The sequence below is a fragment of the Devosia sp. 1635 genome (assembly GCF_013185955.1).
Classification (GTDB): Bacteria; Pseudomonadota; Alphaproteobacteria; order Rhizobiales; family Devosiaceae; genus Devosia.
Window position 1 is genome coordinate 411,519 of sequence record NZ_JABAOM010000003.1, and the last position, 226,720, is coordinate 638,238.

217 protein-coding genes, 3 tRNA genes and 1 pseudogene (2 of these 221 only partly in view) are annotated in these 226,720 nt (G+C 63.2%); 117 read left to right on the forward strand and 104 right to left on the reverse strand.

Going from position 1 to position 226,720, the window contains the following annotated elements; translation table 11 throughout:
* Together hemJ and hemE are read right to left on the reverse strand one after the other, a co-directional pair.
* On the reverse strand, window positions 1-342 hold the 5' portion of the coding sequence (gene hemJ, locus HRU92_RS14240) for a protoporphyrinogen oxidase HemJ (RefSeq protein WP_172121687.1). The gene continues 84 nt to the left of window position 1, outside the view; the window shows 342 of its 426 coding nt (coding positions 1-342); it begins with the start codon at window positions 340-342; its stop codon lies off the left edge, out of view.
* 5 nt (window positions 343-347) lie between these two features.
* On the reverse strand, window positions 348-1,382 hold the full coding sequence (hemE, locus tag HRU92_RS14245; RefSeq protein WP_349236874.1) for a uroporphyrinogen decarboxylase: 1,035 nt from the start codon (window positions 1,380-1,382) through the stop codon (window positions 348-350).
* Between the two features lie 439 nt (window positions 1,383-1,821).
* Between hemE and HRU92_RS14250 the strand changes: the two genes are divergently transcribed.
* The 4 genes from HRU92_RS14250 to dnaQ are packed head-to-tail and all read left to right on the forward strand — an operon-like array spanning window position 1,822 to window position 4,572.
* A complete protein-coding gene (locus HRU92_RS14250; RefSeq protein ID WP_173088390.1) occupies window positions 1,822-2,430 on the forward strand; it encodes a Maf family protein in 609 nt (202 codons plus the stop codon).
* Complete coding sequence (locus HRU92_RS14255) at window positions 2,427-3,254, forward strand: shikimate dehydrogenase (RefSeq protein WP_173088392.1); 828 nt, start codon at window positions 2,427-2,429, stop codon at window positions 3,252-3,254. The genes HRU92_RS14250 and HRU92_RS14255 overlap by 4 nt, the downstream gene beginning before the upstream one ends.
* A 2-nt stretch (window positions 3,255-3,256) precedes the next feature.
* Window positions 3,257-3,853: a dephospho-CoA kinase gene (gene coaE, locus HRU92_RS14260; protein WP_173088394.1), complete on the forward strand. Its 597-nt coding sequence runs from the start codon at window positions 3,257-3,259 to the stop codon at window positions 3,851-3,853.
* A complete protein-coding gene (dnaQ, locus tag HRU92_RS14265) occupies window positions 3,850-4,572 on the forward strand; it encodes a DNA polymerase III subunit epsilon (protein ID WP_172121691.1) in 723 nt (240 codons plus the stop codon). Before coaE ends, dnaQ begins: the two co-directional genes overlap by 4 nt.
* 61 nt (window positions 4,573-4,633) lie before the next feature.
* Here dnaQ and secB read toward each other — a convergent pair whose 3' ends face one another.
* Together secB and HRU92_RS14275 are read right to left on the reverse strand one after the other, a co-directional pair.
* The gene (gene secB, locus HRU92_RS14270) at window positions 4,634-5,173 is read right to left on the reverse strand and encodes a protein-export chaperone SecB (protein ID WP_127754962.1); all 540 of its coding nucleotides are present in this window, start codon (window positions 5,171-5,173) and stop codon (window positions 4,634-4,636) included.
* Between the two features lie 81 nt (window positions 5,174-5,254).
* Window positions 5,255-5,710, reverse strand: coding sequence for an FxsA family protein (locus tag HRU92_RS14275; RefSeq protein WP_172121692.1), 456 nt, complete (start codon window positions 5,708-5,710; stop codon window positions 5,255-5,257).
* Window positions 5,711-5,871: 161 nt separating this feature from the next.
* Here HRU92_RS14275 and HRU92_RS14280 point away from each other — a divergent pair, with 161 nt between their 5' ends.
* The 3 genes from HRU92_RS14280 to HRU92_RS14290 are packed head-to-tail and all read left to right on the forward strand — an operon-like array spanning window position 5,872 to window position 7,556.
* Window positions 5,872-6,585, forward strand: coding sequence for a Tim44/TimA family putative adaptor protein (locus HRU92_RS14280; protein WP_172121693.1), 714 nt, complete (start codon window positions 5,872-5,874; stop codon window positions 6,583-6,585).
* A gap of 18 nt (window positions 6,586-6,603) precedes the next feature.
* A complete protein-coding gene (locus tag HRU92_RS14285; RefSeq protein ID WP_172121694.1) occupies window positions 6,604-7,194 on the forward strand; it encodes a Smr/MutS family protein in 591 nt (196 codons plus the stop codon).
* Window positions 7,191-7,556, forward strand: coding sequence for a helix-turn-helix transcriptional regulator (locus tag HRU92_RS14290; RefSeq protein ID WP_172121695.1), 366 nt, complete (start codon window positions 7,191-7,193; stop codon window positions 7,554-7,556). Before HRU92_RS14285 ends, HRU92_RS14290 begins: the two co-directional genes overlap by 4 nt.
* Before the next feature lie 155 nt (window positions 7,557-7,711).
* Here the strand turns inward: HRU92_RS14290 and hslU are convergent, their stop codons facing one another.
* From hslU to hslV, 3 genes are read right to left on the reverse strand one after another with little or no spacing between them, the layout of a single operon-like run.
* Window positions 7,712-9,022: an ATP-dependent protease ATPase subunit HslU gene (hslU, locus tag HRU92_RS14295; protein ID WP_173088396.1), complete on the reverse strand. Its 1,311-nt coding sequence runs from the start codon at window positions 9,020-9,022 to the stop codon at window positions 7,712-7,714.
* Window positions 9,015-9,560, reverse strand: coding sequence for a GNAT family N-acetyltransferase (locus HRU92_RS14300; protein ID WP_172121697.1), 546 nt, complete (start codon window positions 9,558-9,560; stop codon window positions 9,015-9,017). Before HRU92_RS14300 ends, hslU begins: the two co-directional genes overlap by 8 nt.
* Window positions 9,557-10,117 (reverse strand): ATP-dependent protease subunit HslV, encoded by a 561-nt coding sequence (gene hslV, locus HRU92_RS14305; RefSeq protein ID WP_172121698.1) that lies wholly within the window; start codon window positions 10,115-10,117, stop codon window positions 9,557-9,559. The genes HRU92_RS14300 and hslV overlap by 4 nt, the downstream gene beginning before the upstream one ends.
* Before the next feature lie 144 nt (window positions 10,118-10,261).
* On the opposite strand from hslV, the gene hisB reads away from it, so the two are divergent.
* From hisB to coaA, 8 genes are all read left to right on the forward strand, one after another.
* On the forward strand, window positions 10,262-10,849 hold the full coding sequence (gene hisB / locus HRU92_RS14310; RefSeq protein ID WP_127754970.1) for an imidazoleglycerol-phosphate dehydratase HisB: 588 nt from the start codon (window positions 10,262-10,264) through the stop codon (window positions 10,847-10,849).
* Between the two features lie 119 nt (window positions 10,850-10,968).
* Entirely contained in the window at window positions 10,969-11,316 is a 348-nt protein-coding gene (locus tag HRU92_RS14315) for a DUF2628 domain-containing protein (RefSeq protein ID WP_164854926.1), read from the forward strand.
* Window positions 11,313-11,966, forward strand: a complete 654-nt coding sequence (gene hisH / locus HRU92_RS14320) for an imidazole glycerol phosphate synthase subunit HisH (protein ID WP_172121699.1) — start codon at window positions 11,313-11,315, stop codon at window positions 11,964-11,966. The genes HRU92_RS14315 and hisH overlap by 4 nt, the downstream gene beginning before the upstream one ends.
* Complete coding sequence (gene hisA / locus HRU92_RS14325; RefSeq protein WP_172121700.1) at window positions 11,963-12,694, forward strand: 1-(5-phosphoribosyl)-5-[(5-phosphoribosylamino)methylideneamino]imidazole-4-carboxamide isomerase; 732 nt, start codon at window positions 11,963-11,965, stop codon at window positions 12,692-12,694. Before hisH ends, hisA begins: the two co-directional genes overlap by 4 nt.
* A complete protein-coding gene (locus tag HRU92_RS14330) occupies window positions 12,695-13,012 on the forward strand; it encodes a hypothetical protein (RefSeq protein WP_172121701.1) in 318 nt (105 codons plus the stop codon).
* A gap of 4 nt (window positions 13,013-13,016) precedes the next feature.
* Window positions 13,017-13,820 (forward strand): imidazole glycerol phosphate synthase subunit HisF, encoded by an 804-nt coding sequence (hisF, locus tag HRU92_RS14335; protein WP_173088398.1) that lies wholly within the window; start codon window positions 13,017-13,019, stop codon window positions 13,818-13,820.
* Complete coding sequence (locus HRU92_RS14340) at window positions 13,817-14,134, forward strand: phosphoribosyl-ATP diphosphatase (protein ID WP_172121703.1); 318 nt, start codon at window positions 13,817-13,819, stop codon at window positions 14,132-14,134. Before hisF ends, HRU92_RS14340 begins: the two co-directional genes overlap by 4 nt.
* Window positions 14,134-15,087, forward strand: a complete 954-nt coding sequence (coaA, locus tag HRU92_RS14345) for a type I pantothenate kinase (protein ID WP_172121704.1) — start codon at window positions 14,134-14,136, stop codon at window positions 15,085-15,087. Before HRU92_RS14340 ends, coaA begins: the two co-directional genes overlap by 1 nt.
* Window positions 15,088-15,090: 3 nt before the next feature.
* Here coaA and HRU92_RS14350 read toward each other — a convergent pair whose 3' ends face one another.
* On the reverse strand, window positions 15,091-15,441 hold the full coding sequence (locus HRU92_RS14350; RefSeq protein ID WP_172121705.1) for a VOC family protein: 351 nt from the start codon (window positions 15,439-15,441) through the stop codon (window positions 15,091-15,093).
* 113 nt (window positions 15,442-15,554) lie between these two features.
* On the opposite strand from HRU92_RS14350, the gene dapB reads away from it, so the two are divergent.
* Both dapB and HRU92_RS14360 read left to right on the forward strand, forming a co-directional pair.
* Window positions 15,555-16,388 (forward strand): 4-hydroxy-tetrahydrodipicolinate reductase, encoded by an 834-nt coding sequence (gene dapB, locus HRU92_RS14355; protein WP_172121706.1) that lies wholly within the window; start codon window positions 15,555-15,557, stop codon window positions 16,386-16,388.
* Entirely contained in the window at window positions 16,385-16,999 is a 615-nt protein-coding gene (locus HRU92_RS14360; protein WP_172121707.1) for a 2,3-bisphosphoglycerate-dependent phosphoglycerate mutase, read from the forward strand. Before dapB ends, HRU92_RS14360 begins: the two co-directional genes overlap by 4 nt.
* Here the strand turns inward: HRU92_RS14360 and HRU92_RS14365 are convergent.
* Both HRU92_RS14365 and HRU92_RS14370 read right to left on the reverse strand, forming a co-directional pair.
* Window positions 16,996-17,871: a bifunctional helix-turn-helix domain-containing protein/methylated-DNA--[protein]-cysteine S-methyltransferase gene (locus tag HRU92_RS14365; RefSeq protein WP_349236655.1), complete on the reverse strand. Its 876-nt coding sequence runs from the start codon at window positions 17,869-17,871 to the stop codon at window positions 16,996-16,998. The two genes, HRU92_RS14360 and HRU92_RS14365, sit on opposite strands and share 4 nt — an antisense overlap.
* A 62-nt stretch (window positions 17,872-17,933) precedes the next feature.
* The gene (locus HRU92_RS14370; RefSeq protein ID WP_173088400.1) at window positions 17,934-18,416 is read right to left on the reverse strand and encodes a DUF2244 domain-containing protein; all 483 of its coding nucleotides are present in this window, start codon (window positions 18,414-18,416) and stop codon (window positions 17,934-17,936) included.
* A 45-nt stretch (window positions 18,417-18,461) separates the two neighbouring features.
* On the opposite strand from HRU92_RS14370, the gene nth reads away from it, so the two are divergent.
* Window positions 18,462-19,154, forward strand: a complete 693-nt coding sequence (nth, locus tag HRU92_RS14375) for an endonuclease III (protein WP_173088402.1) — start codon at window positions 18,462-18,464, stop codon at window positions 19,152-19,154.
* Here nth and HRU92_RS14380 read toward each other — a convergent pair.
* Entirely contained in the window at window positions 19,151-19,603 is a 453-nt protein-coding gene (locus tag HRU92_RS14380; protein ID WP_172121711.1) for a DUF2214 family protein, read from the reverse strand. The two genes, nth and HRU92_RS14380, sit on opposite strands and share 4 nt — an antisense overlap.
* Window positions 19,604-19,654: 51 nt before the next feature.
* On the opposite strand from HRU92_RS14380, the gene HRU92_RS14385 reads away from it, so the two are divergent.
* A complete protein-coding gene (locus HRU92_RS14385; RefSeq protein ID WP_127754985.1) occupies window positions 19,655-20,215 on the forward strand; it encodes a TetR/AcrR family transcriptional regulator in 561 nt (186 codons plus the stop codon).
* Between the two features lie 86 nt (window positions 20,216-20,301).
* Window positions 20,302-21,306 (forward strand): adenosine kinase, encoded by a 1,005-nt coding sequence (locus HRU92_RS14390; protein WP_172121712.1) that lies wholly within the window; start codon window positions 20,302-20,304, stop codon window positions 21,304-21,306.
* Here the strand turns inward: HRU92_RS14390 and HRU92_RS14395 are convergent.
* The 4 genes from HRU92_RS14395 to HRU92_RS14410 are packed head-to-tail and all read right to left on the reverse strand — an operon-like array spanning window position 21,303 to window position 23,784.
* On the reverse strand, window positions 21,303-21,866 hold the full coding sequence (locus HRU92_RS14395; protein ID WP_172121713.1) for an NUDIX domain-containing protein: 564 nt from the start codon (window positions 21,864-21,866) through the stop codon (window positions 21,303-21,305). The two genes, HRU92_RS14390 and HRU92_RS14395, sit on opposite strands and share 4 nt — an antisense overlap.
* Window positions 21,859-22,557 carry an orotidine-5'-phosphate decarboxylase gene (gene pyrF / locus HRU92_RS14400; RefSeq protein WP_172121714.1) on the reverse strand — a complete coding sequence of 233 codons (699 nt, stop codon included), beginning with the start codon at window positions 22,555-22,557 and terminating at the stop codon, window positions 21,859-21,861. The genes HRU92_RS14395 and pyrF overlap by 8 nt, the downstream gene beginning before the upstream one ends.
* 36 nt (window positions 22,558-22,593) lie before the next feature.
* The gene (locus HRU92_RS14405; RefSeq protein WP_172121715.1) at window positions 22,594-23,232 is read right to left on the reverse strand and encodes a histidine phosphatase family protein; all 639 of its coding nucleotides are present in this window, start codon (window positions 23,230-23,232) and stop codon (window positions 22,594-22,596) included.
* 6 nt (window positions 23,233-23,238) lie between these two features.
* Window positions 23,239-23,784: an NADPH-dependent FMN reductase gene (locus HRU92_RS14410; RefSeq protein ID WP_173088404.1), complete on the reverse strand. Its 546-nt coding sequence runs from the start codon at window positions 23,782-23,784 to the stop codon at window positions 23,239-23,241.
* 119 nt (window positions 23,785-23,903) lie between these two features.
* On the opposite strand from HRU92_RS14410, the gene HRU92_RS14415 reads away from it, so the two are divergent.
* The gene (locus HRU92_RS14415; RefSeq protein WP_172121717.1) at window positions 23,904-24,134 is read left to right on the forward strand and encodes a hypothetical protein; all 231 of its coding nucleotides are present in this window, start codon (window positions 23,904-23,906) and stop codon (window positions 24,132-24,134) included.
* Window positions 24,135-24,149: 15 nt separating this feature from the next.
* Here the strand turns inward: HRU92_RS14415 and dnaJ are convergent, their stop codons facing one another.
* Together dnaJ and dnaK are read right to left on the reverse strand one after the other, a co-directional pair.
* On the reverse strand, window positions 24,150-25,280 hold the full coding sequence (dnaJ, locus tag HRU92_RS14420; RefSeq protein ID WP_172121718.1) for a molecular chaperone DnaJ: 1,131 nt from the start codon (window positions 25,278-25,280) through the stop codon (window positions 24,150-24,152).
* Window positions 25,281-25,520: 240 nt separating this feature from the next.
* The gene (dnaK, locus tag HRU92_RS14425) at window positions 25,521-27,431 is read right to left on the reverse strand and encodes a molecular chaperone DnaK (protein ID WP_127754993.1); all 1,911 of its coding nucleotides are present in this window, start codon (window positions 27,429-27,431) and stop codon (window positions 25,521-25,523) included.
* 282 nt (window positions 27,432-27,713) lie between these two features.
* Between dnaK and pabB the strand changes: the two genes are divergently transcribed.
* The gene (pabB, locus tag HRU92_RS14430; protein ID WP_172121719.1) at window positions 27,714-29,516 is read left to right on the forward strand and encodes an aminodeoxychorismate synthase component I; all 1,803 of its coding nucleotides are present in this window, start codon (window positions 27,714-27,716) and stop codon (window positions 29,514-29,516) included.
* Window positions 29,513-30,148, forward strand: coding sequence for a bifunctional nicotinamidase/pyrazinamidase (gene pncA, locus HRU92_RS14435; protein ID WP_172121720.1), 636 nt, complete (start codon window positions 29,513-29,515; stop codon window positions 30,146-30,148). Before pabB ends, pncA begins: the two co-directional genes overlap by 4 nt.
* A gap of 71 nt (window positions 30,149-30,219) precedes the next feature.
* Here the strand turns inward: pncA and grpE are convergent, their stop codons facing one another.
* Together grpE and hrcA are read right to left on the reverse strand one after the other, a co-directional pair.
* Window positions 30,220-30,801, reverse strand: a complete 582-nt coding sequence (grpE, locus tag HRU92_RS14440) for a nucleotide exchange factor GrpE (protein ID WP_127754996.1) — start codon at window positions 30,799-30,801, stop codon at window positions 30,220-30,222.
* 72 nt (window positions 30,802-30,873) lie between these two features.
* Window positions 30,874-31,959 carry a heat-inducible transcriptional repressor HrcA gene (gene hrcA / locus HRU92_RS14445; protein WP_172121721.1) on the reverse strand — a complete coding sequence of 362 codons (1,086 nt, stop codon included), beginning with the start codon at window positions 31,957-31,959 and terminating at the stop codon, window positions 30,874-30,876.
* A gap of 140 nt (window positions 31,960-32,099) precedes the next feature.
* Here hrcA and rph point away from each other — a divergent pair, with 140 nt between their 5' ends.
* Genes rph through HRU92_RS14485 form a run of 8 tightly spaced genes read left to right on the forward strand, consistent with a single transcriptional unit; the run spans window position 32,100 to window position 37,751 of the window.
* Window positions 32,100-32,816, forward strand: coding sequence for a ribonuclease PH (rph, locus tag HRU92_RS14450; protein ID WP_127754998.1), 717 nt, complete (start codon window positions 32,100-32,102; stop codon window positions 32,814-32,816).
* Window positions 32,813-32,986, forward strand: a complete 174-nt coding sequence (locus tag HRU92_RS14455; protein WP_172121722.1) for a hypothetical protein — start codon at window positions 32,813-32,815, stop codon at window positions 32,984-32,986. The genes rph and HRU92_RS14455 overlap by 4 nt, the downstream gene beginning before the upstream one ends.
* Window positions 32,983-33,630: a non-canonical purine NTP pyrophosphatase gene (locus HRU92_RS14460; RefSeq protein WP_173088406.1), complete on the forward strand. Its 648-nt coding sequence runs from the start codon at window positions 32,983-32,985 to the stop codon at window positions 33,628-33,630. The genes HRU92_RS14455 and HRU92_RS14460 overlap by 4 nt, the downstream gene beginning before the upstream one ends.
* A gap of 54 nt (window positions 33,631-33,684) precedes the next feature.
* A complete protein-coding gene (gene hemW / locus HRU92_RS14465; RefSeq protein WP_172121724.1) occupies window positions 33,685-34,836 on the forward strand; it encodes a radical SAM family heme chaperone HemW in 1,152 nt (383 codons plus the stop codon).
* Between the two features lie 39 nt (window positions 34,837-34,875).
* On the forward strand, window positions 34,876-35,757 hold the full coding sequence (gene rsmI / locus HRU92_RS14470) for a 16S rRNA (cytidine(1402)-2'-O)-methyltransferase (protein ID WP_172121725.1): 882 nt from the start codon (window positions 34,876-34,878) through the stop codon (window positions 35,755-35,757).
* A complete protein-coding gene (locus tag HRU92_RS14475) occupies window positions 35,726-36,121 on the forward strand; it encodes a YraN family protein (RefSeq protein ID WP_173088408.1) in 396 nt (131 codons plus the stop codon). Before rsmI ends, HRU92_RS14475 begins: the two co-directional genes overlap by 32 nt.
* A gap of 9 nt (window positions 36,122-36,130) precedes the next feature.
* Window positions 36,131-37,075, forward strand: coding sequence for a glutathione synthase (gshB, locus tag HRU92_RS14480; RefSeq protein WP_172121726.1), 945 nt, complete (start codon window positions 36,131-36,133; stop codon window positions 37,073-37,075).
* Between the two features lie 31 nt (window positions 37,076-37,106).
* On the forward strand, window positions 37,107-37,751 hold the full coding sequence (locus HRU92_RS14485) for a MarC family protein (protein ID WP_127755003.1): 645 nt from the start codon (window positions 37,107-37,109) through the stop codon (window positions 37,749-37,751).
* Window positions 37,752-37,920: 169 nt separating this feature from the next.
* On the opposite strand, the gene HRU92_RS20775 is transcribed toward HRU92_RS14485, so the two are convergent.
* Window positions 37,921-38,043, reverse strand: a complete 123-nt coding sequence (locus HRU92_RS20775; RefSeq protein WP_282567566.1) for a hypothetical protein — start codon at window positions 38,041-38,043, stop codon at window positions 37,921-37,923.
* An 84-nt stretch (window positions 38,044-38,127) separates the two neighbouring features.
* Entirely contained in the window at window positions 38,128-38,964 is an 837-nt protein-coding gene (locus HRU92_RS14490; protein WP_127755004.1) for a GH25 family lysozyme, read from the reverse strand.
* Window positions 38,965-39,140: 176 nt separating this feature from the next.
* On the opposite strand from HRU92_RS14490, the gene HRU92_RS14495 reads away from it, so the two are divergent.
* Both HRU92_RS14495 and HRU92_RS14500 read left to right on the forward strand, forming a co-directional pair.
* Window positions 39,141-40,664: a YifB family Mg chelatase-like AAA ATPase gene (locus HRU92_RS14495; RefSeq protein ID WP_173088410.1), complete on the forward strand. Its 1,524-nt coding sequence runs from the start codon at window positions 39,141-39,143 to the stop codon at window positions 40,662-40,664.
* A gap of 55 nt (window positions 40,665-40,719) precedes the next feature.
* A complete protein-coding gene (locus tag HRU92_RS14500; protein ID WP_172121727.1) occupies window positions 40,720-41,358 on the forward strand; it encodes a DUF1294 domain-containing protein in 639 nt (212 codons plus the stop codon).
* Here the strand turns inward: HRU92_RS14500 and HRU92_RS14505 are convergent.
* Both HRU92_RS14505 and HRU92_RS14510 read right to left on the reverse strand, forming a co-directional pair.
* Window positions 41,355-42,050, reverse strand: a complete 696-nt coding sequence (locus HRU92_RS14505) for a YafY family protein (protein ID WP_349236656.1) — start codon at window positions 42,048-42,050, stop codon at window positions 41,355-41,357. The genes HRU92_RS14500 and HRU92_RS14505 overlap by 4 nt on opposite strands.
* Before the next feature lie 110 nt (window positions 42,051-42,160).
* Window positions 42,161-43,171 (reverse strand): aldose epimerase family protein, encoded by a 1,011-nt coding sequence (locus HRU92_RS14510; RefSeq protein WP_172121728.1) that lies wholly within the window; start codon window positions 43,169-43,171, stop codon window positions 42,161-42,163.
* A 125-nt stretch (window positions 43,172-43,296) separates the two neighbouring features.
* On the opposite strand from HRU92_RS14510, the gene HRU92_RS14515 reads away from it, so the two are divergent.
* From HRU92_RS14515 to HRU92_RS14560, 10 genes are all read left to right on the forward strand, one after another.
* On the forward strand, window positions 43,297-44,337 hold the full coding sequence (locus HRU92_RS14515) for a LacI family DNA-binding transcriptional regulator (protein WP_349236657.1): 1,041 nt from the start codon (window positions 43,297-43,299) through the stop codon (window positions 44,335-44,337).
* A 93-nt stretch (window positions 44,338-44,430) separates the two neighbouring features.
* Window positions 44,431-45,897 carry a xylulokinase gene (xylB, locus tag HRU92_RS14520; protein WP_173088412.1) on the forward strand — a complete coding sequence of 489 codons (1,467 nt, stop codon included), beginning with the start codon at window positions 44,431-44,433 and terminating at the stop codon, window positions 45,895-45,897.
* The gene (gene xylA, locus HRU92_RS14525) at window positions 45,894-47,201 is read left to right on the forward strand and encodes a xylose isomerase (protein ID WP_172121730.1); all 1,308 of its coding nucleotides are present in this window, start codon (window positions 45,894-45,896) and stop codon (window positions 47,199-47,201) included. Before xylB ends, xylA begins: the two co-directional genes overlap by 4 nt.
* A gap of 276 nt (window positions 47,202-47,477) precedes the next feature.
* Window positions 47,478-49,091, forward strand: coding sequence for a glycoside hydrolase family 43 protein (locus HRU92_RS14530; RefSeq protein ID WP_173088414.1), 1,614 nt, complete (start codon window positions 47,478-47,480; stop codon window positions 49,089-49,091).
* A gap of 183 nt (window positions 49,092-49,274) precedes the next feature.
* On the forward strand, window positions 49,275-50,090 hold the full coding sequence (locus HRU92_RS14535) for a DUF2189 domain-containing protein (RefSeq protein WP_172121732.1): 816 nt from the start codon (window positions 49,275-49,277) through the stop codon (window positions 50,088-50,090).
* 104 nt (window positions 50,091-50,194) lie between these two features.
* Complete coding sequence (gene mutS, locus HRU92_RS14540) at window positions 50,195-52,906, forward strand: DNA mismatch repair protein MutS (protein WP_248307148.1); 2,712 nt, start codon at window positions 50,195-50,197, stop codon at window positions 52,904-52,906.
* On the forward strand, window positions 52,887-55,685 hold the full coding sequence (locus tag HRU92_RS14545) for a [protein-PII] uridylyltransferase (RefSeq protein ID WP_172121733.1): 2,799 nt from the start codon (window positions 52,887-52,889) through the stop codon (window positions 55,683-55,685). Before mutS ends, HRU92_RS14545 begins: the two co-directional genes overlap by 20 nt.
* A gap of 24 nt (window positions 55,686-55,709) precedes the next feature.
* Window positions 55,710-57,299, forward strand: coding sequence for a murein biosynthesis integral membrane protein MurJ (gene murJ / locus HRU92_RS14550; RefSeq protein ID WP_173088417.1), 1,590 nt, complete (start codon window positions 55,710-55,712; stop codon window positions 57,297-57,299).
* 78 nt (window positions 57,300-57,377) lie between these two features.
* The gene (gene trpS, locus HRU92_RS14555; protein ID WP_172121735.1) at window positions 57,378-58,412 is read left to right on the forward strand and encodes a tryptophan--tRNA ligase; all 1,035 of its coding nucleotides are present in this window, start codon (window positions 57,378-57,380) and stop codon (window positions 58,410-58,412) included.
* An 11-nt stretch (window positions 58,413-58,423) separates the two neighbouring features.
* The gene (locus tag HRU92_RS14560) at window positions 58,424-58,897 is read left to right on the forward strand and encodes a universal stress protein (RefSeq protein ID WP_173088419.1); all 474 of its coding nucleotides are present in this window, start codon (window positions 58,424-58,426) and stop codon (window positions 58,895-58,897) included.
* A gap of 411 nt (window positions 58,898-59,308) precedes the next feature.
* On the opposite strand, the gene HRU92_RS14565 is transcribed toward HRU92_RS14560, so the two are convergent.
* A complete protein-coding gene (locus HRU92_RS14565; protein ID WP_172121737.1) occupies window positions 59,309-59,608 on the reverse strand; it encodes a DUF3817 domain-containing protein in 300 nt (99 codons plus the stop codon).
* A gap of 126 nt (window positions 59,609-59,734) precedes the next feature.
* On the opposite strand from HRU92_RS14565, the gene HRU92_RS14570 reads away from it, so the two are divergent.
* Window positions 59,735-60,304 carry a NifU family protein gene (locus HRU92_RS14570; RefSeq protein WP_172121738.1) on the forward strand — a complete coding sequence of 190 codons (570 nt, stop codon included), beginning with the start codon at window positions 59,735-59,737 and terminating at the stop codon, window positions 60,302-60,304.
* 49 nt (window positions 60,305-60,353) lie between these two features.
* Here HRU92_RS14570 and HRU92_RS14575 read toward each other — a convergent pair whose 3' ends face one another.
* From HRU92_RS14575 to miaB, 4 genes are all read right to left on the reverse strand, one after another.
* Window positions 60,354-61,388 (reverse strand): hemolysin family protein, encoded by a 1,035-nt coding sequence (locus tag HRU92_RS14575; RefSeq protein WP_248307149.1) that lies wholly within the window; start codon window positions 61,386-61,388, stop codon window positions 60,354-60,356.
* A 60-nt stretch (window positions 61,389-61,448) separates the two neighbouring features.
* Window positions 61,449-61,895, reverse strand: coding sequence for an rRNA maturation RNase YbeY (gene ybeY, locus HRU92_RS14580; protein ID WP_349236658.1), 447 nt, complete (start codon window positions 61,893-61,895; stop codon window positions 61,449-61,451).
* 23 nt (window positions 61,896-61,918) lie between these two features.
* Window positions 61,919-62,950 (reverse strand): PhoH family protein, encoded by a 1,032-nt coding sequence (locus HRU92_RS14585; protein ID WP_248307150.1) that lies wholly within the window; start codon window positions 62,948-62,950, stop codon window positions 61,919-61,921.
* A 170-nt stretch (window positions 62,951-63,120) separates the two neighbouring features.
* Complete coding sequence (gene miaB, locus HRU92_RS14590) at window positions 63,121-64,560, reverse strand: tRNA (N6-isopentenyl adenosine(37)-C2)-methylthiotransferase MiaB (RefSeq protein ID WP_172121740.1); 1,440 nt, start codon at window positions 64,558-64,560, stop codon at window positions 63,121-63,123.
* A gap of 101 nt (window positions 64,561-64,661) precedes the next feature.
* Between miaB and HRU92_RS14595 the strand changes: the two genes are divergently transcribed.
* From HRU92_RS14595 to HRU92_RS14610, 4 genes are all read left to right on the forward strand, one after another.
* Window positions 64,662-64,850: a hypothetical protein gene (locus HRU92_RS14595; protein ID WP_127755023.1), complete on the forward strand. Its 189-nt coding sequence runs from the start codon at window positions 64,662-64,664 to the stop codon at window positions 64,848-64,850.
* A gap of 180 nt (window positions 64,851-65,030) precedes the next feature.
* Window positions 65,031-65,327 carry a 30S ribosomal protein S15 gene (gene rpsO / locus HRU92_RS14600; protein ID WP_349236728.1) on the forward strand — a complete coding sequence of 99 codons (297 nt, stop codon included), beginning with the start codon at window positions 65,031-65,033 and terminating at the stop codon, window positions 65,325-65,327.
* Window positions 65,328-65,794: 467 nt separating this feature from the next.
* Window positions 65,795-67,921 carry a polyribonucleotide nucleotidyltransferase gene (gene pnp / locus HRU92_RS14605; RefSeq protein ID WP_173088421.1) on the forward strand — a complete coding sequence of 709 codons (2,127 nt, stop codon included), beginning with the start codon at window positions 65,795-65,797 and terminating at the stop codon, window positions 67,919-67,921.
* 240 nt (window positions 67,922-68,161) lie between these two features.
* On the forward strand, window positions 68,162-68,788 hold the full coding sequence (locus HRU92_RS14610) for a L,D-transpeptidase (protein ID WP_248307193.1): 627 nt from the start codon (window positions 68,162-68,164) through the stop codon (window positions 68,786-68,788).
* A gap of 360 nt (window positions 68,789-69,148) precedes the next feature.
* On the opposite strand, the gene infB is transcribed toward HRU92_RS14610, so the two are convergent.
* The 6 genes from infB to metK form a co-directional block, all read right to left on the reverse strand.
* Complete coding sequence (gene infB / locus HRU92_RS14615; RefSeq protein WP_172121743.1) at window positions 69,149-72,052, reverse strand: translation initiation factor IF-2; 2,904 nt, start codon at window positions 72,050-72,052, stop codon at window positions 69,149-69,151.
* A 14-nt stretch (window positions 72,053-72,066) separates the two neighbouring features.
* On the reverse strand, window positions 72,067-72,747 hold the full coding sequence (locus HRU92_RS14620) for an RNA-binding protein (RefSeq protein ID WP_282567768.1): 681 nt from the start codon (window positions 72,745-72,747) through the stop codon (window positions 72,067-72,069).
* A gap of 26 nt (window positions 72,748-72,773) precedes the next feature.
* The gene (gene nusA / locus HRU92_RS14625; protein WP_172121745.1) at window positions 72,774-74,381 is read right to left on the reverse strand and encodes a transcription termination factor NusA; all 1,608 of its coding nucleotides are present in this window, start codon (window positions 74,379-74,381) and stop codon (window positions 72,774-72,776) included.
* A complete protein-coding gene (gene rimP, locus HRU92_RS14630; protein ID WP_127755030.1) occupies window positions 74,382-75,017 on the reverse strand; it encodes a ribosome maturation factor RimP in 636 nt (211 codons plus the stop codon).
* 112 nt (window positions 75,018-75,129) lie between these two features.
* On the reverse strand, window positions 75,130-75,840 hold the full coding sequence (gene trmB, locus HRU92_RS14635; protein WP_172121746.1) for a tRNA (guanosine(46)-N7)-methyltransferase TrmB: 711 nt from the start codon (window positions 75,838-75,840) through the stop codon (window positions 75,130-75,132).
* Between the two features lie 46 nt (window positions 75,841-75,886).
* On the reverse strand, window positions 75,887-77,143 hold the full coding sequence (metK, locus tag HRU92_RS14640; protein WP_172121747.1) for a methionine adenosyltransferase: 1,257 nt from the start codon (window positions 77,141-77,143) through the stop codon (window positions 75,887-75,889).
* Between the two features lie 217 nt (window positions 77,144-77,360).
* Between metK and HRU92_RS14645 the strand changes: the two genes are divergently transcribed.
* The 4 genes from HRU92_RS14645 (at window position 77,361) to trxA (ending at window position 84,897) form a co-directional block, all read left to right on the forward strand.
* Window positions 77,361-78,053, forward strand: coding sequence for a nucleotidyltransferase family protein (locus HRU92_RS14645; RefSeq protein WP_172121748.1), 693 nt, complete (start codon window positions 77,361-77,363; stop codon window positions 78,051-78,053).
* Entirely contained in the window at window positions 78,050-81,064 is a 3,015-nt protein-coding gene (gene addB / locus HRU92_RS14650) for a double-strand break repair protein AddB (RefSeq protein WP_173088423.1), read from the forward strand. The genes HRU92_RS14645 and addB overlap by 4 nt, the downstream gene beginning before the upstream one ends.
* Window positions 81,061-84,495: a double-strand break repair helicase AddA gene (gene addA / locus HRU92_RS14655; RefSeq protein WP_172121750.1), complete on the forward strand. Its 3,435-nt coding sequence runs from the start codon at window positions 81,061-81,063 to the stop codon at window positions 84,493-84,495. Before addB ends, addA begins: the two co-directional genes overlap by 4 nt.
* A gap of 78 nt (window positions 84,496-84,573) precedes the next feature.
* Window positions 84,574-84,897 carry a thioredoxin gene (gene trxA, locus HRU92_RS14660; protein ID WP_127755036.1) on the forward strand — a complete coding sequence of 108 codons (324 nt, stop codon included), beginning with the start codon at window positions 84,574-84,576 and terminating at the stop codon, window positions 84,895-84,897.
* A gap of 75 nt (window positions 84,898-84,972) precedes the next feature.
* Here the strand turns inward: trxA and HRU92_RS14665 are convergent, their stop codons facing one another.
* From HRU92_RS14665 to HRU92_RS14715, 11 genes are all read right to left on the reverse strand, one after another.
* Entirely contained in the window at window positions 84,973-86,265 is a 1,293-nt protein-coding gene (locus tag HRU92_RS14665; RefSeq protein WP_172121751.1) for a folylpolyglutamate synthase/dihydrofolate synthase family protein, read from the reverse strand.
* 98 nt (window positions 86,266-86,363) lie between these two features.
* Window positions 86,364-87,335, reverse strand: a complete 972-nt coding sequence (gene accD / locus HRU92_RS14670; RefSeq protein ID WP_172121752.1) for an acetyl-CoA carboxylase, carboxyltransferase subunit beta — start codon at window positions 87,333-87,335, stop codon at window positions 86,364-86,366.
* Window positions 87,336-87,431: 96 nt separating this feature from the next.
* A complete protein-coding gene (trpA, locus tag HRU92_RS14675) occupies window positions 87,432-88,259 on the reverse strand; it encodes a tryptophan synthase subunit alpha (protein WP_172121753.1) in 828 nt (275 codons plus the stop codon).
* A gap of 74 nt (window positions 88,260-88,333) precedes the next feature.
* The gene (trpB, locus tag HRU92_RS14680; RefSeq protein ID WP_172121754.1) at window positions 88,334-89,545 is read right to left on the reverse strand and encodes a tryptophan synthase subunit beta; all 1,212 of its coding nucleotides are present in this window, start codon (window positions 89,543-89,545) and stop codon (window positions 88,334-88,336) included.
* An 83-nt stretch (window positions 89,546-89,628) separates the two neighbouring features.
* Window positions 89,629-90,276, reverse strand: coding sequence for a phosphoribosylanthranilate isomerase (locus HRU92_RS14685; RefSeq protein WP_172121755.1), 648 nt, complete (start codon window positions 90,274-90,276; stop codon window positions 89,629-89,631).
* Window positions 90,277-90,308: 32 nt separating this feature from the next.
* Window positions 90,309-90,671, reverse strand: coding sequence for a lipopolysaccharide assembly protein LapA domain-containing protein (locus tag HRU92_RS14690; RefSeq protein WP_172121756.1), 363 nt, complete (start codon window positions 90,669-90,671; stop codon window positions 90,309-90,311).
* A 28-nt stretch (window positions 90,672-90,699) separates the two neighbouring features.
* Window positions 90,700-90,981 carry an integration host factor subunit beta gene (locus HRU92_RS14695; RefSeq protein ID WP_127755043.1) on the reverse strand — a complete coding sequence of 94 codons (282 nt, stop codon included), beginning with the start codon at window positions 90,979-90,981 and terminating at the stop codon, window positions 90,700-90,702.
* 34 nt (window positions 90,982-91,015) lie between these two features.
* The gene (sppA, locus tag HRU92_RS14700) at window positions 91,016-91,981 is read right to left on the reverse strand and encodes a signal peptide peptidase SppA (RefSeq protein WP_172121757.1); all 966 of its coding nucleotides are present in this window, start codon (window positions 91,979-91,981) and stop codon (window positions 91,016-91,018) included.
* A 66-nt stretch (window positions 91,982-92,047) separates the two neighbouring features.
* A complete protein-coding gene (locus tag HRU92_RS14705) occupies window positions 92,048-92,554 on the reverse strand; it encodes a GNAT family N-acetyltransferase (protein ID WP_248307152.1) in 507 nt (168 codons plus the stop codon).
* Window positions 92,555-92,618: 64 nt separating this feature from the next.
* Window positions 92,619-94,385, reverse strand: coding sequence for a 30S ribosomal protein S1 (gene rpsA, locus HRU92_RS14710; protein WP_282567568.1), 1,767 nt, complete (start codon window positions 94,383-94,385; stop codon window positions 92,619-92,621).
* Window positions 94,386-94,479: 94 nt separating this feature from the next.
* Complete coding sequence (locus tag HRU92_RS14715; protein WP_172121758.1) at window positions 94,480-95,124, reverse strand: (d)CMP kinase; 645 nt, start codon at window positions 95,122-95,124, stop codon at window positions 94,480-94,482.
* Window positions 95,125-95,254: 130 nt separating this feature from the next.
* Here HRU92_RS14715 and HRU92_RS14720 point away from each other — a divergent pair, with 130 nt between their 5' ends.
* The 4 genes from HRU92_RS14720 (at window position 95,255) to HRU92_RS14735 (ending at window position 97,681) form a co-directional block, all read left to right on the forward strand.
* The gene (locus HRU92_RS14720) at window positions 95,255-95,656 is read left to right on the forward strand and encodes a TIGR02300 family protein (RefSeq protein ID WP_127755047.1); all 402 of its coding nucleotides are present in this window, start codon (window positions 95,255-95,257) and stop codon (window positions 95,654-95,656) included.
* Between the two features lie 140 nt (window positions 95,657-95,796).
* A tRNA-Ala gene (locus HRU92_RS14725) sits at window positions 95,797-95,872 on the forward strand.
* A 150-nt stretch (window positions 95,873-96,022) separates the two neighbouring features.
* On the forward strand, window positions 96,023-97,327 hold the full coding sequence (gene pncB / locus HRU92_RS14730) for a nicotinate phosphoribosyltransferase (protein ID WP_172121759.1): 1,305 nt from the start codon (window positions 96,023-96,025) through the stop codon (window positions 97,325-97,327).
* A 102-nt stretch (window positions 97,328-97,429) separates the two neighbouring features.
* The gene (locus tag HRU92_RS14735) at window positions 97,430-97,681 is read left to right on the forward strand and encodes a hypothetical protein (protein WP_172121760.1); all 252 of its coding nucleotides are present in this window, start codon (window positions 97,430-97,432) and stop codon (window positions 97,679-97,681) included.
* Window positions 97,682-97,993: 312 nt separating this feature from the next.
* Here the strand turns inward: HRU92_RS14735 and HRU92_RS14740 are convergent, their stop codons facing one another.
* The 3 genes from HRU92_RS14740 to tsaB form a co-directional block, all read right to left on the reverse strand.
* The gene (locus tag HRU92_RS14740) at window positions 97,994-98,395 is read right to left on the reverse strand and encodes a Fur family transcriptional regulator (protein ID WP_127755392.1); all 402 of its coding nucleotides are present in this window, start codon (window positions 98,393-98,395) and stop codon (window positions 97,994-97,996) included.
* An 85-nt stretch (window positions 98,396-98,480) separates the two neighbouring features.
* Window positions 98,481-98,960: a ribosomal protein S18-alanine N-acetyltransferase gene (gene rimI / locus HRU92_RS14745; protein ID WP_127755050.1), complete on the reverse strand. Its 480-nt coding sequence runs from the start codon at window positions 98,958-98,960 to the stop codon at window positions 98,481-98,483.
* A complete protein-coding gene (gene tsaB, locus HRU92_RS14750) occupies window positions 98,957-99,574 on the reverse strand; it encodes a tRNA (adenosine(37)-N6)-threonylcarbamoyltransferase complex dimerization subunit type 1 TsaB (RefSeq protein WP_172121762.1) in 618 nt (205 codons plus the stop codon). The genes rimI and tsaB overlap by 4 nt, the downstream gene beginning before the upstream one ends.
* 136 nt (window positions 99,575-99,710) lie before the next feature.
* On the opposite strand from tsaB, the gene lnt reads away from it, so the two are divergent.
* Window positions 99,711-101,324, forward strand: coding sequence for an apolipoprotein N-acyltransferase (lnt, locus tag HRU92_RS14755; RefSeq protein ID WP_172121763.1), 1,614 nt, complete (start codon window positions 99,711-99,713; stop codon window positions 101,322-101,324).
* Between the two features lie 4 nt (window positions 101,325-101,328).
* Here lnt and pheT read toward each other — a convergent pair whose 3' ends face one another.
* The 5 genes from pheT to rpmI form a co-directional block, all read right to left on the reverse strand.
* Window positions 101,329-103,752, reverse strand: coding sequence for a phenylalanine--tRNA ligase subunit beta (gene pheT / locus HRU92_RS14760; protein ID WP_172121764.1), 2,424 nt, complete (start codon window positions 103,750-103,752; stop codon window positions 101,329-101,331).
* An 11-nt stretch (window positions 103,753-103,763) separates the two neighbouring features.
* On the reverse strand, window positions 103,764-104,807 hold the full coding sequence (locus HRU92_RS20885; protein WP_173088425.1) for an ASCH domain-containing protein: 1,044 nt from the start codon (window positions 104,805-104,807) through the stop codon (window positions 103,764-103,766).
* Window positions 104,808-104,812: 5 nt separating this feature from the next.
* Window positions 104,813-105,943, reverse strand: a complete 1,131-nt coding sequence (pheS, locus tag HRU92_RS14770; RefSeq protein WP_172121765.1) for a phenylalanine--tRNA ligase subunit alpha — start codon at window positions 105,941-105,943, stop codon at window positions 104,813-104,815.
* A gap of 105 nt (window positions 105,944-106,048) precedes the next feature.
* Window positions 106,049-106,450, reverse strand: coding sequence for a 50S ribosomal protein L20 (gene rplT, locus HRU92_RS14775; protein WP_127755055.1), 402 nt, complete (start codon window positions 106,448-106,450; stop codon window positions 106,049-106,051).
* A gap of 23 nt (window positions 106,451-106,473) precedes the next feature.
* Entirely contained in the window at window positions 106,474-106,674 is a 201-nt protein-coding gene (gene rpmI, locus HRU92_RS14780) for a 50S ribosomal protein L35 (protein ID WP_127755056.1), read from the reverse strand.
* A 260-nt stretch (window positions 106,675-106,934) separates the two neighbouring features.
* Here rpmI and HRU92_RS14785 point away from each other — a divergent pair, with 260 nt between their 5' ends.
* Window positions 106,935-107,354 carry an Hsp20 family protein gene (locus HRU92_RS14785; protein WP_172124737.1) on the forward strand — a complete coding sequence of 140 codons (420 nt, stop codon included), beginning with the start codon at window positions 106,935-106,937 and terminating at the stop codon, window positions 107,352-107,354.
* A 14-nt stretch (window positions 107,355-107,368) separates the two neighbouring features.
* Entirely contained in the window at window positions 107,369-107,656 is a 288-nt protein-coding gene (locus HRU92_RS14790; RefSeq protein ID WP_173088427.1) for a DUF1150 family protein, read from the forward strand.
* A gap of 37 nt (window positions 107,657-107,693) precedes the next feature.
* Here the strand turns inward: HRU92_RS14790 and ptsN are convergent, their stop codons facing one another.
* From ptsN to HRU92_RS14835, 9 genes and pseudogenes are all read right to left on the reverse strand, one after another.
* A complete protein-coding gene (gene ptsN / locus HRU92_RS14795) occupies window positions 107,694-108,161 on the reverse strand; it encodes a PTS IIA-like nitrogen regulatory protein PtsN (protein WP_127755058.1) in 468 nt (155 codons plus the stop codon).
* 48 nt (window positions 108,162-108,209) lie between these two features.
* Window positions 108,210-108,803, reverse strand: coding sequence for a ribosome-associated translation inhibitor RaiA (raiA, locus tag HRU92_RS14800; RefSeq protein ID WP_127755059.1), 594 nt, complete (start codon window positions 108,801-108,803; stop codon window positions 108,210-108,212).
* 195 nt (window positions 108,804-108,998) lie between these two features.
* On the reverse strand, window positions 108,999-110,507 hold the full coding sequence (rpoN, locus tag HRU92_RS14805; protein WP_172121766.1) for an RNA polymerase factor sigma-54: 1,509 nt from the start codon (window positions 110,505-110,507) through the stop codon (window positions 108,999-109,001).
* Window positions 110,508-110,612: 105 nt separating this feature from the next.
* Window positions 110,613-111,332 (reverse strand): annotated as a pseudogene (gene lptB, locus HRU92_RS14810) (LPS export ABC transporter ATP-binding protein); the annotation flags it as partial.
* A gap of 35 nt (window positions 111,333-111,367) precedes the next feature.
* On the reverse strand, window positions 111,368-111,823 hold the full coding sequence (locus HRU92_RS14815) for an LptA/OstA family protein (protein ID WP_127755062.1): 456 nt from the start codon (window positions 111,821-111,823) through the stop codon (window positions 111,368-111,370).
* Window positions 111,820-112,461, reverse strand: a complete 642-nt coding sequence (locus HRU92_RS14820) for a hypothetical protein (RefSeq protein ID WP_172121767.1) — start codon at window positions 112,459-112,461, stop codon at window positions 111,820-111,822. The genes HRU92_RS14815 and HRU92_RS14820 overlap by 4 nt, the downstream gene beginning before the upstream one ends.
* Before the next feature lie 15 nt (window positions 112,462-112,476).
* Window positions 112,477-113,091, reverse strand: a complete 615-nt coding sequence (locus HRU92_RS14825) for a ribonuclease H-like domain-containing protein (RefSeq protein ID WP_173088429.1) — start codon at window positions 113,089-113,091, stop codon at window positions 112,477-112,479.
* 115 nt (window positions 113,092-113,206) lie between these two features.
* A tRNA-Leu gene (locus tag HRU92_RS14830) sits at window positions 113,207-113,291 on the reverse strand.
* Between the two features lie 55 nt (window positions 113,292-113,346).
* Window positions 113,347-113,700 carry a GFA family protein gene (locus HRU92_RS14835; RefSeq protein WP_173088556.1) on the reverse strand — a complete coding sequence of 118 codons (354 nt, stop codon included), beginning with the start codon at window positions 113,698-113,700 and terminating at the stop codon, window positions 113,347-113,349.
* 144 nt (window positions 113,701-113,844) lie between these two features.
* On the opposite strand from HRU92_RS14835, the gene HRU92_RS14840 reads away from it, so the two are divergent.
* From HRU92_RS14840 to HRU92_RS14860, 5 genes are all read left to right on the forward strand, one after another.
* Complete coding sequence (locus HRU92_RS14840; RefSeq protein ID WP_172121769.1) at window positions 113,845-114,840, forward strand: complex I NDUFA9 subunit family protein; 996 nt, start codon at window positions 113,845-113,847, stop codon at window positions 114,838-114,840.
* A 149-nt stretch (window positions 114,841-114,989) separates the two neighbouring features.
* Entirely contained in the window at window positions 114,990-115,727 is a 738-nt protein-coding gene (locus HRU92_RS14845; RefSeq protein ID WP_172121770.1) for a PadR family transcriptional regulator, read from the forward strand.
* A 98-nt stretch (window positions 115,728-115,825) separates the two neighbouring features.
* Window positions 115,826-118,744: an FAD-binding and (Fe-S)-binding domain-containing protein gene (locus tag HRU92_RS14850; protein WP_172121771.1), complete on the forward strand. Its 2,919-nt coding sequence runs from the start codon at window positions 115,826-115,828 to the stop codon at window positions 118,742-118,744.
* A 99-nt stretch (window positions 118,745-118,843) separates the two neighbouring features.
* The gene (locus tag HRU92_RS14855; RefSeq protein WP_172121772.1) at window positions 118,844-120,043 is read left to right on the forward strand and encodes a class I SAM-dependent RNA methyltransferase; all 1,200 of its coding nucleotides are present in this window, start codon (window positions 118,844-118,846) and stop codon (window positions 120,041-120,043) included.
* Between the two features lie 99 nt (window positions 120,044-120,142).
* Window positions 120,143-120,553: a hypothetical protein gene (locus HRU92_RS14860; RefSeq protein ID WP_127755069.1), complete on the forward strand. Its 411-nt coding sequence runs from the start codon at window positions 120,143-120,145 to the stop codon at window positions 120,551-120,553.
* A gap of 51 nt (window positions 120,554-120,604) precedes the next feature.
* Here the strand turns inward: HRU92_RS14860 and HRU92_RS14865 are convergent, their stop codons facing one another.
* Genes HRU92_RS14865 through HRU92_RS14875 form a run of 3 tightly spaced genes read right to left on the reverse strand, consistent with a single transcriptional unit; the run spans window position 120,605 to window position 123,765 of the window.
* Window positions 120,605-121,426 (reverse strand): sugar phosphate isomerase/epimerase family protein, encoded by an 822-nt coding sequence (locus tag HRU92_RS14865; protein WP_172121773.1) that lies wholly within the window; start codon window positions 121,424-121,426, stop codon window positions 120,605-120,607.
* Window positions 121,423-122,610, reverse strand: coding sequence for a dihydrodipicolinate synthase family protein (locus tag HRU92_RS14870; RefSeq protein ID WP_172121774.1), 1,188 nt, complete (start codon window positions 122,608-122,610; stop codon window positions 121,423-121,425). The genes HRU92_RS14865 and HRU92_RS14870 overlap by 4 nt, the downstream gene beginning before the upstream one ends.
* Window positions 122,611-122,613: 3 nt before the next feature.
* Complete coding sequence (locus tag HRU92_RS14875) at window positions 122,614-123,765, reverse strand: Gfo/Idh/MocA family oxidoreductase (RefSeq protein ID WP_172121775.1); 1,152 nt, start codon at window positions 123,763-123,765, stop codon at window positions 122,614-122,616.
* A gap of 203 nt (window positions 123,766-123,968) precedes the next feature.
* Here HRU92_RS14875 and HRU92_RS14880 point away from each other — a divergent pair, with 203 nt between their 5' ends.
* The 9 genes from HRU92_RS14880 to HRU92_RS14920 all read left to right on the forward strand — a co-directional run bounded on the left by HRU92_RS14880 (window position 123,969) and on the right by HRU92_RS14920 (window position 134,279).
* Window positions 123,969-124,631: a TetR/AcrR family transcriptional regulator gene (locus HRU92_RS14880; protein ID WP_173088431.1), complete on the forward strand. Its 663-nt coding sequence runs from the start codon at window positions 123,969-123,971 to the stop codon at window positions 124,629-124,631.
* A 198-nt stretch (window positions 124,632-124,829) separates the two neighbouring features.
* Window positions 124,830-126,125 (forward strand): extracellular solute-binding protein, encoded by a 1,296-nt coding sequence (locus HRU92_RS14885; RefSeq protein ID WP_127755074.1) that lies wholly within the window; start codon window positions 124,830-124,832, stop codon window positions 126,123-126,125.
* Between the two features lie 3 nt (window positions 126,126-126,128).
* Complete coding sequence (locus HRU92_RS14890; RefSeq protein ID WP_127755075.1) at window positions 126,129-127,076, forward strand: sugar ABC transporter permease; 948 nt, start codon at window positions 126,129-126,131, stop codon at window positions 127,074-127,076.
* Between the two features lie 103 nt (window positions 127,077-127,179).
* Window positions 127,180-127,953 (forward strand): carbohydrate ABC transporter permease, encoded by a 774-nt coding sequence (locus HRU92_RS14895; protein ID WP_248305376.1) that lies wholly within the window; start codon window positions 127,180-127,182, stop codon window positions 127,951-127,953.
* A 178-nt stretch (window positions 127,954-128,131) separates the two neighbouring features.
* Window positions 128,132-129,148, forward strand: coding sequence for a Gfo/Idh/MocA family oxidoreductase (locus HRU92_RS14900; protein WP_172121776.1), 1,017 nt, complete (start codon window positions 128,132-128,134; stop codon window positions 129,146-129,148).
* Entirely contained in the window at window positions 129,145-130,230 is a 1,086-nt protein-coding gene (locus HRU92_RS14905) for a Gfo/Idh/MocA family oxidoreductase (RefSeq protein WP_172121777.1), read from the forward strand. Before HRU92_RS14900 ends, HRU92_RS14905 begins: the two co-directional genes overlap by 4 nt.
* 10 nt (window positions 130,231-130,240) lie before the next feature.
* Window positions 130,241-131,299 (forward strand): sn-glycerol-3-phosphate ABC transporter ATP-binding protein UgpC, encoded by a 1,059-nt coding sequence (gene ugpC, locus HRU92_RS14910; protein WP_172121778.1) that lies wholly within the window; start codon window positions 130,241-130,243, stop codon window positions 131,297-131,299.
* Window positions 131,300-131,492: 193 nt separating this feature from the next.
* Window positions 131,493-133,367: an ABC transporter ATP-binding protein gene (locus HRU92_RS14915; RefSeq protein ID WP_173088433.1), complete on the forward strand. Its 1,875-nt coding sequence runs from the start codon at window positions 131,493-131,495 to the stop codon at window positions 133,365-133,367.
* Window positions 133,368-133,433: 66 nt separating this feature from the next.
* The gene (locus HRU92_RS14920) at window positions 133,434-134,279 is read left to right on the forward strand and encodes an alpha/beta hydrolase (protein ID WP_172121780.1); all 846 of its coding nucleotides are present in this window, start codon (window positions 133,434-133,436) and stop codon (window positions 134,277-134,279) included.
* A gap of 24 nt (window positions 134,280-134,303) precedes the next feature.
* Here the strand turns inward: HRU92_RS14920 and HRU92_RS14925 are convergent, their stop codons facing one another.
* The 8 genes from HRU92_RS14925 to HRU92_RS14960 all read right to left on the reverse strand — a co-directional run bounded on the left by HRU92_RS14925 (window position 134,304) and on the right by HRU92_RS14960 (window position 143,211).
* A complete protein-coding gene (locus tag HRU92_RS14925) occupies window positions 134,304-135,089 on the reverse strand; it encodes a GGDEF domain-containing protein (RefSeq protein WP_248307153.1) in 786 nt (261 codons plus the stop codon).
* The gene (locus HRU92_RS14930; protein WP_172121781.1) at window positions 135,086-136,858 is read right to left on the reverse strand and encodes a GGDEF and EAL domain-containing protein; all 1,773 of its coding nucleotides are present in this window, start codon (window positions 136,856-136,858) and stop codon (window positions 135,086-135,088) included. The genes HRU92_RS14925 and HRU92_RS14930 overlap by 4 nt, the downstream gene beginning before the upstream one ends.
* A 145-nt stretch (window positions 136,859-137,003) precedes the next feature.
* Complete coding sequence (locus HRU92_RS14935) at window positions 137,004-137,153, reverse strand: hypothetical protein (RefSeq protein ID WP_172121782.1); 150 nt, start codon at window positions 137,151-137,153, stop codon at window positions 137,004-137,006.
* Window positions 137,154-137,276: 123 nt separating this feature from the next.
* The gene (locus tag HRU92_RS14940; protein ID WP_172121783.1) at window positions 137,277-138,332 is read right to left on the reverse strand and encodes an ABC transporter substrate-binding protein; all 1,056 of its coding nucleotides are present in this window, start codon (window positions 138,330-138,332) and stop codon (window positions 137,277-137,279) included.
* A gap of 41 nt (window positions 138,333-138,373) precedes the next feature.
* Window positions 138,374-139,624, reverse strand: coding sequence for a DUF1501 domain-containing protein (locus HRU92_RS14945; RefSeq protein WP_172121784.1), 1,251 nt, complete (start codon window positions 139,622-139,624; stop codon window positions 138,374-138,376).
* Window positions 139,625-139,641: 17 nt separating this feature from the next.
* The gene (locus HRU92_RS14950; protein ID WP_172121785.1) at window positions 139,642-141,366 is read right to left on the reverse strand and encodes a DUF1800 domain-containing protein; all 1,725 of its coding nucleotides are present in this window, start codon (window positions 141,364-141,366) and stop codon (window positions 139,642-139,644) included.
* Between the two features lie 127 nt (window positions 141,367-141,493).
* On the reverse strand, window positions 141,494-142,339 hold the full coding sequence (locus HRU92_RS14955) for an ABC transporter ATP-binding protein (RefSeq protein ID WP_173088435.1): 846 nt from the start codon (window positions 142,337-142,339) through the stop codon (window positions 141,494-141,496).
* Window positions 142,336-143,211, reverse strand: a complete 876-nt coding sequence (locus tag HRU92_RS14960) for an ABC transporter permease (protein WP_172121787.1) — start codon at window positions 143,209-143,211, stop codon at window positions 142,336-142,338. The genes HRU92_RS14955 and HRU92_RS14960 overlap by 4 nt, the downstream gene beginning before the upstream one ends.
* Before the next feature lie 241 nt (window positions 143,212-143,452).
* On the opposite strand from HRU92_RS14960, the gene HRU92_RS14965 reads away from it, so the two are divergent.
* The gene (locus HRU92_RS14965; protein WP_172121788.1) at window positions 143,453-144,523 is read left to right on the forward strand and encodes a LysR family transcriptional regulator; all 1,071 of its coding nucleotides are present in this window, start codon (window positions 143,453-143,455) and stop codon (window positions 144,521-144,523) included.
* On the opposite strand, the gene HRU92_RS14970 is transcribed toward HRU92_RS14965, so the two are convergent.
* The 3 genes from HRU92_RS14970 to HRU92_RS14980 form a co-directional block, all read right to left on the reverse strand.
* Window positions 144,520-144,942 (reverse strand): DUF4260 domain-containing protein, encoded by a 423-nt coding sequence (locus HRU92_RS14970; RefSeq protein ID WP_172121789.1) that lies wholly within the window; start codon window positions 144,940-144,942, stop codon window positions 144,520-144,522. The two genes, HRU92_RS14965 and HRU92_RS14970, sit on opposite strands and share 4 nt — an antisense overlap.
* A gap of 150 nt (window positions 144,943-145,092) precedes the next feature.
* Complete coding sequence (locus HRU92_RS14975; RefSeq protein WP_127755089.1) at window positions 145,093-145,293, reverse strand: hypothetical protein; 201 nt, start codon at window positions 145,291-145,293, stop codon at window positions 145,093-145,095.
* Between the two features lie 207 nt (window positions 145,294-145,500).
* Window positions 145,501-145,575 (reverse strand) — tRNA-Gly (locus HRU92_RS14980).
* A gap of 200 nt (window positions 145,576-145,775) precedes the next feature.
* Here HRU92_RS14980 and HRU92_RS14985 point away from each other — a divergent pair.
* From HRU92_RS14985 to HRU92_RS14995, 3 genes are read left to right on the forward strand one after another with little or no spacing between them, the layout of a single operon-like run.
* A complete protein-coding gene (locus HRU92_RS14985) occupies window positions 145,776-146,723 on the forward strand; it encodes a co-chaperone YbbN (protein ID WP_172121790.1) in 948 nt (315 codons plus the stop codon).
* A 17-nt stretch (window positions 146,724-146,740) separates the two neighbouring features.
* A complete protein-coding gene (locus tag HRU92_RS14990; RefSeq protein ID WP_127755091.1) occupies window positions 146,741-147,412 on the forward strand; it encodes an LON peptidase substrate-binding domain-containing protein in 672 nt (223 codons plus the stop codon).
* A complete protein-coding gene (locus HRU92_RS14995) occupies window positions 147,409-147,645 on the forward strand; it encodes a Trm112 family protein (RefSeq protein WP_206524674.1) in 237 nt (78 codons plus the stop codon). Before HRU92_RS14990 ends, HRU92_RS14995 begins: the two co-directional genes overlap by 4 nt.
* Here HRU92_RS14995 and HRU92_RS15000 read toward each other — a convergent pair.
* Window positions 147,642-148,862, reverse strand: a complete 1,221-nt coding sequence (locus HRU92_RS15000; RefSeq protein ID WP_172121791.1) for an FAD-dependent monooxygenase — start codon at window positions 148,860-148,862, stop codon at window positions 147,642-147,644. The two genes, HRU92_RS14995 and HRU92_RS15000, sit on opposite strands and share 4 nt — an antisense overlap.
* A 264-nt stretch (window positions 148,863-149,126) precedes the next feature.
* On the opposite strand from HRU92_RS15000, the gene HRU92_RS15005 reads away from it, so the two are divergent.
* The 4 genes from HRU92_RS15005 to HRU92_RS15020 all read left to right on the forward strand — a co-directional run bounded on the left by HRU92_RS15005 (window position 149,127) and on the right by HRU92_RS15020 (window position 154,621).
* Window positions 149,127-149,465 (forward strand): P-II family nitrogen regulator, encoded by a 339-nt coding sequence (locus HRU92_RS15005; protein ID WP_127755093.1) that lies wholly within the window; start codon window positions 149,127-149,129, stop codon window positions 149,463-149,465.
* 23 nt (window positions 149,466-149,488) lie between these two features.
* Window positions 149,489-150,832, forward strand: coding sequence for an ammonium transporter (locus HRU92_RS15010; protein ID WP_172121792.1), 1,344 nt, complete (start codon window positions 149,489-149,491; stop codon window positions 150,830-150,832).
* 322 nt (window positions 150,833-151,154) lie between these two features.
* Entirely contained in the window at window positions 151,155-153,893 is a 2,739-nt protein-coding gene (locus HRU92_RS15015; protein ID WP_210258487.1) for a DNA translocase FtsK, read from the forward strand.
* Between the two features lie 101 nt (window positions 153,894-153,994).
* Window positions 153,995-154,621, forward strand: a complete 627-nt coding sequence (locus HRU92_RS15020) for an outer membrane lipoprotein carrier protein LolA (protein WP_172121793.1) — start codon at window positions 153,995-153,997, stop codon at window positions 154,619-154,621.
* A gap of 14 nt (window positions 154,622-154,635) precedes the next feature.
* On the opposite strand, the gene HRU92_RS15025 is transcribed toward HRU92_RS15020, so the two are convergent.
* Complete coding sequence (locus HRU92_RS15025) at window positions 154,636-155,445, reverse strand: undecaprenyl-diphosphate phosphatase (RefSeq protein WP_172121794.1); 810 nt, start codon at window positions 155,443-155,445, stop codon at window positions 154,636-154,638.
* A gap of 144 nt (window positions 155,446-155,589) precedes the next feature.
* Here HRU92_RS15025 and HRU92_RS15030 point away from each other — a divergent pair, with 144 nt between their 5' ends.
* Genes HRU92_RS15030 through HRU92_RS15045 form a run of 4 tightly spaced genes read left to right on the forward strand, consistent with a single transcriptional unit; the run spans window position 155,590 to window position 158,991 of the window.
* Window positions 155,590-156,267, forward strand: coding sequence for a glutathione S-transferase family protein (locus HRU92_RS15030; protein ID WP_127755098.1), 678 nt, complete (start codon window positions 155,590-155,592; stop codon window positions 156,265-156,267).
* 5 nt (window positions 156,268-156,272) lie between these two features.
* On the forward strand, window positions 156,273-157,472 hold the full coding sequence (queG, locus tag HRU92_RS15035; protein WP_172121795.1) for a tRNA epoxyqueuosine(34) reductase QueG: 1,200 nt from the start codon (window positions 156,273-156,275) through the stop codon (window positions 157,470-157,472).
* Complete coding sequence (locus tag HRU92_RS15040) at window positions 157,469-158,341, forward strand: NAD-dependent epimerase/dehydratase family protein (protein WP_127755100.1); 873 nt, start codon at window positions 157,469-157,471, stop codon at window positions 158,339-158,341. The genes queG and HRU92_RS15040 overlap by 4 nt, the downstream gene beginning before the upstream one ends.
* Entirely contained in the window at window positions 158,338-158,991 is a 654-nt protein-coding gene (locus tag HRU92_RS15045) for a GNAT family protein (protein ID WP_127755101.1), read from the forward strand. Before HRU92_RS15040 ends, HRU92_RS15045 begins: the two co-directional genes overlap by 4 nt.
* Here the strand turns inward: HRU92_RS15045 and HRU92_RS15050 are convergent.
* A complete protein-coding gene (locus HRU92_RS15050; protein WP_172121796.1) occupies window positions 158,988-159,767 on the reverse strand; it encodes an alpha/beta hydrolase in 780 nt (259 codons plus the stop codon). The two genes, HRU92_RS15045 and HRU92_RS15050, sit on opposite strands and share 4 nt — an antisense overlap.
* 176 nt (window positions 159,768-159,943) lie before the next feature.
* Here HRU92_RS15050 and infC point away from each other — a divergent pair, with 176 nt between their 5' ends.
* A complete protein-coding gene (gene infC, locus HRU92_RS15055; protein WP_172124743.1) occupies window positions 159,944-160,480 on the forward strand; it encodes a translation initiation factor IF-3 in 537 nt (178 codons plus the stop codon).
* A gap of 61 nt (window positions 160,481-160,541) precedes the next feature.
* On the opposite strand, the gene HRU92_RS15060 is transcribed toward infC, so the two are convergent.
* From HRU92_RS15060 to irrA, 4 genes are all read right to left on the reverse strand, one after another.
* Entirely contained in the window at window positions 160,542-161,435 is an 894-nt protein-coding gene (locus HRU92_RS15060; protein WP_172121797.1) for a ribokinase, read from the reverse strand.
* 97 nt (window positions 161,436-161,532) lie between these two features.
* Window positions 161,533-162,141 (reverse strand): YdeI/OmpD-associated family protein, encoded by a 609-nt coding sequence (locus HRU92_RS15065; RefSeq protein ID WP_127755105.1) that lies wholly within the window; start codon window positions 162,139-162,141, stop codon window positions 161,533-161,535.
* Window positions 162,141-162,971, reverse strand: coding sequence for an arylamine N-acetyltransferase (locus HRU92_RS15070; RefSeq protein WP_172121798.1), 831 nt, complete (start codon window positions 162,969-162,971; stop codon window positions 162,141-162,143). The genes HRU92_RS15065 and HRU92_RS15070 overlap by 1 nt, the downstream gene beginning before the upstream one ends.
* Window positions 162,972-163,124: 153 nt before the next feature.
* The gene (gene irrA / locus HRU92_RS15075) at window positions 163,125-163,571 is read right to left on the reverse strand and encodes an iron response transcriptional regulator IrrA (RefSeq protein WP_173088437.1); all 447 of its coding nucleotides are present in this window, start codon (window positions 163,569-163,571) and stop codon (window positions 163,125-163,127) included.
* A gap of 165 nt (window positions 163,572-163,736) precedes the next feature.
* On the opposite strand from irrA, the gene fabA reads away from it, so the two are divergent.
* The gene (gene fabA / locus HRU92_RS15080) at window positions 163,737-164,267 is read left to right on the forward strand and encodes a 3-hydroxyacyl-[acyl-carrier-protein] dehydratase FabA (protein ID WP_127755108.1); all 531 of its coding nucleotides are present in this window, start codon (window positions 163,737-163,739) and stop codon (window positions 164,265-164,267) included.
* A 66-nt stretch (window positions 164,268-164,333) separates the two neighbouring features.
* Window positions 164,334-165,557 (forward strand): beta-ketoacyl-ACP synthase I, encoded by a 1,224-nt coding sequence (fabB, locus tag HRU92_RS15085; RefSeq protein ID WP_172121800.1) that lies wholly within the window; start codon window positions 164,334-164,336, stop codon window positions 165,555-165,557.
* Between the two features lie 3 nt (window positions 165,558-165,560).
* Here fabB and HRU92_RS15090 read toward each other — a convergent pair whose 3' ends face one another.
* Genes HRU92_RS15090 through ubiE form a run of 4 tightly spaced genes read right to left on the reverse strand, consistent with a single transcriptional unit; the run spans window position 165,561 to window position 169,072 of the window.
* Entirely contained in the window at window positions 165,561-166,289 is a 729-nt protein-coding gene (locus tag HRU92_RS15090; RefSeq protein ID WP_172121801.1) for a HesA/MoeB/ThiF family protein, read from the reverse strand.
* Window positions 166,290-166,303: 14 nt separating this feature from the next.
* The gene (dut, locus tag HRU92_RS15095) at window positions 166,304-166,768 is read right to left on the reverse strand and encodes a dUTP diphosphatase (RefSeq protein ID WP_172121802.1); all 465 of its coding nucleotides are present in this window, start codon (window positions 166,766-166,768) and stop codon (window positions 166,304-166,306) included.
* Complete coding sequence (ubiB, locus tag HRU92_RS15100; RefSeq protein WP_172121803.1) at window positions 166,769-168,304, reverse strand: 2-polyprenylphenol 6-hydroxylase; 1,536 nt, start codon at window positions 168,302-168,304, stop codon at window positions 166,769-166,771.
* A 3-nt stretch (window positions 168,305-168,307) separates the two neighbouring features.
* Window positions 168,308-169,072, reverse strand: a complete 765-nt coding sequence (gene ubiE, locus HRU92_RS15105; protein WP_172121804.1) for a bifunctional demethylmenaquinone methyltransferase/2-methoxy-6-polyprenyl-1,4-benzoquinol methylase UbiE — start codon at window positions 169,070-169,072, stop codon at window positions 168,308-168,310.
* Window positions 169,073-169,177: 105 nt separating this feature from the next.
* Here ubiE and mutM point away from each other — a divergent pair, with 105 nt between their 5' ends.
* The 7 genes from mutM to HRU92_RS15140 all read left to right on the forward strand — a co-directional run bounded on the left by mutM (window position 169,178) and on the right by HRU92_RS15140 (window position 180,748).
* Window positions 169,178-170,065, forward strand: a complete 888-nt coding sequence (mutM, locus tag HRU92_RS15110; protein WP_172121805.1) for a bifunctional DNA-formamidopyrimidine glycosylase/DNA-(apurinic or apyrimidinic site) lyase — start codon at window positions 169,178-169,180, stop codon at window positions 170,063-170,065.
* A gap of 150 nt (window positions 170,066-170,215) precedes the next feature.
* Window positions 170,216-170,482: a 30S ribosomal protein S20 gene (rpsT, locus tag HRU92_RS15115; protein WP_127755115.1), complete on the forward strand. Its 267-nt coding sequence runs from the start codon at window positions 170,216-170,218 to the stop codon at window positions 170,480-170,482.
* A gap of 862 nt (window positions 170,483-171,344) precedes the next feature.
* Window positions 171,345-172,817 (forward strand): chromosomal replication initiator protein DnaA, encoded by a 1,473-nt coding sequence (gene dnaA, locus HRU92_RS15120; protein ID WP_127755116.1) that lies wholly within the window; start codon window positions 171,345-171,347, stop codon window positions 172,815-172,817.
* Window positions 172,818-173,005: 188 nt separating this feature from the next.
* Window positions 173,006-174,127, forward strand: coding sequence for a DNA polymerase III subunit beta (dnaN, locus tag HRU92_RS15125; protein WP_172121806.1), 1,122 nt, complete (start codon window positions 173,006-173,008; stop codon window positions 174,125-174,127).
* 64 nt (window positions 174,128-174,191) lie between these two features.
* Entirely contained in the window at window positions 174,192-175,310 is a 1,119-nt protein-coding gene (recF, locus tag HRU92_RS15130; protein WP_172121807.1) for a DNA replication/repair protein RecF, read from the forward strand.
* Between the two features lie 107 nt (window positions 175,311-175,417).
* Complete coding sequence (gene gyrB / locus HRU92_RS15135; RefSeq protein WP_172121808.1) at window positions 175,418-177,871, forward strand: DNA topoisomerase (ATP-hydrolyzing) subunit B; 2,454 nt, start codon at window positions 175,418-175,420, stop codon at window positions 177,869-177,871.
* Between the two features lie 330 nt (window positions 177,872-178,201).
* Window positions 178,202-180,748 carry a PBP1A family penicillin-binding protein gene (locus HRU92_RS15140; RefSeq protein ID WP_172121809.1) on the forward strand — a complete coding sequence of 849 codons (2,547 nt, stop codon included), beginning with the start codon at window positions 178,202-178,204 and terminating at the stop codon, window positions 180,746-180,748.
* A 15-nt stretch (window positions 180,749-180,763) separates the two neighbouring features.
* On the opposite strand, the gene HRU92_RS15145 is transcribed toward HRU92_RS15140, so the two are convergent.
* Entirely contained in the window at window positions 180,764-181,519 is a 756-nt protein-coding gene (locus tag HRU92_RS15145) for a SprT family zinc-dependent metalloprotease (protein WP_173088439.1), read from the reverse strand.
* A gap of 90 nt (window positions 181,520-181,609) precedes the next feature.
* Window positions 181,610-182,053 carry a DUF2852 domain-containing protein gene (locus HRU92_RS15150; protein ID WP_127751586.1) on the reverse strand — a complete coding sequence of 148 codons (444 nt, stop codon included), beginning with the start codon at window positions 182,051-182,053 and terminating at the stop codon, window positions 181,610-181,612.
* Between the two features lie 143 nt (window positions 182,054-182,196).
* On the opposite strand from HRU92_RS15150, the gene HRU92_RS15155 reads away from it, so the two are divergent.
* Entirely contained in the window at window positions 182,197-183,510 is a 1,314-nt protein-coding gene (locus tag HRU92_RS15155) for an ActS/PrrB/RegB family redox-sensitive histidine kinase (protein WP_172121810.1), read from the forward strand.
* A 51-nt stretch (window positions 183,511-183,561) separates the two neighbouring features.
* A complete protein-coding gene (locus tag HRU92_RS15160) occupies window positions 183,562-184,113 on the forward strand; it encodes an ActR/PrrA/RegA family redox response regulator transcription factor (RefSeq protein ID WP_127751588.1) in 552 nt (183 codons plus the stop codon).
* Window positions 184,114-184,116: 3 nt separating this feature from the next.
* Here the strand turns inward: HRU92_RS15160 and HRU92_RS15165 are convergent, their stop codons facing one another.
* The 3 genes from HRU92_RS15165 to HRU92_RS15175 form a co-directional block, all read right to left on the reverse strand.
* The gene (locus HRU92_RS15165) at window positions 184,117-184,605 is read right to left on the reverse strand and encodes an MmcB family DNA repair protein (protein ID WP_172121811.1); all 489 of its coding nucleotides are present in this window, start codon (window positions 184,603-184,605) and stop codon (window positions 184,117-184,119) included.
* Window positions 184,598-185,782, reverse strand: coding sequence for an MFS transporter (locus tag HRU92_RS15170; protein ID WP_172121812.1), 1,185 nt, complete (start codon window positions 185,780-185,782; stop codon window positions 184,598-184,600). The genes HRU92_RS15165 and HRU92_RS15170 overlap by 8 nt, the downstream gene beginning before the upstream one ends.
* A gap of 216 nt (window positions 185,783-185,998) precedes the next feature.
* On the reverse strand, window positions 185,999-186,352 hold the full coding sequence (locus HRU92_RS15175) for a septal ring lytic transglycosylase RlpA family protein (protein WP_172121813.1): 354 nt from the start codon (window positions 186,350-186,352) through the stop codon (window positions 185,999-186,001).
* A gap of 449 nt (window positions 186,353-186,801) precedes the next feature.
* Between HRU92_RS15175 and HRU92_RS15180 the strand changes: the two genes are divergently transcribed.
* From HRU92_RS15180 to HRU92_RS15190, 3 genes are all read left to right on the forward strand, one after another.
* Window positions 186,802-188,151: an NAD(P)-dependent oxidoreductase gene (locus HRU92_RS15180; RefSeq protein WP_172121814.1), complete on the forward strand. Its 1,350-nt coding sequence runs from the start codon at window positions 186,802-186,804 to the stop codon at window positions 188,149-188,151.
* Window positions 188,144-189,487, forward strand: a complete 1,344-nt coding sequence (gene preA, locus HRU92_RS15185; protein WP_173088441.1) for an NAD-dependent dihydropyrimidine dehydrogenase subunit PreA — start codon at window positions 188,144-188,146, stop codon at window positions 189,485-189,487. Before HRU92_RS15180 ends, preA begins: the two co-directional genes overlap by 8 nt.
* Window positions 189,488-189,725: 238 nt before the next feature.
* Window positions 189,726-190,547, forward strand: a complete 822-nt coding sequence (locus tag HRU92_RS15190; protein WP_127751594.1) for a manganese catalase family protein — start codon at window positions 189,726-189,728, stop codon at window positions 190,545-190,547.
* A gap of 60 nt (window positions 190,548-190,607) precedes the next feature.
* On the opposite strand, the gene HRU92_RS15195 is transcribed toward HRU92_RS15190, so the two are convergent.
* Entirely contained in the window at window positions 190,608-191,390 is a 783-nt protein-coding gene (locus tag HRU92_RS15195) for an NYN domain-containing protein (protein WP_172121816.1), read from the reverse strand.
* A gap of 80 nt (window positions 191,391-191,470) precedes the next feature.
* On the reverse strand, window positions 191,471-192,181 hold the full coding sequence (locus HRU92_RS15200) for a TetR family transcriptional regulator C-terminal domain-containing protein (protein WP_173088443.1): 711 nt from the start codon (window positions 192,179-192,181) through the stop codon (window positions 191,471-191,473).
* A gap of 173 nt (window positions 192,182-192,354) precedes the next feature.
* Here HRU92_RS15200 and HRU92_RS15205 point away from each other — a divergent pair, with 173 nt between their 5' ends.
* The 10 genes from HRU92_RS15205 (at window position 192,355) to HRU92_RS15250 (ending at window position 203,511) form a co-directional block, all read left to right on the forward strand.
* A complete protein-coding gene (locus tag HRU92_RS15205; protein WP_172124745.1) occupies window positions 192,355-193,635 on the forward strand; it encodes an aspartate aminotransferase family protein in 1,281 nt (426 codons plus the stop codon).
* Window positions 193,635-195,128: a CoA-acylating methylmalonate-semialdehyde dehydrogenase gene (locus HRU92_RS15210; protein ID WP_172121818.1), complete on the forward strand. Its 1,494-nt coding sequence runs from the start codon at window positions 193,635-193,637 to the stop codon at window positions 195,126-195,128. Before HRU92_RS15205 ends, HRU92_RS15210 begins: the two co-directional genes overlap by 1 nt.
* Window positions 195,129-195,140: 12 nt before the next feature.
* The gene (locus HRU92_RS15215) at window positions 195,141-196,391 is read left to right on the forward strand and encodes a Zn-dependent hydrolase (protein WP_172121819.1); all 1,251 of its coding nucleotides are present in this window, start codon (window positions 195,141-195,143) and stop codon (window positions 196,389-196,391) included.
* Window positions 196,388-196,876: a hypothetical protein gene (locus HRU92_RS15220; protein ID WP_172121820.1), complete on the forward strand. Its 489-nt coding sequence runs from the start codon at window positions 196,388-196,390 to the stop codon at window positions 196,874-196,876. The genes HRU92_RS15215 and HRU92_RS15220 overlap by 4 nt, the downstream gene beginning before the upstream one ends.
* Before the next feature lie 87 nt (window positions 196,877-196,963).
* On the forward strand, window positions 196,964-198,418 hold the full coding sequence (gene hydA, locus HRU92_RS15225; protein WP_172121821.1) for a dihydropyrimidinase: 1,455 nt from the start codon (window positions 196,964-196,966) through the stop codon (window positions 198,416-198,418).
* Window positions 198,419-198,560: 142 nt separating this feature from the next.
* The gene (locus HRU92_RS15230; RefSeq protein WP_172121822.1) at window positions 198,561-199,313 is read left to right on the forward strand and encodes an ABC transporter ATP-binding protein; all 753 of its coding nucleotides are present in this window, start codon (window positions 198,561-198,563) and stop codon (window positions 199,311-199,313) included.
* Complete coding sequence (locus HRU92_RS15235; RefSeq protein ID WP_173088445.1) at window positions 199,313-200,218, forward strand: ABC transporter permease; 906 nt, start codon at window positions 199,313-199,315, stop codon at window positions 200,216-200,218. Before HRU92_RS15230 ends, HRU92_RS15235 begins: the two co-directional genes overlap by 1 nt.
* Window positions 200,215-201,309, forward strand: coding sequence for an ABC transporter permease (locus HRU92_RS15240; RefSeq protein WP_173088447.1), 1,095 nt, complete (start codon window positions 200,215-200,217; stop codon window positions 201,307-201,309). Before HRU92_RS15235 ends, HRU92_RS15240 begins: the two co-directional genes overlap by 4 nt.
* A 24-nt stretch (window positions 201,310-201,333) precedes the next feature.
* Window positions 201,334-202,329: an ABC transporter substrate-binding protein gene (locus HRU92_RS15245; protein ID WP_172121825.1), complete on the forward strand. Its 996-nt coding sequence runs from the start codon at window positions 201,334-201,336 to the stop codon at window positions 202,327-202,329.
* 288 nt (window positions 202,330-202,617) lie between these two features.
* Window positions 202,618-203,511, forward strand: a complete 894-nt coding sequence (locus tag HRU92_RS15250; protein WP_127751604.1) for a hypothetical protein — start codon at window positions 202,618-202,620, stop codon at window positions 203,509-203,511.
* A 161-nt stretch (window positions 203,512-203,672) separates the two neighbouring features.
* On the opposite strand, the gene HRU92_RS15255 is transcribed toward HRU92_RS15250, so the two are convergent.
* The 6 genes from HRU92_RS15255 to malQ all read right to left on the reverse strand — a co-directional run bounded on the left by HRU92_RS15255 (window position 203,673) and on the right by malQ (window position 212,699).
* Window positions 203,673-205,793, reverse strand: coding sequence for a histidine kinase dimerization/phosphoacceptor domain -containing protein (locus HRU92_RS15255; RefSeq protein WP_248307154.1), 2,121 nt, complete (start codon window positions 205,791-205,793; stop codon window positions 203,673-203,675).
* Complete coding sequence (locus tag HRU92_RS15260) at window positions 205,780-206,319, reverse strand: biliverdin-producing heme oxygenase (protein ID WP_127751606.1); 540 nt, start codon at window positions 206,317-206,319, stop codon at window positions 205,780-205,782. The genes HRU92_RS15255 and HRU92_RS15260 overlap by 14 nt, the downstream gene beginning before the upstream one ends.
* Before the next feature lie 257 nt (window positions 206,320-206,576).
* Window positions 206,577-207,116, reverse strand: coding sequence for a hypothetical protein (locus HRU92_RS15265; protein WP_172121826.1), 540 nt, complete (start codon window positions 207,114-207,116; stop codon window positions 206,577-206,579).
* The gene (locus HRU92_RS15270; RefSeq protein WP_127751608.1) at window positions 207,106-208,263 is read right to left on the reverse strand and encodes a zinc-dependent alcohol dehydrogenase; all 1,158 of its coding nucleotides are present in this window, start codon (window positions 208,261-208,263) and stop codon (window positions 207,106-207,108) included. Before HRU92_RS15270 ends, HRU92_RS15265 begins: the two co-directional genes overlap by 11 nt.
* Window positions 208,264-208,386: 123 nt before the next feature.
* On the reverse strand, window positions 208,387-210,453 hold the full coding sequence (treS, locus tag HRU92_RS15275; protein WP_172121827.1) for a maltose alpha-D-glucosyltransferase: 2,067 nt from the start codon (window positions 210,451-210,453) through the stop codon (window positions 208,387-208,389).
* 110 nt (window positions 210,454-210,563) lie between these two features.
* Window positions 210,564-212,699, reverse strand: coding sequence for a 4-alpha-glucanotransferase (malQ, locus tag HRU92_RS15280; RefSeq protein WP_172121828.1), 2,136 nt, complete (start codon window positions 212,697-212,699; stop codon window positions 210,564-210,566).
* A 240-nt stretch (window positions 212,700-212,939) separates the two neighbouring features.
* Between malQ and HRU92_RS15285 the strand changes: the two genes are divergently transcribed.
* Genes HRU92_RS15285 through glgB form a run of 3 tightly spaced genes read left to right on the forward strand, consistent with a single transcriptional unit; the run spans window position 212,940 to window position 218,798 of the window.
* Complete coding sequence (locus HRU92_RS15285) at window positions 212,940-215,006, forward strand: alpha-1,4-glucan--maltose-1-phosphate maltosyltransferase (protein WP_172121829.1); 2,067 nt, start codon at window positions 212,940-212,942, stop codon at window positions 215,004-215,006.
* Window positions 215,003-216,562, forward strand: coding sequence for a putative maltokinase (locus HRU92_RS15290; RefSeq protein ID WP_172121830.1), 1,560 nt, complete (start codon window positions 215,003-215,005; stop codon window positions 216,560-216,562). The genes HRU92_RS15285 and HRU92_RS15290 overlap by 4 nt, the downstream gene beginning before the upstream one ends.
* Before the next feature lie 16 nt (window positions 216,563-216,578).
* Window positions 216,579-218,798 carry a 1,4-alpha-glucan branching protein GlgB gene (gene glgB, locus HRU92_RS15295; protein ID WP_172121831.1) on the forward strand — a complete coding sequence of 740 codons (2,220 nt, stop codon included), beginning with the start codon at window positions 216,579-216,581 and terminating at the stop codon, window positions 218,796-218,798.
* Between the two features lie 13 nt (window positions 218,799-218,811).
* Here the strand turns inward: glgB and HRU92_RS15300 are convergent, their stop codons facing one another.
* The 4 genes from HRU92_RS15300 to HRU92_RS15315 all read right to left on the reverse strand — a co-directional run bounded on the left by HRU92_RS15300 (window position 218,812) and on the right by HRU92_RS15315 (window position 222,918).
* Window positions 218,812-219,579 carry an amino acid ABC transporter ATP-binding protein gene (locus HRU92_RS15300; RefSeq protein ID WP_172121832.1) on the reverse strand — a complete coding sequence of 256 codons (768 nt, stop codon included), beginning with the start codon at window positions 219,577-219,579 and terminating at the stop codon, window positions 218,812-218,814.
* The gene (locus HRU92_RS15305; protein ID WP_173088449.1) at window positions 219,576-220,256 is read right to left on the reverse strand and encodes an amino acid ABC transporter permease; all 681 of its coding nucleotides are present in this window, start codon (window positions 220,254-220,256) and stop codon (window positions 219,576-219,578) included. Before HRU92_RS15305 ends, HRU92_RS15300 begins: the two co-directional genes overlap by 4 nt.
* A gap of 71 nt (window positions 220,257-220,327) precedes the next feature.
* Complete coding sequence (locus HRU92_RS15310) at window positions 220,328-221,059, reverse strand: amino acid ABC transporter substrate-binding protein (RefSeq protein ID WP_248305378.1); 732 nt, start codon at window positions 221,057-221,059, stop codon at window positions 220,328-220,330.
* A gap of 311 nt (window positions 221,060-221,370) precedes the next feature.
* Window positions 221,371-222,918: an ABC transporter substrate-binding protein gene (locus HRU92_RS15315; protein ID WP_172121834.1), complete on the reverse strand. Its 1,548-nt coding sequence runs from the start codon at window positions 222,916-222,918 to the stop codon at window positions 221,371-221,373.
* 255 nt (window positions 222,919-223,173) lie between these two features.
* Here HRU92_RS15315 and HRU92_RS15320 point away from each other — a divergent pair, with 255 nt between their 5' ends.
* From HRU92_RS15320 to HRU92_RS15335, 4 genes are all read left to right on the forward strand, one after another.
* Complete coding sequence (locus HRU92_RS15320; RefSeq protein ID WP_172121835.1) at window positions 223,174-223,575, forward strand: RidA family protein; 402 nt, start codon at window positions 223,174-223,176, stop codon at window positions 223,573-223,575.
* A gap of 176 nt (window positions 223,576-223,751) precedes the next feature.
* Window positions 223,752-224,462 carry a GntR family transcriptional regulator gene (locus HRU92_RS15325; RefSeq protein WP_172121836.1) on the forward strand — a complete coding sequence of 237 codons (711 nt, stop codon included), beginning with the start codon at window positions 223,752-223,754 and terminating at the stop codon, window positions 224,460-224,462.
* A gap of 123 nt (window positions 224,463-224,585) precedes the next feature.
* Complete coding sequence (locus HRU92_RS15330; RefSeq protein ID WP_172121837.1) at window positions 224,586-226,631, forward strand: hydantoinase/oxoprolinase family protein; 2,046 nt, start codon at window positions 224,586-224,588, stop codon at window positions 226,629-226,631.
* Window positions 226,628-226,720, forward strand: partial view of a hydantoinase B/oxoprolinase family protein gene (locus HRU92_RS15335; protein WP_173088451.1) — the beginning only. 1,632 nt of this gene lie beyond the right edge of the window; 93 of the gene's 1,725 nt are visible here — the first part of the coding sequence; its start codon is at window positions 226,628-226,630; its stop codon lies beyond the right edge, outside the window. The genes HRU92_RS15330 and HRU92_RS15335 overlap by 4 nt, the downstream gene beginning before the upstream one ends.

A 226,720-nucleotide genomic window follows, 5' to 3' on the forward strand; every position in this document is an offset into this window, starting at 1 on the left:
CGGCTTGGTGTTGGCGTCCGTGGCAAAGTTCTTGGTGTGGCGAACGAGAATGCCATGGCACGCCGTCAGCCCGATCACAAACGCCGCCTTGAGCCACGGCCAACCCTGGCTCCAGTCGACCGCGCCCATATGGATCATCCATAGTCCGAAGACGAAAGCGGCGATCATGGCGGGGTTGATGATCCCCTTGAGCAGCCGCCGCTCCATGATCTTGAAGGTTTCCGATTGCTCCGTGCCCGGGGTGGTGACGGAGTGATAAACGAACAAACGCGGCAGATAGAGCATGCCCGCCATCCAGGCGATAACGGCAATCACATGCCCCGCTTTAACCCATTCATACATGCCCGCTACCCGTTCTTGACCAGCTCGACCAACCGCTCGACATGGGCGATCGGCGTTTGCGGCACAATGCCGTGCCCCAGATTGAAGATATGCGGACGATCGGCAAAGGCGGCGATGATCTGGCGCGCCCGCTCTTCCATCTGCGGGCCACCGGCAACCAGCCGCAGCGGATCAAGATTGCCTTGGACCGCCATCCCGGGTGGCACCGCGTTCTGGGCAAAGCCGAGCGGAGTGGAATAATCCAGACCCACGGCATTCACCCCCGTCGCGGCGACATAGGCGGCGATGTTGCCGGCCGCGCCACGGGGAAAGCCGATGATCGGCGCATTGGGCACGCGCTGGCGTACGCCTTCGACGATCCGCCGATTGGGTTCAATCACCTGTGTGCGGAACGCTTCTTCGTCGAGATTAAGGGCCCAGCTTTCAAACAGCTGCACCACATCGGCGCCCGCTTGAAATTGCGCCACGAGATAATCGATGCTGGCTTGTACCAGGATGTCGATCAAAGCCGCAAAGGCCGCCGGCTCCTGCAGCGCAAACAACCGCGCCGCCGCCTGATCGGGCGAACCGCGTCCGCCGATCATATAAGTGGCCACGGTCCAGGGCGAACCGCAAAAGCCGATCAGCGTCTTGTCGGCGGGCAGTTCGTGCTTGAGGCGCCGCAAGGTTTCAAACACCGGCGCCAGATGCTCGAGCACCCGTTCCGGACGAAGTTGACCCAGGGTCTGCGCGGTGATGGGCTCGAGCAGGGGGCCTTCGCCTTGTTCAAAGCGAACCGATTGTCCCAGCGCATCGGGCACGACAAGAATGTCCGAAAACAAAATCGCTGCGTCGAGCGGGAACCGACGTAGGGGCTGCAGCGTCACTTCCACAGCCAGATCGGGCGAATAGCACAGATCAAGGAAACCTTTGGAGCGGGCGCGCACTTCCCGATACTCGGGGAGATAGCGTCCAGCCTGGCGCATGATCCAGATCGGGGGTCGTGCCTGTCGCTCACCGAGTACGGTGGCGAGAAGAGGCTTGAGGGCCACTTGGCTCACAGCGACTTTCCCTTCCAAACCCCTGAAAAGACTCTTGTTCTTAGTATCTCTATTATCATTGCGGTGTTTTGCTCTAATTCACGGGCATCCACAATCGCTGTGGTGGCGACACAGTTACGCAGGATTGCGGCGGCGAGGCTGTGAATCCAAATCAGCGGCGTTGCTTTGAGGGCCGATGCGCAAAAGGTTAACGCGGCGTTAACCCGCGGACTCCCAGAGTCAAGCCAAAGGTTAAGGCTGTGTAAACCTGCCTCGCCGGCGGCTGGAGGGCAAAAAATTTTCCCCAGAGTTCCCGCTGACTCTAAACGGCCCCCTCCCGGAGTCCAGATGTTAACGTTTTACTAAGCTGGTCGAACAACTCGGCGCCTGGCCGGAATCTATGAGTCAAGAACACAGAGATTGCTTGAGCTGTGGATAGCAGTGTGGAAAACATCCCGCCATGCTGATCCTTGCATCCCAAAGCGCAACCCGTAAGGCCTTGCTGATACAGGCAGGTTTGCGTTTCGCCGCACATCCTGCCGCTATCGACGAGCGCCGGACCGAAGCCACGATCCTCAACGAAGGGGGCGGGGGCAGGGCAGTCGCTATGGCCCTCTCTAGCGCCAAAGCCCTTAACATCTCCTTGCTCCATCCCGGCGCGCTGGTGATTGGCGCCGACCAGACCTTAACCTTTGGCGGGCAGTTGCTGCACAAGCGAGCCAATCGACAGCGGGCCGCCGCACAGTTGCGCCAACTCAGCGGCCAAACCCATCAACTCCATGCCGCCGTGGCGCTGGCGCGGGGAGGGGAGGTGGTGTGGAGCTTTGTTGACACCGTTGAGCTGACCATGCGCGGCATCAGCGATGCCGAGATCAAGGCGGTGCTGGATGCGGAAGGCGATGCCGTTCTGGCATCTGTCGGCTCCTATCGGCTGGAAGGGCCCTCCATTCAGCTGTTCGAACGGGTGCAAGGCGACTATTTCTCCATTTTGGGGTTGCCCCTGTTGCCCCTCCTCGGGGCGCTTCGGCGCTTTGCCCCACACCTGTTGCTCGGAGCCAGCCAGTCTTGACCCGCAAAGCCTTTGTTATCGGCCACCCCATTGCCCATTCCCGCTCGCCCCTGATTCATGGCACCTGGCTGGCCGAACACGGGATCGACGGCACCTATGAGGCCATCGACGTGGCGCCCGCCGAGCTGCCCGGCTTTTTTGAGCGCCTGCGTGGTGGGGAATTTGCCGGCGGCAATGTCACCATTCCCCATAAGGAAGCCGTGTTTGCCCTGTGCGACACGGTGGATCCACTGGCGCGCAGCATTGGTGCGGTCAATACGCTGGTGGCCGAGCATGGCCATGTGCACGGCACCAACACTGATTATCTCGGCTTTCTCGGCAATCTCGATCAGGGCGCGCCGGGCTGGTCCGAGGGGCTCGAAGCAGCCATCGTTCTTGGAGCAGGGGGCGCGGCGCGCGCGATCCTTGTCGCGCTGCAAAGCCGCAATATCCCGATCATCCTGCTCAATCGCACGCGCCAAACGGCCGACCGGCTGGCGCAGAGCATCGGCGGGGATATCGATGTTGCCGATCTGGAGGAGTTCAACAGCATCGCTCCATCAGCCGGTCTCGTGGTCAACACCAGCTCGGTGGGCATGCATGGCACCGGCTTTGCCGATTTTGACCTCGGCCAGTTACGGCGCGATGTGTTGGTGACCGACCTGGTTTATGTGCCGCTGCAAACTCCCTTGCTCGCCGATGCGGCCGCCCATGGCTTGCGCATAGTTGATGGTCTCGGCATGCTGCTCCATCAGGCCGTGCCGGGCTTTGCCGCCTGGTTCGGCATCCAGCCCGAGGTCACCCCGCAATTGCGCGCCCGGATCGAAGCCACTCTGGACCATTGAACATGTATCGCCTTGGCCTCACCGGCTCCATCGCCACTGGAAAATCTGCGGTCCTCGCGGCGTTCGCGGCCAATGGCGTGCCGGTGTTTTCCGCCGATGCTGCAGTGGCCGAGCTTTACGCCGGCGCTGCCGCTCCGGCCGTCGAAGCGCTGTTTCCCGGCGTTGTCGTGGAGGGAGCCGTTGATCGCACCCGGCTGTCGCTGCAACTCGCAAAAAACCCCGGAAAATTTGACCGGCTCGAAGCCCTGGTCCATCCCATGGTGCGCGCCCGCATCGCCCAGTTCCTCGCCGATGCGGCTGCAGCGGGCGAGACCCTTGCTGTTGTTGAAGTGCCGCTCCTTTATGAGACCGGCCATGATTATGGCTTTGATGGCGTAGCCGTCACGGTGGTTGACCCCGCGATTCAACGCGAGCGCGCGCTGGCCCGCGCCGGCATGACCGTGGATAAGCTGCAGACAATTCTTGCCCGCCAGCTCCCGCAGGCCGAAAAGCAGAAGCGCGCCGATTTCGTTTTCGACACGGGCAAGCCGCTCGCGGTCACGCAGGCCGAGGTGGCGGCGCTGGTCAAAGCCTTGCGGGCCCAGCAGGAACAAGCATGAACCGAGAAATCGTCCTTGATACCGAAACCACGGGCTTGTCTCCCGCCACGGGCGATCGGCTGGTGGAAATCGGCTGTGTCGAGCTGATCAACCATATCCCCTCGGGCAAAACCTACCATGTCTATATCAATCCCCAGCGCACCATGCCCGAGGAAGCGTTTCGGGTGCATGGGCTGTCCGACGAATTTCTGGCCGACAAGCCCCTTTTTGCCGAGGTAGCCGAGGATTTCTGCCAGTTCATCGGCGATGCTACGCTGATCATTCACAACGCCCCATTCGACATGGGTTTTTTGAACGCGGAACTAGGCAAGCTTGGTCGCGGTGCCCTGCGCAACACGGTGATCGATACGGTGATGCTCGCCCGTGAGCGGCACCCCGGCGCTCGCGTGAGCCTTGATGCCTTGTGCAAGCATTACGGCATCGACAATTCGCGCCGGACTCTCCACGGCGCGCTGCTCGACAGCGAGATTCTCGCTGAGGTCTATCTCGAGCTGATCGGCGGCAAGCAGGTGAGCCTGGCGCTGGTGGCGGAAAACCGCGTTTCGGGCGCCGAGGCTCTTGCGAGCTTTGCGGCCGCTCCACGCCGGCCCTTGCCCCTGCCACCTCGGCTGACGCAAGCGGAACTAGCGGCCCACGCCGCCTTCATCGCTTCGCTTGGGCCCGAGGCGCTCTGGACCCAATTCGCCGCCGACGAAGTCCCGACCCGGCTCAGCGCCTGATCAACGAAAAACCCCGGACGCGAGCCCGGGGTTTGGTTTATTGAAATTGTGCCAGCCGAACTCAGTTCGGCTTGTCGCTTTCGGCATCGGCGGCAGTCACCGGGGCGGCAGCATTTGCGCCACCCGCATTCTGCTTGGCTGCGAGGGCCTGCAGGTTCTGGCGATAGATAGAAGCGAAATCCACCGGCTCCATCATCAGCGGCGGGAAGCCACCCTGCTGGGTCACGCTGGCGAGCACCTGGCGGGCAAACGGGAAGATCAGGCGCGGGCATTCGATCATCAGCAATTGGCTGAGCTGAGCTTCGGGAACATTGCGCAGCCGGAACACGCCGCCATAGACCAGCTCCACCGCAAATAGCAGAGTGGTTTCTCGATTGGCCTTGGCGTTGAGCGTGAGCTCGACGGCGAATACTTCGTCGGCCTGCTTTTTGACGGCGACGCTGATCGAAACATTAAAGGCCGGGTTGCCGCCGCCTGCCATGATCGAACCCGGTGCGCCCGGATTCTCAAACGACAAGTCGCGAATATACTGCCCAACCAGGTTCATGCTGGGGGCGGTGCTGGCCTGGGGTGCAGCGCTGCCCTGGGTCTCGTCAGCCATGATCGTGGGTCCTCTGTCCGGTTTTTTCTTGCGCGCTGGCTAGCATCTTTGCTTCGGGCGAACAAGCCAAGCCCGGAGCGCCTATTTCTCCCGGAATTCGTCGTCGTCGAGATCGATTGTATCGCGGCGATCGATCCGGCGCTCGTTCCAGGCGGTCGAGCTTTGATAGCTGGCGGTACTCACCACTGTCATCCGCTTGGCAAGGCCCCGGTAGATCCAGCTGCGCACCGGCGGCAGCAGCAAGAGCAGGGCGACAATGTCGGAGAAAAAGCCCGGCAGCACCAGGAGCACCGCGGCGATCCCCAGCATCATCGCATCGGCAATGGCGCGCGCCGGCATCTCGCCCCGGTTCATGCGCTGGCGCATTTGCGTCAGCACGCTCACCCCTTGCTGGCGCAACAGCACCGCGCCGAGGAGCGCCGCGAGGATCACGAGCCCCAGCGTTGGCCACAGGCCGATTGCCTGTCCCACCTTGATAAACAAGGCAATCTCGACAATAGGCAGCAGCAGCAGGGCAAACGGCAGATAGCGGATCACGCGAACACTCCTTGTTAAGCCAGATGCGGGGTGGCGCGACACAATGCAACTTGCCCGCTGGCGAACTGGTTTCGCCGTCAGCTTTGCCTATATATAGAAACACTTCGTGCGCATGCGAGCGCATCAGCGTCCTTTGCGGCGCTTCAAGCAAAGGTGCATTGATGGACGATTTTCTCGATCTGCCCACTCTCATTGTGATCGTGGTAGCCGTGATTGTTTTATTCCGGCTGCGTTCGGTGCTGGGAACGCGGACGGGAACCGAGCGTCCACCCGTCGAGCGCCGCAAGCCCGCCGAGGCCGCTGCCGCCGACGATACCGTCGTGCCGCTGCGCCCGCGTGGTGCCGGCCAACCTGAACTTGATGACGAGCGGCGCGCCCGCAAGCTCGAGGCCGAAATCGAGCAGCATTCGCGCGGCAATCAGCCTTTGGCACAGGGCATGCGCGATGTCGCGGCGGCCGACCCCACCTTTACGCCAAAATCTTTCCTTGATGGCGCCAAGCAGGCCTATGAAATGATCGTGACCGGCTTTGCCGCCGGCGACCGCGCTCTGCTCAAGACGCTGCTGGAAAAGGACGTGTTTGACGGGTTCAACCGCGCTATCACCGACCGAGAAGCGGCGGGCCAGACCGTCGATTTCACCTTTGTGGGCCTCCCCAAGGTGGAAATCTCGGAAGCCGAGAACAATGGCAAGTCCGTTCTCGTGACCGTGCGCTTCCATGCCGAAGTGGTTTCGGCCACCCGCGACAAGGACGGCAATCTGGTTGAAGGCAATGCCGATCAGGTGCAAACCGTCGCCGATGAATGGACCTTTGCGCGCAACCCCAAGTCGCGCGATCCTAACTGGAAGGTCATCACCACCAGCCAGCTCGACTGATCCGAGCCGGCCACCCCCATGTCCAAGCGTGATCCCAAGCGGCTGCCGCATGACTTCCACTTGTGGACGACGGTCGCCGCAACGGTGGATCCGCTCCGGCGCAAGGGGCTGATGCGCATGGGGGCTGGGCCGCTGCCCATGCCGCCGGCCGAAACGCCCGCTGAGCCCCCTGCGCGGCCCGCTCCCGGCAAGCCCAAGCCGCCCCGCAAACCGTTCCTCGCGCCGTACCAGGCGCCGCTCCCCAGCGCACCACCTCCCGAGCGCAGCATCGAGCCCGCCATCCATAAAAAGGTGCGCAAAGGCCGGATCGATATCGATGGCACCATCGATCTGCACGGCATGACCCAGAACGAAGCGCGCAGCGCGCTGCATCGCTATGTGCAATCGCGCTGGGCCCGTGGCGATCGCACGCTCCTCGTCATCACCGGCAAGGGTGCCCGTACCGACAATGACTACATTGCCGCCATGAACGAGCGCGGCGTTTTGCGCACCATGCTGCCGATCTGGCTGAGCGAGCCGGCGCTGTCGCCACTGGTATCAGGCTGGACCTTGGCGGCGCGCGGCCATGGCGGGGAGGGGGCGTGGTATGTGCGCCTGCGCCGCCAATGACCCCCCTTGGTGCTAAATTGCGCGCGCTGCGCGAAGAACGCGGCATCCAGCTCAAGGACATGGCAGCGGCGCTCCAGGTGTCGAGCGCCTATCTATCCGCTCTCGAGCACGGCCGGCGCGGCAAGCCCACCGGCTTTCTGCTCCACCGCATCATCGCTTATTTCAACGTCATCTGGGACGAAGCCGAGGAACTGCAGCGCCTCGCGGAAATCAGCGATCCGAAGATCACCATCGACACCGCCGGCATGGTGCCCGAAGCCACCGAGCTCACCAACCGCCTCGCCGCCGATATCGGCAAGCTCACCGCCGAAGACCTGCGGTTCCTGCACACCGAACTCGTCCGCCGCTCCACCCGCCGTTAGTTTTGGTCTGTTATGGCGCCGTGCTGTCTGTCGGCTCACCGCCCCATCCCACCCCCGATGGTTGGCTACTCAACCTTTACGCGGCTGGAAGCCATCACGCGGGCAAAATCAAAAGGGGTGAGAGAGCCACCTCCCACCCCTTCACACCCAAAAGACTACAGCACGAACTTGCTCAGATCCGTGTCCGCCGCCAGCACGCCGACCTTTTCGGCCACGAAGGCAGCGTCAATCCGGATGGTCTCGCCCTGCTTATCGGGTGCCTCGAACGAGATGTCTTCCACCAGCCGCTCCAGCACTGTTTGCAGCCGCCGGGCGCCGATATTTTCCACCGACGAGTTCACCCGCACCGCCGCGTCGGCAATCGCCTCGATGGCATCGGGGGTGAATTCCAGCGTCACCCCTTCCGTGGCCATCAACGCCACATATTGCTTGATGAGGCTGGCTTCGGTATCGCTCAAAATGCCGATGAAGTCCTCGCGGGTCAGCGCCTTGAGCTCGACCCGGATCGGCAGGCGGCCCTGCAATTCGGGCAGCAGGTCCGAGGGCTTGCTCACATGGAACGCGCCCGAAGCGATAAACAGGATATGGTCGGTTTTGACCGGCCCATATTTGGTCGCGACGGTCGTGCCTTCGATCAGCGGCAACAGGTCGCGCTGCACGCCTTCGCGCGATGGCCCGCCCTGCACGCCGCCCTCGCGCGCCGCCACCTTGTCGATCTCGTCGATGAAGACGATGCCGTGGTTTTCCACCAGCTCGATCGATTCGATCTTGAGCTGTTCCTGGTCGAGCAGCTTGTCGGCTTCCTCGGCGATCAGCGGCTCATAGGCATCCTTGACCTTGAGCTTGCGCTTGACCCCGCGCCCGCCCATTGCCGACTTGAACATGTCCGATAGATTGATCATGCCGATCCCGCCATTGGGCATGCCCGGCATCTCAAAACCACCAGTCGAGGGCGATGGGGTCAGCTCGATCTCGATTTCCTTGTCGTCGAGCTCGTTGGCCCGCAGCTTCTTGCGGAACGAGTCGCGGGTCGAAGGCGTCGCCGACGTGCCCACCAAGGCATCGAGCACCCGCTCTTCGGCATTATGATGCGCCTGCGCCTGCACATCAGCCCGGCGCTTGTCGCGCAGCACGGCAATGCCCGCTTCCACGAGGTCGCGGATGATCTGCTCCACATCGCGCCCGACATAGCCCACCTCCGTGAACTTGGTGGCTTCCACCTTGATGAAGGGGGCCTGCGCCAACCTGGCGAGGCGGCGCGAAATCTCGGTCTTGCCGACGCCCGTGGGCCCGATCATCAGGATATTTTTCGGCGTCACTTCCCGCCGCATCTCCGGCGGCAGCTGCTGGCGGCGCCAGCGATTGCGCAGCGCCACGGCCACAGCGCGCTTGGCATCGGCCTGACCCACGATATTGCGGTCGAGCTCGGAAACGATCTCGCGCGGGGAAAAATTGGTTTCACTCATTTCTGTCACTTTCCGCAGTGCCTTGCTGTTGAACCGCCGCGCGGTCCAGGAAGCGCACCATCATGTGTTCGTCGATAAATCGACCGTTCACGTAAAGGCACCGGGGATCGGTGCCGTAGATTGTAAAGCCCGCCTTCTGGTAGAGCCGAATGGCCGGCTGATTGAATGTGCCCACCATCAGGTGCAGCTGGATCACCTCGCCCCGGGCATGGTCCACGGCCGCCTCAATCAGGGCCAGGGCGGCGCCTGTGCCACGCAGTGCCGGTTGCACATAAACCTGCAACAACCAGCCGCGGTGGCTGTCGCGCTCGCCGCGTTCGCGATCATAAACCACCACGCCGGCCAGCGCCTCGGCATCGGTCACGACGCCAAACACCGCCCGCCGGCTGAGAAAATCCTCGATCTCCTGGCGAGGCCGCGCAGCAAAGCTTTCCGCCGAACTGGCATAAGCTTCAGGATGATCGCGCAGCGCTTCGAGCCGCAGGCCGAGATAGGCGTCGAAATCCTGCCGCGTCAGCCGGCGGATGGTCCAGGTCACGCGTCGAGCTCGATGGTTTCCATCGTCACATTGCCATTGGTGTATACGCAGATTTCCTCGGCTATTTTCATGGCGCGGCGCGCAATATCTTCCGCGTCCAGATCGGTCGCCTGATGCAGCGCCAGCGCCGCTGAGTGAGCGTAATTGCCGCCCGAACCGATTGCGATCACACCGTGATCCGGCGTCAGCACATCGCCATTGCCGGTGAGAACGAGCGTGTCCTTCTTGTCGGCCACGATCATCATGGCTTCAAGCTTGCGAAGATATTTGTCGCCGCGCCAGTCTTTGGCCAGCTCCACGGCCGCCCGCATCAGCTGGTCGGGATATTGCTCGAGCTTGGCTTCGAGGCGCTCAAAGAGGGTAAAGGCGTCCGCGGTGGAGCCGGCAAAGCCGCCGATCACCTTGCCGCCGGCGAGGCGTCGCACCTTCTTGGCGCCGTGTTTCATCACGGTCTGGCCCATGGACACCTGGCCATCGCCAGCCACCACGACCTTGTTGCCCTTGCGCACGGAAACGATCGTCGTCCCGTGCCAGCCGGGGAATGCTGCATCACTCATGGGGAGAACTCCAGAACTTGTCGCGTCTTACTTAAGCGCAGCCCCGGTGATTTCAATGTGGGTGCCGCCGAGCCCTCTGGGCCTCAATGCAATCTTTAAGGCTGGGGCGCTACATGCTAGGGAGCCCGACGCCCGGAGGCCCCAATGCGCACTGCCACGATCGCCCGCAAGACCAACGAAACCGACATCCGCGTGTCCATCAATCTCGATGGCACCGGCAAGCACGCCATGGCGACGGGTGTCGGCTTTTTCGATCACATGCTCGACCAGCTGGCGCGCCATTCCCTCATCGACATGGAGATCAGCTGTACCGGCGATCTGCACATCGACTTCCACCACACCGTGGAGGATGTCGGTATCGCGCTGGGCCAGGCCATTCGCGAGGCCATTGGCGACAAGCGCGGCATCAACCGCTATGCCAGCTGCGATCTGCCTATGGACGGCACCCTGACCCGGGCGGCGCTCGATGTCTCGGGCCGCCCATTTCTCGTCTTCCGCGCCCAGTGGAGCCGCGACAAGATCGGCGAGATCGACACCGAGCTGTTCCAGGAATTCTTTCAGGCTTTTGCGGTCAATGCCGGCATCACGCTTCACATCGAGAACTTCTATAGCGACAACAGCCACCATCTGGCTGAGTCGATGTTCAAGGCCGTCGCCCGTGCCCTGCGCGTGGCGCTCGAGATCGATCCGCGGGCGGCCGATCGCGTTCCCTCCACCAAGGGTACGCTCTAGGCTTTCGCTGCGGCCCCTTTTGCCCTAATGGAGCAGCAGCGGGCGGGAACACCCCGCGCGGCGGCCCCCATGACCCGGGTCCGCCCTCCGCCGCGCTCTTTGTGCACTGGAGCCAACTGGTGACCTTTTACGCCATTTTTGACGCCAAGCCCGGCCAGGCCGATCTGCCGGTGGCCGTGGGGGATCGCTTCTCCTGGCTCGCCTTCTGGCTGCCCCCCGTCTTTGCGCTGCGCCATGGGCTCTGGCTCGAACTGCTCGTCTACGTGCTCCTCGTCCTTGCGCTCGGATTTGCCTCCCTTTGGCTGGGGCAGGGCGCCACCACAGCTCTTTACGGCGTGCTGGCCGCGTCGATCGGCTTTGCCGCGCCCGCGCTGCGCCGGGCCAAGCTGACGCGCGCCGGCTGGACCTATCGCCGCGAACTCTGGGCACCCTATCCCGAACAGGCTCAACTGGAGGCCCTGCAATGAGCCGCGTTGCCATCATCGATTACGGCGCAGGCAATCTGCATTCGGCCGCCAAGGCCTTCGAGCGGGTGGCCGCCGGCTTCGAACACCCACCTGAAATCCTCGTCACCGCCGACCCTGAAGTGGTGCGTGGCGCTGACCACATCATGCTGCCTGGCGTCGGCGCCTTTGCCGATTGCAAGCGCGGTCTCGATGCCGTGCCCGGCATGGTCGAAACCCTCAACAGCAAGGTCATTGCCGGCGGCACGCCGTTTCTGGGCATCTGCGTGGGCATGCAGCTCATGGCCGGCGAAGGCCGCGAAAAGGAAATCACCCCCGGGCTTGGCTGGATTCCCGGTCCGGTCGAGCGCATCGCCCCCAGCGATCCCAGCCTCAAGATCCCGCATATGGGCTGGAACACGCTCCGCTTCGAGCGCCCCCATGCGCTGTTGTCTGGGATCGCCGACGGCCCTGATGGGCTCCACGCCTATTTTGTCCATTCCTATCACCTGCGCCCCACCCATCCCGAGCACCTCATCGCCACCGCCGATTACGGCGGCCCGGTGACCGCTTGCGTTGGGCGCGACAATCTCTTTGGCGCGCAGTTCCACCCGGAAAAATCCCAAACCCTGGGCCTGCGCCTGATCGAAAACTTCCTGAGGTGGACGCCATGATCCTCTTCCCCGCCATCGACCTCAAGGATGGCCAATGCGTGCGCCTCAAGCTTGGGGACATGAACCAGGCCACCGTCTTCAACGACGATCCGGCTGCTCAGGCCAAGAGCTTTGAAGATCAGGGCTTTGAGTATCTCCACGTCGTTGACCTCAATGGCGCCTTTGCCGGCCAAAGCGTCAACGGCGCGGCGGTGGAAGCCATTCTCAAGACGGTGAAGTTTCCCGTCCAGCTCGGCGGCGGCATCCGCAATTTTGACCATATCGAAGCCTGGCTCGACAAGGGCCTCGCCCGCGTCATCCTCGGCACCGTCGCCGTACGCGACCCCGCCCTCGTCAAGGAAGCCGCCCGCAAATGGCCGGGCCAGGTCGCCGTTGGCATCGATGCCCGCGGCGGCATGGTGGCGGTGGAAGGCTGGGCCGAGACCTCCGAGCTCAGCGTCATCGAGCTCGCCCGGCGCTTTGAAGGCGCTGGCGTGGCCGCCATCATCTATACCGATATTGATCGTGACGGCGTGCTTGCGGGCATCAATTGGGACTCGACCTTCGAGCTTGCCCGCGCCACCGGCATTCCGGTGATCGCCTCGGGCGGCCTGGCGTCCATGGCTGATATTGAGCGCCTGACCCAACCCGATGCGCAGGTGCTCGAAGGCGCCATCACTGGCCGCGCCCTTTACGATGGGCGCATTGATTCACGTGAAGCCCTGACGCTGCTGCGGCAGGCGGCCTGAATGGCGAACCGCTTTCCCTGGCGGTTCTACCTTCTGGCGCTCGCCGTCATCGTCTTTCTGGCCCTCCTGCCACTGATGTCGGTATGGCTAGCCACAAGTCTTGCTGATTGGCACAATTGCCAACTGGACGAAGGCTCGGTTCATGCCTGCATGATCGCCGGGGCCGATTGGGGCGAAGCGCTTTACGCCATGGCCCTGATGGGCTGGCTGATGCTGGCCAGCATTCCGCTCGGTGGCGGGGCCGTGCTGGTCTGGCTGATCATGCTTACTATTCACTGGCTGGCCTGGCGCCGGCACACGCGCCTGCCGCAAGGATAATCCGATGAGCCTCAAGACCCGATTGATCCCCTGCCTTGATGTGATGGGCGGCCGCGTCGTCAAGGGCGTGCAGTTCGTTGACCTTCAGGATGCCGGCGATCCCGTCCAGGCCGCCATGGCCTATGACGCCGCCGGCGCCGATGAGCTGACCTTCCTCGATATTGCCGCCAGCCATGAAGGGCGCGACACCATTGTCGATGTGGTCCGCCGCACGGCCGAACATTGCTTCATGCCAGTAACCGTTGGCGGTGGAGTGCGCACCGTGGAAGATATTCGCCGCCTGCTGCTGGCCGGCGCCGACAAGGTCGCCATCAACTCCGCCGCCGTCAGCGATCCCGATTTCATTGCCCGCGCCGCCGACAAGTTCGGCAATCAATGCATCGTCGTCTCTGTCGACGCCAAGGCCCGCGCCGAGGGTCCCGGTTGGGAAATCTGGACCCATGGCGGGCGCAAGCCGACGGGCATTGATGCGGTGGAATTTGCCACCCGCATGGTCGAGCGCGGCGCCGGCGAATTGCTCGTGACCTCCATGGACCGCGACGGCACCAAGACCGGCTTTGACCTTCCCCTCACCCGCACCATCGCCGATGCCGTGGAAGTGCCGGTGATCGCCTCGGGTGGCGTCGGCACGCTCGATCACCTGGTCGAGGGCGTGCGGGATGGTCATGCCAGCGCCGTGCTGGCCGCGTCCATCTTCCATTTCGGCACCTTCACCATCCCCCAGGCCAAGCAATATCTGCGCGACCATGGCGTTGCCGTGCGCATGGACCCGCCCGATGTCGAACCCGAGCAAAGGATTGCCCCATGACCCTCGAGGAACTCGACGCCCGCATCGCTTTGCGCGCCAGCGCCTCGCCCGACCAGAGCTACACCGCCAAGCTCCTCGCCCGGGGCATCGAGAAATCGGCGCAAAAGCTCGGGGAAGAAGCCACCGAAGCCGTGATTGCCGCCGTCACCCGCAACAAGCCCGAACTCACCAAGGAAGCCGCCGACGTGCTGTATCATCTGCTTGTCGTGCTGCGCGCGGCTGACGTGCCGCTGGCCGATGTCATGGCCGAGCTTGACCGCCGCACCGCCCAAAGCGGGCTCGAGGAAAAAGCTGCGCGCGGGGCAGGGCAGTAATGGCCAAGCTCAAGCGTCGGCCCCCCGAGCCCTACCATCATCTCACCAAGGCGCAATGGTCCAAGCTGCGCGCCGATGAACCCATGACCCTGACGCGCGAGGACGTCGCGCGCCTGCGGGCGCTGTCCGACCCAATTTCACTGGAGGAAGCCGAGGAGGTTTATCTCCCCCTCACGCGCCTGCTGTCCTTCTATGTCGAGGCGGTGCAGGGCCTGCATCACATTTCCACCCGCTTCCTCGGCACCCCCGATCAGCGCGTGCCCTTCATTATTGGCGTCGCCGGTTCGGTTGCCGTCGGCAAATCCACCACCGCCCGCATTCTTCAGGCGCTGCTGCGCCGCTGGCCGGCGAGCCCCAAGGTCGATCTCGTCACCACCGATGGCTTTTTGTACCCCAATGCCGTTCTCGCTGAACGCGGGCTCATGGAGCGCAAGGGTTTCCCCGAAAGCTATGATCGCGCCCGCATTGTGGGTTTTTTGGCTGATGTGAAATCGGGCAAGGGCAAGATCTCGGTGCCGGTTTATTCCCACCTCGTTTACGACGTCGTACCCGGCGAGGAAGTGGTAATTGATCGCCCCGATATCCTCATTGTCGAGGGGCTGAACATCCTGCAGACCGGCGAACTCCCCAAGACCGGGGACCCGATCCTCTTTGCCTCCGATTTCCTCGACTTCTCCATCTATATCGATGCGGACGAGGATGATCTGCGCGACTGGTACATGGAGCGGTTCTTCCGCCTGCGCGAAACTGCCTTTCGTGACCCCAGTTCGTTCTTCCGCCGGTTTGCCGATATGACCGAGGAAGAGGCCGGGGCCTTTGGGAACAAGGTCTGGGAAACCATCAACCTGCCCAATCTGCTCAATAATGTGCTGCCGACCCGTGGCCGCGCCGATTTGATCCTCAAAAAGGGCAAGAGCCATTTGATCGAGGAAGTGCGCCTGCGTCGCGTCTGACGCTTAGTACGTCCCCGGCCGCGGCTCGCTTAAGACGATCTGGTTGCCGTCGGGGTCGCGCAGCTTGGCGGTCTTGAAGAAATCACCCATCGATTTGGCCACCGGCTCGATGCCTACGCTTTTGAGCCGGAGCAATTCCCCCGCCAGATCATCGACGATCAGCGTCAGCGTCGATGCACCCGCCCGGTCCCCGTCGGTAATTAGCTGGATCCAGCCATCGGTTGGCAATTTCCATTCGGCCACATCGCCCAGCGGGCGCGAATCGGCCTCCCGACCGAACAACAGCTCATACCAAGGCAGCGACTCGCCGAAATCGTCGACCGCGATGCCCGCAAGCGCATTGGTGATGGTCATGCAAGATCTACCCCGCCCTTAGAGTTTCCCAACCTAGCACGCCGGTCCCCGCGGGGCACGCAGTTGGCGCGGCCCGATGGCGCTGCTATAGGCAAAGCCGAAAATCGGAGTAGATGATGGCGGAACTGAGGGTAATCATCGCGGGCGCCGGCGGGCGCATGGGCGCAGCCAATATTCGGGCGCTGGTCAACCATCCCGGCGTGGTGCTCCACGCCGCCGTGGATCGGCCCGGCTCAAGCGTGCTCGGGCGTGATGCCGGCACGCTAGCCGGGCTCGAAGCCCTCGGTGTTCCGGTGGTCGATTCGCTCGATACAGCGCTGCCCGGCGCGGACGCCATCATCGATTTCACCGCCCCCGCGGTTAGCGTCGCGCTGGCACAGCGGGCCGCTGACACTGGCTTGATCCATGTGATCGGCACTACCGGCTGCACCCCCGAGGACGACGCCGCGATTGCTGCCGCTGCCAAGGCCGGCGCACGGATCGTCAAGTCCGGCAATTTCTCCCTCGGCATGGCCGTGCTGTCGAACCTCGTGGAACAGGCCGCTGCGGCCCTTGCCGATTACGACATCGAAATCGTTGAAATGCATCATAGCCGCAAGGTCGACGCTCCCTCGGGCAGCGCCCTGATCCTGGGGGAAGCTGCCGCGCGCGGTCGCGCCGTTTCGCTCGAGGAAAAATCCGTGCGCGTGCGCGACGGCCATACCGGCCCGCGTGAAGCCGGCACGATCGGCTTTGCCACCCTGCGCGGCGGCACGGTCGTTGGCGATCACAGCGTGATCTTTGCCGGCCCCGGCGAGCGCCTGGAACTCGGTCACCGCGCCGAAGACCGCGGCATCTTTGCCAATGGCGCCCTGCGCTCTGCGCTCTGGGCCCGCGATCAGGCCCCCGGCCTTTACACCATTGCCGATGTGCTCGGCCTCACCCAGTCATCAAGGACCTCATCATGACCGGCACCCTGATCCTTGTCCGTCACGGGCAAAGCGAATGGAACCTGCTCAACCTCTTTACCGGCTGGCGTAACCCCGACCTGACCGAGCAGGGGATGGAAGAGGCCCGCGCCACCGGCAAGGCGCTGAAGGCCGCTGGCATCGTGCCTGACCTTTATTACACCTCGGCTCTGCGTCGGGCCCAGCACACGCTCGATCTGATGCTCGAGGAAATGGGGGTGCTGAATTGCACCATCATCCGCAACACTGCGCTCAATGAACGCGACTATGGCGACCTCTCGGGTCTCAACAAGGATGATGCCCGCGCCAAATGGGGCGAGGAACAGGTGCTGATCTGGCGCCGCTCCTATGATGTGCCCCCTCCTGGCGGCGAATCGCTCAAGGACACCGCGGCCCGCACCTTGCCTTACTACGAAGCCGAGATCCTGCCGCGTCTCCAGGCCGGCGAAACCATCCTCATTGCTGCCCATGGCAACTCGCTGCGCGCCATGGTCATGGCCATTGAGGGGCTGACGCCCGAGCAGATCCTCAAGCGCGAGATCGCGACCGGCCAGCCCACGGTTTACGAGATCGGCGGCGACGGGGCGCTGGAGCGCCGCATCGAGCTCTAGGTTTCACGTGAAACCGGGTGGGTGGCCGAAATGACCCCGGCTTCCCACCCCAGGATCGCGCGCTTGCGCGGCACGCCCCAATGATAGCCCGTCAGTGCCCCTGAACTCCCCACCACCCGGTGGCAGGGCACCACAAAGCTGATCGGGTTCTTGCCCACGGCCGCCCCCACCGCTCGCGATGCTGCCGGCCGCCCCACCTGGCGCGCCACCTCCGCATAGGTGCTGGCCTGCCCCAAGGGGATCGACAACAGCGTCTCCCAGACCTTGACCTCAAAATCGGTACCGATCAGCACCACCCGAACCGGCTGCTCGGGGGACCAATGCTCGGGCGAAAACACCTGACCAACCATCGGCGCGATCCGCGCATCGTCGCGAATGAAGCGGGCATTGGGCCAGCGCTGCGCCAGATCCTCGAAGGCCCGCTCGATGCTGGTTTCGCCATCAGCAAACCCCAGCCCCGAAATGCCGTAGTCGGTGGCAGTCACGACGGCGGTCCCGAACGGGGAGGGGGCCGCGCCCCAGATCATGTCGATCCCAGCGCCACCGGCCCGGAACACGCCGGGCGGCATCGCCTCATAGGTCACGAACAGATCATGTAGCCGCGAGGTCGAGGAGAGACCCACTTCATAGGTGGTGTCGAGTACGCTTTGCCGGCTCGCCAGCAGCGATTTGGCATGGTCGAGCGCCACCGCCTGGGCAAAGGACTTGGGCGTCAGCCCGCACCAGCGGCGAAACAATTCGCTGAGCGAACGCTCGCTTTGCCCCAGCGCACGGGCGAATCGGGCGAGATCGAGTTCATCGGGGCCCGTTTCGCTGAGATAGCGAATGGCCGCGCGAATCGCCTCGTAGTCATCGGCTGCGGATATGGTCACATGCGTGTTCATGGGAAGGAGGCTAGGACAATGCGCCCCCGCAAGCGACCCGAAAACAACGTCTAGGCGCGCGCCTTGCGCAGGGCCGAACCGAAGGCCTTGCTGAAGCTCGAGAGGTCATCGGGATGCAAGAACGCCCCCACTGGCGTATCGAGCCCGCCCGAGCGCAGCAACAGCCCCGTCGTGCGCTCGTTGATATCGCGCTCGATCACCAGCCGCACTTGGCGCGGGTCAAACAGCTGCGTGCTGGTTTCGCCCTTGGCCCCGATGCTGGTCAGCTCGAGCCGATCCTTCCACAGCCGCACCTGTTCGGCCTGCTTGCCGCCCTTGATCGAGGCATGCATGGCCCAGGCAATGGCAATCACATCGAGGCCCATGAACCCGATCACCGGCCAGGCGCCCATGGCAAAAAAGATGATACCGGGGATCAGCGCGAGGACGCCTGCCAAGGCAACAACGAACCAGCCACCGCGTCGCGACAGGGAGCGGTGTGGCGTCAGCCTAGCTGCAAAGAGCGGCACTGTGGTTGTAGCTTGCATCGACATGGTAAAGCTCTCAAGCCATATAACCCCAAAGCGGGGAGTGAGAAAATGCCGCCATTAAAAAAAGTGAAGTCACTGCCTCCCGCGGCTATCGCGGCGATCTTCGAGCGCTTCCACAGCATAGACCCTGAACCGAAGGGCGAACTCGAATATGTCAACGCCTTCAGTTTGTTGGTGGCCGTGGTGCTTTCGGCGCAGGCGACCGATGCCGGCGTCAACAAGGCGACCCGCGCGCTCTTTCAACTCGCGCCCACCCCCGCCGCCATGGTGGCGCTTGGCCCCGAGCGCATCGAGGAAATGATTCGCACCATTGGCCTGTTCCGCACCAAGGCCAAGAATGTCTATGCCCTCAGCCAAAAGCTCCTGGCCGAGCATGGCGGCGAGGTCCCGGCCGATCGGGAGGCGCTGGAATCCCTGCCCGGCGTCGGGCGCAAAACCGCCAATGTCGTGCTCAATATCTTTTTTGGCCAGCCCACTATGGCCGTCGACACCCATGTGTTCCGGGTCAGCAACCGCACCGGCATCGCTCCAGGCGCCACGGTGCTGGCGGTGGAAACCCGGCTCATGCAGGTTATTCCACCTGAGTATGCGCTCCATGCCCATCACTGGCTGATCCTGCACGGCCGTTATATCTGCAAGGCGCGCAAGCCCGAATGCTGGCGCTGCCCCATCCGGCAATGGTGCCTGTTCGAGCCCAAGACGCCCGCACCCGGCGGCGGCCCCCAAGCGCTCTCGAGCTAGCTGCCGTAACCCCGCGCCATCATCGCAGCAAAGATCGGCACGAGGATGAGAAAGCCCAGTTCGGCATGGAGGAACCGACGCTGCCGGCGGATTTCACCTTCGCTTGGGCGAAAGCCGGGATCGGCGCGAAGCGCTTTGCGCCACCGGCCAAAGGCAATTGTGGGCGCAATTGACAGCAGGCCCACCGCCACAAAGGCGGCCATCTTTCCCCAGAAGGCGTGATTGCTGAAATAATAGTCCGGACCCGCGGCACCCCAGTACAGCCGCATCACTCCCACCAGCACCACCAGCATTGCGGCGCCGCCATAAACAGCGTCGAGCCGCGCCAAGCGCTGCAGCTGCACGCCGTTGAGACCGGGACGCAGCAGCACGAATTCGGCTGCGATCGCGCCAACCAAGGTGAACACCGCTAGATGGTGACCGATCGCCAAGGCAAGATCTGCATCCATCTTCCGCTCCATTGTTGACGCTGTTCACATGCTAGTTTAGGCATGTGAACAATGTCAACTTCGAACCACCCGCCGTATCACCATGGCGATCTGCGCAACGCCTTGCTCGACGCCGCTCTCATCATTCTGGAGCGGGAAGGGGAGGCGGGCCTCGGCCTGCGCGAACTCGCCCGTGCCGTGGGCGTGTCACCAGCCGCGCCTTATCGCCATTTCGACGGCCGCATTGCCCTTCTGGAGGCGCTGGCGGTAACCGGCTTTCGCCGCTTCACCCAGATGATGGACGAGGTCGGCGCCACGAACCCGCCCGATCCGCTCGCCGCCATGGGCCGCGCCTATGTCTTGTTCGCGCTTGATAACGGCAATCTCTTTCGCCTGATGTTTTCCCCGCAGCTGCGCCGCGCCAATCGTCCCGGCCTGCGCATGGCCGCCGATGCCGCCTTTGCCACCCTGCGCCGCGTTGCCGGCGGGGAAGGGCGGGAAGCCCGCATTGCCTCGCTCACCGCGTGGGCGCGCGTTCATGGCCTTGCCGTGCTGCTGCTCGATGGCCAGATCGCCATTGAAGCGGGCGAAGACACCCGAGACCTGATCGCCCAGATCATCGGCCGCTCCTAAGCTGGCAACCCGCCTAGTTCGGCTGGCCAATTGCACAGCCCTGCGCGATCCTCTACACCGCCAAAGTCTGGTCCCGGAGCCCCTGCATGTCCGAAACACGGTTTGACGTCCTCACCATCGGCAATGCCATTGTCGATATCATCGCCCCCGTCGAGCCGGGCTTCATCGAGCGCGAAGGCATGAGCAAGGGCATCATGCACCTCATCGACACCGATCGCGCCGCCGATCTTTACGACAAGATGCCCCTGGGCAAGCAGCAGATCTCGGGCGGCAGCGCCGCCAATACCGCCGCCGGCGTCGCCTCCCTTGGTGGCCGCGCCGCCTTTATCGGCAAGGTCGCCGATGATCCCCTAGGCGACGTCTTTGCCACCGATCTCGATGCGCTGGGCGTCTACTACAACACCAGCCGCCTCGAAAACGGCGCGCTCACCGCCCGCTCCATGATCTTCCTGTCCGAAGATGGCGAGCGCACCATGAACACCTATCTTGGCGCCTGCCACGAGCTGACCGAGCGCGACATCCGCCCCGACGAGATCGGCAGCGCTGCCATCACCTATATGGAAGGCTTTTTGTGGGACCCGGTGGAGGCCAAGAAGGCCTTCGTTCTCGCCGCCCATTACGCCCACAAGAATGAACGCGCCGCCGCCTTTACCCTCTCGGACCCGTTCTGCGTCGATCGGTATCGCGCCGAGTTCCTTGATCTCATCCGCTCCAAGACCATCGACTATGTCTTTGCCAATATCAACGAGCTGAAATCGCTCTATCAGACGGATGACCTCGGCGTCGCCGTGCGCGAGATCGCCAAGGATGCCGAACTCGCCGCCATTACCATGGGTGCCGATGGCGCCATGGCGATCTGCAATGGCGAAGTAGTGTCGGTACCAGCCTTCCCGGTGCCCCATGTCGTCGATGCAACCGGCGCCGGCGATCTCTTCGCCTCGGGCTTCCTCTTGGCCATTGCGCGCGGCCAAACCTTTGAAACCGCGCTCAAGACCGGCTGCCTGGCCGCTTCCGAGGTGATCACCCATATCGGCGCGCGCCCGCAGCTCGATCTTGGCGACCTGACCCGCGAGCACGGTCTCGCTGGCTAGGCCCGGAGCGCCTCCAGCCGCCGCAGCGCGCGCGGGGCGAAATCGGCCAGCGCCTCGACTGACCGCCACTGCGCCCCATGCACTTCCTCGAGCTGGGGCGTGAGCGGCAAGCCCGGGTCGGCTACGAACAGATATTGCAGATCGTGGTGCACATGCGCCGGCTCGTTGCGGGCGGGTTTGCCCGGCACGTCATGGCTGTCGATGGTGAAGGGCAGATCGCCATCCCCGTGCCAGGGATGGAGCCGCAGATCTGCGACCCCCGTTTCCTCGAAGGCTTCCCGTGCCGCCGATTGGGCAAAGCGCGGTGCCGGTTCGTAGTGCCCGCCCGGCTGCAGCCATCGGCCGATGGTGACATGGTCGATCAACAAGGCCTGCCGGAGATCGGGCGAAAGCACAAAGGCACTGGTCGTGACATGCCCCGGCAAGGTGCTCCGCTCATCGAGCTGATGCCCCTCTGCGATCTGCCAGCGTAACAGGGAGAGGTATTCTCCCCGCTCCGCCACTTCGGCAAGGTAGCGCTCCACGAGGGCATTTAGCGTAGGCAGGAAGGGTTTAGGCAAGCCGGGTGCCGCCGGCCATTTCGGCGAGGATCGCCCGGGCTGCCGCTGCGGGATCGGGCGCTTCGATAATCGGGCGCGCCACGACGAGATGGGTCGCGCCGGCGTCGAGCGCCTCGCGCGGACCCATGACCCGCTTCTGGTCCCCCGCCGGCGAACCGGACGGGCGAATGCCGGGCGTCACTACCGCGAGGTCAGGACCCACGAGATTGCGCACCATCCCCGCTTCATGGGCCGAAGCCACAACGCCACCGATCCCGGCTGCCCGCGCCTGTTCGGCCCGCAGCGCGACGAGGCCCGCCGCATCGCGCTCATAACCCGCTTCGCGCAGATCGGCATCGTCTATCGAGGTCAAAACGGTCACGCCCAATACGCACAGCCCCGATCCGGCGGCGGCCTTGGCGGCGGCGCGCATGGTCTTGGGATAGGCATGCACGGTCAGCATGGTCGCGCCCGTCTGCGCGAAAGCAGCGACGCCTTTTTCAACCGTGTTGTCGATGTCGAGGAGCTTGAGGTCGAAAAACACCTTCTTGCCCGCGGCAATCAGTTCCTTGCCAAAGGCAAAGCCGTCGCCGCCATAAAACAGCTGGTAGCCGATCTTGTAGAAGCCGACGCTGTCACCCAGCCGCGCCACCATGTCTTCGGCCTTGGCGCGGGACGACAGGTCCAGACCAACAATCAATTCTCCGCTCACCGCTGTACTCTCCCGGGGTAAAAACTGCCGGGAGGCTTAGGTCAAAACCCGTGCCTCCGCAATCGCCGGCGCGGTGAACCAGTCGGCCGGCAATTCCTCGAGCGGGGTCCAGTCCAGCAGCACTTGTCCCTCGGCAAGATCGAACACGAACCCATTGCCACCGCCCCGACCGCCGCGGCGTCCCTGGTCCTCCTTGCGATCGATCGGCACTCCTGCGACAAAGCATTTGAGCAGCGTGCCCACCCCGCCATGCCCGCAAAACACTGCCGGGGTGCCCGGGGGGACACTGGCCAGCGCCGTGCGCACCGTTTCAACGATACGGGCCTGCGCGTCGATCGCCCGTTCCCATCCCTGGTAACTGCTATGGGGTTCGGCAAAGAACTGGTCGGCTGCCAGCTCAAACAGCGCCGGGGGCAGAAAGCCGGTGCTGCTGCGATCATTTTCCCCCATCAGGTGATCGCTCAACACCACTGTCCCGGTGCTCGCCGCGAGAACTTCGGCGAGATCGAGTGCCTTGCGCTCGCGGCTCGAAAAGATCATCGCGCCGGGCGGCACGACGCCCCGCGCCGCAAAGCGCTCAGCCCGCTCGCGCCCTTCGGCCGACAGCGGCCACAGCGGCACCGGCACATTGGCATCCATGCTGATCTGCGGGTGGGAAAGGTAAAGTGCCCGCATCGCTTGCTAGCCTCTGCTGAAATGGGTGAGATCGTGCACCAGCTGCTCGATCTTGCCGACCACGGATTTTTCGGTGGGATTGCCGTCCGCATCAAAGGCGGCGGCGCCCGGGCCAATGCCGAGCAGCGTCGGCACCAACAGGGCCCCGAGCTTGCTCAGGCTATCGCGCAGATGGGACTGGCCCATCACCGCGCCATATTTGCCCGAACTCACCCCGCCAATGCCAAAAACGGCGTGCCGGAACGGATTGGGCTTTTGCCGGCTGAGCCAGGCAATGGTGTTGACCGTCAGGGGTGTCATCCCGCCATTATATTCCGGACTGGCCCAGAAGATGATGTCGTGGCTGGCAAACAGCTGCGCGAGAACAGGCGCTGCTTCCGGTACCTGGTCCGGTTCCAGATCCTCGTTGAACAGGGGCATGGGAAAGTCGCCCAGTTCAAGCTGGGTGACCGCAACCCCGGCTTGCGTGAGCTTGCGCCCGATATGGTGCTGCAGCACGCGGTTGAGCGAGCCGCGCCGGATCGAGCCTGAAAGCGTCAATGCAGTGGCCATGCCGGCAGTGTTCCTCCGCGTTGGAGGATCAATGTTGCTCAGCTGCGGGATGTGCACAAGCCATGTTGACGCATAGCTGCCGATGGGATCGTCTCAACTCGCACTGAGGGAGACAATTCATGGCTTCGAAGTTGAACGTGACCCATCTCTCGCACGACCTGGCGGCCGGCAAGAGCTATCTGTCATTCGTGTGGGCCGATGATCCCAACAAGCGCCTTGGGCTTGAAGTGCCCTTCGGCACCGCCATCGCCGACGCCGAGGAAGCGGGCAGGGCGGCGCTCACAGCCTTGTCGCGTGAACTCGACGAAGCCGTGCTCGCCCTGCCGCCAGCGGGAACCGCCGGTTCTTGACAGGCGGCAGCGCCCTTAGGCGTCGAACATCTTTTTGAGCTTGGCGAAAAACCCGTCCGAAGTGGGGCTGGTTTCGTTCGTGGTCAGGCGCTGGAATTCTTCCAGCAGTTCGCGCTGCTTGCGGCTGAGGTTCTGCGGCGTCTCGATATCGAGCTGCACATAAAGATCGCCCTGGTCCTTGGAGCGGAGCACCGGCATGCCCTTGCCCTTGAGGCGCACGCGCTGCCCCGGCTGGGTGCCGGCCGGCACCTTGACCTTGGCGCGCGCATTATCAAGCGTTGGCACTTCGAACTCGCCGCCCAGCGCCGCCGTCGTCATGGCGATAGGGACACGCGCATAAAGATCGGCCCCGTCGCGCTGGAACAGGTCGTGCGGCTTGATCGAGATGAAGATGTAAAGATCGCCCGGCGGGCCACCGCGCAGCCCCGCTTCCCCTTCATTGGCCAGCCGGATGCGCGTGCCATCCTCGATCCCCTTGGGAATATCGACCGAAAGCTTGCGATTCTCCTCGCGCCGGCCCTGGCCACCGCAATCGGTGCAGGGCTGGTCCATCATCTGGCCGCGGCCCTGGCACACCGGGCAGGTCCGCTCGATGGTGAAAAAGCCCTGGGCAGCGCGCACCTTGCCATGGCCATTGCACTGCCGGCAGGTGTGGGTGCCGGTGCCCGGCTTGGCGCCCGAGCCATCGCAGGTGGTGCAGCCAACCAGGGTTGGCACATCGATCTCGACCGTGCGGCCGGTATAGGATTCCTCGAGCGAGATTTCGAGATTATAGCGCAAATCCGAGCCGCGCAGCTTGGCCGAGGCCCCGCCACCGCCGCGTCGGCCGCCCATGAAATCGCCAAAGATGTCTTCGAAGATATCCGACATCGAGGAGTTGAATTCGGGGCCAAAGCCCGCGCCTCCACGCCCACCGCCATTTTCAAACGCGGCATGGCCGAACCGGTCATAGGCGGCGCGCTTCTGGCCGTCCTTGAGCGTGTCATAGGCCTCGCTGATTTCCTTGAACTTGGCTTCCGCTTCGCTGTTGCCGGGGTTGCGGTCGGGATGATGCTGCATGGCCAGCTTGCGATAAGCACTCTTGAGTGCCGCATCGTCGGCTCCCTTGGCAACGCCAAGCACTTCGTAGAAATCTCGTTTGGCCAAGAAAATTGTCTCCAGACGCCGGGCTGCGGTACGGGCGTCGCGCGGGAAGCGCGCCAGCCCGGCACCGATGGGATTGGTTGGAACTGCCTCACAGATGGCGACGCTGCGCCGCAGGTGCAAGGGTGATTATCAAGGGTAGGGCGCGCCAGCAACTCTTGGATTCACGTGAAACCCTGTTGCTTAGGCCCAAAAACAAAAAGGGCCCGGCCAAGCCGGACCCCTCTAGACCATTCTGAAGGCTTATGCCGACTTCTGGTTGTCGTCGTCGCGCACTTCCTCGAAGTCCGCATCGACCACGTCGTCATCGCCATCGTCGGTGCCGGAGGCCTTGGCCTCGGCTTCTGCCTGCGATGCCTTGTACATGGCCTCGCCCAGCTTCATCGACGCTTCCGCCAGAGCCGCGGTCTTTTCCTTGATCGCTTCGGCATTGTCGCCTTCGATCACCGAGCGCAGATCGGCAAGAGCGGTTTCAATCGCGGTCTTGTCTTCGGCCGAAACCTTGTCGCCATATTCCTTGAGCGACTTTTCGGTCGAGTGGATCAGGCTTTCGCCCTGGTTCTTGGCTTCCACCGCTTCGCGCTTCTGCCGGTCGGCTTCGGCGTTCTGCTCGGCTTCCTTGACCATGGCTTCGATATCGGCGTCGCTGAGACCACCCGAAGCCTGGATGCGGATCTGCTGCTCCTTGCCGGTGCCCTTGTCCTTGGCCGAAACCTGCACGATGCCGTTGGCGTCGATGTCGAAGGTCACTTCGATCTGCGGCACGCCACGCGGTGCGGGGGGAATGCCGGTCAGGTCGAAATTGCCCAGCAGCTTGTTGTTGGCCGCCATTTCGCGCTCACCCTGGAACACCCGGATGGTCACGGCGCTCTGGCTGTCTTCGGCCGTCGAGAACACCTGGCTCTTCTTGGTCGGGATGGTGGTGTTGCGGTCGATCAGGCGGGTGAACACGCCACCCAGGGTTTCAATGCCCAGCGACAGCGGGGTCACGTCGAGCAGCAGCACGTCCTTGACGTCGCCCTGCAGCACGCCGGCCTGGATTGCTGCGCCAAGCGCCACCACTTCGTCCGGGTTCACGCCCTTGTGGGGCTCCTTGCCGAACAGCTGCTTGACCACTTCCTGGACCTTGGGCATGCGGCTCATGCCGCCCACCAGCACCACTTCGTCGATCTGGGCTGCCGAAACCCCGGCATCCTTCATCGCCTGCTTGCAGGGATCGATGGTCCGCTGGATCAGGTCTTCCACGAGGGTTTCGAGCTTGGAGCGCGTCAGCTTGAGCGTCAGGTGCTTGGGGCCCGAAGCGTCTGCCGTGATAAAGGGCAGGTTGATTTCGGTCTGGGTTGCGCTCGAAAGTTCAATCTTGGCCTTTTCGGCAGCTTCCTTGAGGCGCTGCAGGGCGAGCTTGTCATTGCGCAGGTCGATGCCCTGCTCTTTCTTGAACTCGTCGGCCAGATAATCCATCAAGCGGTTGTCGAAGTCTTCGCCGCCCAGGAACGTGTCGCCATTGGTGGACTTCACCTCAAACACGCCATCGCCGATCTCGAGGATCGAGACGTCGAAGGTGCCGCCGCCAAGGTCGTACACGGCGATGGTGCCGCTGTTCTTCTTGTCGAGGCCATAGGCCAGCGCTGCAGCAGTCGGCTCGTTGATGATGCGCAGCACTTCAAGGCCGGCAATCTTGCCGGCGTCCTTGGTCGCCTGGCGCTGCGAATCGTTGAAGTAAGCGGGAACCGTGATCACCGCCTGGGTGACGGTTTCACCGAGGTAGGACTCGGCGGTTTCCTTCATCTTCTGCAGGATCATGGCCGAGACCTGCGAGGGCGAATATTTCTCGCCCGAGGCTTCCACCCAGGCGTCGCCATTGTCCGCCTTGACGATCTTGAAGGGCACCAGGTTCTTGTCCTTGGCCACAACCGCGTCATCGAAGCGGCGTCCAATCAGGCGCTTGACGGCAAACAGCGTGCCTTCGGGATTGGTCACGGCCTGCCGTTTGGCCGGCTGGCCAACCAAACGCTCGCCATCCTTGGAAAATGCCACCATGGAGGGGGTGGTACGCGCCCCTTCGGCGTTTTCAATCACCTTGGGATTGCTGCCGTCCATCACGGCGACGCAGCTATTGGTGGTGCCCAGGTCGATACCGATTACTTTAGCCATAACGTGCCTCTTTTTAAGCAAAACCCTTGATCGAAACCCCTCTTGAAAGCGGGTTTCCAGGGCCTTCGGAGCCGGGTTTCCTTGAATTGGGTGTGCTCATTGCTGAGCGTGAGGGGTATATAGGAGGGGGGCTGGAAGCGTTCAAGCAGAACAAAAGCGATTTGCCTGAACGAGGGGCCCTCCGGGGCCGTCATCGTGCCGGCCCGGCGCTGCTTGTGCCACCCGGCCGCGCTCGCGCCAAGTGGCTTTGCACGGCGGCCCATCCACAATAGAATCAAAGCCATGTTCGCTCCCGGCTCAGTGCTGCTCCACGACAATCTCGCGCCCGACGGCACCAATCTGCTGTTCACGGACCCGCACGCCATCCTTGTGGCCCATACCAGCGAGGAAGCCCGAAGGGCCCTGGCGGAACTTGAACGAGCCAAGCAGCAGGGCTTCTGGGCCGCGGGGTTTCTGAGCTATGAGCTCGGATTTTTGTTTGAAGAGCGCCTCGAGCCCCTCCTGCCCGAGCGCTCGCCTTTTCCCCTGCTTTGGCTTGGCCTCTACAGCGCGCCCCAACGCTTGTCCGCCGGGGAAGTAGACCAACGCCTCGACAGCGCCATAGCCGGGCAGGGCGCAGAAGCCCTCGACCTCGTCCCTAGCCGGCCCTTTGCCGATTACGCCCTGGGCTTGGGGCAAGTGCAGCAATGGATCGGCGCCGGCGACACCTATCAGGTCAATCTCACCTTCAAGGCCCGCTTCCGCCTCGAAGGCCACCCGGCCGCGCTTTATCGCGATCTCGCGCGCAAGCAGCAGGTTGCCTATGGCGCGCTCATCAACACCGGCGAGCACTGGATCTTGTCGCGCTCGCCCGAACTCTTTGTCGCCAGCACCGGCGGCACGCTGTCCGCTCGTCCGATGAAGGGCACCCGCCGCCGCGCCGGCACCATTGTACAGGACGAAGCGGGCCGCGCCGCGCTGGCCGCCGATCCCAAGAACCGCGCCGAAAACCTGATGATTGTTGATCTCCTGCGCAACGATCTGTCCCGCATCAGCGCCGTGGGCTCGGTTGAGGTCACCGACCTCTTTTCCGTGCAAACCCTGCGCACGCTCCACACCATGACTTCGGGCATCACCGCCCAGCGCCTGCCCGATGTGTCCACCACCCAGCTCCTCGCCCAGCTCTTTCCCTGCGGCTCCATCACCGGGGCGCCAAAACTGCGGGCCATGGAAATCATCGCCGCGGTGGAGGCCGAACCGCGCGGGCTTTACACCGGCTCGATCGGCTATTTCGCCCCCAATGGGGACCTCACGCTCAATGTGGCCATCCGCACCGCCGTGATCGACGGGGAAGGGCGGGGGGAAATCGGCATCGGCGGGGGCATCGTCGCCGACTCGGTGGCCGAGGACGAATATGAGGAAGCACTGCTGAAAATGGCTTTTCTTGCGGACAAGAGCCCACCCATCTGCCTGATCGAAACCCTGCGCTGGACCAACACCACGAGCTTTTGGCTGCTCGAGCGCCATCTCGATCGCATCGCCGCTTCCGCGCAATATTTCAACATGCCGTTCGACCGCTACGCCGCAACAAGCCTCCTCACCGACACCGCTGCCGGCTGGAGCGAGCCGGCCATGCGGGTGCGCCTTACTCTCGACCAGGTGGCGGGGCTCGGCCTGTCCGCCACCCCGTTGCCGGCCAACCCGGCGCAGTTCCGCTTCGCGGTTGCTGAGGAGCGGCTCGATTCCGGCTCGCTCTGGCTGGCGCATAAAACCACCAACCGCGCTTTTTACGACGAGCCGCGCCAGCGCGCCGCGGCCGTGCTTGGCGTCGATGAAGTCGTCTTTCTCAACGAGCGCGGCGAGCTGACTGAAGGCTCCATTACCTCCCTGTTCCTGCGCGAGGGCGGCGTGCTCCTCACCCCGCCGGCCGAGGCCGGCTTGCTGCCCGGCACCTTGCGTGCTGAACTGCTCGCAACCGGCGCAGCCAGGGAGGCGCGCCTGACCCTTGATGACCTGGCAAACGCCGACGCCATTTATCTCGGTAATTCCGTGCGCGGCTTGCTCCGCGCCAGCTGGATCCACCGCCCAAGCAAGGATGCGACATGACCTTCGACATCACCCCGCATGACGTTCTGATCGTGGTGGATGTGCAAAATGATTTCCTGCCCGGCGGCAGCCTTGCCGTGCCCGGCGGTGACGAAATCGTGCCGTTGATCAACCAGCTGGCCCGCCGCTTTACCCATGTGGTGCTGACCCAGGACTGGCACCCCGCCGATCACATCTCCTTTGCCAGCCAGCATCCCGGCACCCAACCCTTCCAAACCATCGAGCTGCCCTATGGCACCCAGGTCCTGTGGCCCGACCATTGCGTTTGGGACACCCATGGGGCGCAGATTTCGGCCGATCTCGATATTCCCCATGCGCAGCTGACCATCCGCAAAGGCTATAACCGCGGCGTTGATTCCTATTCCGGCTTCCAGGAAGCCGACCGCCGCACCCGCACCGGCCTGGGCGGTTATCTCGCCGAACGGCGCCTCGCCAAGATCTATGTTGCGGGTCTCGCCACCGATTTCTGCGTCGCCTGGACCGCGCTCGATGCCGCCGAGGCGGGCCTTGATGTCAGCGTGATCGAAGACGCCAGCCGCGCCATCGACAGCAATGGTTCACTGCAACAAGCCTGGACCCAGATGCAGGACGCGGGCATCGGCCGCCTGATGAGCAGGGATATTTTAGGGTAGGGTGCCCTCACCATCCCCTACAAACAAAAATCCCCGCCAAAGCGGGGATTTTCAGAACCGTACCTGAGCAATCAGGCTGATTTATCAACCGTTTCGGCGCCTTCTGCGGCGCGCGGGCCACCCTTGGCCACACCAACCATCGCCGGGCGCAGCACGCGATCGCCGATGGCAAAGCCGGTCTGCACCACCTGCACCACCGTCCCTTCGGGATGGCTGGGATCGGGCACTTCAAACATCGCCTGGTGCTTGTGCGGATCGAACTTCTGCCCTTCGGCTTCGATCGGCTTGACGCCATGCTTGGCGAGGAGGCGCTGCATTTCGCGCTCGGTCATCTCGATGCCCTCGATCAGGGACTTGGTCGTGGCATCGCCCGATTCGCGCGCTTCGGGCGGCAGCACCATCAGCGCCCGGCTCAGTGCATCGGTGGCCGAGAGCATGTCGCGGGCAAACCCCGAAATGGCATAGGAGCGCGTATCGGCAATATCGCGTTCCATGCGCTTGCGCAGGTTTTCCATCTCCGCTGCCGTGCGCAGCACCCGGTCCTTGAGCTCGGCATTCTCGGCGCGCAAGGCTTCCACGGGATCCACTTCGCTTTCCGGTACGGGCGTTTCGATCTCGAATTCTTCGCTGGGCGAGGTGTTTTCGTCGCTCATAAGGGCAAGCTTTCGCATTGGGAATGAATTTGGCTCCGATATCGGTCAATGCACCGGCTTTTTCAACCCTCCCTAGCCGCGCCCCTTACGCGCCATCATCGAGGTGATGACATTGGCCGTATAGTCCACCACCGGCACGATACGGGCATAATTGAGCCGCGTCGGCCCGATAACCCCAAGCACGCCCACCACCTTGTCATTGGCGTCCTTGTAGGGGCTCAGGATCACCGAAGATCCCGAAAGGGAAAACAACTTGTTTTCCGAGCCGATAAAGATGCGCACGCCCTGAGCGTTTTCCGCATCTCCCAAGAGTTCCAGCAACCCGTCCTTGCTTTCGAGTTCGTCGAATAGCTGTCGCATGCGCGCCATGTCTTCGGACGCCATGGTGTCATTCAACAGATTGGCCCGGCCCCGCACGATCACCGTTGGCTGCGCTGCCGGCGATGGCTGGCTCAGTGTCGCGATCCCGGAATCAACGAGCTTTTGGGTCAACTCGTCCAGTTCCGTCCGCTGCTCGGCGCGCTGCTCGCCCAGCGCCTTGCGCGCTTCCGCAATGGTGCGCCCCACCACATGATGGGCAAGGTAATTGCTGGCCTGTTGCAGCGCACTGGCGGTCAGGCCCGGGGGCAGGGGCAGGATGCGGTTTTCCACCTGCCCGTCCTCCCCCACCAGGATCGCCATCGCGCGAGCTTGGTCGAGCCGGACAAATTCGATGTGCTTGAGCACCATATCCGCTTTGGTCGCGATCACGACGCCCGCGCCCTGACTTAGCCCCGACAGCAGCTGGCTGGCCTCGGCGAGGAGGTCTTCCACCTGCCCGCCCTGCGCGGTTTCGGCGATGTGCTGGGCAATGCGATTGCGCTCGCGCTCGTCGACGGCACCCACTTCCAGCATCGCATCAACGAAAAAGCGCAGGCCCTCCTGGGTCGGCGCGCGCCCCGCCGAAACATGGGGTGCGGCAATCAGCCCGAGATCTTCGAGATCGGCCATCACATTGCGCACCGAAGCCGGCGACAGCCCCAGTTGCAGCATGCGGCTCAGATCACGCGAACCCACCGGCTGGCCTGTGTCGAGATAGCGTTCCACGATGCGCCGGAAGATGTCTTGGCTGCGCGTATTGAGGACGGCGAGAAAGTCTTCGGGTGGCTTGACCATCATATTCGTTCAAATTGTCGGCTTTAACCCTCCCCATTCATTTAGGGGCATTGCGGCCATTCGCCAAGCCAGCCCGGCTTGTGAGGACCTGCAGAGAGGGTTAAGAGGCGGTTAACTGTTCTTTACTGCCAAGGTGATTGCCTATGCGCCCTTCCGGACGCGAACCCAACCAGATGCGCGCGATTTCCATCGAGCGCAATGTTTCGCTGAAAGCCGAGGGATCCTGCCTTGTCTCGTTCGGCGACACCAAGGTTCTGGTGACCGCTTCGGTGGAAACCAATCTGCCGGGCTGGCTGCGCAACAAGGGCCAGGGCTGGGTCACTGCCGAATACGGCATGCTGCCCCGCGCCACCGGATCGCGCACCCGCCGCGAAGCGACCGCCGGCAAGCAATCGGGCCGCACCCAGGAAATCCAGCGCCTGATCGGCCGCTCCCTGCGCGCCGTAGTCGACTTGCCCATGCTCGGCGAAAACCAGGTCACCCTCGATTGCGACGTGCTGGAAGCCGATGGCGGTACCCGCACCGCCGCCATCACCGGCGCTTATGTCGCGCTTGCCGATGCCATCCGCTGGATGGACGAGCGCAAGCTTACGCGCGGTCCGGCCTTGCGCGATTCCGTGGCCGCCGTGTCCTGCGGCATCTATCGCGGCACCCCCGTGCTCGATCTCGATTATCTCGAGGACGTGGAAGCCCATACCGATGCCAATTTCGTCATGACCGGCTCAGGCAAGTTCGTGGAAATCCAGGGCACTGCCGAGCAGGCCCCCTTCAGCCGCGACGAACTCGACCAGCTCATGGGTCTGGCCGAAACCGGCATCGCCGAACTCACCCGCCTTCAAACAGCAGCACTGCAAGCATGAACCTGTTTTTCCGCAAGAAAAGCGGCGCCGCCACGACTGCCCCCCAGGCGAGCGGCCGCAGCACGCCCGGCACCAATTGCCCCATCTGGCATGATGTGGCGCGCGCCCTTGATCAATCCGCCCGCGCCTCGGCCGGGCGCAGCAAGGCCCGGCAAGGATCCCCCAAATGAGCGGCATTCCCCGTCTTCGCGCTGGTGACCGCCTCGTGCTGGCGTCGCACAATGCCGGCAAGCTGGCCGAATTCCGGGAATTGTTTGCTCCCTTCGGGCTCGAGCTGATCTCGGCCGCGCAGCTTGATCTGCCCGAGCCCGATGAAACCGGCACCACCTTTGCCGAAAACGCCCGCATTAAGGCCCATGCCGCCGCGAGCGCCGCCAATATGCTGGCCCTGTCCGACGATTCCGGCATGTGCGTGGATGCGCTGGGCGGCGATCCCGGCGTCTACACCGCCAATTGGGCCGGCCCCAACCGCGACTTCAATCACGGCATGAAGCGCGTCGAGGATGCCCTCCAGGCTGCTAATGCCACAACGCCAGCCCAGCGTCACGGCTCCTTCCGCGCCACGCTTTGCCTTGCCCATCCCGATGGCCGCGACGCTCTCTACGAGGGCCGCATCGATGGCACACTGGTCTGGCCGCCACGCGGCGATGTCGGCTTCGGCTTTGATCCCGTCTTCATGCCCGAAGGCTTCGACGTCACCTTTGGCGAAATGCCCTCGCGCGTCAAACATGGCTGGGCTCCGGGTCAGGAGGGTCTGTCCCACCGCGCCCGCGCCTTCGCCAAATTCGTCGAGGGCCAAATTGAGCAGGCCTGATCGCGTGCCCGCCAATCGCTGCCACGCCACCAACCCACATGAGGGGGCTGCCGCATGAGCCGTAACGACCTCTTTGGCGTTTATGTGCACTGGCCCTTTTGCGCGGCCAAGTGCCCTTACTGCGATTTCAATTCCCATGTGCATCGCGGCCCGCTCGATGAGCAGGCCTTTGTCGCCGCCTACCAGCGCGAGATTGCCCATACCGCCAGCCTCACTCCCGGCCGGGTCGTGCAGTCGATCTTTTTTGGCGGCGGCACGCCCTCGCTGATGAGCCCGTGGGCCGTCGGCACTATTCTCGACACCATCGCCGCCCATTGGACGGTCGAACCACGCGCCGAGATCACGCTCGAAGCCAATCCCACCAGCGTCGAGGTCGATCGCTTCAAGGGTTTTCGTTCCGCCGGCATCAACCGTGTCTCGCTCGGCGTGCAGTCCCTGCGGGATAAGCCGCTGGCGGACCTCGGCCGCCGCCACACCGTTGATGAAGCCATCGCTGCCGTGCGCATCGCCCAGTCGATCTTTGATCGCTCGAGCTTTGATCTGATCTATGCCCGCCCGGGCCAGACCCTTGAGGATTGGGAAGACGAGCTCAAGGAGGGCCTCTGGCTCGCGCGCGGCCATATCTCGCTCTACCAGCTCACCATCGAGCAGGGCACGCGCTATTTCGACCTGCATCGCGCCGGCAAGCTCATCATGCCCGATGAGGATCTGTCCGCCGATTTCTACGAGCTGACCCAGGAACTGACGGCTTCGGCCGGCCTGCCCGCCTACGAGATTTCCAACCACGCCCGCCCCGGCCAGGAAAGCCAGCACAACATGCTCTACTGGCGCTATGGCGAATATGCCGGCATCGGTCCGGGCGCGCATGGGCGCCTCTTGATCAACAACCAGCGCCACGCCACCGCCGCCGAAAAGCTGCCCTTCAAGTGGCAGGAAAAGGTGCTGGCGCAGGGCCATGGCCTCGTCACCGACGATGTGTTGACCTGGGAAGAGCAGGGCGACGAATTCCTCGTCATGGGCCTGCGCCTCAAGGAAGGCATCTCGCCCCAGCGCTTCACCGCGCTGTCGGGGCGCCGCATCAGCCAGCGCCAGATCGAGGATCTCAAGGGCTATGGCTTTGTGGAAACCCTGCCCAACGGCAATATCCGCGTCACCGATCGCGGCTGGCCGGTGCTCGACGCCGTTGTCGCCGATCTCGCCGCTTAGCGATTGGGTGACGCGCGCCCGCGTGTTAGCCTTGCGCCCATGAGTTCAGAGTTCTTCATCGCCGGCACCAAGCTCGAGGCCCCGCCTTTGGCGCCCGGCCTTTACGTGGTTGCCACCCCCATCGGCAATCTGCGCGACATCACCATCCGCGCCCTTGAAACCCTTGCCGCCGCGGCGGCCGTGCTCTGCGAAGACACGCGCATGTCGGCGCGACTGCTCGATCACTACGGCATCAAGACCCGCCGCGTGGCGCTGCACGAACACAATGAGCGCGCCAAGGCCGACGACATCGTTGCGCGCATCGCTGCCGGCGAAGCCCTGGCGCTGATTTCCGACGCTGGAACGCCCTTGCTTTCCGATCCCGGCTTTCCCCTGATCCGGGCCCTGGCCGCCGCCGATCTGCCGGTCTTCGCCGTCCCGGGCGCCTCCGCGCTGCTGTCAGCGCTGGTGGTGGCGGGCCTGCCGACCGACGCCTTTGCCTTTCACGGCTTTTTGCCCGCCAAGGCGGGCGCCCGTGCCACCGCGCTCGCCGCCGTTTCGGTTTCACGTGAAACTCTGGTGTTCTACGAATCCCCGCGCCGCCTCGACGATACTTTGGCTGCTATGGCTCAAACGCTCGGCCCTGATCGGCAGGCCGCCGTCGCCCTCGAGCTCACCAAGCGCTTCGAACGCGTGCAGCGCGGCACTCTGGCCGAACTCGCTGAGAGCTTCGCCGAAGGCGATACCAAGGGCGAAGCCGTTATCGTTGTCGCCGGCGCGGCCGAAGCTCCGGCCCCCGACGCGGCCGATTGGCAGGCCGCGCTCCTTGCCGAAATGGCCGACCAGCCCCTCCGCGCCGCGGTTGACGCTGTCACCGCCCGCTTTGGGCTCAAGCGCAAGGAGGTCTATGATGCCGCCCTCGCCCTTAAAGCCACCGACTGAACCCAGCCGCGCCCGCCAGCGCGCCAACCGCGGGGGCGAACGCGCTGAAGCCCTGGCCGCGCTCTTTCTCCAGCTCAAGCTCTACCGCATTCTTGCCCGCCGCCACAAAACCCCGCTCGGCGAAATCGACTTGATCGCCCAGCGTTGGGGCACCACGGTCTTTGTTGAGGTCAAGGCGCGTGCTTCGAGAGCCCAGGAAGGCGAGGCGCTCACCCAGGTGAACCAGGCCCGCATCAGCCGCGCCGCCCACTACTGGCTCTCGCGCCACCGCGCCTATGCCGCAGCCAATCTGCGCTTTGACGTGATTTTCCTTGCGCCCTGGGCTTGGCCGCGCCATCACATCAACGCTTTCGACGCTTCCTAGGACCTCTGCATGTCACTCAAGATCGCCGTCCAGATGGACCCCATTGCCAGCATCAATCCCGCCGGCGACTCCACCTTTGCCATGATGCTCGAAGCTCAGGCGCGCGGCCATGCGCTGGTATATTATACACCCGACACGCTCGGCCTGCGCGGCACCACCGTTTCCGCCCTCGCCGCACCGGTCGAGGTCTTCGACAAGCCCAAGGGCGAGCACTTTAAGCTGGGGGCGTTCACGCGCATCGATCTGGGCGAGCAGGATGTGATCCTGATGCGCCAGGATCCGCCCTTCGACATGAACTACACCACCATCACCCATATTCTCGAGCGGCTGCACCCGAAAACCTTCGTGGTCAATCCGCCCGCTGCGGTGCGCAATGCGCCCGAAAAGATCCTCGTCACCGATTTTCCCAAGCTGATGCCGCCCACCCTAGTGACGCGCGATCGCGAGATGATCCGCGCCTTCCGCCAGGAGCATGGCAACATCATCCTCAAGCCCCTTTACGGCAATGGCGGCGCCGGTGTCTTCTTCCTTCAAGAGGGCGACCATAACCTCGCCTCCCTGATCGAGCTGTTTGAGCTCAGCTTCCGCGAACCCTTCATGGTGCAGAAATATCTGCCCGATGTCCGCAAAGGCGACAAGCGCATCATCCTCATCGATGGCGAGCCCGTCGCAGGCCTCAACCGCATTCCCGCCGAAGGGGAATCGCGCTCCAACATGCATGTGGGTGGCCGCCCGGAACTGTCCGAACTCACCGCCCGCGAGCGCGAGATCTGCGCTGCCATCGGCCCCGCGCTCAAGGAGCGCGACATGATCTTTGTCGGTATCGACGTGATCGGCGACTACCTCACCGAGATCAATGTCACCTCGCCCACCGGCATTCGCGAGATCAAGCGCTTTGGCGGTCCCGATATTGCGGTGATGATCCTTGATGCCATCGAACGGCGCCGCCGCTGATCGTGCCGCTTAACTTAAGGGCGGTGTGCTGATGCCGGTCGACACCTATCTGCTGGCGGTTACCACTTTTTTCGCCACCATCGGTCCCGCCGATCTGGCCGTGGTGTTCCTGGCGCTCACGCGCGACACCTCCTCGCCCGAGCGGCGCCGCCTGGCGCTTCGCGGGGTGCTGATCGGCGGATTGATCCTGCTCTTCTTCGCGCTCTTCGGCGAACCGCTCCTTGCGCTCTTCGGCATTACCTTGCCGGCACTGCGCACGGCCGGCGGCGTGCTGCTGCTCCTCATCGCCATCGACATGGTGTTCGCTCGCTCATCTGGCGGCACCTCCACCACCACCGAGGAAGATATCGAAGCGCGCGACCGCGCCGATATCTCGGTGTTCCCTCTCGCCACCCCGCTCATTGCGGGACCGGGGGCGATCAGCGCCGTGATCCTGCTCATCGCTGGCTCGGAAGGCGATTACGTCAAGGACGCCGCGGTGATCGCGGGCCTGCTCACCATCTTGCTGCTGACCTATGTGATGCTGCGTCTCGCCATCCCCATCCAGCGCTTGCTGGGTGTCACCGGCGCCCATGTGGTGTCACGCGTGGTCGGCGTGCTGCTGTCGGCTTTGGCGGTGCAGTTCATCTTTGATGGCATTGCCTCGAGCGGCATCTTCCGCCCCTTGGCCAGCTAATCCCGCGGCGCCCCTTCGTTGAGCGCTCCCGCTCGCGGCGCCCCTTCGTTGGGCGCTCGCGCCCGCGGCGCCGATTCAGGCGCTCGCGCTGCTGGTCCTGTGACAGCCCTCAACAACAAAAAAGCGACCGGCCTTGTGCCAGTCGCTCATTCGCATTTGCTCGGCATGCTTACTTCTTGCCGGTATTGCCGGTGCTGCCGCTACCAAGGCCCGTGATCGGCTTTGCTGTTTCCAGCTTGTCCTTTTTGGGCTTCTTGGCTTCCTTGTTGCTGCGCATCTGACCTTTAGCCATGGCTGTTCTCCTCTGCGCCGGGCTGAGCCCGGAAGACGGGCTGGAATCTAGTCCTCGCCACCGCGGCTGACAAGTGACGGCGCCCTATTTGTAGACGCGGCACCGGCCAGTCGGGGCAAGGGCGGCAAATGAGCGTGGATCGCAGCCCGTCATCAGGAAATTGATCCAGTCATTCCGATCACCGTAAAAGGCGTTGCGGTCCACTTCACCTCGGATGCCGGGCACGACGCCAGTCTGCGTCCACTGCCAGAACGTCCAGCCGCGGTTACGATAGCGCTCATGCGGTTCGGCAGCCGTGGAGCGCAACCAGAACGCATTGGGGAAGTACTCCCCATCCAGCACGTCGCGGTGGAAGTTCATGTCGGTATAGATGATGGGCAGCTTGCCGGTATGGGCTTCCATTGCCGCCAGCATCACCCGGATCTTTTCCAGCGCATCGGCCCGCGATGGCTTGACCTTGCACGAGGAATGATTGTTCCACTCCAGATCCAGAACGGGCGGCAGCGCGTCGGGATCATTGGGCACATTGGCGATGAACCACTGCGCCTGCTCGGAGGCGAGCGAACACCAGGTCATGAAGTGGTAGGCGCCGCGTGGCATGCCCGCATCGCGTGCGGCCGCCCAGTTCCGGCGGAAGTTCGGATCGATGTAATCCTTTCCTTCCGTAGCCTTCATGAACACAAAGGCAATGCCCGAGCGCAGCGCCGTCGAAAAGTCGATATGGGATTGGTAGCGCGCCACATCGATCCCCTGGATCGGCATTTTGCGCGCCCGGTCCACTCCGGCATGGGGCCGGTTGTCCCCGTCGATCGGGCCATAAAGTCCACCGCCGCTCGCGCAGGCGGCAAGCAGCACCACCATTGCCGCCATTGCGGCGCCCTTGAGCATGGAAGAAAAACGGCGCGCGCAGACTGGGGGCATGAATATACTCGTGTACGACCAGGCGAGCCTTTCATTCAACATGGCGCGGTTAAGGGAAGCTTGCGTTAACTCCAATCCGCGGCCTCGTGGTTAACCCCTATTTAATGTTCGCTGAACGTTCTTGTTGGAGCGGCAGTGCTCTGCTAGCCTCCTCCTGTTCTGGGGGAATGGCGTACATGGTAACCCGGGTTGCGACCGTAGCTTTTCAGGGCATCGAGGCGGTGCCAGTCGATGTTCAGGTGCAGATTGCCCCAGGCCTGCCCAAGTTTCTCATGGTCGGTTTGCCCGATAAGGCGGTCAAGGAATCGAGCGAACGGGTTTACGCCGCGCTGCTCGCTTCGGGGCTGAGCCTGCCGCCCAAGCGCATCACCGTTAATCTCGCTCCCGCCGACCTGCCCAAGGAAGGCAGCCATTATGATTTGCCCATCGCCCTGGGGCTGATGGCCGCGATCGGTGCCATTCCGCAGGATGCGCTGGAAGGTTTCCTTGCCCTGGGCGAACTGGGGCTCGATGGCCGCCTCGCTCCCGTAAATGGCATCCTCCCTGCTGCTATTGCCGCCGGTGCCCGCGACCTTGGCATCATCTGCCCCGAAGCCTGCGGCCCCGAAGCCGCTTGGGCTGGGGAAGACATCGACATCGTCGCTGCCGAAAGTCTTTTGGCCTTGGTCAATCACCTGACCGGCCACCAGCACGCCCCCCGGCCCGTGCCGCGCAAGCACCAGACCAATGGCGGCCTGCCCGATTTGAGCGAAGTGCGCGGGCAACTCGTCGCCCGCCGCGCCCTCGAAGTCGCCGCGGCCGGTGGCCACAACCTCCTGATGATCGGACCGCCCGGCGCCGGCAAGTCCATGCTGGCCGCCCGTCTGCCCTCCATCCTGCCCCCGCTCAATCCGCGCGAACTGCTCGATATCTCGATGATCCAGTCCATCGCGGGCGAACTGGCCGGGGGCGCCATTTCCGATCGCCGCCCTTTTCGTGCCCCGCACCATTCTGCGTCCATGGCGGCGTTGGTCGGCGGTGGCCTGCGCGTTCGCCCGGGTGAAGTCAGCCTTGCCCATAACGGCGTTCTGTTCCTCGATGAACTCGCCGAATTCGCGCCTCAGGTCCTCGATTCCCTGCGCCAGCCGCTCGAAGCGGGTGAAACCGTCATCGCCCGCGCCAATGCCCGCGTTTCCTATCCCTCACGCGTACAACTGATCGCCGCCATGAACCCCTGCAAATGCGGTCTCGCCGGTACGCCCGGCCACACCTGCAAGCGCGGCGCCGCCTGCGCCAATGATTACCAGGCTCGCGTGTCCGGGCCCTTTCTCGACCGCATCGATATCCGCATCGACGTGCCCGCCGTCAGCGCCGCCGACCTCATCGCCCCCGCGGAACCCGCCGAAGCCTCCAGCGTCGTCGCCCAACGCGTTGAGCGCGCCCGCGAGCGGCAACGCCAGCGCTTCCTCGAACACGGCGCCCCCGGCATCTACACCAATGCGGCTGCCGGCCCTACCCTGATCGAAACCGTGGTCAACCCCGATAGCGACAGCCGCAAGCTCCTGCTCCAGGCGGCCGAGCGCTTCAACCTTTCCGCCCGCGCTTACCACCGCGTCCTCAAGGTTGCGCGCACCCTTGCCGACCTCGCCGGCGTCGACCGCGTCGCCCGCCCTCACATCGCCGAAGCCCTGAGCTACCGCGTCAACTTGGCCGCAGCCTGAGCGCGGACGATCGGTTAACCCAGCCCGGCTAATCTTGCGCGGGCAGGGGGCTCGCATGCAACGATCCGGTGTGCTGGTGGAATGGAATGACCGCCGCGGTTTTGGCTTCATCGACGGGGGTGATGGCAGCCGTTGTTTCGTGCATGTTTCGGCTATTGCCGGTCCAACGCGTCCCCAGGTGGGTGACCACCTCCGTTACCGGCTCGGCCCCGGCCGCGACGGCCGCCCGCAAGCCATGCAGGTTCAACTCGCTTCAGCTAAGCCAGCGCCAAGGGTCCCCCGAGCATCCATTCCATCTGCCGAGCCGGCAAGCTTGGGCTGGCGATCCGGTGCTGCAATCATTCTGGCCGCGCTGCTTGCCGTCGCCCTATTTCGGGGCTCTGTGCCACTGCCCCTTGGCGGCATCTACATACTCGCCAGCATTCTTGCCTTCTCCTTTTACCACCACGACAAACAAGCGGCGAAGGCCGGGGAATGGCGCGTCAGTGAAGCCACGCTCCATGCACTCGATCTTGGTTGCGGCATTATCGGTGGCCTCCTGTCCCAGGAGCGGTTCCGCCACAAGACGCGCAAAGCGGGCTTTATTGCCTTCACCTTCGTGATCGCGGCCATGCACCTGCTCTGGTTGGGGGGCCTCGCCACGGGTCTGATCACCACCGCGGAACTGACCGACCTTTTGTCCCTATGGCCCTAGTGTTCCCACTTGGCCTCCCAGTCGGGGTAATGCTCTTCCCAGAGCGCCTGCCATTCGCGCACCAGCGCCGCCCGCCGCCGGCCATAGCGCTCCTCGGTGAGCTCGAGCGCCAAAATCCGGTCGGTGCGGAAATTGCGGAACGCTTCGCGCAGGCAACACCAGGCCGCCACCGTCTGCTTGCCCTCGAAAAACGCCACCTGCACCGGCCAGATCACCCGCTCGGTGCGCTGGCCCGCTTCATCGGCATAGTTGATCCGCAGCGCCTTTTCGCAGCGCATCGCCATGCGCACGTCCCCAAGAATGGGCAGCGGCTCGCGCTCGCGCCACAGCGCAACGGGCCACAGGCCCGTATCATTGATGCGGTCGCGCAGATCCTCGGGCGAGGCGGTGGCGATTTTCGCCAGCGCGTTCTTGGCCGCCAAGCCCAGCCCGTCATCGGGTTGCGCCTGCACCCAGCGCGCGCCCAGCACCAGTGCTTCCAGCTCCTCGGGCGTGAACATCAGCGGGGGCAGGAAAAATCCCGGCTTCAGCATATAGCCGATCCCCGCTTCCCCCGCGATCGGCGCGCCCAGCCCGATAAGGGTCTGCACATCGCGATAAAGCGTGCGCACCGAAACGCCCTGCTCCTCGGCGAGCGCCGCAGCCGTAACCGGCCGGCGGTGCCGGCGCAGCGCATCCATGATCGAAAACAACCGCTCGGTCTTGTCCAGCTTGTGTTCTCCATCTCCGGCCCCTCCCGCTTGGTGCGGAAGGGATGTTGCGCTTTGGCCCTGACAGCCAGTGTCAGGACGGGTGGTGTGCGTCAGCCGATCTCGATCTCGCACCAATGCCGGTATGGCTTGTCGGGCCCATGGATGATCGAGGGGAAATGCGGGTTGTGCAAGGCATCGGGGAACATCTGGTCCTCGAGGCAAAACCCGGAATGCTTGGGATAGCGGCGCCCGTTCAACCCGGGCACCGCCACATTGGTCATCACCCCGTTATAGAACTGCAGGCCCGGCCGGTCGCTCCACAGTTGAAGTGTCAGCGCCCCGTCTGGCCCGCGCACGGTCGCGATCGGGTCGGCGAGGTCGCGGCCGGTGTCGAGCACGAGATTGATGTCGTAGTCGATCGGCGCGCCCGCTGCGTCGCGCAGGATGCGCCCGGCGCGCAGGTCATATTGCGTGCCGCGGGAGGGCAGGATGGCGCCGGTGGGGCACAGATCGGGCCCCAGCTGCGTATAGGCACTCGAGGGGATCTGCACCCAATGGTCCAGCACCAGCGGGTCGGTGCCCAAATTCCAGTATTGATGCTGCACGAGGCTGATCGGCGTGCGCCGGTCGGTTGTTGCCTCGAACTCGGTGCGCAGCCGGTTGCCCACCAGCCGATAGGTCACGGCAAAATCCACATTGCCCGGATACCCCATAGCCCTGTCGGGGCTATGGAGGGTAAACCGCACGCTGTTGCCGGCACTGTCGACCTCGCCGGCCCAGACCTGGCGCCCCAGCCCTTCGGGGCCGCCATGCAGGTGAATATTGCCCTCATTGACCGGCAGGTCGTAGTGCTGCCCGTCCAGGTCGAATGATGCGCCCACGATCCGGTTGGCCACCCGCCCCGTGATCGCGCCGAAATGCGGACTATGCTCGGGATAGGGCTCGAAGCTGTCGAACCCCAGCGCCACCGAGCGCAGGCCCCCCGCCACCGGCACCCGCCAGTCGCGCACCGCCGCGCCATAGCCGATAATGTCGATCTCGACCCCCGTATCGCTGCGCAGATGATATTGATCCACGCGCTTGCCGTTGAACTGGCCGAATTCGCTAACTGCTATGCTCATGCGCCTCTCCCTTTGCGCCCTGCTTTAGCCGGTTTGCGTTCACCCCTGCAACGGCGCACTTGACCAAACACTTGACCTAACCGGCTGCCCTCCGCAGTGTCTCGCCCGGTTTGGAGACAAGGGCAGTGAACGAGATCGGATCGAGGCGCCGGGCAACGGTTCATGATGTGGCGCGCGCCGCGGGCGTGTCGCTGGCCACGGTTGATCGCGTGCTCAACAATCGCCCCGGCGTGCGCCCCGTCACCGCGCAAAAGGTCGAAGCGGCCATGGCCGCTATCGGTTTCCAGCGCGATCTGTCCGCCTCCCTGCTGGCCCGGGGGCGCGATCTGCGCGTCGTTTTCCTCCTGCCCGCCGGCTCCAACGAATTCATGGGCAGCCTGGCCGGCGCGGTGGAGCGGCGCGCCCAATCCAGCGCGGGCGAGCGGCTGGCGCTCGAGCTGCGGCGCCTGCGCCCGCTTGATCCCGAAGGGCTCGCCCGCGCCCTTGACGGACTCGAACCTGCCATCTGCGATTGCGCCGTGATCGTGGGCAGCGAAACGCCGTCTGTGCTCGCTGCCGTCGAGCGCGCCAGCCGCCGCGGCGTCGCGGTGGTGACCCTCGTGTCGGATCTGCCCAATTCCGCCCGCCGCCATTTCATCGGCATCGACAATCCCGCCGCCGGCCGCACGGCCGCTTCCCTCATGGGCCGGTTCTGCCCAAAGGGAGCCATCGGCGTCATCGCCGGCTCGCTCGCGCTGCGCGATCATCGCGACCGCCTCGATGGCTTTGGTGCCGTTCTCGCCCGCGAGTTTCCGGGCTTGCAGCTGCTTGGGCCCCTCGAAAGCCATGACGAGCCCGCCCAGGCGGAGGCGCTTGCCGCCCGGCTTTTGGCCGAGCATCCCGATCTGGCCGGCATCTACAATCTTGGCGCTGGCAATGCCGGGCTCGTGGCGGCGCTTGCCGCTTCCGAGCGCGCCCGCGCCGTCCGCGTCATTGCTCATGAGTTGACGCCCGCCACCCGCGCCGGGCTTGATTCGGGTGCCATCGACGTCGTGCTGGATCAAAATCCCGATCACGAAATCCGCGAAGCGCTACGCGCGGCCCAGCAATGTGCCCTCGGCAGTGCCGCAGTCGTCACCACCGACCCCATTGAAATTGGGATATTCCTGCGCGACAATCTGCGCTAACACAGCAGCCGATCCAAAATTCGGCATCGCCCTAACGGGCAGGGGAGGGACTTTCGTGTTTTCACGCTTGCCAAATTGTGAGGTACGTTCCTCATGACCAACTTCCTTGGCATTGATATCGGCACCTCCGGCGTCAAGGTGATGCTGATCGATGCGGCCGGCCGTCCCATCGGCGATGCCACCGCGCCCTCGCCCGAGCCGACCCGTCCCCATCCCGGCTGGTCCGAACAGAACCCCGCCGATTGGTGGGCGGCAACGCAGGCCGCCCTCGATCAACTGAGCCAAAGCCACGGGAGCGAGCTCGCCGCCGTGCGCGGCATTGGCCTCTCCGGTCACATGCATGGCGCAACGCTGCTGGGGGAAGACGATGTGGTCCTGCGCCCCTGCATCTTGTGGAATGACGGGCGCTCGGCCGCCGAATGCGCCGAAATGGAAGCCGCACTCCCCACCCTGCGCGGCATCGCCGGCAATATCGCCATGCCCGGTTTCACCGCCCCCAAGATCGCCTGGGTGCGCAAGCATGAGCCCGAGATTTACCAGCGCATCCGCAAGGTGCTGCTCCCCAAGGCCTATGTGCGCCTCTTGCTGACCGGCGACTATATCGAGGACATGAGCGATGCCTCGGGCACGCTATGGCTCAATGTCGGCCGGCGCGACTGGTCCGACGAGCTCCTCGCCGTCACCGGCCTTGATCGCTCCCACATGCCGCGCCTCGTTGAAGGCTCCGCCCCCTCGGCCACCCTCAAGCGCGAGCTCGCCGCCCGCTGGGGCATGTCGGGCGACGTGGTGGTAGCCGGCGGCGCTGGCGACAATGCCGCCGCGGCTTGCGGCATCGGCGCCATCCGCCCGGGCGAGGGCTTTGTCTCGCTCGGCACCTCGGGCGTGCTCTTTGTCTCCAACGACAAGTTCCGCCCCAACACCTCGGGCGCCGTGCATGCCTTTTGCCATGCCGTTCCCGACACCTGGCACCAGATGGGCGTGATCCTGTCGGCCACCGACTCCCTCAATTGGCTTGGCCACATCACCGGCCAAAAGCCGGCCGCGCTCGCTGGCGCTGCCGAAGCGGCTTTCACCGGTCCCGGCGAGGAGATTTTCCTGCCTTATCTCTCGGGCGAACGCACGCCCCACAACAATGCCGGTGCCCGCGGCTCCTTTGTTGGCCTCTCCCACCGCTCCGATCCCGCCCGGCTCGCCCAGGCGGTGATGGAAGGGGTCAGCTTTGCCGTGCGCGATTGCCAACGCGTCCTTGAGGATGCCGGCACCCAGATCAACCGGCTGATCGCGGTGGGCGGCGGCAGCCGCTCCGCGCTCTGGCTCAAGCTGATCGCCACCAATCTCAACACCGAGATCGCCCTGCCTGAAGATGGCGATTTCGGCGGCGCGCTGGGCGCGGCTCGTCTCGGGCTCTGCGCGGCCACTGGCGCCAACCCCGCCGAGGTGATGACCATGCCCGCCATCAAGACCGTCATTGCACCCGATGCCCGTTTGTCGGCTGCCTATACCGAGCAATACCAGCGCTACCGCGCGCTTTATCCCGCCATCGAGGAGGCACGTACGTGACTGATTTTTTCAAGGGCATTTCGCCCGTCAAATATGAAGGCCCGTCGAGCACCAATCCGCTCGCCTATACCCATTACAACAAGGACGAGATGGTCGCCGGCAAGCGGATGGAGGACCATATCCGTCCCGCCATCGCTTATTGGCACACCTTTGCCTATGAAGGCGGCGACCCCTTTGGCGGGCGCACCTATGATCGCCCCTGGTTTGATCGCGGCATGGACGGCGCCCGGATGAAGGCCGATGTGGCGTTCGAGCTTTTCGAACTGCTCGACGCGCCCTTCTTTTGCTTTCACGATGCCGATATCGCGCCCGAAGGGGAAACCCTCGCCCAATCCAACCGCAATGTGCGCGCCATCGGCGAGATCTTTGCCCGCAAGATGGAAACGAGCCGCACCAAGCTGCTGTGGGGCACGGCCAACCTCTTCTCCAACCGCCGCTACATGGCGGGCGCCGCCACCAATCCCGATCCCGAGATCTTTGCCTATGCCGCCGGCCAGGTGAAGAACGTGCTCGAACTCACCCATGAACTGGGTGGCGCCAATTATGTGCTCTGGGGCGGCCGCGAGGGCTATGAAACCCTCCTCAACACCAAGATCGGCCAGGAACAGGACCAGATGGCCCGTTTCCTCCATCTCGTGATCGATCATGCCGACAAGATCGGCTTTACGGGCCAGATCCTGATCGAGCCCAAGCCGCAGGAGCCATCTAAGCACCAATACGACTTCGACGTCGCCACCGTTTACGGCTTCCTCAAGAAGTACGGTCTCGAAACCCGAGTGAAGTGCAACATCGAAGTCGGGCACGCTTTCCTTGCTAACCATTCCTTTGAGCACGAACTGGCGCTGGCCGCGTCGCTGGGCATGCTGGGTTCGGTCGATGCCAATCGCAACGATCTGCAGTCGGGCTGGGATACCGACCAGTTCCCCAATGACCCGCGCGAAATGACCCTGGCCTTCCTGCAGATCCTCAAGAATGGTGGCCTCGGGTCAGGCGGCTTCAACTTCGACGCCCGCGTGCGCCGTCAGTCGCTCGATCCCCAGGATCTGCTGATCGGCCATATCGGCGGGCTCGACGTCCTCGCCCGCGGCCTCAAGGCTGCCGCCGCCATCATCGCCGACGGCACCTATGACCAGGCTGTCGACCAGCGCTATGCCGGCTGGACCGAAGGCCTTGGCCAGGACATCCTTTCGGGCAAGCTGTCGCTTGCCGACCTCGCCCAGAAAGTGGAAACCGAGAACCTCAACCCCCAACCCGTCTCGGGCCGCCAGGAATATCTCGAAAACCTGATCAACCGCTTCATCTGACCTCTTAGTCACCAAACTTGGGTGCCGTCCCACCCCTCCCCCTTGAGGGGAGGGAAACGGGGGTGGGGGTTCAAACCTCTCCTCCACTTCGACTTCGCCGCTCGAGCGTCCCCGCTTCGGACAGTTCGAACCGCCCCGATCTCTCCTCCGCCACCCCGCCCCCTTGAGGGGAGGGGCCGGGGGAGGGGGTCCCTCAGTGACCCCGCCAACCATCCCGGTTCTCTGCTCCATAGAGGACCCAAGGCACCGCCACCGCTGCGCTCGCGCGAGGAACCCATGCCCACCATCACCAATCCCATTCTGCCCGGCTTTAATCCCGATCCCTCGATCTGCCGCGTCGGCGAGGATTATTACATCGCCACCTCCACCTTCGAGTGGTTCCCGGGCGTGCAGATCCACCATTCCCGCGACCTCGCCAACTGGGACCTGGTCTGCCGCCCGCTCACCCGCAAAACCCAGCTCGACATGCGCGGCGATCCCGACAGCTGCGGCGTCTGGGCCCCCGACATTTCCTATGCCGATGGCCTCTTCTGGCTCGTCTATACCGACGTCAAGCGCAAGGACGGCTCCTTCAAGGACGCCCATAACTACATCGTCACCGCCCCCTCGATCGAGGGGCCCTGGTCGGACCCGATCTACATCAACTCCTCGGGCTTCGATCCCTCGCTGTTCCACGACGATGACGGGCGCAAGTGGTTCGTCAACATGCTCTGGGACCACCGCACCCGCCCGCTCAAATTCGCCGGCATTGCGCTCCAGGAATTCGATCCCGCCTCCGGCAAGCTCATCGGCCCGGTCACCAATATCTACCAGGGCACCGACCTCAAGCTCGTCGAGGGCCCCCATCTTTATAAGCGCAACGGCTGGTACTACCTGCTGACCGCCGAGGGCGGCACCGCCTATGAGCATGCCTGCACCTTTGCCCGTTCGCGCACCATCGATGGGCAATACGAAACCCACCCGGACAAGCATATCCTCACCTCCAAGGACGCGCCCTTTGCCGCCATCCAGCGCGCCGGCCATGGCGATCTCGTCGAAACCCCCGAGGGCAAGACCTATCTCGTCCATCTCGGCGGCCGCCCCACCACCCAGAACCGCCGCTGCGTTCTGGGCCGCGAAACCTCCATCCAGGAAGCCTATTGGGGCGATGACGACTGGATTCACGTGAAACAGGGTCCCGTGCCCTCTCTCCATGTCGAGGTGCCCGGCACCCGCAACGACACCCCCTATTGGAGCGAGCAGCGCTACAGCTTTGCCGATGGCGAACTGCACCAGGACTTCCAGTGGCTGCGCACCCCCGAGCCCGAGCGCATCTTTGCGCTCGAGGATGGCAAGCTGCGCCTTTTCGGCCGCGAATCCATCGGCTCCTGGTTCGAGCAATCCCTCGTCGCCCGCCGCCAGACCCACTTCTCCTACGATGCCGAAACCACGCTCAGCTTCGATCCCGTCGACGAACGCACCATGGCGGGCCTCACCGCCTATTACAGCCGCTACAATTTCTTTTATCTCGCCGTCACCGCCCATTCCGATGGCCAGCGCGAGCTGCTCTTGATGAGCTCCGAAATGAGCTGGCCCGACGGCAATCTGCGCTTCCCCGCAGAACCCGTGCAGATCCCCCAGACCGGCAAGCTCAAGCTCGCCCTCTCCATTCGCGGGGCCGCGCTGCAGTTCTATTACGCCCTCGAAGGCGAAGCTATGCAGCCCATCGGGCCCGTGCTCGATGCCTCCATCCTTTCGGATGAATGCGGTGGCCACCAGGCCCATGGCTCCTTCACCGGCGCCTTTGTCGGCGTCGCTGCCCAGGATCTCAACGGCACCGCCCGCCCGGCCGATTTCGACTACTTCATCTATCGCCCCGAGCACCACGCCAGCGACCGCTACGAAATCTGACGCTCAACCACGAGGGGGCAGGGCAGGGCACTTCTCCCGCCCTGCCCCTTCACATCTTGCGGATGGGGGCGACAGCGCGTCGCACCTGTCCTATCCTCCCCTCGTTGCGGCTGCGGGTCCGCCCTGCGCATCACTGGCGTCGCTCAGCGGGCCATGTGGCCTCCATTGGAGGATAAACTCGCCATGGCCAATTTCCACATCGTTACCGGCGCGGGCACCAAGCTCGATATGCCGGTCATCCGCACCATTACCTTTGCCGATCTGGTCGCGGCCCTGCGCGCCGGGGCCGACGATTTCTGGGCCAAGCCCAGCCATTATCTCCTGCTCGCCGTGATCTACCCCATTGTCGGCGTCGTGCTCACCGTCTGGATGAGCGGCTTTCAAACCTGGCCGCTGCTTTATCCACTGATCGGCGGCTTTGCGCTGATCGGCCCCATTGCGGCGCTCCCCTTGTATGAAGTCAGCCGCCGGCGCGAACAGGGCGAGGATATTTCCTGGGGCGAGGCCATGAACGTGCTGCGCTCCCCCGCCATTGGCGCCATCGCCGTTATCGGCATCATGCTCTTTGTCCTTTTCACCCTCTGGCTCACCGCCGCCCAAGGCCTCTACGAAGCGCTGATCGGCTCCTCTCCCCCGCGCACCCTCAACGCCTTCCTCGCCCAAATCCTGGGCGAACCCGGCGGCCGCACGCTCCTTGTTGCCGGCACGCTGCTGGGCGCGGCCTTTGCCCTTGTGACCCTCTGCACCACGGTCATTGCCTTCCCACTGCTGCTGGATCGCGATGTGGGCGCCTATGTCGCCATCGAAACTTCGTTCCGCGCCGTGCTCCATAATCCCATTCCCATGCTGGCCTGGGGCATCATGGTCGGCGCTGGCCTCTTCCTCGGCTCGCTGCCGCTCTTTGTCGGGCTGGCGGTGGTGATCCCCATTTTCGGTCACGCCACGTGGCACCTCTATCGCAAGCTCGTGGACCCGGCCTCGCTCATCCGGGGCGCCTGAAAACCGGGCGCCAATCTTGCGGGCATATCCAAACTGCCGCAGTTGGCATTGCCCCGCCAATTCCGTAAGGTCCGCGCTTTCGAGCCCGGACCTTTGAGAGCTTGATGCACGGATCGCCCACTTCGCCCGCCCCAACCGGCCCAGCCCCGACGCTGACGCCGATGATGGCCCAGTTCTTCGAGATCAAGGCGAACCATCCCGGCTATCTGCTGTTTTATCGCATGGGCGATTTCTACGAGCTGTTCTTCGAGGACGCCGAAATCGCCAGCGCCGCCCTCGGCATCGTGCTGACCAAGCGCGGCAAGCATCTGGGGCAGGATATCGGCATGTGCGGCGTGCCCATCCATGCCGCCAATGATTATCTCAATAAGCTCATCAAGCTCGGGCACCGCGTCGCCATCTGCGAGCAGGTGGAAGATCCCGCCGAAGCCAAAAAGCGTGGCGCCAAATCGGTGGTGCGGCGCGAAGTCGTGCGCCTCATCACCGCCGGCACCCTCACCGAAGACGATCACCTCGACGCCCGCCGCTCCAATTTTCTCGCCGCGCTCGCCGCCGTCCGCCACGGCCAAACCGATTTCGCCCTCGCCTGGGCCGATATCTCGACCGGCGAAACCTTTACCCTCGAGCTGGCCGCCACCGAGCTCGCCGATGAACTTGCGCGCATCGATCCCGCCGAACTCCTCGTCAGCGCCCCGACGCGCCTGCTCCTCCGCGAGCAGCATCTTTGGGCCCCCGCCTGGGACAAGCTCACCCACGAAGCCGACGCGGCCGTTTTTGACAGCGAAGCCGGCACCGCCCGCATCCGCGCGGCCCTCGGTGGCGAGGGCTTTGACCCGACCGCCTTGTCCCGTCCGGCCCGCGCGGCGCTGGGCGCGCTGCTCGCCTATGCCGAGGATAGCCAGAAGGGCGCGGCGGTACCCCTCCGCGCGCCAGCCAGCGAAGCGCCCGGCAAGTTCATGGCCATCGACAGCGCCACCCGCGCTTCCCTTGAATTGCACCAGACCCAGCGCGGTGAGAGCCGCGGCTCGCTCCGCCACGCCATTGACCTCACCGTCACCGCCCCCGGCTCGCGCCTCCTGGCCGCCCGCCTTGCCGCCCCGCTCAACGATGCCCGGGCCATCAACGAGCGCCTCGATGCGGTCGCGGCCCTGGCGCAAGACCCGACCCTGACCGCGCGCCTGCGCACCGAGCTTAAGGCCGTGCCCGATCTCGCCCGCGCCCTGACCCGTCTGGCGCTGGAACGCGGCGGCCCGCGTGATCTGGCTGCCATCGGCCGTGCCATCGCCGCCGCAGCCGCGCTCGGCGGGCAACTCGCGGGCGTCGAAGGCTCGACCACCCTCGCGCGGCTGCACGCCATCCTGTCCGGCGCTCCGCTCCATCTTGCCACCAGCCTGGGTAACGCCCTCGCCGATGAACTGCCGCTCCTCGCCCGCGATGGCGGCTTTGTGCGCGATGGCTATGAGCCCAAGCTCGATGCCGAGCGCCTCCTTGGCCGGGAAACCCGCGCCGTCGTCGCCGCGCTCCAGGCCGATCTCGTGGCGCAAACCGATATTCGGGCCCTCAAAATCCGGCACAACGGCATGCTGGGCTTTTTCGTTGAAGTCCCCGCCGCCCAAGGCGCCAAGCTCCTTGAAGAGCCGCTGCGCCAAAGCTTCATTCACCGCCAGACCATGGTCAACGCCATGCGGTTCACCACGGCCGAACTGGCCGAGCTCGAAGGCCGCATCGCCCGCGCCGGCGACGCCGCGCTCGAGCTCGAAACCGCGATCTTCGCGCGCCTCCGCACTGGCGTGCTCGACCACACACCAACCCTGCGCGCCCTCGCCGATGCGCTGGCCGAGCTTGATGTCACCGCCGCGCTCGCCCATCTCGCCGCCACCCGCAACTATGTGCGCCCCGAGATCGACACTTCCCTCGCCTTTGCCATCACCGCCGGCCGCCATCCGGTGGTCGAGGAAATGGTGCGCGCCGACGGCAAGTCTTTTGTCGCCAATGATGCCGATCTATCGGGTGACGAGGCGTCGGGCGGCGGGCATCTCTGGCTCGTCACCGGCCCCAATATGGGCGGTAAATCGACCTTCCTGCGCCAGAACGCCCTTCTTGCCATTCTCGCGCAAATGGGCAGTTTCGTACCCGCCGATCGCGCCCATATCGGAGTGGTCGATCGCCTGTTCTCGCGCGTCGGCGCTTCAGACGACATCGCCCATGGGCGCTCCACCTTCATGGTGGAAATGGTGGAAACCGCCGCGATCCTCAATCGCGCCACCCGCCGCTCCCTCGTCGTGCTCGATGAGATCGGCCGCGGCACCGCCACTTTCGATGGTCTGTCCATTGCCTGGGCAGCCGTTGAGGCGCTGCACGAAACCACCGGCTGCCGTGCGCTCTTTGCTACCCACTTCCATGAGCTGACCAGCCTCGCCAAGACCCTGACGCGCGTGTCCAATCACACCATGAAGGTGCGAGAATGGGAGGGCGAGGTCGTGTTCCTCCATGAAGTGGGGCAGGGGGCGGCCGACCGCTCCTATGGCATCCAGGTTGCCCGTCTCGCCGGCCTGCCCGAGCCGGTTCTGCGCCGTGCTCGCCAAGTCTTGACCGTGCTGGAGGAGCGCGCGGCGGGTGCGGCCCCTTCCGGCCGCGTCACCAGCGTGCTAGACGATCTACCGCTGTTTTCCCACCAGCCAGCGCCGGCGCCCGCCGTCGCCAACCCAGTTGATGAAAAGCTCGACGCTATCCGCCCCGATGAAATTACGCCTAAAGAGGCGCTCGAGCTGATCTACGAGTTGAAGAAAACCCGCGATGCCGCTCGCCGAAGTTGACGCCAAGCCGCGAAAGCCGCTGTTTGCGACCCGACCTGCCCAAGTCATCCTGGAAGAACTCGATGCTGCCATTGGCACCGAGCCACCCAAGAGTGCGGCGGCACGTGCGGCGGTCCTCGCCCATGTCAGGCAGTGCCTTGCCGAAGCGCGCCAGGGTGCCGAAGCCGAACTGATCGCCAGTGGCAAGGGCACGCGCTGCGCCCAGAATCTGTCGGCGGCGCAGGACGAGATCATCACCGCCGTCCACCTCTTTGCCACCCGCCGCGTTTATCCCGTCGATAATCCCTCCGGCGCTGAAGCCATTGCCCTCTCGGCCGTTGGCGGCTATGGCCGCGGCACCCTCGCCCCCGGCTCCGATATCGACCTGCTCTTCATCCTTCCCTATCGCCAGACCCCCTGGGGCGAACAGGTCACCGAATACATCCTTTATATGCTCTGGGATCTCGGCCAGAAGGTCGGCCACGCCGTACGCTCGGTGGATGAATGTATCCGCATGGCCCGCGCCGACATGACGGTGCGCACTGCCACCCTCGAGGCGCGCTTCCTCACCGGCGACAAGGCGCTCTTTGACAATCTCGTCCACCGCTTTGAAACCGAGATCGTGCCTCATACCGGGCCCGAATTCATTGCCGCCAAGATGGCCGAGCGCGACGAGCGCCACCGCATCATGGGCAATACGCGCTATGTCGTTGAACCCAATGTCAAGGATGGCAAGGGGGGCCTGCGCGACCTCAACACCCTCTTTTGGATCGGTAAATACTTCTACCAGGTCAAGACCTCGGCCGAACTCGTCGACAAGGGCGTGCTCGCCCCTTCCGAATACCGCCTGTTCCAGCGCGCCGAGGATTTTCTCTGGGCCGTGCGCTGTCACCTGCATTTCCTCACCGGCCGCGCCGAAGAAAAGCTGACCTTTGACGTGCAGCCCGAATTGGCCCAGCGCATGGGCTATGCCAAGCGCGCCGGCATGCTGGGCGTCGAGCGCTTCATGAAGCGCTATTTCCTCGTCGCCAAGGATGTGGGCGATCTCACCCGCATCTTCTGTGCTTCGCTCGAGTTCAATCACGCCAAGGACATGGACCTGGTGGGCCGCGTGCTCGCGCCCTTCCGCTCCGGCAAATCCAAGATCAAGGGCGAAACCGATTTCATCCTCGATACCGGCCGGCTCAATATCGCCCGCCCCGATGTCTTCACCAGGGATCCCGTCAACCTCATCAAGATGTTCCTCGTTGCCGGGCGCCAGCAGCTGCTGTTCCACCCCGATGCGATCAAGGAAATCACCCGCTCGCTGCATCTGATCAACAACAAGCTGCGCACCGATCCCAAGGCCAACAGCTATTTCCTGACCATCCTGACCTCGCCGCAATCGGTCGAGCGCATGCTGCGCCAGATGAACGAAAGCGGCGTGCTCGGGCGCTTCGTGCCCGAATTCGGCAAGATCGTCGCCCTGATGCAGTTCAACATGTACCACCACTATACGGTGGACGAGCATCTGATCCGCGCCGTCGGCGTCATGGCCGAGATCGCCAATGGCGGCCTGCGCCAGGAACTGCCCCTCACCCACGAACTGCTGCCCCAGCTCAACGACACCCGGCTGCTCTATGTCGCGCTGTTCCTCCACGACATTGCCAAGGGCGGCCAGGAAGACCATTCCGAGGCCGGCGCCCGCATCGCCCGCCGCCTGTGTCCGCGCTTCGGCCTCTCGCCCGCCGAAACCGACACCGTTGCCTGGCTGATCCAGTATCACCTCTTGATGAGCGAAGTGGCCCAGGCCCGCGACATCCAGGACCCCGAAACCGCCAAGGCCTTTGCCGATATCGTCCAGTCGCCCCAGCGCCTGGCCCTTTTGATGATCCTCACCGCCTGCGATATCCGCGCCGTCGGCCCCGGCGTCTGGACGGGATGGAAGGGCTCGCTGCTGCGCGCCCTTTATTACGCCACCGAACCGCTGCTCTCGGGCGGCCACTCCCAGGTTACCCAGTCCGCCCGAATCGCCGATGTCCGCGCCACCCTCACCGAGGCCCTCTCAAGCTGGCCCGCCGAGGAAGTAGCCGCCTATACCGCCCGCCACTATGACCATTACTGGCTGCGCGCCGAGCCCGAATTGCAGATCGAGCACGCCCGCATGATCCGCCAGGCCGACCAGAACGGGGACGCCTTTGCCGGCTCCATCCGCGTCAAGGCTTTCGAGGGCATCACCGAAGTCAGCTTCTACACCCCCGACCATCCGCGCCTCCTCTCGCTGATCGCCGGCGCCTGCACCATGCAGGATGCGTCCATCATCGGCGCGCAGATCTTTTCCACCCGCGACGGCCGCGCCATCGACACCTTCCGCCTGCGCCGCACCTTCACCAATGACGAAGACGAAAAGGTGCGCGCCACCCGCATCATTGATACCGTCAAGCAATTGCTGCAGGGCCGCCGCACCATCCTCATCGATCTCGGCAAGGAATCGCGCCACAACCGGCGCCTCAAACCCTTCGCGCTCCCGGCCGAAGTGATGGTCTCCAACTCCCTGTCGGAAAAATTCACCGTCATCGAGGTTTCGGGCCTTGATCGCATGGGTCTGCTCCATGCCCTGACACGTGAGATCTCCGATCTCAACCTCTCCATCGGCTCGGCCCATATCGGCACCTATGGCGAAAAGGCCGTCGACGTTTTCTATGTCACCGATCTCACCGGCGGCAAGATTTCGAGCAAGCCCCGGCAGCGCCGCATCCGCGATGCGCTCCTTGCCGTCTTCCACCCCCGCGCCGCCGAAGCCAAGGTGGCCAATGGCTGAGGCCTTCCCCCGGCGCGCGCGCCCATGAGCCTATACCGCAATTTCCTGTCCGTGGGCGGGCTCACCCTCGTGTCGCGCGTGGCCGGCTTTGCCCGCGATGCGCTGATGGCGGCGGTGCTCGGCATCAGCCCCGTCGCCGATGCCTTCAACGCCGCCTTCCGCTTTCCCAACCTGTTCCGGCGCCTCTTTGCCGAAGGCGCCTTCAACACCGCCTTTGTGCCCATGTTCTCGACCGCGCTCGAGCAGCAGGGCCACGACGCGGCCAAGGAACTCGCCTCGCGCATCATGAGCTGGCTCGTCGCCGCCATCGCGGTGGTGACCATCTTGGCCGAGATCTTCATGCCCCAGATCATGGTCTGGTTCGTGCCCGGCTTTGCCGATGATCCGCAAAAGCTCGAACTCACCGTCTTCCTCACCCGGGTGATGTTCCCGTACCTCGCCTGCATGTCGCTGATGTCGGCCTATGCGGCGATCCTCAATTCTCTGGGGCGGTATTTCGCCTCCGCCTTCGCGCCGGTCGTGCTCAACATCGTCAACATCGCCGCCCTTGTGCCGCTGGCCTTCCTCAACCTGCCCGATCAGGCCGATACCGCCTTCTGGATCGCCATCGCCACCATGCTCGGCGGCATTGCCCAGCTGGCGCTGGTCTATGGCGCCATTCGTCGCGCTGGCTTTGTGCCCCGCCTGCGCCTGCCGCGCTTTGACCCCGATGTGCGCCGCTTCTGGGTCCTCGCCATTCCCGCGATCCTTGCCGGCGGCATCACCCAGATCAACATCTTCGTTGGCACCATCATCGCCTCGACCAGCGACAACGTCATTTCGATCCTCGCCTATGCCGATCGCCTCTACCAATTGCCCCTCGGCATTGTCGGCATCGCCATCGGCACCGTGCTCCTGCCCGAGCTCTCCCGCCATATCGGCGCCGGCCGCGAGGCCGAAGCCCGCGCCAGCCAAAGCCAGTCGCTGCTCCTGGCGATGCTGCTCTCGCTCCCCGCCGCCGTGGCCCTCGCCACCATTCCCGTCCCCATCATCCGCGTCCTCTTCGAGCGCGGTCAGTTTGGCCCCGAGGACACCCTGCTGACGGCTCAGGCCTTGGTCGGCTACGCCGTGGGGCTCCCTGCCTTTGTTTTGGTGCGCGTGCTCCAGCCCGGCTTCTTTTCACGCCAGGATACCCGCACCCCCACCGTCTTTGCCGGCGTCTCGGTTGCGGCCAATATTGCCATTTCCCTCTGGCTGTTCCCGACCCTCCAGCATCTGGGCATTGCGCTCGCCACCTCCGCTTCCGCCTGGCTCAATGTCCTCCTCCTTGCCGTTTTCCTGCGCCGTCGCGGCCATTTCCGCATGAGCCTCTCTGAATGGCGGCGCCTCGCCACCATTCTCCTCGTCGCCATGGTCATGGGGGCGGTGCTCTATCTCCTTGCCGCGCGCGCTGCGGCGATTTTTGCCCCCGGCCAGTCCATCCTGCTGCAGGTGGTGGCGCTCGGTGCCATTTGCCTTTTTGGCGCGCTGACCTATTTCACCCTGGCCCATTTCAGCGGTGCCCAGTCGCTGGGCGGCCTCGTGTCGCGCCTGCGCCGTCGCCGGCCCAAAAGCCAAACTCCTGCCGGCTCTTGACCAACTCCAAGGTTCCATACCGGGCATTTGCCCTATAATGCTTCCCCTCTGATCCCATTCCGTTCGACCAGGCGTTCCATGACCTTCACCCCGCGCATCTTTTCGGGCATCAAGCCTTCGGGCGATCTGCATCTGGGCAATTACCTCGGCGCCATCCGCCAGTTCGTGCCGCTGCAGGACACCCACGAGACCATCTATTGCGTGGTCGACATGCACGCGATCACGGTCTGGCAGGAGCCCGAGGATCTCAAGCGCCGCACCTATGAGATCGCCGCCGCCTATATCGCCGCCGGGCTCGATCCCAAGCGCTCCATCATCTTCAACCAGTCCCAGGTGATGGAACATGCTGAACTGAGCTGGATCTTCAACTGCGTGGCTCGCATGGGCTGGATGGCCCGCATGACCCAGTTCAAGGACAAGGCCGGCGAAAACAGCGAAAACGTCTCGCTCGGCCTCTTTGCCTATCCCTCGCTGATGGCCGCCGATATCCTCCTTTACAAGAGCACCGCCGTGCCGGTGGGCGAGGACCAGCGCCAGCACCTCGAGCTGACGCGCGACATTGCGAAAAAATTCAACCACGATTTCCGCAAGCAAATCGCCGAGCTGGGTTTCGAGGAAGACTTCTTCCCCATCACCGAAACCCTCGCCACCGGTCCCGCCATGCGCGTCAAGTCGCTGAAAGACGGCTCCAAGAAAATGAGCAAGTCCGAGTCGACGTCCGACCTCGCCACCATCTACCTGCTCGATGATGCCGATGTGGTGGCCAAAAAGATCAAGCGCGCCACCACCGATCCCGAACCCCTGCCCAGCGAAGCGGCTGGGCTCGAAAGCCGCCCCGAGGCGGAAAACCTCGTTGGCATCTATGCCGCGCTCTCCAATCAAAGCGTCGATGCGGTGCTGGCCGAATATGGCGGCAAAGGCTGGGGGGTATTCAAGCCCGCCCTCGCCGATCTGGCCGTCAGCGTGCTCTCGCCCATCGCCAACGAAATGCAGCGCCTCGTCGCCGATCGCGGCGAAATGGACCGCATCCTGCGCGATGGCGCCGATCGTGCCCGCGCCATTGCCGCGCCGGTGATGGCCGATGTGCGCCAGATCGTCGGCTTTATCCGCTAACGGAGGCCCGCATGGTTCCCGCCAACGAATACAAGCGTAAATTTCTCGTCGTCATCGATGAAACCGAGGAATGCGACCGCGCCCTTCTTTTTGCCGCCTATCGCGTCAAGCGCACCGGCGGCGCCGTCGTGCTGATGAGCGTGGTCGAGCCGCCCGAATTCATCGGCCTTGGCGTCGAGGAAGTGCTGCGCGTAGAGGCCGTGGAACAAGCCGAGCGCAATCTCGACACCCGCCTCGCGCGCCTGCGCTCCATCGGCGACATCAAGGTGGAATCGGTGATCCGCGAAGGCAGCGGCCCCGAACAGATCGAGCGCGTGATCGACAAGGACAAGGGCGTCGCCATCCTCGTCCTTGCCGCCTCCACCTCCCCCGAAGGCCCCGGCCCCCTGGTCCTCCACTTCGCCAACCGCGCCAACGCCCTCCCCATCCCCCTCACCATCGTCCCCGGCCACATGACCGACGAAGAAATCATCGCCATCTGCTAATTTTTGTGACCGGCGGGCGAACGCACGCGACGCCAGCCTCACGGCACCTGCCCACCCTCCCCCGTGCGGGGAGGGCCGGGGAGGGGGTCCATCAGTTCTGGCGCAAGTCGGCAATCTACGGCCAAGGCTAGCACCGAGCCATCCGCCCCATCGTCCCCTCCCCCTTGAGGGGAGGGCCAGGGTGGGGGTTCGAGCCTCTCCACAAACTGGGACTATGCGGGACCGCCCGAACCCTCACCCTCAATCCCACCCCTCAAGGGAGAGGGAGGCGCAACTCCCATGACCGGTGTCCACCCGATCTTTCCCTCGCAAAAGCGCTTATGCTCCTGCCCTCCCTCCCCCTTGAGGGGAGGGCCGGGGAGGGGGTCGATGGTCAAGCACCAAGCCAGCAGATCGCTCAGCCTCGCCCGTTCAGTCCCGCGCCGCCACGGCCATCTGCTTGCGCCGCAACAACCCATCATTAACAAACGTCCCGAGCGGCACAAAGGCCGCCAGTGCCGTGCGCACCCACTCCCCTGGCGTAAAACCCTTGCCCGGCAGGCACACCAGCATGGCCAGCAGATACAGCACAAACGCTGCCCCATGCGCGGCCCCGACGGGCGGCACGAGGCTGGGATTGCCCGAAACATACTTCATGGGCATGGCGATGCCGAACAGCGCCAGCGTGGTGATGCCCTCCAAGAGGGCTAGTCGTCGAAACCATTGGATCATGCCCGCGTTGTACCGCCCGCAGCGCATGGGAGCCACGCGGCGCGAGGTCGCGTAAAGCCTCTTGCACCGCGCCGCGAAAAGACTATTTTAGAAGCGTTCTAAACACGTCCACGGCAAGGAAGCGCCATGTTCATCCAGACCGAAGCCACGCCCAATCCGGCGACCCTCAAGTTCCTGCCGGGGCGCGATGTGCTGGTGGGCGAGCCGCGCGATTTCCGCAATCCCGATGCTGCCGCAGCGTCCCCGCTGGCGACGGGCCTGTTTGCCATTTCCGGCGTGACTGGCGTGTTCCTGGGCTCCGATTTCATCTCGGTCACCAAGGACGACACCAACTGGGCCCATATCAAGCCCGCCATTCTGGGCGTGATCATGGATCATTTCCTTTCCGGCAAGCCGGTGCTGGCGCCCGAAGGCGAGGGCGCTTCCGACTTTGCCGATGATGGCGCCGAGTTCTTCGAGGCCGAAGACAGCGAAACCGTCGAGGTGATCAAGGAGCTGCTTTCCACCCGCGTGCGTCCCGCCGTGGCGATGGATGGTGGCGACATCATCTTCAAGGGCTACAAGGAAGGCACCGTGTTCCTGCACATGCAGGGCGCCTGCTCGGGTTGCCCTTCCTCGACCGCGACCCTCAAGAACGGCATCGAAAACCTGCTGCGCCATTTCGTGCCCGGCGTCGAAGCCGTCCAGCAGGTCTAGGCTATCCTTCACTGACAAAAAAAGCCCGGAGCGATCCGGGCTTTTTTCATCAGGAGGCGGCTTTTTCGCCTTCGCTGCGCTGATCGGTGATCGCCAGCGGCTCTTCGGGAGCGCCACCCTCGGGCACCCGGCGAATGCGCAAGCGCTTGATACGGCGGCTATCGGCAGCCAGCACCTCGAACTCGAACCCCTTCAGTCCGCCGACCTTTTCGCCACGCTTCGGCACGTGTCCGGCCAGGTCGAACACCAGCCCGCCCACCGTATCGACTTCCTCGGCATAAGTGCCGGGATCGAAATCGGGCCCGAGCAGCGCCTGCACATCGGCCAACTCCGCCCGGGCATTGGCGATATAGGTGTCTTCGCCCACTTTGCGGATGAGGGCAGCGGTGAATTCGTCGTGCTCGTCCTCGATCTCGCCGACAACCGCTTCGAGCAGGTCCTCGATGGTGACGAGCCCATCCGTGCCGCCATATTCGTCGATGACGATGGCCATGTGGACGCGGCTGGCGCGCATGGATTGCAAGAGGTCCCCGACCGGCATGAAGGTGGGCACGAACATCGCCGTGCGCACGAGATCGAGCTTGCCGATCTTGGAGCGCAGCGCCGGCGACACCAGCTTGACCGGCACGTCCTTTTCGGGATCGTTGACGCTGTCTGTAATGCGCCGCAGCGCGTCCTTGACGTGAATGAAGCCGAGGATGTTGTCGAGCCCGTCCTCGTAGACAGGCAGGCGGGAATGGCCCACATCGCGGAACTTGGCCAGGAGCGTGCCCAGATTGACATCGGCCTCGATGGCCTGGATGTCCGAGCGCTCCACCATCACATCGCCCACCGTCACATTGCCCAGCTTGAGCACGTTCTGCAGGATCGTCCGCTCGCTTTCGGAAAAGTCGCCGGTTTCGGCGCTTCCCGGCTCGTCCAGCGCCTCCTGCAGGTCTTCGCGCAGGGACGCCGTGCCGCGCACCAGCATGGAGCGGATGCGGTTCAGGATCGAAAGCCCCCGGGCGGCTACCGGCGCGGGGGCGGGGGAAGAAGGAGGCTCGGCATTTTCGGGTCGGTGGCCCAAACTGTCACTGTCGGTCATTGTTTCATGCCGCAAACGGCGGCTCTTCTGCTGTGGGAAGGGGTGTGGGCCCTGCGGGCGCTAATCGGCATAGGGGTCCTCGACCCCCAGACTTGCCAATATCTGCGTTTCGAGCCCCTCCATTTGAAGGGCCTCGTCTTCAACAATATGATCATAACCCAGGATGTGGAGAAATCCATGCACCACCAGATGGGTAAAGTGATCGGTAAAACTCTTGCCCAACTCTTCGGCTTCGCGCGTGAGGGTCTCGTGGGCGAGCGTAATATCGCCAAGGATCCCGACCACCGGGCCAAAGGGCTCGATCTGGGGAAAGCTCAGCACATTGGTGGAGCTGTCCTTGCCACGCCATTGCGCATTGAGTTCGCGCTGTTCGGCATCGTCGGTCAGAAGGATCGAGATTTCGGCAGCGCCCGCGATACGTGCTTTGCTATGGGCAAGCGCGGCCAGCACCGCCCGCTCCGCGAGCGGGTCGAGATCTTCGGGCCAGGCGTCGCTGTTGCGGATCACCGCGATCTCGAGTGGGGAAGCGCTCAGCGGGCCACCCCTTCGGCAAGCTTTTCCTGCGCCTTGCGGGTCGTGTCGGCCTCATAGGCCCGCACGATCCGCCCGACCAGGGCATGGCGCACCACATCCTTGTCGCCAAAGCGCGAGACATGGACGCCCTCGATCCCGTCGAGCAACCCCACGGCCTCAACCAGCCCCGACTTTTCGCCCCGCGGCAGGTCGACCTGCGTCGGATCGCCCGTCACGATCATCTTGGAATTTTCACCCAAACGGGTCAAAAACATCTTCATCTGCATCGAGGTGGTGTTCTGCGCCTCATCGAGGATCACCACCGCATTGGCCAGCGTGCGCCCGCGCATAAAGGCGAGCGGGGCCACTTCGATGATCCCCGAAGTGATGCAGCGCTCGACATTTTCGCTCTTCATCATGTCGTAGAGCGCGTCATAAAGCGGGCGCAGATAGGGATCGACCTTTTCCTTCATGTCGCCGGGCAAAAAGCCCAGCCGCTCGCCCGCTTCCACCGCCGGGCGCGACAGGATAATGCGGTTGATATCCCCGCGTTCGAGGAGCGAAGCGGCATGCGCGACCGCCAGATAGGTCTTGCCCGTGCCGGCCGGACCCACCCCGAACACGAGCTCGGCCCGATCCATGGCGCGCATATAGGCGTCCTGCGCCGGGGTGCGCGCCAAAATGGTGGATTTGCGTGTGGCGATCTGGGCCATGCGCACCTTGCCCTTGCGCTCGAGCGTCGGGAGGGTGAGCTGGCTGTCCTCGGTTTCGATCATGCGGATGACCCCATCCACGTCGGAAATCCCGAGCGCGCGCCCTTCCTCGAGCGAGGCATAAAGCGATTCCAGCACGCGCCGCGCCTGGTCTACGGCCGCTGCAGCGCCCTTGAGCAGCACATGATTGCCGCGCGGCGCCGCCGCCACTTTGAGCCTTTGCTCGATCAGCGCCAGGTTCTGGTCGAAATCACCATAAAGCTGCGCCGCCAGGCGATTGTCTTCAAATGCGAGTTCGAGTTGGGATGCCAGTGCGTTGTCTGCGGTGGGTGCCAAATGCCTGCTCAAAAAAACTGGGGCTCCTCAAGGGAACGGAACACTGGCGCTGCCAGCAAGGGTTAAACGAGGCTAGGACGATTTTGTCCCCGCGTCAGCAGTAATATTGTGACGCCCAGGCCCGCGCGCAAGCCGCTCCTTCGCGCAAGCGCAGCTATGCGCCCGCCGGCTTAACCCACGTTCATGACCAGCGTCTCGCTGCGCCCAAACTGCGGCATCTGCGTAGGAACCGCCAGCCGCCCCACCAGCGAATTGGTCGAAGTGCCCACGATTTCCACCTGGTGGATGGCCCCGATCAGCGCGGTGCTCCCTTCCAGATGTACGGCCTGCAGATAAGGCGAGCGCCCGCCGACCTGGCCCGGCATCCGCCCGACCCGCTCGATCAGCACCGGCAGCGTCTTGCCCACGCAAGTATGGTGGAATGCCGTCGTCTGGGCATTCACCAGCTCCTGCAGCCGATAAAGCCGCTCGGTCTTGACCTCTTCGGGCACCTGGTCGGGCAGATTGGCGCCGGGCGTACCCGGTCGCGTCGAATATTTGAACGAATAAGCCGAGGCGTAGCCCACCGCCCGGATGATCGCGAGCGTGTCCTCGAAATCGGCCTCAGTTTCCCCGGGAAAGCCGACGATGAAATCACCCGACAGCGCCATGTCCGGGCGCGCCAGCTTGATCCGCTCGATCAGGGCCAAATACTCCGCCGCCGTATGGCGCCGGTTCATCGCCTTCAAAATCCGGTCCGACCCGGACTGCACCGGCAGGTGCAGATAAGGCATCAGGATGGGCAGGTCGCGATGGGCGGCGAGCAGCGCCTCGTCCATATCGCGCGGGTGGCTCGTCGTGTAGCGCAGCCGCTCCAGCCCGTCGATTTCTGCCAGCAGATAAGCCAGATCCCCCAGCCCTACTACCCGGCCGTCATCGGCCAAGCCGTGATAGGCATTGACGTTTTGCCCGAGGAGGGTGATCTCGCGCACCCCCGCTTCGACGAGCCCCCGCGCTTCGGCCAGCACCTGGCGCACCGGCCGGCTGACCTCGGCGCCGCGGGTATAAGGCACGACGCAAAACGAGCAGAACTTGTCGCAGCCTTCCTGCACCGTCAAAAAAGCCGTAAGCCCGCGCTTGATCGTCACTTCGCGCTTCGGCGCGGGCAGGTGGTCGAACTTGTCTTCTTCGGGGAACTCGGTGTCGACGATGGTGCGCCGCAGCGAGGGGTGCACGGCGCGCCGCGCTTGCGCTTCGGCCAGCATCTGGGGCAGCTTGTGATAGGCCTGCGGGCCCACCACCATATCCACTACGGGCGCGCGGCGGGCGATTTCCTCGCCTTCGGCCTGCGCCACGCAACCGGCCACCCCGATCATCAGGTCGGCGCCATCGGCGCGCCGCTCGGCCTGCAATTCCTTGAGGCGCCCCAGCTCGGAAAACACCTTTTCGGCCGCCTTTTCGCGGATATGGCAGGTGTTGAGCAGCACGAGATCGGCATTGCCGATCTCGGTTGTCGCCTCATAGCCGTGCGGCGCCAGCGCATCGGCCATGCGGTCGCTGTCATAAACGTTCATCTGGCAACCATAGGTCTTGATGAACAGCTTTTTGGTGTTGGCACGCGTCTGGGTCATGGCGCTCCTTTACCAGAGCCTGCCGCCAGACCCAAGCGCTCCCTGCAACTTCCGGCCCCCCGCGCCGTTTAACGTGAGCTAACTTTTTCAAGGAGGTCATCATGACCGATCCGACCACGCCAGGCGCAGCGGCACTCAAGGACGGCGAAAAGCCCGGCCCCAAGGATTCCCCGGTGCAGATCCGTCCAGCCGGCGGCGAGTCCCAGGCCGACAAACCCGAGGATTGGGATGAAGTGGATGAGGCCGTCGACGAAAGCTTCCCGGCCAGCGACCCCATCGCCAAGTACTGAGCGCCTGCACGACCCGGTTGATGGCCGCTGCACCCCTGGTGTGGCGGCTATCGCCTGTTTGGTAATCCAATAAAATCTGGCTTTCCGCGCTCCAATGCAGTATAGGGCAGGGCAACTGGCGGGCTTTGCCCCGTCAGTTTATTCGGCCCCGCCTGGACGACATCCCGGCCGGGGCGACCCATCCTCCCAATTGAAAGGATATGCCCGATGTCGATTACTCCTGAGCGCAAGACCGCCCTGATCCAGGAATATGCGACCAAGCCAAACGATACCGGTTCGCCGGAAGTGCAGGTCGCCATTCTGTCCGAGCGCATTGCCAACTTGACCGAGCACTTCAAGGGTCACGCCAAGGACAACCATTCCCGCCGCGGCCTGCTCAAGCTGGTTTCGACCCGTCGCAGCCTTCTGGACTATGTCAAGAAGATCGACGAGGATCGCTACAAGACCTTGATCGAACGTCTCGGCCTTCGTCGCTAAGCGACGTCAGATGATTTGCGGATGCGGGACCCGGTTCCGCATCTGTCGCCGGCGCCTTGAGATTGCGTCAGGGCGAGCCGAAAGTTCGGTTTTCGAGAACCGGAGCGGAGCGTACATCGGTACCTCAGCACCGGAACCGCAAAAACGGACTTGCAGGCCGCCCTCACGCGAAGATCAAGGGGTCGGAAGCGTAGACCGGCGTTCGCCGGAGCATGGCAGGATTATTGGCCGCTCCCCGCCTCACGCACTGCAAAATCATTTCCTTGGTTTTGAATCCGTGAGGCGCCCCACCATTCGGGGAGCGTCTTGTTGTCTTGCCCATGTTTCAGCCCGCCGAACCGAAACAGTGTCTGGTTTTGAGCCGGCGCGGCACATGGGGTGCGGCGCTCGGTGCGGACACACTCGATGACTTCGCGGTCGCTATGCGCCGCGCTCCGGGTCATTGGGCAGAGATGAAAGACAAACACATGTTTGATCACCACAAGGTAGAGCTCAACTGGGGCGGCCAGCCCCTCACCCTCGAGACCGGCAAGATTGCGCGCCAGGCCGATGGTGCCGTTCTCGCCACCCTGGGCGAAACCGTGCTTCTGGCCACCGTCGTCAGCGCCAAGTCCCCCAAGCCGGGCATCGACTTCTTCCCGCTGACCGTCAACTACCAGGAAAAATACTTTGCCGCCGGCAAGATCCCCGGTGGCTATTTCAAGCGCGAAGGTCGCCCGACCGAAGCTGAAACGCTGACTTCGCGCCTGATCGATCGCCCCATCCGTCCCCTGTTCCCCGATGGGTACAAGAACGAAACCCAGGTGATCGTTACCGTTCTCCAGCACGACATGGAAAACAATCCTGACGTTCTGGCCATGGTTGCCGCTTCCGCCGCCCTCACCATTTCGGGCGTGCCCTTCATGGGCCCGATCGGCGCTGCGCGCGTTGGTTACGTTAATGGCGAATACGTCCTCAACCTGCCGGTTGACCGTCGCGCCGACTCCAAGCTCGATCTCGTCATGGCGGGCACTGCGGATGCCGTGCTGATGGTTGAATCGGAAGCCAAGGAACTCAGCGAAGAAGTCATGCTGGGCGCCGTGATGTTCGGCCACGCCGAATCGCGCAAGGTCATCGACGCCATCATCAAGCTGGCCGAGCTGGCCGCCAAGGACGCCCGCGATTTCGAGCCCGAGGATTTCTCGGCCATCGAAACCGAAATGCTCGGCGTGATCGAAGCCGATCTGCGCGCTGCCTACAAGATCACCAAGAAGGAAGATCGCTACGACGCGGTCGACAAGGTCAAGGCAACGGCCAAGGCGCATTTTGCTGCCCGCGTTGATGCCGGCGAGATCTCGGCCGAAGATGTTGGCGCCGTGTTCAAGTCGCTCCAGGCCAAGGTTGTGCGCTGGAACGTGCTCGACACCGGCTACCGCATCGACGGCCGCGATCTGCAGACCGTTCGTCCCATTGTTTCGGAAGTTGGCGTTCTGCCCCGCACCCATGGTTCGGCGCTGTTTACCCGCGGCGAAACCCAGGCGCTGGTGGTTGCCACCCTCGGCACCGGTGAAGACGAGCAATATATCGACTCGCTTGAAGGCACCCAGAAGCAGAACTTCCTGCTGCACTACAACTTCCCTCCATATTCGGTGGGTGAAGCTGGCCGCATGGGTTCCCCAGGGCGTCGCGAAATCGGCCATGGCAAGCTCGCTTGGCGCGCGATCAACCCGATCCGTCCTTCGGTTGAAGAGTTCCCTTATACGATCCGCGTCGTGTCCGAGATCACCGAGTCCAACGGCTCCTCCTCGATGGCCACCGTTTGCGGCACTTCGCTGGCGCTGATGGATGCTGGCGTGCCGCTGGCCCGTCCCGTGGCCGGCATTGCCATGGGCCTGATCCTCGAAGGCGAGAAGTTTGCTGTGCTCAGCGACATTCTCGGTGACGAAGATCACCTGGGCGACATGGATTTCAAGGTGGCGGGTACCGAAGAAGGCATCACCTCGCTCCAGATGGACATCAAGATCGCCGGCATCACCGAGGAGATCATGAAGATCGCCCTCGAACAGGCCAAGGGCGGTCGTATCCACATCCTGGGCGAAATGGCCAAGGCGATCACCGCTTCGCGCAGCGAAGTGGGCGAATTCGCTCCGCGCATCGAAACCATGAAGATCCCGACCGAAAAGATCCGTGAAGTGATCGGCACCGGCGGCAAGGTGATCCGTGAGATCGTCGAAAAGACCGGCGCCAAGATCAACATCGATGATGACGGCACCATCAAGATTTCGTCCTCGGACGGCGCTCAGATCGAAGCGGCGATCAAGTGGATCCGCTCGATCACCGACGAAGCCGAAGTTGGTGCCATTTATCAGGGCACGGTCGTGAAGACTGCTGACTTTGGTGCCTTCGTGAACTTCTTCGGCGCCAAGGATGGCCTCGTGCACATCTCGCAGTTGGCCGAGGCTCGCGTTGCCAAGACCACCGACGTGGTCAAGGAAGGCGACAAGGTCTGGGTCAAGCTCCTGGGCTTTGACGAGCGCGGCAAGGTCCGCCTCTCCATGAAGGTTGTCGATCAGGCAACCGGCAAGGAAGTCGAAAAGAGCGAGCCGGCCGAATAAGCCGAAAAACATCTCCCAAGGGGGCTCGGTATCAAACCGGGCCCCTTTGCCTTAGTTGCGCCTTTGCAACACCACATTTCACATCTCTGCGAGGCAACCCACGCGTTAACGTAGCGTTGGCGTAGTGATGCTTTCCTGCACTCGACAATGGCTGTCACGGGGCTTAGGTCATTGTTGAATCACCATTTTTTCGTTCAGCCGCTCCACCAGGGAACTACTGTGCTCAACCGCCGCCTGTTTATGATTGGACTACCCCTCGCCCTGGCTGCCTGTACCACGTCGCGTCGTGCGCCGACGATGTCAGAGCCGACCATTGATCCGTTCTACGTGTCCATGTACGGACCCGTGCTCGATGAACCTCATCCCGTCGCCGCCATGGACCTGCGCCGTGTCGACCCCAAGTGGTGGCGCCAGGAAGTGGAATATGTCACCGACGAGCGCCCGGGCACCATCATCGTCGATACCCCCAACCGCTTCCTCTACCTTGTGCAGGAAAACGGCCGCGCCATGCGTTACGGCATTGGTGTGGGCAAGGACGAAGCTCTTGAGTTCCGCGGCAATGCCACGGTCGGTCGCAAGGCTGCCTGGCCCCGTTGGACCCCGACCCGGTCCATGATCAATCGCGAACCCGAGCGCTATGGCCAGTATGCCGGCGGTCTTGAAGGCGGCCCGACCAACCCGCTTGGTCCGCGCGCGCTCTACCTCTACAAGAACGGGCAGGACACCCTGTTCCGCCTGCACGGCACGACCGAGCCCTACACCATCGGCACCAATGTCTCCTCTGGCTGCATTCGCCTGATGAACCAGGACATCATCGACCTGTATTCGCGCGTTCCCACCGGCACTCGCGTGGTCGTTTACAACTAAACGGATTGGGTCATTGCCGCGGCAGCGGGGCTCCTTTTTTCGGATCCCGTAGTCACCGAACCAAAGAACGCCGCTGTCGCGGCAATGACCCGGTCCAGCATCAAAAGCCCGCTCTCGTCGAGAGCGGGCTTTTTGTTTGCCGCCATTTGATTCCGGGGCCGCGTGTGGTTTTTTGCGCGCCTCATAACTGCGCTTGGGCGGCGATCGGCAGGGGCGCGGCTAGGTGTGCCGCTTCGCGCATGAACAAGCCCTCAGCGGCTGTTCAGAACCCGTTCAGCTACATGGCCCCTTTGTGACCAAGGCAGCAAAAAAGGGCGCGGATCCGATCCGCGCCCCTTTTCAATTTCAGTGTTTTTAAGCCTACAGCGTGCGCTGCACCGTCTCGACGCGGAAGCATTCGATGACGTCGCCGGGACGCATGTCCTCGTAGTTCTCGAAGGCCATGCCGCATTCCTGGCCGGTCTGGACTTCCTTCACTTCGTCCTTGAAGCGCTTGAGAGTCTTGAGCTTTCCTTCGTGGATCACGACGTTGTCGCGGATCAAACGCACGCCCGAGCCACGCTCCACCATGCCTTCGGTGATCCGGCAACCGGCGACCTTGCCGACCTTGGTGATCTGGAAGACCTCAAGGATCTCCGCATTACCAATGAAGGTCTCGCGGCGCTCAGGCTTGAGCAAGCCGCTCATCGCATTTTTCACATCATCCACAAGATCATAGATGATGTTGTAGTAACGAATTTCGATCCCGTCGCGGGTCGCAAGATCCGTGGCCTGCTTGTTGGCACGCACATTGAAACCGATAACGATCGCGTTCGAGGCCGAAGCCAGGGTCACGTCCGATTCAGTGATCCCGCCCACGGCGCTCATCAGGATCTGCGCCGACACTTCATCGGTCGAGAGCTTGTTGAGCGAAGCCACGATCGCTTCCACCGAACCCTGCACGTCGCCCTTGATGATCAAGGGGAACTTGGCAATGCCCGAGGCCTTGAGCTGGTTCATCATCTGCTCAAGGCTGGTCGCGCCGCCACCAGCAGTCTTCTCGCGGATAACGCGCTGACGGTATTCGGTGACTTCGCGAGCCCGTGCTTCGCTTTCAACCACCGAGAACCGATCGCCAGCGCTTGGCACGCCGGTAAAGCCCAGCACCTCAACAGGGACCGAGGGACCGGCCTCTTTGACTTGTTCGCCCTGATCGTTGATCAGCGCACGAACGCGCGCAAATTCGGTACCAGCCACGACGATGTCGCCGATCGCCAGCGTGCCGCGCTGCACCAGCACCGTCGCAACGGCACCGCGACCGCGGTCGAGCTTGGCTTCAATCACAAGGCCTTCGGCACGGCCGTCGCGCGCCACGCGCAGCTCAAGCACTTCGGCCTGCAGCAGGATGGTTTCGAGCAACTTGTCGAGGCCATCGCGCGTCTTGGCGGAAACCTCGACATCGAGCACGTCGCCGCCCATGGTTTCAACGAACACTTCGTGCTGCAGCAACTCGGTGCGAACCCGGGTCGGGTTGGCATCGGGCTTGTCCATCTTGTTGATGGCTACGATGATCGGAACACCGGCCGCCTTGGCGTGCTTGATGGATTCAATGGTCTGAGGCATCACGCCGTCATCGGCTGCCACAACCAAAACGGCAATGTCGGTCGCCTGCGCACCACGGGCACGCATGGCGGTAAAGGCTTCGTGGCCCGGGGTGTCGAGGAAGGTGATCCGTGCACCGTTCTTTTCCACCTGATAGGCGCCGATATGCTGGGTGATGCCACCGGCTTCCCCGCTCACCACATTGGCTTCGCGGATGGCGTCGAGCAGGGAGGTCTTGCCGTGGTCCACGTGACCCATGATGGTCACGACGGGCGCACGATTAGTCAGATCCTCAGCCCGGTCATCGGTGGGCAGATCATAAAGCCCTTCTTCAACATCGGCTTCCGACACGCGCTTGACGGTGTGACCGAGTTCGGTCGCAATCAGCTCGGCCGTATCGGCATCGAGGATGTCGTTGATCTTCATCATCTGGCCCTGGGCCATCAACAGCTTGATGACGTCAACGGCGCGCTCGGCCATGCGGTTGGCCAGTTCCTGGACGGTGATCGCCTCGGGAATGGTCACTTCACGGCTAAGCTTGGGCGCCACCTGCTGGTTGCGGCCCATCTTCTTGTCGCGACGACGGCGCATTGCAGCCAGCGAGGGACCGCGATCACGGTCGCTTTCGGCGCCGGCATTGGTAACCGTCAACCGGCCGCGAGCATTGGCATCCTCACCAACGCGGCGCGTCGGACGCTCCGGCGTGGCGCGCGATGCGCGGCGGGCATTTTCCAGTTCAGCTTCACTGATCGGGCCCCGATTGGTGGGCGCGCTGGTGCGGATCTTGCGACCATCGGCTTCGCTGGGCGGTGCTGGCGGCACATTGCCGATCGGTGCCATGCCAGCGCCCGCTGGACGACGAGCCTCCGCAGGACGAGTGGCAGTGCCCGACGGACGGGCCGTGGCAGCACCGGGGCGCAGTGCAGCGCCTGCGCCGCGCTCGCTTGCGGGGCGCAGATTGGGGTTGGGGCGGTCGCCTGCCGGGCGCGTTGGCCGAGGCGGCTGGCCTGGGCGGCCGGCAACCACACGAACGCTGCTCGGCCCGGGATTGCGCTGAGACGCTGGAACAACGGGTGCAGCAGCTTCTGCCGGGGCAGGAGTGGGAGCCGATGTCTCGGCCGCAGCTGCAACTGGAGCTGCTTCAGCCTGAGGGGCAGGGCTGGATGGCTCAGGTGTCTCTGATGCCGCTTCGCTGGCGCGACGGCGCTCTTCTTCGAGCCGGGCCGCCTCTTCACGCACCTGGCGGCGGCGGGCATCTTCCTCAACGCGGCGGGCTTCCTCGGCGGCAAAGCGCTGTTGCTCCTCCGCCTGGCGCGCGCCGGCCTGCAACAGGGCGTTGCGCCGGGCTTCAGCTTCAGCAGCTGACAGGCCCAGGGGGGCACGGCTCTGCCCGGCCGGGCGACCTTGCGGCGGACGCTGGCTCTGGGGAGGGCGCTGGCTTTGCGCTGGCCGCTGGCTCGCCGCGGCGGCAGGGGCCGGAGCCGCTGACTGGGGCCGCTGCGGTGCACCACTCGGGGCGCCCGGCGTGGGCACGCGGCGCGTGCGCTTCTCGACCACCACGGTACGCGACTGTGGACGCGACATGCCGGGGCGGTTTCCGGCACCCGGACCCCCCTTCAATGTCAACGTCTTCTTGCCCCCGCCAGAAGTGTCGTCGATGCGCTTGTCGTCGTTATCAGCCATGTATCTCGCGTCTCTCAAACTCGTTCGTCTGGCAAAACAGCACCGTCAACCGCAGGGCGGTCGGTGCTGTCGGCCATCGCTTGGGCGGTGTAAAGGGCCAGTCTGCGGGCCTTTTCCACTGCCGATTGGGCTGCCGCCCCTTTCGTTAGGGCAGCATGTATCACATTTTCCTGGCCAAGTGCCAAACCCAATTGCTCCGAAGAGAGCAATTCGAGATGAGGCACTTCAAAGTCGTCCACGCCTTCTTCGCGTGCGGCGTGATGAAGGGCCTTGAGGGGTCCTACCATCTTGCTGCGTCCATCCGCCGAGGCGTCGGACGCGGTGATCAGCGCAACCAGCTCGCCCGTGGCAAGGAGACTGCGGACTTTGGTCGCCCCGGTCACCAGTTGCCCCGCCTTGCGCGTCATGCTCAGGGCCTGCAACAAGCGCTGCTCAAGCCGGGTTCGCACCAGCCCAGGCAGGTCTTCGGGGACCACAACCTCGCTTTTGAGGCTGCGCCCGAACACCTTCTTTTTCACCGCCTCGGCAACGGCCTGCTGGTTGAGGCTGATCCAGACGCCCCGCCCATCGGCCTTCGCCTCCGTATCGGGGGCCAGAACCCCGTCGGGGCCGAGCACAAAGCGGATCAACTCGGCGACCGGCTTTTCTTGCCGAGTCAGTGCGCACATCCGCGTTGTTTCTTCGCGCCGGGCCAAACGGAGCTCCCTTGCCTTGAGGCGGCTTAAACCGCCGCCTCTGCTTGAGTGTCTTCGCCTTCTTCAGCCTGCGCGCCAGGCAGTTCGTCTTCGTTGATCCAGCCGGCCCGCACGCGCGCCTGCATGATCATGTCTTCAGCTTCCTCGCGGCTGACCGGAAAGTCCTTCAACGTGCCTTCGAACCGCTTGGTTTCGCCGTCCTTGCGCTCACTCCAGCCCACGAGGTCGTCGGCGGCGCAGCCCGCGAAGTCTTCGACGGTCTTGATGTCATCCTTGCCCAGAGCAACCAGCATGGCGGCAGTCAGGCCCGGGATCTCGTAAAGATCGTCCTCGACACCGAGTGCCTGGCGCTCCTCGTCGTGAGCCCGATCAATGGCGGCCAGATATTCGGTCGCGCGGTTCTGGATTTCCGCAGCCGTTTCTTCGTCAAAGCCCTCGATCGACGCGATTTCATCGAGTTCGATATAGGCGAGTTCTTCAACCGACGAGAAGCCTTCAGAAGCCAATAGTTGGGCAACCATCTCGTCCACGTCAAGGGCATCCATGAACAGGGTCGAGCGCTCGGTGAATTCTTTCTGACGCCGTTCGCTTTCTTCCTGCTCGGTCAGGATATCGATATCCCAGCCAATGAGCTGGCTGGCAAGACGGACATTCTGGCCACGGCGGCCAATGGCAAGGCTCAGCTGCTCATCGGGCACCACGACTTCGATGCGCTCGGCCTGCTCGTCGAGCACAACCTTGGCAACATCTGCCGGCTGCAGCGCCGAAACCACCAGATCTGCAATGGAGTCGGTCCACGGGATGATGTCGATCTTTTCGCCCTGCAGTTCGCCCACGACGGCCTGCACGCGCGAGCCACGCATACCAACGCATGCGCCCACGGGGTCGATGGAAGAGTCCGACGAGGTCACCGCGATCTTGGCGCGCGATCCCGGATCACGGGCAATCGAGCGAATGGTGATGATGCCATCATAAATCTCGGGCACTTCCTGCATGAACAGCTTGGCCATGAACTGCGGATGGGTGCGCGACAGGAAAATCTGCGGACCGCGCTGCTCGCGGCGCACGTCATAGACATAGGCGCGCACGCGATCGCCATAGCGGAACATTTCGCGCGGAATCAGCTCGTCGCGCCGGATAATGGCTTCGCCCCGGCCCAGATCCACGATCACATTGCCGTATTCAACCCGCTTGACGGTGCCGTTGACGATCTCGCCAATGCGGTTGAAGTATTCGTCATACATGCGCTCGCGCTCGGCATCGCGCACCTTTTGCACGATAACCTGCTTGGCCGACTGAGCGGCAATGCGCCCAAATTCCATTGGGGGCAGGGGTTCGGTCAGGAAGTCGCCGATCTTGGCGGTAGGCGATTTGATCTGGGCGGTCTTCAGGTCAACCTGACGGCTGGGCTCTTCAACCTCGTCAACGATTTCCAGCAGGCGCCACATCCGGGTCTCACCCGAGCGGGGATTGATCTCGACCTTGATCTCGGTTTCCGCGCCATAGCGGCCCTTGGCGGCCTTTTCCATGGCGTCCTGCATGGCTTCGATCACAACCATGCGGTCGATCGATTTCTCGCGGGCGACGGCATCTGCAATCTGCAAGAGCTCGAGTCTGTTCGCGCTAACGGCCATTTAGTGGGTCTCCTGAACGATTTGGTCGTCTTCATCGTCGTCGCCGGGATCGGTGAACTCAACCGTTTCCGTTTCGTCGTCATCGATGGGATGGGCTTCCTGGTCGATTCGCGCCTTTTCCATCAAGGCATCGGTCATAACCAGCTTGGCTTCGGCAAGAGCCGTAAAGGGCAGGCGGAAATCGGGATCGGTGCCGCCCGGCGCATCGGGAATGGTAATGACGAAGGCATCATCCTCGACGGCCTTAATGATGCCGCGGAAGCGCTTGCGGCCATTAAGGGCATCGGCCAGTTCCACCTTGGCTTCATGACCGATATAGGTCTCGAAGTCGCGGCGGCGCACCAGCGGGCGATCAATGCCTGGCGACGACACTTCTAGGTGATATTCGCGGTCGATCGGGTCCTCGACATCCAGCACCGGGGAGAGATCCTTGGACAGGGTTTCGCAATCGGTGATTGCAAAGCGGCCGTTCTCGTCCTCGGCCATGATCTGCAAGGTCATGCCATTTTCCTGGGTGACCTTCACCCGCACCAGGGCATAACCAAGGCTGTTGGCGACCGGCTCGATAATGGCTGCCAGCCGTTGCTCGAGTCCGGTTTCCTTGATGAAGCGTTTTTCAGTAAGATCGATTGGCATTGAACCTTCAGGTAATAAAAAAGAGCGGGGCCGGGAAGGCGCCCACTCTGCAAACTGCCAGAGATGTTGAACCCTTATATAGCGCTGTATTGCCAGCGCTGCAAGGCTTCCATCAGCGACGCTCGAAACTGAAGTAGAACGACACCATCCGGCCTTCCCGGCGCGCCTTGGTCTCGTACCGCGTCGCTTCCCAGCCAGGATAAGGCTCGTGCCACTCGCCTGCACCACCGGGATTGAACGCGAAATCGGGGCTGCGCAGGATATGAGCGAGGCACCAATTGGCGTAATCCTCGATGTCGGTGGCGAAATAGAACTTCCCACCGGGGCGGATCACTCGCGCGAGTTCCCCCAGTGTTGTCGGCGACACAAAGCGCCGCTTGTGGTGTCGCGTCTTGGGCCAGGGATCGGGATAAAGCAGGTAAACGCCGTCGAGGCTGGCGTCCGGCAGCGCCATCAGCAGCTTGAGGGCATCATCGGTAAAGAGCCTGATATTGCGCAGCCCCTGCGCGGCGATGGTCTGCACCATCTTGCCGATGCCGCCGGTAAACACTTCGCAGCCGATAAAGCCGGTTTGCGGATGCCGGCCGGCCTCAAGGGCAAGATGCTCACCCCCACCATAGCCTATCTCGACGATGATCTCGTTGGCGTCGGGAAACAGCGAGCGGGGATCGAGTGATCCTTCGAGCTCGATCTCAAGCGCGGGCAGGGTGGCGTCGAACACCGCCTGCTGCCCGCCATGGAGCTTCTTGCCGGAACGGCGGCCAAAAAAAGCGCGCGGTTCACCCGCGCGCGTTTGCGGAAGTTGGTGAGCGGTCTTGGTCATCAGGTTCGCGGCTATAGCAGGCCGCTGCCTGTTACGCCAAGGGCTCCTACTTTACCGCCGCCTTGAGCGCCCCTACGAGGTCGGTTTTTTCCCACGAAAACGAGCCGTCTCGTCCCGCTTTGCGCCCGAAATGGCCATAGGCCGAAGTCTTGGCATAGATGGGCTTGTTGAGATCGAGATGAGTGCGGATGCCGCGCGGGGTCAGATCCATAACCTGGCCCAGAGCCAGCTCCACGGCTTCTTCCTCGACCTTGCCCGTGCCATGCAGGTCCACATAGATCGAGAGCGGCTGTGCCACGCCAATGGCATAGGACAGCTGAATGGTCGCGCGATCGGCCAGACCTGCTGCTACGACATTCTTGGCGAGATAGCGTGCTGCATAAGCGGCCGAGCGATCCACCTTGGTCGGATCCTTGCCTGAAAAGGCGCCACCACCATGGGGGGCAGCCCCGCCATAAGTATCGACAATGATCTTGCGGCCGGTCAGTCCGGCATCGCCATCGGGGCCACCAACCACGAACTTGCCGGTTGGATTGACGTGCCACACCGTGGCGTCATCGATCCAGCCGTCGGGCAGGGCCTCGCGCACGAAGGGTTCGACAATCGTTCGCACATCGGCCGAGGTCAGGTCTTCATCAAGGTGCTGCGTCGAGAGCACGATCTGGGTAACACCAACCGGCTTGCCGTTCTCATAGCGCACCGTCACCTGCGATTTCGCATCGGGCCCCAGCACGGCCGCCGGACCCACTCCCGACTTGCGCGCCTGGGTCAGCACATCGAGAATCTTGTGGGCATAAAAGATCGGTGCTGGCAGCAGTTCGGGGGTTTCGCGGCTGGCATAGCCGAACATGATCCCCTGGTCGCCTGCGCCGACATCCTTGTTGCCCGCTTCATCCACACCAGCTGCGATATCGGCGGATTGCCCATGCAGCAGCACGTCGATCTTGCAGGTTTTCCAGTGAAAGCCTGCCTGCTCATAACCGATGGCACGGATCGCCTTGCGGGCCGCGGCCTTAAACTTGGCCGGATTGACGCGTGGCTGGCCGGCAGCGTCGAGCACGACATTGCCGTCCTTGTCTTTTTTCAGCAGTGTTTCGGGCACGCGCACTTCACCCGCGATCACCACGCGGTTTGTGGTCGCCAGCGTTTCGCAGGCAATGCGGACCTTGGCCGGGTCCATGCCGGTTTTTTTGGCTTCGCGGAAGACGAGGTCCACGATTTCATCGGAAATACGGTCGCAGACCTTGTCCGGATGGCCTTCTGAAACCGACTCAGAGGTGAAAAGATAAGAAGAGCGTGCCACGCCTTGTTCTCCGCTACCGTCAGAAGGGCAGCATTTCCCCTCTTCAGGGGTGGTTTTGGCACCGGGGACCGTAGCGGTCAAGGCGGATATAAAGAAAGCTTGATATCTCATTGGCGTGAAGGTGAGCAAAGCTTGTCCATGACTGGGGGCGTTCAGGGGACCATCAGCGAGAACTCTTGGTCTGGACAGGGTCCAGTCCAGCCCTTCATATCGGCCTATGACCGAAATCGCTCGATTCCCTGACGTCATGCTGCTGGCCGCCGGCCTTGGCACCCGGCTTCGGCCCATCACTCAAACCTTGCCTAAGCCGCTGGTGCCCGTGGGCGGCACCCCGCTGATTGAGCGGGTGATGGCCAGCGCCCGCGCCGAGGGAGCCAAGCGCTTTGTCGCCAACGCCCATTATCGTGCCGACCAGTTGCTCGCCCATTTCGGTGGTCTGCTCAAAGTGTCGCGCGAGGACACGCTCCTGGGGACCGGCGGCGGGGTCAAGGCGGCGCTGCCCATGCTTCATTCCGACCCGGTGCTCGTGATGAACACCGATGCCTTCTGGCTTCCGGGGGCGGACACGCCGCTCGCCCGCATGCTGGAGCGCTGGGACGGGGGAGAAGCCGAGATCGTGCTGCTTTGTGTCCATCCCAGCCGGGCAACAGGGTTCGGGCGCAGTCACGATTTCTGTCTTGATCCCTTCGGCCGGGTCACGCCGGACTATGGCGCGCCCGTGATCTATGCCGGCGTCGCTCTCCTCGGCAAAGCGGCCTTCGCCGATTCCCCGGATGGCGCATTTTCCCTCACCCAATTGTTCGACCGGGCAATGGAACGGGAGACCCTTGCCGGTGTAGCGTTGAATGCCCACTGGTTTCATGTCGGCGACCCCGAGGCACTGGCGGCGGCGGAGCAGGAACTGGCGTGACCATTTATTCCATTGCGCCCCACGCGCCCTTCCTGCCCAAGCTGGCAGACCGAATGCTTGATGGCACGCTGCTGGGCGATTGGGACCGCAGCCAGCCTTTCTGGTTAAGCGACGTCACCGTGATTGTCCCGACGCAGCGCGCCCGGCTGGGGCTCGCAGAAGCCTTTCGGCAGCGTGGCGGTGGCCTATTACCCGATATCCGGACCTTTGGTGGCGAAGTGGAGGATGAAGAGCCGTTCCTGCCGCCCTTCGATGCGCCCTTGTTGCCGCCGGCAGCTTCGGGGCTGGAGCGGCGCCTGGTGCTATCGCGCCTGGTTGGTGCCTGGGCCAATACCAGCGAAGGGCGCGCAGCGTTTTCGACCCCGCCCACGGCCGGCGAAATCCTCTCCATGGCCGACTCGCTGGGAGAGCTGATCGATGACCTGACCACCGAGGAGCGCACCGCCGGCGACCTGCGCGCTATCGCCGCTGGGGTGGAAAGCAATCTCGGTGCTTATTGGCAGCAAACCCTGCGCTTCCTCGATATCGCCCTGCAGTTCTGGCCCGAGCACCTGCGCGAGCGGGGCCGTGCCGATCCGGCCGCATTGCGCTCATTGCGCCTCGACCGACAGGCGGCCGCCGCGCCCTTGCTCTATGGTGACCGGCCGGTAATTGCGGCCGGATCCACGGGCTCTATTCCCGCAACGGCGCGGCTTCTGGATGCCATTCGGCGGCTCCCTCGCGGTGCGCTGGTGCTGCCCGGCTTCGATACGACGATGAGCGAGGCCGAGCATGCCGCCTTGCTCGATGATGCCAACAATCCCCATGGGCACCCTCAATATGGGTTGAGCAAGCTGCTGCGCGGGCTTGGAGCGGGGATCGGTGAGGTGATCGAGCTTGAGGATACCCCAGCCGCCCGCACCGACCTGGTCCGCCTCGCGCTCGCGCCAACGCCCCAAACCGCTATTTGGTCCGAGCAGCGCATGAGCGACGAAGCCCTTGCGCTTGCCACTTCAGGCATGAGCATTCTTGCGGCGCGCACCGAGGACGAGGAAGCGCGCGCCATTGCCCTGGCTGCCCGAGCGGCGCTTGCGGCGCGCAAGACCGTGGGCATCGTCACGCCTGATCGTAACCTCGCGCGCCGGATTGCTGCGGAACTGGCCCGTTGGGATGTTCGGGTGGATGACGCCGCCGGCGCTCCCCTTTATCAATCTGCCGCCGGGCGGCTGGTGCGGGAAATCCTCGCGCTCGCCACCAATGGCTGCGCTGCCGTTGACCTGATGGCATTGCTGCGCAACCGCGCCGCCCTTTTTGGCCGCTCCCGTGGCGAGATCGCCCGGGTCGCTGACATGATCGAGCTGGGCCTTTTGCGAGGGCAGCGCTCCAGCCCCGGCCCTAACGGCATTCGCACCCTGCTGGCGGCCAATCTCGATGGCATCACCGCTTTCCCGGCTTTACGGCTGGACCCACGGGCGGGCGCCGACATCTCAGGCTTGCTCGACATGGTGGAGGCGGCCCTCGCGCCCTTGCAGGCGCAGCTGGCGGCGCCCGAGATCACGGCGGCGGGTCTCGCCTCGGCCTTGCTGGCCGGCTTTGTCGGTGTCGCCGATGGCGCCGATATCCCGGGGCGCCGGGAACTCGAGGCCTGGGCCAATGAACTGGATGGTCACGGCGAGCAGGGCCTTCGCTTTGCCCCACGCGGCCTTGACGCGGTGCTGCGTGCCCTCATGGCCGGGTTCCAGGTGCGCACGCTTGAAACCCGGCGCACTGACATCACCATCTGGGGACAGCTCGAAGGGCGCCTGCAAAACCCCGATCTGCTGATCCTCGCCGCGCTCAACGAAGACAAATGGCCCGAACCGGCCGATCCCGGCCCCTGGCTCAGCCGCGGCATGCGTCTTTCCGCCGGGCTCGAGCCGCCCGAGCGGCGGCAGGGCCTCGCCGCGCACGACTTTGCCCAGGCGCTGGGTAATGGCGAAGTGCTGCTCGCCTTTTCCGAACGCATCGGCACGAGCCCCGCCATTGCCTCGCGCCTCGTGCAACGCCTCGAAGCCTTTGCAGGGGACGTGTGCATCAAGGCGTTGCGTTCGCGCGGCAGCCGCTGGTGCGTAGAGGCGCGGGCGCTTGACGCGGTAGCGCCCGTGCTACCGGCGACCCGTCCCGCACCCAATCCGCCGGTGGAAGTGCGCCCACGGCGCCTTTCGGTCACTGAGATCGAAACCCTGATGCGCTCGCCCTATGATCTCTATGCCAAGCACGTGCTGGGCCTGCGCCCGATCGATGCCTTGGGCAGCCCGCCCGATGCCCGCGAACGCGGCACCATCATCCACGACATCTTTGCCCAGTTCGTGATCGATGGTCATGATGCGATGGCCGCGGACGCCATCGACATCCTCAATGCCATTGCGCGCGTCAAATTCGCCGGGCTCGACGCCATTTCCGAGCGGCGCGACATCTGGCTGCGCCGCTTCGATACCGCTGCCCGGCAATTCCTCGATTGGGAGCGGAGCCGCGACGCCGAGATTCGGCGCCGCCATGCCGAGATCGATGGCGACTGGGCGCTCAAGCTCAACGAGCCCATGCGTATCACCGGCCGGGCCGACCGGGTCGACGAGCGCGTCGATGGCACGCTCGAGATCGTCGATTTCAAGACCGGCACTCCGCCCAACAAGGCGGCCATGCAGAACTTCCAGGTGCCCCAGCTGCTACTCGAGGCGCAAATGGCGCGCGTCGGCGCGCTGGAGGGTGTGGCGCCCGCCGATACGGCTGCCCTGACCTATGTGAAGGTTGGCTTGGGTCCCGATGCCTTTGTGCCCAAGGCCTTTGTTCCCCCCGAAGGGCACGACCTGATGTCGGCAGCCGACGAGCTGGCGCGTCGCGCCCAGACCCATATGGAGCATTTCCTCTTGCGCCAGACGCCCATGCCGTCCCGGCTCTTGCCCTTGGCCGGTCAGCGCTTTGCCGGAGCCTATGATCATCTCGCCCGGGTCGCCGAATGGAGCGCCATGGATGGCACGGAGGGCGACCAGTGAGCGATCGCGGCGAACTTCAGGTTCCGTTCAATACCCGCGCCAACCAAGCCCAGGCGGCAGATCCCGGCCTCTCGATCTGGGTGTCGGCCAATGCGGGCTCGGGCAAGACCTTCGTGCTCACGCGCCGCGTCCTGCGCCTGTTACTCGCGGGCGTCGATCCTCAGGCTATTTTGTGCCTGACCTATACCAAGGCCGCGGCCGCCGAGATGCGGCGCCGGGTGGCGCGCGAATTGGCGCGCTGGGCAACCATGGAAGAGCCGGCGCTCGAAGAGGACCTGCGCGAGCTTGAGGGCGCAAGCTTTCGCCCCGCCATGCGCGAACGCGCCCGCACCTTGTTTGCCCGCGCGCTGGAAACCCCGGGGGGTCTGCGCATCAACACCATTCACGCTTTCTGCGAAAGCGTGCTGCATCGGTTTCCACTCGAAGCGCGGGTGCCCTTCGACTTCTCCGTAGTGGAAGATGACACGCGCGAAGATATGCTGCTCGGCGCCCGCGAAGCGGTGCTGGCCGAGGGCATTGGCGTCGAAGGGGCCGTCGAAACCCTCTTTCGCGCCCTTTCGGATGACCAAATCCGCAAGGCCATTGCCGATGCCCTGGCTGATGGGCGCAAGCTCAAGACTGTGCTGCAGCATCCCGATCGGGCCAAGGCGAATCTCCGGCGTCTGGTGGATGCCGGCAACCGCTCCAGCGCCGAAGTGGAAGCCGAGCTCCAGAACGATACACTGCTCAACGCGCTTAGCTGCCGTGATCTCGTAACGATATTTGCCGGCGATCCCCTTAAGGGGGTAGGTGCGCGCTTTGTTGACATGCTCGCGCGCTGCAATCCCGATCTGATCACCGCGGGTGAGTTGCGGCGCCTGTTCCTGACAGACAAGGGGCCGCGTTCGCGCCTGCTCACGGCCGCCCAGCAGGCCAAGCGCCCCGATCTCTTCGATCTGCTGACACGCGAGCAGGAGCGCGTGGTTCGGCTCGATGCGGAATTGAGCAAGCTCGAACTGGTGGAGCGTAGCGAGGCCTTTTTTCAGATCCTGGGCGCCATCCACCAACGCTATGAGGATGCCAAGCGCCGGCAGTCCAAGCTCGATTTCGACGACCTGGTGGAGCGGCTTGCCGACCTCTTCGAGCGCGAAGCGGGCGAATGGGTGCGCTACAAGCTCGATGCCGGGATCGATCACATCCTCGTCGATGAGTCCCAGGATACTAATGGCGAGCAATGGCGGGTGGTCAAGGCGATCACCGCCGAGTTTTTTGCCGGCGAAGGGGCGGTGACGCGGCCGCGTTCGCTCTTTGCTGTGGGCGATCAGAAGCAATCCATCTATTCGTTTCAGGGCGCCCAACCTGAACTCTTTGGCGAAACCGGCCAGCGCTACCGCCGGCTGGCCGCTGAAGCCGATGCTCCCTTCCTGCCGGTGCCCCTGCGCACGAGCTTCCGCACCCTGCCAGAAATCTTGCAGGCGGTGGACCTCGTCACCAACAGCCCCGAGATGCGTGAAGCCCTGCTGGAAAACGAGCCGGTGGAGCACCAGGCCGCCCGCACCATGCGGGGTGGTACGGTGACCCTGTGGCCCCCGCTGCAGCAGCCGGCGGGCGGCAGGGAGGACGATGAATGGCCCACCAGCGTTCCGCCCATCGAGCAGACCGCGCCACGCCAAGTCGCCGAACGCATTGCCGCCGAGATCAGCGGCTGGATCAAGAGAGGGCGTCCCCTCACCGGCCGCGGCCGCCCGGTGCGGGCCGACGACATCCTGATTCTCGTGCAATCACGTGGTCCGCTTTTTGCCGAGATTATCCGGGCGCTTCGCAAATGGGACCTGCCCACCCCGGGCGCCGACCGGTTGGGGGTCACCAGCCACATCGCGGTCATGGACCTCTTGGCGCTCTGCGACGTGCTGCTGAATCCCGCCGACGATCTGCAACTGGCGGCCTTGCTGCGCTCGCCCTTGTTCGACATCACCGAGGATGATCTGTTCGGCCTCAGTCATGGGCGGGCGCAGGGGCAAAGCCTGTGGCAGGCGTTGAGCCGATGTACGATTGCCCCTTGCGCCGAGGCGTACGAACGGCTCCATCGCTGGCGCGGCGAGCTCGATTTCGAGCGCCCGTTCGAGTTTCTCGCCCAGGTGCTTTATGCTGAAGACGGGCTTGCGCGCTTTCACGCCCGGCTCGGCAGCGAAGTGGACGACGTGCTGGCAGCGCTGCTGGAACTGGCCCTCGCTCACGAGCAGACCGAACAACCTTCGCTGCTGGGGTTTGTCGCGGCGATGCGGGGGCTCGGCGGTACCGTCAAGCGGGAACTGCCCGAATCGGGGGCAGGGGTGCGCATCATGACCGTGCATGGCGCCAAGGGGCTCGAGGCCCCGATTGTAATCCTTGCCGATGCCGTCAACAAACCACGCCCGCAACAGGTGGGGCGGCCGATCTACCTCGTGCCTGACTATCCCGGCCCGCTCCTAATCCATGCAAGCGGCGCCAACGGGCATTTGCCCGAAACCTCGCCTCTTAAGCAGCGGATCGATGCCAATCTGCTCAACGAATATTGGCGTAAGCTTTACGTCGGCATGACCCGGGCCGAGGACGAGCTTTACCTGACAGGTGCGCTCACTCCTGGGAGCGACGCCGGAAAGCAGCTCGAGGGCAGTTGGTATGCAGCCGTGGAAGCCGCCCTCCGCCCTCTAAGCCAAAGCGTCACCAATACCGATGGCGTTGAGACCGCGCTGGTCTTTCCAAGCGATCGCAAGCAACCGGCCGGCTTGGCCGGCGGGACTACCCAAGAGACCCAGAGCGCGGGCATGCTTGCGCTTGAGCCTCTGCCAACATTCCGCGCCATTCCCACCGTCACGCCCGCTGGAGCGGGCACGCAGGGCGCGCCACGTACCCCCTTTAGCACCGCGCTTGAAGGGGTGCGCGACGCCGAGGCTTCACGGCGCGAGGGTATTGCGCTCCATGCGCTGCTGCAGCATCTCGGCAGCGTGGAGCCCGCGCTTTGGCCCCAGGTCGTGCCTAAGGCGGTCGCAGCGCTCTTGCCCGAGGCGCCCGAACGACAGACGGTCGTGGGCACCAAGGCTATCTCCATCCTGACCCGGCCCGAGCTGGCGGGGCTCTTCGGCGCCTCGAGCCGCGCGGAGGTGCCGTTTCTGTTTGATGCCGCCCAAAACGGCGAGCCAATTCGGCTGGCGGGGCGCATGGACCGTATCGTCGTCGATGCCGACGGCGTTCTGGTGATCGACTTCAAATCCGACGCCATGGTTCCTGATGCACCTGAACGAGTGGCGCGGAACTACCTGACCCAGCTGGGGTTGTATGCACTGGTTGCAGAACAGCTCTTCCCTGGACTGCGGGTGCGGGCCGCCATCCTGTGGACGACGCTGGAATCATTGATGTATCTTCCACCCCACCTCTTGCACGAGGCGCGCGAGGGTTTCACCATCCGGTGAGTCTGCTTGCTGAAACGCTAGACTCTTCCCAGCTTTGGGAGCAAACAAAGCACCGCTTTCAACCAAAAGGCAATTTTGATGACCAAACACGTTTCCGACGCCAATTTCGGCGAGGAAGTTCTGAATTCCAAAGAGCCCGTTCTGGTCGATTTCTGGGCCGAATGGTGCGGGCCCTGCCGGGCGATCGCACCCGTGCTCGATGAGCTGTCGACCGAGTTGGCTGGCAAGGTCAAGATCGTCAAGCTCAACATCGACGAAAACCCCTCCACCACCGTCAAATACGGCGTTCGCTCTATCCCGACCATGATCCTGTTCAAGGACGGGGAAGCCGCCGACATGAAGATCGGTGCCGGCACCCCCAAGGCTGGCCTCAGCAAGTGGTTGTCCTCGCACGCCGCCTAAGCTGATCGACCGATCACGAGACTAGCTGACACCGCCGGAGCGATCCGGCGGTGTTTCTTTTTGTGCGGTACTGCCTCAGTTCGGCGGGGTGCCGTTGAGCGCCAGCGCGTGCCCGGCAAGATAGAGCGAGCCGCAAATCACGACCCGGGCCCCCGGAACACCCGCGGCCTTGCGGATCGCGGCACCGAGCGAGCGCTGGGGGCTGGCCTCAAGGCCAAGTGCCTGCGCGGTCTGGGCGATAGCCGAAGCCTCGTGGGCGTTGGCTTCGCCGGGGATGGTCAAGCCCAGAACCAACGGATTGAATTGCCTGAGGGGCTCAAGGAAGGTTGCAGGCGAGCGATTATTCATCATGCCCATGATCAGCACCAGCGGGGCTGGGCGCTGGCCCTGGAGAGCCGCCAGCGCGCGGGCCAGTGCGGCAGCGCCATGGGCATTATGGCCACCATCGAGCCAGAGTTCTGCATCGGGGGGCAAGGCATCGCGCAACTTGCCCGTGAGCGGGGTCATGCGCGCGGGCCAGGAAACCGTCCTCAGCCCCCTCTCCAGTGCCTGCTTGTCGACCGGCAAACCGAAGCGCCGTACGGCGGCAATGGCGAGGCTGGCATTGTCCACCTGGTGATCGCCAAAAAGGGCTGGCGGAGGCAGATCGAGGAGGCCATCGCCATCCTGGAACACCAGACGCCCATCTTCCAGATGCCCGTGAAAATCCTCGCCCTGAAAGGCGGGGTGAACGCCAAGCCGGCGTGCCGCCCGCTCGATCACATCGCGACCTTCGGGCTGCTGATAGCCGATGACGGCCGGGCTGCCGCGCTTGAGAATGCCGGCCTTGCTGACGGCGATCTCGGCAATGGTGTTGCCGAGGAATGCCTGGTGATCGAGGTCCACGGGTGTGATAACGACGCCTCGGGGCTGGGCAACGACATTGGTGGTGTCATAGATGCCGCCCATGCCCACTTCGAGCAGCAGGAAATCGGCCGGTGTTTCGCTGAATAGCAGGAACGCGGCGGCGGTGGTCACCTCGAAGAGGGTGATGTTTTCGCCCCCATTGACCCGCTCCACCCGCTCCAGGGCCTCGTTGAGGCGGCGCGTCGGCACGAGCTGCCCACCAAGCCGGATGCGCTCGTTGAAGCGCACGAGGTGAGGGGAGGTGTAGACATGCACCGATTGCCCCGCGGCCTCGAGAAAGGCGCGCATGAAGGCGATGGTCGAGCCTTTGCCATTGGTGCCCGCGACATGGATCACCGGCGGCAGCCGATCCTGTGGCCGCCCCAGCGCCTCAAGCAGCCGCTCGATACGCTCCAGCTCCAAATCAATCAATTTGGGATGAAGCCCCGAAAGGCGTTGTAAAATGAGGTCGGTACGCGACATGGGGCCCCCTGACTGGACGGCACTCCCTAGCCCCGATCTCGCCGCCGCTCAAGCGAGCAGCGCGAGATCGGCTGATCAGTCGCAATCAGCGGCTGGCGCTATTCGGCATAGGCCGGGGGTTGCGGCCGCGCCTCGTCATCCGCTTCTGCCGCCACCGCCACTTCACGCAGCGTTACCTGCTGCAGAAGCGGTGAGGACGAGGCGAGTTCCGCTACCGGCTCGGTCTTGGTGAAGATGCCGGCAAGCGAGCCGATGGTGGAGCGCAGATTGTGGCGGTGCACCACCATGTCAACCATGCCGTGCTCATACAGATATTCCGAGCGCTGGAAGCCCTCGGGCAGCTTTTCGCGAATGGTCTGCTCGATCACGCGCGGTCCGGCAAAGCAGATCAAGGCGCCCGGTTCGGCAATATGCACGTCGCCCAGCATCGCATAGGATGCGGTAACGCCGCCCGTAGTGGGGTTGGTGAACACGACAAAGAAGGGCAGCCCCGCTTCGCGCAGCCGCAGCACGGCAACCGTGGTGCGCGGCATCTGCATCAACGACAAGATGCCCTCCTGCATGCGCGCACCGCCCGAAGCCACAAACAGCACCATCGGCGTTTTGCGCTCAAGTGCCGTTTCCAGCCCGGTAATGATGCCCTGTCCGGCGGCCATGCCGAGCGAGCCGCCCATGAAGTCGAAGTCCTGCACCGTCACCGTAATCGCGTGACCATAAAGCGTACCGGTGGCGACAATCACCGCATCTTCGTGGCCCGTCTTGACGCGGTTTTCCTTGAGCCGGTCAGTATAGCGCTTCTGGTCGCGGAACTTCAGCGGGTCCTGCGGCACTGCGGGCACCGGCACCAGGTCATAGCGGCCTTCGTCCATAAAGGTGGCGAGCCGATCGGCCGGCTTGATCTTCATGTGGTAGCCCGAATTGGGCACCACCCACTGATTGGCTTCCAGATCGCGATAGAACACCATCTCGCCCGACTCAGGGTCCTTGACCCAGAGATTTTCCGGCGTGTCGCGCTTCGTGTTGAGGAACGAGCGGATTTTCGGGCGGACGAAATTATCGATCCAGTTCATGCGAAAGCCTCGGCGGATTGGTCGCGAAAGGATGGCTTAGGAGACGATTGTGGCATTGTTATCAGCGGCGACCACAATCGCCAATGTGGCGAGGATTCACGCGCGGGCGCGCCGCACGCCGCCGGCAAGGCTCGCCACCAAGTCGCGCACTGCCCCAACGGTTGCGCCGGTGGCCTTGCCGTCCTGCAGCGAATTGCGCACCGCGTCCACCAGAACCGAGCCAACCACGATGCCATCGGCATGGCGCCCGATCTCGGCGGCGTCTTCTGCGGTCTTGATGCCAAAGCCAACGGCGACCGGCAGATTGGTATGGGCCTTGATCCGGTCAACCGCCTCGCCGACAGCGCCGCGCGACTTGATCGCCGATCCTGTCACGCCGGTCATAGATACGTAATACACAAAGCCGGACGTGTTCTGCAGCACCTTGGGCAGGCGTTTGTCGTCCGTCGTCGGCGTGGTCAGGCGAATGAAGTTGATGCCAGCCGCGAGCGCAGGCAGGCACAGCTCCTCATCCTCCTCGGGGGGCAGGTCGACAATAATCAGCCCGTCAACGCCTGCTTCCTTGGCGGCGGCGACAAAACGCTCAACCCCAAACGAGAAGATGGGATTGTAGTAGCCCATCAGCACAACCGGCGTGGTTTCATCCTTACGGCGGAAATCTTCCACCATGCCGAGCACGCCGCGCAAGGTCTGGCCCGAAGCCAGCGCTCGCTGACCAGCCAACTGAATGGCAACGCCATCGGCCATGGGGTCGGAAAACGGCATGCCCAGCTCGATCACATCGGCGCCCGCTTGCGGCAAGGCTTCGAAAATGGCCTGGCCCGTGGCGAGATCAGGATCCCCCGCCATCACAAAGGTCACGAGCGCCGGGCGGCCCTCGGTCTTGAGCTGGGCAAAACGCTTGTCGATACGGGACTGAAACATGAATGGTTCCGATGGGAGCAGCTGGGCGGTTTAGGAGCAGAAGCGGGCAGCTGTCAACGACAGCCGCTGTCGCGTCAGAGCAGACCCAGGCGTCGGCCAACGCTCTCCACATCCTTGTCACCGCGGCCCGAGAGGCATAGCACCACCGACTGGTCCTTCGACATCGTGGGGGCGAGCTTGATCACCTGCGCCAGGCCATGGGCCGATTCCAGCGCCGGGATGATGCCCTCTAGCCGGGTACACAGCTGGAAGGCTTCGACGGCTTCGGTGTCCGTGATGGGCACATAGGTGACACGCTGGGTGTCGTGCAGGAAAGAGTGCTCGGGTCCGACGCCGGGATAATCGAGGCCGGCCGAAATCGAGTGACCTTCAAGGATCTGCCCGTCGCGGTCCTGCAGCAAATAGGTGCGGTTGCCGTGCAGCACGCCGGGGCGGCCGCCGGTCATCGAGGCCGCATGGCCGTTCTCCACCTCGATGCCATGGCCGCCTGCCTCGGCGCCGTAGATGGCGACTTCCGGATCATCAAGAAAGGCGTGGAAGGTGCCGATGGCATTGGAGCCACCACCGACGCAGGCCACGATCGCTTCGGGCAGCTTGCCCTCGGCTTGCCGGAACTGCTCCTTAAGTTCGGTGCCGATTACCGACTGAAAATCGCGCACCATCTCGGGATAGGGATGGGGGCCCGCGGCGGTGCCGATCAGGTAATATGTGGATTCAACATTGGTCACCCAGTCGCGCAGCGCCTCATTCATAGCGTCCTTGAGCGTTCCGGCGCCGGCGGTGACGGGGCGCACTTCGGCGCCCAGCATCTTCATGCGCAACACGTTCGGCATCTGCCGCTCGACATCGGTCGCACCCATGAAGATAGTGCAGGGCAGATTGAACTTGGCGCAAACGGTAGCGGTCGCCACACCGTGCTGGCCCGCGCCAGTCTCGGCGATCACCCGCGTCTTGCCCATGCGGCGTGCGAGCAGGATCTGCCCGAGGCAATTATTGATCTTGTGCGATCCGGTATGATTGAGCTCTTCGCGCTTGAACCATACCTTGGCTCCGCCAAGATGCTCAGTCAGCCGCTCGGCAAAATAAAGCGGGCTGGGCCGGCCGGCGTAATGGGTCGACAGGTCGTTCAGTTCGGCGGCAAAGGCGGGATCTTTTTGCGCTGCGCGATAGGCAGCCTCCAGATCCAAAATCAGCGGCATCAGCGTTTCGGCAACGAACCGGCCGCCATATGGGCCAAAGCGGCCCGCTTCATCAGGGCCATTGCGTAAAGAGTTGATGCCGTCCATGGGGTCTCGCCAATCGATCGCGGAGCAGAAAGGAAGCCGGAGCTTGCCGCTTCAATAGGCCCTGCAACGTCCCAATTGCAAACTCAAAGCGCGGCGCGGGCGTTCCGGATAAAGGCTTCGACCAGGCGTTTGTCTTTTACGCCAGGTGAGGATTCCACCCCCGAGGACACATCCACGCCCATTGGCCGCACGATGCGGATGGCGTCAGCGACAGTGGTGGGCGTCAGGCCGCCCGACAGCATGAAGGGTATGGCGGGGTCGAGCGCCTCGAGCAGCGACCAGTCAAAGGTCTCTCCCAGACCGCCCGGCCGGTCGGCGCCCTTGGGTGGCTTGGCATCAAGCAGAATACGGTCGGCCACTTCAGAGAAACCAGCCACATTGGCGACGTCCTCGGCAGTCCCGATCGGCACCGCCTTGATGATCTCAACGCCCGCTTCAGTGCGGATCGCCGCGACGCGGTGCGGGCTTTCGGGCCCATGCAACTGAATCCAGTCTGGGCCGAGCGCCGCTACTTCGGCGACGCAGGAATTGTCCGGATTGACCAGCAACACGCTGCTCTCGATCCGGCCACGAGCAGTGGAAATCAGCCCGGCAATGTCCTCGATGGTGCAATGCCGGGGTGAACGCACGAAATGCACGAAGCCCACCATGTCGGCGCCCGCCTCAATGACGGTTTCCAGCATTTCAGTGGTCTTGATGCCGCAAATCTTGATGATAAGAGGGTCTGCCATCGCCTGTCACGGATTGGGGGGCAAGGTGCGCATCAGCGCAGTTCCAAAAGATCATCCACTTCGGCAAGCGGGGCGCTGGCGCCCCCTGCCGGGGTTTTGCGCAAGCTTTCGAGCTCGCTTTGAAAGGCATAGGCTTCACGCCGCCAATGCCGCTCGCCACTGCGATGCCGAGCCTGGGCGAACCAGGTGGCAATACCCCCAAGGAGCACGCCCACCAGCAACACGACATAGAGCACGACGAACAACGGCACGCCATAACCGGGTGTCGCCATGGATTCGACGGGCACGAACGGGTTGAAGTTGATCAGCACGAAATGGCGGTTGGCCAGCGCGAACACGATCAAGAGGGCGCATAGCGGCACCAGAACCAGCCAGCCGACGATTTTCTTGACCATAAAAGCGCTGCCTTGGGCTGTGTGCCCGTTACGAACGGTTTAGCCGCTCGCGGATTTCTTTGCCAGCCTTGAACTGGGGAACGTATTTCTCCCCCACATCCACCTGCTCGCCAGTACGCGGATTGCGCCCGAGGCGCGCCGGCCGGTTCTTGACCGAAAAGGCCCCGAACCCACGCAGTTCCACCCGGTCGCCCCGCGCCATTGCATCGCCGATCTCATCCAGAATGGCATTGACGATGTTTTCGATATCGCGCTGGAACAGGTGCGGATTTTCGGCCGCAAGTTTCTCGACGAGTTCCGACTTGATCATGTTTGGCTCCGAAGGTGCCCTAATCCGTCCCCACTCACGAGGCGGGGTCAACCTGCCAAAGCGAAACCAACCCGTCAAGCGCGATGGCACCGGCAGGAGGCAGCCCGAGTGCCGCCCGCGCCTGCCCGGAGATCATGGCGCCGATCCAGCCCAGACCCTGATCAGGTTTGGGCCAAGCGGTCACAAGCTCCAGATTCTCGGCAATGCCGCGCTCCGCCACTAGCCACTCAACCGCCTCACGCTCGGACCCGATACCGTCGATCAGTTTGCTTGCAACAGCCATTCGCCCTGTGACAATACGCCCGTCCGCCAGCGCCAGCGCTTCGGGGCGCGGCAAGCCCCGCCGTTCCGCCACTACGTCTACGAACCACTCAAAGCTGTCGTTGACGAGGGCCGCGATGGATTCGCGTGCTGGGCCCACCAAAGGTTCATCAAAGTCGGGTTCAGCCTTGAGCGGGCCTGAAGCAACTTTGTCGAGATTGACGCCAATTATATCCATCAGCTTGCCGGCATTCACATGCTGGTACAGCACGCCAATGGAGCCAACGATGGACAGTCGTCGCGCCAAAACGCGATCTGCGGCGATGGCGGTCATATAGGCGGCCGATGCGCCCAGTTCCTGGACCACCGCGACAACAGGCTTGGTTTGGCGCAGTCGGCTCAGCGCTTCATAGAGTTCCTCGCCGCCCGCAGTCGTGCCGCCAGGTGAGTTGATGGCCACGATGACAGCGGTGACGCTGTCGTCCTCGGCGAGCTCTTCCAACGCTTCCAGCCGATCACGATTGGTGCTGATCGCGCCATCGATCACAACCCGGGCAATGTGGTCGCCGACCACGCCATCGCCACCGGTGAACCGACCCAGCAGCGCCAGGATGGCCACGACAATGGCAAGCGCGGCAACAATGCGCCACCAACGGCGTGACCGGCGGAAATGGACGGCAGCAAGCGCCCCATGCGGATCGAACGGGCGGGTAGGCTCGGGAAAAGGCTGCTCGGTCATGATCGGCTCACTCTTTGCCCGCCAAGCGGTAGCGAGGCGGGCCCGGGAAAGCAAGCATGCGGCGGGTCAGCTCAGTTGCCGCACCATATATTGCGCGGCGTCTTCATAGCTCAGCAGCGCTTCGCGCAACTCGGGCACATCAACAGGGACGAAGCCTTGCCGGCTCCAGAACGGCGCCGAGCCATTGACGGCGGCAAGGCTAGCCGTGGCAAAGCCGGCGCGCTTGGCATGGTCCAGCACCTGCTCGACGATCACTCCAGCCGCTCCATGGCCGCGAGCCTGGGGCAGAAGTGCCAGATCGTGCAGATAATAGGTTCGCGGCCCGCTCGGCAGGGTGCCGTAAAGCTGATTGAGCTTCGGCATGGTGCCGGCAGTCCAAGGGTGGGTGAGGAAATAACCGCTCGGTGCGCCATTGATGTCCAGCAGCCAGGCGCCATCCGGGTACAAGGCGCGGCGCTCGGCAAACACCGCAAGATCCTCGGGAAAGCTAGGATGCACGCAAGCGGCAATAGCTTGCACCGCCGGCAGATCCAGCGTCGTCATGCCCCGCCAGTGAATACCCTTGCTTGTCATGGCATACCCGCAAAAGAAAGGACCCGCGCTAGAAAGCGCGGGTCCAGATGGCATGAAGCCGATCTTAGTTGTTGTCGCGACCCTTGAGCGCAGCGCCCAGGATGTCACCGAGCGAAGCGCCCGAATCGGAGGAACCGTAATTGGCCACGGCTTCCTTTTCCTCGGCAATTTCCAGCGCCTTGATCGAGAGCTGGATGCGCGAGGTCTTGCGATCGTACTGGGTGACGCGTGCGTCGACCTTTTCGCCCTTGCTGAAACGCTCGGGACGCTGGTCGTTGCGATCACGCGACAGGTCGGCGCGGCGGATGAAGGCCGTCATGTCGCTATCGGCCAGCTTGACTTCAATGCCGCCATCGTTGACGTCGATCACGGTGCCGGTGACCACAGCGCCCTTGCGGATGCCGCCGGTCTCGCCCTCAGCCGAGGATGCAGTCTCGCCGGTGGCTAGCTGCTTGATACCCAGGGAGATACGTTCCTTCTCGACATCGACGTCGAGCACCTTGGCCTGCACCATGTCGCCGCGGTTGTAGTCGTCGAGCGCGATTTCGCCGGACTTCTGCCAATCGAGGTCGCTGAGGTGCACCATGCCGTCCACATCGCCTTCGAGGCCGATGAACAAACCAAATTCGGTCTTGTTCTTGACTTCGCCTTCGATGACCGAACCCACGGGGAACTTGTCAGCAAACGATTCCCACGGATTGGCCAGGGTCTGCTTGAGGCCAAGCGAGATACGGCGCTTGTCGGGATCGACCTCGAGCACCACCACTTCCACTTCCTGAGAGGTGGAGACGATCTTGCCGGGGTGGACGTTCTTCTTGGTCCAGCTCATTTCTGAGACGTGGATCAGGCCTTCAATGCCTGGCTCCAGCTCCACAAACGCACCGTAGTCGGTGATGTTGGTGACGCGACCGGAGAACTTGGCGTTGATCGGGTACTTGGCTTCGATGCCTTCCCACGGATCGGCCTGCAACTGCTTCATGCCCAGGCTGATGCGGTGCGATTCGTGGTTGATGCGCACGATCTGGACCTTGATGGTCTCGCCGATCGTGAGCACTTCGGACGGGTGATTGACCCGGCGCCAAGCGATGTCGGTGACGTGGAGCAGACCATCGATACCGCCGAGGTCCACGAACGCACCGTAATCGGTGATGTTCTTGACCACGCCGTCGACAACCTGACCTTCTTCCAGCTGCTGGACGATTTCCGAACGCTGTTCAGCGCGGGATTCTTCCAGAATGGCGCGACGCGACACGACGATATTGCCGCGGCGCTTGTCCATCTTGAGGATCTGGAAGGGCTGGGGAACGTTCATCAGGGGAGCGATATCGCGGATTGGGCGGATATCGACCTGCGAGCGCGGCAGGAAGGCGATGGCGCCTTCGAGGTCGACCGTGAAGCCGCCCTTGACCTGGTTGAAGATCGTGCCTTCAACGCGCTCGTTATTGTTGTACATTTCTTCGAGCTTGACCCAGCTCTCTTCACGGCGGGCCTTCTCGCGGCTCAGCACCGCTTCGCCCATCGCGTTCTCGACGCGATCGACATAGACTTCCACGACCGAGCCGACGGTGATGGTGCCGTCACGGCCAGCCTGGCCGAATTCCTTGAGCGCAATGCGCCCTTCGGTCTTTAGACCGACATCGATGATCGCCAGATCCTTTTCGATCGCGACCACGGTTCCCTTAACGACGGTGCCTTCCAAAGGCTCGTTGTCGATGAACGAGTCCATCAACAGGGATTCAAAATCTTCTTTAGTCACAGTTTGCTGTGCCAAATTCATCTCCAGATGCGCCGGCGGTTGGGGGTTGGCATTGTCGCAATGGGGGCTCGCCATCTGTTGGTCAGATGCCGGCGCGCGGGCGCCCGATCGGAACGGCAATGTTGGGTATTCTGCCCGGCAGCCGAAGCCTGCATGCACAAGGATTGAATTAGGGCACGAGCCCTGCCTTGCGCCTGATGGCTCCATCGACAATAGCGATGGCCGCGCGGAGTGCGGCTTCTATATCGAGAAGCGTGGTGTCGAGCAAGTGCGCGTCCGCTGCCTTGTAAAAACCGCCATGGGGATTGGCCATGTCCCGGGCATCCCGCTCTTCTATTTGGTGATAAAGGGCGTAGCGATCAACCACCTGACCGCGCATTTCCAGCTGGCGGGCTCGCCTTTCCATGCGCGCCTTGGAATCAGCCTGGATAAAGAGCTTAGCATCCGCCTCGGGGCAGATCACGGTACCGATGTCGCGACCATCGAGTACGGCACCGCCCTCCTGCAGGGCAAACTGGCGCTGATAGTCAAAGAGTGCCTGACGGACTTCTCCAATCACGGCGACTTTGGACGCCAACTGGCCCGCCCGCGCCGAAAGCAGTAGTTCGGACTGCAAGTCCCCCTCATCAAGCTTCCGGGCCGCTGCGATGGCGCGGTTCTGAAAATCCGGGGCGTCCTCAAAGCCGTCCACCGCCTGCCCGACAGCGCGGTACAACAGGCCCGTATCCAGATGCGGCAGCCCGTAATGGCGGGCGAGGCCGCTCGCGAGCGTGCCCTTGCCCGAAGCAGCGGGTCCGTCGACGGCGATGATCATGGCTTTCTCCGGGCGGCTGGAACGGCGGGGCGGGCTTAGCATTTTCGGTTTGACAGGGGCAAGGTTTGCCCATAACCGGACGAGCCAATGCGGGGCTTGCCCCGCGCTCTCCCATCGACGAGGACCACCCATGGCCAGTTCCGAACGCGGCACCAAGCGGACCGATCCCGACACCGGCAAGAAGTTCTACGACCTCAACATGGACCCGATCGTTTCGCCTTATACCGGCAAGAGCTATCCGCGGTCCTACTTCGAGCAGGTGCTGGTCGGCAAGGCTTCCCCGGCAACCGCCCGGAAAGTTGAGGAAGAAGACGAGACGGAAGAAGAAGACGAGGTCGTGGACGCGGCAGCGCCCGAGATCGTTTCGCTCGAGGACGCCGATGCTGAAGAAGCCGGCGAGGACGAGATCCCTGATGTCGAGGATGTCGAGGTCGACGAGGAACTCGGCGACGACGAAGACGTGTTCCTGGAAGAGGAAGACGACGAGGACGACAGCCTGGCATTCGATGTTGGCGGCGACGAGGATCGTTGATTTCGCTTGAATTTTTTCGCCGGCCAAGCTTTCGGCCGGCGAAATAAAAAAGTGTCATTTAGGCACTTGCAAGGGGACGGAGCATCCAATAGGTTCCGCCTCGCTTCGGACGGGAATGACCCGGACGAACCCGAAAAGATGGGGCCATAGCTCAGCTGGGAGAGCGCTTGCATGGCATGCAAGAGGTCAGCGGTTCGATCCCGCTTGGCTCCACCAATCCTTCGATAACTTCCCTGACGAGACTTGTCTCGGGGTTGAGCCCCGCTCGAGGGTTCTCAATCACTCGGCGACCCAACCCGCTGCAGCCGCTTTCCATCCACCGCCCGCCGCGCTACAAGGCGGCCGCGTCAGCTGGAGGTGAACCGCGTGCCCACAACAGATATCGCTCGGCGGGTCTATGATCATACCTGGAAGCTCGACCCGATCATCCGGAGCCTTCTGGACACCGACTTCTATAAGCTATTGATGCTTCAGATGATCTGGGGCTTGTACCCCAAGATCGACGTCACCTTCTCCCTGATCAACCGCACCCGCTCGGTTCAGCTTGCCCATGAGATCGACATCGCCGAGTTGCGCGCCCAGCTTGATCACGCGCGCACTCTGCGCTTCTCCAAAAAGGAAATGATCTGGCTGGCCGGCAATACCTTTTACGGCTCGCGCCAGATTTTCGAGCCAGCCTTTCTGCAATGGCTCGAAGACTTCCGGCTGCCGGAATACCATCTGGAGCAGCGCGACGGTCAGTTCGTGCTGGAATTTCCAGGCAAGTGGTTGGAAACCTCGATGTGGGAGATTCCCGCACTTTCAATCATCAACGAGTTGCGCAGCCGGGCCGCGATGAAGCGCTACGGGCCCTTCACGCTTGATGTGCTCTACGCCCGGGCCAAGGCCAAGATGTGGGAAAAGGTGGAACGGCTGCAAAAGCTGCCGGAATTGCGCATTTCCGATTTTGGCACACGCCGTCGCCATTCTTTCCTCTGGCAGCGCTGGTGCGTCGAGGCGCTCAAGGAAGGGATCGGGGAAGCTTTTACCGGTACCTCCAATGTCATGCTGGCCATGGATACCGATCTCGAGGCTCTCGGCACCAATGCGCATGAGCTCCCAATGGTCCTCGCGGCGCTGGCCAAGACCGATGACGCCCTGCGCCAGGCCCCCTATGGCGTGCTGCAGGACTGGGAAAGCTATTATGGCGGCAATCTCAAGATCGTGCTGCCCGATGCCTTCGGCACTGATTCCTTTCTCAAGCATGCCCCCGATTGGGTTGCCGACTGGACTGGCTTCCGCCCAGATAGTGCCCCCGCTATTGCCGGCGGCGAACGCATCATCCGTTGGTGGCAGGAGCGGGGGCGCGACCCGCGTGACAAATTGCTGATCTTTTCCGATGGGCTCGATGTCGACATGATCGAAGAGGCCTATTTGCACTTCGACGGGCGCGTGCGCATGGCCTTTGGCTGGGGCACCAACCTGACCAATGATTTTGAAGGCTGCGCGCCAGAGCCCAATCCGGGACTGGACCCAATTTCGATCGTCATCAAGGTCAGCGAGGCCAATGGGCGGCCGGCGGTCAAGCTGTCCGATAATCCGGCCAAGGCAACTGGCGAGAAAAGCGAAATTGAGCGTTATCTGCGCGTTTTTGGTGATGCTGGTCGCGTAGAGCACGCCGTGCGCGTTTGACCCTCCCGCACGCTGTGGAGAACCGCCTTTAGTTCGAGGCGGTTAACTGGGCTGGAACGCTAAACGTCCAGCATCGTTGCCTGTCCACAGGGCCGTAACCGTTTGACTTACCAACTTATCGACATTGCCGTAGCGCATAAAAGCGCCCATCCCCGCTTGCCTCACCGCGTAACTGGCAAGGTGCGCGCCGTGCTGACCGAAATACGCGATGGGCGCGAACAGCGCCACGATCTGGATATCCCGGTTTGGGCCAACACGTCCGAAACCATGAGCGAAGAAGATATCGACATGGCCTTGCTGGTGAAAGCCGCCGACATTTTGGCGCGGCTGAAATCGAAGCTCGATCAGGTATAGGGCTGATTGCCTGTGGTCTGCAGGAAGGCGCGGTAGGCGGGCGAAAGGCCGGGAAAAGTCTGAGCGTTTTGAGCCTCTGCCGCGGCTCGTGGGGCAGGGGAAGGGTAGAGCCGGGCCGCCCTCCGCCGGCGACGATGCTCTTGGCGCTCATCCACTGCAAACCACAGCACGGCGGGCACCACTAGCGTCCAGATCGCGATCAATTGCCAAGCCACGCCAACCTCCCTGCAGCGCCAGCAAGGATGCTGTACTCGTCGAAGGCTCGTTAACGCTAGAAGGCTCGGCGGTTAGTGTTAACTTGGGACGGCAGTGCTACTGCGGCTCGCCCTTGGCGGGCTTGGATCCGGTTTCGATCGGCACGGCATAAAGCTCAAGGCGATGATCCACCAGCCGGTATCCCAGCCGCTTGGCAATCACTTCCTGGATCGCCTCGATTTCCTCGTTGCGGAACTCGATCACCCTTCCGCTTCGAACATCGATGAGGTGGTCGTGGTGCTCGTCGGGAATCAGTTCGAACCGGGCGCGTCCATCCTTGAAATCGTGCTTGGTGACAAGGCCGGCTTCCTCAAACAGGTTGAGCGTCCGGTAGACTGTGGATAGTGAGATGCCGGCGTCGATCGCCGCTGCGCGCCGGTGCAATTCCTCGACGACGGGATGGTCAGCACTGTCCTGGATCACGCGGGCGATGATCCGGCGCTGGTCGGTCATGCGCATGCCCTGCGCCACACAGGCCTCTTCCAGGGTCGGTTCGCTGCTGGTCTTGCTCACAAGCGGGTCCTGCCAAGGCTATGGGAAGGAGTTAGCCAAGATCGGCGGCCATGACAAGCGCGGTGGCTGCCGAACCATCCGGGCGGGGATAATAGCCCTTGCGCCTACCCACTTCCACAAAGCCATGACTGCGATAAAGTCGCAGCGCTGCACTGTTGCGCTCATCCACTTCCAGGAACATGCGGCGGGCATTGGTAAACAGCAGATCATCCAGAGCCGCTCGCAGCAGAGCCTGGCCCACCCGCTTGCCCCGCCATTTAGGCTCAACGGCAATGCTGAGCAATTCCGCCTCATCACCAATCAGTCGCACCAGGATGAAACCGGCAACTTGGCGCCGTGGGTCACAGGCGACCAGGGTAGTGCATTCCGTTTCCTGGAGGAAGTCGGCAAACTCCTCGCGAGACCAGCCACGAAAGAAGCCCTGGGCGTGAATAGCGGCCAAGACCTCGGCATCGCCTACCTGGGCGGGCTCCACATGCAGGCCATGCGGCCCCAGCCACAGCTTTCTCACGGGGCGAGCCGGGGTATGCGGGCGGCAGCCTGGGGCTTGGCATCTGCTTCGCGCACATAGGCAGCTTCCGGGGGATAGTCGGCCGGATCAGCGGTAGCCCCAAAGCGGGCCAGCAAGCTGACATCGATGAAGGGGCCGCGCAGCAGAGTTGCCCCTGCTGGCACCGCAGCTTCCGCTTGCGCCATGGGCAGCAATTGCGCTGCACCGGCCGGAACGCCTCTAGTGCTGAAAGTCTGGGAATAGGCCTCACCCCGCCGCGCATCGAGCAGCACCGCTATCGGCCCCTCGCTTGGAGCGGAGAGGGACAGGGCCAAAAGGGTCGGGGCACCCACCACCGGGATGCCCCGGGCCAACGCTATGCCTCGGGCAGCGGAAAGCCCGATCCGCAAGCCGGTAAAGGAACCGGGCCCCGTCGAGACGGCCACCCGCCCGAGATCGGCATAACCCAACCCATTGCGCTCCAGCAGCGCCGCGAGCCGCCCGAAGATCAATTCGGCATGGCCGGTGGCGATCTCGTCGACTAGCACATCCACGCTTCCATCCGCGAGCAGCACAGCGAGCTGCAGCCGGGGCGCAGCAGTATCAATGGCGAGGGTGATGGGCAGGGTCTGCATAGCTATCGCTCTAGCGGCGTCGTCCTTCGGTGTCGAGACCGATCAACTCGCCAATGTGCCTCGGGCAGCGCCTTGACGCTGGGGCTTTGCGCAGCCAGCTTGCGCCCATGCACCCCGATTCGCGCAGTAGTTCGCAATGACCTGGCTGGCCGAGACCGCCATGCTGAGCCATGGTTGGCGCCGTTTCATGCTGCTTGTGCTGGCCGGGGCGATGGCAGGGCTCGCTGTGCCCCCCTTGTTCGTGTTGCCGGCGCTGTTCCTGGCGTTTCCCGTCTGGGTCTGGTGCCTTGATGGTGCCGAGCATGGCCGCGGCTGGCGGCGATTGTTCGGACCAGCCTTCGCCATTGGTTTTGCTTTCGGCTGGGGCTATTTCACAGTCGCGTTGCACTGGTTGGGCGCGGCTTTCTTTGTGGACGGCGGCGTCATGCTGGTGCTGATGCCCTTTGCCATCTTGGCCCTTGCTGCTTTGATCGCCTTGTTTTGGGGGTTGGGCAGCGCTGGCGCGCACCTACTCTGGTCCACCGGACCTTGGCGCATTGTGACGCTCGCGACCTTTGTGACCGCCGCCGAATGGGCGCGCGGCCATGTGCTGACCGGCTTTCCGTTCGACCTGCTTGGCTATGCCCTGACGCCTACAACCGAGATGATGCAGGCGACGGCCCTTGTGGGCGTTTATGGCCTCACCTTTGTTGCGGCCCTCCTGGCAATGACGCCGGCCCTGATCTGGCCTGCTGACGGGCGCCCGCTGTCGCGGCGGCTGCTTCCGTTCTTCCTGTCGCTGGCGGTCCTGGCTGGCCAGCTAGGCTATGGCTTCAACCGGCTGGCAGGCACCCCGGTCGCCGAGCGTACCGATATCGCCATGCGCCTGGTGCAGCCTTTGGTGTATGAGCATGCCAACTGGGCCCGGGTGGATCCGGCTGGCCTCATCGACCGGCTGCTGATGCTGTCGGAAATCCGGATGGATCCGCAGGACCAGGGTCTTGCCGACATCACCCATCTGGTTTGGCCCGAATCTAGCCTACCCTTCTTTGTGGCGTCCTATCCCGATGCGCTGGCGCGGATTGCGCGCATGCTGCCGGACGACACCATCCTCCTCACCGGGGCGCCGCGCCAGCAGTTTGCTCCGGGCGCGACCAGTCCGTCGGGTCCGCCCTTCAACGCCATTCTGGCGATCAACAGCGACGGTGAGGTGATCGAGAGCTACGACAAAGCTCACCTGGTGCCCTTTGGCGAGTTCCTGCCCTTTCAGGACTTCTTTGCCCAGCTTGGCATCAAGCAGTTCGTGCCCGGCGCGGAAGGCTGGGGCCATGGCGATGCGCGCCGGCGCTTGCTGAACCTGCCGGGAACGCCGTCCCTATTGGCGCTGATCTGCTACGAAATCCTGTTTTCCGGTGATCTGGGGGACACGGCCGAAGCCCAGTTTTTGTTCAACATCACCAATGATGCCTGGTTCGACGGCTCGATCGGTCCGGCTCAACACGCCCATCACGCCCGGGTGCGGGCGGTGGAAGAGGGGATAAGCCTGATCCGGGCGGCCAATACTGGCATTACCTTTGCCACGGATCCGCTGGGCCGCATCACCGGGCAACTGGCGCCCCTGGAGATGGCCGCGCTCGATGTGCGCCCGTCCGAACGGCTGGCCAGCACACCGTTTGCCCAATGGCGCCATTGGCCCTTGCTCTCGGTTCTGGCGCTGGGCCTGTTGATCTCTGTGCTGGCCTGGCGCGCCGAGCGGCCCCGCCGGCGCTAGGCTCCTAGGTCCGGAGCACGCCGCCGCTGGCCTTCGTGACGGCATTGACCACGGCGGCCGAAACCTTTTCGATCTGCTCGTCGGTCAGGGTTTTGTCGGTAGGCTGCAGCGTTACCGCGATCGCCACTGACTTCTTGCCCTCGCCGACGTGGGTGCCTTCATACACATCGAACACCTCGACGCCGGTAATCAGTGCCTTGTCGGCACCACGGGCGGCCTTGATGATCGTCCCGGCGGACACCGACTTGTCGACCACAAAGGCGAAGTCACGGCTCAGGGGCATGAGGCTGGAAAGCGGCAGGGCCGGCTTGGTGCGCGTCGGCTTGCGGCGGGGCTCGGGCAAGGCATCCAGATCGATCTCGAAGGCTGCGACGGGCCCAACAAGATCAAGCTCGGCACTAAGGGCCGGGTGCAGCTCGCCAAACCAGCCCAGCGTCACCTTGGGTCCGAGCGCCAGGCGCCCGCCACGGCCGGGATGGCTCCAGGAGGCGGCTTCGGGCAGCACCTGCACCTTCTCGATATCAACCCCAAGCGCATCGAGCACGGCCGCGAGATCCGCCTTGGCGTCGAACACGCCAACGGGTTCCGCCTTGCCGTCCCAGCGGCGACCGCTGCCGGTCAGCTTGGCCGTGCCGGTGCGAATGCCAGTGGCATAGGTGTGCTGGCCTTCGGGAGCGTCGGACAGGAACACCTGCCCGACCTCGAATAGGGCAAGATCCTCAATGCCGCGATTGGAATTGCGCCGCGCTGCAGCCAGCAGGCCCGGCAGCAGGGAAGGGCGCATATCGGTCATATCGGAAGCAATGGCATTGGCCAGCTGCAGGGTCTCTCCGCCTCCGCCGAAGCGCAGGGCTTCCTTGTGCGAGATGAACGACCAGGTGACGGCCTCGTCCAAACCGCGGGCGGCCAGCAGGCGCCGCGCAATACGCCGCCGGTTCTGCATGGTCGTCAACACGCGCGGGGCGACGTGGTGCAGCCGGGGCAGCGGCTCGACGGGGACGGCATCAACGCCCACCATGCGCATCACTTCTTCTACGATATCGGCCTTTTGCGTGATGTCGGGCCGCCAGCTGGGCACTGCGACATCGCGCGTCTCACCACCGCCGGTCACAGCAAAACCGAGACGTTCGAGGATGGCCTCGATCCGGCCGGGTTCAACCGTCAGGCCGGTCAGGCGCTTGACCTCCGGAAGCGGGAATTCTACCCGCGTATTGGGGAAGACGTCCTCGCCCGAGATCACCGGCTCAGCCGGCTCTCCGCCGCAAAGTTCCAGCACCAGTCGGGTAGCCAACTCAAGACCAGGTTCGGTCAGCGCCGGGTCAACGCCACGCTCCAGCCGGTAACGCGCATCCGAGACAATGCCGGTCTTGCGTCCGGTCCGGGCAATCAGATCAGGATCCCAGCTGGCGCATTCCATCAGGATCGTGGTGGTGCCGTCGGTGCAACCCGAGCGTTCGCCGCCCATGATGCCGCCAAGGCAGAGCGGCCCCTGCTCGTCGGCGATCACCGTCATGGTTTCGTCGAGTGGGTGGAGCTTGTTGTCGAGACCATCAAGGCTCTCCCCGGGGCGCGCATTGCGCAGCACTGGCTGGCCCACGATTTTGTCGGCGTCGTAGGCGTGGAGCGGACGCCCCCAGCCCAGCGACACCAGATTGGTGATATCCACCACCGCATTGATGGGGCGCAGACCCACCGCGCGCAGGCGGCTTTGCAGCCACTCAGGGGAGGGGCCATTCTTGATGTTGCGAATGACCCGGCCAGCGAATTTGCGGATGGCCTTGGGCTCGCCTTCGGCGAATTGGTGCGGCAGGGGCGCCAATGGGCTCGGACCCTTCGAGGCCACGGGAGACATGTCGGTGCGCTTCAATGTGCCAAGGCCAAAGGCTGCCAGATCCCGGGCTATGCCATAAACGCCAGTGGCGTCGCCGCGATTGGGCGTGATCGAAATGTCAAAGACGACGCCATTGATGCCGGCATAATCGACATAGCGGTGACCGACGGGTGCATCTTCGGGCAGCTCGATGATGCCATCATGGTCGCTCGACAGGTCGAGCTCGGCCGCCGAGCACAGCATGCCATTGGAGGCGGCGCCGCGAATATTGCCTACCCCGATAGTCATGTCCTTGCCCGGGATATAGGTCCCGGGGAACGCGAACACGGTCTTGAGCCCGGTCCGGGCATTGGGCGCGCCGCACACGACATCGATCATCTCGCCGCTGCCCGCATCGACCTTGCACACGCGCAGCCGGTCGGCATTGGGGTGCTGCTCGGCCGAAACGACATGGGCCACCACAAAGCTCTTCAGCGCTTCGCCCTGATCTTCCACGCCTTCCACTTCGAGGCCGATCATGGTCAGCGATTTGCTGATCTCATCCACGGAGGCTGTGGTGTCGAGATGCTCGCGGAGCCATTCAAGGGTAAACTTCATGATCGCATACCTTAACGGAAGTCGCTCTGGCTGCCGGTAATCGGCGGCAGGGCGCGGGAAATCTTGAACAATTCGACAAGGACTCGGGCAAAGCCGCGGGCATCGTCGATCGCATGATGGGTGTGGGCGATATGGCCGTAGAACTCGGCCGGCAGCTTGCTCATCCCCCAATCGAGATAGGGTGCACCACGCAGCGCTCCGGCCATGGTGTAAAGGCACACCCCGCCGCCGCGAAAGATCTGCCGGCCCTTGAAGGGGCCGCTCAGCACTCGCGTGCCGGCAAACTGGTCGAGATAATGGTCCATCCACAGGCCGTCAAACATCAAGGGGGCGGCAGCAAAGACCTTGGGTCCGGGCAGGTTTTCCACCCAATCGGCAAAGCGCGGCAATACCGTTTCGGCGGACTCGGCCCCCGTTGTGGCCGCTGCCCAGGCTTCGGGTTGCGTTTGCCACCAGGCCATGGTGGTTTCGTTGGCCTGCCGATCCGGGCGCGGCTGCAGCACGGCCTCGAACTCGCCATGTAGCGTGCCGTCGGCCTCAACCGCGACGGCGGCAAAGCTCAACATCGAATTGTGCAGCGGCGTCGGGCCGTCCGACTCGATATCGGTGACAATAAAGATTGGCCGCGCCACCTGATTATAGACGGGGCGCCCGGCAGGCAGTACCTCAACGAGCCGAAACTGCTCGCAGACCACCGGCATGTCGGGAGCAAAGCCACCGTTGCGAGCGAAGTAACGCTCATGGCCGGCCCGCCACTCGGCATAGGGGCCCTCGCCCTCAAGGTCGCTGAACTCCGGACCGATCTCATCGAACCGCTTGACCTCGACTGAGAGGGTCTCGATCACCGCCGCAGGTTCCCCCGCTCCATTCAGCACGACATCGCGCCGTCCGGCCTGGGGCAGGGGTTTCTTGCCTGGCCCAAAATCACGCAAGGCGCCGCAGGTTGCCGTCTTCTTGCCGGCAAGCACGAGGGCAAGCAGCTCATCCGCCAGCTCGGGCGAGTCGCCGAAGCTGAACTGGACGGCATCGCGATAAGGGGGCGGCAGGTCAGCCATAACTGTTAGCTCGACAGCCCGCCAAACAAGGTTGGCAGGTCCAGCGGGCGGAACCCATAATGGTCCAGCCAACGCTGGTCGGCGTCAAAGAACTGGCGCAGATCGGGCATGCCGTACTTAAGCATGGCGATGCGGTCGATCCCCATACCCCAGGCAAAGCCCTGATAAACGTCCGGATCGAGCCCGGCATTGCGGATCACATTGGGATGCACCATGCCGCAGCCCAGGATCTCGAGCCAATCATTGCCTTCGCCGATCTTGACCTCATTGCCCGAGCGGTCGCAACGCACATCCACTTCCATGCTGGGTTCGGTGAAGGGAAAAAAGCTCGGCCGGAAGCGCAGCGTCACATTCGGCACTTCGAAATAGGCCTTGAGGAACTCCTCGAGCACCCAGCGCAGCTGGCCGATATGGCTGGACTTATCGATCACCAGCCCCTCCACCTGATGGAACATGGGCGTGTGGGTCTGGTCGGAGTCGTTGCGATAGGTGCGCCCAGGAATCACCACCCGGATCGGCGGATCCATGGACGGCGTGATATAGCTCGCGGCCGGCTTTTCATTGGTTCTCTGCATCACCCGGACCTGGACCGGCGAGGTGTGGGTGCGCAGCAGCTTTTTGACCCCGTCAGGGCCGGGCTTCATGAAAAAGGTGTCATGCATTTCCCGGGCCGGATGGCCTTCGGGGAAATTGAGCGCGGTGAAGTTGTAGTAGTCCGTCTCGATATCGGGACCTTCGGCGATGGAAAAGCCCATATCCGAAAAGATCGCGGTGATCTCATCGAGCGTCTGGCTGATGGGGTGGATGCGGCCCCGGGCGGTCGGTGCCGGCTGCAGGGGCAGGGTAATGTCGACCGTTTCGGCTGCTAGACGTGCTGCGAGCGCTTCGGCCTCGAGCGCTGCCCCCCGAGCTTCGATCAGGCCGGCAATTTCACTCTTGAGCCCGTTGATCGCTGGACCCGCCGATTTACGTTCTTCAGGGGCCATGCTGCCCAGGGACGCTAGCAGCGCCGAAACACTGCCCTTCTTGCCCAGCGCGGCAACGCGAACCGCATCCAGCGCGCCGGCATCGGCGGCAGCGGCAATGGCGTCGGTAAGCTCGGCGCGGAGAAGATCGATCTGCTGATCAAGAGACATGGGGAGATCCGGATTGAGTGAACGCGGTTAGACCAAAACAAAGCGCCTTGCACCAGCCCTTCCGGGTGGCACAAGGCGCAATGATGACCTCAGCGAAGGAGAGTCTTAGGCAGAAACGCGGGCGTGGGTGGTGGCTTCAACGCCTTCCAGATACGCCAGGGCTGCCTTGGCCTTTTCGACCAGTGCGCCGAACGCTGCGGGCTCGGTGATCGCGAGATCGGAGAGCACCTTGCGGTCAACGGCAATCTCAGCCTTGCTGAGGCCGTCGATAAATCGGCCATAGGTCAATCCGTGATCGCGCACGGCAGCGTTGATGCGCTGGATCCAGAGAGCGCGGAAGTTGCGCTTCTTGACGCGGCGGTCGCGGTAGGCGTACTGGCCGGCCTTTTCCACTGCCTGCTTGGCAATGCGGATCGTAGACTTGCGACGGCCGTAATAACCCTCGGCAGCCTTCAAGACCTTCTTGTGACGGGCGTGATTGGTAACGCCTCTTTTAACGCGTGACATGTGTCAGGGTCCTTTCGAGAGCGTTAGCGGTTGTACGGCATGTACCACTTGACCAGCGATTCATCGCCCTTCTGCAGGATTTTGGTCCCACGATTGGTGCGAATATACTTGGCCGAGTGGTTGATCAGGCGGTGGCGCTTGCCGGCGACGCCGGCCTTGACGCGACCGGTTGCCGTGAAGCTGAAACGCTTCTTGGCGCCCGATTTAGTCTTCATCTTGGGCATTTTGCGGGTCCTTGGTGTTACGAGGATAGACAGAGGGCCTATCGCATTCAAAGACCGCCACGGCATGCCTGAGGCCGGGCGGTCAGCAGAAGCCGGCTCTATAGGGCCAAAGGCGGCACAAGGCAAGAGCCTAGCCGTCACCAGCGAGCAAATTGGGCCGCCTTGAACAGCGCGGGGCGCCCACCATATGTTGGCAAGGCGCGTGATGCCGTTCTTTCTGGGTCCGCGCCAATGCGTTGCTTGTGATCAAGGACGGCTGCATGTCGCGTGTCTCGGTGTTTTCTGCGCCCTTTTTGTTGGGCTTCGACAATCTGGAAGAGCGGGTAGACCGCCTGGCCAAGGCTGCCGAAGGCTACCCGCCCTATAACATAGAGCGTAGAACCGCTCCGGATGGGACTGAACAGTTCCAGGTATCGATTGCCGTCGCCGGGTTCTCGCCCGACGATCTGGAAGTGACTGCCGAAGATGGGCAGGTCCTCGTGCGGGGTCGGCAAAAGGAAGATGGTGCGCGTCAGTTCCTGCATCGCGGCATTGCCGCCCGCCAGTTCCAGCGTTCCTTCCTGCTCGCCGACGGCATGATCGTTAGGGATGCAACTTTAAGCCACGGTTTGCTCGTTGTTACCATCGAGCGCCCCCAAGCGCCCAAGATTGCCCGGCGCATTGAAATTCGCTCAGTTTGAGGAAAGGGCCAGTTATGTACGAAAAGCGTAACACTGAAAATTACACTGAGACCTTGGCCAATCCGCTAAAGTCTCTCACGCGGGCCCAGTTTGCCGCACTTGGCGGCAGCGCGGTGGCCTATGTACGGCCCGTGGGCGGCGATGTGCTGTCGGCCATGATCGAGGAATCCGAGTTCAACACTGACGAGGTTTATCAACTCGTCATGTCTGCCGATGGCACACCCTTGCTGGTAACCGATACCGAGGATGCCGTTAGCGAATGGCTCGGCACCCGCAATCTGGGGCTGGCTACCGTCCATTAAAGCGAATCCAACTGGAAGGCCGGCCGCCAACGGCGGCTCACGCGGCGTAGTTGGTGTCCGATGGGCTGCTTAGAATGGCGTAAAGCTGAGCTTCATCGCCGGCGCGGCGCAACTCCTCGACCACGCTTTCGGTGCGCAACAAGCGGGCCACCCGCGACAGCGCCTTGAGGTGATCCGCCCCCGCGCCGGCTGGTGCCAGCAGCATCATGACGAGGTCTACGGGCTGATCGTCGACTGCATCGAACTCGATCGGCTGGTCAAGCCGGGCAAACACCGCCGTCACCTGTTTGATGCCGGCGGTTTTTCCGTGTGGAATCGCGATCCCGTTGCCCAGGCCCGTCGAGCCCAGGGCTTCGCGATTGGTAATGGCATCAAGGATGTCGTTGCGCTCGAGTCCCGTCAGTTCGGCGGCCCGTTGGGCAAGCTCTTGGAATAGCTGCTGCTTGGATTGCACTCCCGTACAAGCAAGCACCGCGCGTTCAGCCAGAATGTCGGCCAACTCCATCACTATAGCCTTAATCTAGATTATTCTTGGTGCAGCAATTACTCGGGTCTAATTTGCGCCCAACGCCGGATCGATCCAGCCAATATTGCCGTCGGAGCGGCGGTAAACCACATTCAGACCGCCATGTCCAGCGTGGCGGAACATCACAGCCCCGGCGCTGGTCATATCCAGTTCCATGACGGCCTCTTCCACGCTCAGCGAGCGCAGGTTTTTCGTGGTCTCCGCGATCACAGGTGGCGCATAATCTTCTGGAAGTTCCTCAAGCTGATCGCCTGCACCAAATACCGTGTATTGCGCGGTTCCGTCGGCGTCGGGCACCTGGGTGTCGCCGACGCCGAATCCACCGCGCCGATGCGACTTGAGCTTCCGGTTATACCGGCGCAACCGCTTTTCGATGTGTTGCGTCATCAGCTCGAAGGCGGCGATGGCGTCGCCACCCTGGGCGCTCGCCTGCAACACGGCTCCGGTGTCCAGATGCACTACACAATCGGCCAGGAAGCCAGTTCCGTCGGGAGTAAGGGTGAGGTGGCCGTCATAATTGCCGTCGAAATACTTCCCCACTGCTGCGTCGATATGCTCCTCCGCACGACCGCGCAGGGCATCGCCGACATCCATGTTCTTTCCCGAAACGCGTAAGCTCATGGCATCCTCTTTCTTTTTGTTCTCGCTTGATGCGCCGTAGCCAGAGTAACCCTTGGTGGGCCGACTAAATGTGCCACTCCCTGGGCTAGCTGGTTGCAGCCATCACGCACCCAACGCGTAACTTGCCCCCTCGGTTCGAACCTGCCCTATGCAACATGGTCGTACCGGCCGGTTGCAAGCGGACAGGCGCCGGTCTCAGGCCATTGTCGCCAGATCTCGTTTTTGGCGCCGGCGGATCACCGAGGAGGGGATGTTCATACCTTCCCGATACTTGGCGACCGTCCGCCGGGCCAATTCGATACCCTGCTCGCGCTTAAGCATGGCCGCGATCGTGTCATCGGACAGCACATCGCTAAGCGATTCGCTTTCGATCAACTGGCGGATACGATGGCGTACCGCCTCGGCTGAATGGTCACCGCCGCCGTCAGACGCGGCAATGGCGGTCGTGAAGAAGTATTTCATCTCGAACAGCCCGCGCGGCGTCGCCAAGTATTTGTTGGAGGTGACGCGGCTGACGGTTGATTCGTGCATATCAATAGCGTCGGCCACCATTTTGAGGGTCATCGGCCGCAGATAAGCGATGCCATGGCGCAAAAAACCGTCCTGCTGGCGCACGATTTCCGCGGCCGTCTTGATGATGGTTTGGGCCCGCTGGTCAAGGCTCTTGGTCAGCCAATTGGCGCTGGCGAGGCAATCTGACAGAAAGGCTTTGTCGCCTGGCTCGCGCGTCCGCTTGGACACGGTGGCGTAGTACACCCGGTCAACTAAAACTCGGGGCAGCACCTCGCTGTTGAGCTCGATGCCCCAGCCACCATCAGGAGCAAGGCGCACAAACACGTCGGGCACCACTGTTTCAGCCGGGCCAGAGTCGAAGGCCAGGCCCGGACGGGGATCAAGCCGGCGCAGTTCAGCGAGCATGTCGAGCAGATCTTCCCGATCGCAGCCGATGGCTCTTTGCAAACCGGAAAGGTTGTGCTCGGCCAGCATCGGAAGATGAGCGAGCAGGCCCTGCATCAGTGGGTCCAACCGATTGGCTTCCCTGAGCTGAATAGCAAGGCACTCAGCAAGGTCCCGCGCGAACACTCCGACCGGTTCACACCCTTGAAGCGCTCCGAGAACAGCCTCCACGTCCGCCAACTCAGCGCCGAGTTGCTCGGCCATCGTGTCCAGCGGCGCACTCAGATAACCCGCCTCATCCAGTTGCCCGATCAGGGCGCCGGCGATCAGGCGGTCCGAAGCCGCCCGCAAGATCAGATTGGCCTGGCGTTCCAGGTGCTCCGAAAGCCTCGGGCGAGCCGAAAGGAACTGGTCCAGATCGGGTGCCTCGCTCCAATCCACACTGTCGCGCTCGCGACCGCTCGAGACTTGGCCCTCCGATCTGTGCTGTTCGGGGAAAACATCTTCCACGGCCGTGTCGAGGTGCTCCGCAATGGCCTCGGCCGTGGGCAAATGCACCGCGCTGTCCAGTGTGTCAGCAAAACCGCTGCCGGTCTCTGGCTGGTCAGCGGCCTCAGTCATATCCCCCGTCACTGACGCGCCGTCGCCTTCAGCGCGCTCCAGTAGCGGATTGCGCAGTAATTCGGCGTCGACGAACTCATTGAGTTCGAGATGGCTCAACTGCAACAGCCGGATCGATTGCATCAATTGCGGCGTCAGCGTCAGGCTTTGCGCCTGCCGAAACTCCAGCCGCGGCCCTAATGCCATAACTGTCCTCACGCCCATTTGCGGCACTTCTGCCGCGCTTCCCGCGTGCAACATGACTCAGTTGCGGGCCAAGGGCAAGTTCCATGCCAAGAATGCGGTTGCGGTTCAGATGGCGAAATTTTCGCCGAGGTAAACGCGCCGGGCATCAGGGTCGGCGCTGATCGTTTCGGGCTTGCCCTGGATCATCACCTTGCCCCCATGAATCACATAAGCACGATCCACCAGACCCAGGGTTTCGCGCACCGCGTGATCGGTGATGAGCACGCCAATGCCGCGTTGCGTCAACTGCTTAACCAGGCCCTTGACCTCGGCCACCGCGATCGGATCGACGCCGGCAAAGGGTTCGTCAAGAAGCATGAACACGGGGTCGGCCGCCAAGGCGCGCGCCAGTTCCACCCGCCGGCGTTCGCCGCCCGAAAGGGACAAGGCGTTGGCCTTGGCGAGGTGCGAGATCGAAAACTCGTCGAGCAGGGCTTCCAGGCGCGCTTGGCGTGCCTTGCGCCCCCGAACATGGTTCTCCAAAACGGCCATGATGTTGCCGCGCACCGATAGGCCGCGGAATATCGATGGCTCCTGCGGCAAATAGCCAATGCCTAACTGGCCGCGCTGGAACAGCGGCAGGTGGGTAATTGGTCGCCCATCGAGCCGGATATCGCCTGCATCGGGTTTGACCAGCCCCATGATCATGGTGAAAACCGTAGTCTTGCCCGCTCCGTTGGGACCCAGCAGGCCCACAGCCTCGCCCCGCCGCACGGCAATGGAAACATCGCGCACGACGACGCGCTTGCCGAAGCTCTTGGCCAAGCTATGCGCAACCAGCCACCCGGTCTGGTCAATTCGGCCTTGGGCGCGCGTCTCGTTCATTGCGAGGTAAACACGCCGGTGACGCGTCCGCCTTTGCCACCGGTGAAGGTAGACACATTGGTTGCAAGATTGACCACGAGTTCGCCGGCATCCACCGTGCCGCCCGAATTGGTCACCTTCACATTGCCGGTGAGGCGCAGCAGTTGATCGCCCGGGGTAAACACGGCCCGCTCTCCCGTTGCGGTCTGGTCGGGTGTTTCGAGCTTCACGTCCCCGGTGGCCTCAAAGGTCTCGATATCGGTAGTGCCCCCAGCGCCATAGGTGGCAACGACCTTGGTGGCCCAGACCTTCACCGTTGGATGGGTCACCACGACATTGCCGGTAAACACCGCCTCCCGCTCTGCCTCGTTGAGGGTGAACAGGTCCGCCGTGATGGCGACGCGGTCCTGCGCTGCGGCCAGCCCAGACAGGCAAAGCAGCAACAAAATCGACAACAGCGATCGCATCATCATCGGGGCTGGGCTCCAGGCGTGTGGGGCAGGGTGACGGTGGCGCCACTAAATGTCCAGACGCTCGCCTCCGCGTCGAACTGCATTCCCGCAGCGGTCAACTCCGTGCCGTCGGCATAGTGGATAACGACCGGGCCATCGCCGGTCAGCGTCTGCGCACTCCAATCAAATACCGACTGCTCGATCGTGCCGCTGGTGCCGGTGCTGTCACTGATGTCGGACGCGCCCTCGATCCGGACCACTCTTTGGGCGGTGTCCAAAACCGCGCTATCAGCGCTCGCATCGAACACGACCCCATCGGGGCGCACGACGTTGAGGGCGGCGTCGCGCAAGGCGATCTGCTCGGTTGAATTGAGCATCGCCTGCGCGTCGCTCGCCCGCACCCGATAAGCGGAGCCGTCGGACAAGACTCCGGCATATTCGGGTGCTTCCACCCGGATGCTCTCACGATCCATGCTGACTTCGCCGATACTGAATTGATCCAGCAGGCTGGACAGGTAGATCTGCCCTACCAGCAGCAGCAGGGTCACCGCCCCGAGAGCGGGAACCGCAACGCGTAACACGCCCACCATGCGGTTGCGGCCCTGCAAGCGTCGGTAGGTGGCAAGGCGGTCAGTGCTCGTGGCGTGCTGCTCCGTCATGGACAGGCCCACGACTTAGCTGTGGGCAAAGATGTCGGTCTCATCCCACCCTAGCAAATCCAATTCGCATCGGGTGGCAAGGAAGTCAAAGCAAGCCCGGGCCAGTTCGGTGCGGTTTTCGCGCCGGAGCATCCGATCGAGATGACGCTTGAGGTCGTGCAAGTAAAGCACGTCCGAAGCGGCATAATCGAGTTGTGCGTCGCTGAGCTTTTCGGCCCCCCAGTCCGAGCTTTGCTGCTGCTTGGAGAGATCGATATTGAGCAACTCACGGACCAGGTCCTTGAGTCCATGGCGATCCGTATAGGTGCGTACCAGTTTGGACGCGATTTTCGTGCAGTAGACCGGACCGGCCACCACGCCAAAGCGGTGCTTGAGCACTGCCACGTCAAAACGGGCATAATGGAAGATCTTGGTCCGCTCAGGATCGGCGAGCAGTCGGGCGAGATTGGGCGCCTCGTTGCTGTCAGCCGGAATCTGCACCACATCGGCACTGCCATCACCAGGCGACAGCTGCACTACGCATAAGCGGTCGCGATGCGGATGCAGTCCCATGGTTTCAGTGTCAATCGCCACCTCGCGGCCATAGCGCGAAAGGTCGGGCAGGTCGCCGCGATGCAGTCTGGGGGTCATGTTGATCTCAACAAACGGATGCAGCATTCCTCTTGGCACAGCATCAGGGCATTGAAAAGGCGAGACCAAAAACCAGAAGGCCGCCCGCTTCACAGCGGCCGGCCTTCTTGAATAATGGTGCCCAGAAGAAGACTCGAACTTCCACACCTTGCGGTACACGGACCTGAACCGTGCGCGTCTACCAATTCCGCCATCTGGGCAGGCGGGGCGTTGTTAGGGCCGGCGCCGACCGATGTCAACGCCTATTGTTTCAATTCACATATTAGCCCCATCCCAATGCGTCACGGCACCAGTGTTAACTGGCGGTGCATCATCGAGGCAGTTGACGTTGATCATCACCGTTTCGGTGCCGTTTTCGTCTCGGCCCCGGCCGAACGATTCGATGCCGCAGGTTTTGCAGAACAGATGATCAATGGTGTTGGTGTTGAAGTGATAGAGGGTGAGATTGTCCGCGCCGCGGATCAGATTGAACCGAACCGATGGGACAGGCTGCATCACCCAGCCTAGCCTTTTGCACCGGGAACAGTTGCAGGTCATCAGACTGTCCAACTCGGTCTGGGCCGTGTAACGGACCGCGCCGCAATGGCATCCGCCCGAATAAGTGTTCATGTCAGTCAAGTTCGCCTCCCTGAAACAAATAGGGAACACCATTGTTATTGTGTCAAGAGCGTGCATCCACCGCCTCTCGACCAATCCCGCGCCTTAGGCTAAGAGCACGGCTAGCTTGTCCTTCCATTGCTGCCGGAGCCTGCCATGGACCCCCTCAACGAAAAACTGGTGACGATCTTCGGAGGCTCCGGATTCCTGGGCACCCAAGTGGTCCAGGCACTGTCTCGGGCTGGGTATCGCATCCGGGTGGCCGTGCGGCGTCCTGACCTGGCGGGCCATGTTACGATCTATGGCAATGTCGGGCAGATTCAGCCAATTCAGGCCAATCTGCGCCATGCAGCTTCGGTGGCGCGAGCGGTCGCCGGTGCCGATGTGGTGATCAACCTTGTTGGTATTGGCGGCGAACGCGGGGCGCAGACCTTCAATGCCGTTCATACTCAAGGCGCTCAGACCGTCGCGGCCGCTGCCAAGGCTGCGAGGGCTTCGGTGCTGGTGCATCTGTCGGCCCTCGGGGTGGATCGGGCGGAGCGAAGCGCCTATGCCCGCAGCAAGTTGGCGGGCGAGGCCGCCGTGCTGGCCGCCTTCCCCCAAGCGGTCATCCTGCGCCCTTCGCTGATGTTCGGCGCGGACGATGGCTTCTTTAACCTCATGGGTTCGCTGGCCCGCATGTTCCCAGCCATGCCTCTGGTTTGTGGCGACACCCGCTTCCAGCCGGTTTACGTTGGCGATGTTGCCGATGCAGTAACGCTTGCCGCGAGCGGCAAGGTCAAAGGTGGTCGCACCTACGAACTGGGTGGGCCGCAGGTTGAAACCCATCGGGAGCTTCTGACCCGCATACTGCGCGAGACAGCCCGCAAACGCCCGCTGGTGCCGCTCTCCCCGGGGATGGCCAAGCTCCTGGCTCTGCCACTGTCGATCCTCCCCGGCCAGCCGTTGCTGACCAAGGATCAAGTGGAACTGCTTGGGGTCGACAATGTCGTGTCCGAAGCGGCTATCCGCGAGAAGCGAACATTGGAAGGGCTCGGCATCGTGCCGACCTCGATGGATACTATCCTGCCCACTTACATGTGGCGCTTCCGCCGCAACGGCCAGTTCGATCGCAACCTCATCGAAGGCGCCAACGAAGGCGCAACGCTCTAGCCACTTAGCACCCTAAAATATCTTGGCCGCCTTCTCACCTGAGGGGGCGGCTTTTTCATGCTCAGCATTTTGTTCGAGATATATCTTGAATGCTCTTTTGCGGACCCAATGTAAGCAGCCGGGGAATTGAGATATATCGGAGACACATCATGGCACCTTCTGGACGTGACGGCGAACTGAACTGGCGGCGACTAGAACAGATGGCGCGGCGCTGGGGCCGTCTGGCCTACCAAGCCGATGCGAGCCTTCTGGGCAATGTCGGCGGAAATTTCCGCATCGGCCGCATGCTAGCTTCGGGCGATCTGCGGCTGGTGGCCCTGTATCTGATCGAACAGCAGCCCCGGCACGGTTATGATCTGATCAAGGCCGTGGAAGAGCGCTCTGGCGGCTTTTACGCTCCAAGTCCTGGCGTGGTTTACCCCGCTCTGACCTTCCTTGAGGAAGCGGGCTATGTGACCTCCGCTGCCGATGGTAACAAGAAGCTTTATACCATCACCGATGCCGGCCGTGCCCACTTGGCAGACAATCGCGAGGCGATCGAGGGAACGTTGGCCTTTCTCGCCAAAGCAGGCGAACAGGTGCACCGGTTCCGCGATTTCGCCCGTACCGATTGGCCGTTTGGCGGCGATCGGCCCGAGGGGTCTGACGCTGCCGGCGGCGCGTCCTCCAGCCGCGAACAGGGGGCGGCTGCTGAACAAGCATCCGACACCGACATGAAAGGCGTCGTTCCCGACCTGAATGAAGCCCGTAAAGCGCTCAAGACTGCCATCAAGGCGGCCCGCCACTACTCGCCCCAGCGGCAAACAGAAGCCGCGACTATCCTTCACCGTGCCGCAGCCGATCTGACGGCTCTCGGGACGCACCCTGATGACGACGTCGACATCTGAGTGCTAAGCTTGGCCGCCCGGCACGAGCCGGGCGGTTTTTTGCCCAACAAGGATGTGAGCCGCTTCCGACGCAGCTACTAACATGTTAGTGGACTGAGATGCAGCAAGCTCTCATTACCCCTGTCACCCAGCCCCCGCTTGATCGTCAGGCAGCGGGCGAACGGCTCGTCGCGCGCCTCAAGGGCGTGATCCCATCCGAAAAGATGATGACCGACCCGCTGATGACCTATGCGTGGTCCGGCGACGCGTCTTCTTATCGGCTTATCCCGGCTGCCGTTGTCTTCATCAATTCCGAGGCCGATGTGCAGGCAGTAATGCAAGCCTGCCGTGCGGAGGGCCTGCCGCTAACCTTCAGGGCCGCCGGCACGTCCTTGTCGGGTCAGGCCGTGACCGATGGGGTGCTTGCAGTTCTCGGCGACGGCTGGCGCAAGCTCGACATCCATCCCGGCGCCGAGCAAGTGACGCTAGGGCCCGCGATCATCGTCGCGCACGCCAATCGTGCTCTCAAGCCCTTCAACAAGAAGCTTGGTCCCGACCCAGCCAGCCAGGCCACCTGCAAGATCGGCGGCGTGGTCAACAACAACTCGTCAGGCATGTGCTGTGGGGTGGCGCAGAATACCTACCACACCATGGCGCGCCTGCGCATCGTGCTGACCGATGGCACGGTGCTCGACTCAGGCGATCCGGTTTCACGTGAATCGTTCCGCCAGAACCGCGCTGATCTGCTCGACGGCATTGCCGCGCTTCACGCCCAAGTCATGGCCGACGCGGAACTTGTTGCCTTGATCCGCAAGAAGTACGCGATCAAGAATACCGTTGGCTACTCACTTAATGCGCTGGTCGACTACCACGACCCGCTGGACATTCTTGTGCATCTGATCGTGGGCTCGGAAGGCACTTTGGGCTTTGTGTCCGAAGTCACCTACAACACTGTGCCCGAGCATCCCTTCAAGTCGACGGCGCTGGTGCCGTTCCCCGATCCCTACGCCGCCTCACGCGCCATTATCCGGCTGGCTAATGGCGGCGTGCATGTGACCACTGGCGTCACTGCAGCCGAATATATGGAACGCCGGGCACTGGCGACGGTGGAGCATCTGGCTCCCATGGCGCCGCTCCTGCCTTGGCTGACGGATCACTCGCCTGCCGTGTTGATCGATGTCACGGCTCCAGACGCGGAAACGCTCGAGCGCGAAGTCGAAAAGGCCGTAGCGATCCTAGCTGAAGAAAACGCCACTCATATCGATTTTTCCACTGACGTGGCCCGGTCACACGCGCTTTGGGATATCCGCAAGGGGTTCTTCACTTCCGGCGGCGCGGCGCGGCCGAAGGGCACTTCCATGCTCACTGAAGACGTGGCGGCTCCGATCGACCAACTCGCCGACTTTGTCATCGACATGCGCCAGCTGCTCGATGACCACGGCTACGAAGATGCCATCATCTTTGGCCACGCCTTGGCGGGAAACCTCCATTTCCAGATGAGTGACAACTTTTCCCAGCCAGGCTCGGCCGAGAGGTTCGATGAGTTTTCTGTCGCGCTGTCGCAGCTTGTCTCCATCCGTTATGGCGGCTCGCTCAAGGCGGAGCACGGCACAGGCCGCGCCATCGCGCCCTTTGTGGAAGCCGAATGGGGTTCGCGCGCATATAGCGTAATGCGCCGCATCAAGACCCTTTTTGATCCGGAGAACCTGCTCAACCCCGGCGTCTTGCTCAACGACGACGCAAAGATTCACGTGAAGCACTTGAAGGTGATGCCGCTGGCCGATGAGCTCATCGACATGTGCATCGAATGCGGTTTTTGCGAACCTGCTTGCCCCAGCCACCAGATGACCTTGTCGCCACGCCAGCGTATTGCGGTGACGCGTGAGCAGGCCCGGCTCCGGGCCAGCGGCGAAAATCCGGCACTCCTGGCTCGTCTCGACGATGACTTTCGCTACGCCGGCATTGATACTTGTGCCGCCTGTAATCTTTGTTCCCTTCGGTGCCCCGTTGGCATCGAAACGGGCACAAGGATCATCAAGGAACGCGGTGAGCGCCGTACCGATTTTGCCCGTTCGGTAGCCGGCTTTGCCGCCGATCATACCGGCGCTATTGAAAGCTTCATGCGTGGGAGTGTGGCGCTTGCGGACGCGGCTAAGGCCGTTGTCTCGGCGCCGTTGATTGAAGCGGTGACCGAAACCGCCCGCCGGTTGACCGACAAGCATGTGCCGCGAGTTTCGCGGACCCTTAAACCTGGCCCTGGAGCCCCAAAGGCCCCGCCCGTCATTTCCCGCGACGATCCTCGCCGCGCCGGTTTTCCCGTGCCTATCGTGCAAGGTGGGCGCCAGCGCGTGGCTTATTTCCCTTCCTGCGCCACCCGCATGTTCGGCGCGCCCAAGACCGAGTTAGATCTTCTTGCCGTACCTGACGCCATGCTGGCGCTGCTGGATCGTGCCGGGTTCGATGTTGTTATGCCCGACCACCTGAATGGCCAATGCTGCGGCCAGCCATTCCACTCCAAGGGCTTCCCCGAACAAGCCGTGCAAGTAGGCGCCGCGCTCCTGGACGAACTCTCGGCTTTGCAAGGGGACCTGACCGTCACCGACGCTTCCACTTGCGCCAAGCACCTGCGCGGCGCTCCCGAAGGCGCGCCGGTGCTGGATTCCAGCGAGTTCATCGTCACCCATATCCTGCCGCAGCTGACCGTCACGCAGCCCCTCCCGGTCGTAGCTGTGCATCATAACTGTTCGGCCCAGCGGTTGGGTGAGCAGGGGGCTACGGAGGCGATCGCCCGCGCCTGCGCCAGCCAGATCGCGGTATTGTCGTCCGTCACCTGCTGCGGTTACGCCGGCGACAAGGGCTTGTTCATCCCCGAACTCAACCGCTTTGCCAGCCGCTTTGCCAAGAACGATATTCCGCCAGGCTGCACGCTGGGGGTTTCGACGGTCTCCACTTGTGCCTCTGGACTCTCCGAGCATGCCGGTATTCCCTTTGTGGGGCTGGCTAGCCTGCTCGAATATGTAAGTCGCCCGGGCGGCTAACGCCGCCACGCGGCCCTCCGCCCCGGCTACCCTGATAAGCTTTGCTTGCCCGCCGCCTTCCCCTTGGATACTGCACGGCGGGCAAGCCATTGGATAATTATGACCCTCACCGCCACTATTCTAAGCCTCGGCCACAAGGGCGAGGGCGTCACCGAGATTGATGGCCGCAAGGTCTTCGTGCCATTGGCGCTGCCCGGCGAAACGGTGGTGATCGAAGCGGACGGCGAGCGAGGCACCCTGCTTGAGGTGCTAGCGCCCGCACCTGAGCGGATCACGCCTTTTTGCCCGCATTTCGGCTTTTGTGGCGGCTGTCAACTCCAGCATCTCGAACGCGCCGCTTACGAAGCGTTCAAGACCGGCATCATCGAAACGCAGCTACGCTATGCCGGCTTGGATGCCAAGGTTGAGCGCTTCATCGATGCGGCTGGGCAGGGACGCCGCCGGGCTACCTTGCATGCGCGGCGCGAAGGCCCTGGGTATATGCGCCTGCGTAGCCACGAGGTTTACCCCATCGATGCCTGTCCTATCCTGGTGCCCGCGCTCTCTCGCGCCCCGCGGATCGCCGCGGCGGTGATGGCAACCCTGGGTGAGGCCGATGTGGCTTTCACCGCCACGCTAACGGGGCTCGATGTGGCCGTTCGGACAGAAAAAAAACAGGCTCGCGCCAAGCGGATCGAGCCACTCGTCAACCAGTTCGGCTTGGCTCGCCTAGCGCTCAATGGCGAACTGGTACTACAAGCCCAAGCGCCGCTGGTGTCCATGGGTCGAGCTACGGTTGAGCTACCGATCGGATCGTTTCTGCAGGCCACTGAAGCCGCCGAGTCAGCGCTGGCGGATTATGTGCTCGGCGCGGTGGGCAAGGCCAAAAAGGTGGCCGATTTATTTTGCGGTGTCGGACCGTTCGCGTTGCGGCTGGCTGAGGACCGACCGGTCTACGCCGGCGACAGCGACAGGGCCGGTATCGCAGCACTCGACAAGGCGCGCCGCTACGCCAAAGGTCTGCGGGAGATCACTGCCAAGGCTCGCGACCTGTTCCGCGATCCCCTGACGCACTTCGAACTCAACGAGTTCGACGCGGTGGTGCTTGATCCGCCCCGCGCCGGGGCCGAGGCGCAGGTGCGCGAGCTCAGTAACTCCAAGCTCAGAGTGGTGGTGATGGTCTCTTGTGACGCGCGCAGTTTCGCTCGGGACGCAGCGCTGCTGATCGGCGCCGGATTCACTATGAGCGACCTTGTTGCGGTGGATCAGTTCACCCAATCCACCCATATCGAGATCGCTGCCACTTTCCGGCGCCAATAGGGGTCTATCAAGCAACCGCCTGAGACAAGGCGCGTTACCCATCCATCGATTAACAAGGACGACTGCGTGGGGCGGGCGTTGTTGTCCACGGAGAAACTCATGCAATCTTTGAAATACGCTCTGAGCCTTGGCGTCTTGTGTGCTGCTTTTGCTGCCCCAAGTTTTGCCCAAGAGGCCGCCTCCACCGCTAACACTGCATCCCCGGAAGGCAACTTCGTGGATAAATACGGTACCTCGTTCCAGTTCTCGCTTTGCGGCGACAGCGGCACCGATCTTTGCGGCGTGCTGACCAATCTCGAAGGTGAGTCTGCTACCGAAGAGAACCTGGCTTTCGTAGGCAAGATGGTGATGCAGGCGCCCCAGACCGGTCCAAACGAATGGAAGGGCGCGCTTTCCGCGGGTGGAATCAGCGCTGAGGCCACCGTCACCCAGACGAGCCCTGATACCATCGACATCCAGGGCTGCCGCGCAGCCATTCTCTGCCAGACCCTGACCTACACCCGTATGTAGGGCTGTTTAGTCCAGCCCCCGGACCGCTTGGTTCGGGGGCTTTTTGCGTTTTCAGCAGACCGTTGCCACGCGCTCCTTGACCACGTCCAGCACCTCGTCTCCCGGCCGCTGCCACCAGTTGTCACGCGAAAAAATCTCCACTTCCTGCGGGCCATGGTAGCCTGCAGTTTCGATCATTGCGCGAATGGCGGGCAGGTCGATCACACCATCGCCCATCATGCCGCGGTCGAGCAGCATATCGGTCGTGGGCACCAGCCAATCACAGATATGGTGGGCAAAGATCCGGTTCATCCGCCCCGCCCGCGCGATTGCCTCTGCTAGGTGGGGATCCCACCAGACATGGTAAACGTCGATGGCAACGCCAACGCTTTCGTCCAGCGATGCACAAATATCGAGCGCTTGGTTGATCGTGTTCACGCAGGCGCGGTCTGCAGCATACATCGGATGCAACGGTTCGATGGCAATGCGAACGCCCGACGCACGGGCATGGGGCAGCATGGCAGCAATCCCGTCTGCCACCATTCCCCGCGCGCCCGGCAAGTCCTTGGAAGAACCCGGAAGGCCCCCTACCACGAGCACGAGGCAGTCGGCGCCGAGGGCGGCAGCTTGGTCGATGGCGCGCAGATTGTCGTCGATATTAGCCTGCCGGCCTAGTGCTGTTTCAGCGGGAAACATCCCCCCGCGGCACACGCCGGTGACCCGCAGGCCATTGCTGCGCACGATGTTGGCGGCTTCCTCGATCCCGACGGCGTCGATCTGGTCGCGCCAAGGCGAAATGGCCGTGATGCCGCGGCGCAAGCAACCATCTACCGCTTCCCCAAAGCCCCATTGCTGCCGCGTTGTGGCGAGGTTCAGCGAAATCTCTCCGTTCATGCCTCCACTCCATGGACCGCAAGGACAGCGCGCATCCGACTCGTGGCCAGATCAGGATCGGCAAGCACGCGAGCGCGGTCAGCAAGGCGGAACAATTCGCAGAGGTGCTGGAGCGAACGGGCCGACTGCTGACCACCGATCATGGTGAAATGGTCCTGCAGGCCATTAAGATAGGCCAGGAACACTACGCCCGTTTTGTAGAACCGCGTTGGGGCCGCAAAAATATGGCGGCTCAGCGGCACTGTAGGTTCGAGCAGATCGAAGAATTCATTGGTATTGCCACGGCCAAGCGCGGCCAGGCCTGCCGATGCGGCCGGGGCGATAGCGTCGAAAATGCCGAGTAGGGCGTGGGAATAACCCTGCTCGTCCCCGGCAATCAGTTCGGCATAGTTGAAGTCGTCCCCGGTATACATCTTGACGGATGCGGGCAGTCGTCGGCGCATCGCAATCTCTTTTTGCGCTGACAGGAGCGAAATCTTGATGCCATCGACTTTGTCGGCATTGGCCGCGATCACATCGAGGCACACATCCATCGCCGCATCATGATCTATGCTGCCCCAATAACCCTGCAGCGCCGGATCAAACATTTCCCCCAGCCAGTGCATGATCACCGGCTGCCGCACCTGGCCGAGAACATGCCCATAAACCCGCGCATAATCGTCCGGTGACTTGGCGACAAAGGCAAGGGCGCGGCTGGCCATCAGGATGACCCGGCCTCCCTCCCTTTCAACAAAGCCGACCTGCTCCTCATAGGCCTTGATGATGTCGTCGATCGTGACATCGGGCGCTGGCGCCAGATGGTCAGTGCCGGCGCCATAGGCGATCAATGCGTCACTGCGCGGTCGTGCCTCGGCTTGCGAACGCCGGATCAACTCCTGCGCCTCGGTCCAAGTTAGGCCCATGCCGCGCTGGGCGGTGTCCATGGCTTCAGCGACACCTAGTCCGAGATCCCACAGCCGATGCCGGAACTGGAGCGTCGTGTCCCAGTCGATAGCGGGCGCAAGCCACGGATCGTTGCTGGCAAGGGGATCGGCGACCACATGGGCCGCAGCATAGGCAACGCGCGGGAAATCCTGCGCCTTGAACTTAACGAAAGGAATGGGGTCTCCGGTGAGCTGGTAGGGCGTGATTGACCGGTCGGGATTGAGCAGTCGGATCGTGGGCTGGGTGAGGACCTCGCTCATGCCTCAAAACTCCAGCTTGGGGACATCCAGCCAGCGCCGTTCGGCCCAACTCTTGAGACCCAGTTCGGCCAACTGCACCCCCTTGGCACCCGCTTCGAGCCCATAGGGCCAAGGCGCATCCTCGGCAACATGGCGCAGGAACATCTCCCACTGGGCTTTAAAGCCGTTTTGGGCGGGCCAGTTGTCTGGCACTTCTTCCCAATCGGCAAAGAAGTTCATGGTTTGCGGCTGGTCGGGGTTCCACACAGGCTTTGGCGTATTGACGCGATGCTGGGTCCAACACTTGTGCAGCCCGGCCACGGCCGAGCCGTGCGTGCCATCGACATGGAAGGTCACGAGGTCATCGCGGCGTACGCGCGTGGTCCAGCTGGAATTGATCTGAGCCACGATGCCACCCTCAAGCTCGAAGGTCGCATAGGCCGCATCATCAGTATCTGCTTGGAAGCGCTGGCCTTTCTCATCGACGCGCTCCGGAATATGGGTAGCGCCTAGGCAGGACACGGCCTGCACTTCCCCGAACAAATTGTCGAGCACATAGCGCCAATGGCAGAGCATATCGAGGATGATGCCACCGCCATCCGCCTTGCGGTAGTTCCAGGACGGGCGCTGCGCTGGTTGCCAATCGCCCTCGAATACCCAGTAACCGAACTCACCGCGCACCGAGAGGATCTTGCCGAAAAAGCCGCTGTCGCGCAGTATTTTGAGCTTCAGAAGGCCCGGAAGGAATAGCTTGTCCTGCACGACGCCATGTTTGAGGCCCGAGGCGCGGGCGGTTTTGGCGAGGCGAACGGCGACGCCCAGATCGTCGGAGATCGGCTTTTCGCAATAAACATGCTTGCCGGCGTCGAGGGCTTTTTCCAGCAACTCGGCGCGCATCAGGGTGGTCCCGGCGTCAAAGAACACCGTGTCTTCCGGGTTGGCGAGGGCGGCGTCGAGGTCTGTTGTCCAGCGTGCAATACCGTGCTTCTCGGCAAGTGCTTGGATTTTCTCGCGATCCCGTCCCACGATAATGGGGTCGAGCACCAGGCGGTCGCCGTTGCTCAGCGCCACGCCACCCTGATCGCGGATCGCCAGGATCGAGCGGACCAAGTGTTGATTGTACCCCATGCGACCTGTCACGCCATGCATGATCAGGCCAAGTCGCTGCTGCGCCATGCTGTTTTCTCTCCCGCGCCACTTTCGGCGTAACTGTTTAGTTACTTGCGTACACGCGGAAAGGCGATGCAGTCAAGGGGCCGTTCCCCGGCGGTTTCACGCAATGCACTTCCCAGTTCATCTTTGAAACACTTTACCCCCGCTGGTGCGGCTGGTATCCGTCGGGGGTAGGGCGGCGCGGCGGCTCGGTTTGGATGAGGCAGATGGATCAGACGCCGAGTGGGGTGGAGAATGGGGTCAAGCGGGCCCGCAACTCCGGCAAGACCAAGGCGGCGATCCTGGTGGCGGCGCGGGCTGAATTTGCCGAACGGGGCTTTGAGGGTGCGCGGGTGGATGCCATTGCCGAGCGGGCGGGCGCCAACAAACGGCTGCTCTATCACTACTTCGGCAACAAGGAAGATCTCTACCGCGCGGTGCTGCTCGACGCCTATGGCGAGATCCGCAAGGGTGAGCGGGCGCTGAGTCTGGACCAATATGGCCCGGTGGAAGCCATGGACCGGCTGGTGCGGTTCACCTTCCGCCACTTCCTGGCAAACCCTTGGTTCCCAAGGCTTTTGGGGACCGAAAATCTGGAGAATGCCCGCTTTCTCAAGACCATGCCGGATATCCGGGCGCTCCATTCGCCGCTCGTCGGGCAGATCACCGAGATCGTGCGGCGCGGCAATCAGGCCGGCATTTTCCGCGGCGATGTGGATGCGGTGCAGCTTTATATCTCGATCGCGGCACTCGGATTCTTCTATGTTTCCAACATGGCGACCCTGTCGGTGATCTTTGACCGTGACCTTGCCAGCGTGGCCATGGTGCAGGAGCGCGAGGCGCAAGCGGTGCAGATGGTGCTAGATTACCTGCGCACGCGCCCGAGTTGAGCCACATAGAGATTATGAACGGCTGCTGAACAGCTTGCGTTCGTGCCGTTTTTCGTCTTCCATACAAGAAGGGCTTGGCGGTGCTTGACATCGACCAAAGTCTGACACAGTGTTGTAACCAGTTGGTGAGTTAGCGGCGGGGAGGCCGCGCTCCGCACCGCTCCGGATCCGGGCGGCAGCTGTTCATGGGAGGACATCATGACTATTCGTATCGACCGCCGCAGCTTCCTGCTCGGCAGTACGGCCCTGATGGCGGGAGCCGTCGCCGGCATTCGCCCGGGCTTTGCCCAGGAAGGCGCCAATCTGCGCCTGATCTTCTGGGGCGGCCAGGCGCGCGCCGACCGCACCTATGGGGTGACGGATCTGTTCACCGCAGCCAATGGCGGTGAGATCCAGGGCGAGTTCCTGGCCTGGAACGATTACTGGCCCAAGCTCGCCACGCAAACCGCTGGCGGCAATGCGCCTGACATCATCCAGATGGATTATCGCTATATCGTTGAATACGCGAACCGCAACGCCATCGCGCCGCTCGACGAATTCGTGGGCACTACGCTCAAGCTTGACAATTACGATGCCGACCAGCTCGAGGGCGGCAAGGTTGGGGGCAAGCTTTACGGCGTCAGCCTTGGGGCCAATTCGGTTTGCACCCTGATCAACACCACCGCATTCGAGGAAGCGGGCGTCACCCCGCCCACCAATGCCTGGACCTATGATGACCTGATGGCCATGGGCGAGGCCTTCAAGTCGGCCAATATCCGTGGCGGCATGAAGGCCATCATGGATGCCTCCTATACCGAGCCGGCGCTGGACAACTGGCTGCGCCAGCGCGGCAAGGCCCTTTATACCGCCGAGGGCCAGTTGGGCTTTGGCGTCGAGGACATGACCGAGTGGTTCACCCTTTGGCAGGGTCTGCGCGAAGCGGGCGTCTGCGTTGCCGCTGAAGAACAAGCGCTTGATACCGGCCCGCTCGAAACCACGATGCTGGTGCAGCAAAAGGCGGCGCTGATGCCGTCCAACTCCAACCAGCTGGTGGGCTACCAGGCGCTGATGGAAGACAAGCTCGACATGTGCGGCCAGCCGCGCATCGCGGCCGGGCAGGGCGGTGGGCATTACCGCAAGCCATCCATGTTCTTTTCGGTGGGCGCCAATTCGCAGAACAAGGAAGCGGCCGCCAAATTCCTCGATTTCTTCATCAATGATGTGGAAGCAGGCAAGATCCTGGGCGTGGAACGCGGCATCCCGCCAGCAGTGGCCGTGCGCGAAGCTGTGGCGCCCACGCTGGACGAAGCCAACCAGATCGCCCTTAATTTCGTGGCGAACCTGGGTGACCTGTTGGGGCCGCTGCCCCCACCACCACCAGCCGCCGCGGGCGAGATCGACATCTCGCTGCTGCGCACCGTCGGCCAGGAAGTGGGCTTTGGCGCCCGCTCGCCTGAAGACGGCGCCCAGTACTTTGTTGGCGAAGCGACCGCCATCCTGACCCGGGCAGGCTAATCCATGACTGCGCGCTCCCTTGCAACCGACGCTCCTGCACGGGAGCGCGCGCATTCTCCCTCCTTCCTATCGCGCATCTGGCACAATGATGCGCCGGGCTATCTGTTTTTGCTGCCTTGGTTTATCGGCTTTTTCGGCCTGACCATCGGGCCGATAATTTCCTCGCTTTATCTCAGCTTCACCGACTTCGACCTGCTGACCTCGCCCGACTGGGTTGGCGCGGACAACTATGTCCGCATGTTCACCAATGACCCGAAATTTGCCGCCTCCATGCGGGTGACGCTGTTTTTCGTGCTGTTTTCGGTGCCGCTGAAGCTGGCCTTTGCGCTGGGCGTCGCCATGCTGCTCAATCGTGGCATCAAGGGGCTGCCCCTCTACCGCGCGCTGTTCTACCTGCCATCGCTGCTGGGTGCTTCGGTCGCCATCGCCATTTTGTGGCGGCAGATCTTTGCCGGCGACGGCCTCGTCAACCAGCTGCTGGCGCCACTCGGCATTGTCGGCCCGAGCTGGATTTCCAATCCGCGCTATTCACTCTGGACGCTGGTGATCCTGTCGATCTGGCAGTTCGGCTCGCCCATGATCATTTTCCTCGCCGGCCTGCGGCAGATCCCAACGGACATGTATGAGGCGGCGAGCCTTGATGGCGCCAGCCGCTGGCGCCAGTTCGTCAAGATCACCCTGCCGCTGCTGACCCCGGTCGTGTTCTTCAACGCCATCATCCAGACCATCGACGCGTTCAAGAGCTTCACCCCCGCCTTCATTATTTCGGGCGGCACCGGCAATCCGATCAATTCGACGCTGTTCTATACGCTCTACCTCTACCAGGAGGCCTTCGGCTTCTTCCGCATGGGCTATGCTTCCGCGCTGGCCTGGGTGCTGCTGGCGCTGGTGGCGGCGTTCACCGCGTTCTCGTTTTTGACCAGCAAGTACTGGGTGCATTATGACGACTGACGCGCCCCGCCTCGAGGTCGTGACGGCCCATACGCCTTCGCCACTGCGCCGGCGCCTGACCACCATTCTCGTGCATGTGCTGCTGATCGGCGCCTCGATCGCCATGCTGTATCCGCTGCTCTGGATGCTGTCGGCCTCGGTGCGGCCGGAAAACGAGATATTCAACGCCACGAGCCTCTGGCCCAGCGAATGGAGTCTCGATGCCTATCGGCGCGGCTGGAACGGGTTGCGGGTGAGCTTTGGCACGTTCTTTTCCAACAGCTTCCTGATCTCGATTCTGTCAGTGCTGGGCAATGTGATGGCCTGTTCGCTGGCCGCCTATGCCTTTGCCCGGCTCAAGTTTCGCGGGCGCAATTTCTGGTTTGCGCTGATGCTGATGACGCTGATGCTGCCTTATCAGGTCACGCTCATTCCCCAATATGTGCTGTTCCGCCAGCTCGGGTGGATCGACACCATCCTGCCGCTGGTCGTGCCCAAATTCCTTGCGGCCGACGCGTTCTTCATCTTCCTCATGGTGCAGTTCTTCCGCGGCCTGCCGCGCGAACTCGATGAAGCCGCGCAAATGGATGGCTGCTCGCCCTGGCGCATCTACTGGAAGATCATCCTGCCGCTGTCGACGCCGGTGCTGGCGACGGCCGCGATCTTCACCTTTATCTGGACCTGGGACGATTTCTTCGGGCCGCTGATCTATCTCAACGAGATGCGGCAATACACGGTGATGCTGGGCCTGCGAACCTTCACCGACTCCACGGGCGAAAGCGATTACGGCGCGCTCTTTGCCATGTCGGTGCTCTCGCTGATCCCGATCTTTGTGTTCTTCCTGTTCTTCCAGCGGCTGCTGATCGAGGGCATTGCGACCACGGGGATGAAGCGGTGACACCAGCCTGTGCGGGCAAGGCCTCCCTCCCCCTTGAGGGGAGCGCCGGGGTGGGGGTTCGGGCCCATTCTGCGCTCCACTCTGGGGGAACGGCCGGCACCCCCACCCCTGACCCCTCCCCTCAAGGGGGAGGGGAAGAACAGTCCGACACTCCCGGTTCAAAAAAACTGAGTAGACCATGACCATCAAGATTGCCGCCATCGGCATCAATCACAGCCATATCTATGGGCAGGTCAATTGCCTGCTCGATGCCGGTGCCGAGCTCGTGGCGTTTCATGCGCCCGAGGACGATCTGGCGGGCCAGTTCGCGGGAAAATACCCGCAGGCGCGGCGGGTTGCCGATCCCAAGGCGATCCTTGAGGACGAGAGCATCGCGGTGATCCTGACCTCGGCCATTCCCGCCGAGCGGGCGGCCATTTCCATTGCCGCCATGCAGCATGGCAAGGATGTGCTGTCCGACAAGCCGGGCATGACGAGCTTTGCCCAGCTCGAAGAGATCAAGCAGGTGCAAGCGGAGACGGGCCGCATTTATGGGGTGCTCTATTCCGAGCATTTCGAGGTGCGCGCCACCGTCGAAGCGGGCAATCTGATTGCCGCGGGTGCAATTGGCGAAGTGATCAACACGGTGGGCCTGGGCCCCCACGCGATCCGCAACAATCAACGCCCTGATTGGTTTTTCGATCGCAGCTGCTATGGCGGCATCCTCTGCGATATCGCCAGCCATCAGTTCGAGCAGTTCCTGTTCTTTTCCAATAGCATGAACGCGGAAGTGGTTTCGGCGAGCGTCGCCAACCGCGCCCATCCCGATCGCCCGGGCCTGCAGGATGTGGGCGACACCCATCTGCGCACCGAGCGCACCACCGGCTATATTCGGGTTGATTGGTTCACCCCCGAAGGCCTGCCCACCTGGGGTGATGGCCGCCTGACCATCCTGGGCACCGAGGGCTATATCGAGCTCAGGAAATATATCGACATCGCCGGCCGGCCCGGGACGGATCACCTGTTCCTGGTCAACAAATCAGGCGTGCAGCACGTGGATTGCTCGACGACCGAGCTGCCCTTTGGCCGGCAATTTCTCGACGATGTCAGGAACCGCACGCAAACGGCGATGCCCCAGGAGCGGTGCTTTAATGCCATGCAGCTGGCGCTGACCGCCCAGCAACTGGCCGAACGCGGCACGGAGTGGCAGCAGTGAAAGAGATCTTCAACGTCGCCATAATCGGCTGCGGCATTGGCCGCTCCCATATCGTCGAGGGCTATGCGCCCAATGCCGACAAGTTCCGCGTCCTTGCGCTCTGCGATCTCAACCCCGAGCGCATGAACCCCATTGCCGACGAATTCGGCGTGCCGCGGCGCGAAACCGAGTTCGACGCCGTGCTGGCGATGGATGATATCGACATCATCGATATCTGCACCCCGCCCATGCTGCATTACCCCATGGTGCTGGCGGCGCTGCGCGCGGGCAAGCATGTGATCTGCGAAAAGCCGCTGGTCGGCTCGCTCGCCCAGGTCGACGAAGTGATCGCCGAGGAAAAGAAGTCCAAGGGCATGCTGATGCCGGTGTTCCAGTACCGGTTCGGCGATGGCATCGAGCAGGCCAAGGCCATCATCGATGCGGGGATTGCTGGAAAACCCTATGTGGGCACGGTGGAAACGCTGTGGACGCGCGGGCCCGATTATTATGCCGTGCCCTGGCGCGGCAAATGGGCAACGGAACTGGGGGGCGTGCTGATGACCCACGCCATCCACCAGCATGACCTCTTCACTTACCTGATGGGCGACATCAAGCGCCTGTTCGGGCGCGTGGCGACGCGGGTCAACGACATCGAAGTGGAAGATTGCGTCACCGCTTCGCTCGAGCTTGAGAACGGGGCGCTCGGGAGCTTTACCGCGACGCTGGGCTCGGCCCAGGAGATCACGCGGCTGCGGCTGGCCTTTGAGAACGTGACCTTTGAAAGCGATCACGAGCCCTATAATCCCGGCAACAAGCCCTGGACCATTTTGCCGCGCACCGCGGAAACGCGTGAAAAAATCGAGGCGCTGCTCGCCGATTGGCAGCATGTGCCCTCGCGCTTCCAGACGCAGATGGCGCGCTTCCATGCCGCCTTGATGGGCACGGCGCCACTGCCGGTGACCTCGGCCGATTCGCGCCGGGCGCTCGAATTGGTGACGGCGTTTTATCATTCCTCCACCACCCACGAGGATGTGGAGTTGCCCCTGGGCGCCGAGCATCCCCGCTATTCCAGCTGGGTGCCGCCCCAGTTCCAAAAGGCTTAAGGAGCGTTTCATGGCCACCAGTGTCGTGCTCGACAATATCCGCAAGGCCTATGGCGATGTGGAAGTGATCCATGGGGTGGATTTGCGCATCGAGCCGGGAGAGTTCACCGTGTTTGTGGGCCCGTCCGGCTGCGGCAAATCCACGCTTTTGCGCATGATTGCGGGGCTCGAGCCCATCACCGGGGGCGATCTGCTGCTCGATGGGCAGCGCATGAACGAAGTGCCCGCCGCCCGGCGCGGCATTGCCATGGTGTTCCAGAGCTATGCGCTTTATCCGCATATGACGGTCTACCAGAACCTGGCGTTTGGGCTCGAAACCGCGCGGGCGCCAAAAGCCGAGATCGAGCAGCGGGTGGCGCGCGCCGCCGAAATCTTGCGCATTGAGCCGCTGCTCAAACGCAAGCCCAAGCAGCTTTCGGGCGGGCAAAGGCAGCGCGTGGCGATCGGCCGGGCCATTGTGCGCGAGCCCAAGATCTTCTTATTCGACGAGCCGCTCTCCAATCTCGATGCCGAGTTGCGCGTGCAGATGCGGGTCGAAATCGCCAAGCTGCACAATGACCTCGGCAATACCATGATCTACGTGACCCATGATCAGGTCGAGGCCATGACCATGGCCGACAAGATCGTGGTGCTGCGCGCCGGCGTCATCGAGCAGGCGGGCGCGCCGCTCGAGCTCTACAACAATCCGCGCAACCTCTTTGTGGCGGGCTTTATCGGCTCGCCCAAGATGAACCTTTTGCCCGCCCAGGCGCAGGGCAATGCCAATGAGCTGCAGGTCGCGGGCGACCGGATGAGCCTCAATCGCGCGGCAGGCGGGGCAACGACGCTCGGCATCCGGCCCGAGCATATCAGCGTGACCCCAGGCGCCGGCACGCGGCTGGCGAGCGTGCGGGTGGATCTGGTGGAAAGCTTGGGGGGCCAGACCGTGGTTTATGCCACGACGGCCGACGGGCAGGCGCTGACCATTGTGCTGGAGGGGCAGCGGCAGTTTGCGTTGGGCTCGGATATCGAAACCTTTATCGATCCCGCGCGGGTGCATTTGTTCGACAAGGACGGCCACGCGCTCTAGCCCCGCTTTTCCACTGCTGCGGGTGTGGCGGTGGAGTGGGGGATCGGGTGCAACACAATCTTAAGATCTGGCGCCCATCGTCCGCGGGCTGGTTTTGTTGAACCTCCAAGCCAACTTGCCGCCCCGGCCTGCCGCGGGCGGCTCTTCTTTGCGGAGCGTTGTTGCGCATGGCGGCGGGGACTAGGGTGGGGCCATGAGTGTGTTGACGCCCCTTCATCGCCTGTTCGAATCCTGGATTGACCCGTTTCGGGCGCCCACGACGCTGCAGCCTCCCCGCACGGGGCCGCAGTTTTTCTGGCATTATGTGCGCCAGGCCAAGCTGCCGTTCCTTGCGCTTCTGGTGCTGGGCGGGGCAGTGGCGCTGGTGGAAGCGGCGCTGTTTTATTATGTCGGGCGGCTGGTCGATATTCTGGACGCCGCCAATCAGGAGGCGGGCTGGAATGGCCTCCTCGCCAGCGCGGGTACCGAGCTTGGCATCATGCTGGTGGTGGTGCTCGTTGTGCGCTTCATTGTCACCTGGCTTTCGGCGGCGGTGGAAGAGCAGACGGTTAATCTCGGGTTTTACAACCTTGTGCGCTGGCAGGCCTATTCGCATGTGATCCGGCAAAGCCTGTCGTTCTTTCAGAACGACTTTTCCGGCGCCATTGCCAGCAAAGTCTGGCAAAGCGGCGGAGCGGTGGGCGATTTCATGGTCGCACTGCTCCAGGTCGTGTGGTTCATCGCCGTTTATGCGCTGACAACGCTGGTGCTGGTGGGGCAACTCGACTGGCGGCTGGGCGCCGCAGTAGCGCTCTGGATCTTCGCCTTTTCGCTGCTGGCCTGGTATTACGTGCCGCGCATGCGCCAGCGCTCGGCGCAGGCGGCGGAAGCGGCCTCGGCGCTCAATGGCCGGATCGTTGATAGCTTTGCCAATATCCAGACGCTGAAACTCTTTGGCTCGAGCGATGAAGACGACCGCTTTGTGCGCCGCGGCTTTGACGGCTTCATCGAAGCCATGCGCAGCCTCGCGCGTACGCTGGTGGGCGTGCGCTCGGCCATGGGCATGCTGTCGGGCATTGCCATTGCCGGGATCGGTGCCCTTTCCGTGCATTTGTGGACGCAAGGGCTGATCTCGGTTGGCGGGGTCGCCTTTACCCTCGGGCTGGTGCTGCGGCTCTACAATCTGCTGGGGCGCATGATGAACCAGCTCAACGGATTGATGCGCAATTATGGCACGGCGCAGAACTCGGCCGAACTGATCGCCCGGCCGCTGGCACTGGTGGATGCGCCCGATGCCAAGCCGCTGGTGGTGACGCAAGGCGCGATCAGCTTCGAGAACATCTCGTTTCACTATGGCCAAACACAGGGCGTGATCGAGGGGCTCAATCTCGATATCGCCCCGGGCGAACGGATCGGGCTGATCGGGCGCTCGGGAGCGGGCAAGTCGACGCTCGTGAACTTGTTGCTGCGCTTTTACGACCTCGAAGGGGGCCGGATCACCATTGACGGGCAGGACATTGCCGGGGTGACCCAGGCCTCGCTGCGCGCCAATATCGGCGTCGTCACGCAGGACACTGCGCTGCTGCACCGCTCGGTGCGCGCCAATATCGTCTTTGGCCGGCCCGAGGCGAGCGACGCCGAAATGGTCAGCGCCGCCGAAATGGCGGAGGCCGACGAGTTCATCGAAACCCTGGTCGATCACCGTGGACGCACCGGTTACGACGCGCAGGTCGGCGAGCGCGGCGTCAAGCTATCGGGTGGGCAACGCCAGCGGGTGGCGATTGCCCGGGTGCTGCTGAAGAACGCGCCCATCCTGGTGCTGGACGAGGCGACTTCCGCGCTGGACAGCGAGGTGGAAGCGGCGATCCAAAGCCAGCTGGAACGATTGATGGCAGGCAAAACCGTGATCGCCATTGCCCATCGCCTTTCCACCATTGCCGCCATGGATCGGTTGGTGGTGCTGGAAAAGGGCCGGATCATCGAGCAGGGCACCCATGCCGAGCTCTTGGCGCATGGCAAGACCTATGCCCAACTCTGGCAGCGGCAATCGGGCGGTTTCCTTGATCCCGCGGAGGTCGGCGGCCGCTAGATATCCCTGGCGGCTCAATGGAGCCGCCGCGCCAACGCGGCTTTTTGGTCCAAGAGGAGAGCTGAAATGCGCATGATAGCAAGCAGTGGTGGAGCGCAACTGGCAAGTGTGGCGGAAGGGGAGCGGCTGGAAGGCACGATCCTCCTCGTCATGGGCGCCACGGCATCCATGGTGTGGTGGCCTCAAGCGCTGGTGCAGGCGCTGGCGGACGCGGGGTTTCAGGTGATCCGGTTTGATCATCGCGATACTGGCGCCTCCACGACCAACCCGCCTGGGGATATCCGCTACACCATCCAGGAGCTTGCCGACGATCTGGTCGCGATCCTGGACGCCTACGGGGTGCGTCGAGCCCATCTGGTGGGCATGTCGCTGGGCGGGTATCTCGCCCAGATCGTGGCGCTGCAGCATCCCGAGCGCGTCGCGACGCTGGCCCTGCTTTCGGCCGAACCGCTGGGCATGAACTACCAAGGCGAGGGGATTGCGCCCGCACTGCTCGAGCATTTCGACACTTTCGGCTCGGTTGACTGGAGCGACGCTGCCGCGGTTCGACGCTTTATGCTGCGCGATGCCGAACTCTGCGCCGGTACTGCCGTGCCGTTCGACACCGATGCTGCGAGCGCCCGGATCGAACAGGAGCTGAGCCGAACGCAAAGCATGGCCAGTGCCTTTAATCACGGCTCGGTCGGGGGCGAACTTGATCCGGGCTTGAGCGCGGCTGATTTACGGCTGCCGCTCCTGGTGGTGCATGGCAGCCAAGACCCGGTAATTTCTCTCGCCGCAGCACGCACCAGCGCCGCCGCCGTGCCCGGCGCGGAGCTGATCATCCTGCCCAAGCGCGGCCACGAACTGCTCGAAATGGACATGCCCGAGATTGCCGCAGCTGTCGTGCGCAACTGCGCACGCGCGTCGTGATGCCAGGTGACCAGCCCTCGGGGTTCAGGCGGCCAGTGGCGGATCGGTGAAGTGGCGGAACAGCACCCGGTTGCGCCCGGTGGCCTTGGCACCATAAAGCCGCTCGTCCGCCAGCGAGAACAGATGGTCATAGGTGGCGAGCCCGTTATAAGTCACGCCCCCAATGCTGACGGTGATTTCGTCTGATATGGCCGGCAAGGGGAGCTTGAGACTGCCAACCGCTTGGCGGATGCGCTCGGCAACTGTTCGCGCTTCCTCGGGGGTTGCACCGGGCAGAAATACGCCAAATTCCTCGCCCCCGACGCGCCCCACAATATCGGCCCCGCGCAGCATGCCCTTGATGGTGCCGGCAATCAGCTTGAGCGCCTCATCGCCCAGTTGGTGGCCGAACCGATCATTGATGTTCTTGAAGTGATCGGCATCGATCACCAGCAGCGCACCCGAGCGCAGATTGGCATGGGCGCGCGACTGCTCGAGATATGCGTCCACCATCATGGTGAAGGCGCCCCGATTGAGCACGGCGGTCAGGCTATCGGTAGACGCCAGCTTGGCAAGGTCGCGCTGGGCGATGGCCAATTGCCGGATCTTGCTCATCAGCAAGAACAGCAGCGGGCCTGCCAGTGCACTGGGCAGCAACAGGTCGACTGCTATGGCCCGCCGGAACTCGTCAGCGGTCATGGTGGGGAAATTGAAGGAGTCCACGAACAGCGCCGCGCCCGCGCAGAAGATCATCCCGGCAAGGGTAACCAGCCAAACGCGCAGGCGTCCGGTGGCGGAAAAATCGAGCTGCATGGCCAGGCGCTTGCTCATGCCGCGACGTGGTGCTTGGTGCCGGGGTCGCGGGCGTGCAACCAGGCGGTGAAGGCTGGGGCGGGCACCGGCCGCGAGATCAGGTAGCCCTGGGCTTCATCGCAACCGGCCTCGCACAGGAAATCATAGGCTAGCTGGGTTTCCACCCCTTCGGCCACGACGCGCAAACCAAGCTCCTGGGCCATGGTGATCATGCCCCTGACCAGCGCACTGTCGGCACCACCGGGCACGAGGGTCCGGATAAAGCTCTGGTCGATCTTGATGATCTCGGCAGGAATGTCCTTGAGATAGGAAAAGCTGCTGTAACCGGTGCCGAAATCATCAATGGCGCAGGCAATGCCAAGCGCGCGGATAGCAGCGAGATTGGTGAGGATCCGCCCCTGGTTGCGGATCAGCCCACTTTCGGTGAATTCGATTTCGAGCGCCTGGGCGGGCACGGCGTAGCGGGCAAGGGCCTCGCCCAGCCGCTCGGCAAAATCGGCTTCCTCGAGATTGGCTGGCGATACATTGACCGAAATCTTGAGCTCGAGCCCGGCGGCGCGCCAGGCGGCGGCCTGTTGGAGCGCCGCCTCGATCACCCATTGGGTCAGGGGACGCGCCAGTTCAGTGGCTTCGGCCAGGGGAATGAACTCGCCGGGGGCAACATTGCCCAGGGCGGGATGCTGCCAGCGCAGCAGCGCTTCAACGCCATCGCACCGCCCGGTGCGCAGATCGATGCGCGGCTGGAAGTGAAGGCTGAGCTGGTCGGGGGCAAGCAGGGCATCATGGAGGCCATCGAGCAGGGCATAGCGCCGCTGATGGGCATCATCGAGCGCCACCGAATACAGCCCGACGCTTTTGCCGGCGTCGCGTGCATCCTGGGCGGCCCCAAGCGCGGCGCGCAGGACCTGGGCGGGCGAGACTTCGCCGAGGCGGAAGGGCATCAGGCCTACCACCGGCGCCGAAGCGGCGCGGTCGCGCCCAAGGGCTGTTTCGGCCACTTCCGCGAAATGGGCTTGGACCTGATCGAACAGCACCTGGGGATTGTGGCCGCCGAGGACCGTCGCGAACTGGGTGACGCCGACCTGATAAAGGGTGGCTTCGCCTTTGAGGCGCTCCTTGATGGCGCCGGCGGCGGTCTTGATCATGGTGTCGAGATAGGCGGGGCCAAGAATGCGCATGGACTGGTTGAGCTGAACGGGCTCGACCAGATCCACCAGCATGGCGATGCGCTCCTGCCCGGCATGGTCGCGGCTGAGATCCTCGAGGTCTTCGGCAAACTGGTTGCGGTTGGGCAGGCCACTGGCCGGATCGATGCGCCCCAGGGCATGCTGCAGCTCGACCTGCGCCATGACCATGGCAGCCAGATCGGTGAGGATGCGCGCTTGTTCGGGGGTAATGGTGCGCGGCTTGGTATCAAGGACGCACATGGCGCCCAGGGTGAACCCGTCACGCGTGGTCAGGGGCGCGCCGGCATAAAAGCGCACGCCGCTCTGGTCGAGCACATTGCCCTTGAAGCGCGGATCCTGGGAAAGGTCGGAAACCACCAGCACATCGCCCAGGCGCGTGACTTCAGCGCAGGGAGCGCGGTCGCGCGGAATCTCGGTGCCGCAGCCTACGCGCGACTTGAACCATTGCCGGTCCTTGTCGGTCAGCGAGACCGCGGCGATGGGGGCACCAAAAATCTGGCTGGCCATGCGCGTGATGCGATCAAAGCTTTCGCTGGGTGCTGTGTTGAGCAGACCCAAATCATTGAGCGCCCGGAGCCGCTCGCCTTCATCCTGCTGCATCACGCTTTGCCTTTATCGTCCGTTGTTGCGTAGCTCAAAGTTACGGCCGGAAGATGAAAAAGGTTTAAGCGCAAGATTGCAGCTGCTGAGCACAGTTAATGCGGTGTTACCCGGGGGGATCAACTGCAACCGATATTGGAGCTTTTCAGCGCCCGCCGGCAAAGGCGGCGAGTGTATCAGTCAAGCTGGCAAGCAGGGCCGGATTGTTCCACGCCACGAGGCCGCCGGCACCCAGCGCCACCACCAGCAAGACGCCGAAGATTTTGCGCAGGACGGTGAAAACGAGCCAGACCACGACAAGGCCAACAAGGCCCAGGATAATCAGGGTAGTGGTATCGGTCGGGATCGGCTGGCTCCGTCGGGTCGTGGCAGCCGCGGCTCCGGCTTGAGGCGGGAAACGCGGCTGCGCTGGGTTGGCTTAGCGCTTGTCGAGCACGTCGCCTTCAAACACGCCAAGGTTTTCCAGCATCTTTTCGTTGAAACTGAGGTCAACCAGCTCGTCGAGCGGAACGGGAGCGATTTCGGCAAATTCCGGATTGGCATAGGCGAACTCGACCGCAGCGGCCAGATTGTCCGGGTTCATGCAGCCATTGACGCACCAGCGCGAGGTGTTAAGCGCGGCGGTGGCGGAGATGGCTTCGGGGGAAAGGTCATCGCGGGCGGCGGCAATGGCGGCTTCCCAGGTGGCGGGATCGTTCTGCATGGCGCGGGCGGCATCGGCCAGGGCATCGGTGAAGCGCTGCAGCGCGTCGCGCTTGGCTTCGATCGTGGGCTCGAGCGCGGCGACGAACTTGGCCTGGCCGGGGGAGCGCTCGGCAAAGTCATCGGCATCCACCAGCACATGGATGCCTTCCACGTCGGCAATCGACTGATAGGTGCCGAACGAGACGGTAGTGGCATCGACCTGGCCGGCGGCCAGCGCCTGGACGCGGATATCGGGCGCGCCGATGGCGACGAAATTGGGCGCGTCGGTCGGGATGTCGTAGCTGTTGAGGACCGCCACGGTCAGGTTGTGATCAAGGCTGCCGCTATCGGCGATGGCAAAGGAACGCCCTGCGAGGTCCTCGACCGTTTCGATGTCGTCCTTGGCGGCCATGAGAAAGGCGCTGCCGGAAGACACCGCGGTGATGCCGCGGATCGGCACGTCGTTTTCGGCGCGCAGGCGGATGGCCGATTCAATGGTGATATCGGCCACATCAACGGCACCCGAATTGAGCGCGGCGACGGCCTGGGGCGTGCCATCGAGGGTGACGACATTCACCTTGACCCCGTGCTTTTCGTAAAAGCCCATATCCTGGGCGATGCGGAAAATGGAGCCGGTGGTGGGGTTGAAATTGGCGTCGGTGCTGGCGAGCGCCAGGTTGATCTCGGGCAGATCGGTGGATTGGGCGAGGGCGGTGCTGCCGAGCAGGCTGGCGAGGGTCAAACCGGTGGCAAGGGCGGCGGCAAGGGGGCGGGTGGGGTGAGCGGACATGGCACTACTTTCTGGTGACGGGTTGGACTGTTGGGTCCGGGTTAGTGTTTGGGGGCAAAGAGGGGGATGGAGCTGAACTCGCTTTTGAGGATGCCCGAGGGATGCTCATGGCCCATCCAGCCCTCGATGAGGGTCGAATAGATGCGGCGGTAATCGGTGGTGAATTTAAGGTTGCCGTCGTCGAGATCGGTGAGGCTGGGCACGCCGCCATAGTGGCCGCCCAGGACCGGCTTGCCGATCACAAAGGCGGGGCCCGCGGTGCCGTGATCGGTGCCAAGGCTGGTGTTTTCGGCGACGCGGCGGCCGAACTCGCTGAACACCATGACAACCACGTCATCGCCGCGCCCGACCCGCTCCATGTCGCGCACAAAGGCGGCGATGTGGTCGGAGGTATAGGCCCAGAGCCGGGCATGGGTGTCGCCCTGATAGACATGGGTATCAAAGGCATTGTTGCGATAAGGGACGTAGTAGACCTTGGTGGGGAACTCGGCGGCAATAAGGGCGGCAACGCGTTCAAGGCCAAAGGGCACGAGGCCATAATCGATGGGGCTGGAATAGGTGTTCCAGGCCTCGCGCACCAGATGCTCGGAGCTGTTGGCGCTGGCCGCCACATCAAAGAGGAAATCCTCGGCGGGGTTGCGCCCGCCATTGCCGAAGCGGGCGTCGAGCACGCCCAGCGCCGGCTTTTCCTCATGCAGCACGCGGCGGGTGAAGTTGTCGGGATTGTTGAACACCAGCGGCACATGGTTCATCGAGCGCACGGCCAGGGACTGGTTGTCGTCGATATTGACGAGGAAATTGGTGGTGTGGCCGAGCGGATCGATGGCATCGGCCATGCGCCCAAGCCAGCCATAGGCCTCGCCGCTATTGGGCGCGCCGGTCTGCCAGAAGGCCATGGAGGAGAAGTGCGAGAACGAGGGCTGGTCATAGCCCACGCCATGCACGATCCCCATCATGCCGTCCTTGTAGAGCCGCTCAAAGCCGCTCATGGTTTTCTGGAAGCCGAACTGGTCATCGATCTTGAGCAGCTTGTCGGGGCGGATCCCGAGATGCGGGCGGGCATTGTAATAGGCGTCATCGCCAAAGGGGATGACGGTGTTGAGCCCGTCATTGCCGCCCGACAGCTCGACGATGACGAGGATGCGCTCATTGGCATCGGCCTGCGCTTGGGCGACCCTGGACCAGACCGGCGAGCTGCTGATGCCGCCCGCGCCGCCCAGCACCATGCTGCCAAAGCCGCTTTGCAGAAGGCCTTGCTTGTCGGTGCCGCTGAGTTTGGGTGGTTTTGCCATGAAAAGGTCTCCGCCGGTCAGGCCAGCTGATATTGCGGTGCGCTCATGATGAGATGGGCGGCCATGCGCAGGCCGTGCTCCATATAGGTGTCGGCTTCCAAAAGGCTCGTCGTACCCAGCTCTCCGTCGAGCGTTTCGATGAGGACAGCGCGGGCGGGCGGGGCGAGGGGCACGCGCAGCAAGCGCCGAGCGAGCAGGTCGACCGCCTCGCCCGTTGTCGCGGCGCCTTCGGTGCGCAGCATGTCGGACAGGCTGAACTGGGCGGGGGCGCGGGGCGTCGGCTTGAGCTTGCGCAGCGCCTCCTGGTAGCCCACGAGGCTCCCGTAGCGGGTATTGAAGCTTTCCTGGATGCCGGCGGCCATGCTGGGCGAGGCGCCTTCCTCGAGAGTGGCCGCGGTGATCTCCATGCCCGAAAGGATGTTCGCATTGACCCGCTTGACCACCCGCCCTGGGTTGAACAGGGGATCGGTGAAGTCGATTACATTGGGGAACATCACTTCGCGGGCGAAATTGGCGCGCTCGAACAAGAGCCCCGGCGTGATCCAGGCACGACCTTCGCCCCAGCCGGCGACGGTGGGGGGATAGAGCAGCACCTGGCCCAGCGTCTTGCCGACGCTCCAGGGGTCGGGAATGCCCGGCAGCTCGGCTATCCCGAGCTTGCGATAGGTGGAGACGATCAGCTCGGTCGGGGACTTGATATGGGCCGCAATCGAGGACTCGGCATAAAAATCCTCGGACAGGAAAATGGTCTCGAGGAACGGGGCTATCTCGTAATTGCCCGCGCGCAGCAGGTCGCCCAGGGTTTGGCCGAAGTCGGGCGAAATCTGCTCGCGCACAAAAAAGCGGTAGAGCTTGGCGGCGATGTAATTGGCGGTTTGCGGCTGGTTGAGGATGATGCGGAGGATATCCTCGCCGGCAAAGGCGCCGGTGTGGCCGAGGAAATTCTTGATCCCGGTGTCGTGCTTGTCGGGATCGACCACAAAGGTGAGATCGTCATTGCCCCAGCCGGTAAAGGCGCGGGCGGCTTCGCGGATATCGTCCTCGGTGTAATTGCCCACCCCCATGGTGAACAATTCCATGACCTCGCGGCCGAAATTCTCGTTGGGCGCGCCTTTCACGTTCTGGGCGGCATCGAGATAAACCAGCATGGCCGGATCCTTGGCCACCGCGTCCAGCAGGGCACCGAAATTGCCGCTGGCCCCGGCGCGCAAAGTGCCGAGCTGAAGGAGCGCCTTGCGGTAATCGCGCAGCTTTTCTTCGCTGGTGGCAAAATGGCCGTGCCAGAACAGGGTCAGCTTTTCTTCAAGCGGGCGGTTGGTGCGCACCATGCGATCGAGCCACCAATAGCCGATGCGCCGGGTTTCAAGCGTCGTCGCGCGGGCCCAGTAAAAGAAGCGATTGGTGACGGCCTGCAGGGGACGGGGGCCGCTGGGCTTGGCGCGCACGCCCATCGCCTCGCCGGTTTGTGCGGCAAGGGTGGTGGCCGCGGGCCGGCTGACCGGAAAATTTTTGAGCGTGGGGTCCCAGAACCCAGATTCCTCGAAGGGCGGCAAATGGCTGTTGTCGTGCTGCCGGTAGTGCACGAGGCTGGCGACGGCAGCGGCCGGTGTCACCGCGGCCAATTGCCCGATCTCCTGGGGCGTTCCACCAAAACCGGCGCGCTCCAGCAGATGCGCCGCCAGCTCATAGCTCCAGGCGGCGTCGGAAAGTGGCGACAGGTTTTCAGCGCGTGGCAGGCTCAATGTGGTCCGGTACCTTTGGCACCCCCACTTGGCGCGCGGGCGCGCGCGGAAAAAACCGGGAGGTTGCCCGCCCCATAAGATCACCGATGGGGGCGCGCTAACACTCTATGAGGCCTATAGGAAATTCCTATCCGCTGGTGGCGGGCGCCGGGTCGTCGAGGGGAAAGGCGCCGGCCAGTTCCTCGAGCTGGGCGCCATCGCGCACCATGTCGTGAATGCGGCCCCAGAGATGGGCGCGCATTTCGGCAAATTGGGGGAGGGTGCGCGGATCGGTATCCCAGCGCGCCTCGGGCAAGCGCACATCGACGATTTCGTCGACCCGGCCGGGGCGCGGGCGCAGCAGTACGATGCGCTGCGACAAGAGGATCGCTTCATCGATGTCGTGGGTGACAAAAACAATGGCAATGCCGCGGCGCGACCACATCTGCCAAAGCTCGCGTCGCAGCACTTCGCGCGTCATGGCGTCGAGGGCGGCAAAGGGCTCGTCCATCAGCAGCACTTTGGGTTCGACCGCAAGCGCGCGGGCGAGGCCCACGCGCTGCTGCATGCCGCCCGAGAGCTCATGGGGAAAGGCGCCGGCAAAATCGCGCAGTCCGACCGCGCCGAGCAGGGCCGAGGCGCGCTGCGCCCGCTCGCGCCGGCTCATGCCGCGCAGCGAGAGCACAAATTCGATATTGCCGGCCACCGACAGCCAGGGCAGGAGGCGGGCGGACTGAAACACCATGGCCAGGTCCGGCCCTGGCTCGGGTGGGGCACCGAGCACGCTGACCTCCCCCTCATCGGCGGGGGTAAGGCCATTGATGATGCGCAGCAGCGTGGTCTTGCCGCAGCCGCTGGGGCCGACGAGGCTGACAAACTCGCCCGGGGCGATATCGAGCGAGATGTTCTCGATCGCGCGGATCTGCCCGTCGCGAAAGCTCTTGCCGACACCGCGCAGCGAGATCAGGGGGGTGAGTGTGGGGGCTTGGGTCATTGGGCGTTCCTTTGCGCCACGCGCCAGCGCCCGAAGCGCCGTTCGGCCCAGCGTAGGAGGGCGGTGAGAGCGGTGCCCAGGGCCATGAGGACGATGACCACGGCAAAATAGCGATCCATCTGGAAGCGATTGCCGGCAGCGGCCAAGAGCCCCCCAAGACCTGACTGGGCCATGGTGAGCTCGGCGATGACAGTGCCGACGGTGCTGATCGCGGCGCCGATCCGCAAGCCACTCAGGATCGAGGGCAGGGCATCGGGCACCATGACGCGCCAAAAGAGGGTGAGGCGCTTGGCGCCAAAGGCGCGGGCCATCTCCACAAGGTCCTTGTCGGCATTGGCGATGCCGGCAGCGGTGTTGATGAGAATGGGAAACAGCGCCGCGTTCCACACGACGACGATCTTGGCTTCGGTATAAAGCCCGAACCAGACAATGATCAGCGGGATGAAGGCAGCGCCGGGCGTCGAGTTCATCGCATTGACGAACGGGTCGAGAATGCGCCCGACGAGGGGAAAGCCCCCGAGCACAATGCCCAGCAAAATGCCGGTGCTGGCCGAAAGGAGGAACCCGAGCCCGATCACGGTCAGCGATTCGCCCAAGGCGCGCAGCATGGTGCCGTCGGACCAGAGCTTGATGCTTTCATCGAGAATATCGGTGGGCTTGGGCATGATCAGATTGCCCGCGCTGGCATTGAGCGCAAACATGCCCAGGATCAGGAGGAGCACGAGGCCGATCTGGATCGTGAGCACGAGTGTGCTGGTGCGCCGGCGACGCGTTTGCGCGCGGGCGGCAAGGGCTGTGCTCGAGAGGCCCGAGGATCGGGCGGGCGTGGTTGAGCGGGCCGGCGGCCGTGGCGGTTGCCCTTCTCCGATCATACCGCTATCCCCCTCTTTAGGCTGCACAAGGCTTCGGCACCCGATGCAATTCAGAGCGGGCAGACCGCGGTCCGGATGGCCGCTGCTGGCGATAGTTGGACCAAGCGGTTGAACTATTCAAGCCGCACTGGACGAGGGGACCGGGCGCCCCGCGGCGCTTTGCCCGTGCGGCGGAGGCGGGTTTGGGCTAGATCTGGGCCCCTGGTGCCAGGGGCCGGGCCAAAAGAAAGTTTGATCCGGAATGGATGACAAGCAGGCGATAAAGCCGGGATCCAAGACAGGGAGCAAGGCGCGGGGTCGCGCGCGGGCCACGAGCGCGGCGCAGCCGCGAACCGGGGATCTGACCCTCCACCAGCTGCGCATTTTCTGGGCGGTGGCCCGCTCGACAACCCTCACCAATGCGGCCAAGCAATTGGGACTGACCCAGCCGTCGCTGTCCCAGCAATTGGCCAAGCTCGAAGCCAATGTCGGCACGCTATTGTTTCACCGCCGCTCCAACGAGATGGAGCTGACGGAAGCCGGGCAATATCTGTTGCCCAAGGCCGAACAGGTGCTGCGCTCGATCACCGAACTCGAGGACGGTCTGGGCCAGTTCGGGGCCGGGCAGCGGCTGACGCTGCGGCTGGCGGGGATCAATTCGGTGCTCCGCGTGGTGCTGCCCCCCGCAATCGGGGCGCTGCAGGGACAGTTTCCTGACCTCGAATTCGACCTGCTGGAAAGTGCACCCGGCGAGATCCTTGACCTGCTATATAGCCGGCGGGTGACGATCGGGCTTTTGGCCGCCAATTCGGTGGCGCAGGCCGGCGTGGGCTTTGTGCAGGTGCCGCTGCTCGAAGACCCCTATGTGCTGGTGGTGCCCAAGGGGCTCAAACTCGATGGAGTGAGCGATCCGCAGGCCCAGTTGCCAGCCGAGGGGTGGCGGCTGCTCAACCAGGCCATCCAGTTCAGCTTTGGCAGCCGCCACGCGAGCCGGGTGGCCGATTGGTATGCGCGCCTCCTGCCCGAGCACCGAGTGGTGGCGCAGTGCCGCTCGTTTGAAACTGCGATCGGGCTGGTGCGCGCCGGGGCAGGGGTGTGCCTGGCGCCAGCGCTGGCCTCTGTGGGGATCGATGGCGTGCCGAGCGATGTAACGCTGTATCGGGTGCAGGCGCCGCCCCGGCGCATCGTGGCGCTGGTGCCTTCGCAATACCGGCGGGTCGAGCCTTATGCGGCAATGCTTGAAGCGCTGCAGGCGAGCGCCGCTGGCTATGTCGCTCCCCCTATCGCCGCAACGCCGCCCTGGCTGGCGCTGGATAGGGCCGAGGAGTTCTAGGCCTCAGGGGCGGTGCTCGCCTTGGCCTTGCCGATCGCGCCCAGATGGGTGTGGTTGAACGCCGAGGCATATTTGAGCCCATAGCCAAGGGCGCGGTCAAAACCGATATGGGCGGCAAGGATCAAGGCAAACTGCCAGATGAACTCGACGCCAAGTGCCCAGCCAAGGCCGCCAAGGACTGCCGCCAGCACATAGCTGTGGGCCGTGTTGTATACGGCGGCACCGGCCCTGGCATTGAGGGCATAGCCGGCAAAGCTCAGATCGGGCACAAAGAACAGCAGCACGAACAGCCAGGGATTGCCGCCGCCGGCGAAATAAGCGGCGGTCGCCCCGGCGAGCACCGCTAGCGCTTCGAGGCGCAGCACGCTGCGCACTCCACCCGTCGCCGCGCCAATTGGTGAAGATTTGCCCTGGTCCATAGCTGCCCCTTGCTGCTGCCTTGCGCGATAGTCTAGCGCGGCGGGGAGGGGGTTGGCGACTGGGCTCAAGCGGCGCCGGCCAAGACCGTTTTGGGCGCCTGGAGGGCGGGTCGAGCATTCCGCCCGGCCCGCCGGAAATTGGTTTGAGCCTTAGGTCGAGATGCTCAGAATATGGCTTTCAAAGGCAACAAAGTCGCCCTCGATCCGCGTGCCGTCACTGACCAGCGTGCGCTCGCCGCTGATGCGCAGATAGCCTTCGCCGAGCACTTCCTCGATGATGTCATCGAGCTCGCGCTCATCGGTGAAGCCGATCTTGGTGCCATCGCTCGTGGTGAGTTGATAATCGGGCAATTCGCTCTCCTGTTTTCGACGGTTCGTGCATCAACGCCGCAACCGGGCAAAAGGTGCGACGGGTTCTAACGCACTGTCGGGAGGGAATTTGATCGGGTGGAACGCTGATTCGGCTCGCGGTCGCAGACCCACGTGGCGCCAAACCCGGAAAACAAAAAGGGTCCCGAAGGACCCTTTGTTTCTCAAGGCTTGCCGGCCTTGAGACTTTGGAGCGGGCGATGGGATTCGAACCCACGACCCTAACCTTGGCAAGGTTATGCTCTACCCCTGAGCTACACCCGCGCTCCGTTGTCATCCACGCTGCCTTGGCATCGGGTCGACGGCGGCCTATATGCCTAATCGCATTCCGCTTTGCAACCGCAAAAATGGGCCTTGTTGCCAAGTTCGTGTCCGGGGAGATCCCGCCACACTTGTCAGAGGCCGGTTTGCGGGGGCATGAAGACACCAATCTGCTTTTTTGCCGCACCCGAAGGCTTGCTCCCATGTCCCAGCCGTTCACCGCTTCCCCCGCCAGCCAGCCCGCCCCTCCCAATGGGGCGCTGGTGAAAAATTCCAGCGACGCCGCATTCAAGGCCGATGTGATCGACGCCTCGCTCGAGGCGCCCGTGCTGGTGGATTTCTGGGCGCCCTGGTGTGGCCCCTGTCGCCAGCTGACCCCGGCGCTCGAAAAAGTGGTCAATGAAAAGGCCGGCAAGATCCGCCTGGTCAAAATCAATATCGACGAGCATCCCGGCATTGCCGGTCAACTGGGCGTGCAGTCGATCCCTGCCGTCTTCGCCTTTGCCGGCGGGCGCCCGGTGGATGGCTTCATGGGCGCCATGCCCGAAAGCGAAGTGCGCCGCTTTGCCGACCGGGTGATCGCCGCCGCCCCTGCGCCCGGTCCCGCCCCCGATTCGATGGAAGCCCAGATCGCCGAGGCGGTCGCTGCCGCCGAAGAGGCGCTTGGAGCGGGCGACCTGCCGCGCGCCGCGCAGATCTTTGGCATGGTGGTCCAGCACGCGCCTGACAATGCCCCCGCGCTGATTGGCCTGGCACGGGTATATCTGGCAGCGGGCGAGCCCGACCAGGCCCGCGCCACCCTCGACATGGTGCCCGAGGAAGGGCGCACGGGCGAGGCCTATACGGCGCTGGCCAATTCGCTGCGCCTCCTGGCCGAAGCGGCCGAACTCTCGGAAACGGCGACGCTGGAAGCGGCGATCGCTGCCGATCCGGACAACCACCAAGCCCGGTTCGATCTCGCCGTCGTGCTCAATGCCGAGGGGCGGCGCCTTGAAGCGGCCGAGGCGCTGGTAACGCTGCTCCGGCGCGACCGCAGCTGGAACGAGGACGGCGCGCGCAAAAAGCTGCTCGAATTCTTTGAAGCCTGGGGTCCCAAGGATCCCGCCACCGTCAAGGGCCGCCGTCTGCTCTCGGCGGCGCTGTTTTCGTAACGCAAAGGAAAGCACTCGTGCTCAAGCGCCCCGCTTCTCCCGCCGACCTGCCCAAAAGCGTGCCGCTGTTTCCCCTCAGCGGCGCGCTGCTGCTGCCCTTTTCGCACCGCCCGCTCAATGTATTCGAGCCGCGCTATCTCGACATGGTGGACGCGGCCCTCCGCGGCGACCGCCTGATCGGCCTGATCCAGCCCGAGGACAGCGAGGAAGAAAGCCCCAAGGGTCGCAGCCCGCTGCAATCGATCGGGTGCCTGGGGCGAATCACCCATTTCGAGGAAAGCGGGGAAGGGCGTTACTTCATCATCCTTGAGGGCATCACCCGCTTCCGGCTGGTCCATGAGCTGACGGTGATGACGCCTTATCGCCAGTGCACGATTTCAGCCGAGGAATTCGCCACCGACTTCAACCGGCAATGGGGGGAAGGCGAGGTCGATCGGGAGCGCTTCCTCAAGATGATGCGCGATTATGCCGATTTCGCCGATATCGAGCTCAACTGGCAGGAAATCGACAATACCGGCACCGCCGATCTCGTCAATTTCTGCTGCATGGTGTCGCCTTATGGCGCGGCGGAAAAACAGGTGCTGCTGGAAGCCCCCACGCTCGAGCAGCGCGCCGAAACCCTGATCGCGATGACCGAATACGAGATCGCGCGCGGCGGCGCCGGCGGTTCGGCGCCCCCGCTCAATTGAGTGTTCCCGAGGTCAATCCCCGGCATGTGGTGGACCGCCGCACGCTCGAACTGCTGGTGTGCCCCCTGACCAAGACGCGCATGACCCTCTCGGCGGACCGGAGCGAGCTGATTTCGGTGGCCGCGCGCCTGGCCTTTCCCATTCGCAAGGGCGTGCCGCTGCTCGCCCTTGATGAGGCGCGCAGCATCGAGCCCGAGGAAATCAAGGCGCTGACGCGCCCGCCGGCGCCTTAGATCGGCAGGCCCGAGAGGAGGCGCGGCCCGTGGGCCGAAAGGCCCGCGGCACCGCGGATCATCATCGCCTTGACCGGGCCGGCGCGATCCACCAGCCCGAGGCCAAAATCGCGCAGCGCCCGCACCGGCGGGGCGTCCGCCGAAAAGAGCCGGTTCATGCCATCGGTGACAAGGGCCATACCGGTGGTGTCGAGCCGCCGCCAGCTCTGGTAACGCTCGAGCACGGCGGGACTGCCATGATCAAGCCCGAGCCGCATCGCTTCGACCACGGCTTCGGCGAGCGCCGCCACATCTTTGAGCCCGAGATTCAGGCCCTGTCCCGCGACGGGATGCACCACATGGGCGGCGTCGCCCACGAGCGCCAGGCGTGGGCCGACAAATTGGCGGGCCAGCTGCAGGCGCAGGGGAAAGCCCATCAGATCCTCGTCTACACCGACGGTCCCCAGGGTCGAGCCCATCACCGATTCGATTTCGCGGGCGAGCTCCTCATTGCCCATGGCGAGGAACCGGGGGGCATCGGCTGATTTCTCGGTCCAAACGAGGGACGAGCGGTTGCCCGGCAACGGCAGGCTGGCAAAGGGGCCGGCGGGGCGGAAATGTTGATACGCCACCCCGTCATGGGGGAGTTCATGGGTGATGGTGGTGACGAGCCCGGTCTGGCGGTAATCATGGGAAAAAACCCCGATCCCGCTCATCTGGCGCAGGCTTGATTGCGCACCATCGGCCGCAACCACCAGCGGCGCGCGCAAGATCCGCCCATCGGCGAGCACCAGATCGGCCGAGTTGGCGCTGGTCTGCAGGCCGGCAACGCTGGCCGGCGCCACGACGGTAATCTTGCTCGCTACCGCATCCAGCAACGCCTGCCCGCTGACCCGGTTTGGCACCATGTGGGCAAAGGGCTCGCCCGGAGCCACATCCCCTTCAAAGCTCAGGAACAGGGGGCGGGACAGATCGCCCGGACCCGAATCGGTGATGCGCATGGCGGTGATCGCCTGCGCTTCTCCTTCCATCGCCGGCCAAACCTCAAGCGCGGTCCAGGCGCGGCGAACGCTCGCGGCAATGGCCGAAGCCCGATTATCGCGCGGCACTTCGAGTGGGCGTCGATCCACCAAGGCGATGCGGATGCCGCGGGCAAAGCGGGACAGGGCGAGCGATAAGGTCAACCCCGCCGGACCGCCGCCCACGATCACCACATCGAACTGTTCAGCCTTGCTCATCGGGAACGCCTCCATTGCGGCTATTGAACGCGCCGGGCTCCTCAACGCAAGAGTGCCAAGGGTCGCGCCAGGCCGCCGCAAATTTGCTCAAAACGCTCCAGACCTGCTCATTAATTGAGCACTTGCGCTCAAGCATACGGGTGAAATCCACGCACGATCTGGCAAGTTCTTGAAATGTTTGTTGTTTTTGAGCAGCTATCGAGTTGGCACGGCACTTGAGTCTTGCTTGGCATCAAGACCAGCGCAAGATGCAAAGGGGCTCGCATGAAACTGGTGATCGCTATTATCAAGCCATCCCGCCTCGAAGAGGTTCGCCAGGCACTCAATTCACTCGATGTTCACGGCATGACTGTGACCGAAGTGAAGGGTTATGGCCGCCAAAAGGGACATTCGGAAATCTATCGCGGCACCGAATATGCCGTCCATTTCCTGCCCAAGCTCAAGGTCGAGATTGCGGTCGACGATGCGCTTGCCGATGCCGTTTCGGCGGCCATCCGCGACAGCGCCCAGACCGGTCGCATCGGCGACGGCAAGATTTTCGTGCTCGACCTGCTGGCCGTCACCCGTATCCGCACCGGTGAAACCGGCGCCTCTGCCCTTTAAGCGTCCTCGGGAGAAACAAGAAGATGAAGACGTCCAAAATCTTGGGGAGCGCCGCACTTGCCTCCCTGCTGCTGGCCCTGCCGGCCTTCGCCCAGGATGCGGCGGCACCCGCCGTCGAAGTCGTTGAAGAGGCCGCTGCCACGATCGACACCGGTGACACGGCCTGGTTGATCGTTTCGACCCTCCTGGTCATCCTCATGACCATTCCGGGCGTGGCGCTGTTTTATGGCGGCCTCGTGCGCTCCAAGAACATCCTGTCGGTCGTCACCCAGGTGTTCGGCGCGTTTTCCATGATCGCGCTGCTCTGGGTCGCTTATGGTTATTCGCTGGCCTTTTCCGGGCCGAGCGAAGGCGGATTGTCCGCCTTTATCGGCGATTTCTCCAACTTCTTCCTCGCCAATGTGAACCCCGACTCGGTTTCGGGCACCATTCCCGAGCTGATCTTTGTGGTGTTCCAGCTCACCTTTGCCTGCATCACCGCGACCCTTGTCGTGGGCGGCATTGCCGAGCGCATGAAGTTCGGCGCGGTGATGGCCTTCCTCGCGATCTGGTTCACCTTCGCCTATCTGCCGATCGCCCATATGGTGTGGTCGGCCGCGGGCCTCTTTTTCCAGATGGGAGCGCTCGATTTTGCCGGCGGCACCGTCGTGCATATCAATTCGGGTGTTGCCGCACTCGTGGCTGCCATCGTGCTGGGGCCGCGCCTTGGCTATATGAAGGAGCCGATTGCGCCCCATAACCTCGTCTTCACCTATATCGGCGCCTGCCTGCTCTGGGTTGGCTGGTTCGGCTTCAATGCCGGCTCGGCTCTGGGCGCCAACGGCGTTGCCGCCCAGGCCTTCCTCAACACCATCACCGCTCCCGCCGCAGCCGGCATTGCCTGGGCTGTGGGCGAAAAGATCACCCGCGGCCATGCCTCGGCCCTGGGCTTTGTGTCGGGTGCCGTTGCGGGCCTTGTTGCCATCACCCCGGCTGCCGGTTTTGCCGGCACCTTTGGCTCGATCGTTCTGGGTGCGGTAACCGGCTTTGTGTGCCTCTGGGCGGTCGTGACCCTCAAGCCCATGCTGAAATACGACGACAGCCTCGATGTGTTCGGCATTCACGGCGTCGGCGGCATTGTCGGCGCCATCGGCACCGCTGTTGTTGCCGATCCGGCCCTGGGTGGCTTTGGCGCCGAGGGCTATGCCATGGGCGGCCAGCTGGTCACCCAGGTCATGGCGGTGGTTGTCGCCATCCTGTGGTCGGGCGTCGTGGCCTTCGTGGCCATGATGATCGTCAAGGCGATCTTCGGTGGGGCCCGCGTCCCCGAATCGGCCGAGGTCGACGGGCTGGACCTCTCCAGCCACGGCGAGCGCGCCTACAACTAGCATTCCTCCCTTCCGGGCGGCGTCCCTCGCGTCGCCCGGATCCCATTCTTTGCCTGCATTGATCGTGGCGTGCGGCTCGTGTTCCTCTTGGCCCGCCCAGAGGCTTCCCACTCGCAAACCGCATGGGCCGCACTCCTCGATCAATCCTCCCTAGTGCCGCCTTCCCCCCGCTGTTCGCGGCACTCTGCCTGGGCCCGTTGCCTGCAACGGGCCCTTTTTCTTGCCGCAGTGGGGATGGTTAGCCTGCGATTAACCACACGGCTCTAGCATCGGCGGCATGCGGCCTGGATTCTCCCGGGCGCCACCTAAACCATAGTGCCCCATGCCATCACACCCCACGCCAATGCTCGACGAGATTCGCTCGGTGCCACAACGCGGCACCCGGGCCGCAGCCAAGCCAGCGCCTGCTGCCGTGAGCGCCATTGCCATTCGCATCCCGGTGCGCCTTGTGGGATTGCTGGGCCTGGTTTTGGTAGCGGTGTGCCTTGTCGCCATGGCCTCCTGGTCTGTGGATGACCCAAGCTTCACCTATGCCACGACCAAGCCCGCCGCCAATTGGCTGGGTTTTCCCGGTGCGGTGATTGCCGATACGCTGTTTCAGATGCTGGGCCTGGCCGGGCCCGTGCTGCTGGTGCCGCCGGCCCTGTGGTTCTGGGCCATGTCGCGCCGGCGCCTGCCCACCCGCTTTGGCCTTCGCGCCACGAGCTGGATCGGGGCGACCATTCTTGTGGCCGGCGTGCTGGCCTTTGTGCCCATGCCCGCCACCTGGCCGCTGCCGACCGGGCTTGGCGGCATTGTCGGCACCGGCTTTACCGTGCTCGCGACCCTGGTCGGGGGCGCCCAGCCGCAGCCACTGACCGCAGCGCTGTTTGCCGTTATCCTCGCGGCTCCCGCGATTGCCCTTTTTTGGATCGGCATGGGGTTGGGTACCGCCCGTTCAACGGCCCCGGGCAAGCCGGCCAAGGTCGCTGGCCGGGCCGAGCCCGAGCCGCGCGACGCCCGTGACCCTGACGAGGAACGCGAAACCAATCCGCTGGTGGACGTGGCGCTCGGCGCCATGGTGCATTTGGGCTATTCCCTGCGCACCGCCTTCCGCCGCGCCCGCGCCAGCCACGCCGAAAAACGCGCTGCCGACAACGCGCCCTATCGCGATGACGAATTCGAGCCCAGCCTGGATGGTCGTGGCGCGCCCCAGTTGGAGCGCCTCGAGCCCGCTGTTGTGGCCGAGCCGCGCCGCATCCATTCGCGCACCATGCCTGAGCCGAGCTTTGCGCCCGAAGCGCCGGTGTCCGCGCGCATCAATGCCCGCCCGAGCTATGACGAAACCGAGCTCGATTATCCCGATGATGCCGAAGACGACGACATCCCCTTTGTGCCCGAGCCCGCGGCCCCCGCCGTGGTCAATCACCGCCAGCAGGGCGATTCCCGCTTCCATCCGGTCAATCCCGCGGCACCCCGCGTCGCGGCGCCAGCGCCTGCCCCGGTGCAGGGCACCCGTGTCGCGCGCGAGGCCCAGCCCTCGTTCCTCGACGAGCCCGGCGCGTTTGAGCTGCCGCCGCTGAGCCTTCTGGCCGAACCCAAGCACAAGGGCCCTTCGCCCGAGCATGCCCCCGAGCGGCTCGAGGAAATGGCGCGCCAGCTCGAAGGCGTGCTGGAAGATTTCGGCGTCAAGGGCGACATCATCAATGTCCGCCCCGGCCCCGTCGTCACCTTGTTTGAGCTCGAGCCGGCGCCCGGCATCAAGTCGAGCCGCGTGATCTCGCTGGCCGACGACATTGCCCGCTCTATGTCGGCCATATCAGCCCGCGTTGCCGTGGTGCCCGGCCGCAATGCCATCGGCATCGAGCTGCCCAACCAGATGCGCGAAACCGTTTACTTCCGCGAAATGCTGGCTTCCTCGGACTTCGAGAAGATGAAGGGCAAGCTGCCCATTTGCCTGGGCAAGACCATTGGCGGCGAGCCCGTGATCGCCGATCTCGCGCGCATGCCGCACCTTCTGATCGCCGGCACCACCGGCTCGGGCAAATCGGTGGGTATCAACACCTTCATCCTGTCGCTGCTCTACCAGATGACGCCCGAGCAGTGCCGCATGATCATGATCGATCCCAAGATGCTCGAATTGAGCATCTATGACGGCATTCCGCATCTGCTAACCCCCGTGGTCACCGACCCCAACAAGGCGGTGGTGGCGCTCAAATGGGCGGTGCGCGAGATGGAAGATCGCTATCGCAAGATGAGCAAGATCGGCGTGCGCAATATTGATGGCTTTAACCAGCGCGTCACCGAATCCAAGGCGCGCGGCGAAGTGATCACCCGCACCGTGCAGACCGGGTTCGACCGCGAGACGGGCGAAGCGATCTTTGAATCAGAAGAGTTCGATCTCGAGCCCTTGCCCTATATCGTCGTCATCGTCGACGAAATGGCTGACCTGATGATGGTGGCGGGCAAGGACATCGAAGGCGCCATCCAGCGCCTGGCGCAAATGGCGCGCGCGGCCGGCATCCACATCATCACCGCTACCCAGCGCCCGTCGGTTGACGTGATCACTGGCACGATCAAGGCCAACTTCCCCACCCGTATCTCGTTCATGGTGACGTCGAAAATCGACTCCCGTACCATTCTGGGCGAGCAGGGCGCCGAGCAACTGCTGGGCAATGGCGACATGCTTTACATGGCCTCCGGTGGCCGCACCAAGCGCCTGCACGGCCCCTTTGTGGCGGACTCCGAAGTCGAGGCAGTGGTCAAGCACCTCAAGGCGCAGGGTGCGCCCGATTATCTCGACTCCATCACCGCCGATGAAGACGAGGATGGTGGCTCGGCCGCTGATTTCGGCGGTGCCGATGACAGCGGCGGCTCGGGCGACGAGCTTTATGACAAGGCCGTCCAGATCGTGCTCACCGACAAGAAGGCCTCGACCTCCTATGTGCAGCGGCGCCTTGCCATCGGCTACAACAAGGCGGCGACCCTGATCGAGCGCATGGAGCGCGAAGGGGTGATCTCGCAGGCCAACCATGCCGGCAAGCGCGAAATCCTCGTCGGCAACAACGCTGACGGCTATTAAGGCTTTGGTCAGGCAGCGGCGGGACGCGGGGAACCTTCCCGCTCCTGCCGCAATTGCTGTCTAGGCTGACCTCGAACACCAAAGCCCCAGGGAACTCCTCCATGTTACGCCGCGACGCTCTGCTGCTTGGCCTTTCGGCCGTTCTCGCCACCACGCTGCCCAGCCTGGCGCTGGACCGAGCCCTTTCGGCCGAAGAGCAGCAGTTGATTGCCGATATCGGCGCGCATAACTCGGCGATCCGCTCCATGGCGGGCCGGTTCCTGCAGATCGACACCAATGGCGGGCGCAGCGAAGGCACGTTCTTCCTTGAGCGCCCCGACAAGGTGCGCTTCCGCTACAATCCTCCCAGCCGCGAAGAGATCGTTTCGGTGGGCCGGGGCTTTTATGTGCTCAACCGCAAGGAAGAGACCTATTACGCCTATCCGCAGGACACGATCCCGCTGCGCCAGTTCCTGGGCGACAAGATCGACCTGCTCAATGCCAATGTGGTCGATGTGACCACCTCGGATGGCTATATGTCGATCACCGTGATCGATGAAACCGTGGCGGGCACGGTGCAGGTTTCGCTGATCTTTGACACCTCGACGCTGGATCTGAGCCAGTGGAGCCTGGTCGAGCCCAGCGGGGCGGAGCTGACCTTTTCGCTCTATGACGTGGAAAAGAACGTCGAGATCCCGCGCGCCTATTTCTCCATTCCATCGACCTATTCGGCCGCGCAGCCGAAATAATTATCGAGCGGGGCCTAGCGCATGACCAAGAGCGCAATGAGCCCCGCGCCGCCCACCAGGATGCGCCACCAGGCAAAGGGCGCAAAGCCATAGCGGCTGACGAAAGTCAGCAGGTAGCGCACGACGAGCGCTCCCATGACGAACGCGGCGGCAAAGCCGATTGCAACATTGAGCGCGATGGACGCATCGATCAGGTCGCGGCTCTTGTAGAGATCATAGCCAAAGGCGCCCACCATGATGGGCAGGGCGATGAAAAAGGTGAATTCGGCCGCGGCGCGCTTGCTGGCGCCAAACAGCATGCCCCCCACCACGGTCGAGCCCGAGCGCGAAACGCCGGGCACGAGGCTGAGCATCTGGAAGAGGCCAATAATTACCGCCAGATGCCAGGGGAACTGGTAGATATCGTCATATTTGGGCTGGAGCGGCAGCCGGTCGACGATGAGGAGAACGATCCCGCCGATCAGGAGGGTCCAGCAGATCAGCTGCGCCGAGTCCCACAAATCCCCCTGGATGAAATCGCGCAGCAAGACGCCGGCGACCACGGCAGGCAAACAGGCGAGGATAACGGTTACAGCAAAGTGCCAGGCATAGGGCTTGCCGGTCAGCGCATCGCGGATCAGCAGGCCCAATTTGGCGAAATAAACCGTGATGACAGCCAGGATCGCCCCCAGCTGGATCAGCACGATAAAGGTCGCGGGCTGGGTCAAACCGAAGAAGTGGCCGGCCAGGAGCAGGTGCCCGGTGGAGCTAACTGGCAGGAATTCGGTAAGCCCTTCGAGTATTCCAAGGACCAGCGGCACAAAAAGACCTTGATCGGCGTTCATCTGATCCCCTAACTCCACTAGCTAGCCGCGTGCCAGCGCCGGGGGTCTTAAACTGCTTCGCTCCGAGCGCCAAGGCGGGCGAGCAACCGGCCCCAACACCAGCCTGATCTGAACACCAGCCTGAACTTAACAAGAGCATCCCGCATGCCAAGTCTGCTGCACCACCCCCTTGATCCTTCCTCCCGTATCATTCGCCTGATGTGCGCCGAATACGGCGTGCCGCTCGACATGGAGGAGATCAAGCCGTGGCTGCGCGAACCCACGCTGCTCGAGATCAACCCTGCCGCGACTCTGCCCATCCTGCTCGATGACAGCGACACGCCCATCGTGGGCATTCTGGCGGCCATCCACATGGTCGAGGATCTGTGGTCGCCCAATGTGGTCTCGGGCCTCGTGCCGGCCGATCCGGGACCGCGCGCCGAGATGTGGCGGCTGCTGGAATGGATCCTGACCAAGCTCAACGAGGAAGTGACGCGCTATATTCTCGAGGAAAAGATCGTCAAGCGCGACCAGCGCGGCGCCACCCCCGACCCATCGGTGCTGCGGGTGGCCAAGGCGAATTTGACCGAGCATATGCTCTATTTCAACTGGCTGCTGGCGACGCGCTCCTGGCTGGGTGGCGACAGCATGACCCTGGCCGATTTTGCGCTGGCGGCGCATTTCTCCACCCTCGATTACCTCGGTGACATGGACTGGAACAAGGCGGGTGAAACGCGCGACTGGTATTCGCGCATCAAGTCGCGCCCGGCCTTCCGCACCCTGCTCAATGACCGCGTGGTGGCGATGCCGCCCCATGCCGGCTATGCCGATCTGGATTTTTAACGAGCATGCAACTGCACCTTCCCCATCGTCCGGAGGGTTTGCCGACCCCCGCTGAGGGGAAGGCGAGCGCCGGTGCTGCAACCGGACCCGAAAAGCTCGTGACCGAGCTGCGCGAGCGCGCGAGGGCGCTGGGGTTTTCGAGCTTTGGCATTACCCGCGCCGATGCGCGCCCGGACCTGCCCGCCAAGCTCGAGGCGGCGCTCGAAGCGGGCTGGCATGGCGACATGGACTGGATGGCTGAAACACCCGAGCGGCGCGCCAGCCCCCAGGGGCTGTGGCCCGAAGCGCGCTCGATCATTCTCCTCGGCTTCAACTATGGGCCCGACAGCGATCCGCTCGAAGCGCTCGAGCATCCCTCCCATGGCGCCATTTCGGTTTATGCGCGCAACCGCGATTACCACGAGATCATCAAGGGCAAGCTCAAGGAACTCGCAGGGCTGCTGGCGCGGCGCGCCGGCGCCGACGTCAAGGTGTTTGTCGACACCGCGCCGGTGATGGAAAAGCCGCTGGCGGAAGCCGCGGGCCTGGGCTGGCAGGGCAAGCACAGCGTTTTGGTGAGCCGCGACTGGGGCGGCTGGCAGTTCTTGGGCGCGATCTTTACTTCGGCCGAGCTGCCGGCTGACCAGCCGCATCGCTCAAGCTGCGGCTCGTGCACGCGCTGCCTTGATGTGTGCCCGACCAATGCCTTTCCGGCGCCCTATCGGCTTGATGCCCGGCGGTGCCTGGCTTACCTCAATATCGAGCACAAGGGGCCCATTCCGCTCGAATTTCGTGTCCCAATGGGCAACCGCATCTATGGCTGCGATGATTGCCTTGCGGTCTGCCCCTGGAACAAATTTGCCAAGCAAAGCCAGGAAGCGCGGCTGCAGGCGCGCGAGGAGCTGGACCGCCCGGCCCTGGCCGATCTGGTGCAGCTCGATGATGCCGGGTTCCGCGCGCTCTTTGCCGGCTCCCCAATCAAGCGGATCGGCCATGCCCGCTTCCAGCGCAATGTGCTGATTGCCGTGGGCAACAGCGGCGATGCCGCCCTGCTGCCACTGGCGGCGGCCCGCCTGGCCGATCCCGAGCCGCTGGTGCGCGGCGCGGCGGTGTGGGCGACGCGGCGCCTGGCGGCTGATGATGACGGCGCCGCTTATCGCGCGCAATATGCGCCTGATGAAACCGACGCGCAGGTGCGCGAGGAATGGACGGCAGTGCTGCAATGAAATTCTTCTTTTTCGGCCTCGGCTTTTCGTCCCTGGCGGCCGTCGAGCAGGTGCGGGCCCTTGATCCGACGGCCAGCATTGCCGGCACGGTGCGGTCACCCGAAAAGGCGGCGCGGCTGCGCGACAACGGCATTGCCGCCCATCTGTTTACCGGCGATGCGCCGAGCGAAGCGCTGCGCGCGGATCTGCACGCGGCCACCCATGTCGTGTTGTCCATCGCGCCCGATGCCGGGGGCGATCCGGCGCTCAGCCAGCACCGGGCCGATCTCGATACCGCGCCCGATTTGCAATGGCTGTGCTATTATTCCACCGTCGGCGTTTACGGCGATTTCGGCGGCGCTTGGATCGATGAAACCGTGCCGCTGGTGCCGCGCAACGAGCGCTCGGACCGGCGGGTCGCGGCCGAAGCCGCCTGGCGCGATTATGCCGAGGAGCGCGGGGTGGGGCTGGCGATTTTGCGGCTGGCCGGTATCTATGGGCCGGGGCGCTCGACCTTTGACAAGCTGCGCGACGGCACGGCCCGGCGGCTGGTCAAGCCCGAGCAGGTGTTCAACCGCATTCACGTCGAGGACATCGGCCGGGTCACGGCGCTGGCGGCGCAGCAGCGGCTGGCGGGCACCTTTAATCTGAGCGATGACGAGCCGGCGCCGCCGCAGGACCTCGTGACCCATGCCGCCCAGTTGCTGGGGGTCGCGCCACCGCCCGAGATTGCCTATGCCGATGCGGAGCTGACGCCGATGCAGCGCTCGTTTTATGCCGACAACAAGCGCGTTGCCAACCGCGCCATCAAGGACGCGCTCGGGATCGAGCTCTTGTATCCGACCTATCGCGAAGGGCTGGCCGGTATCTTGGCGGGGGAAGGCAAATGAGCGTGGCAGGAGCCAAATCGGCGCCCGAGCGGCGCGTGCTGGAAGGCCGACTGGTGCGGCTCGAGCCGTTGGAGAGCCGCCATGCCCCCGATCTCCTCGCGGCATCGCAAGGGTCGGATATGGACGAGCGCTATCGCTGGCTTGGGGAATATCCGCCGCGAAGCGTCGGGGAGCTCGAAAGCTGGATCGCTGCGGTCAATGCCGGAGCCGATCGCTTTGTCGCCGTGGTGGACCAGCGCACGGGTCGCGCCCTCGGACGGCAGGCCTGGATGCGCATCTTCCCCGAGCACGCCTCGATCGAGATTGGTGGCGTTTATTGGGGCCCGGACATGGCGCGCACGCCGCTGGCGACCGAGGCGCTGTATCTGTTTTCCCGCCACGCCTTTGACGATTTGGGTTACCGGCGCTTTGAGTGGAAGTGCAATAATCGCAACGAGCCGTCCAAGGCGGCGGCGCAGCGCTTTGGCTTTACCTATGAGGGGTTGTTCCGCCAGGACCGCATCGTCAAGGGCGAAAGTCGCGACACCGCCTGGTTCTCGATCATCGATAGCGAATGGCCCGTGCTGCGCGCCGAGTTCGAGCGGTGGCTGAGCCCGGACAATTTCGCCCCCGACGGCAGGCAGAAAACTCAGCTGAACGCCCGCCGCTAGCTCGCTTTTGCATCCTTGACCAGCGCCAGCACCGCCGCGCGCAGCCGCTCCAGATCCTCGGGCCGGCTGAGGCGATGGTCGCCATCGGGGATCAGCGTCAGGGTGACGGGGTCATGCAGCAGGTGGGTGACGAGCTTGATCGCATGGGCCTGGGGCACATCGGTATCCTGCCCGCCCTGGAGGATATGCACCGGGCAGCCGGTTTCGATGACGGCGCCAAACAGGAGGTGCTGTTCCCCGTCCTCGAGGAGGCCGCGGGTCAGCCGGTAGGGTGCGTCCGAATAATCGGAGGGTTGCTCGACATAGCCTTGGTTGCTCAGGGCGTCGTGCTCGGCCGGGGTGAACTGCGCCAGCATCAGGTCCTGCGTCATGTCCACGGCCGGGGCGATCAACACCAGACCGGCGACCCGATGATCGCCTTGCGCGAGCATGGCGCGTACCAACAGCAGGGCGAGCCAGCCGCCCATGGAGGAGCCGACGACGATCTGCGGTCCGGTCGTGGTGGCAAACACGGCTTGCGCTTCCTCGAGCCAGCGGCTGATCGTGCCCTCATTGAAATCGCCGCCCGAAGCGCCATGGCCGGAATAATCAAAGCGGGTGACGGCGAGGCCCTGTTCAGCGCCCAGGGCATCAAGCGTCAGCGCCTTGCTGCCATTCATGTCCGAGCGAAAACCCCCGAGCCAGAAAATGCCGGGCTTTGCACCCTCCCGCCGCGCCACGGCAATGGACCGGGCGGCGTCGCCTGTGCCGACGGAAAGCAAGGATGGCTCAACCATGAAATGCACCAATCATTATCCAGTTGGGAACGCAAAGCGGCTCAAGAGCGCTTTAGTGTGGCCCCGAACGCCCAGCAGGCAAGAAATCCCTGCTTGTGCAGTTGACTTCCGGTGCCGCTACCACGATTTTACGCCTGTTTTCACCACTTTGTTTAACTACACAAGGAACGCCCGCCATTCGCCGTCCCATGAGACCCGTTACGCCCCAGAAAGATGGGCCGCTCTCCAATGAGGATATCACCAGCCCTGATGTTCAGTTGATCGATGCCGAAGGTGAGAACCGCGGCATTGTCCGAACGCGCGAGGCGCTGACTGAAGCCCAGGAAGCAGGCCTTGATCTGGTGCTGATCTCGCCTAACGCCCAGCCGCCGGTCGCCAAGATGCTCGATCTCGGCCGCTTCAAATATGCTGCCCAGAAAAAGGCGGCCGAAGCGCGCAAGAAGCAGAAGGTGATCGAGGTCAAGGAAGTCCAGCTGCGTCCCAATATCGATACGCACGACTACGAGACCAAGATGAAGGCCGTGCAGCGCTTCCTCGACGAGGGTGACCGGGTCAAGGTGACAATGCGTTTCCGTGGCCGCGAAATGGCGCACCAGGAAATCGGCATGCAACTGCTCATCAAGGTCAAGGACCAGATGGAAGCCCTGGCCAAGGTGGAGTCGCAGCCGCGCTCGGAAGGCCGCCAGATGGTGATGGTGCTGGCGCCCAAGTAAGCGCTGGCGCTTCAAAGGTATTTAAAGGCAGGCCAGTGGCCTGCCTTTTTGCTTGTGGGCCCTACTGCCCGTAGGGCTCGAGCTCGGCGGCGCGGGGGATGGCCGGCTGCGCTCCGGGCTTGAGGCAAGCCAGGCTCGCCGCCGCCGTTGCGCGCCGCACTGCGGCCTCAAGCGACAGCCCAGCATCGAGCCCGGCAGCGAGATAGCCGCAGAACGTATCGCCCGCGCCAACCGTGTCGACAGGGGTGATCGGCAGGGCTGGCACGCTGATGACGCCTTCCGGGGTCGCGGCCCGCGCGCCATCGCCGCCGAGGGTCACGATCACGGTCTGGTTGTGCTGGATGGCCCAATCCTGCATTGCCACCATGATGTCGGCATGGCTTTCGCCGCAGAGCAGCGCAAACTCGCTTTCATTGGCGACGAGGATGTTCGCCTGCGCCGCGATCGCGGCGGTGGTGGGCAGGAACGGGGCGGTGTTGAGGATCGAGATCGCGCCGCGCTCGCGGGCGAGCTCCAGCGCGCGTTGCGTGGCGTCCTGCGGGATCTCCTGCTGCAGCAGCAGCACCGAACCGGCCTGGAGCCCCGAAAGGGCGGCATCGGCATCAGCCGGGCTCAATGTGCCATTGGCGCCGGGCAGCACCGCAATGACGTTTTCCCCCTGGGCGTCCACGAGGATCATGGCGATGCCGGTGGGCTCGGCGGCAATCTTGACCTCGTTGAGATCAACCCCATCGGCCTTGAGCAGCTCGAGCGCTGCCTGGGCGAAGACGTCGTTGCCTACGGCCGATACATGGCGCACTTCCGACCCGGCGCGGCGGGCAGCCAGAGCCTGATTGGCCCCCTTGCCCCCAGGGGAAACCGAAAACGTGCCGCCGGCCACCGTTTCGCCTGGGCTGGGCAAGCGGGTGACAGTGCCGATCTGGTCGAGATTGGTGGAGCCAAAAATGGTGATCATGTGGGTCAGGCCGCCTTGAGTATGGTGTTCCAGTTGCGCGTGGTGGCAAGACCCGTCTTGTCCAGCATGCGCCCGAGCTTGTCTATGCCCGGCACACTCATTTGGGCGTGTCCCTGGTCTGGGGGTAAATGGCTTCCCCACGGGCCAGCATGGCGACGAACTCGGCGATTTTGCGGGCACGACCAGCTGGGGTGCGCAGATTGGCGAGGCGAAACGCCAGGGCAAAGCGGTTGGTCTTGCTCAGCCCCTCAAAGGTGGCGAGAGCGGCAGGATCGGCGGCAATCGCCGCCATCAAGTCGGCCGGTATGTCCATCTTGCTGGGGGACGCATAGGCGGCGTCCCAACGGCCATCGGCCTTGGCAGCCTCGACCTGGCGCAGGCCGTGCTCGGTCATGCGCCCCTGGGCAATCAGTCTCGAGACATGATCGCGATTGACCTGGCTCCAGATGCTGCGGGGCTGCCGGGGCGTGAAGCGCTGCAGAAACGAGGCCTCGTCCCAGGATTTGCGGATGCCGTCAATCCAGCCCCAGCACAAGGCGACGTCGAGCGCCTCGGCATAGGTAACCGTGGGGGTGCCATTGCCCTTCTTGAAAATGCGCAGCCACAATTCGGGCTCGCTCCCGTGGTGCTCGGCGAGCCACGCTTCCCAGGCGGCCGCGTTGGGAAAGGCGCGGATCCGGTCGGGGCGGGGCACCACCGGGGCCATCAGGTGGTGAGCGGATTGGCGCCGGCAAGGATCGCGAGGAGCTTGGCGTCGAGCAACTCGCTTTCGGGCAAGGTGATGCCGAAATTGGCCGTCAGGGCTTCGCGCAGTTCGGCCTCGTCGGTGAGGGTCCGCTGCTCGGGCTCGCCTTCGGGACCGGGCAGGCTTAGCTGGTTGCCGGACAGCACGATCCGGCTGCCCTTGGGGGAGAGGGCCGCGGTCAGCGTACGGCGCTGCGAGGAGGCTGGATCGCTCCAGACGAACTGGTTGGACGCTGCGATATCGCCTTCGGCGTTGGCGTCAAAGCTATAGAGCGGCACCCAGTCCTCGCCGAGCTTGGCCTGCAGCTCCCAGCGCGGATCCCCGCCCAGGAGGCGATAATCGCCATGGGGAGTGGTCTGCTCCACATCGGCGCGCAGCTTGAGCGGCGCGGTGGGGGTCATGGCGCCAAAGCCGGCATCGGCGAGATAGGTCTGCCCGGCAAGCTCGACCAGCACGATCAGATGCAGATCCGGATCGATTTCGGTCTGCGGGCTGGGCCAGAGCACCGAGGCCAGCAGAGGGCGGGCGGTATAGTCGAGCTCGCCCAGCATGCTCAGCAAGAGGCTGTTGTGCTCAAAGGCGTTGCCGCCGCGATTGTCGGCCAGGAGCTTGCGCTCAAGGCTCGCCTGATCGAGCAGCACCGGTTCGCCCAGCAGGGGATCGAGATTTTCAAAGGGAATGCTGGCTGGATGCAGCTGCACCAGCTGCTCTAGCGTGCCAAGGGTTGGAGCAATGGAGCCGGCGAAGCCGATTCGCTCGAAATAGGCATTCAGATTGACCTTTGGCCGCATCAGCCACCCGTTTTGCTGTTTCCGTTGCGGCGCAATATGCCGGTGGGTCACGCTTTTGTCACCCGCCAAGCGCCCGGAGGGGCTGACCGGAGCCCCGCACCAGGCCTGCACTCCGAGGTGGAGCGAACGCCAAAGGTGCAGTTTTCTAGCCCTTTACTGGGCCTGCTTGCGCACCCGGATCACCACGTCCACATGGCTCACCTGCATGCCCTGGGGAGCTTCAGGCAGGGTCCGGAACTCCACCGAAGAGGCCGGAATGTCGATCATGCGCTGCTCGTCCTCGACATAGAAATGGTGGTGGTCGGAGGTATCGGTATCGAAATAGGAGCGCGATGCATCCACCGCCACTTCGCGCAGCAAGCCCGCATGGTGGAACTGGTGGAGGGTATTGTAGATTGTTGCCAGCGACACATTGACCCGTGCCAAGCTGGCTTCGCCGTGCAGCTGCTCGGCACTGACATGGCGATGCGGGCCGCCAAACAACAGTTCGGCCAGGGCCACCCGCTGCCTGGTCGGGCGCAATCCCGCCATGCGCAGCACGGCCGTGAGACACGGTTTACGGGAAGGAACAGGTCGGAGGGTCTGGGATCGCTCTGACATGGGGTCCTTGAAACGCAAGATCGGGATCAATAGTCCGGACCTTATAGCTTTGGCGGGCGTTTAGGACAAGCTAGAGCGCCTGGGAGGGCTAACGGGATGCCCCCGATCCCTTGACCCTCCCCCTGCGCGCCTATACGAGACGATTTAAACATAAGGAGCCAGGCCATGGCCGAGCGCCAGCACGCTTTTGGATACGAAGAACTCCTGGCTCATGGCCGGGGTGAATTGCCCGGGCAAGGCGATGCGCGCCTGCCCGCTCCACCCATGCTGATGTTCCATCGCATCACCCATATCGATGACACCGGCGGCGCCTTCGGCAAGGGCCAGGTGCGGGCCGAACTCGATGTGGATCCAAGCCTGTGGTTCTTCCAGTGCCATTTCGTCGGCGATCCGGTGATGCCGGGTTGCCTGGGGCTCGATGCCATCTGGCAGATGACCGGGTTTTTCCTCAGCTGGATCGGCCAGCCCGGTCGCGGCCGTGCGCTGGGCGGGGAAATCAAGTTCACCGGCCAGGTCACCAATGACGTCAAGCTGGTGGAATACGCCATCGACCTCAAGCGCGTCATGCGCGGGCGACTGACGCTGGGCATTGCCGATGGCTGGGTCAAGGCTGACGGCAAGGTGATCTATGAGGCCAAGGACCTGCGGGTAGGCCTGTTCACCGACAGCCAGATGGGCGAACAAAAGGTCGCCTGAGCCCCTTTTACCCAACAAGCCGAGGGGTCCGGTTCAACGGGCACCCGCACTTAGGAGCGGAAACAGATGAAACGCGTCGTCGTTACCGGCATGGGCATTATTTCATCCATCGGCAATTCGGTTGCCGATGTGACCGAAAGCCTGCGCACCGCCCGACCCGGCATTTCCTTTGCCCAGGATTATGCCGATCTGAATTTCCGCAGCCAGGTCAAGGGCGATCCCATGCTGGATCCCTTTGCCCAGCTCGATCGACGCACCACCCGCTTCATGGGCCGGGGCGCTGCCTGGAACTATCTGGCCATGCAGCAGGCCATTGCCGATGCGGGGCTGGAAGCGGCCGATATTTCCAACGAAATGACCGGTATTGTCATGGGTTCGGGCGGCAGCTCGACCCGCACCATCGTGGAAGCCGCCGATATCACCCGCGAAAAGGGCCCCAAGCGCATCGGGCCGCTGGCCGTGCCCAAGGCGATGGGCTCCACCGCTTCGGCAACCCTGGCCACCGCCTTTGGCATCAAGGGCATCAATTATTCCATCACCGCGGCCTGCGCGACCTCCAAGCACTGCATCGGCAATGCCGCCCAGCAGATCATGCTGGGCCAGCAAACCATCATGTTTGCCGGCGGCCACGAGGATCTCGACTGGACGCTGTCGAACCTGTTCGATGCCATGGGCGCCATGTCCTCGAACTACAACGACACGCCCCAGCGCGCCTCGCGCTGCTATGACCGCGACCGGGACGGCTTTGTGATCTCGGGCGGCGCGGGCGTTCTGGTGCTCGAAGAGCGCGACCACGCCATTGCCCGCGGCGCCACCATCCATGCCGAGCTGATCGGCTATGGCGCGACCTCCGACGGCGTCGACATGGTCGCTCCTTCCGGCGAAGGCGCCGAGCGCTGCATGCGTCTGGCGCTGCGCGACGTCAAGCAGAAGGTCGACTACATCAACCCCCATGCCACCTCGACGCCGGTGGGCGATCTCAAGGAGATCGAGGCGCTGCGCGCCGTGTTCGGCAACGAAGACAATTGCCCCCCGATTGCCGCGACCAAGTCGCTGACCGGCCATTCGCAGGGCGCGACGGGCGTGCATGAGGCGATCTATTCGATCCTGATGATGAAGCACCGCTTCATTGCCCAAAGCGCCAATATCGACAATCTCGACCCCGCCTTTGCCGATATGCCCATTTTGCGCGAGCGGCGCGATGATGTGGATCTGGGCGTCGTGCTGTCCAACAGCTTTGGCTTTGGCGGCACCAATGCGGCGCTGGTGTTCAAGCACCCCGACGCCTGAGGCCTAAAGGGCGAACTCGGAAAACCGGGCGTCCTTGCCATCATAAACCAGCACCCGCCCAACCAGGGGGGTGCCGATGCCGGTGATGAGCTTGATCGCTTCCATCGCCATCAGCGTGCCGATCACCCCGGTGAGCGGGCCGATAATGCCCGTGGCTTCGCAGGAGGGCAGGTCGGCATCGTCCGCTGCCGCCGGGTAAAGCGCCGCAAAGGGCGGGCCGCCCGGGGCAAACACCGTTACCTGGCCCGCAAACATCGAGACAGCACCCGAAACCAGCGGCAGGCCAAGCTTGGCGGCGGCGGCGGCGGTGATGCGGCGCGTGGCGAGATTGTCGGTGCCATCCAGCACCAGATCGTATTGGGCGAGGAGCGCTTCCGCATTGCCCGCGGTGACGGCCGCCTCATGGGGCACCAATTGCACATGCGGGTTGAGCGATTCGGCAAAGCCAGCGGCGCTCTCGGCCTTGTTGGTGCCGATGCCAGCGCCCGTATGGATCACCTGCCGGTGCAAATTGGACAGCGACACCGTGTCGTGATCGACGATGCCGAGCGTGCCGATGCCCGCGCCGGCGAGATAGGCGATTACGGGGCTGCCCAGCCCGCCCGCACCCACCACCAGCACCCGGGCGCGCTTGAGCGCCTGCTGCCCCGCCCCGCCCATGCCCTTGAGCACGAGGTGGCGCCCATAGCGCCGGGTTTCCTCGGGTGAGAGTGGGCTGGGATCAGCGGGCAAGCGGCACCCCCGGTTTATGGCACGCTGGTGCCGGTGGAGCCAAACCCATTGGCGCCACGATCGGTAGCATCAAGAACGCCCTGCACGCGGAACTGTGTCGGGGTGACGGGCGCCACGAGGAGCTGGGCAATGCGTTCGCCGCGGCGGATCTCGAAGGGCTCCTGCCCCAGATTGATGAGGAGGGCGCAGATCTCGCCGCGATAATCGCAGTCGATCGTCCCGGGGGCGTTAAGGACGGTGACCCCGTGTCGGAGCGCCAGGCCCGAGCGGGGCCGCACCTGCGCTTCAAAGCCGGCGGGGAGCGCCATGGCAAAGCCGCAGGGCACCAGCGCCCGCTGGCCGGGCGCGAGCACGAGAGCTTCACCTTCGGCTATGGCCGCTTGCAGGTCCATTCCGGCGGCGCCGCCGGTTTGGGCGGCGGGCAGGGGGAGGCCCTCGCCATGGGGCAGCCAGCGGAGGGGGATGGTTACAGCCGCCATCTAGAGCACCGCGCCGATGAGGATGCCAAGGAGCAGCAGCGCGCCCGCACCCAGGGCGAGGGGAAGGCGATTGCCGTCATCGCGCAGCCGCGCCTGTTGCTCGAGCCGGGTTTGCGCCAGAACGAGTTCGGCTTCCGCCAGAATGGTGGGCACGCGCTTGCTCGCATCGGTAAAGACCTCAAGCCCGCGCTTGAGATCATCGATCCGGCCCATGGGGCCCGCTTCCCGGCGCAGCCAATCGCCGACGACCGGCTCGGCCAGCGACCAGATATCGAGATCGGGATCGAGGGCGCGGGCGACGCCTTCCACCAGCACCATGGATTTTTGCAGCAGCACCAGTTGCGGCTGGGTTTGCATGGAAAACAGGTCCGTCACGGCAAAAAGCTGCCCCAGCACCCGCGCCATGGAGATATCGGCGGCGGTGCGGCCATGCAGCGGCTCGCCAATGGAGCGGATGGCGAGGGCGAAATCGTCCACCGACTGGTTGGCGGGCACATAGCCGATCTCGAAATGCCGCTCGGCGACGAGGCGATAATCGCGGGTGATGAAGCCGTAAAGAATATCGGCCAGGAACCGGCGCTCGGAGCGCCCGATCCGGCCCATGATGCCGAAATCCACCGCGATCACGTCATTGCTGCCCGGGGCGGCAAAGAGATTGCCCGGATGCATGTCGGCGTGAAAGAAGCCGTCGCGGATGGCGTGCTTCAAAAAGCTCTGGAGGATATTGGCGGCCAGAACCTTGCGATCGATCCCCGCCGCATCGAGTGCCGCGAGGTCGCGGACGGGAATGCCCTCGACCCAGGTCGTCGTCAGAACATTTTGCGCGGTGTGGTCCCAACTGACGGTGGGGATCACAAAGCCCGTGTCATTCTTGATGTTCTCGGCCATTTCTGAGATGGCCGCCGCTTCCAGGCGCAGATCGAGTTCGAGCCGGGCCGAGCGGTCGAGCGTTTCCACCACCTGGAGCGGACGCAGGCGCCGCAGCTTGCGCGCGAGCCGTTCGAACAGGCGCGCGCCGGCATAAAAGCTCTCGATATCGGCGGCAAAGCTTTGCACGATCCCGGGGCGCAGGATCTTGACCGCAACGGTGGTCGGGGCGGCACCCGTGGGCACGAGCCGCGCCTTGTGCACCTGGGCAATGGAGGCGGCAGCGACCGGCGCCGAGATGTCGCGCAACTGTCCGGCCTTGGGGCCGAGCGCCTGCGACAGAATATCGGGGACGAGCTTGGGGTCGAACGGCTCCATCCGGTCCTGCAGGCCCTGCAGGTCGGCGGCAACCTCGGGACCCACGACGTCCGGGCGGGTGGCCAGCGTCTGGCCGAATTTCACATAGGTTGGGCCGAGGAGCCGCAGGGCACGGTTGAGCCGCTCCACATGGCCGGTGCGGCGCACTTCGGGGCGCTCCACGAGGCGCCCCAGCGCGATGGGGGCGCGCAGCGCCGGCGGCAGGCTTTCCTTGGGAATGATCGACAGGGCGCCTTCGCGCGCCAGCACAAAGCCGGCTCGCGCCAGGCGAAAATAGGGCGACAACCACATGGGCTAGAGCTTCCAGCCGCTGAACAGCGCCGCGATATTGCCGGTCATGGCGGTGTGCTTGACCCGCTTGAAGCCGGCCTCGGTCAACATGGCCGAAAAGGCGGGCGGGGAAGGGAATTTGCGGATCGATTCTACCAGATACTGATAAGGCTGGGCGTCGCCGGTGACGAGCCGTCCCATAGGCGGGATCACCCGGTCGGAGAACTGGCGGTAGAGCGCATCGAGCCCGGGCACATCCACCTGGGAAAATTCGAGCACGAGAATGCGTCCGCCGCGCTTGAGCACCCGGTGCGCTTCGGAGAGCGCCAGGGGAATGCGCGGCACATTGCGGATGCCAAAGGCGATCGTATAGGCGTCAAAGCTGTTGTCGGGGAAGGGCAGGGCCTCGGCATTGGCCTCGACAAAGCTCACCTGGTCGGGATAGCGCCATTCGCGCGCGCGCTGGGCGCCCACGCGCAGCATGTCCGAATTGATGTCGGAAACGACGACCTCGGCATAACCCACCGAGCGATTGATGATGCGCTCGGCAATGTCGCCGGTGCCGCCCGCCATATCGAGGACGCGATAAGGCCTTGTGCCCGATTTGGGCGGGCTCAGCTCGGTGACCATCGCATCCTTCCAGATGCGGTGCACGCCCCCGCTCATCAGGTCGTTCATCAGGTCATAACGATCGGCGACGCCGTGGAACACGGCATTGACCATGCCCTGCTTGTCTTCGAGCGCGACAGTTTGCTCGCCGAAATGGGTGGTCTCGCGCGTGTCGGTCATGGCATGGAACTCTTGAACGCTGGGGGCCTTGGTTTCGGGCGCACCATAGCGAAGCCCGCCTCGCTTTGCCATGGCGCAAAGCAGCACAAGCGCCAGGAGCCCAGGATGCCAGAACTGCCCGAGGTCGAAACCGTGCGCCGGGGCCTCGCGCCATGGCTCGAAGGCGCGAGCATCGAGAAGGTCACCTTGCACCGCGAAAACCTGCGCTTTCCCTTTCCGCCGGGTTTGAAGGAAAAGCTGGAAGGCCAGAGCGTGCGCCATGTCGGGCGGCGGGCCAAGTATCTGCTGATGGAGCTTTCGGGCGGGGCAACGCTCCTCAGCCATCTCGGCATGACCGGGGCCTATCGCTTTGCCGAGCACCCCATCGACAAGCCGCCGCGCTATTATGAGCTCGCGCCCGTGCCCAAGCACGACCATATGGTTTGGGAGATCTCTCACCCCGTCCATGGCCGCTCGCACCTGATCTATGCCGATCCGCGCCGCTTCGGCTTTGTGGATTTCTATGATGACATCACGACGAGCCCTTATCTGCAGGGCCTTGGTCCCGAGCCACTGGGCAACGGGTTCAATGTGGAGAGCCTGAGCGCGGCGCTCAAGGGCAAGAAGAGCCCGATCAAGGCGGCGCTGCTGGATCAGCGCGTTGTTGCTGGTCTGGGCAATATCTATGTGGCCGAAGCGCTGCATCGCGCTCATATTCACCCGACCGTCTTGGCCGGAACGCTGCTCGACGAGGATGGCGCGCCCAAGCCGGCGCTCGAGGCGCTGGTGAATGCCACGCGGCAGGTGCTGATCGAGGCCATCGAAGTGGGGGGCTCGACCTTGCGCGACTTCCGCAATGCGGAGGGGGGATCGGGTTATTTCCAGCATCGCTTTGCCGTTTACGACCGGGAAGGGCAGCCTTGCCCCACCCCCGGCTGTACCGGTACGATCGAGCGCATCGTGCAGTCCGGCCGGTCCACCTTCTTTTGTCCGGTTTGCCAGGGGCAGCCCTGAGCGGAGCTCGGGTGAATCCAGTTGACGCCTGCCGGCCTATCCCCTATAGAGCCCACGACCTGGCGGCTCCTGTGCCGCCGCTTTCATTTCGCCCCGTACCCTGCTGCGCATTTTGCGCATCTCGTCCGGATGGACCGCAAGAGGACCGTTATGGCCAATACGCCTTCAGCCAAAAAGGCTACCCGCAAGATTGAAGCCCGCACCGCGGTCAACAAGTCGCGCCGCTCGCGCGTTCGCACCTTCATCCGCAAGGTTGAGGAAGCCATTGTTGCCGGCGATCACGCCACTGCCATGCAGGCGCTCCGTGCCGCTGAGCCCGAGATCAACCGGGCTGCCACCAAGGGCATCGTCCATGCCAATCTGGCTGCTCGCAAGGTGTCTCGCCTCAACAACCGCGTTAAGGCTTTGAGCGTCTGATCCCTGCCTTTGCAGGAACGAGCTGAGCATTGAACGGGCCCCGCAAGGGGCCCTTTTTTGTTGCCCGACCGCGGGGTGCTTTTTTGCCCTTGGCGGCAGATTGTGTCAGCTGCGTGAATGCGGCACGCCAAAGGGTGTGACAAAGCGCTGCGACAAAAAGCGCGTTACAATCAAAGGCTTGCCTTGATTCTGCGTTGTCGGCCGCAGCTTCCAATTTCCCGGATACCGTCGAATTTGCTGGCCGGTCGAAATATTTTTTTCGCCTTCACAAAGCGCTTGCTACGCGATTCATCGTGGAGTCACAGAGCCTTGAGCGAGGGGGTCGCAGAGCCCTTGCTGGAGGTTAACGGAGGCCGGGCGAGTCAACCCCCATTTTGAAAAATTCACGTGTTGCGAGCCCAAAACCCACACTCTAGAATGCCTCTCGTCAGCTCAGGACGGGACGCGAAAAGCGCCATCCGAACCGAGTTGACGGGTCGAATAGGCTTATGGATTGGGTCGCTTTGGCAGCAATGGCGAGGCGAAGTGCGGTGACGATGGCAGCGGTGAAATTGGTTCATCCGGTCCGGACCTGCATCAAGAACAAAAGCCCACTAACCGACTCCGGTTGGGTTCAGCGACAAGAACGTAAATAGCCAATGGTGGCTTGCGCCGCCAACGATACTTCTTTGCGTCCACAGCTTTGGGACGCAATGGCGAAGCTTTGGCTGCGGAGACCCTCCGCCGCCATAACAAACCAGGCCGGCCCGATCTTGCGGACGGGGCGGCAACACGAATGGGGCACCAGAATATGAAGCAGCAGATTGCCGCCGGAAGAGCAGATTGGGACCGATCCAACGCTTCTTCCTTTTCGTCGACCAGCATGGGCGAGGTGTCTGCCGTGAACGAAGCCGAGTTTCCCTCAGCCGATCAGCGTCAGCTCTGGAACCGGGTCCGTGCCCGCCTCAAAACTGCGGTTGGCGAGGATGTGTTCACCTCCTGGTTCGCCCGCCTCGAACTCGAGGAAATCGCCGGCGAAGTGGTGCATCTGTCTGCCCCCACCCGGTTTCTCTGTTCCTGGGTTCAGTCCAATTATGCCGATCGCATTGTGGAAGCGTTCCGCCTGGATGATGAAGCGATCACCCGGCTCCAGGTCACGTTGCGCGTCAATGGCCAGCCCCGCCAGCGCCCGACCCTAGTGGCTGAATCGGCGCCCGCCGAAAGCGCCGCCGCTGCGCCCGCGCAGTCGCCACAGCCCTCGGCGACCGTGACGCGGATTGGCCGCGAAGCTCCCGCCCCCAAGGGCGATGCCCTTTCGGGCAGCGGCATCGATCCGCGCATGACCTTCGATACATTTGTCGCCGGTGCCGCCAACGAAATGGCACTGGGCGTTGCCCGCCAGATCGCGCAGGCCGCCGCCAATGACACCGTGACCTTCAACCCGGTTTACATTCATTCCACCGTGGGCTTGGGTAAGTCGCACCTGCTCAATGCCATCGCCCATGCCACCCAGCAGGCCGATGCCACCAAGAACATCGTTTACCTCACCGCCGACCACTTCATGTACCATTTCATCACCGCCGTGCAGCGCCAGTCCGCGCTCGGCTTCAAGGAATGGTTGCGCCGGGTCGATCTGCTGCTGATCGATGACATGCAGTTCCTGCAGGGCAAGTCGGCTACCGAATTCGGCCACACTCTGGGCACGCTCCTGACGGGCGCCAAGCAGGTCGTCGTGGCCGGCGATGCGCCCCCGCGCGATCTCGAAATGCTCGACGAGCGCGTGCGCTCGCGCCTGTCGGGTGGGCTCGTGGTGCCGATCTCGGGCTTTGACGTCGAGCTGCGCCGCTCCATCGTGCAGCGCCGCGCCGATCAGGCGACCGCGCGCTTTGGCATGCACTTTCCCGCCCCCGTGCTCGATTATGTCGCCCGTGCCGTGGTCAGCCATGGCCGCGATCTTGATGGCGCCGTCAACCGTCTCGTGGCCGCCAACCAGTTGACCGGCGAACTCATCACCGTGCCGCTGGCCGAAAAGACCCTGGGCGACCTCATCCGCACCCATGACGCCAAGCGCGTGCGCATCGAGGACATTCTCAAAATGGTGTCGCGCCACTACAAGGTGCCGCGCAACGAATTGCTGTCCGCGCGCCGCTCGCGCGATGTGGTGCGGCCGCGCCAGATCGCGATGTTCCTTGCCAAGGCCCTGACCTCGCGCTCGCTGCCCGAGATCGGCCGCCGCTTTGGCGGGCGCGACCACACCACCGTGCTCCATTCGGTGCGCAAGGTCGAGCAGATGATCAAGGACGATGTGGAACTCGCCCAGGAAATCGAACTGCTCAAGCGCATGCTCGAGGAATAGGACGGTCCTGGCGTGAAGTGAGTTGCGGCGAGCCTTTGAGGTCTCGCCGTACTTGTTTTGGGGCAATGGGCCAGCGTGTCGCGCTCCCGGGCCTTGCCAATCGGTTCACAAATTGTAAATGTCCAAACCCGCCTCGCCGGGGTGTTGGCTGGCCCGATCAGCCGCGTAGTGCTTTGGAAGTTGTTGCCATGAAGATTACCCTCGAACGCAATCATCTGCTCAAGTCGCTGAGCCATGTGCATCGGGTGGTGGAACGGCGCAATACCTATCCAATCCTGGCCAATGTGGTGTTCAAGGCCGCCGAGGATGCGGTGGAACTGCGCGCCACCGACCTTGATATCGAGGTCACCGAAAGCGTTCCCGCGATGGTCTCGACCCCGGGCACCACCACGGTGCCCGCCCATACCCTTTATGAAATCGTGCGCAAGCTCGCCGATGGCGCCGAAGTGCGGCTTGAAACCGAAGGCGGCGAGCAGATGCTGCTGACCTCCGGGCGCTCGCGCTTTCACCTGGCATGCCTGTCGCCCGACAGCTTCCCCGATCTTAAATCGGGCGCCTTTGGCCACGAATTTTCTATGCCGGCGAGCGGCTTGCGCGAGTTGATCGAGCGCACCCAGTTCGCCATTTCCAACGAGGAAACCCGCTACTATCTGAACGGCATCTATCTGCATGCGGTGGAATCGAGCGCCAATGGGCCGCTGCTGCGCGCAGTGGCAACCGATGGGCACCGCCTGGCCCGTGCCGAAATGCCCGCTCCCGAGGGCGCCCAGGGTATGCCGGGCATCATCGTACCTAAAAAGACCGTTGGCGAAGTGCAAAAGCTACTCGACGGCGTTGATGGCGATGTCAAGGTCGAGGTGTCCGACACCAAGATCCGCTTCACCGTGGGTCCGGTCGTGCTGCTGTCCAAGCTGATCGAGGGCACCTTCCCCGATTATGATCGGGTCACGCCCAAGAACAACGACAAGCAAATGAATGTCGATCGCGCTTCCTTTGCCATTGCGGTGGATCGCGTTTCCACCATTGCGTCGGATCGCGGCGGCAAGGCGGTCAAGCTTTCGGCCAAGGATGGCCTTTTGGAATTGTCCGTCACCAATCCCGATCACGGCACAGCCAGCGAAGAACTCGCGGTGGAATTCGACACCGATGGCTTCGAGATCGGCTTTAATGCCCGTTACCTCTTGGACATTGTCGGGCAGATCCGCTCGGAAAGCGCCGTCTTCATGTTCAATGATGCGGGCTCGCCGACCCTGGTCAAGGAAGAGGGCGAGGCCAGCGCGCTTTACGTGCTGATGCCCATGCGGGTCTGAGCGGCATTCACAAGTTGAGCATTGATGCGGAGCCGTTGGCTCCATTGCTCCTGCGGGGTCATCGATGATCCGCCACCTGTCGCGCCTGCGCCTGACGGCCTTTCGCAACTACACTGCCGCTGCGCTCGATCTGGATGGTCGCCATCTGGTTCTGACCGGCTCCAATGGCGCAGGCAAGACCAATCTGCTTGAGGCCATTTCCCTGCTGTCGCCCGGGCGCGGGCTGCGCCGGGCAACGTTTGACGCCGTGGGCGAGCAAGGCTCCGATACGGGTTGGGCAGTGGCCGCGACGGTGGAAACCGAAGCCGGACCCACCGACATTGGCACTGGCGCGTCCCCCGGCGATTCCGGACGCCGGGTGCGCATCAACGGCGCCAATGCCCGCTCGGTGGAGGCGATGAGCGAGTATCTGCGCGTCTTGTGGCTCACCCCTGCTATGGATGGGCTGTTCTCGGGCCCCGCCAGTGACCGCCGCCGCTTTCTGGATCGCCTCGTGACCACGCTGATCCCCTCCCACGGGGCGGCGGTGTCGGACTACGACAAGGCGATGCGCCAACGCAACCGGCTGCTTGAAGAAGGTGGCGATGTTCGCTGGCTGGGCGCCATCGAGGCGCAGATGGCCGAGTTGGGCGCCTCCATTCACCTCGCCCGGGTCGACAGCCTCGAGCATCTGCAAACCCTCATCGCCCATAGCCTTGAGGACGAGAGTTTTCCGGCGGCCGATCTGGCGTTGACCCCGCTCTGGGAAGACGGGCCGGCACCCACCGTTTCAAGCGAGCTCGAAACGGCCTTGGGTGAGCTCTGGCTGGGCTCGCGCGGCCTTGATCGGGCGGCCGGGCGCACCATATATGGTCCACACCGTCTGGATCTCGAAGTGATCTATCGCCAGAAGGGCATGCCGGCCGCCTTGGGCTCGACTGGCGAGCAGAAAGCGCTGCTGATCGGCCTCATTCTGGCGCATGCGCGCCTGGTGCATCACCGCACCGGCATCACGCCATTCCTGTTGCTGGACGAGATTGCCGCGCATCTGGATCCAGATCGCCGCCGTGCGCTGTTTGGCGCTCTGGACGGTCTGGGCACGCAGTGTTTTCTCACCGGCACGGACAGTTTGCTGTTCGCCGATCTGGGCGAGCGGGCCCAGGCGGTAACGGTGCGCGACGGGCGGCTCCTTACCGAGCGCTAAAGCCCGGACTCACCTGCCGATTTGCGCTATATAGACCCATTCGACTTGGGGTTGACGCCCCAGTTGGATACAACAGTTTCACTCCCTAACGACTTGATTCGGACCCCATGACCGACAGCGAAAATTCCGTTCCCAACGAATACGGCGCCGATAGCATCAGGGTGCTTAAAGGCCTCGACGCGGTGCGCAAGCGCCCGGGCATGTATATCGGGGACACGGACGACGGCTCGGGCCTGCATCACATGGTCTACGAAGTGGTCGACAACGCCATCGACGAGGCACTGGCCGGCCATGCCGACCTTGTAACGGTCACGCTGAACGCCGATGGCTCGGTGACGGTGATCGACAATGGTCGCGGCATCCCGACCGACATCCACAAGGAAGAAGGCGTTTCGGCGGCCGAGGTCATCATGACTCAGCTCCATGCCGGCGGCAAGTTCGACCAGAACAGCTACAAGGTTTCGGGCGGCCTGCATGGCGTGGGCGTGTCCGTGGTGAATGCCCTCAGCCAATGGCTCAAGCTCAAGATCCGCCGCGACGGCAAGATCTTCGAGATGAGCTTCACCCATGGCGATGCCGATGGTCCGCTCCAGCAGACCGGCACCTATGTGCCCGACAAGCAGCCTGGCACCTATGAAGGCCGCTCGGGCAGCGCCATCACCTTTTTCCCGTCGGACCAAACCTTCACCATGGTGGAGTTCGACTTCAAGACGCTCGAGCACCGCTTGCGCGAACTGGCCTTCCTCAATTCGGGCGTGCGCATCCTGCTCAATGACCTCCGGCATCCCGAGCCGGTCAAGGTCGAGTTGTTTTATGAAGGCGGCCTCGAGGCCTTTGTGCGCTATCTCGACAAGGCCAAGACGCCCGCGATCGACCACCCCATCACCATGATCAGCGAAAAGGACGGCATCACTGTCGAAGTTGCGCTGCAGTGGAACGACAGCTACCACGAAAACGTGCTGTGCTTCACCAACAACATCCCCCAGCGCGACGGCGGCACCCACCTTGCCGGCCTGCGCGGTGCGTTGACGCGCCAGGTCACCAGCTATGCCGAAAGCTCTGGCATCAGCAAAAAGGAAAAGGTGACCGTTACCGGCGACGATACGCGCGAAGGGCTGACCTGCGTGCTCTCGGTAAAGGTGCCCGATCCCAAGTTCTCGAGCCAGACCAAGGACAAGCTTGTGTCCTCCGAGGTGCGCCCGGTGGTCGAGAACATCGTCAATGAAAAGCTCGGCCAGTGGTTCGAGGAGCATCCCAACGAAGCCAAGATCATCGTTGGCAAGGTCGCCGAAGCTGCCGCTGCACGTGAAGCCGCCCGCAAGGCGCGCGAATTGACGCGCCGCAAGGGTGCGCTCGAAATCTCCTCGCTCCCCGGCAAGCTTGCCGACTGCCAGGAACGCGATCCGGCAAAATCCGAAATCTTCATCGTCGAAGGTGACTCGGCCGGTGGCTCGGCCAAGCAGGGGCGCGACCGCTCCAACCAGGCGGTGCTGCCGCTGCGCGGCAAGATCCTCAATGTGGAGCGCGCGCGCTTTGATCGCATGATCTCGTCGGACCAGGTCGGCACGCTGATCACGGCGCTGGGCACCGGCATTGGGCGCGAAGAGTTCAACGCCGACAAGCTGCGCTACCACAAGATCATCATCATGACCGACGCCGACGTGGACGGCGCCCATATTCGCACGCTGTTGCTGACCTTCTTTTATCGGCAAACGCCCGAACTGCTGGAACGCGGCCACATCTATATCGCCCAGCCCCCGCTCTATAAGGCCAAGCGCGGTCAGTCCGAGCAATATCTCAAGGACGAGCGCGCGCTGGAGGACTATCTCCTGGCGGCCGGCCTGGACGATGCCGTGTTCACCACCAGCGCAGGCGTCGAGCATGGCGGGCATGATCTGCTCTCGATCCTTGGGCAGTCGCGCGACATCGTGCACGCTATCGCCAATCTCAACACCCGCTACAACCGTAGCCTTGTTGAGCAGGCCGCTATCGTTGGTGGCATGGACCCTGAGGGTCTGGCCGATCCCGAGCGCGCCGCCGCGACCGCCAAGCGTATTGCCGGCCGTCTCGATCGCATCTCCGATGAGCTCGAACGCGGCTGGATCGGTGAACTGGCCGATGACGATGGCCTGACCTTCTCGCGTACCGTGCGCGGCGTCACTGAAACCCACCGCCTCGATCCGGCACTGCTGGGGAGCGCCGATGCGCGGCGCCTGCGGCAACTGGCCGAGCGGCTCGATGAACTTTATGCCGGCGTGCCCACTCTGACGCGCAAGGGCGAAACGATCCCGATCTTCGGGCCGTCCTCGCTGTTCAATGCCGTTACCGATGCCGGCCGCAAGGGCGTGTCGCTGCAGCGCTACAAGGGACTGGGCGAGATGAACGCCGAGCAGCTCTGGGAAACAACGCTTGATCCCAATGCCCGCACCCTGCTCAAGGTGGAAATCGACAAGTCCGACGAGGCCGACAGCGTGTTTACCGCCCTGATGGGCGATCTGGTGGAGCCGCGCCGCGACTTCATCCAGGACAACGCGCTCAGCGTCTCCAATCTGGACGTTTGACCTAGCTGATGGCGGGGTGTCGCAACCCCGCCACAGCGCCGGGAAATCGGCTGTTATCACATAAACCGGCCACATTTTGCCGGGACAAGCAAAGTCGTGTGGACGCGCGGCAGCACCCCGATTGGGCGGGCGCCAGGTGAGCGGCCAGACCAGCATCTCTTTGCCAGGCAAGCGCATTGCGCGATACCGGGCCGGGACACCGTTCAGGGTTCAGATTTGATGGATTTCCGCATCACCGCCGATGACCGTGTCGGGGCTCAGCCTGGCAGGAAAGCCAAACCCGCGCAGCGTTCCGCCTCAGCCAAGAGCCGGGAACGCGTCGAGCCTTCAATGGGCCGCTCCGTTGGGGTGTTTGTGGACGATGAACGCACGGGCGGGGCCTCACCCGGGCCCAAGGGCGCCAAGCGCCCCGCGCAAAAACGCGGCAAGGCAACGCCACCCCGTCGCCCCGGCAAGCCCAAGCGCCGTCGTTCGGGCGCGGGCGGCTTTCTGATCGGCGTGCTCCATTGGGGCTTTGTCTTATGCCTTTGGGTCGGCATCGCCATCGCCGGCGTCGTGGTTTACTACGGCGCGCAACTGCCATCCTCTGACACCTGGGCTGTGCCGGATCGGCCGCCCAATATCCGCATCCTTGCCGCTGACGGGCAACTGATTTCCAATCGCGGCCAAACCGGCGGCGAAGCCACCGTGCTACGTGAGCTGCCGCAATATGTGCCCGCGGCGCTGCTCGCCATCGAGGATCGGCGCTTTTACGACCACTTCGGCGTCGATATTGTCGGCCTTGCCGCCGTGGCGGTGGAAAGCCTGCAGGCTGGACGCGTCACCCGTGGCGCCTCGACCATTACCCAGCAGCTGGCCAAGAACCTCTTTCTCACCCCCGACCAGACAATTGGGCGCAAGGTGCAGGAAGCGCTGCTCGCCGTGTGGCTCGAGCAGAACTATTCCAAGGACGAAATCCTCGAGCTTTATCTCAACCGCGTGTTCTTCGGCCACAATTCCTACGGCATCGAGGCGGCGGCGCAGACCTATTTTGGCAAATCCGCCCGCAATCTGTCCCTGGGGGAAGCGGCCATGCTGGCCGGTTCGCTCCAGGCGCCATCTCGCCTCAATCCCAAGTCTGATCCTGCCGCCACCTCGGCGCGACAAAAGCTCGTCCTCAGTGCCATGGCCGAAGAGGGTTATATCACCCGCGAGGAGGCCCAGGCCGCCCAGATCGATCCCGATCAGACCATCCGCACCAAGGTGGCCGGCTCGGAATCCTATGTCGCCGATTGGGTGGAGTCATTGATGACCGCCTATATCGGTGAGATCGAAGGCGATGTGGTGGTCTCTACCACGGTCGACTGGGACCTGCAGAAGCAGGCCGAGTTCATCGTGCGTGAGGCGGTGGCCAATGAAGGCCCCAAGCGCGGCTTCACCCAGGGTGCGCTCGTGGCCATGGATGTGGATGGTACCGTTCGCGCCATGGTGGGTGGCGTGGATTACCAGGCCAGCCAATACAACCGCGCCGTCACGGCCAAGCGCCAGCCCGGTTCGACCTTCAAGCCATTCGTGTATCTCGCGGCCATGGAAAAGGGCTACACCCCTGATACCCTCGCCGAGGACGCGCAGTTCGAATATCAGGGCTGGAGTCCGCGCAATGCTTCGGGAAAGTATGCCGGCACGGTAACGCTGCGCCAGGGCCTGGCTTATTCGCTCAACACCATCGCCGCACGGCTCGCCATTGATGTCACGCCCCAGGCGGTGATCGATACCGCCATGCGGATGGGCATTTCCTCGCCACTGACGGCGGTGCCCTCGATTGCGCTCGGAACCCAGGAGGTGAACTTGCTTGAGCTCACTTCCGCCTATGCACCCTTTGCCAATGGCGGCATGGGCGTGATCCCCAATGTGATCACCCGCATCGAAAGCAAGGACGGCGAGGTGCTTTACGAGGCCAGCACTGCCGGCCCGGGCCGCGTTATTGCCCCCAATATCCTGGCCGAAATGAACGACATGCTCAAAACCGCCGTGGAAGTGGGCACCGGCAAGGGCGCCAACCTCAATGGCTGGCCCTTCGGGGGCAAGACCGGTACCAGCCAGGAATCCAAGGATGCGCTGTTTGTCGGCTATACCGCACGCATGGTCACTGGCGTGTGGCTGGGCAATGACGACAACACCAAGACCACGCTGTCCGGCGGTAATGTGCCGGCAGCGATCTGGAGCCAGTTCATGACCAAGGCCCATGAAGGGCTCGAAGTGGCGCAGATTCCAGCCGGCTCCGGTGAGGCCAGCGGGGCCGGGGGTGCGGTCTCCAGCCAGCCGGTTGCCCAGCCGGTTTATGATCCCCAAACCGGTCAGCAAGCCGTCGACCCGACGACCGGTCAGCCCATGGTGCAATATGTGGATCCGGCGACCGGCGAGCCGGTGGACGGCTTTGCTGAAGCAGCTTCTGCTCCCGCAGCGCAGATCGATCCCACTACGGGCCTGCCGGTCGATGCTGGCCAGTCGGCTCCGGCGATCGATCAGGCTACCGGCTACCCCGCCGGGACCATCGTTGACGCCTCGGGCCAGCAGATCGATCCTGCCACGGGCTATCCCGTGGGCGAGGCAGCTCCAGGCTTTGACAACACCCCGATCGATCCTGACACCGGCATGCCCATGCAACTGGTGGTGGATCCGGCAACCGGCCAGGAGGTTTGGGTCCCGAGCCAGCCCGCGCAGCAGGCCCAGCCGCAATGGCAACAACAGCAGCCCCAGGGCATCCAGCCGCCGGGCGACTTCGTAGCGCCCCAGCCGGTGGAAAGTTTTGCGCCGCCCCAGCCGGTGCAAACCCAGCCCGCCCCCAGTGGCGAGCGCAAGCCGCGCACGCTGATGGACATGATCTTTGGTGGTTGAACTGGTTCTTCGGGGCTAATTAGCGCGAAACGCCATCAGCTCGCGGCCATGGGTCTTGAGCCAGGCCCGGCCGCGATCCATCTCGGGCAGGGTGCGCTTGACGGTGGCCCAAAAGGCCGGAGAATGGTTCATCTCCACCAGGTGAGCGACCTCATGGGCCGCCACATAATCGAGCACGAAGGGCGGCGCGAGGATCAGCCGCCAGTTATAGTTGAGGCTGCCGCTCGATGAGCACGAGCCCCAGCGGCTGGCCTGGTCGCGCATGGTGATCGAGCGCACGGTGACCCCGAGCCCGGCGGCATGGTGGGCGCTGCGCAGCTTGAGCTCGCGCGCCGCCTCTTCCTTGAGCCAATCAACGAGCCGGCGGGCGCGGTGCGCCGGCTCTCCTGGCACAAACAACACTTTCTCCCCATCCTGCTCGCTGATCTCGACCCGGCCGCGCAGCTTGCCCGTGGCAATGATCCGGTGCGGGATGCCGCGCAGGGGCACCAGCACGCCATCGGCAAAACTGACCGGCCCGGTTGTGCCATCGAGCCGTTCGGCCAGCCAGCAGGTTTGGCGCTGCAAAAAGGCTTCGGCGTCGCTCCAGCGGCCGCCGGGCGGCAGGGTCAGCACCGGCGTGCCGTCATGGGGAATGGACAGGCGATAGGAGCGCGCGCGGGCATGGGTGCGCACGGCAACGCTCACGGTGCGATCGGCAATCCGGATCTCGGTCGAGGGAGGGATTTTGCTTTTAAAGAACAGGGCAGTGGTCCGCAGCGAATCAGCCACGCCCAGACTAGCGCGCCCGCCAGCCACACCCCAAGAAAAAGGCGCCTTCCTTGCGGAAGACGCCTTTGCTAATGCGGTCCCGGGCAGGGCTTAGCTGCCCCAGTTGGCCGTGTTGTTGTCGCCATAACCCTGGCGGGTGCCGTTACGCTCGCTCATGAAGCGGTCGAACTCTTCGCGGTCCTTGGCCTTGTGCAGATTGGCCATGTATTCGCGAAAGGCCTCGATCTCTTCGTCGAGCCGGCGACGCTCTTCCTCAAGCCGGCGCAACTGCTCGCTGCGATACTCGTCAAAGGCGGCATTGCCGCTCGAGGACGCTGCAAAGCCACCGCTAAAGCCAGCCGGCTTGTTGGACGAAACAAAGGAGCGAGCCTTGTTCCAATAGGCCTGGGCCTTTTCAGGCGAGCCGCCAAATTTTTCACCCCACAGGATATAGCCAAGAACGGCCAGACCCAGCGGCCAGAAGATGATAAAGCCTAAAACCATCAGGGCGATGGTCAGGGGGGACCAAGCCGGTTTGATAAGGGCAGTGTTCATGTTTCGCATTCTCCCAGTCACAACAGGGAATACGTGGTCCCCTCGGGCGCAGGATCAAGCATGACGGACCAAAAATTTCGTCTTGAATCATACGCCCGCCATTTCCATGCGCTATGGAGGGGTTTCCGCGGGAGGCGCGCGCCATGAGTTCAGTTGAAACGGCCGACGGGCTGCTGCGGCCTTCCACCTGGCGCCGGCTCCGGCTTGAAACCCTGGTCTTGCTGCGCTGGCTAGCCCTTGCCGGCCAAACCATTGGCGTGTTGTTCGTGGCGTTCGGGCTGGGCTATCCGGTGCCGCTAATGGAATGCGCTGTGTTGATCGGGCTTTCCGCCGCGCTCAATATCTGGCTCGTCTTGCGCTTTGGTCCCGCCCACCGGCCCACCTCACTCTTTATCGCGAGCCAGATCGCCTATGACTGCCTGCAGCTTGGCGGCCTGCTGGCGCTGACCGGGGGGCTGCATAATCCCTTTTCGGTGCTGCTGCTGGCCCCTGTATCGGTCTCGGCAACCACTTTGCCGCGCCGCGACACGCTTCTCATCGCGCTTCTCGCCGCCCTGATCGCCTCCATACTAGCGGTCTGGCACCTGCCGCTGCCCTGGAGCCCCAATGAGCGCATTGTTTTCAATCGCATCTATGTGGTTGGCATCTGGGTCGCCATTATCTGCGGCCTGACCTTCATTACCTTTTATATCAACCGCGTCGCCCATGAAGCCCGCCAGATCGGGGACGCCCTGGCAGCAACCGAGTTGGCGCTGTCACGACGGGAGCAACTTTCGGCCCTTGATGGACTTGCCGCCGCCGCTGCCCATGAATTGGGGACGCCCCTTTCCACCATTGCTCTCGCCGCCAAGGAGATGCGGGCCGAAGTCCCGCCCGGGAGCGATCTGGCCAGTGACGTGGAATTGATCATCAGTCAGGCTGCGCGCTGTCGCGCCATTCTCTCTAAATTGCGCAATCTTGGCAGCGAAGGCGGCGATCCCTTTGCGGCGGCGCCCCTGACCGATCTGTTGTCCGAAGTCGCTCGTCCTCATGAGGCGCTCGGCAAGACCATCCTGTTTGATGTGGACGGTGCGGGTGGTGAGCCTCCGGTGTTCCAGCGCAGCGTCGGTCTGCTTTATGGCCTGGGCAATCTCATTGAGAATGCCACCGATTTCGCCCGCAGCACTGTTCGTGTCGGCGTCCGCTGGGATGCTGACAGCGTGTGCGTGACCATTGCCGATGATGGGCCCGGTTTTGCCCCCGAGCTGATCGCCCGACTGGGCGAGCCTTATCTCACGACGCGGCCGCGCGATCCTCAAGGCAGCGATGCCCATCAGCCAGGGGGACTTGGGCTCGGCATTTTCATTGCCAAGACGCTGCTGGAGCGCACGGGCGCACGGCTAGAATTCAAAAATGCTGACCCAGAAGGGCACGCCCAAGTAACCATTGTTTGGCCACGTTCAGCCGTGGAGGGCTGAAACAGCCGCCGGGCTTTTGCTTTTTGCGCCTGCAATACCTAAATAAGGCGCATGAGCACGATTGAAGAACTTTTGGCCGCCGATTCCAGCTTGTTGCTGGTGGACGACGATGCCGCATTCCTGCAGCGCCTCGAGCGCGCCATGGCCCGGCGCGGCTTTGACGTCCGCTCCGCTGGCTCGGTTGCCGAAGGGCTTGCCGCGGTGGCCGAACGCGCCCCGGCCTATGCGGTGGTCGACTTGCGGCTCGAAGATGGCAATGGCCTTGAAGTGGTCTCGGCTCTGCACCAGCAGCGTCCAGATGCCCGGGCCGTGGTGCTGACCGGCTATGGCAATATCGCGACGGCGGTGACGGCGGTCAAGCTCGGTGCTGTGGACTACCTCTCCAAGCCCGCCGACGCCGACGATGTCATCAATGCGCTGCTGGCCACCGGGGAAGACAAGCCCGAGCCGCCGGAAAACCCGATGTCGGCCGACCGGGTGCGCTGGGAGCATATCCAGCGCGTCTATGAACTATGCGACCGCAATGTTTCGGAAACCGCGCGGCGTCTCAACATGCACCGCCGCACGCTGCAGCGCATCCTCGCCAAGCGCGCCCCACGCTGATGTCTAGTCGAGCCGGCCGAGGCCGCGCTCGCCCCTGAGGGCCGGATCCATCAAGCCATGGATCCGCTCCGCGCCCAGTCGCGCCAATTGCAACAACAGCGCCCGCCGCCGCGCCGGGGGGAGCGGCGTGTCGGGGCTCGGACGCAGCACCGCTCCTTCATGCCCATCGGCCACGATCAGCCCTTCGCTATCCGGAAAGATCTCCGCGCCCAGTTCGGGCGGCTTGGCAAAAAAGAAGCGGTCGGAAAAGGCCCGGTATTCCGGCCATTTCGTATCCACCTGAAAATCCTGCAGGCTCGATTTGATCTCGACGATCCAGATCTCGCCCTTGGGGCCGACCGCCAGCACATCGGCGCGCCGGCCATTGCTCAATGGCACCTCGGCATAGGGGGCCATATTGTAAACGTCGCGCAAGAGGCGCATCACGCCGCGCTGCACCCGCAGGGCCGTGGGCGATTGGCGCCCATCGACAATGGGGGGCAACTCAGCCATGGGGCGCGGGCGCCGGCGTGCCCGTCACGGGCAGCACTGCATTGCGAGTGGAAAGGGCGCGCACGGCCAGCAGGCCCGCGGCGAGCACGGGCAGGCAGATCAGGTAGGAATTGCGGATGCCCAGATATTCAGCCACGAAGCCCAAAAGGGGCGGGGCAAGGAAAAACACCACAAAGCTGATCTGCCCAAGGGCTGCAACATTGACGGCCGAGGGGCGGTCGGTGCGCTGCGCGGCGGCCGAAACGGCCAGCGGATAAACGGCGCTACAGCCAATGCCCATCAGGGCAAAGCCCGTCAGGGCCAACCCCGGCGAGGGCGCAAGGCCAACCAGCAGGGTCCCGCAGGCGGCAAGCCCAAGCAGGATGGTCGCAACCAGCCTCGGCCCCAGCCGCTCGACCACGGGATCGACGGTGAGGCGCGTAACGGCCATGAAGAAGGAAAAGAGCGTGAGGCTGAGCCCGCCGATAAACGGCTCCACCGCAAACACATCGCGCATATAGATGGCAGACCAGTCGATGCCCGCCCCTTCAATGAGGAAGGCGGCAATGCCGATGATGCAAAGGGGCAGCAACCCCAGGGTCGGGAAGGCAATGCGCGGCGTGTCGCCCTGATGCCCGTCAGTCCGGCGCGGTGCACTGCGCATGCCCGCGATCATGTAGCCGCCAACGCCCAGCACGACGAGCGCGATCAGCGCCAGATGCAGCTGCATCGAGAGCTGGGACTGGCGCACCACGGCGCCGAAGAGGGCGGTGACGAAAAAGCCGGCGCTCCAGAACCCATGGGCGCGGTTCATGAACCGCTTGCCATATTGCGCCTCGAGCCGGTCGATCTCGACATTGAGGTTGATCTCGAGCGCACCCGACAGCAGCCCCGTGCAAAAGAACACCGCAAACACTGCCGGCGCGACGCCCAGCCAGGGTACGCAGGCAAACAGCAGCGCCGGGCCCAGAACGGTGATGAAGGCGGTGGTCCGGGCGCCCAGCCGGTCAATCAGCGGCGCCGACAGGGTCAGCGACAGCAGCGAGCCAATCGACATGCCGATCAGCGTCAGCCCCAGCTGGCTTTCCGTGACGCCCAGCGCGTGCTGCAGGTCGGGCAACCGCGACAGGAGCGCCCCCGTGGTCAGGGCAAACAGGAAAAAGCAGGCATAGATACGGTGCTGTGGTGCAATCGACATGGCGTGAACTAACTCGGTATGCCCGGCAATTCAGCGCGAGAATGGCGCTGCCGGCCTGCCCGCAGGGGGGAGCCAGCGCCAGTCGGGCTGAACGAGGGATGAAAGCCGGCCGAAAGCTAGTGGGTTTCTGCCCAAAGGAAAAGAGCGGGCCGCAAGGTGCCTGCACGGCAAAGAAGAAAAGGCGCCCCAACGGGGCAGCCTTTTTCGTTGGAGCTACTAGAGCTTTTCGATGCACACGGAGGTTGTGCCCCGGTTGCGGAAACCCAGCTTGTTGGCAGCGCCCTTGGAAAGATCGATGATCCGCTTGCCGTGGAATGGACCGCGATCATTGATCGTCACCTGGATGGTCTTGCCCGTGCGCTGGTCGGTCACCCGCAATTTGGTGCCGAAGGGGAGCGAGCGGTGCGCCGCGGTCATGGCATCTTGGTTGAAGATTTGTCCCGATGCCGCGCGCTTGCCGTTAAAGCCCGGGCCGTACCAGGAGGCGCCGCCACATTGGGCGTAGGCGGCCGAGGAAAAGCACAGGGCGGAAGCAGCAACGGCCAGGGTTAACAGAGTCTTTCTAAACAAGCGTCCAGTCTCACTTCAATTGATGTGAGCTGACGATACCCGGCGGGCCGGGGCCAGAATGTGGACTAATTCACCAAAATGCGTTTTCGGGCGGAACCAATGCCGGCAAGGGGCGTTGAGCCGCCCCGATTTGCTGGAATGTGGCGGTAAGTTCCTTGGCGCAGCTAGAATGAGGTTCTAGTTCAAAGCGTCTCGTCGTCGCGGATGCAGCTGAATCGCGCGAACGCTGGATTGTGTTTGCGTGGTGCTGCACATCGGTCACACCAAGCCCACAAGGGCAATAAACGCCGCTTCAGGGTGTTAGTTCCGGGGAAAACCATAGGAGATTGCGGCGATGCTGCTGACAATGCGGCGGCTTTGTGGCGCTCGCATTCTGATATTTGACCAATTGATAAAAGATTGAGGTCGCGCTAGCCTCCCCAAGAAGACTGCAGCAGGGAGGAGAAACCATGCCGGACGGTGTTCTCAAGGAGGGCATTGCGCCCGCACGGCTCGAACCGGCGCAGTACCGCGCCAATTTCGCCGAACTGCATCCCCCGCTCGACAAGCACGAAGCCTTTGTGGAAGCCGATCGCTGCTACTTCTGCTTTGATGCGCCCTGCATGAATGCTTGCCCCACCAGCATCGATATTCCGCTCTTTATTCGCGAGATCGCGACCGACAATCCGCTGGGGGCAGCCAAGACGATCTTCGAGCAGAATATCTTGGGGGGCATGTGCGCCCGGGTCTGCCCCACCGAGCAGCTTTGTGAGGAAGCCTGCGTACGCGAGGAGGCTGAGGGCAAGCCGGTGCGGATTGGGCTGCTGCAGCGCTATGCCACCGATATCGCGATGAACGAAAACCGGCAGTTCTTCACCCGCGCGCCCGCCACCGGCAAGAGTGTGGCGGTGATCGGCGCGGGGCCCGCGGGACTGGCCGCCGCGCATCGCCTCGCCACCAAGGGCCATGCCGTGGTGATGTTTGATGCCCGCCCCAAGCCTGGCGGGCTCAACGAATATGGCATTGCTTCCTACAAGGCGACCGACAGCTTTGCCCAGGACGAGGTGGATTACGTGACCGCCATAGGCGGCATCGAGATCGTCAATGGCCAGGTGCTCGGGCGCGACCTGACGCTGGAGCGGCTGTGCGAGACCTATGATGCAGTGTTTCTCGGCATTGGTCTGGGGGGCGTCAATGCGCTGCGGGCCGAAAACGAGGATGTGGTCGGTGTCAGCGATGCGGTGGATTTCATCGCTGATCTGCGCCAGGCGGAGGATTTGTCCCGCCTGCCCATCGGGCGGCGGGTGGTGGTGATCGGCGGCGGCATGACGGCGATCGATGCGGCGGTGCAGGCCAAGCTCCTGGGTGCCGAAGAGGTCACGATGGTCTATCGCCGTGGCAAGGAACACATGAACGCTTCGGAATGGGAGCAGGACCTTGCCGCCTCCAAAGGGGTTACTATCCGCCACTGGCTGGCGCCCAAGCGGGTGCTGACCGATGGAGCCAAGGCCACGGGGCTGGAACTGGCTTATACCGCGCTGGTGGATGGCCGGCTGACGGAAACCGGCGAGACCACCACGATTGCCTGCGACCAGATCTTCAAGGCCATCGGGCAAACCCTGGCCATCCAAGGCGGCGGGCCGATCTTGGCGGGCGGCAAGATCGAGGTGGATGCCGAGGGGCGCACCTCCATGCCCAAGGTCTGGGCGGGGGGCGATTGCGCCGCGGGCGGCGATGATCTGACGGTGACGGCCGTGGCCGAAGGGCGCGATGCCGCCGAAAGCATGCACATCTTCCTCATGGGAGGCAGCAATGGCTGACCTGCGCAACAATTTCGTTGGCATCAAGTCGCCCAACCCGTTCTGGCTCGCGTCGGCGCCGCCCACCGACAAGGCCTATAATGTCGAGCGCGCCTTTCGTGCCGGCTGGGGTGGCGTGGTCTGGAAGACGCTGGGCGAAGAGGGCCCGCCCGTTGTCAATGTGAACGGGCCGCGCTATGGCGCGATCTGGGGCGCCGACCGGCGGCTCTTGGGGCTCAACAATATCGAGCTCATCACCGACCGGCAGCTGCAGATCAACCTGCAGGAAATGAAGCAGATCAAGATGGCCTGGCCCGACCGGGCGCTGGTGGCATCGATCATGGTGCCCTGCGTCGAGGAGGCCTGGAAAGCCATCCTGCCGCTGGTGGAGGAAACCGGCGCCGATGGCATCGAGCTCAATTTCGGCTGCCCTCATGGCATGAGCGAGCGCGGCATGGGCGCCGCCGTCGGGCAGGTGCCTGAATATATCGAAATGGTGGTGCGCTGGTGCAAGCAATATACCCGCATGCCGGTAATCACCAAGCTCACGCCCAATGTCACCGATATCCGCAAACCCGCCCGCGCCGCCAAGGCGGGCGGCACTGATGCGGTGTCGCTGATCAACACCATCAACTCCATTGTTTCGGTGGATCTCGACCTCTTTGCACCGACCCCGACCGTGGGTGGCAAGGGCACCCATGGCGGCTATTGCGGCCCGGCAGTCAAACCCATCGCCCTCCATATGGTCGCCGATATTGCGCGCGATCCCGACACCTATGGCCTGCCCATCTCCGGCATTGGAGGAGTGACCACCTGGCGCGATGCGGCCGAGTTCATGGCGCTGGGCGCGGGCAATGTGCAGGTCTGCACCGCCGCCATGACCTATGGCTTCAAGATCGTCGAGGAAATGATCTCGGGGCTCAGCCAGTGGATGGACGAGAAGGGCCATGCCGATCTCGAAGCCTTTACCGGCCGCGCCGTGCGCAATGTCACCGATTGGCAGTATCTGGATCTCGAATACATCGCCAAGGCCAAGATCGACCAGGATCTGTGCATCAAATGCGGGCGCTGCCACATCGCCTGCGAGGACACCTCGCACCAGGCCATCACCAAGGAAAAGGATGGTCGGCGCTATTTCGAGGTCAAGAACGAGGAATGCGTGGGCTGCAATCTGTGCGTCAATGTCTGCCCGGTGGAAGACTGCATCACGATGGAAGCCCTGCCGGTTGGCTCGGTGGATGAGCGCACCGGCCGCGTCGTGACCGGGCGTTATGCCAACTGGACCACCCACCCCAACAATCCCAGCGCGGCGCAAACGCCGATGGGCGACATCTCGGTGGTTGAGCCGGCACAATAGCGCCCTCCCTTCAGCCAAGCACTGGTCAGCGCCCCGCAGCACGGCACTCGCTTGCGGTTAGGCGCTGATGATGCTCGTCCAGCGAGCGTAGGGGTGCGCCTAGTGCTAGCCGCTGACGCCAAATCCAACTCGCAAGAACGTTTAAACCTGCGGAAGGCTCAGACTGCCTCAGGTTAGCGGCGGGCAACGGGATGAGCGTCCGAGCCTTTCCCCCGCCGAACCCTAACGGAGATCAACCATGTTCTACACTGACGGAAAGCTGCAATATCCGGTCCGCGTTGAAACGCCCGATCCACTATTCGCCCGCGCGCTGCAGCAGGCAATCGGCGGCGTGGAAGGCGAAATCCGCGTTTGCATGCAGTATTTCTTCCAGGCCATGGGTGCCCGCGGTAACCCGAAATTCCGTGACCTGTTGCTCAACACCGCCACCGAAGAACTGGGCCATATCGAGATGCTCGCCACGGCTGTGGCCATGAATCTTGAGGGCGCACCAGTCGGCATCAAGGACGAAGTGGCCAAGGACCCGATCGCCAGCGCCGTGCTGGGTGGCATGAACCTCAAGAACTTTTTGTCCGCCGGGCTTTCGGCCATGCCGGTCGATTCCGACGGCGTCCCGTTCGACATGTCCCACATCTATGCCAGCGGCAACATCGCTGCCGACATGACCGCCAATGTCATGGCCGAGTCCACCGGCCGCGTACTGGCCGTCCGGCTCTACAACATGACCAGCGATCCCGGCATGAAGGACATGCTCCAGTTCCTGATCGCCCGCGATACCATGCACCAGAACCAGTGGATGGCCGCGATCGAGGAGCTGGGCGGCGACAAGGGCGTGTTCCCGATCCCCAACAGCCATCCGCAGGCCGAGGAAAAGACCGAATTCGCCTATGGCTTCTTTAGCCATACGCTCGACAAGCAGCCCCCTGAAGGCCGCTGGTCCAAGGGTCCGTCCATCGACGGCAAGGGCGAATTCAGCATTGTGGTCAGCGAGCCCCTGGGCCAGGTCCCCAATCTCGGGCCAGCCCGTCCCAAAGGCGGCGCTCAAAAAGAACAGATGTAAGCCAAGCGGCTTGCACGATTCCGGTGGGGTTGGCTTGTGCCAGCCCCATTATTTTATGGTTCAGCCGACAATCCGCAGCGGAATAAGCCGCACCCGACTTGGTTGTGATCCCATCTGTTCCACGATGCCGCAGTTCACCAAGCGCTGCCGCAGGCCTTTGCCGCCGGTGAGGCGCTTGAAGAGCGGCGGATTGGCCTGGGCGAGCTTGGATCCGATCTGCGCCAGGTCTGCGCCTCCGGTGGTCGTGTCGCTTACCGCCTGCACAATGTTGATGATCTCCTGCCTCTCGGCGGGGGAGAGCGCAATCGCTTGGGGAGGCGTTGTTACAGGGGGGGCTTTCTTGCTGGTAGGGGCGGGCTTGGCGCCTTGCGCAGGCATGACAGACGTGACGCCGGCTGGAGGCTTTGTCGGACTTGCGCAGTCGAGGTTAGGTATACTGGTGAACGACGTGCACGCCGCTTGGAAAGCCTCCGGTGCTTTGCCGGTGCCGAAACCATGCACATCAAGGCCCATGTCGCGCAGATGCAGCGCCAAGGGGGTGAAATCGCGGTCATTGCTGACGAGAGCAATGGTATCGACTTGCCCGCGATGGGCCAGGTTCATGGCCTCGATGGCAAGGCGGATATCGGCAGCGTTCTTGCCTTTGCCCAGGCTTGGTTGCAGCACCAGCATCAAGCCGTGCCTGCTGGCTTCGGCCCGCCAGGGGCCGAGCGTCGGCTCGGCGAAATCACCCACCGCCTTGGCAGTGGTCACCTGGCCGCGCTGCGCCAGTTGCGAGAGCGCTGGCTCAATGCAGCCTGCGCCAATGTTTTCCGCATCAAACAGCACAGCGATCTGCCGCATAATAGTCCCCCCAGCCCCGGCCGCAGGCTAGCGCAGGGGCTCTCTCCAGAGCGTCTTTAAATTGATTGCAATTGCGCGCATCACGCGCCGGTGCGCCGGGGGGTGAGGCCGTGCATGAACAGGTGCTCGAGAAAGCGCGCGGCATCCTCAAAGCGCCCTTCGCCGCCGCGGGCGGGTCCGAGGACGGCGCGCACCTGCACGTCGAAATCGGCGTAATGCTGGGTGGTGGCCCAGATCGAAAAGATCAGGTGATAGGGATCAGTGCGCGCGAGCTTGCCCTGGTCCATCCAGCTCAGCAGCACCTGGGCTTTTTCGTCGACGAGGTTCTTGAGGTCGACCTCGATCATTTCGATGATCCGCGGCGCGCCCTGCAGCATCTCATTGGCAAAGAGCCGGCTTTCGCGCGGAAAGTCGCGCGCCATTTCGAGCTTGCGTCTTATATAGGAGCGGATCTCGGGGAACGGGTCTCCCGCCGCATCCATCTCGCGCAGGGGCGCGAGCCAGGTCTGCAACAGGGCCGCGATCAGGCGGCGATGGATCTCTTCCTTGCGCGGGAAGTAATAGAGCAGGTTGGGCTTGCTCATCCCCGCAACCTCGGCGATCTGGTCGATCGTGGCCCCGCGAAAGCCATGCAGCGAAAACACATCCAGCGCTGCTTCCAGGATAATGTCGTGCTTTTCGCGCTGGATCCGCGTCAGCGGCCGGCTGGGCTTGGCGCCTGGGCCGGCTGCCGCGATCTGCCCATCGGCACCAGCGGCAGGCGCAACATTTTTCGCATCGGGGGGCGGCATTTTGGCCTTGCGGGAAGTTCTGGGAGTGCTAACGTTTTTCCATATGGTCAAAATTCTTGGGTTCGCCGGGCCACGTCAAGAGCCAAAAGCGCGCACCGAGTTGGTTCTTGGAGGAGTTAGCCGTGGCGTCAACGTCCAGCAGCAGAGCGCCCAATGATCTGAGTGCCTTCTGGATGCCGTTTACCGCCAACCGGCAATTCAAGAAAGCGCCCCGCATGCTCGTTGGGGCCAAGGACATGCACTACACCACCGCCGATGGCCGCCAGATTCTCGATGGCACGGCCGGGCTCTGGTGCGTCAATGCCGGTCATGCCCGGCCACGCATCGTGGAAGCGATCGGCAACCAGGCCGCCGAGCTCGATTATGCGCCTGCTTTCCAGATGGGGCATCCCAAGGCGTTCGAGCTGGCGAGCCGCCTCGTCGACCTCGCGCCCGAAGGGCTCGACCATGTGCTCTACACCAATTCGGGTTCTGAATCGGTGGAAACCGCCCTCAAGGTGGCGCTGGCCTATCATCGGGTGCGCGGCGAAGGCAGCCGTACCCGCTTGATCGGGCGCGAGCGGGGCTATCACGGCGTCAATTTCGGCGGCATCTCGGTGGGCGGCATCGTCACCAACCGCAAGATGTTCGGCACGCTGCTGGCGGGGGTCGATCACCTGCCCCACACCCATAACCTGCAGAAAAACGCCTTCAGCAATGGCTTGCCCCAGCATGGCATGGAACTGGCCGACGAGCTCGAGCGCATCGTGGCCCTCCATGATGCCTCCACCATTGCGGCGGTGATCGTCGAGCCGGTGGCGGGCTCGACCGGCGTCTTGATCCCGCCCGCCGGCTATCTGCAGCGCCTGCGCGAGATTACGAAGAAGCACGGCATCCTGCTGATCTTTGACGAGGTGATCACCGGCTATGGGCGCCTCGGCACGCCCTTCGCGGCCGATTATTTCGGGGTGACGCCCGATATCATGGTCACGGCCAAGGGCCTCACCAATGGCGTCATTCCGATGGGTGCGGTGCTGGTGTCGGCCGAAATCCACGACGCGTTCATGACCGGGCCGGAAAACGCCATCGAGCTGTTCCACGGCTACACTTACTCCGGCAACCCCATCGCCTGTGCCGCCGCGCTCGCCACGCTGGAAACTTACCGGGAAGAAGGGCTGTTGACGCGCGGGGCGGAACTGGCCCCCTATTTCGCCGAGGCGCTGCATTCGCTGCGCGGCGAGCCGCATGTGATCGATATCCGCAATATCGGGCTGGTTGGCGCGGTCGAGCTCGAGCCCATCGCCGGCAGCCCAACCAAGCGGGCCTTCTCGGCCTTTATCAAGGCATTCGAAAGCGGCTATCTGATCCGCACCACTGGGGACATCATTGCGTTGAGCCCACCCCTCATCATTTCGCGCGACCAGATCGACGAACTGGTGGATGGATTGCGCACAGTTTTGCGGAGCATCGAATAATGCGGCTGATCGAAAACGCCGTAGCAGGCAAGCGCTACATTTCCAGCGGCCGGCGTGTGCCGGTGTTCAATCCGGCCACGGGCGAACAATCGGCCGAACTGCCGCTGTCGACGCCCAACGAGCTCGACGCCGCGGTGCAGGCCGCCAAGGCCGCGCAGCCCGTTTGGGGCAATACTCCGCCCATGAAGCGGGCGCGCATCATGTTCCGCTACAAGGCCCTGCTCGACCAGCATGCCGATGAGCTGGCGCGCGAGATTTCACGCGAGCATGGCAAGGTGCATGACGATGCGCTGGGGGAAGTGGCGCGCGGCATCGACTGCGTCGAATTTGCCTGCGGCATTCCCCAACTGCTCAAGGGCGAGTTCTCGCGCAATGTGGGCCCGGCGATCGACTCCTATTCCGAGCGCCAGCCGCTCGGCGTCGTGGCGGGCATCACCCCGTTCAACTTCCCGGCCATGGTGCCGATGTGGATGTATCCAGCGGCCATTGCCTGCGGCAACACCTTCATCCTCAAGCCCTCCGAGCGCGATCCTTCAGCCTCGATGCTGGCCTGGAACCTCTTCATGGATGCGGGCCTGCCCGAAGGGGTGTTCAACATCGTTCATGGCGACAAGGAAATTGTCGACGCCATTCTCGACCATCCCGACATCAAGGCGGTGAGCTTTGTCGGCTCAACCCCGATCGCTGAATATGTGTATCGCCGCGGCACGAGTGCGGGTAAGCGCATGCAGGCGCTGGGCGGGGCCAAGAACCACATGGTGGTGATGCCCGATGCAGATCTCGACCAGGCCGCCGACGCGCTGATGGGCGCCGGTTATGGCTCGGCCGGCGAGCGCTGCATGGCCGTTTCGGTCGCCGTGCCCGTGGGCAGGGAAACTGGCGACGCGCTCATCGCCAAGCTCAAGCCGCGCGTCGAAGCGCTCAAGATCGGCCCGGCCACTGACCCCGATGCCCAGATGGGCCCGGTGGTGACCAAGGCCCATCGCGACAAGATCATCGGCTATATCGACTCTGGCGTTGAGCAGGGCGCCGAGCTCGTGGTCGATGGGCGCAACTTCTCGCTCCAGGGCTATGAAGGCGGCTATTATGTCGGGGGGACCTTGTTCGACAATGTGACCCGCGACATGACCATCTACAAGGAAGAGATCTTCGGGCCGGTGCTCTCGGTGGTGCGCGCGGCGGACTATGCCGAGGCAGTCGATCTCATCAACAGCCACGAATTTGGCAATGGCACCGCGATCTTCACCCGCGATGGCGATGCGGCGCGTGAATTCGCCGACAAGATCGAGGTGGGCATGGTCGGGGTCAATGTGCCAATCCCGGTGCCGGTCGCCTATCATAGCTTTGGCGGCTGGAAGCGCTCGCTCTTTGGCGACCATGCCATTTACGGTCCGGAGGGCGTTCACTTCTATACCCGCCTCAAGACCGTCACCACCCGCTGGCCCGCCGGCATCAAGGGTGGCGCCGAGTTCTCCTTCCCCAGCGTCAAATAAGGACACAACCGCATGCCGTCCCCCGGAGAAAACCTGCGCATCAATGGTGACCGGCTTTGGGACAGCCTGATGGACATGGCCAAGATCGGCCCGGGCGTGGCCGGCGGCAATAACCGGCAAACCCTGACCGACGAGGACGGGGAAGGGCGGCATCTCTTTGCGCGCTGGTGCGAAGCGGCGGGGCTCACCCTCGGCGTTGACCGGATGGGCAATATGTTTGCCACCCGCCCCGGCACCGATCCCGCGGCGCTGCCGGTTTACATCGGCTCGCACCTCGATACCCAGCCCACCGGCGGCAAGTTCGATGGCGTGCTCGGCGTTCTGGCCGGGCTCGAAGTGGTGCGCTCGCTCAACGACCTCAACATCGCCACCCGCCACCCCATCGTCGTGACCAACTGGGCCAATGAGGAAGGGGCGCGCTTTGCTCCGGCCATGCTGGGTTCGGGCGTGTTTGCCGGCGTCCATACGCTCGATTACGCCTATGCGCGTCGGGATGGCGAGGGCAGAAGCTATGGCGAGGAACTCAAGCGCATTGGCTGGCTGGGCGACGAAGAGGTGGGTGCGCGCCCCATGCACGCCTATTTCGAATACCACATCGAACAGGGCCCGATCCTTGAGGCGCAGAACAAGCAGATCGGCGTCGTCACCCATTGCCAGGGCCTTTGGTGGCTCGAATTCACGCTGACGGGTCGGGAAGCCCATACCGGCTCGACCCCGATGAATATGCGCGTCAATGCCGGGCTGGCGATGGCACGGATCATCGAGATGGTGCAGGCCGTCGCCATGGACAACCAGCCGGGGGCGGTGGCCGGGGTCGGCCAGGCCCGGTTCTTCCCCAATTCGCGCAATGTTCTGCCCGGCAGGGTAGTGTTCACGGTTGATCTGCGCTCGCCGGATCAGGGCAAGCTGGATGCCATGCGGCGCCGGATCGAGGAAGAGGCCGCCAGCATTACCGCCGCGCTCGGCGTGGGCTGCAGTGTCGAAGATGTCGGCCACTTCGATCCCGTCACCTTCGCGCCCGAACTGGTGGATCGCGTGCGCAGTGCTGCCGAAAAATTGGGCTATTCGCACATGCCCATCATTTCTGGCGCCGGCCACGACGCTTGCTGGGCCGCCAAACTGGCGCCCACGACCATGATCATGTGCCCTTGTGTTGATGGCATCAGCCACAACGAAGCCGAGGAAATCAGCCGGGACTGGGCCGCTGCTGGCGCCGATGTGTTGTTCCACGCCGTGCTCGAAACCGCGGAGTTCACTGAGTGATGATGCTGGCACCCTCAGCGTCACTTCTGATCGGCACTGCCGCGCTTGGCTATGCGTCGATCTGCCTGCCCGCTTTTGCCGTGAACCAGGATGCGTCTTCCCCAGAGGACGATGTCGCTATCGGCACAACCACAGAGGTGGGGCCAGACGTGCTGTGCAGCGTTCCAAGCGGCATCGTCGACGGTGCACCCGCAACGGGGAGTGCATTTCCCATCGATGCATTTCTTGACTTTACCCCTACAGGTAAGGGCCTGACGGCAACAGCCACCCGCACGAAATGGGGCGTGAAAGTCATCGTCCATGCTCCACCCGATGTGGTGGATACCATGGGCGCGGTGCGCACACTCACCGCATTCATCGCGCGCAATCTCGAGCCTTGTCCCGATCCGTTTCGTACGCTCCCGGTGAGTATCGGCGTCGAGAACCTCGACATCATCACCGAGGACGGTGTTGCCAGGGACTTTCACTTCGGACCGAAGGACTAAACCGCCAGCGAGGGCTGGCACCAAAATTGCAGTTCACGCCGTAGTGAAACTCCGGCGAGAGTAGGATCAGGGGAGAGTGACTACGAAATGAGCAGCATAGTCATCAAGAACGGGACGGTGGTTACCGCCGACCTGACCTACAAGGCCGATGTGCTGATCGAGGGCGAGCGCATCATCGAGATCGGCGCCGATCTCGATGGCGACGAAGTACTCGACGCCAGTGGCTGCTATGTGATGCCGGGCGGCATCGATCCACATACCCACCTCGAAATGCCCTTCATGGGCACCTATTCCGCCGACGATTTTGAAAGCGGCACGCGCGCCGCCCTTGCCGGTGGGACAACCACCGTCGTGGATTTCTGCCTCCCGAGCCCCGGCCAGTCCCTGCTTGAAGCGCTGCAGATGTGGGACAACAAGACCGGCAAGGCCTCGACCGACTTTGCCTTTCACATGGCCATCACCTGGTGGGACGAGCAGGTCTGGCGCGAAATGGCTGAGGTAGTGGATCGCGGCATCACCTCCTTCAAGCACTTCATGGCCTATAAGGGCTCGCTGATGGTCAATGACGACGAGATGTTCTCATCGTTCAGCCGTTGCGCCGAGCTTGGCGCCTTGCCGCTGGTCCATGCGGAAAACGGTGATGTCGTTGCTGCCATGACCCAGAAGCTGCTCGACGCCGGCAATAATGGCCCCGAGGCCCATGCCTATTCGCGCCCTCCCGAAGTGGAGGGGGAAGCCACCAACCGCGCCATCATGCTGGCCGATATGGCGGGCGTGCCGCTGTATGTCGTCCATGTCTCGTGCGAGCAGGCCCATGAAGCCATCCGCCGGGCGCGCCAAAAAGGCATGCGGGTTTATGGCGAGCCCCTGGTGCAGCACCTGACGCTCGATGAAAGCGAATATGCCAACCCCGATTGGGACCATGCCGCGCGCCGGGTGATGTCGCCCCCGTTCCGCAACAAGCAGCACCAGGAATCCCTCTGGGCCGGCCTGCAATCGGGCTCGCTATCGGCGGTAGCCACCGATCACTGCGCCTTCACCACCGCCCAGAAGCGTACCGGCATCGGCGATTTCAGCAAGATTCCCAATGGCACGGGCGGCCTCGAAGATCGCTTGCCGGTATTGTGGACGGCTGGGGTCAACACCGGTCGCCTGACCATGAACGAATTTGTGGCGGTGACCTCGACCAATATCGCCAAGATCCTCAACATGTATCCCAAAAAGGGTGCGGTGCTGCCCGGCGCCGATGCGGACCTGGTGGTCTGGGACCCCAAACGAAGCAAGACCATTTCGGCCCAGCGCCAGCAATCGGTGATCGACTACAATGTGTTTGAGGGCTTTGAAGTCATCGGTCTGCCGCGCTTTGTCTTGAGCCGGGGCAAGGTGTCGATCAGCGAAGACGAGGTGCGGGCCGAGCCCGGCCACGGCAAGTTCGTGCCGCGCGAGGCCAAGAACCCGGTCAGCCGCGCCCTCTCGCAATGGAAGGATCTCGTGGCGCCCCGCCGTGTCGAGCGCGCCGGCATTCCCGCGAGCGGCGTCTAGCCATGGCGACAATGCTCTTCAAACCTATTCGCTCCAAGCACTAGAGGGCCAACTCTTGTCCGTGTTGTCTGCTGCACCCGCCATTTCTTCTCCCACGGCTTTGCAGTCGGCACCCGTTGTCTCAGCGCGCGGATTGGGGCTGATGTTCAAGACCAATGATGGTCCGGTCCATGCCCTGTCCAATGTCGATCTCGATATCGGCAAGGGCGATTTCGTTTCCTTTATCGGCCCGTCGGGCTGCGGCAAGACGACGTTTCTGCGCACCATTGCCGATCTGGAACAGCCCACATCGGGCACGCTCACCATCAATGGGCAAACTCCCGAACAAGCGCGCAAGAGCCGCGCTTATGGCTATGTGTTCCAGGCCCCCGCGCTCTACCCCTGGCGCACGATCGAAAAGAATGTCGCGCTGCCGCTCGAGATCATGGGCTATTCCGCGGCCCAGCAGCGCGAACGCATCACCCGCACGCTCGAGCTCGTGAACCTGACCGGCTTTGCCGGCAAATTCCCCTGGCAGTTGTCGGGCGGCATGCAGCAGCGTGCTTCAATCGCGCGGGCACTGGCTTTCGACGCTGACCTCTTGCTGATGGACGAGCCCTTCGGCGCGCTCGACGAAATCGTGCGCGACCACCTCAATTCCGAACTGCTCAAGCTTTGGCAACGCACCGGCAAGACCATCTGTTTTGTCACCCACTCCATCCCCGAGGCGGTGTACCTGTCGACCCGGATCGTCGTGATGTCGCCCCGCCCCGGGCGGGTGACTGAGGTGATCGACTCGACGCTCCCCCGCGAGCGTCCGCTCGATATCCGCGAAAGCCCCGAGTTCCTCCAGATCGCCGCGCGGGTGCGCGATGGCCTGCGCGCGGGCCATTCCTATGACGAGGTCATGGTCTGATGGGGCGCATGCAGCAAGCTTTCCCCATTCTGGCTGTGCTGCTGATGCTGGTTTTGGCCTGGTATGGGGCTGCCATCGCGATGAATGCGGCCTGGCAAAACGACGTGAACCGGCGCGCCGCCATCGAGAATGTACCGGCAACCGAGTTCGTCCTTGCCACCTGGAACCAGGAAAAGCCGGTTCTGCCTACGCCCCATCAGGTGGTGGGCGAATTGTGGAACTCGACCGCCCTGGTGGCGCCCAACAAGCCGCGCAGCCTGCTGTTTCATGCGTGGGTGACCTTTTCGGCGACGGCACTGGGCTTTGTGATGGGGAGCCTCCTGGGCATCGCGCTGGCCATCGCCATTGTCCATAGCGAGGCGACCAGCCGCTCGCTGATGCCCTGGATCGTGGCGAGCCAGACCATTCCCATTCTGGCGCTGGCACCGCTGGTCGTGGTCATTGGCTTCAACATTTTCACCGGCAGCCTGGGTCTGCCGACCGATCCGGCGCGGCTGCTGTCCAAGGCGATCATCTCGGCTTATTTGAGCTTTTTCCCGGTGACCGTCGGCATGGTCAAAGGGCTGCGCTCCCCCGAAACCATCCAGCTCGACCTGATGCGCACCTACCATGCCTCGCGCGCGCAGACCTTTTGGAAGCTGCGCTGGCCGGCGGCGATGCCGTTCTTGTTTGCCTCCCTCAAGGTGGGCGTAGCGGCGAGCCTTGTCGGGGCCATCGTGGGCGAATTGCCGACCGGTGCCGTCGCGGGGCTCGGGGCACGCCTTCTCGCCGGATCCTATTACAGCCAGACCGTCCAGATCTGGGCGGCGCTGGTCGCCGCCTCGATCCTGGCGGCGCTGTTGATCCTCCTTGTCGGCTGGGTCGAGGCTCTGGTCGCCCGCCGCATGGGGGTGCGCGCGCCATGAGCCAGTTCCAGCTTTACCTCGCCATCCTTGCGAGCGGGCTTTGCGCCGCAGCGCTGGGCCTGGCGCTTCTGAGCGGGGTCGAGCCGACGCTGCTGCTGCACGGGTTCCTGGTGTTGGGCGCCCTGTCGCTGTTGCGGCCGTGGCTGCATCCGGCGCTGTGGCTCGATGGGGCGCTCGCGGTCCTCGGCGCTGTCGCGGTGCTTGCGAGCCTGCAGCTTTACTCCGGTCCGCCCGCTTTCCTGTGGTTGGCGCTGGTCGCGACCTGGCTGTGGAGCTGGGTGTTTGTCGAGCGCCTGTCGGACCTGACGGCACCGAGCCTGGGGCAGAATGGCGGCCTGGGCTTGTTGATCCCGCTGACCTTTGGCCTCGCCATTCTCGTGACCTGGGAAGCGATCACGCGCGGCGCTAGCGTGCCGCAGGTGATCCTGCCGCCTCCCTCCCAGATCGGCAGCCGCATCGCCGCAAGCCTGCCGACGCTCTGGACCGATTTCCAGCAAACCTTTCTCAAGGCGGTGCTGGCCGGCTACGCCATTGGCTGTGGGCTGGGCTTCTTGGTGGCCATCCTCATCGACCGCTCGCCGTTCCTTAAATCCGGGTTGTTGCCGCTGGGCAGTTTTGTTTCAGCGCTCCCCATCGTGGGGGTCGCGCCCATCATGGTGATGTGGTTCGGCTTTGACTGGCAGAGCAAGGCGGCCGTGGTCGTGATCATGACCTTCTTTCCCATGCTGGTGAACACCATTGCCGGGCTCAACGCCGCTTCGGCCATCGAGCGCGACCTGATGCGCACCTATGCCGCCAGCTACTGGCAAACGCTGCTCAAGCTGCGCCTCCCGGCGGCGGCTCCCTTCATCTTCAATGCGCTCAAGATCTGTTCGACCCTCGCGCTGATCGGCGCCATCGTGGCCGAGTTCTTCGGCTCGCCCGTCGCGGGCATGGGGTTCCGGATTTCGGCCGAGATCGGGCGCATGAATGTCGACATGGTCTGGGCCGAGATCGCCATGGCGGCGCTCGCCGGCTCGGTTTTTTATGGGGTGGTCGCGCTGGTCGAGCGGGGGATCACGTTTTGGCATCCGTCCATGCGTCGTGCGTGAGGCGGCACAACAGGGGAAAGCAGCATGAACAAGTTCTTGGTCGGGGCTTTGGCAGGGGCTATTTCGCTCGCCTCCGCACATGCGGGATATGCGCAGGACAATAACGTGACCCTCCAGCTCAAATGGGTCACCCAGGGTCAGTTCGCCGGCTATTATGTTGCGGCGGCAAAGGGCTTTTACGAGGAAGAAGGGCTTGATGTGGAGATCAAGCCCGGCGGCCCCGATATCGCCCCCGAACAGGTGATTGCCGGCGGCGGCGCCGATGTGATCACCACCTGGATGGCGGCGGGGCTCGCAGCGCGCGAGCGCGGCGTGCCGCTGGTCAACATCGCCCAGCCCTTTGCGTCCTCGGGCCTGATGCTGACCTGCCGCAAGGATGCGGGGGTCGAGACCACCGACGACTTTCCCGGCAAGACGCTGGGCGTCTGGTTCTTTGGCAATGAATATCCATTCTACGCCTGGATGGCCAAGCTGGGCCTCGCCACCGATGGCAGCGAAGGGGGCGTCGAAGTGCTCCGCCAGGCCTTCAATGTCGATCCGCTGATCCAGAACCAGGCGGCCTGCATCTCCACCATGACCTATAACGAATTTGGCCAGGTGCTCCGGGCGGGCCTCACCGAAGACGATCTGACGGTCTTCAACTATCGCAACGAAGGCGTCGGCATGCTCGAGGACGGGCTCTATGTGCTCGAGGAGAATCTCGCGGATCCCGCTTTTGTCGAGAAGATGACCAAATTCGTGCGCGCCTCGATGAAGGGCTGGGAATATGCCCGCGCCAACCCCGAAGAAGCCGCCCAGATCGTCGTGGACAACGACATGACGGGCTCGATGACCGTGGAAGACCAGCTCTACCAGGTCACCGAGGTCAACAAGCTGACCGAAGGCTCGACCGGCGCCCTCGATGAAGCCGCCTATCAGCAAACCGTCGATACGCTGCTTTCGGCCGTGTCGCCTGACAATCCGGCCATCACCAAGGCCCCCGAAGGCGCCTTCAGCCATGTCGTGACCGACGGGCTCTAGTGGCTCGACATCGTTGAACGCCAGAGGGCGGGAGCAATCCCGCCCTTTTTCATGCCGCGATTTGCCGCTCTTTTGTGCGCTTTTGTACAAATTGTGGGCACTATCTGGAACGAAAAGCAGTAGCTCACGGTTGAGTGATCATCGCGTCAAACGCCTGAGGACTCCATCATGAACTCCATCATTTATCTCGTCGGTCTTGTTGTGGTCGTCCTGGCCATCCTGTCTTTTCTTGGCCTCAGCTAAGGGAAGCGGCAGCTTTCTTCCGTTTCCCCCCGCGAAAGGCTCATCATGACCATAGAATCTACTCTGGGTGTAACCCGCGTAGCCACAACCGCTTCGGATGGCGACCAGTCCTCCTATGTTGACTGGCCCGCCATCATTGCAGGTATTGTGCTCGCTTCGGCAATTTCCGTCGTCTTCATCAGCTTCGGATCGGCAATTGGGCTGAACTTCCTCGACTTCAATGCACGCGAAGGCGCCTCGCCGATCTTCATCGCCATCGTGGCGGCCAGCTGGTTCTTGTGGGTACAGGTGTCGAGCTTCATGGCTGGCGGGTACCTCACCGGTCGTTTGCGCCGCCGCTATCACGACGCCACCGAGCACGAGAGTGATGTGCGCGATGGTGCCCATGGCCTGCTGGTTTGGGCCGGCGCCGTTGTGGTTGGCACTGTTCTGGCCGTGAGCGGCATTGGCGCTGCTGTAAATACAGCGGGTGCCGCACTTTCCACTGCAACCCAGGCTACCGCCAATGTGGCGGGCGGCGCAGCTGAAGCAGTTGATCCAAACGCTTATTTCATCGACACTCTGTTCCGCTCGCAGCAGCCGACCAATCCCGAAGCCGCACGAGCCGAAGCGGGCCGCATCTTCGCGCAGGCCGCTTTGGGCGATGGTACAGTGGTGGAAGAGGACCGCACCTACTTGGCCAATGTCGTTGCCGCCAATACCGGGCTGACGCCAGAAGAAGCCAATGCCCGCGTCGATCAGGTGATCGGCAATATCGAGCAGGCCCGTCAGGATGCGCTGGAAACCGCGCGTACCGCGCGCAATACCGGCATCCTTGGTGCATTCCTTTTGGCTGCATCGCTGCTGATTTCGGCTATCGGCGCCTTCTGGGCCGCCCAGAAGGGTGGCAATCACCGGGACGAGAACAGCGTGTTTGCTGAAGTGTTCCGCCGCTTCTAAGCGTCACTGGAAAGGAAAACATCATGTTGCGTGGTTTGGGTCTCTGGCTCCTCGGTGTGCCGATCTGGTTGATCATCATCATCGTACTCTTCTTGAACTAACAGAAATGGGCGGGGAGCAATCCCCGCCCATTTTTGTGTTGTCTGCAAAGCGGAAAAGACTCAGGCCTGGATGGCCGCCGCCACAATCACGCGGGCGCCCGGGGAATTGTCGGCGATTTCCATGGATCCACCGAGGCGCTGCACCAGGCTCGCCAACATGCGCGAGCCGAACCCCGTGCCTTCGGTCACCCCGCTATAACCGCGTCCGCTATCGGCAACGATCAGGCGAAGCATGTCACGGTGCTGCTGCAGGCTGATGAGCAGCGGGCCGGGTTCACCGCCATAGGCATATTTGGTGACATTGGTCACGAGCTCGTTCACGATGAGGCCGACGCTGACCGCCCGATCGGTGCTGATCAGCATGGGGACAAGATCCAAAGTCACCTGTCGGCGCCAGCGCTCGTCCATGGATTTCAGCAACTCATCGACCAACTCGGTAAGATAGCGCGACAAGTCGATAATCTCGACACTGTCATCCTGGTAAAGGCGCCGGTGCGCCAGCCCGACCGCCGATAAGCGGCTCTCCGCCTGCGCCAAGTGTGCGCGCACTTCTTCGCCAGCATTGCGCCCCTGCATGCGCAAGAAGGCGCCCACAAGCGCCAAACTGTTCTGGACGCGGTGATTGACCTCGCGCAACAAGAAATCCTTCTGCCGGATGAGGCTTTCATTCTCGTTGAGGGTCGTGGTCAGCTCGCGGTTAAGCTGCTTGATGCGACTGTTGTTGCGCGCCTCGGTCATCAAGCGAACAACGCGGGACGCGGACTCCGTCTGCGCCAATGTCCAGGGCCGTGAGCGGCCGCGCACGCTTTCGGACCATGCTTCGAATGAAGCGCGCGGCTTAAGCACCGCCCCCGGCTCGTGCGGCACGTCCTTGTGCGGGTTGCCGGCCCATTTGACAGTCTGCAACTGTTCGGCCCGGAACCACATCAGAATCGTGGGTACCTCGGTTGACATCGTGACGGCGAGGAGCCCGCTGGCACTCTCCTGAAACGCCGCGGCTGCGGGATAGTCCTTGCTCAGTTCACGGCTGGCGACCGGCTTGAGGGATCCGGGATGGCGCACATGTTCCGCCAATTGGCGCACATCTGCTGGGTCGGGACAATTGCAGGCGCGAAACAGCTCGCCCCCCTGAACGGCGGCAAAGCCATCGGCTTGCAACAAAGCGGCGAGTTCTTCGCCGGATCGCGCAAAGAACTCTACGAGGGAGCTGTCAGTGCCGAGGCGGGCGAGGATGGCGTCTTCCTGCGCGCGCAGCGCAATCCGCTCGCGATACAACTCGCCCTCGTCACGCGCCTTGACTTGGCGAGCGAGACTGGTTGCCATGGCCTGACATGCGAGCCTTGTGGTCAGCGATAATTCGCGCGGTTGGTGGTGATGGCAGGCTATGAGCCCCCACAAAACGCCATCAACCACGATGGACATGGAGGCCGAAGCGCCCACCTCCATGTTCTTGAGGTACTGGATATGGATCGGCGACACACTGCGCAGCGTCGAGTCACTGAGATCAATCGACGTCAGGTCGCGGCTCGCGCTGACGATCGGGGCCGGCTCATACTGCACATCGGCGATGACGCGAACCTTGTTGCGCACATAAAGCGCCCGCGCCTGGCGCGGGATGTCCGTGGCGGGGAAATGATGGTTCATGAAGCTAGAAGAGCGATCGCTGATGCTTTCGCCCAGCACCACGCCCGCCTCGTCATCGATGAAGCGGTAAACCATTACCCGGCTATAGCCGGTGAGGCGCTGGAAAATGCCCGCGGCTCGGTTGGACAGGTCCGCCAGGGTGGTCGAGCGCTCCAAGGTGGCGCCCAGTGTCTCCAACTGCGCCAGGAATTGCGCGTCAAGATCCGCGTTTTCGTCGGGGTCGGTGAGTTCAACCACCAGATGCCCACCACTGCGATAAGCGACGCCATCACGCGCTCGTCCACCAAACTGCAGGCGGCCAAGCACCAGCAAGCCGGAAGCCGGGATCTTGCCGACAAGCGCTTGCACGTTGAGCCCCGTGAGCTCAGCCAACGGAAGCCCAAGGATTGGGGCAGAACCGTCCGGTCCGGCAAAACCTTCAACAATGCCGCTATCGGCATCAGCAATCAGCATTGTGCCATAGGGCTGGATGGATCCGGGAATATGGATCGGCTCCAGGTCGCAATTGGTCAGGTCAACGGTCTTAGGCTCTGGCAAAGACAGGCTCCGAATGGATCGACAGAGCCAGTTGAAACACGGCCCCTGCGGCATGCAATGCTGCGGAATGGTCAAGCTCAGCAGTTCCGAGCAAGGCCACGAACCGCTTCCAGCGCCCCGGATCGTCCGTTTGCGCCGCCAGATGCCGTGCTCCGAAATGCTCGCTTAGTCCAAGCTGTTGTGCCCGCGCAAAAAGGATGCGCGCACCCACGCCCGAGCCCTCCAGCACATAAAGTGCCCCGAGGGCAGAAGCAAACCCCAAGGGAAGCTCAAGGATGGGGGCGCTTGGAAGATCAGCTTGCCTCAGATCCTTCAGGTCGGCGCGGAGAGGACCCGCCAGGTCCTGCACCGACCATTCTGGCCGGCCTCGGACGGTCGGCTCCACCGCGGCGCGGAACCGGTAGGAGCGGATAACAAAGGCCCGATAATCGTCCAAGCTTTCGAATTGGCCCACAATATTGTCGAGGCGCGTATGCACGGCTTGAGTATGCAATCGCAGTGCGCTGCGCAGGCTAGTGTCGGCCAACCGGTCAGTCTCCTACCGCTTCCGCTTGCTGCGCCAGGGCATGTGTGGCGCGGACGGGGTGCAATCCACTTTAGCAGCAAGTCACGCGGTTCAAAGCGCTGCAGCCGAAGGCAGACCTTCATATGTGCGCAGTTTGAGCGATAAGCGCATCCTGCCGCAAGTGGCACAGCACCCGCAAAGCAGAGAGCTGACTGGAGAGAGCTGAATTTGCGGTGACTGTGGCGCATCTGCGCCGCAATCACCTTGCGCTCGGGGGATTAGCGAGGGGTGGGTGGGGCAGGTTGCCGACGACCATCACCCTGGCGGGATCGCACCAAGGCATAAGCCAAGCTCAACACCGCACCGGTAACCGCGACTTTGCGGATCAAGCCGGGCATGTTGTGGGCGACTTCAGATTTGATGCCCATTTCCGCCGGGATATTGGGCACTCGGCCGGCCAGCAGGTCGGCCGCTACGCCTTCAACCACGTTGATGCGGTCCGCTGCCAACAGGATCAGCCAATGGCTCCATTTACCTTCGCTGCTCTTGAACGCCTGCCGACGGAGCGCCCCACTGACGCCGCTGGGCGGAGTAGAGGTGCCAAATACGGCGGTACGCCGATTATGCTCGGTTGAACGGAGCACCTCGACAGTTTCTGGCTGCAAGGCTGGTCGTGGCCAATCCAGCCCACCCTTGCTGTCCTTGGAAATGTCGCGCATCGGGTAGGTTGGATTGTTGGCCGGGTCGGCATCCACACCCCAGCCGACCACCTGGGTCGGATCAATCCGCTGCTGGGCCGCCAGGGCTTCAGGCGACATTGATTGAGGAAGGGACGAGGACGGGCTTGATGCAACCATCGAGCTTGGCAGAGAAGATGTGGTAGGCATCGGAGACCTCCTCGAGCGGCACTTTGTGGGTGATAAGGGCTTTGGGGTTGATGCGGCCGGCCTGCACATGCTCGATCAGCCGCGGCAGGAGGCGCTTCACCGAAGCCTGGTTGGCGCGAATGGTGATGCCTTTGTTGACGACATTGCCGATCGGCACCAAATTCCCGGTTGGGCCATAAACTCCGACAATTGAAACGATCCCGCCCTTTTTGACCGAGTTGATCGCCCAGTGCAGCGCGGTCGCGGCACCCGCTTCAAGCTTGAGCTTGGTGCCGAGCAGGGTGTGCAATGCACTTCCTGCTGCGTCTCCGCCCACCGCATCGATGCAGACGTCAGCGCCCAGGGAGTCGGTGATCTTCTTGAGGAAATAAACCGGATCTTCGATGGAGCGGAAATTGTAGACCTCGGCCGGACCGTACTGGCGCGCGAAATCAAGCCGGTATTCGAGATGGTCAATGACGATCACACGTCCGGCCCCAAACAGCCACGCGCACCGGGCGGCCATGATGCCAACCGGGCCGGCCCCGAACACCACCACCGTGTCACCGCGCTGGATGCCGCCCATTTCGGCGGCCTGGTAGCCGGTGGGCACCACATCGGTCAGCAGCACCGCATCATCGAGATCCATGCCGGCCGGGATCTTGGTTGGCCCCACATCGGCATAGGGAACGCGCACATATTCGGCCTGCCCGCCATCATAGCCACCAGCGGTGTGGGAATAGCCGAAGATGCCGCCCACGGCAGTCGCCTGACTGTTGGACTCGTGGCAATTGCCAAACAGACCCTGTTGGCAGAAGTGGCATTTGCCGCAGGCAATATTGAAGGGCACGATCACATGGTCACCCACGGCGAGGTTGCGAACCTCCGAGCCGACCTCGACAACAATGCCGGTAAACTCATGCCCGAAGGTCATGCCGATCCGGGTGTCGGGCACCATGCCGTGGTAAAGATGCAGGTCCGAGCCGCAGATGCATGAGCGCGTCACCCGCACGATCGCATCTTCCGGATGGAGGATCTCGGGCATCGGCTTTTGCTCGGCCCGCACCCGATAGGGCCCTCGATAATCCATCGCCAGCATGCGCATCTCCTTGCAATAGCTTGGGTTGAATGCTGAGGATGCCTGCGGCGTTCCCCTTTCCCAGGGACCCGCTAACCTAGGTGCCGGTTCCCCTTGGTCGGCACCTTTCACTCAATCGTGTGCCTAGATCGAGGGGACAGCTCCCACGATGCGGAGGGACTGGCCTTCATAGCCATCGAGACCGATGAAGAGTTCGCCCGATTCCGGCAAATCCCCAAAGATCGTGCCATGTAACATGTCGATCACGGGTCCGGTCTGGGCATGCTCCAGGGTGATGGTTTCCTCGACCCGATCTGGCCCAAAATTGAGCGCAGTCACCTGCAGCCCGCGTTGATCGGGCAGTTCATGCACCATCACGAGCAGGCTGTTGTTCTGCACGTCTGGAATGGCGATCTGCTTGGCCGCGAAGAGACCATGCGCCTGGCGCACAGCCAGCAGGTGCTTGAGCTCGTTGGCAAAGGACTTTGGATCTTCCAGCTGCTGATTAAGTGGACCGTAGAGCATACGCGCCCTGGGCAGCCCCGCGCTGGAGTGCTCGGCGCCCGGATTGACGTCGATCAGATCATAGGCGCCGCGCTCGATCCAACGCGTGTCGCCTTCGCTGGTGAGTTCACTCACCGATTCCGCCGGAAGCGGCAGGGCGCCGACCAAATCCCATCCCGACAGGGCGAAAACGCCGGGTTGGTAGGCGTTGTACATGACCAGCAGCAGGTGGATACGCTTGATCAGCTCCTTTTGCTCGGGCGTTATCGCACCGAGATCGCGGATGCCGAGCGCAGCGGTGATCACGCTAATAGTGGTGCAGGCGACGCCATTGGCCACAAAGCGCAGATTATAGGGTGCGGCTTCGCCCGTAAGCTTGAGGTAAAGGGTGTCGCGCAGATGCTCGCGCAGCAAGGACCCTGGCCAGGTCTGGCCTTCGAACACATAAGTGTCGTTGGCATGCTTGGTCCAGAAATGCACCAGTTCGAGCGTCAGCTCGTCATGGTTCTGCAGCGCGTGGATCAGCGAAGCTGGATCAATGCCAAATTCATGGACCGTGCGCAGCATCAGCCGCAGAAATTCCGTGCTGCCGGTCAGGACTGCGTGGTGGTAGGCGGGGCGGGTGATGAAGTCGTAGCTGAGATCAGCGCCTCCCTTTGACATTTCGGCGATGTCATCGACGGTCAGGTTGAGCTCCTGAAAGGAAAAGCCACCTGCTTTGCGCACCATGCCGGCAATGAGTTGGTTGCCAACAAGGGAAAGCGGATGGCCCTCGGACCAAGCCGTCTCGTTCTGCTGAACCTCCACACCAAGGAAGCCGTTCGCATCCAGCCGCAAGCCGCGCGCACCCAGAATATCGAGTGAATGCAGTGCGTCCCCGACAATCATTTGTGGGGCGGCAAAGGTTGGATCGAGCCAGTTGAGCGAAGGCTGGCCTTCCTTGAAATAGTGCAGATAAACCCAGCGCCGCGCTACGCCATCCACGCCCACGATCACGTCGGTGGCGCTCCAGTCGGTTTCCTTGACCCCTGGCTCGAAAAAGATCACGCGCCGGAGCTGGCCAACAATATAGCCCTTGCTCTTGAGTGCATCGACGCAGGAGGGGGACATATTGGCGGCGCGGCGACCCTCGGGAATATCGGGCAGCAGGTGCCAGTCTTCCTCGGGGATTTCCACCATGTGGTAGAGGCCGGGATAATCCCCATAGAACATTTCGGCCAAGCGGAAATCGGCGCCCTTGCCAGTATGGGCGGGGATGATGTCATCGATAACGATGGAATTGTAGGCGGCTGCCACCCGGCTCATGGCCACGAATTCGTCGAGCGTACCAAATTGCGGATCGATCTCGAAGCTGATGCGGTCGAAATTGCCGTCGACGGTTGGCGTCTTGACGCCGTCCCGAATGCCGCCGGCTTCCTTCATCGGGCCGGTATGTACGCCTTGCACGCCGATGGCTGCGAGCGACCGCCACAGCTCGGGATCGCCGAGCGTCGCCAATACGCTCTCGCCTTCGCGGGTGACGATCGCGGCGGGATAGGCGGTGAACCAGACCGAGGCCAACGCCGAAGCCGCGCGTGGCCGCGCTTCTGCATACGGATTGCGCCAGAACCGCCCTTGACCAGCATAGCGGCTGGCAAGCTTGCGGGCATTGTTGAGCATGGACTGTTCTAAGAGCCAGTCGATGTATTGCGGATCCGGTTTGTCCATATCTGGCCTGTTCGCTGGTCGGGCAATGATCTAGTGCGGGTTATGCTGTATGTCGGCTGAGCCTGAACGCTTCGGTCAAGCCGTCGTTGCCTTGATCTGGCAGAAAGCCACTAGCCTACCCTTCTCAGCGGCTCGACAAGGCTCCAGGCATCGGGGTCCTCGGCAAGTTCCTCAATGGTCGTCGCGTACTTTCGCCGCCAGTTAGGGTGCTCGGTGGAGGTGCCGGGCACATTGACCGGGGCGATGTCACCGGCCATGTCATCAAGTTGCGTGACCAGCAGCATCGACTTGGTCATGCCGAGAAACTGGTGAGCTTCACGGGCAAAGAGCTTAGCTGGGACATCAGCTATCTCCGGCGCTGGGCTGAACAATCCAGCCTGCGTGAAGGCCTCGAGGATGTTTAAGCGCTCCCGGTCGCGCCTTTCTTGCTGGCTGCGCGTTTCCTCCTCGGTTCCATAAAGCCCCAAGCTGTCCTTCAAAGTGATGTCGTTCCCTTCCCACCACGCCTCAAGCGTCGGCAGATCGTGACTGCCGGTCACCGCCAGCGCCAGTTCGGGGTATTGGTCCGGCGGCACAAACTTGCCGGTTTGGAAATCCTGCTCAAAAAACAGCACGCGGTAGGACAAGATGTTGGCAGCGGCGAGTTGTTCGCGGAAGCCGGGCGGCACGGTGCCGAGATCTTCCCCGACAACCAGGCATTGCTGCCGCTGGGATTCCAGCGCCAAAACCCCAATCAGATCATCGAGGGGAAAGCTCACATAAGCGCCTTCCGCTGAACTCTTGCCCTCGGGGATGCAATAAAGACGGGCAAGGCCCATCACATGGTCGATTCGCAGGCCGCCGGCATGGGCCATGTTGGAGCGGATCAACTCGGTAAAGCTTTTATAGCCTTCGCTCTTAAGCGCAATTGGATCAAATGGCGGCAGGCCCCAATTCTGCCCGGCGGGATTGAAGATATCGGGCGGAGCGCCCACCAAGGTGCTCTGCAGGAAGGCGGGCGGATTTGCCCAGGTTTCCGCACCGGAGCGATCACATCCCACCGCCAGGTCTCGATAAAGGCCGATAGCCATGCCCTGCCGGCGGGCTTCCTCGGCTGCCCTCGCTAGCTGTTCATCGGCGAGGAACTGGAGATAGATCTGGAAGTCCAATTCAGCCTCGTGCTCGCGTGCGAACTGCATTTGTGCTGGCGAGCCGGCGATCTGCATGTCGGTCGGCCAGTCCTGCCAGCTGGCTTGCGACGGGTTCTCGCTGGCAAAATGTTGTCGCATGACCTGAAACAAGGCTACGCGTTCAAGGCTTTCGCCCTTTTCTGCGCGGAAGGCGCCCATCGCGTTTTTGCGCTCGGCACTGCCTGCTTTCGTGAAGCTCTCAAAGACGAGCTGCAGTGCCTCGAGCTTAAGCGCGGTTACTGCAGTGTAATCGACCAGCTTTGTGGCGCGGCAGTCGCCCAGGCGCCGCTGGAAATCGGCCGATTCCACCAAGGTTTGCGCCGCTTCGGACTGGCCGAACTCAGGCACCGCCAGCACGTCGATATAAAGGGGGTTCAGATAAAGCCGCGTTGCGGGTGAATAAGGGCTTGCAGCTTCAGGATCGTCCAAGAACATCTGGTGCAGGGGGTTGAGCCCGATCACGGCACAACCGCGAGGTCCAGCGACCTTGATCAGCTCTTGCAAGTCTGAAAAATCGCCGATGCCCCAGTTTGCGGCTGAACGCAGCAGATAAAGCTGCACAGCAATACCCCAATAACCCGTCGCCGTTTTTGGGGGCAACCAGCAGCGACCGGGGCTGACGATGAGGTTTGCCTCCGCACTTATTTCTGGAAGTTGCAAGCGGTGGTATCCGAATGGCAGGTCGGGAATGCGCAAGCTGACCTTGCCCTGGCGCGAAGCAGCGAAGGAATCGGCGACGCCGCTGATCTCCTTCCCGTCCTCCAGCACGACTTGCCAAGCGAGCTGGTCAGTGCCGGCCGGGAGCTTGACCTCGAGCGCGCACACGCCGTCTTGCGGCGTTACGACAATGCTGGCGGGGAGGGGGCGTGCGGCGGCTTCGTGATCGAATTGCTCAAGTGCGGTCTGGGCTTCAGCCTCATCGGCGACTGAAACGCCCATGCTCGCGAGCAGAAGCTGAATTGTTGCCGCGGATACCGATATGTGGCGCCCTAGCGCGTCCTCGAATTGCACCCCGATGCCGTAACGCTGTGCGAGTTGTTCCAGCGCAGACCGCGCTTCGTGATGGTCGTTGGACATCGGTTCTCCTCATCGACGTACAGGACGTCGGGCAGCAACAAACTACCTAGCGTCCTCTACGGCTACGGCAATCTGCCAGCGGCGCGTTTGTTCCTCACCGACCACCTGCAGTGGTTAGGTCCGGGTCCACCCGCGGTCAGCGGGTTTTGCCGTAGGCGTCACTAAACTTCTGACAAGAAAGCGAAACTAAACCACAGATTGAAGCATTTGGTCCGCAATCATGCCGGAAGTGGGGACATCATGCTGCTCGACAATAAAAAGGCTAAGCCCAGCAAGGCTCGAGTGGCAACCGCTCAGCCGGTGAGCGCTCCCCGACAGGTGGATGCCGGCGATCAGGAATTGTTCCGGCTGGCTGCCAACCGGGTAGCCATCGAAGGGATCGTGCCCGAGATTGATGGCGGCCGTTTCCCCGCCAAGAGCGTGGTGGGCGAAGAGGTGGTGATCGAGGCTGATATTTTCAGCGATGGTCATGACACGATCGACGCGGCCCTGCTGTATCGCCCGGCGGGAACCGAAGCCTGGTTTGAACAGCCCATGGAGTTCGTCGAGAACGACCGCTGGCGCACGACGATCGCCTTTCCCGAGAACCGGTTGTACGAGTTCACCCTTGCCGGCTGGCGGGACCTTTATGGCAGCTGGCGCAAGGAGATCGCCAAAAAGCACGCTGCGGGCATTGATGTCAGCCTGGAACTTGAGGAGGGGCGTCGCCTGCTCGATGTCGCACAGCGCTCAGACCGGGCCAGCGATGCTGAAAGGCGGGAACTGTCCGGCGTGTTGGTGGCATACACAGCGCTGCAGAACAATCCCGAGCGCCTGGCGCTATTGAGTTCCGATGCTGTGGCCGACGTGATGCAGCGCGCCGCTGCGCGAACCAATTTCAGCCAGTATGAGCGCGTGCTCGAGATCTTCGTTGATCGCAAGGTCGCTGCGTTCGGCGCTTGGTATGAGCTCTTTCCGCGCTCGCAGTCGGGCAGTCCGGACCGGCACGGTACCTTTGACGATGTGATCGCGCGGCTACCCTATATCCGCGATCTGGGCTTTGACGTGCTGTACTTCCCGCCCATCCACCCGATCGGGCAAACCAACAAGAAGGGCAAGAACAATAGCCTGAGTGCGACCGTCGAGGACCCCGGCAGCCCCTATGCCATTGGATCGGCGGATGGCGGTCATGAGGCAATCGAGCCCAAGCTTGGCACGTTCGAGGATTTCGACCGGCTGGTTGCAGCTGCCGCCGAGTATGATCTTGAGATCGCGCTCGATTTCGCCATCCAGTGTTCCCCCGATCACCCCTGGATCAAGTCGCATCCCGAATGGTTCGACTGGCGTCCGGACGGCTCGATCAAATATGCCGAGAACCCGCCCAAGAAGTACGAGGACATCGTCAACGTCCACTTCTATCGCGATGCGATTCCAAGCCTCTGGCATGAGCTGCGCGACATCGTGCTGCTTTGGGTGGATCATGGCGTCCGCATCTTTCGCGTCGACAATCCCCACACCAAGCCCTTCCCGTTCTGGGAATGGCTTATCGCCGAGGTGCGCGCCAAGGATCCAGGCGTCATCTTCCTTTCGGAAGCTTTCACCCGCCCCAAGGTGATGAAGCGGCTGGCCAAGGTCGGCTTCAGCCAGAGCTATTCATATTTCACCTGGCGCAATGTGAAGTGGGAGCTCGAGCAATATCTCACCGAGCTAACCCAGGAGGAGTGCCGCCATTATATGCGGCCCAATTTCTTCACCACCACCCACGACATCAACCCCCGCTATCTGCAGGGAAGCGGCCGGCCGGGTTTCCAGACCCGGCTGATCCTGGGCGCGACGCTGGGGGCCAGCTACGGCGTATATAACGGTTTTGAGATCTGCGAGTCCGAGCCGGTTCCGGGCAAGGAGGAGTATCTCAACTCCGAGAAATACGAGATCCGCGCCTGGGACTTCGACAAGCCTGACAACATCAAATGGGACATTGCCTTCATCAACCGGCTGCGCCGCGAGCACAAGGCGCTCCAGGAGTTTACGAGCCTGGCTTTCTATAACGCCTGGAACGACAACATCCTGTGTTACGGCAAGCGCACCGCCGACCGTTCGGACTTCCTGCTGTTCCATGTGTGCCTTGACCCGCACAACCAGCAGGGCGCCGATTTCGAGTTGCCGCTATGGGAATTCGGCCTTCCCGACGATGCCTCGATCGAGGTCGAGGACATGGTAACGGGGCATCACTTCACCTGGCACGGCAAGTACCAGCACATCCATCTTGATCCATTCTACAAGCCATACGCCATCTGGCGTCTGATCGCGCCGGGGGCACCGCGATGAACGCCCCGACAGCGCCGATGGCTTCGCCCATTCCCACGCTCTTTTCCCCCGATGGGCAACTGGTTTCGGCCATCACCGGCGAGGGCAAGACACAGCTTGAATCCGTGACCCTGCCGGCATTCCTGCCGTTCCAGCGTTGGTTCGGCGCCAAGGATAGCACGATCACTGGCGTCAGCCTTTCCCCGCTGGGGGAACTCGAGCCCGGCGCTCACGCCCTGGTTGCCGCCGATGTTGCCGTCGGGGGAGAAACGCAGCGCTACCTGCTGCCGCTTTCAGCAGTGTGGAGCGATTTGGGCCGGGGTAGTGCCGGCTCGGCCGCACCCCCGGTGCTCGCTAATATCAACAGCGACTCCAGGTCCGGTGTGCTGATCGATGGTGCGCTTGACGGCGGCTTTGCCAAGGCATTGCTGCAAGCCTTACGCGAGCAGAACATCATGAGCACGGCAACTGGGGAGGTCGTGTTTTCCGCAAGCGAAACCTTACAGGCCAGCGGCGATGTCGGCGAGCCACGGCCGCTCGGCGCGGAGCAAAGCAATGTTTCGATCGCGTTTGGTAACACCATCATCCTCAAGCTCTACCGCCGGTTGCGCTCGGGTGAGCAGCCCGATGTTGAAGTGGCGCGGTTCCTGACCGCTGTCGGACAGTTTGCCAATACGCCTGAATTCCTGGGCGAAATCCAACATCGTCCGACTTCGGGTGAGGCAACGACGCTCGCCGCCGTGTTCGCCTATGTCCCCAACCAGGGTGACGCCTGGGCGGCGGTAACCAATGCCTTGACCGAGAGCCTGTTGGACGGCGCGGCTGACGACGGCAACTGGATCGGCGCTATCCTGGGGCAGCGCACGGCGGAAATGCACAAAGCCTTCGCCGTGGATACAAACGAGGCCGATTTCCGTGTCGAGCAGTTGGCCGGATCTGACATTACCGGTTGGGCCGCCGAAGCGGTCGCCGAAGCACACGATCTTCTCGACCGTCTCGAGCAGAACCTGCCCAGCCTCCCGGGCGCGGCCCGCGCGATAGCCGAGGAGATTCTCAGCAAGCGCGAACTGCTGATCGAGCGCATCGAGGCTGGCTCAGAGATGGCACCCTCGGGTGGGCGCTCGCGCATTCACGGCGATTACCATCTCGGCCAGGTCCTGGTGACCGGGCGCGACGTGATGATCATCGATTTTGAAGGCGAGCCCAAGCGCAGCCTGCCCGAGCGCCGGGCAAAGTCATCCCCCCTGCGTGATGTCGCCGGCATGCTGCGCTCGTTCCATTACGCCGCCTGGACTGCCCTCAGCCGCTACCAAGCCGAAACGGGCAGCCTGCCTGATGGGGTGCGGACACGGGTCGAGGATTGGCGCCGCGGCATCAGCGCTGACTTCGTCGCGGCATACGAAACCAGCGTGGCTGGTGCCTCGAGCTTTCCGCCCGACCCAGCCCTGGCCAAGGCTTTGACTGAAATGTTCCTGCTGCAAAAGGCTATCTACGAGGTTGGCTACGAGTTGGCGAACCGGCCCGCCTGGGTGGAAATTCCCCTCAGTGGCATCCAAGACCTCCTGAGTGAAGGCTGAACCCGTGGACAATCCGATGAACCAAGACACTGCGCGGCCGTCAGCCTATCCTGGCGATGTCGAAGCGATCGTGCGGGGGCGGCATGGTAATCCCTTTGCCACGCTGGGCATGCAGGGAGGCGATAGCGAGCCCCTTGCCGTCAATGTCTTTGCCCCCCAGGCCGGGCAAGTTGAGGTGGTGGATAGCGCTACTGGCGAGAAGGTCGCCAAGCTCGAACGCATCCACCCTGAAGGGTTCTTTTCGGGGTTCATCGCGGACCGCAACGAACGCTTTGCTTATCGGCTTGCCATGTCGGCCGGCGAATTTGCCTGGGAAGCCGAAGACCCCTATCGCTTCCCGCCCATCCTGGGTGAGATGGACGAATACCTGCTGGGCGAAGGGCGCCATTTCCGCCTCTACGAAAGACTGGGGGCCCATCCAACAGTTCTGGAAGGGATAGACGGGGTTGCCTTCGCCGTTTGGGCGCCCAATGCCTCGCGCGTCAGCGTCGTGGGTGAGTTCAACGCCTGGGACGGGCGACGCCACCCCATGCGCAAGCGCATCGGCGTCGGAATCTGGGAACTGTTTATCCCGGGTCTGGAGAAGGGCGCCGTCTACAAATACGAGATCATCGGTGCTCATGGCGAGCGGCTGCCGCTCAAGGCCGACCCGCTGTCCTTTTACCAGGAGCATCCACCCGCGACTGCTTCGGTCGTGCACGGCCTGCCCGAACATGACTGGCAGGACGGCGAGTGGATGGGCAACCGCGCGGGGCGTCAGGATTTATCGGCCCCGATGTCGATCTACGAGATGCATCTGGGCTCCTGGCGAACGGGAGGGGACGGCGAGGCGCTCGACTACGACGCCATTGCCGACCAGCTCGCTGACTACCTGACCGATATGGGCTTTACCCATGTTGAACTGATGCCGGTCACCGAGCATCCATTTGGCGGATCCTGGGGGTACCAACCTGTGGGCCTGTTCGCCCCCACGAGCCGCTTTGGCACGCCGGAAGGTTTTGCGCGCTTCGTGGACCGTTTGCATGCGGCCGGCATTGGCGTCTTGATGGATTGGGTACCCGCACATTTCCCGTCCGACGCCCATGGCCTCGTCCGGTTCGACGGCACCGCGCTTTACGAGCATGAAGATCCCCGGCTGGGCTTTCATCGCGACTGGAATACGCTGATCTACAATTTCGGCCGCAACGAGGTGGCCAATTTCCTTGAGGCCAGTGCTTTGTTCTGGCTCGACCGCTACCATATCGATGGTCTGCGCGTGGATGCGGTCGCATCCATGCTTTACCTCGATTATTCCCGCGAGGCGGGCGAATGGATTCCCAACAAGTTCGGCGGAAACGAAAATCTCGAAGCCATCGCCTTTCTCAAGGAAACCAATACCCGCGCCTATGAGCTCAACCCGGGCTCGCAGACCATTGCCGAGGAATCCACCGCTTTTCCCAAGGTCAGCCGCCCCATTTATGACGGGGGCCTCGGCTTTGGCTACAAATGGAACATGGGGTGGATGCACGATACGCTCCACTATATGCAGCTCGATCCCATCTATCGCCGGCATCACCAGGGTGAGATGACCTTCGGGCTGCACTACGCCTATACCGAGAACTTCGTGCTGCCGTTGAGCCACGACGAGGTCGTTTACGGCAAGGGGTCACTCCTGGGCAAAATGCCGGGCGACCGCTGGCAGAAATTTGCCAATCTGCGCGCCTATCTTGCCTTTATGTGGACCCACCCGGGCAAGAAGCTCCTGTTCATGGGCGGCGAGTTCGGCCAGGAGCGGGAGTGGAACCACGATCAGTCGCTCGACTGGCATCTGCTCGAAGATCCCATGCACAAGGGCGTGCAGTCGCTGGTGCGGGACCTCAATCATACCTATCGCAACCATCCGGCGCTGCACCAGCTCGATGCCGACCCCGAGGGGTTTGAATGGATCGACGCCAGCGATGCCGAGGGCAGCGTCTTTATCTATCTGCGCAAGGGGCGCGATGGGGTGCCGCCGGTGGTCATTGCCTGCAACATGACGCCGGCAGTGCGCTCCGATTATCGGGTGGGGGTGCCGCAAGGTGGAAGCTGGGGCGAGATTTTGAACTCGGATTCAGAAGTCTATGGCGGCTCCAATGTCGGCAATGGCGGCCATATCAATGCTGAAGACGTCAGCTGGCACGGCCGGCCGGCATCCCTGCGGCTCACCTTGCCGCCGCTCGCCGCCATTCTGCTGACGCCGAACGATCCGCCGGCATAAGAGCCGGCGGGAGTCACACCATCTGGATGGGGGCAGCCTGCGCCGTCAGCGTTGAGACAAAGCGCTTGGTCCGTTCAGAGGCGGGACTGCCGAACACCTGTTGCGCCAGGCCTGCCTCGACGACCTCCCCGGCCTCGATGAACACCACATTGGAGGCTATGGTGGCGGCAAGGCGCAGGTCATGGGTGGCCATCAGCATGGTCGTGCCTTCCCGCGCCAACTGAGCCAGGACCTCCACGACCTCGCCTGCCAGCTGCGGATCGAGCGCGGAAGTGGGCTCGTCGCACAACAAGACCTTCGGGGTGGGCGCAAGGGCACGGGCAATGGCAACGCGTTGCTGCTGCCCGCCCGATAGGCTGGACGGCCAAGCATCTGCCTTTGAAGCCATGCCAACTTTTTCGAGCAGTTCGAGACCGCGCTGACGCGCCTGGTCGGGGGGCCATTTCAGCACGGTCAGCAGTCCCTCCATCACATTTCCCAGCGCGGTAAAATGGGGAAACAGCTGGAAGTTCTGGAACACCATGCCGGTCTTGCGCCGCAGCGCCAGGACGGCTTTGCGTTCCACCTTGATCCCAGGCCCAAAATGGATGACGGCATCATCGATGCGGACATCGCCCGCTTGCGGCATTTCCAGCAGATTGACGCAGCGCAACAATGTGCTCTTGCCACTGCCCGACGGGCCGATCAGCGCTGTAACGCTGCCTTCGGGGACGGCCACGCTGACGCCCTTGAGCACCTCAGCATCGCCAAAGCTCTTGTGGATGTTTTCGAGCGTGATCACGCGCCAGCCTCGATGAAACCGCCATAGCGGGAAAAGCTTCGCTCCACTCTGGCCTGCAGGCTCGACAATACCGAGCTGACAACAAGATAGATCAGGGCCACCTCAACATAAAGAATGAGCGGCTCGTAGCTAGTCGCGACGATGCGCTGGCCGGCGCGGAACAGCTCGGGCACGGTGATGGCGGCCGCCAGCGATGTGTCCTTCACCAGCGAGATAAAGGTGTTGGACAGCGGGGGAATGGCTACCCGCGTTGCCTGGGGCAGGATGGCGCGGCGCATGGCCTGGGGCCAGGTCATGCCGATCGAATAGGCGGCTTCCCACTGCCCCTTGGGCACCGACAGCAGGACGGCCCGGATGATCTCGGACGTATAGGCGCCGACATTGAGGGTGAAGCCGATCAACGCGGCGGGAAACGCATCAAGCACGATGCCGATGCTGGGCAAGCCGTAAAAAATCAGGAACAGCTGCACCAGCAACGGCGTGCCGCGGATGATCCACACATAGAATTTGACCAGTGCGACCACCGGGCGCGGCCCGAACAGCCGGGCGATGGCGGCAAGAAAACCCAGGCTCAGGCCCAAGATAAACGACAGCAGCGTCAGCGGGATGGTGAACAGCAGGCATGCCCAAAGCAGCGAGGGCAGGGAGTCCAGCATCAAGGAAAGCCAGGGCGGCATCGCGGGGTTTCCGTCAACAAAAAAGGACCGGCCGAACCGGGCCGATCCTTTCACACAATATCGGAGAAAGTTTACTGGGAAACGTCTTCGCCGAAATACTTCTGGGAAATTTCGGCATAGGTGCCGTCGGCCTTGATCTCCTCCAGTGCCGCATTGATGGCGGCCAGCAGTTCGGGCCGGTTCTTGGCCAGCAGCACGCCAGAGAAATCGGCATCTTCGGCCTCGGCGACGATCTTCACTTCGGCATCGGGCTGCTGCTTCTTGAAGTCGTAAAAGGAAAGGCTATCATTGATGGTGGCATCGGCACGGCCCTGGGTCACGAGCGCGATCGACTGGTCGAACCCTTCGGTGGGCACCAGCTCAGCGCCATATTGCTGCGCCAGCTTACCGAAATTGCTGGTCAGCGTCTGGGCCGAGCGCTTGCCGGAGAGATCCTCGAAGCTCGTGATGTCGGTATTGTCCTCGCGCACAACCAGCACGGCCTTGGAGGCGATATAGGGCTCGGAGAAGTCGTATTTGGCCTGCCGTTCGGCATTGATGCCGACCTGGTTGATGACAACGTCATAGCGATTGGCGTCGATGCCGGCGATGAGGCCGTCCCAGGGACCTTCCACAAATTGCGGCTCGACCCCAATATGCTCGGCGATGGCCCGGCCGATCTCGACATCAAAGCCCACCAGTTCCCCGCTCGCGTCATGGAAGGTGAAGGGGGCATAGGTGCCTTCGGTGCCGATGCGCAGCGCACCCGCCTGCTTGACCGCATCGAGGTCCGTCTGCGCCCATACCGGCGTGGCCACCGCCATCAAACCGACAGCAACAAGCACTTTAGCGAGCTTCATCTTCTTCTCCTGGCTGGCCGGTTCCTGTTGAGGCCCGGATTTGGTGAGGCAAACTGCGCCCAAGCCCGCCCGGTTTCAACTAGTTGAATGGATGTTTTCTTCCCGAAGCCACGCAGAGTGCTCCCATGCTCCGCTTGGCTCCATGGCTGGTTTTTTGGTGTTCCAGCTGGCGGCTGAAGAACAATTATGTGCCCCGCTGGCGATACTCGGGGGTGTGAAGCGGGCAAGTCAGTTTGTTCGCCCCTGACGCCCGCTTCGGCTCCTAAGCGAAGAGCTTACTTGAGGCTGGCAGTCCAGACATCGAGAGCCTCGTCTCGACGCGGCTGCCAGTCGATGCGATTGGACACGCCATAGAAGTCAGGCTGGAAGTACATAAAGATCCAAGGCGCATCGTCATGGAAGATCTTGAGCATCTCGTCGACGATGCGACGTTCCTCGACCGGGTCACGTAGACCCGACAGGCTGTCCCAACGTGTTTGCCACTCCTGGTTGAACCAGTTGCCGGTATTGACCGGAGCATCGCGCGAGGGGAAAAGCGACATGTCGTAGATGGCACTCCAGGTTGCGCCGCCCTGACCAATGAAGAACATGGGACCCGCGCGGTGCTCGCGCGCCATGGGCGAGAATATCGTCATGTCCATCAGGTCATTGGTGGTTTCGACACCTACATCGCTGAGATACTGCGCCAGAGCCTGCTGCACCTGGCCATCCTGCAGATAGCGACCCTGCGGGCCCTGCATCTGGACGGTGAAGCGCACTCCATCCTCGCCACGCGGATAGCCGGCGGCATCGAGCATGGCTTCGGCTTGGTCGGGGTCATAGGGATAGGGCTCGACCTGAGGATTGCCCAGATTGGCCGGCCCATTGGCCCGCACGCAATCGGTGCTGAGCAATTGCTTGCAGATGGTGGGAACATCCACCGCCATGTTGAGCGCGCGGCGCACTTCCACCTTCTTGAAGGCTTCCCCTACGGGGGTGCCATCGAAAGCGCCCGAGAAATTGAAGCCCGCGAACATGCGGCGGGTGCCGGCCACCGAGACCACCTGCGCCTGGCCTGAATTGTTGACGGTTTCCATCTGGTCAGGCGGGATGTTGACCGCGATGTCGACCTGTCCGGCCAGGAGCTCGGCGGTGCGGGTGCTGGATTCGGGAATGACGCGGAACACCACGTTTTCAAACGGCACTTCACTCAGGGTCCAGTTTTCGTTGCGGGTGAGCACGACGCGGTCGGCGCGCACCCATTCCACGAGCTTGTAGGGACCTGAGGCGACGGGGGAACCGGCCGCTTCCTCCACGCTCATTTTCTCGTAGCTGTCCTTGCAGTGAATTAGGATGCGGGCAGCCATGCCGGGTACGGTTGAGGAGTAGCCCTTGACCTGCAACACGGCAGTGGTCGCGTCTTCGGCGCGCGCACCCACATAGCCGATCGAGGAATAAACAAAGCCGGGCGTATGGCCGATGAACTTGTTGGCCGGATCAGCCGCGCGGGTAAAGGAATAGGCCACGTCCTCGGCGTCAAGCGTTTCCCCGTCCTCGCATTTGAGGCCTGGTCGGATCTTGAAGCTGAGTTCATTGCCCGCTTCGTTCCACTCATAGCTTTCTGCTAAATTAGGTACGATCTCACCTTCGCGGGTGATGCTGAGCAATGTGCCCCATAGCGCCGTGGCCACATTGAGCGAGGCCGATTGGTTGAGCATGTCGGGCTCAAGCGATTCCACATCGACGGACTGTGCGACCACCAGGGTATCGGGGTCTTGCTGAGCAAAGGCAGGCAGGCAAGTCGCAGCCAAGGCGAGGGCGCATAGGCTAACCGTTTTACGCATGCAAAGTCCTTTCAGAGGAGGAGGAGAGGCGTTCCTTTAGCTTGGATACTTGCTGAGCATGCCAGCAGGCAGGATCTGCATAATTGTAGACTGTATTACAAGATATAGATATACAGAGGGCGCCATTGCCTTGCTGTCAAGGGAGGCAGGAGTGCTCGAATGCGGAAATTGTCGGCAAATGAGCACGCGGCGCAGCGCTCCCCAGCACCGATGACCCGGACGGGCATAACAAGTTAAGCAACGGAGAGCCTGCCCATGAGCCATGCCATCACCTTGTCCAGCCCGCCCGATGTGTTCCCCGCCGCCAGCTACGAGCATGTCTCGATCGCAGGCGACTTTGCCTTCGTAGCCGGCCAGGTAGCTCGGGACGAAGCCGGGCAATGGGTCGGCATTGGCGATGCGGGCGCACAGGCAGCGCAGGTATACCGCAATATCGGACGCATCCTCGCCCATATCGGCGCGACCCCGCGTGACGTGGTCAAGATCATGGTGTTTCTCACGGACCGGGCTGACGCACCCGCAGTTACCGCCGAGCGCAAGAAGTTCTTTGGCGAGCATCGTCCACCCCATAGCGGTATCATCATCGGCGGCCTGGGCTCGCCCGAAGTAAAGGTGGAAGTCGAGGTCATCGTCTACCTGCCCAAGGCTAGTTCATAAGCTACGGCACCTTCTGGAGGGCTTGGGGAATCGTCCGATGCCTGACAAACTTGTGTCAGCGCGGCACAATGTTGTAGGAGCGCTAACCCTATCGCGCGGAATGCAGCCTCTGGTGCTGCTGCAAAACTCGTGCATGGACTAGTTTCCCGAAACAGCACCGACTGCGGAGAATGAGCGTGCACGGCGATACAGTCCGGCTGGACCTCCCCCAGCCCAAGCGCATTTCACTCTCGGAAAGCGTCGCCGACACCATTGCCGAGGCCATCGCCACGCGGATCATTTCGCCCGGTGAGCGGATCGTGGAAACTACGCTGGTGGAAAAGCTCGGCGTCAGCCGCGTGCCCATCCGCGAAGCCCTCAAGGTCCTGCATGCTCAGGGGATCATCAGCGGTGGCGGGCATCGCGGCTATCGCGTTGCCGCGTTCGGCGCTGATGTGACGCAGCAGATCATGGAAGTTCGCCTGAGCCTCGAAAGCTTCATGCTGCGCGACGCCATTGATAACTGGCGGCAGGGCAAGGGGAGCCCCGCCGATCTGGAGCCCTGCATCGAGCAGATGCGCGCCTCAGCCAAGGCGGGGAGTCTGCGCAATTCCCTCATCGCCGATCTCGAGTTCCACCGGGTGATCCGTCAGGCAGCCGATAACCCCATCGTTGGCACGCTCTGGGACACCATCGCGCGCCATGTGCTGATCGTCTTCAACTTCGAGCGCTTCCGCGATGAAGACCTGGATGCGATTCCCAAGCAGCACGAAGAGTTTCTCGCCTGGATCAAGGCCGAGGTTGCCAAGCCTGACACCGCCTTTGTCCAAATCCAGACTGCACTCGAAAACCACATGCTGCTCATTGCCCGCACCAAGCGGCAGGCTGCCGTCTCCATCTCTCGCTGAGCCTAGCGCCCCCGAAGTCTGCTGGAGCCGGCGTTTGCCCTGTTGCTAGATTGTATACTGTATGACAAGGTCGGTGGTGTCGGCGCTCGCCGATGCGATCTTCTGGCAACGGCATAGGCTTACATGTACCGAATTGGTGTCGACGTAGGTGGCACGTTCACCGATTTCACCCTGCTCAACGATGCAAGCGGCGAGATCCATTTCTTCAAGACTCCTTCCACCCCGCACGACCCGTCCGAAGCCATCGAGATTGGCCTTCGCGGTGTGCTCGAAGCCAACAAGGTTGCCCCGGCTGATGTGAGCTATCTCGGGCACGGGACAACGGTGGCTACAAATATCGTCATCGAGCGGCGCGGTGCGCGCACGGGGCTCATGACCACCAAGGGCTTCCGCGATGTGCTCGAACTGGGCCGCCAAGCGCGCCCCTCGATCTATGACTATCGCGTGGAAAAACCCCCGGTCCTGATCCCGCGTGACCGCCGCGTCGAAGTGCTCGAACGGGTCGGCCCTGATGGCGAGATCCTGACCGAACTCGATGAGGCCTCTCTGCGCACGGCAGTGCTCCGTCTGGCTGAACTCGGGGTGGAAAGCGTGGCGATCTGCTTTCTGCACAGCTATCGGCGGCCCGAGCATGAAGCAAGCGCCAAGGCCATTGTGCAGCAATTGCTGCCCAATGCTTATGTTACTCTGTCCTCAGAAATCCTGCCCGAATTCCGCGAGTTCGAGCGGATGTCCACCGTGGCGGTCAATGCCTTTGTCGGCCCGAAAATGGGCGCGTATCTCGAGCGCTTCCGCAACCGGGTGCGTGATGTCGGTATCCCCGTGCAGCCCTATACAATCCATTCAAATGGCGGACTGATGTCGGCCGACACGGTATATGCCAATCCGGTCCGGACCTGCGTTTCAGGCCCTGCCGCCGGTGTGGTGGGGGCCGCTGAGATCGGGCGGATCGCCGGGCTTCCCAACCTCATCACCTTCGATGTGGGCGGCACCTCGACCGACGTTTCGCTGATCGATGATGCCACCCCGCTGTTCACCAGCGCGCGGCTGGTGGCCGGCTATCCCGTCAAAACGCCGATGCTCGATATTCATGTGATAGGCGCGGGCGGCGGCTCCATTGCCGCGATCGACGATGCCGGCTCGATGAAGGTCGGGCCACGCTCGGCCGGCGCCGCGCCGGGTCCGGTGGCTTACGGGCGGGGCGGCACCGAGCCCACCATTACCGATGCCAATCTGTGCCTCGGCCGGCTCGATGCCAATACGCTGCTGGGCGGGCGCATGCAGATCGACCTGGAAGCGGCCCGCACCGCTATTCGCGACGCCATCGCCATTCCGCTTGGCTTGTCGCTCGAGGCGGCGGCACTCGGTATTATCCAGATTGCCAACGCCAATATGAGCCGTGCCATCCGCTCGGTTTCGGTGGAAAAGGGCTATGACATGGGCGAATTTGCCCTATGCGCCTTTGGCGGAGCCGGTCCTCTGCATGCAGCCGAAGTGGCGGTGGAATGTGGACTGCCGCGCATTCTCATTCCCCGCGAGCCGGGCACGGTCTGCGCCCGCGGCATGCTGCTGACCGATCTGAGCTCCGATTATGTGCGCAGCTATTTCGCCGATGCCTCGCGCGACAGCCTGGGGCAGGTCATCGGCCTCTTTGAAGCCATGATGGCGGAAGGCGAAGCCTGGCTCGACAGCGAAGGCGTGCCAGCCGGCAATCGCCGCTTCAAGCGGGTGCTGGATGCGCGTTATCGCGGGCAGAACTTTGAGGTGAAGGTCGATTGCGATGGCATCGGCCCCGATGACCTGCCCGAACTCGAAGAGCGCTTCCATGCCGCTCACACTAAGGAATATGGCTACGCCATCCGGCATCGTGCCATCCAGTTCGTGTCGGCGCGCCTGCAGGCAATCGGGGAGGTGGCCAAGGCGCCCCAAGCGGAAGTGGCCGGCGGCAGCAGCCTTGTGGCGGCTCAAGCAGGGTCGCGGCCGGTTTACTTCGATGCGGGCCATGGCTGGGTCGAGACCCCCATCTATCGCCGCGGCGACCTGCCCGCCCAAACCGACATCGCCGGTCCTGCCATCATCAATGAAATGAGCGCGACGTCGCTGATCCTGCCCGGGCAGACCGTGTGCGCCGACCGCTGGGGCAATCTGATCGTGAGCACCAATAAATGAACCATCAAGCCGACCACATTGCCGATGCCATCCAGATGGAAGTGTTCTCCAATCGGCTCCTCGCGATTGCCGAGGACATGGGTTCGATC

Coding starts and splice junctions, on each gene's coding strand:
- HRU92_RS14685 (WP_172121755.1), bottom strand. CDS start 90,276: ATGGCAGACCCTCTTATCATCAAGATTTGCGGCATCAAGACCACTGAA.
- HRU92_RS14485 (WP_127755003.1), top strand. CDS start 37,107: ATGCCGGTCGACACCTATCTGCTGGCGGTTACCACTTTTTTCGCCACC.
- accD (WP_172121752.1), bottom strand. CDS start 87,335: ATGAACTGGATCGATAATTTCGTCCGCCCGAAAATCCGCTCGTTCCTC.
- HRU92_RS14385 (WP_127754985.1), top strand. CDS start 19,655: ATGTCAACTTCGAACCACCCGCCGTATCACCATGGCGATCTGCGCAAC.
- HRU92_RS15205 (WP_172124745.1), top strand. CDS start 192,355: ATGCCGTTTACCGCCAACCGGCAATTCAAGAAAGCGCCCCGCATGCTC.
- dnaN (WP_172121806.1), top strand. CDS start 173,006: ATGAAGATTACCCTCGAACGCAATCATCTGCTCAAGTCGCTGAGCCAT.
- trpS (WP_172121735.1), top strand. CDS start 57,378: ATGACCTTCACCCCGCGCATCTTTTCGGGCATCAAGCCTTCGGGCGAT.
- HRU92_RS14705 (WP_248307152.1), bottom strand. CDS start 92,554: ATGACAAGCAAGGGTATTCACTGGCGGGGCATGACGACGCTGGATCTG.
- HRU92_RS14815 (WP_127755062.1), bottom strand. CDS start 111,823: ATGATGATGCGATCGCTGTTGTCGATTTTGTTGCTGCTTTGCCTGTCT.
- rsmI (WP_172121725.1), top strand. CDS start 34,876: ATGAGTTCAGAGTTCTTCATCGCCGGCACCAAGCTCGAGGCCCCGCCT.
- HRU92_RS14290 (WP_172121695.1), top strand. CDS start 7,191: ATGACCCCCCTTGGTGCTAAATTGCGCGCGCTGCGCGAAGAACGCGGC.
- pheT (WP_172121764.1), bottom strand. CDS start 103,752: ATGAAGTTTACCCTTGAATGGCTCCGCGAGCATCTCGACACCACAGCC.
- HRU92_RS15070 (WP_172121798.1), bottom strand. CDS start 162,971: ATGCGGCCAAAGGTCAATCTGAATGCCTATTTCGAGCGAATCGGCTTC.
- HRU92_RS14785 (WP_172124737.1), top strand. CDS start 106,935: ATGTCGCGTGTCTCGGTGTTTTCTGCGCCCTTTTTGTTGGGCTTCGAC.
- HRU92_RS14870 (WP_172121774.1), bottom strand. CDS start 122,610: ATGAGCGAGGTCCTCACCCAGCCCACGATCCGACTGCTCAATCCCGAC.
- pabB (WP_172121719.1), top strand. CDS start 27,714: ATGTTCGCTCCCGGCTCAGTGCTGCTCCACGACAATCTCGCGCCCGAC.
- coaA (WP_172121704.1), top strand. CDS start 14,134: ATGGCCAAGCTCAAGCGTCGGCCCCCCGAGCCCTACCATCATCTCACC.
- infB (WP_172121743.1), bottom strand. CDS start 72,052: ATGGCTGATAACGACGACAAGCGCATCGACGACACTTCTGGCGGGGGC.
- malQ (WP_172121828.1), bottom strand. CDS start 212,699: ATGTCCAACGACCATCACGAAGCGCGGTCTGCGCTGGAACAACTCGCA.
- HRU92_RS15215 (WP_172121819.1), top strand. CDS start 195,141: ATGCCGTCCCCCGGAGAAAACCTGCGCATCAATGGTGACCGGCTTTGG.
- trxA (WP_127755036.1), top strand. CDS start 84,574: ATGACCAAACACGTTTCCGACGCCAATTTCGGCGAGGAAGTTCTGAAT.
- hydA (WP_172121821.1), top strand. CDS start 196,964: ATGAGCAGCATAGTCATCAAGAACGGGACGGTGGTTACCGCCGACCTG.
- HRU92_RS14475 (WP_173088408.1), top strand. CDS start 35,726: ATGCCGCCCTCGCCCTTAAAGCCACCGACTGAACCCAGCCGCGCCCGC.
- HRU92_RS14835 (WP_173088556.1), bottom strand. CDS start 113,700: ATGAACACTTATTCGGGCGGATGCCATTGCGGCGCGGTCCGTTACACG.
- HRU92_RS15330 (WP_172121837.1), top strand. CDS start 224,586: ATGTACCGAATTGGTGTCGACGTAGGTGGCACGTTCACCGATTTCACC.
- HRU92_RS14860 (WP_127755069.1), top strand. CDS start 120,143: ATGCAATCTTTGAAATACGCTCTGAGCCTTGGCGTCTTGTGTGCTGCT.
- raiA (WP_127755059.1), bottom strand. CDS start 108,803: ATGAGCTTACGCGTTTCGGGAAAGAACATGGATGTCGGCGATGCCCTG.
- HRU92_RS15210 (WP_172121818.1), top strand. CDS start 193,635: ATGCGGCTGATCGAAAACGCCGTAGCAGGCAAGCGCTACATTTCCAGC.
- HRU92_RS15170 (WP_172121812.1), bottom strand. CDS start 185,782: ATGTCGATTGCACCACAGCACCGTATCTATGCCTGCTTTTTCCTGTTT.
- queG (WP_172121795.1), top strand. CDS start 156,273: ATGCAACTGCACCTTCCCCATCGTCCGGAGGGTTTGCCGACCCCCGCT.
- HRU92_RS14330 (WP_172121701.1), top strand. CDS start 12,695: ATGGCGAACCGCTTTCCCTGGCGGTTCTACCTTCTGGCGCTCGCCGTC.
- xylB (WP_173088412.1), top strand. CDS start 44,431: ATGACCAACTTCCTTGGCATTGATATCGGCACCTCCGGCGTCAAGGTG.
- treS (WP_172121827.1), bottom strand. CDS start 210,453: ATGGACAAACCGGATCCGCAATACATCGACTGGCTCTTAGAACAGTCC.
- HRU92_RS15165 (WP_172121811.1), bottom strand. CDS start 184,605: ATGGCTGAGTTGCCCCCCATTGTCGATGGGCGCCAATCGCCCACGGCC.
- HRU92_RS14930 (WP_172121781.1), bottom strand. CDS start 136,858: ATGCAGCAGGATGAAGGCGAGCGGCTCCGGGCGCTCAATGATTTGGGT.
- HRU92_RS15040 (WP_127755100.1), top strand. CDS start 157,469: ATGAAATTCTTCTTTTTCGGCCTCGGCTTTTCGTCCCTGGCGGCCGTC.
- HRU92_RS14790 (WP_173088427.1), top strand. CDS start 107,369: ATGTACGAAAAGCGTAACACTGAAAATTACACTGAGACCTTGGCCAAT.
- HRU92_RS15140 (WP_172121809.1), top strand. CDS start 178,202: ATGGGCCGCTCCGTTGGGGTGTTTGTGGACGATGAACGCACGGGCGGG.
- HRU92_RS15160 (WP_127751588.1), top strand. CDS start 183,562: ATGAGCACGATTGAAGAACTTTTGGCCGCCGATTCCAGCTTGTTGCTG.
- HRU92_RS14500 (WP_172121727.1), top strand. CDS start 40,720: ATGCAACGATCCGGTGTGCTGGTGGAATGGAATGACCGCCGCGGTTTT.
- irrA (WP_173088437.1), bottom strand. CDS start 163,571: ATGTCAGAGCGATCCCAGACCCTCCGACCTGTTCCTTCCCGTAAACCG.
- hisA (WP_172121700.1), top strand. CDS start 11,963: ATGATCCTCTTCCCCGCCATCGACCTCAAGGATGGCCAATGCGTGCGC.
- HRU92_RS15030 (WP_127755098.1), top strand. CDS start 155,590: ATGCCAAGTCTGCTGCACCACCCCCTTGATCCTTCCTCCCGTATCATT.
- lnt (WP_172121763.1), top strand. CDS start 99,711: ATGACCTGGCTGGCCGAGACCGCCATGCTGAGCCATGGTTGGCGCCGT.
- HRU92_RS15000 (WP_172121791.1), bottom strand. CDS start 148,862: ATGAGCAAGGCTGAACAGTTCGATGTGGTGATCGTGGGCGGCGGTCCG.
- rpoN (WP_172121766.1), bottom strand. CDS start 110,507: ATGGCATTAGGGCCGCGGCTGGAGTTTCGGCAGGCGCAAAGCCTGACG.
- HRU92_RS14490 (WP_127755004.1), bottom strand. CDS start 38,964: ATGCCCCCAGTCTGCGCGCGCCGTTTTTCTTCCATGCTCAAGGGCGCC.
- HRU92_RS14855 (WP_172121772.1), top strand. CDS start 118,844: ATGACCCTCACCGCCACTATTCTAAGCCTCGGCCACAAGGGCGAGGGC.
- dnaQ (WP_172121691.1), top strand. CDS start 3,850: ATGAACCGAGAAATCGTCCTTGATACCGAAACCACGGGCTTGTCTCCC.
- rpsA (WP_282567568.1), bottom strand. CDS start 94,385: ATGGCGAGCCCCCATTGCGACAATGCCAACCCCCAACCGCCGGCGCAT.
- HRU92_RS14845 (WP_172121770.1), top strand. CDS start 114,990: ATGGCACCTTCTGGACGTGACGGCGAACTGAACTGGCGGCGACTAGAA.
- HRU92_RS15315 (WP_172121834.1), bottom strand. CDS start 222,918: ATGCGTAAAACGGTTAGCCTATGCGCCCTCGCCTTGGCTGCGACTTGC.
- HRU92_RS14925 (WP_248307153.1), bottom strand. CDS start 135,089: ATGAGCAAGCGCCTGGCCATGCAGCTCGATTTTTCCGCCACCGGACGC.
- HRU92_RS14410 (WP_173088404.1), bottom strand. CDS start 23,784: ATGGCCACTGCATTGACGCTTTCAGGCTCGATCCGGCGCGGCTCGCTC.
- tsaB (WP_172121762.1), bottom strand. CDS start 99,574: ATGCAGACCCTGCCCATCACCCTCGCCATTGATACTGCTGCGCCCCGG.
- HRU92_RS14720 (WP_127755047.1), top strand. CDS start 95,255: ATGGCCAGTTCCGAACGCGGCACCAAGCGGACCGATCCCGACACCGGC.
- HRU92_RS14740 (WP_127755392.1), bottom strand. CDS start 98,395: ATGCGCATGACCGACCAGCGCCGGATCATCGCCCGCGTGATCCAGGAC.
- HRU92_RS15235 (WP_173088445.1), top strand. CDS start 199,313: ATGGGGCGCATGCAGCAAGCTTTCCCCATTCTGGCTGTGCTGCTGATG.
- HRU92_RS14460 (WP_173088406.1), top strand. CDS start 32,983: ATGAGCGGCATTCCCCGTCTTCGCGCTGGTGACCGCCTCGTGCTGGCG.
- HRU92_RS14970 (WP_172121789.1), bottom strand. CDS start 144,942: ATGGACCAGGGCAAATCTTCACCAATTGGCGCGGCGACGGGTGGAGTG.
- HRU92_RS15005 (WP_127755093.1), top strand. CDS start 149,127: ATGAAACTGGTGATCGCTATTATCAAGCCATCCCGCCTCGAAGAGGTT.
- HRU92_RS14610 (WP_248307193.1), top strand. CDS start 68,162: ATGATTGGACTACCCCTCGCCCTGGCTGCCTGTACCACGTCGCGTCGT.
- HRU92_RS14535 (WP_172121732.1), top strand. CDS start 49,275: ATGGCCAATTTCCACATCGTTACCGGCGCGGGCACCAAGCTCGATATG.
- pnp (WP_173088421.1), top strand. CDS start 65,795: ATGTTTGATCACCACAAGGTAGAGCTCAACTGGGGCGGCCAGCCCCTC.
- coaE (WP_173088394.1), top strand. CDS start 3,257: ATGTATCGCCTTGGCCTCACCGGCTCCATCGCCACTGGAAAATCTGCG.
- HRU92_RS20775 (WP_282567566.1), bottom strand. CDS start 38,043: ATGGCTAAAGGTCAGATGCGCAGCAACAAGGAAGCCAAGAAGCCCAAA.
- HRU92_RS14510 (WP_172121728.1), bottom strand. CDS start 43,171: ATGAGCATAGCAGTTAGCGAATTCGGCCAGTTCAACGGCAAGCGCGTG.
- hrcA (WP_172121721.1), bottom strand. CDS start 31,959: ATGATGGTCAAGCCACCCGAAGACTTTCTCGCCGTCCTCAATACGCGC.
- rph (WP_127754998.1), top strand. CDS start 32,100: ATGCGCCCTTCCGGACGCGAACCCAACCAGATGCGCGCGATTTCCATC.
- hemW (WP_172121724.1), top strand. CDS start 33,685: ATGAGCCGTAACGACCTCTTTGGCGTTTATGTGCACTGGCCCTTTTGC.
- HRU92_RS14280 (WP_172121693.1), top strand. CDS start 5,872: ATGGACGATTTTCTCGATCTGCCCACTCTCATTGTGATCGTGGTAGCC.
- HRU92_RS14560 (WP_173088419.1), top strand. CDS start 58,424: ATGGTTCCCGCCAACGAATACAAGCGTAAATTTCTCGTCGTCATCGAT.
- HRU92_RS14530 (WP_173088414.1), top strand. CDS start 47,478: ATGCCCACCATCACCAATCCCATTCTGCCCGGCTTTAATCCCGATCCC.
- grpE (WP_127754996.1), bottom strand. CDS start 30,801: ATGAGCGACGAAAACACCTCGCCCAGCGAAGAATTCGAGATCGAAACG.
- dnaK (WP_127754993.1), bottom strand. CDS start 27,431: ATGGCTAAAGTAATCGGTATCGACCTGGGCACCACCAATAGCTGCGTC.
- recF (WP_172121807.1), top strand. CDS start 174,192: ATGATCCGCCACCTGTCGCGCCTGCGCCTGACGGCCTTTCGCAACTAC.
- secB (WP_127754962.1), bottom strand. CDS start 5,173: ATGGCTGACGAGACCCAGGGCAGCGCTGCACCCCAGGCCAGCACCGCC.
- ptsN (WP_127755058.1), bottom strand. CDS start 108,161: ATGGAGTTGGCCGACATTCTGGCTGAACGCGCGGTGCTTGCTTGTACG.
- rplT (WP_127755055.1), bottom strand. CDS start 106,450: ATGTCACGCGTTAAAAGAGGCGTTACCAATCACGCCCGTCACAAGAAG.
- HRU92_RS14825 (WP_173088429.1), bottom strand. CDS start 113,091: ATGACCCCCAGACTGCATCGCGGCGACCTGCCCGACCTTTCGCGCTAT.
- HRU92_RS15305 (WP_173088449.1), bottom strand. CDS start 220,256: ATGCCGCCCTGGCTTTCCTTGATGCTGGACTCCCTGCCCTCGCTGCTT.
- HRU92_RS14575 (WP_248307149.1), bottom strand. CDS start 61,388: ATGACCGACAGTGACAGTTTGGGCCACCGACCCGAAAATGCCGAGCCT.
- HRU92_RS14865 (WP_172121773.1), bottom strand. CDS start 121,426: ATGAACGGAGAGATTTCGCTGAACCTCGCCACAACGCGGCAGCAATGG.
- HRU92_RS14945 (WP_172121784.1), bottom strand. CDS start 139,624: ATGGCAAAACCACCCAAACTCAGCGGCACCGACAAGCAAGGCCTTCTG.
- trpA (WP_172121753.1), bottom strand. CDS start 88,259: ATGTTTCAGTCCCGTATCGACAAGCGTTTTGCCCAGCTCAAGACCGAG.
- HRU92_RS14690 (WP_172121756.1), bottom strand. CDS start 90,671: ATGGTCAAGAAAATCGTCGGCTGGCTGGTTCTGGTGCCGCTATGCGCC.
- HRU92_RS14715 (WP_172121758.1), bottom strand. CDS start 95,124: ATGATCATCGCCGTCGACGGACCCGCTGCTTCGGGCAAGGGCACGCTC.
- HRU92_RS14595 (WP_127755023.1), top strand. CDS start 64,662: ATGACCGATCCGACCACGCCAGGCGCAGCGGCACTCAAGGACGGCGAA.
- HRU92_RS14415 (WP_172121717.1), top strand. CDS start 23,904: ATGGCTTCGAAGTTGAACGTGACCCATCTCTCGCACGACCTGGCGGCC.
- sppA (WP_172121757.1), bottom strand. CDS start 91,981: ATGACCGAGCAGCCTTTTCCCGAGCCTACCCGCCCGTTCGATCCGCAT.
- HRU92_RS14570 (WP_172121738.1), top strand. CDS start 59,735: ATGTTCATCCAGACCGAAGCCACGCCCAATCCGGCGACCCTCAAGTTC.
- HRU92_RS14545 (WP_172121733.1), top strand. CDS start 52,887: ATGCCGCTCGCCGAAGTTGACGCCAAGCCGCGAAAGCCGCTGTTTGCG.
- ubiE (WP_172121804.1), bottom strand. CDS start 169,072: ATGACCGACACGCGCGAGACCACCCATTTCGGCGAGCAAACTGTCGCG.
- hslV (WP_172121698.1), bottom strand. CDS start 10,117: ATGAGTGATGCAGCATTCCCCGGCTGGCACGGGACGACGATCGTTTCC.
- HRU92_RS14895 (WP_248305376.1), top strand. CDS start 127,180: ATGCTGTATCCGCTGCTCTGGATGCTGTCGGCCTCGGTGCGGCCGGAA.
- HRU92_RS15230 (WP_172121822.1), top strand. CDS start 198,561: ATGTTCAAGACCAATGATGGTCCGGTCCATGCCCTGTCCAATGTCGAT.
- HRU92_RS14695 (WP_127755043.1), bottom strand. CDS start 90,981: ATGATCAAGTCGGAACTCGTCGAGAAACTTGCGGCCGAAAATCCGCAC.
- HRU92_RS15250 (WP_127751604.1), top strand. CDS start 202,618: ATGACCATAGAATCTACTCTGGGTGTAACCCGCGTAGCCACAACCGCT.
- HRU92_RS14890 (WP_127755075.1), top strand. CDS start 126,129: ATGACTGCGCGCTCCCTTGCAACCGACGCTCCTGCACGGGAGCGCGCG.
- HRU92_RS14350 (WP_172121705.1), bottom strand. CDS start 15,441: ATGACCATCACCAATGCGCTTGCGGGCATCGCGGTCGACGATTTCGGC.
- murJ (WP_173088417.1), top strand. CDS start 55,710: ATGAGCCTATACCGCAATTTCCTGTCCGTGGGCGGGCTCACCCTCGTG.
- hisB (WP_127754970.1), top strand. CDS start 10,262: ATGCGCACTGCCACGATCGCCCGCAAGACCAACGAAACCGACATCCGC.
- HRU92_RS14665 (WP_172121751.1), bottom strand. CDS start 86,265: ATGTCGCGTACCGACCTCATTTTACAACGCCTTTCGGGGCTTCATCCC.
- HRU92_RS14875 (WP_172121775.1), bottom strand. CDS start 123,765: ATGGCGCAGCAGCGACTTGGCCTGATCATGCATGGCGTGACAGGTCGC.
- preA (WP_173088441.1), top strand. CDS start 188,144: ATGGCTGACCTGCGCAACAATTTCGTTGGCATCAAGTCGCCCAACCCG.
- HRU92_RS15265 (WP_172121826.1), bottom strand. CDS start 207,116: ATGTCGCCTGAAGCCCTGGCGGCCCAGCAGCGGATTGATCCGACCCAG.
- HRU92_RS15290 (WP_172121830.1), top strand. CDS start 215,003: ATGAACGCCCCGACAGCGCCGATGGCTTCGCCCATTCCCACGCTCTTT.
- HRU92_RS14360 (WP_172121707.1), top strand. CDS start 16,385: ATGACCGGCACCCTGATCCTTGTCCGTCACGGGCAAAGCGAATGGAAC.
- HRU92_RS14955 (WP_173088435.1), bottom strand. CDS start 142,339: ATGACCCAAGCCCCCACACTCACCCCCCTGATCTCGCTGCGCGGTGTC.
- ugpC (WP_172121778.1), top strand. CDS start 130,241: ATGGCCACCAGTGTCGTGCTCGACAATATCCGCAAGGCCTATGGCGAT.
- HRU92_RS14960 (WP_172121787.1), bottom strand. CDS start 143,211: ATGATCGGAGAAGGGCAACCGCCACGGCCGCCGGCCCGCTCAACCACG.
- HRU92_RS15010 (WP_172121792.1), top strand. CDS start 149,489: ATGAAGACGTCCAAAATCTTGGGGAGCGCCGCACTTGCCTCCCTGCTG.
- HRU92_RS14565 (WP_172121737.1), bottom strand. CDS start 59,608: ATGATCCAATGGTTTCGACGACTAGCCCTCTTGGAGGGCATCACCACG.
- HRU92_RS15310 (WP_248305378.1), bottom strand. CDS start 221,059: ATGGCGGTGGCCACGCCGGTATGGGCGCAGACGGACCTCGATGCGGTC.
- HRU92_RS14920 (WP_172121780.1), top strand. CDS start 133,434: ATGCGCATGATAGCAAGCAGTGGTGGAGCGCAACTGGCAAGTGTGGCG.
- HRU92_RS15150 (WP_127751586.1), bottom strand. CDS start 182,053: ATGAACACTGCCCTTATCAAACCGGCTTGGTCCCCCCTGACCATCGCC.
- hslU (WP_173088396.1), bottom strand. CDS start 9,022: ATGAGTGAAACCAATTTTTCCCCGCGCGAGATCGTTTCCGAGCTCGAC.
- HRU92_RS14850 (WP_172121771.1), top strand. CDS start 115,826: ATGCAGCAAGCTCTCATTACCCCTGTCACCCAGCCCCCGCTTGATCGT.
- dapB (WP_172121706.1), top strand. CDS start 15,555: ATGATGGCGGAACTGAGGGTAATCATCGCGGGCGCCGGCGGGCGCATG.
- HRU92_RS14820 (WP_172121767.1), bottom strand. CDS start 112,461: ATGACGGAGCAGCACGCCACGAGCACTGACCGCCTTGCCACCTACCGA.
- miaB (WP_172121740.1), bottom strand. CDS start 64,560: ATGACCCAGACGCGTGCCAACACCAAAAAGCTGTTCATCAAGACCTAT.
- mutS (WP_248307148.1), top strand. CDS start 50,195: ATGCACGGATCGCCCACTTCGCCCGCCCCAACCGGCCCAGCCCCGACG.
- HRU92_RS15270 (WP_127751608.1), bottom strand. CDS start 208,263: ATGCTGGCGATGGATTATCGAGGGCCCTATCGGGTGCGGGCCGAGCAA.
- HRU92_RS15245 (WP_172121825.1), top strand. CDS start 201,334: ATGAACAAGTTCTTGGTCGGGGCTTTGGCAGGGGCTATTTCGCTCGCC.
- HRU92_RS15020 (WP_172121793.1), top strand. CDS start 153,995: ATGTTACGCCGCGACGCTCTGCTGCTTGGCCTTTCGGCCGTTCTCGCC.
- HRU92_RS15240 (WP_173088447.1), top strand. CDS start 200,215: ATGAGCCAGTTCCAGCTTTACCTCGCCATCCTTGCGAGCGGGCTTTGC.
- HRU92_RS15015 (WP_210258487.1), top strand. CDS start 151,155: ATGCCATCACACCCCACGCCAATGCTCGACGAGATTCGCTCGGTGCCA.
- HRU92_RS14915 (WP_173088433.1), top strand. CDS start 131,493: ATGAGTGTGTTGACGCCCCTTCATCGCCTGTTCGAATCCTGGATTGAC.
- HRU92_RS15155 (WP_172121810.1), top strand. CDS start 182,197: ATGAGTTCAGTTGAAACGGCCGACGGGCTGCTGCGGCCTTCCACCTGG.
- HRU92_RS14455 (WP_172121722.1), top strand. CDS start 32,813: ATGAACCTGTTTTTCCGCAAGAAAAGCGGCGCCGCCACGACTGCCCCC.
- HRU92_RS15060 (WP_172121797.1), bottom strand. CDS start 161,435: ATGATCACCATTTTTGGCTCCACCAATCTCGACCAGATCGGCACTGTC.
- HRU92_RS14885 (WP_127755074.1), top strand. CDS start 124,830: ATGACTATTCGTATCGACCGCCGCAGCTTCCTGCTCGGCAGTACGGCC.
- HRU92_RS14900 (WP_172121776.1), top strand. CDS start 128,132: ATGACCATCAAGATTGCCGCCATCGGCATCAATCACAGCCATATCTAT.
- HRU92_RS14965 (WP_172121788.1), top strand. CDS start 143,453: ATGGATGACAAGCAGGCGATAAAGCCGGGATCCAAGACAGGGAGCAAG.
- dnaA (WP_127755116.1), top strand. CDS start 171,345: ATGGGCGAGGTGTCTGCCGTGAACGAAGCCGAGTTTCCCTCAGCCGAT.
- dut (WP_172121802.1), bottom strand. CDS start 166,768: ATGGCGGCTGTAACCATCCCCCTCCGCTGGCTGCCCCATGGCGAGGGC.
- fabA (WP_127755108.1), top strand. CDS start 163,737: ATGGCCGAGCGCCAGCACGCTTTTGGATACGAAGAACTCCTGGCTCAT.
- HRU92_RS14495 (WP_173088410.1), top strand. CDS start 39,141: ATGGTAACCCGGGTTGCGACCGTAGCTTTTCAGGGCATCGAGGCGGTG.
- ubiB (WP_172121803.1), bottom strand. CDS start 168,304: ATGTGGTTGTCGCCCTATTTTCGCCTGGCGCGAGCCGGCTTTGTGCTG.
- gyrB (WP_172121808.1), top strand. CDS start 175,418: ATGACCGACAGCGAAAATTCCGTTCCCAACGAATACGGCGCCGATAGC.
- rimP (WP_127755030.1), bottom strand. CDS start 75,017: ATGCCAATCGATCTTACTGAAAAACGCTTCATCAAGGAAACCGGACTC.
- HRU92_RS15195 (WP_172121816.1), bottom strand. CDS start 191,390: ATGCGGCAGATCGCTGTGCTGTTTGATGCGGAAAACATTGGCGCAGGC.
- HRU92_RS14340 (WP_172121703.1), top strand. CDS start 13,817: ATGACCCTCGAGGAACTCGACGCCCGCATCGCTTTGCGCGCCAGCGCC.
- fabB (WP_172121800.1), top strand. CDS start 164,334: ATGAAACGCGTCGTCGTTACCGGCATGGGCATTATTTCATCCATCGGC.
- nth (WP_173088402.1), top strand. CDS start 18,462: ATGCCGCCATTAAAAAAAGTGAAGTCACTGCCTCCCGCGGCTATCGCG.
- HRU92_RS15045 (WP_127755101.1), top strand. CDS start 158,338: ATGAGCGTGGCAGGAGCCAAATCGGCGCCCGAGCGGCGCGTGCTGGAA.
- HRU92_RS15200 (WP_173088443.1), bottom strand. CDS start 192,181: ATGCCGCCCCCCGATGCGAAAAATGTTGCGCCTGCCGCTGGTGCCGAT.
- hisH (WP_172121699.1), top strand. CDS start 11,313: ATGAGCCGCGTTGCCATCATCGATTACGGCGCAGGCAATCTGCATTCG.
- HRU92_RS14380 (WP_172121711.1), bottom strand. CDS start 19,603: ATGGATGCAGATCTTGCCTTGGCGATCGGTCACCATCTAGCGGTGTTC.
- HRU92_RS14840 (WP_172121769.1), top strand. CDS start 113,845: ATGGACCCCCTCAACGAAAAACTGGTGACGATCTTCGGAGGCTCCGGA.
- pncA (WP_172121720.1), top strand. CDS start 29,513: ATGACCTTCGACATCACCCCGCATGACGTTCTGATCGTGGTGGATGTG.
- HRU92_RS14390 (WP_172121712.1), top strand. CDS start 20,302: ATGTCCGAAACACGGTTTGACGTCCTCACCATCGGCAATGCCATTGTC.
- HRU92_RS14405 (WP_172121715.1), bottom strand. CDS start 23,232: ATGCGGGCACTTTACCTTTCCCACCCGCAGATCAGCATGGATGCCAAT.
- rpmI (WP_127755056.1), bottom strand. CDS start 106,674: ATGCCCAAGATGAAGACTAAATCGGGCGCCAAGAAGCGTTTCAGCTTC.
- HRU92_RS15065 (WP_127755105.1), bottom strand. CDS start 162,141: ATGGCCCCGGTGGTGCCCCGCCCCGACCGGATCCGCGCCTTTCCCAAC.
- HRU92_RS14985 (WP_172121790.1), top strand. CDS start 145,776: ATGTCCCAGCCGTTCACCGCTTCCCCCGCCAGCCAGCCCGCCCCTCCC.
- HRU92_RS14940 (WP_172121783.1), bottom strand. CDS start 138,332: ATGTCCGCTCACCCCACCCGCCCCCTTGCCGCCGCCCTTGCCACCGGT.
- glgB (WP_172121831.1), top strand. CDS start 216,579: ATGAACCAAGACACTGCGCGGCCGTCAGCCTATCCTGGCGATGTCGAA.
- HRU92_RS15025 (WP_172121794.1), bottom strand. CDS start 155,445: ATGAACGCCGATCAAGGTCTTTTTGTGCCGCTGGTCCTTGGAATACTC.
- HRU92_RS15285 (WP_172121829.1), top strand. CDS start 212,940: ATGCTGCTCGACAATAAAAAGGCTAAGCCCAGCAAGGCTCGAGTGGCA.
- trpB (WP_172121754.1), bottom strand. CDS start 89,545: ATGGACGGCATCAACTCTTTACGCAATGGCCCTGATGAAGCGGGCCGC.
- HRU92_RS14285 (WP_172121694.1), top strand. CDS start 6,604: ATGTCCAAGCGTGATCCCAAGCGGCTGCCGCATGACTTCCACTTGTGG.
- trmB (WP_172121746.1), bottom strand. CDS start 75,840: ATGACCAAGACCGCTCACCAACTTCCGCAAACGCGCGCGGGTGAACCG.
- HRU92_RS15190 (WP_127751594.1), top strand. CDS start 189,726: ATGTTCTACACTGACGGAAAGCTGCAATATCCGGTCCGCGTTGAAACG.
- rpsT (WP_127755115.1), top strand. CDS start 170,216: ATGGCCAATACGCCTTCAGCCAAAAAGGCTACCCGCAAGATTGAAGCC.
- HRU92_RS15320 (WP_172121835.1), top strand. CDS start 223,174: ATGAGCCATGCCATCACCTTGTCCAGCCCGCCCGATGTGTTCCCCGCC.
- nusA (WP_172121745.1), bottom strand. CDS start 74,381: ATGGCCGTTAGCGCGAACAGACTCGAGCTCTTGCAGATTGCAGATGCC.
- mutM (WP_172121805.1), top strand. CDS start 169,178: ATGCCAGAACTGCCCGAGGTCGAAACCGTGCGCCGGGGCCTCGCGCCA.
- pheS (WP_172121765.1), bottom strand. CDS start 105,943: ATGTCTCTTGATCAGCAGATCGATCTTCTCCGCGCCGAGCTTACCGAC.
- HRU92_RS14880 (WP_173088431.1), top strand. CDS start 123,969: ATGGATCAGACGCCGAGTGGGGTGGAGAATGGGGTCAAGCGGGCCCGC.
- gshB (WP_172121726.1), top strand. CDS start 36,131: ATGTCACTCAAGATCGCCGTCCAGATGGACCCCATTGCCAGCATCAAT.
- HRU92_RS14370 (WP_173088400.1), bottom strand. CDS start 18,416: ATGTCGATGCAAGCTACAACCACAGTGCCGCTCTTTGCAGCTAGGCTG.
- HRU92_RS14250 (WP_173088390.1), top strand. CDS start 1,822: ATGCTGATCCTTGCATCCCAAAGCGCAACCCGTAAGGCCTTGCTGATA.
- HRU92_RS14645 (WP_172121748.1), top strand. CDS start 77,361: ATGACCGAAATCGCTCGATTCCCTGACGTCATGCTGCTGGCCGCCGGC.
- HRU92_RS15050 (WP_172121796.1), bottom strand. CDS start 159,767: ATGGTTGAGCCATCCTTGCTTTCCGTCGGCACAGGCGACGCCGCCCGG.
- hisF (WP_173088398.1), top strand. CDS start 13,017: ATGAGCCTCAAGACCCGATTGATCCCCTGCCTTGATGTGATGGGCGGC.
- HRU92_RS15180 (WP_172121814.1), top strand. CDS start 186,802: ATGCCGGACGGTGTTCTCAAGGAGGGCATTGCGCCCGCACGGCTCGAA.
- HRU92_RS20885 (WP_173088425.1), bottom strand. CDS start 104,807: ATGGCTGACCTGCCGCCCCCTTATCGCGATGCCGTCCAGTTCAGCTTC.